The following is a 228,502-nucleotide window of genomic DNA, read 5'->3' as shown; positions in this document are numbered from 1 at the left end:
GAAGAATAGCCGAATGCTATCCCAGACTCGACGGAAGAAACCACCTTCCTCCACAGGCTCCAGCGCGATCAGGTCAGCGCTGTGAACCACTTTGTCATCCAGTTTGACTTCCACTTTACCGATCACGTCACCTTTGGCGATCGGTGCCATCAGCTGTGGGTTCATGGTCATGCTTGCGGCCAGGCGTTTCAATTGGCCTTTAGGCAAAGTCATGCTCAGGTCGTTGGCCAGGCCGGCCTTGACCTGGCTGGTGGTGCCCTTCCAGACCGGTGCCTGAGCAAGCTCGGTACCCTTCTGGTAGAAGGTCTGGGTTTCGAAGAAACGGAAACCGTAGGTCAGCAGCTTCTGGGTTTCGGCAGCGCGGGACTGCTCGCTGTTGGTACCGAAGACCACGGCGATCAGGCGCATGCCATCACGTACGGCCGAAGACACCATGCAGTAGCCGGCTTCGTCGGTGTGGCCGGTCTTCAGACCGTCGACGGTCTTGTCACGCCACAGCAGCAGGTTGCGGTTTGGCTGCTTGATGTTGTTCCAGAAGAACTCCTTCTGCGAGTAGATCGCATAGTGGGCCGGGTCTTCGTGGATGATCGCGCGGGCCAGCACGGCCATGTCGTGAGCCGACGAGTAATGCTCGGGGTTCGGCAGGCCGGTCGGGTTCATGAAGTGGCTGTTGGTCATACCCAGGTCAGCGGCGGTCTTGTTCATCATGTCGGCGAACGCGTCTTCGCTGCCGGCGATGTGCTCGGCGAGGGCGACACTGGCGTCGTTGCCCGACTGGATGATGATGCCATGCAGCAGGTCGCTGACGCTGACCTGGGTGCCGACCTTGATGAACATACGCGAACCACCGGTACGCCAGGCGTTTTCGCTGACGGTAACCGGATCGTTTTCACCGATTTGCCCGCGACGGATATCCAGGGTCGCGATATAGGCGGTCATCAGCTTGGTCAGGCTGGCCGGCGGCAAACGCTCGTCACCATTATTCTCGACCAGGACATTACCGCTGGAAGCTTCCATGAGCACGTAGGACTTGGCTGCCAGTTGCGGCGGCGACGGCATCATCTGCTCTGCTGCAAACGCAGCAGGGGTGATCATCAGCGGTACAAGCAGGCAAAGGCGTTTGGCAAAGCTGGTTATGTTCATCCGTCTCTCGAAATGGCTAATGGGCTCATGCCCTTATGGGCAAAACGTCTTCAGGCGCTGGGCCTTGCGAGCAAAACCGCCATTGTACATGGCGGTCAGGCCCGCTTGCATGACAAAGCGACCAGTCCCCCCGGTCAGTCTGCCGTCACAACTTTGGGCTGGCCAAGATTGGCCAGACGCACACTGTCCTGCATTTGCTGGGCTTCGCCCTGGCTGTTGATCGGCCCGAGGCGCACCCGGTGCAGGGTTTGCTGGTTGCGCACCACCGAACTGATGAACACCGGGGCACTGACCATGCCGCTCAACTTGGAGCGCAGCAGCTCGGCGGCATCCGGGTTGGCGAAGGCGCCGACCTGCAAGTAAAGACCATTGGCGGCCTGGGCACTGTTACTGGCGACCTGCAGCGGCACAACGGCAGCGGCATGCTGCTGCGGCGGCGGGGTCCATTGCTCGACCGTGCCGGTGCTGGCAGGCAATGTCTGGGTCTGGGCAACCTGAGGCTGATTGAGCACCATCGGCGCCGGCTGGCCGCGCTGAGCCCACCACTGCTTGGGATCGATGCCCTCGACGCGCACGCGCGCGGTGCCGGTTTCGGCATAGCCGAGCTTCTTCGCCGCCGCGTAGGACAGGTCGATGATGCGGTCGGAGTAGAACGGACCACGGTCGTTGACCCGCAGGATCACACTGCGCTGGTTGTCCAGGTTGGTGACCTTGACGTAGGCCGGCAGCGGCAGGGTCTTGTGTGCCGCACTCATGCCATAGAGGTCATAGACCTCGCCGTTGGCGGTGTTCTGACCGTGGAACTTGGTGCCGTACCAGGACGCGGTACCCTCGGCGCGGTAGTTGCGCGACTCCTGGATCGGGAAGTAGGTCTTGCCCAGCACCGTGTACGGGTTGGCCTTGTAGTTGCCAGTGTGTACGGTCGGCGTGGCGTCAGGGATCTTCGACACATCGACGTCCCACCACGGGGCACCGTCCTTGTGCGCGCGGTTGATGTCCAGGCCTGGCTTGGCCTTGACCACCGCGGGGCCTTGCGGCGCCGGCTTGTTCGACGAGCAACTGGCCAGCAACAGGCCCATGGCCGCGCAGCCGATCAGTTTGAGAGAGGTTTGAGAAAACAATACGCGCATTACTTGGCGCCCCGTGCTTGAACCAGCAGGTCCGATAGCTGATGTACCGCCATGGCGTACATCACGCTGCGGTTGTAGCGAGTGATCGCGTAGAAGTTCTTCAGGCCCAGCCAGTACTCAGGGCCGTTGTCACCTTCGAGCCGAAAGGCGGTGACCGGCAGATCATCGCGCAGCGCATCATGACTCGACCAGCCCAGTGCCCGCAACTCCCCGACTGTATTGACCGCGTCTATACCGGGGCTCAAGCCCTCATCAACGCGATTGCCGGTGACACTGGCGCGGCTGACCACCTGCTCGCCCGCTACCCAGCCGTGACGCTTGAAGTAGCTGGCGACACTGCCGATGGCATCGTCCGGGTTGTTCCAGATATTGATGTGGCCGTCGCCGTCGAAGTCCACCGCGTAGGCGCGAAAGCTGCTCGGCATGAACTGCGGCAGGCCCATGGCGCCAGCGTAGGAACCCTTGAGGGTCAGCGGATCGACCTGCTCTTCACGGGACAACAGCAGGAACTCGCGCAGCTCCTTGCGGAAAAACTCGCTGCGCGGCGGGTAGTCGAAACCCAGGGTCGACAACGCGTCGATCACCCGGTAGTTGCCGGTGTTGCGGCCAAAAAAGGTTTCAACGCCGATGATCGACACGATCACCTGGGCCGGTACACCGTACTCTTTCTCGGCGCGCGCCAGGGTCGCCTCGTGCTGGCGCCAGAAGTCGACACCGCGCGCCACCCGGGCGTCGGTGAGGAACATCGGGCGATAGTCCTTCCAGGGTTTTACCCGCTCGGCGGGCCGGGAAATGGCGTCGAGGATCGATTGCTTGCGCTGAACATCGCGAAACACATCCATCAGTTGTTCGCCGGCAAAACCGTAGTCGCGGGTCATCTCGCCGACGAACTCGACCACCTGCGGTGAGCCGTCATAGTCCCCGGCGGTCGCTTGCTGTGCTCCACCGAGCAGGCCGAACAGGCCAACCCAGGGCGCGCAACGAGCGGCCCAGCCACGCATAAATTGCATGTAATTCTTCACCTTATTCAAACCTGTGCAATCCATTTGCGGTGCGTGTGGATCGACATTAAAACCCCAAACGCTGACAGCAGCGTCACTAACGAAGTTCCGCCATAACTAATGAAGGGCAACGGCACACCCACCACGGGCAACAAGCCGCTGACCATACCGATATTAACGAACACATAGACAAAAAAGGTCATGGTCAGGCTGCCGGCCAGCAACTTGCCATAGAGTGTCTGGGCCTGGGCAGTAATCACCAGGCCGCGACCGATGAGCAGCAGATAGATCAACAACAGCGCGCAGATGCCGACCAGCCCGAACTCCTCGCCCAGTACCGCGATGATGAAGTCGGTATGGCTTTCCGGCAGGAAGTCCAGGTGCGACTGGGTACCCAGCAACCAGCCCTTGCCGAACACGCCCCCGGAGCCGATGGCGGCCTTGGACTGGATGATGTTCCAGCCGGTGCCCAGCGGGTCGCTCTCGGGGTCCAGGAAGGTCAGTACACGCTGCTTCTGGTAGTCGTGCATGACGAAGAACCACATGGCCACCGCCACCGGTACCGCTGCGGCGATCACACTGACGATCCAGCGCCAGCGCAGCCCCCCCATGAACAATACGAACGCACCTGACGCCAGGATCAGCAAGGCGGTTCCCAGGTCAGGCTGGCGAACGATCAAAATGAATGGCACACCGATCATGATCAGGCTGATCATCACATGCTTGAGGTGCGGAGGCAGCGAGCGCTTGGCCAGGTACCAGGCGATGGTCGCCGGCATGATGATCTTCATGAACTCCGAGGGCTGGAAGCGGATAACCCCGGGGATGTTGATCCAGCGCGTGGCGCCCATGGCGTTGTGACCCATGACGTCCACCACCACCAGCAGAATCACCCCGCAGACATAGGCCAACGGCACCCAGCGGGCCATGAAACGCGGCTCCAGCTGGGCAATGACGAACATCGACACCAGGCCGATGCCGAAGGAGCTGGCCTGCTTGAGCAGCAGGTCCCAGTTCTTGCCACTGGCCGAATAGAGGACGAACAGGCTGCCGGCCGCCAGCGTCAGCAACAGGATCAGCAAGGGACCGTCGATATGAATGCGTTGCAGGAAGCTGGCGCGACGACGCATCACGTCCTCGCTGGAGAGCATGCGATCGAAATTACTCTTCACGGGGCCGATTCCTGGGCAATGGACGGGTTGGCGAATTCAGGCTTGAGGCGGCCATCGGGGCCCAGCAGCCAGGCGTCCATGACCTGACGCACCACGGGCGCTGCAACACCGGAACCGGACTCACCGTTCTCGACCATCACCGACACCACGATCTTGGGGTTGTCCGCCGGGGCAAACCCGACGAACAAGGCGTGGTCGCGATGACGCTCCTGCAACTTGTTGCGGTCGTACTTCTCACCCTGCTTGATTGCCACCACCTGGGCGGTACCACTCTTGCCGGCGATCCGGTACTGCGCACCGATCGCCGCCTTGCGCGCCGTACCCCGGGCGCCGTGCATCACCTGCTCCATGCCGTGGGTGACCTTGTTCCAGTCGGACTTGTCACGCAGCACGATATCCTCGATAGGGTTCTCGTCCACCGGTGGCAAGCCCTCGATAGTCTTGGCCAGGTGCGGGCGATTCCACTTGCCCTTGCTGGCGATCAGGGCCGTGGCCTGCGCCAGCTGCAACGGGGTGGCCTGCATGTAACCCTGGCCGATACCGAGGATCAGGGTTTCGCCGGGGAACCAGGCCTGACGGCGAGTGGCACGCTTCCATTCGCGCGACGGCATCAGGCCAGGCGATTCTTCAAACATGTCCAGCGACACCTTCCGGCCGATTCCAAAACGGTTCATGTAGGTAGACAAGCGATCAATGCCCATCTTGTGGGCCAAATCGTAAAAATAGGTGTCGTTGGAGCGCATGATCGCTGTGTCCAGGTCGACCCAGCCGTCACCGCTACGGTTCCAGTTACGGTACTTGTGATCGTAATTGGGCAATTGGTAGTAACCAGGGTCGAATACCCGGCTCGAAGCCGTGACCACGCCGCTGTCCAGGCCGGCAATGGCCACCGCCGGCTTGATCGTCGAACCTGGCGGATACAGCCCGCGCAGCACGCGGTTGAACAGCGGCCGGTCGATGGAGTCACGCAGCTCCGCATAGGCCTTGAAGCTGATGCCGGTCACGAACAGGTTCGGGTCGAAACTTGGCTGGCTGACCATCGCCAGCACTTCACCGGTGTTCGGGTCGAGTGCGACGATTGCACCACGGCGCCCGGCCAACGCGGCTTCAGCGGCTTCCTGCAGCTTGATGTCCAGGCTCAGGACAATGTCCTTGCCGGGGATCGGATCGGTGCGCTTGAGAACCCGCAACACCCTGCCACGGGCGTTGGTCTCGACCTCTTCATAACCTACCTGGCCATGCAGCTCCGGTTCGTAGAAGCGCTCGATGCCTGTCTTGCCAATATGGTGAGTGCCGCTGTAATTGACCGGGTCGAGGGTCTTGAGCTCTTTCTCGTTGATCCGCCCGACATAGCCCACCGAGTGCGCGAAATGCGCGCCCTGCGGGTAATGCCGCACCAGTTGGGCGACCACCTCTACACCGGGCAGGCGGAACTGGTTCACGGCAATCCGCGCAATCTGCTCTTCAGTCAGCTCGAACAGGATCGGCACCGGCTCGAACGGCCGGCGCCCCTGGCGCATGCGCTTCTCGAACAGGGTACGGTCGTCGGGCGTAAGCTCCAGGACTTCGACGATCACATCCAGCACCTGCTGCCAATCGCCGGAACGCTCCCGGGTCATGCTCAGGCTGAAGCTTGGGCGGTTGTCGGCGATGATCACGCCATTGCGATCGAAGATCAGCCCGCGGGTCGGTGGAATCGGCTGCACGTGCACCCGGTTGTTCTCCGACAGCGTCGAGTGATATTCGTACTGGATCACCTGCAGGTAATACAGGCGCGCGATCAGGACGCAGATCAGCAGGACGATCGCCACGGCACCGACCACGACGCGACTGCGCACCAAACGGGCGTCTTTCTCGTGATCCTTGAGGCGAATCGGCTGCGTCATTGAAAGGCTTACAGGTTCATTTGTGGTAAGGGTGCCCGGACAACACGGTCCAGGCGCGGTACAGCTGTTCGCCGATCAGTATCCTTACCAATGGGTGCGGCAGGGTCAGCGGCGACAGCGACCAGCGCTGCTCGGCGCGCGCGCAGACTTCCGGCGCCAGCCCTTCCGGGCCGCCGACCATGAAGTTCACGGTACGCGAGTCCAACCGCCAGCGATCCAGCTCGACCGCCAGTTGCTCGGTACTCCAGGGCTTGCCATGGACTTCCAGGGTGACAATCCGTTCCCCTGGCTGGACCTTGGCGAGCATGGCCTCGCCCTCCTGACGAATCAGGCGGGCGACATCGGCATTCTTGCCCCGGGTATTGAGCGGTATTTCCACCAGCTCCAGCGAAAGCTCCGAGGGCAGGCGCTTGGCATACTCATGCCAACCGTCTTCCACCCACTTGGGCATGCGCGAGCCGACCGCGATCAGACGCAGACGCACGACGCTTCCTTATTCCCGGTCTTTGAGATTTTCGGAGTAGGCGTGGGTGTTGTCCGGGCTGTGGTGCTTGCCATCGGCGGCGCGGCTCTGCTCGGCACCCATCCACAGGCGCTCCAGGTCGTAGAACTGGCGGGCAGCGGCGGTCATCATGTGAACAATGACGTCGTTCAGGTCCAGCAGAACCCAGTCGCTGTCACCCTTGCCTTCTTCGCCCAGCGGCTGCACGCCCTTGGCCTTGACCGCTTCACGGACCTTTTCAAGCATGGCGCTGATCTGGCGGTTGGAGGTACCGGTGGCGATGATCATGTAGTCGGTCAGGCTATGCTTTTCACGCACGTCGATAACCTGAATGTCCTGGGCCTTGACGTCAGACAGGGCAACCTTGGTCAGCTCGACCAGTTCTTCGGCACTGATGGCACTGTGTTTTTGCTTGGTCATATAAAAACTCATTCAACTCGTAATGTAGGGGCGCTTCACAGCACCCTCAGTTCGGCGCACGGTAAAGGTTGTGCGCATCGATGTAGGCCAGTACTGCGTCCGGCACCAGAAACCGCACCGACTTGCCGCTGGCCAGCAGCTGTCGGATCTGCGTGGCTGACACCGCAAGCGGGGTCTGCCAGACGAATGCAATATGTCCCGCCGGCCCAACCAGGGCCTGCGGATCACTGACTGAGCGCGCGGCCAACAGGTTGCGCAGGGCATCCGGTGGCTCGACGTCGGCATCCGGGCGTTGCAGCACCAGGATGTGGCAGTGTTGCAGCAATTCTTCCCAACGGTGCCAACTGGGCAAGCCGCAGAACGCGTCCCAGCCCAGCAGCAGAAACAGCTGATCCGAGGCGGCCATTTCAGCGCGCATCAGTTCAAGCGTTTCAATGGTGTACGACGGCGTATCGCGCAACAGCTCGCGGGCATCGACAGTCAGCGTTGGCACACCTTCGACTGCACAACGAACCATCGCCAGGCGATCCTCGGCCGACACCTGTGGGGTGCCACGGTGCGGCGGACGGGCGTTGGGCATCAGCCGCAGCTCGTCCAGCGCCAGCACTTCGGCCACCTCCAGCGCGCTGCGCAGGTGGCCGATGTGTACCGGGTCGAAGGTCCCGCCGAGCACGCCGATGCGCCGGGCGAGCGACATCGTCGAGACGTGGGCGAGCGGTTTGCGCTCGGCCAAGTCAGATCGACTCCTGTCCACGCAGTTGACCGTCGCCGATCACCACGTACTTTTCACAGGTCAAGCCTTCCAGGCCGACAGGGCCGCGGGCGTGCAGCTTGTCGGTGGAAATACCGATCTCTGCCCCCAAGCCATACTCGAAGCCGTCGGCAAAGCAGGTCGGGGTATTGATCATGACCGAGGACGAATCGACCTCGGCCGTGAACCGCCGGGCCTGGCCCTGATGCTCGGTGACAATCGAGTCGGTATGGTGCGAACCGTAGTGGTTGATGTGCTCGATGGCCTGGTCCAGGCCCTCGACCACGCGGATCGACAGGATGGCCGCCAGGTACTCGGTGTTCCAGTCTTCCTCGGTGGCCGGCACGGCATCGATGATGCTGCACGTCCGTACGCACCCGCGCAGCTCGACGCCTTTTTCCCGAAATTGACGGGCCATTTCCGGCAAGAACTCGGCAGCGACCGACTGATCGACCAGCAGGGTTTCCATCGCTCCGCAGATGCCATACCGGTAGGTCTTGGCGTTGAAGGCAATGCGCCGGGCCTTGTCCAGCTCGGCATGTTCGGCCACATACACATGACAGATGCCGTCCAGGTGCTTGATGACCGGCACGCGCGCATCGCGACTGATACGTTCGATCAGGCCCTTGCCGCCGCGCGGCACGATCACATCCACGTATTCGGGCATGCTGATCAAGGCGCCGACCGCTTCGCGATCGGTGGTCTCGACCACCTGCACCACGGCAGATGGCAGGCCGGCCTCGGCCAGGCCGCGCTGGATGCACGCGGCAATGGCACGATTGGAATGGATGGCTTCCGAGCCGCCACGCAGGATGGTGGCGTTGCCGGACTTGAGGCACAGGCTGGCGGCGTCGATGGTCACGTTCGGCCGGGATTCGTAGATGATCCCGATCACGCCCAGCGGTACGCGCATCTTGCCGACCTGAATACCCGACGGCCGATAGCTCATGTCACGGATCGCACCGACCGGGTCTGGAAGGCTGGCGACCTGGCGCAGACCGACGATCATGCCGTCGATACGGGCCGGGGTCAGCGCCAGGCGCTCGAGCATGGCCGGTTCCAGGCCATTGGCACGACCAGCGGCCAGGTCCAGCTCGTTGGCAGCCGACAACTCGTCGCGAGCGGCATCCAGGGCATTGGCGGCCGCTTGCAGCGCGCGGTTTTTCTGCGCGGTGCTGGCACGGGCAATAACGCGCGCGGCCTCACGGGCGGCGCGACCCAGGCGGGTCATGTAGTCAAGAACGGACTCAGTCATGGGCTCAGTGGTCTTGGCGAAGGGGAAAATCTGATGATTATAACTGTCGCGTCGCCCCGCGCCCAGCAGTGACAGGCGGATGGTCAAAAACAGTGCCCTGCAGGATCGCGCTTGCCGCATGATTGCGGTCTGCCAGATACGTCCAATCGCGGGGCAAGCCCGATCCTGCAGGCGGCAATGCTATCATCCAGCCCTTGCCTTCTACCGAACCACCAGCATGCCCGACTCAGCCCCCTGCCCGTCCCGGGCCCTGCCTGACAGCTTCTTCGACCGCGACGCCCAGGCGCTGGCCAGATCGCTATTGGGCAAGATCATCCGCCATCGCCACGGCCCCTACTGGCTGTCGGCACGGATCATCGAGACCGAGGCCTACTACTGCAGCGACAAGGGCAGCCATGCCTCGCTCGGTTATACGGAAAAGCGCAAGGCATTGTTTCTCGACGGCGGGCACATCTACATGTACTACGCCCGTGGTGGTGACTCGCTGAACTTCAGCGCCCACGGCCCAGGCAACGCGGTGCTGATCAAAGCGGCCTTCCCTTTCGTCGATGCCATCAGCGATGACAACAGTTTGGTACAGATGCACCTGAACAACCCCGATGCCAATGGCCAACCGCGCGCCATCGAGCGCCTCTGCGCCGGCCAGACCTTGCTGTGCAAGGCCCTGGGCCTGAAAGTGCCGCACTGGGACGCCAAGCGCTTCGACCCGGAACGCTTGTTCGTCGAAGACTGCGGTATCAATGTGAAACATATTATTCAGACCACCCGCCTGGGCATTCCCCACGGCCGCGATGAACATCTGCCCTACCGATTCGTCGATGCCGAATTTGCCCGTCATTGCACACGGAACCCGCTGCGTCGCGGCCAAGTCGAAGGCCGGGACTACTTTTTACTGACACAAGGAAACTGACACGATGGGCCAATGGCTCGACAGCCTGACGAGTTGGCTTGGCGCCAACCCGCAATGGCTAGGCTTGGCGATCTTTCTGGTGGCCTGCGTGGAGTGCCTGGCAATTGCCGGGATCATCGTGCCAGGCACGGTATTGCTGTTCGCCGTGGCGGTGCTGGCCGGCAGTGGCGCCCTGTCACTGGGTGAAACCCTGATGCTGGGGTTCTTTGGCGGCCTGTTGGGGGATGCAATTTCCTACACCCTCGGACGCAAGTTTCACCAGAACATCCGCCGCCTGCCCTTGCTGCGTCATCACCCGGAATGGATCGGCGGTGCCGAAACCTATTTCCAGCGCTACGGCATCGCCAGCCTGCTGGTCGGCCGTTTCATCGGCCCCCTGCGCCCCATGTTGCCCATGGTCGCGGGCATGTTCGACATGCCCCTGCCACGTTTCATCGCCGTCAGCCTGATTGCCGGGGCGGGTTGGTCGGTGGCCTATCTGCTGCCCGGCTGGGCAACGGGTGCCGCCATGCGCCTGCCACTGCCCGAGGGTTTCTGGCTCGACGCCGGAATCATCGCTGCCGGCCTGGCCATACTGTTGGGCGTGAGCATCAACTGCAGCCTGCGCAGCATGCGTCGCGGCACCCGCGTGATTGCCGGGCTCAGCCTGCTGGCCCTGACCGGCCTGTTTGTTGGCTGGCCGTACCTGCATGAGTTCGACCAGGGCCTGATGACCCTGATCCAGGAGCACCGCAGCAGCGTCATCGATGGCAGCGTGGTGCTGGTCACTCGAATGGGAGATTTTCGTACCCAGTTCTTTCTCGGCGGCCTGCTGGTCGGCCTGCTGCTCCTGGCACGCCAGTGGCGCCCAGCGATTTTTGCCGGCGCTACCCTGATCGGCACCGCACTGGCCAATGGTAGCCTGAAATGGTTGTTCGCCCGGGCCCGCCCGGAGGTCCTGACCGATCCGCTGACCACCTACAGCATGCCCAGCGGCCATAGCTCGGCAGCCTTTGCGTTTTTCCTGGTACTGGCGGTACTGGCCGGGCGCGGACAACCCGCACGCATGCGCCTGACCTGGATTCTGCTGGGCTGCCTGCCCGCGCTGGCCATTGCGGTATCAAGGGTGTACCTGGGCGCACACTGGCCGACCGACATTCTTGCCGGGGCCATGCTCGCCTGCTGCGTGTGTGCTACCAGCCTGACCTTGACCCAGCACCGCGAACCGCTTGCGGCCCTGCCGCTGAAGGTATGGTGGTTGATCCTGCCGGCCTGCGTTGCCTTGCTGGCCTTCTTCAGCCTGCACGCCCTGCCCCACGCCCTGGTGCGCTACCAGTACTGAGGTTCAGGCGAACAGCTCACCCTGCAGCCGATCAAGCAGCGCCTGGATAGCATCCAGGCGCTGCTGTGGGGCGTCAATGGCCAGGAGATCGAGCTTGTCTTCCTCAACGAAGGGCAACAGGTAGGCCAGTTGGTTGGCCAGGGAGTGCTGGCCCAGCACCTGGGCCGGCATGTCGAGCGCGGCCACCATCGGATGCTCGCCCAAGGCCTTGAGCAAGGCCAGCAGATCGTCATCCTGATCGCGCAGTGGCGTATCGGGTAGATCGTGCAGCCACTGCACCTCTGCCAGCAACAACTGGTCTTTCTGCACGTGCGCCTGCTTTACACGAAAACGCCGGGTGCCTTCGACCCGAATGCCGAGCAGGCCGTTGTCCTGCTGCTGAAAATCGCGAATCACGGCCTCGCAACCGATCGAGGCATAGCCTTCGGGTGCCTTGCCGACCTGTTCACCCTCAAGAATGCAGACAACACCAAACCCACCGCCCTGCTTCATGCAGCGACCGATCATGTCCAGGTAGCGCGCCTCGAAGATCTGCAGATCGAGAAAGCATCCCGGAAACAGCACCGTATTGAGCGGGAACAGGGGTAACGTCATTGCAACTCCTTAAACAACCAGGCTGACTGCCAGGGGCAGGAACACCGCTGTGGCGACCCCCATCAGGCTCATCGCGAGCGCCGCAAAGGCCCCGCACTCATCACTTTCCTGCAGCGCCACCGAGGTACCCACCGCATGAGCGGTCACCCCCAGCGCCATCCCTCGGGCCTCGGGACTATGCACACCACAACGTGACAACAGCCCCGGGCCGAAAATCGCCCCGATCACCCCGGTGATCAGCACGAACACCGCTGCCAGGGCCGCCACACCGCCAATCTGCTCGGCTACCAGCATGGCAATCGGCGAGGTCACCGACTTGGGCGCCATGGTCATCAGAATCATGTGTTCGGCACCAAACCACCAACCCAGCAGCAAACAGGCACCGGTCGCAAACACCCCTCCGATTACCAGCGTAGTAAAAGTCGGCCAGAACAGTTGGCGAATCCGCCGCAGGTTGAGGTAGAGCGGTACCGCCAGGGCGACCGTTGCAGGGCCCAGGAGGATGCTCATGATTTCGGTACTTTTGCGGTATTCGTTGTAGGTCAGGCCACATGTCAGCAGTACGCCAATGACCACAAGCATCGACACCAGTACCGGCTGCAGGAAGATCCAGCGGGTTTTCTCGTAGGCGGCCAGCACCAGTTGGTAGGCCCCAAGGGTGATACCGATGCCGAACAGCGGATGGTGAATGACAGCGTCCAGGGCACCGCCCCAATCCAGGCTCATGACTGCTCCTCGCGCTTGCCCTGGCGGGCGATCAGCTTTTGCATCAGCACACCGACAAACACCAGGGTGATCAACGCCGAAAGCACCAAGGCACCGACGATGGCCCAGAAATCGGCCGCTATATCGGCGGCATAGACCATCACCCCCACCGCCGGCGGCACCAACAGCAACGGCAGGTAGCGCAACAGGCTGTTGGCTGCCTCGCTCAGTGGCGCCCCCACCTCGCCGCGCACCATCAGGAACACCAGCAAAAATAGCAGTCCAAGGATTGGGCCGGGCAGAAAAGGCACAAACAGGTGATTGATCGCCGTCCCAAGCAATTGAAACAACACCAGCCAGGTCAATCCACGCAACAGCATAAGTACCTCCTTCGGGCCTGGCGGCCATTATAAGCACGCTAACGACCTGCCTATAACCTGATATTCGCCGAAAACATGGCGACTTGACCGCTTTGTGCAGGCGTGCTGATCTTAGGCGTTCGAATCTGCCTACGTCATAAGAAATCCAAAGACAATCAGGAGAGTCACGATGCCCTTTGTACCTGTTGCAGAGCTTTCGCAGTACGTTGGAAAGGAACTGGGACGTTCCGAATGGTTGACCATCGACCAAGACCGCATCAACCTGTTTGCCGAGGCCACAGGTGACTTTCAGTTCATTCATGTGGACCCGATAAAGGCGGCGAAAACGCCATTTGGCAGCACCATCGCCCATGGTTTTCTCACCCTGTCGCTGATCCCCAAGTTGATGGAAGACATCCTGGTCCTGCCTGAAGGCCTGAAGATGGTGGTCAACTACGGCCTGGACAGCGTGCGCTTCATCCAGCCGGTCAAGGTCGATAGCAAGGTCCGACTCAAGGTCGACCTGGCCGACGCCACCGAGAAAAAGCCCGGCCAATGGTTACTCAAGCTCACCGCCACCCTGGAAATCGAAGGCCAGGAAAAGCCCGCCTACATCGCCGAACCCCTGACGCTCTGCTTCGTCTGAAACGGCCCGACACTGAAACAGTCCCACTGGCTGTTTCAGTCGGCGCATTCTGCGGCATACTCGGGGCCTCACCCGCCCGGACCCCGTCATGCGCCCACTTGTTCCTCTTGCCCTGAGCTTGCTGCTCGCCGCCTGTGGCGATGGCGAACCCCTGTCTCCACCGGATGCACGCCTACCCGATGGTGGTCGCTTCCGGGGCCAGGTGGTCGATGGACTGCTGCAAGGCGAGGGCCGAATCGACTACCCCAACGGCAGTTGGTACGCCGGCAACTTCCTCAGTGGCCAGTGGCACGGCCAGGGCGAATGGCACGGTAGCAATGGCGAGGTCTATCGCGGCATGTTCCAGCAAGGCCTGTTCCATGGCCTGGGCACGCTGAAGACCCCAGGCAGCAGCTACACCGGCGGTTTCAAGCTCGGCCGACGCGATGGCGAAGGCACCCTCAAAGAGAACGGCTTGCTGTATCGCGGCCAGTTCAAGGACGACCAGTACAACGGCGCCGGCCATCTTGAACTAGCTGACGGCAGTCAGTACCAGGGCCTGTTCGCACGCGGCAAACCCAACGGCGAAGGCATTCGCAGCGATGCCAGCGGCAACCAGTTCAGCGGGCGCTTCGTCAACGGTCAGCTCGAAGGCAGCGGCACCTTCAACAGTGCCGAAGGTGACCAATACATCGGCGCCTTTCGCGACAATCGCCTGGAAGGCCGGGGCCGCTATGAAAGCGTCGACGGTGATGTGTGGATCGGACAATTCAAGGACGGCACCCTCAATGGCAAGGGCGAGTTGATCGCCAGTGATGGCAGCCATTACAAGGGCAACTTTCGCGACTGGCGCTTCTCCGGCAACGGTCGCTTGCAGTTGGCCGATGGCAGCCTCTATATCGGCGGCTTCGACAACGACACCTACCATGGCCGTGGCCGCCTGAACCTGCCCGATGGCAGCAGCCAGAGCGGTGACTGGATCAACGGCCTGCGCGTGCGTGATGAAAAGGGCCGGCTGCTGCCTGATCCGCTGGAGCTGGCGCTGCTGAACCAGGGGCCGCTGCTGGAGCAGGCACTGGCCCGGATTCCGGCCTCCACAGCGCAGATCGAGCTATACAGCCTGACCCTGGCTGGCGACGGCAAGCAAAGTGTGTTTCTGCGCGAGGCCGACTATGTTAGCGCCATGCTCAAGAGTCGCTTTGGCGCTACAGGGCAGATCAGCCTGGTCAACCATCGCGACCACCTCGATGACCGGCCCATGGCCACCCGCGAAAGCCTTGCCCGGGCCGTTCGCACCCTGGCCGAGCGCACCGGCCCCGAAGACCTGGTATTCATCTACCTGACCACCCACGGCAGCCACGAGCACGAACTGGTTCTCGACCAGCCACGCCTGCAACTGGCCGACCTGCCCGCCGATGCCCTCGCCAGTACACTGGCGCCATTGAAAGATCGCGACAAGATCATTGTCATCTCCGCCTGCTATTCAGGGGGCTACATCGACTCGCTCAAAGACGACAAGACCTTGATCATGACGGCCTCACGAGCGGATCGAGTGTCGTTCGGCTGCTCTGAAGAAGCCGACTTTACCTACTTCGGCGATGCCTTGTTCGCCCAGGCCCTGAACCAGACCGACGATCTGCAGCAAGCCTTCGACCAAGCCAGCGCCAGCGTTGCCGAGCGTGAGGCGGTGGAGGGATTCGAGGCCTCCGAACCGCAAATCTGGGCGCCCAAGGACGTAGTGGCACATTGGCAACGACTGCGTCAGCAGCAGGCACGCAAAGCCCTCGAAAGCAAAACGGCAAATGAGACGGGGCATGCAAAAAATGCCAGCAACCACTAAGCTGACTGTATCAAGGGAGAGACATCATGTACTTGACGCCTCAGCATATCCTGCTTGCCGGAGCCACCGGTCTTACCGGTGAACATCTACTCGATCGGTTGCTCAGCGAGCCAACCGTCAGTCGAGTGCTGGCCCCTACCCGCCGTCCGTTGGCCGAGCACCCGCACCTGGAAAACCCAGTGGGCGATCCGGCGATTTTCCTGCCGCAACTAGCCGGGCGCGTCGACATCGCTTTCTGCTGCCTGGGCACCACCATCAAGCAGGCGGGGTCCGAATCGGCTTTTCGCGCCGTCGACCTGGACATGGTGGTGGCGTTCGGCAAACGCGCCCGGGAGCTGGGTGCGCGGCATTTGCTGGTGTTGAGTGCGCTGGGCGCCGACCGCAGGTCGCCGATCTTCTACAACCGGGTCAAAGGCGAAATGGAGAAAGCACTGGAGGCCCAGGACTGGCCGCAACTGACCATCGCCCGTCCGTCCCTGTTGCTCGGTGAACGCGTGGAGCCACGCCTGGCTGAACGGGTTGCCGGACCGCTGTCCAAGCTGATCCCTGGCAAGTACCGGGGTATCGAAGCCTGCCAATTGGCCCGCGCCCTATGGCGCCTGGCGCTGGAAGAGCAAGATGGGATTCGCATCGTCGAGTCTGACGAGCTGCGCAGGCTCGGCAGGTAACATCAATCGCGGGGCAAGCCCGCTCCTGCAGCGCGGGAGCGGGCTTGCCCCGCGATGCCATTACAGCCCACCCGTTGCCTGAAAACCGATTCCCAAGGCCGTCAACACCGACAACGGCAACAGCAAGGTATCGAGCAACAGGCTGCCCGGCAGATCCAGCCCAGGGTACGTTGGCGCTTCGGCACCAAAGCGGTCCAACGCACAACACCCACCTTGCATCGCGTACAGATCAAGCCGCGTACCGCTATAGACCAACGGCGCCCCAGGCTTGGCGGCATCGAGTGTGCGTATGCTGGCACAACCGCTGACCAGCACACACAACACAGCCATACCGAGCAGTCGCCTCATTCATCGGCGCCGAAGTGATGCTCGCCCCAGCGCGGCAGCATGTCCTGCGGGATGTCCAGCAGATTGAGAATCCGTGCCACGACAAAATCGATCAGGTCATCGATGGTCTGCGGCTGGTGATAGAACCCCGGCGCCGCAGGCAGGATCACCGCCCCCATGTTCGACAGCTTGAGCATGTTCTCCAGGTGAATGGTGGAGAACGGTGCTTCACGCGGCACAAGGATCAACTGCCGACGCTCCTTGAGGGTGACGTCGGCAGCCCGCTCGATGAGGTTGTTGCAGGCGCCCGCGGCAATCGCCGACAGGGTGCCGGTAGAGCACGGCACCACCACCATCGCTGCGGGGGCACCGGAACCGGAGGCCACTGGCGACATCCAGTCTTCCTTGCCGTACACACGAATCTGCCCGGCGGCAGCGCCGGTGTACTCGGTGAGAAAGGTTTGAATCGCCTGAGGCTTGGCCGGCAGCACCACGTCGGTCTCGGTCGACATCACCAGTTGCGCGGCCTTGGAGATCAGAAAGTGCACCTCCCGGTCTTCGCGCACCAGGCAGTCGAGCAGGCGCAGTCCGTACTGCGCCCCCGAAGCCCCGGTCATGGCCAGGGTGATGCGTTCCGGCCCGCTCATTTCAGCGCCTCGGCCAGCTTGTCGTGCAGCCCACCAAAACCGCCGTTGCTCATGATCACCACCTGGGTGCCGGGCTTGGCCTGGCTCTTGACCCGCTCGATGATCGCTTCAAGGCTGTCGGCAACCACGGCAGGCACCTTACACTCGGCGGCAGTGGCGGCAAGGTCCCAGCCCAGGTTGGGCGGTGCATACCAGATGACCTGATCGGCATCGTTGACGCTTTCCGGCAGACCATCGCGGTGCGCGCCCAGCTTCATCGAGTTGGAGCGAGGCTCGATCACCGCGATCAACGGTGCATCGCCAATGCGCTTGCGCAGGCCGTCGAGGGTGGTGGCAATGGCCGTCGGATGGTGCGCGAAGTCGTCATAGATGGTCACGCCCTGCACTTCGGCGACTTTCTCCATGCGACGCTTGACGCTCTTGAAAGCACTCAAAGCGGCAATACCCATCGCCGGCACCACACCCACATGGCGAGCCGCGGCCAGGGTCGCCAGGGCGTTGGCAACGTTGTGCTGGCCGGTCAGTTCCCACTCGACTACACCTTGAACCTCGCCCTCGAAGCTGACTTCAAAACGTGAACCGTCGGCACTGAGCAACTTGACTTGCCACTGCCCGCCTTCACCGGTGGTTTGCACCGGTGTCCAGCAACCCATCTTGATCACCCGCTCGATCGCAAGCTCGGTGGTTGGATGAATGACCAGCCCTTCACTCGGAATGGTACGTACCAAGTGATGGAATTGCCGCTCGATCGCTGCCAGATCAGGGAAGATATCCGCGTGATCGAACTCAAGGTTGTTGAGGATCGCGGTACGCGGGCGATAGTGGACAAATTTCGAACGCTTGTCGAAGAAGGCACTGTCGTATTCGTCGGCCTCGACCACGAAGAACGGTGTGCCGCCCAAGCGCGCCGACACCGAGAAATTCTGTGGCACACCGCCAATCAGGAAGCCCGGGCTCATACCGGCATGTTCCAGCACCCAGGCCAGCATGCTGCTGGTAGTGGTCTTGCCGTGGGTACCCGCCACCGCCAGCACCCAACGACCTTGCAGCACATGGTCGGCCAGCCACTGCGGGCCCGACACATACGGCAGGCCCTTGTTGAGCACGTACTCCACGGCAGGGTTGCCGCGCGACAGCGCATTGCCGATCACCACCAGATCTGGCGCCGGGTCCAGTTGGGCGGCGTCATAGCCCTGGGTCAACTCGATGCCCTGGGCCTGAAGCTGGGTGCTCATGGGGGGATAGACATTGGCGTCGGAGCCGGTGACGCGATGACCGAGCTCTTTGGCCAGCACCGCCAGCGAACCCATGAAAGTGCCGCAAATACCAAGAATATGAATGTGCATGATCGACCTCGCAAAACGTCGAGGCAGGGTAGCCCAGCGCACAGGAAATCGCATCCTGTGTTTCGCTCAAAGACTGCGGGCGATACCGTGCTTGCGAAGTTTTCGATACAAGGTATTGCGGCTGACACCCAACTGCGCGGCGACATGGGTCATGTGCCAGCGTTGCTGTTCAAGGGTGGCAAGCAATGCATCACGCTCGGCGCACTGTAGCAGCGGCGGTGCGGCACCTCGGCTTGCCCCGCGATGAGTCGTTTCGGAAATACCGTTATCGCGGGACACGTCGAGACCTCGCACCGTCGCTCCTACCGTGGGTGGCAGGTCGGCATGGCGGATAACGCCGTCATCACACAGCGCCACCAATGTACGCAGCACATTACGCAATTGCCGCACGTTACCAGGCCAGGCGAACGCCAGCAGTGCCTGTCGCGCCAAAGGCTCCAGGCTGACAACCTGGCCACCGGCCTCCTCGTTCAGAATGAAATCAAGCAACTGGGATTTGTCGCTACGCTCGCGCAAGGCAGGCAGTTCGATTTCCAGGCCGTTGAGACGGTAATAAAGGTCTTCACGGAAACTGCCATCCTCCACCCGTTCCAGCAGGTTGCGGTGGGTGGCACTGATGATGCGCACGTTGACCGCCTGCGGCTCGCCCCCGATCGGCACCACCATGCGGTCTTCCAATACCCGCAGCAGGCGGGTCTGCAAGGCCAGCGGCATGTCGCCAATTTCATCCAGCAACAAGGTGCCGCCGTCAGCCTGCTGCAGCTTGCCGCGCATGCCCTCCTTGCGGGCACCGGTGAAACTGCCGCCGCGGTACCCGAAGAGCTCGCTCTCGATCAGGCTTTCTGGAATGGAGGCACAGTTCAGGGCCACAAACGCTTTGTCGCACCGTTGGCTGGCCTGGTGCACGGCCTTGGCGAAGGCCTCCTTGCCACTGCCGGTCTCACCATTGATCAACAAGGGAACATCGCGCTCGAACACCCGCACGGCCCGGCGGAAATCGTTCTGCAACAGCGGGTCGAGCAAACAGATCGCCCCGATCTTCTCTACCTTGGCAGCAGGTGCCGGGGTCGCCAATGAAGGCACTACCGGGTTGCGAACCTGGCCCCGCAGGCTGGCGAACAACAAGCGGCCGTCGCGGGTGCGCAATGGCCAACTGTTGCTGGCCTGCGCCGTCGAACGGCTGAAAAGCTCATCCAGCGCACAGTCGAAGAACATCTCGACCGGCTTGCCCAGCACACCACCACGGATGGTGCCGAGCAGGTTCAAGGCACTCTGGTTGACCGCGCAAATCCGCCCATCGCCATCAAACGCCAGCAGCCCTTCGCTGAACAATCCGACCGACTCAGCCTGAAGGTGAAAGCGCAGTAGCCATTGGTTCTCGAAATAGCGCAGGAAATAACAGCTCTCGATCATTTTCGCCGACAGGTTGACCAGCGCCATGGTGTGGAACTGGCTCTGACGCGACACATCAGGACGCGCCGAAGACACGTCGAGTACCGCCAGCAGTTCACCATGAGGGTCGAAGACCGGGCTAGCCGAGCAAGTCAGGCCGGTATGCCGGCCACGGAAATGTTCATCCTGGTGAATGGTCAGCGCCTGACGCTCGACCAGGCAGGTGCCAATGCCGTTGGTGCCCTCGCGGGCTTCGCTCCAGTCAGCGCCGAGCCACAGCCCGGCGCGCTCGAAAATACGCCGTTCGGTCGGCGCGGTAACGCAATTGAGGATCACCCCACGGGCATCGGTCAACAGTACCGCATGCCCGGCGCCCGACAACTGCTGATGCAGGCTGTTCATCTCGGTGCCGGCAATCTGCAGCACCTGCTGCAGGCGCTCGCGGCTCTCCAGCACGCGGCCATGCTCGAGCACGGTCGGGGCCATGCTCTGGGCCGGGTCCAGATGGTAGTCCTCGAGGCAGCGCAGCCATGAGCGGGCAATCGAGGGATCACTGCCTGGCCCCTGTGTGTGCGCCTTGCCCTGAGTCACCGTGAGCACTTGCCGGGCATGCCGGCTGAGGTGATTGTTCTGCACTTTTTATTGTTCTCCGCAGACGAGATAAGCCCAGCATCCTCCACCCGCCCCGGCATTGCAATGTTCGCTTGACCGCTGGGTCACTGGCTGTGCCATCAGCGGTACAAAGTGTCACGCACGCTGTATCAGCGCTGCCACACAGCCCTCTTCACATAGTGCCGAACCCATCGCAAGCCATTGATTTACAAGGCACCGAAAACACTGGCCCAACCCTTGCTCTATGCTTCATATCCTCCCCAACAAGCACAATAGCCAGGAGACACACCATGCGTTATGCACATCCCGGTACCGAAGGCGCCAAGGTTTCCTTCAAGAGCCGCTACGGGAACTACATTGGTGGCGAGTTCGTTGCGCCGGTAAACGGGCAGTACTTCGAAAACGTCTCGCCGGTGAACGGGCAATTGATTGCCGAGTTCCCACGCTCCGGTCCCGAAGACATCGAAAAGGCCCTGGATGCCGCCCATGCCGCCGCCGACGCCTGGGGCACGACTTCGGCCCAGGCGCGCTCGCTCATTCTGTTGAAGATCGCCGACCGCATCGAACAGAACCTCGAACTGCTGGCCATCACCGAAACCTGGGACAACGGCAAGGCCATCCGCGAAACCCTGAACGCCGATATCCCCCTGGCCGCTGACCACTTCCGTTATTTCGCCGGCTGCCTGCGCGCCCAGGAAGGCGGTGCTGCGGAAATCGACGGCAACACCGTGGCCTACCACATTCATGAGCCCCTGGGTGTGGTCGGCCAGATCATCCCCTGGAACTTCCCGATCCTGATGGCGGCATGGAAACTCGCTCCCGCACTGGCGGCCGGCAACTGCGTGGTCCTCAAACCCGCCGAGCAGACCCCCCTGGGCATCAGCGTGCTGATGGAAGTGATCGGCGACCTGCTGCCCCCGGGCGTGCTCAACGTGGTGCAAGGCTACGGCCGTGAAGCCGGTGAAGCCCTGGCCACCAGCAAGCGCATCGCCAAAATTGCCTTCACTGGCTCAACCCCGGTGGGCTCGCACATCATGAAGTGCGCCGCCGAGAACATCATCCCGTCCACCGTGGAACTGGGCGGTAAATCACCGAACATCTTCTTCGAAGACATCATGCAGGCCGAGCAGTCGTTCATCGAGAAGGCCGCCGAAGGCCTGGTACTGGCCTTCTTCAACCAGGGTGAAGTGTGCACCTGCCCGTCGCGGGCACTGGTGCAAGAGTCGATCTACCCCGCCTTCATGCAGGAGGTGATGAAGAAGATCAAACAGATCAAGCGCGGTGACCCACTGGACACCGACACCATGGTCGGCGCCCAGGCCTCCGAGCAGCAGTTCGACAAGATCCTCTCGTACCTGGAAATCGCCGAGAAAGAAGGCGCCGAACTGCTCACCGGCGGCAAAGTGGAAAAACTCGAAGGCAGCCTGTCGACCGGCTACTACATCCAGCCGACCCTGCTCAAGGGCAACAACCAGATGCGTGTGTTCCAGGAAGAAATTTTCGGCCCGGTAGTGAGCATCACCACCTTCAAGGACGAAGCCGAGGCGCTGGCAATTGCCAACGATACCGAGTTTGGCCTGGGTGCCGGCGTATGGACCCGCGACATCAACCGCGCCTACCGCATGGGTCGCGGCATCAAGGCCGGCCGCGTGTGGACCAACTGCTACCACCTGTACCCGGCCCATGCCGCGTTCGGTGGCTACAAGAAATCCGGCGTCGGTCGTGAAACCCACAAAATGATGCTCGATCACTACCAGCAAACCAAAAACCTGCTGGTGAGCTACGACATCAACCCGCTGGGCTTCTTCTAACCCGGCAACAGGGCGGTCCCAACCCCGGGACCGCTCTGGCTCGCTTCCTGCAAGACCATCACCACAGGCCGGCATCCGCCGGTGACGATAAAAAAAACAGGTGAACCCTATGCCAAGCGATCATACCGGCAGCGCGCCGGCAGGCTCTTCTGTCGACTTCGAGAAGGTCGGCTCCGACTACTTTCAACAACGTGAACTGAAAAAGGGCGCGGCAGGCTGGGTACTGCTGGTGGGGTTGGGGGTCGCCTATGTGATTTCCGGCGATTACGCCGGCTGGAACTTCGGCCTGGCCCAGGGTGGCTGGGGCGGCATGTTCCTGGCCACGTTGCTGATGGCCACCATGTACCTGTGCATGTGTTTTTCACTGGCCGAACTGTCTTCGATGATCCCTACTGCGGGTGGCGGCTATGGCTTTGCCCGTAGCGCGTTCGGGCCCTGGGGCGGGTTTCTGACCGGTACCGCGATCCTTATCGAGTATGCGATTGCCCCGGCCGCCATTGCCGTGTTCATCGGCGCTTATTGCCAGTCATTGTTCGGTATCGGCGGCTGGATGATCTACCTGGCCTTCTACATCATCTTCATCGGCATCCACATTTTCGGCGTGGGTGAAGCGCTCAAGCTGATGTTCATCATCACTGCCGTGGCAGCCATTGCTTTGGGCGTGTTCCTGGTGGCGATGGTGCCGCACTTCGATGTGAACAACCTCTTCGACATTGCCCAGACAGACGCCGTCGGCGCCAGCAGTTTCCTGCCGTTCGGCTACGTGGGCGTGTGGGCGGCAATCCCCTACGCGATCTGGTTTTTCCTGGCGGTCGAAGGTGTGCCGCTGGCCGCCGAAGAAACCAAGAACCCCAAGCGCGACCTGCCGCGCGGCCTGATCGGCGCCATGCTGGTGCTGCTGGCCTTTGCCTTGCTGATCCTGGTGGTCGGCCCGGGCGGCGCCGGTGCAGAAGCCCTGAAGGCTTCCGGCAACCCGTTGGTCGAAGCGCTGTCCAAAGCCTACGGCGGCAATACCTGGATGGGCGGCTTCGTCAACCTGGTAGGCCTGGCCGGCCTGATCGCCAGTTTCTTCTCGATCATCTACGCCTACTCACGACAGATCTTTGCCCTGTCCCGCGCTGGCTACCTGCCGCGCAAGCTCTCGCAAACCAACAAGAGCAAAGCGCCAGTGCTGGCTCTGGTGATCCCGGGGATCATCGGTTTCGCACTGTCACTGACCGGCCAGGGTGACCTGTTGATCCTGGTGGCGGTGTTCGGCGCTACGCTGTCCTATGTACTGATGATGGCGGCGCACATCACCCTGCGCATTCGGCGCCCCAAAATGGAGCGTCCGTATCGTACGCCGGGCGGGACCTTTACCTCCGGTGTGGCCCTGGTGCTGGCCTGCATTGCAGTCGTCGCAGGCTTTCTGGTCGATCCGCGGGTCGTGATTGGCGCGGCGGTGATTTATGGGGTATTGATTGCCTACTTTGCTTTCTACAGTCGGCACCACCTGGTAGCCGGGACACCGGAAGAAGAATTCGCAGCGATCCAGAAGGCCGAAGAGGCCCTGCACTGATCGATGCCACCTCCGCCGCAGGCCTGCCCTGCGGCGTTCTGGAGATTCTGTATGGCAAGTTTTGTACACACGGCAGGTCAGCAGACCTACCGCTTCGACAGCCTCAAAGAGGTCATGGCCAAGGCCAGTCCCGCCCGCTCGGGCGACTTTCTCGCCGGCGTGGCGGCCAGCAACGACGGTGAACGGGTTGCGGCACAAATGGCCCTGGCCGACATCCCCCTCAAGCATTTTCTGACTGAAGCACTGATCCCTTACGAGGAAGACGAAGTCACCCGACTGATCATCGACACCCATGACGCCCAGGCCTTCGCCCCGGTCAGCCACCTGACCGTGGGTGGCCTGCGTGACTGGCTGCTGAGCGAAGCTGCCGACGAAGACACCCTGCGCGCGCTGGCGCCGGGGCTGACCCCGGAAATGGCCGCAGCGGTGTCGAAAATCATGCGGGTGCAGGACCTGGTACTGGTGGCCCAGAAGATCCGCGTGGTCACCCGTTTTCGCGGCACCATGGGCCTGCGCGGGCGCCTGTCGACCCGTCTGCAGCCCAACCACCCCACCGATGAGCCCGCCGGCATCGCAGCGAGCATCCTCGACGGCCTGCTGTACGGCAATGGCGACGCCATGATCGGCATCAACCCGGCCACCGACAGCATCGCCTCGATCTGCGCGCTGCTGGAAATGCTCGACGCCATCATCCAGCGCTATGACATCCCCACCCAGGCCTGTGTACTCACCCACGTGACCACCTCGATCGAAGCGATCAATCGCGGCGTGCCACTGGACCTGGTATTCCAGTCGATTGCCGGTACCGAGGCGGCCAACGCCAGTTTCGGCATCAACCTCAATGTGCTGAAGGAAGGCTATGACGCAGGCCTCAGCCTCAAACGCGGCACCCTGGGGCAGAACCTGATGTACTTCGAGACCGGCCAGGGCAGCGCCCTGTCGGCCAACGCCCACCATGGCGTCGACCAGCAAACCTGCGAAACCCGCGCCTACGCCGTGGCCCGGCATTTCAAACCGTTCCTGGTGAACACCGTAGTCGGCTTCATCGGCCCGGAATACCTGTACAACGGCAAGCAGATCATCCGCGCCGGCCTTGAGGATCACTTCTGCGGCAAGCTGCTGGGCGTGCCCATGGGCTGCGATATCTGCTACACCAACCATGCCGAAGCCGACCAGGACGACATGGACATGCTCCTGACCCTGCTGGGCGTAGCCGGCATCAACTTCATCATGGGCATCCCCGGCTCCGACGACATCATGCTCAACTACCAGACCACCTCCTTCCATGACGCGCTGTATGCCCGCCAGACTCTGGGCTTGAAACCGGCGCCGGAATTCGAGGCGTGGCTGGCGCGCATGGGTATCTTCACCCAGGCCGACGGCCGGGTGCGCTTCGGCGACAACCTGCCGCCGGCCTTCCGCCAGGCCCTGGCACAACTGGGATAAGCGAGTCGAACATGGCCAACACTCCACAGCACGACAACAGCGCCAACCCCTGGCTGGAACTGCGTCGCCTGACCCCGGCGCGTATCGCCCTGGGCCGCACGGGTACCAGCCTGCCCACCGGCGCCCAATTGGACTTCCAGTTCGCCCACGCCCAGGCCCGCGATGCGGTGCACCTGGCCTTCGATCACCAGGGCCTGCGCACCCAACTCAGTGAGCGCGGTCGCGACAGCCTGTTGCTGCACAGCGCAGCTGCAGACAGACACAGCTACCTGCAACGCCCTGACCTGGGACGGCGCCTGCACGACGACTCGGCCCAGCAACTGCGCGAGCATGCCCAGGCCAATCCGGGCGGGGTCGACCTCGCCATCGTGGTTGCCGACGGGCTCTCGGCGCTGGCCGTACACCGCCATACCCTGCCATTTCTGGCACGTTTCGAAGAACAGGCCGCTACCGACGGCTGGTCCACCTCTCCCGTGGTACTGGTGGAACAAGGCCGCGTCGCGGTAGCCGACGAGGTGGGCGAACTGCTGGGGGCGAAAATGACCGTGATCCTGATCGGCGAACGCCCGGGCTTGAGCTCGCCAGACAGCCTGGGGCTGTATTTCACCTACAACCCCAAGGTCGGCCTCACCGACGCCTACCGCAACTGCATTTCCAACGTGCGCCTGGAAGGCCTGAGCTATGGCATGGCGGCACATCGCCTGCTGTACCTCATGCGAGAGGCCTGCCGCCGACAGCTGTCCGGGGTCAACCTGAAGGACGAAGCGCAAGTACACACGCTGGAGTCAGAAGCCGACACACCAACCAAAGGCAATTTCCTGCTCAGCAAACCGTGAAAGCGCTGGGTTCGTAGATTGCACTTTCTAATTGCCTTCAGGCAGCATCTGCCAAGGCTGCCGGCGATTCGCCGCACTCTCCCATGGACCCTGAGGCCTGCTTATGCGAATCATCAAAGCAACCCTGGAACATCTGGACCTGCTTGCCCCGCTGTTCGTCAAATACCGCGAGTTCTATGGGCAACTGCCCTTCCCGGACTCCTCGCGCAAATTCCTGAAAAAGCGCCTGGAACGTGGCGAGTCGGTGATCTACCTGGCCCTGCCGGATGATGACGACAGCAAGCTGATGGGGTTCTGCCAGCTATACCCGAGCTTTTCGTCGCTCTCGCTCAAGCGTGTGTGGATTCTCAACGATATCTATGTGGCGGAAGACTCCCGGCGCATGCTGGTGGCTGACCATCTGATGCGCGAGGCCAAGCAGATGGCCAAGGACACCAACGCCGTGCGCATGCGGGTCTCGACCAGCAACGACAATGAAGTGGCGATGAAAACCTACGAATCCATCGGCTTTCGTGAGGACACCGAGTTCAAGAGCTACATCCTGCCCATCAACGCCGACTGACCCCCTCTTCACGGCAGGCCCATGGCCTGCCTGATAATTTTTGGAAATCCGCCGCTACAAACTGCGCAGGCACATTCTTGTTGCCGCCGTATAATGCGCCTCCCCATTATGTGTGAAACTTTACCCATTTCCTGGGTAGCCCCCTCATACAGTCGCATTACCCGTCATTACCAGCCCGTCGCTCGGGTCAAGAACACAGGTGCTGTACATGGACTTCAACCCGCTGGACCTTATCCTGCATCTCGACGCCTATCTCGATTTGCTGGTCAACAATTACGGCGGGTGGATCTACGCCATCCTGTTCCTGGTGATCTTCTGCGAAACGGGCCTGGTGGTCATGCCATTCCTGCCTGGTGATTCCCTGCTGTTCATCGCCGGTGCCGTTGCGGCAGGCGGCGGCATGGACCCGGTGTTGCTCGGCGGCCTGCTGATGGCAGCAGCCATACTCGGTGACAGCACTAACTATGTGATTGGCCGAACCGCCGGCGAACGCTTGTTCCGCAACCCCAATTCGAAGATCTTCCGCCGCGATTACCTGCAGCAGACCCACGAATTTTATGAGCGCCACGGCGGCAAGACCGTCACCCTGGCGCGCTTTCTGCCGATCCTGCGCACCTTCGCACCGTTCGTCGCCGGCATCGCGAAAATGCATTACCCACGGTTCCTCGGCTTCAGCGTGGCCGGCACCGTACTGTGGGTCGGGGGCCTGGTGACGCTGGGCTACTTCTTCGGCAACGTACCGTTCATCAAGCAGAACCTGTCGTTGATGATCGTGGCCATCATCATCCTGTCGCTGGTACCCATGATCATCGGTCTGGTGCGCAGCCGCATGCATCGCACCGCCAAGGCCAACTAAGCCTGGCCATGTGGTCGCTCAGCGCCTGGCGCCGTCGTCGCACCCTGGCTCGCCACCCCGTCGACCCGCAGCGTTGGCAACGGGTTCGCGAGCGCCTGCCGATCCTCGACGGCCTGAGCGCCGATGAGGACCGCTGGCTACTTGAAGCGAGCATCCTGTTCCTGGACGAGAAGCACCTGAGCCCGCTGCCGGGAGTGAAGCTTGATGGCGAGCAACGCCTGTTTCTCGCCGCCCAGGCCCAGTTGCCGCTGCTGCATCTGGGCGCACTGAACTGGTACCAGGGCTTTCACGAGATCATTCTCTACCCCGACGACTTCGTCAGCCCCCAGCGCCACCGTGATGCCAGCGGCATAGAACACGAGTGGAACGGCGAGCACAGCGGCGAAGCCTGGCAACAGGGCCCGGTGATCCTGGCCTGGCCTGGGGTGCTGGCCAGCGGCGGCTGGGAGGGCTACAACCTGGTCATCCATGAGCTTGCGCACAAACTCGACATGCTCAACGGCGATGCCAACGGCCTGCCGCCGCTGCACAACGACATGCGCATCAGCGACTGGGCCCAGGCCATGCAGGAAGCCTACGACGACCTCAACCGCCAGCTCGACCGCAACCCCGACGCCGAGACCGCCATCGACCCCTATGCGGCGGAAAACCCGGCCGAATTCTTCGCCGTCACCAGCGAATACTTCTTCAGCGCTCCGGACCTGCTCAACGCCGCCTACCCTGCGGTGTACCAGCAATTGTGCGGTTTCTATCGCCAGGACCCGTTGGCGCGCCTGCAGCTTTTGCAGCGCGATCACCCCCACTATCAGCAGGCACCTGACTGACACTGCCGGACATCCGGGCGAACGTGGCAAGCAGGACGGAATGTGCCTATAATCGCGACCAATTTTTGGCCAAACATGGGGGCACTGCCCAATGAGCTACAGCAAGATTCCGGCTGGCAAAGACCTGCCGAACGACATCTACGTCGCCATCGAGATTCCAGCCAACCACGCGCCGATCAAGTACGAGATCGACAAAGACAGCGACTGCCTGTTCGTTGACCGTTTCATGGCCACCCCGATGTTCTACCCGGCCAACTACGGCTACATCCCGAACACCCTGGCCGACGACGGTGATCCCCTCGACGTGCTGGTCGTGACTCCGTACCCAGTTGCTCCTGGCTCGGTCATCCGTGCCCGTCCGGTCGGCATCCTGAACATGACCGACGACGGCGGCGGCGACGCCAAAGTCATCGCCGTACCGCACGACAAGCTGTCGCAGCTGTACGTCGACATCAAGGAATACACCGACCTGCCAGCCCTGCTGCTGGAACAGATCAAGCACTTCTTCGAGAACTACAAGGATCTCGAGAAAGGCAAATGGGTCAAGATCGATGGCTGGGGCAACGCAGACGCCGCCCGCGCCGAGATCACCAAGGCCGTTGCTGCCTACAAAGGCTAAGCAAACGCCCAACAAGAAACCCCGCCTTTGCGGGGTTTTCTGTTTTTTGGGAACAAGTCCTACAACGCCCTAAGGCAGCGCCTGTAAAACCGCCAACTTCGGGCCTTGAAAATGAACTTCATGTTTATTTCCCAAGCCAGGCGCGCCCACTAAACTCAGGCGCCATGAATACATCTGGTGATCGTCTCAAAGTGCTCCTGCACGAGTGCAACCTGACCCCTTCCGACTTTGCCGCACAGCGCAAAGTGACCCCACAGCACGTCAACAACTGGTTCAGACGTGGCGTGCCCTTCGCCCGCCTGGACGAAATTGCCGACCTGCTCTGCGTACGCAGCCGATGGCTACGCACCGGCGAAGGCCCCAAGCACCCCAACCCTCTACCTCGCTTGAACCCCGCGCCCCGCGCACCCGGTACCGAGCCTGTACCCCCGAGCCTGCTGGCCGCCCACAATCACAATGACATCCAGTTGCCGTTCTTCGGCATCCAGACCAAACAACTGAAACCTATCCCCGACCGCTACCTGCGCCTGCCGATCCGCGCCCTCGACAGCCTGGGTGTCGACCCGAGCCTGGCCCTGTGCCTGAGCATGCCCACGTCCAACATGAGCCCCTTGCTGCCTCGCGGCACCACACTGGCCGTCGATTGCGGCCTGACCCACGTGGTGGAGGGCGAGATCTACGCCTTGCTGCACAATGGCCGCGTACGCGTTCACAGCCTCAGCCAACAACCCAACGGAGCCTTGCGCCTGCACAGCCACGACAGTGATGAGCACCCCACCGAAACCTACAGCCCGGCCCAACTCAAAAGCCAGAAACTAAGCGTACTCGGCTGGGTATTCTGGTGGGGCCATCTACGCGACAGCCGCCCGGCTTGAGCGTACGCAATGAATTTGTGCTGGGCATTGCGCCTCATTCCCAGTATGCTACGCCGCACATTTCGCCCCCGGCCTGCCATGCACGCCCAGGGGCCCGGCGAGACGACACACAGCTTGTCCGCCGTACCGGTCCTTGTACCGGATAACGTTTTGAAGGCGGTTGCGGCTTACCAAAAATTAGCCAAGGCCGTCCCCTGGAAGCCGGCCACAAGCCGGCTTTTTAATTGTCCGAAATAATCCTATCCCATCCGAAAATCCTGCCGATAGCCTAGCTATCATGCGCGTTTCAGGCGCTCCCGTGTCCGATGGTGTTCAACGCCATTTGACCTCATCCGACGATGAAGTGGGGGGCCCGATGGGGGGACGAGGGACGACAGGGGAAATCCAATGGGTAAGCTGAATCCTAAACAAGTCGAAAACCTGACCGAACCCGGCACCTATGAAGATGGTGATGGGCTTCGCTTGGTCGTCAAACCTACCGGGCGTAAATCTTGGTTGCTTCGCTACCAACTGGCAGGTCGGCGAAGGGAGATGGGATTGGGCTCATTTCCTGAGGTAAGTCTCAAGAAAGCTAGGCTTGAAGCCAGTGCCAAGCGCAGCCTACTAAGCAACGGAATAGATCCGCTAGCTGCCCGTGATATCGAACGAGCAGCACAGCGCGAAGCTCAGAAAGCCAGTGAGGCGAAACAGCTAAAATTTGAGGCCATCGCGAAAGACTACTGCGATGCACACAGCGCCTCTTGGTCGGATAAGTGGCGCAAAGGCTGGTTACGCAAGCTTGAGCTGTATGCGTTTGAGCACATTGGTAGGCTTCCTGCTGATGAAATTGACACACCTCAAGTACTTAAGGTCCTTCAACCTATCTGGCAGACCAAAACCCGCACAGCCGATGAAGTGCGCGGGCAGATTGAGCAGATTCTAGACGCGGCAAAAGCACGCGGCCTACGCCAGGGAGAAAATCCGGCTCGCTGGCGGGGACACTTGGACAATCTGCTCAGCCGTGCTGAAAAGAAAAAAGCCCGAAAACGAGAGCACTTTGAAGCTCTGCGCTGGCAGGATGTCCCTGCCCTAATGGCCAAACTCAGAGCAAGCACCGCGCCAGCGTCGTTGGCCGCTCAGCTCCTGATAATGACAGGCGCACGCGCTCACATGGTGAGATTCGCACATTGGGACGAGTTCGACCTTAATGCAGCCACCTGGTCTCTTCCTGAAGAGCGCATGAAAATGCGGGTGGCCTTTGTAATCCCACTACCCGATCAAGTCGTGGAGCTAGTTCAAAGCATTCCGAGAGAATCAGGATCCCCCTTTCTTTTCCCTGGCCAAGGCAAGACAGGGGTAATGCACGCCAATGCCATACGCACTCTGCTACATGGCATGGATTACAAACATATTACCCGACACGGCTTTCGATCCTCATTTCGTGACTGGGCAGGCGAAAGCACAAATTATCCTCGCGAAGTATGCGAAATGGCGCTTGCTCACGACGAACGCGGCCAAACCGAAGGGGCATACTCTCGCTCCGATTTTCTCGACAAGCGACGCGCACTGATGATCGAATGGGCCAATTTCCTAAGTAAAACTCAGGCTCAGCCAGCAGTGAAAAGAGAGGAATAAATGCTTTTTAAAGATTTGTCCAAAACTTCACCAGAGGTAATTATTTCAAGAACCTGGGAGTCTCTTCGTGACACGCACGAAAACCTATTTGAAAACTCCCGATTCGATGAATTCATCCTAGCACTAAGGGAGAGCATAAAAAACGGCGATATTACCGAAGCCTTGCTTGACGATCTGAGGCTGCAACATATCGCTGCCAATAAAATGAGCGCAGAGTATCCTTTCCTTTACGCTTGCATTCTCAACGAATTGGCACAGCAGGCTCTTAGCTCTGGAGATCATAATCGAAGCTGGCCTTTAATTACTCATGCTAGCGCAAGCGCAGAAGGTGCTGCTACCCATGCCTTCTATAGCACGGTAATAGACACCACAGCAGCTCTAAATCATCGTCGAGCGATGGCAGGTGCAAATGCCCGCAATGCTAAATTCCAAAAAGTGAAAGACTACGCTTTAACTCTCATGATAGAGAAACGTCCCAAACACGGCTGGGACGACTTTATGCACGCGGCGGAATCAATCAAAAATGAACTAGGTAATTTTATCGACATGAAGAAAATCGGTCTAAGAAAAGAGCTAATTACAAAGACCCTACGGAGATGGCGAAAAGATGATGAGATCTTTCGGAGAGCCATCGCCGAAATCATTCCCTCGCTCAAACAGTAGAAACATCACACTCAGATACGGGCGACTGCCTAGGGCGCCCCATCTTCTTACTATCTCTTTTAGGCATTTCACCACGACCAAATGTCCGAGCCTGCCCCTCAGTTGCAATACGTATGTAATACTCTATCTTCGTAAGGTAAAGCGCCGCTTTTTGTAGGTTTTTACGCATGCCTCTATCAGTGTGCTCAATCATGCCAATCCCACAGGCGCGATAATTACCCTTTGCACGATTACAGTTATAATACACCCCCTTCCCGCCTGTAGCTCTTTCAGCCCAAAGCTCACCAATAGTCCTTGCCCAAGCGACATCTTCACGCAATTTTGAGCCATCCAAAAAAAACACACAGTGATAATGATAAGACTTAGACAACCCAAACTCCAACTTCCACGCATGGCCTAGAAAAGTTTTAGCTGGCAGCTTACGTCGCAACAATCTTAATAATTTCTCACGATGCTTTTTTACTTCCTCAAAACTTAGATCCTGTCGAAAACTTCTTTGAACCAGTGGCTTTGAGTAACCCAAGTCGATTCTTAAGACCAGCACTCGCGACCGCTTCTCGAAAATAGCCTCGATATAATCAAGCAGGCTCTTGTAGTTTTTATTTGAAAGCCGACGATGTGCATTTTGCTCAGACTTAAATGCACACCCTCTAACAATGGACCTTATACGCTCAACCACGTTATTCAGAGACTCTATAACCGCCGAAGGACTACCATCAAAAAGTCGAAGACTCCTGCGATAATAGAAAGCTCTGGCATACTCCTTAGTACACTCGAAAAAAACCTTTACGCCTGGAGTGAAGTCATGGATTGGATAGTAACGTTCTATCTCCTCCCATGCCCACACATTCATTAATAATCGCTTCCCAGTCTTTGTCAAATCAGCTCTAGCCACACCATGACTGATTTTTTCATAGAAATGGACTTCATCACTAGCAGATATTTCCTTTACCAACCTTTCTATATCTTTAATTTTCAGTACAGCGTTTCTCTCACCACCAACAGCCATAACGTTAGCATTGCAGGTATCGAAATACGTAATTGTACTTTCCAACAAAGCCGCTTCAACAGACAGAAACTCTTTCTTCTTCATGTTTTCCGAACCCTTAAATACCTGTGCTCGATACGCACAGGCTTATGCCCATTCCCCATCGTCCAATAAAGCAACAGCAATCATGACACTCACCACAGGAGACTAACACCTTCTGACTCATAGGCATTGACACAGCAACCAATAGCTAACACCCAATTAATATCTAATCATCTAATTCTAATAACAAATAATCCAGAATCACTAAACTACACGCACCACGACAAAATCAAGCTACCCAATCCATAAGCCAAAGCAAAGCCCATAGATTAACAGCCAATTAAACACTAACTCTCTGTCGAGTTAGTGCAAATCCAATCACTCAGTCTTTCCGCGACACGCCCCATCCATCTTTGATCGAATCCAGTCATTTACGCTCTCCTCCAACCAACCGACAGCTGAACACCCAATTTTCATAGGCTTGGGAAATGTACTGTCGTAACGAGGAGAGTCAACATTCATCCGGTCATAGATAGTGGATCGCGATAAACCAATACGCTCCTGCACTTGCCTTAGCCTAAGCACCCTCATAGGTGCGTGACCTTTTGCATCCATCACCAACCTCCAGCCAGCCGAATTAGCTATAGGGCAGACTGTAAGCGATCATCCAAGGCGCGTGCAGAAAGGTGCTTACGTAAAAAAATACGCTAAGCAAATTACCCCAAAATTTCCTGACATAAGAACTAACCCGACAACAATCCAGCTTCTCAAAAGAACCAACCAGCACAGCAATTAAAGAACCAACCTAACCACATTCAAGACCCAAGGCACAACACACCAACAAAATAAAAACCAGTCACAGACATGGTAAAAAATCACATTTAAAAATAATTCAAATACACACCATTAAAGTGAACCACCGCTGTTCTTAGCGGCTAGAAACCATTAAATAAACAAGGAAAACCATATGTACACCCTATGCCCAAATTGTAGTTCCAGTCGTGTAACAACTAAGAATCTTGGAAAACAAACAGGGGGATTAATTGGCGCAGCAAGCGGTGCTGCCAGTGGTGCCGCTGGTGCTATGTCCGGCGCAGAGGTCGGTGCGGTGTTAGGCGTGGTCGGCGGCCCAGTAGGGATAGCCATTGGCAGTATTGCTGGCGCTCTTGTCGGTGGACTATTTGGCGGAGTAGCTGGCGGGATAACTGGCGCTACGATGGGCGAGCAAATTGATGAAAAGATTCTTAACAACTATCAATGCCTGCATTGTGGTTACAGCTTCAGCATCAAGCGTTAATTTTCTGGAGCAGCCGTCGCTTTTGGTGAAACGGCCTTATTTCCGCTCATTCGTCAGGGACATTTCTCATGGCTCATTTCATTGAACAAATGGCTTACATTGGCGTAACCCCGTGGCATGGCCTGGGAAGACGCCTTTCCCCGAAACAACCAATCGAAGTATGGCAGCGTGAAGCTGGCATGGACTGGAAGATCCAAGACAGCCCGGTACATTTCAAGTCCAACAGCATCGGTGCTCTGGGATCAATTTATACCTTCCCTGAACAGAAGGTACTTTACCGATCCGACACCAAGGCTCCATTGTCAGTAGTCTCCAGCCGGTACCAGGTGGTGCAGCCCCGTGAAGTACTGGAGTTCTACCGGGACCTCACTGAAGTCTCGGGGTATGAGCTGGAAACAGCCGGGGTGCTGAAGGGGGGTCGCAAGTTCTGGGCTTTGGCCCGTACCGGGCAAAGCACGGTGCTGAAGGACAACGACCAAGTGGATAGCTACCTTCTGCTAGCTACCTCCTGCGACGGCACCTTAGCTACTACCGCCACTCCAACTACCGTACGTGTAGTCTGCAATAACACGCTGGCCATCGCCTTGGATGGGAGCAATCGTGCGATCAAGGTTCCACATAACACCCGCTTCGATTCGCAGGCAGTGAAAAAGCAGTTAGGCATTGCCGTCTCGCAATGGGACGAGTTCATGTACCGCATGCGAGCACTGACTGAACGCAAGGTGCAGTGGCATGAAGCAATGGGCTTTTTCATGAACGTGCTGTGTGATGTAGCCCCTGATGAGAAACTGCCCGAAGCCCTTCCAAACGAGCGGGCATTGCGCAGAGTCCAGGGGCTGTACGAAGGCGGAGGTCGGGGAGCTTTACTAAAGTCCGCCCAGGGGACTGCATGGGGCTTGCTCAACGCTGTGACAGAGTATGTCGATCACGAACGTCGAGCGCGCAGCATTGAGTACCGCATGGATTCCGCCTGGTTCGGAAATGGTGCGCAGATTAAGCAAAGGGCGTTGGACGCGGCGCTAAGACTCGCTGCTTGATATCAGGCCTCTGGCTATCGAGCCAGTCAATTACCCGAGCGATCAACCTCAGAGCCCGGCTTCGGCCAGAAGCACTGAAGGCTTCCGATCGAGGGCGTTCGCAATTCGAAGGATGTTAAGAAAGGTGACGTTTCGCTCGCCGCGTTCGATTTTCCCCATGTGGGAACGATCGATTTCAGCTGCATCGGCCAACGCCTCCTGCGACAGGCCAAGAGCGACGCGGTGAGCGCGTACTACAGCCCCCAGACGGACCAAATCGCGATTTTTATCATGACTAACGGAGACTCTTCCCATGCATGGAATCGTCACGCTATGATGTGTTTACGACCACGGCATTTACGACCCATTTCTAAAAAAAATCCTGCCTTTGGCATCTAAAATCTGCGGCCCCCCTTTAATCCAATCCAGCCCATCAACCACCAATAAAGGAATAATTGTGGAAACCCTCGTCAAGACTGCACTCGCTGCAACAGTTTTTCTTGCAACACATGCCTACGCAAATGGTCATCCAGAGTTCGATCAATACAAAACGTCCGACGTAATCCTCTGCGAAAGCACCGGACGGGTGATGTATGGGTTCCCACTTACTCTTTGCTTAGAAGAAAGTCGCCCTGGAAAACACGTAGTGCGTTACCAGAATCGTGAGACTGGTGAAATCACTATGAAAGAAGAGGAAACATTTGAATACATACGCTGCTCTAAAGCGCAGGACAAATGTACCGACCGAGATGGCAATTACAGGGGAAAGTTTTCCGCCCCAAGAGACACATACTACGCAATCTTTAAAGATTTCTATGTGCACCCAGGGAATGATGGTAAAGACTATGCCTATAAGACCGGAACAGGGCCTCTATTTGGCGGTGCGGCGGCTGCAAGCGTAGCAGCACAGCCTGCGGCACGTTTGACTGCAACACCGACAGCAACGGGCACATACGACGTATGGTGCGACCCACAAGGCGACTCATGTGAAATAACTATCGATGGAGGGGACGACATGGTCAGCCGCGAACGGCTTCCCGTATATGTCCCAATGGCCTCAGTCACCAATAACTGCACATTAGAGTTCTGCTACAACTCAAGCCAGGATGTGATAGGCCTAAATCCCGACTACCACCTTTGGAAAAAATAATAGTATCTATCTACAACTCATAATCCGCCACCCGTTACGCGGCGGCGGATTATGACGTATGAAAAACTCAGACTTACATCAAAGGATGATAAGCTTTTTTCAGCAATTCTTTTAACTTATCTGGCACTCCACCCCAATCCTCACCCCAACCAATCGAATGCTTGTAAGCATTGAAAGGCTTTTCTGAGGTTGGCGGCGGATATCCGAGAAAGTCCTCAACACACTCCTCTAGCATTATTACCTTTTCTTTATCTCCAACAACCTTAAGGATAGGGTCATTAAACTTTTCAGCGCCTGCCACGCCTTTATCACGATCATGCACAACAAAGAAATTAACTTTCAGCGCCGACAGATACTTAACCAAGCCAATAATTGACGCCTTCCCTCTCGCCTTCACCAACTCAGTATTAGATAAAACCCTAACCCGCATATCAGACGGCATCCGCCTAATAGCTTCTTTAATAAGAATCTCTTCTGTATCACCTTCAACCACAAGAACTTTTTTTGTGAAGAAAATTCTCGACACATGATCATCCAGCTTAATAAGCATTTTAACTTGATCTTTGTCATCCCCTTGCAGCTTCTTAAACTCTTCAGAAACAGAAAACGGTAGGATCGTAGTATGATTATTATCATAGTGAAAACGATTCAACACTTGCCTCGGCTTTCTTGACAAGTCGATCAAATATGGAGAATGTGTAGTTGCTACAATTTGCGAAGCACTATCTGAAAGCTCGTAGATTAAATCGCGCATCTGATTTGCCGCACTAGGATGCAAATAGATTTCCGGCTCCTCAAAACCAATTATCAGACCACGATCATCGTTTCCGGCACGTTTTTTTAACCACTGTTGGCGGAAGCGTAATAGGCCAAAAACTGCCGCTCTGACCATCCCCGTTCCTTGATGGGCGATGCTCGTTCTCACATTACTAGACATCTCGATCGCGAAAGTCGGAGTTAGCGATTCAGGACTGGACAAGTCTGCGGATGCGTATATTCGTGACTCTGGAAAAACTCCGCCTAGAACCGTATTAAGTTCAGACATCATTTTTCCAAACTCAGACCCAGCATCACCTGGATCTAACTCCTTTGCTAACAAACCAAGACAGACCTGAGCATCTTTATAGTTCTTCGAACTTTCACGAACCTCCTTAAACAATTCATTAAGTATTTTGTGCAACACTCCATTTTTTTGATCAATTTCATGAGCGGCTGCTTCAGCTGGAATGATAAGGACCGACGGCAACTTCGACAACACAACGGTTCCGATACCGCCTGGGTTTGTTATCCATTGCTGCTCATCAGACAACTCCCAAATATCATCAACAAGTTCTAGTTTTTCTTTCTCACCGGCAGAAATCTTTTTATCCAGCACCGAGAATATTTCTTCTATCACAGCGGACTCAGCCCCCGCAGCAATGAACTCCTCGGGCTTTTGCAGACCGACAAACTCTGCCTTCATTGACCTAGTGAGACTCTTCAACTCAATCTTTACGTCCTCACCCAACGGATAAGTCTTCCGATAGAATATTGACTTTCCACTTTCTCCAGAGTCGCCTGCATCGTAACTGAATATCCGACCCTTAAACCCGCGCCATTCAGAAGCTTTTTCAGGTACGTTCCTAAACTCCGCTTCCAAGACAATTGTTTTACAAACTATTTTGTTTTCGCCCGTGTCTTCATCTACCTCTGAACAATAGTACCCGGGTTCCATTCTTTTATTGTTCGAAAGCAGCCACTCTATAGCCTTTAGGACAGAGCTTTTTCCCGCATTATTAGCACCGATTAAAAAGGTGGCGTTTCCGAATTCTACTTGGACATCATGAAGGCGTTTGAAACCGCTAATACAAAGTCTGTGAAGTCGCATCTACCAGTTCCTAAAATCTAGAATAAGAGTCTTTTGCACCTGCATACCCAACCATAGCCGAACACCGTAGTGGCGTCCAGCCATCAGCCAACGACTTTAAATCAGGAAGGTTCCTATCCACAGAATAGATTAACGATCAAATTTCAATCCGCTTTCGTTCTTCTCAAAAACAAAGCTAGGGGTCGCAGATCTCTTTCGAGTGAGCGCTTAGCACGGGTGTCCTTCCTACCCGCTTCGGCTCTATCCGCCCATCAATGCGGCCCTGTCCTGCCCTTTCAGCGTCCTCGCACCCAGCGAGCCACCTGTGCTTGTCTTTTCTTGTTACCATTCGGCCTTGGAAAACTCAGGCCGGAGACTGGATGGATGGCTGCTAGCGAGAAAACGATAATCATTGAGAGAATTTTCGAGACGCTATATGACGAGACCACTAAGGAGTTTTCCCGCACCCTGGTGACATCTGAGGACGTCCAAGAAGCAAAACGCTACTGCGCAGAGCATCATGGAACCAAGATGAAGCTAGACGGTAATCCTTACAACTTCATGAAAGATATCGTAAGAGGAAAAAGCGCATCTAGAATTTGGCCGCAACGGTTGAAAGATCTTGGGATTGGAGGTGTCCAAAGGACAGGAGATGGTGCCATTTTTGAATTCGTTCATGGCATAGAGGGAGCTCTCGACAGCCTTGACGAAGATTTTCGCCCTTCTGAGTCGACCCCCAACTTTCCTGTGCAAAGCCTTAGCCTACCGCTAGCATCTAAGGCATTAGGGCGTACGGATGAGTCATGGCTTCTTCAGGTAGCAGTAAACCTGCGAGTAATAGAAAGCCACTTCGCCAACTCTAAGCACAGCCAAATTGAAGCGTTAGAGCTCACACATCTTCAGATGGACATAAAACTAAGAAAAGTCCAGATTGATGCACTGTTTCGCGCACTACATACCACACCCGATGGCGGCCCTTCAGATGCTTTAATCACCGTGGAGGCCAAACAGGGAAATCAACGAATTCTGACCGAGCAAATTGGCCGCCAAGTCATAGCAGCTTTCGAGTCTACTGAAACCGAACTTGTAATTCCAGTAGCTATTGCGGCTGTAAAAAACAAAGGAATTTACGTTGTTGAATTCACCGCAGTGCATAGACAAGAACTAGATAAATTTAGCGCCCCGCAATTCCACCGAGACGCTATGTTTATACTTCAACCAAAAGTCAAAGGTATCTAATTATGCCAAATTAAGCATAACCTGTTTAGGCTTTGGTGATCCTTTGCGGTCTCGCTGCTTAATGGGCACATTGATTTCAAAGTAGCGAGACGCTTGCCCCATATCCATAGAAAGCAGCTTTTCATCCCCTAACAGAAGAGTATCGTCGGGACTAGCAGGTTCCCAACCAATCGCCTCAATCACGCTTGCAGCTACAGCCCGGGCAAGCGGTGGTGGAACAGCGTTACCTACCTGCCTTGCCCCGTGCCATTTCGTTACATGCGTCCGAAACCAATCAGGAAACCCATGTAATCGAAGCATTTCTCGAACCGTTATACAACGTGGGTACTTGTAATGGATAGGTCGTGGACTTGTGAAAGCACCGCGCGCAGAATCGGTACCCGCGCGCAAGGTATTGGATACTCCATTAGCGTGAAGCTTAAAGAATCGAGAGGTCGGTTCTATCTGCCCCATCTCAGTTGAAGCGAAGCGTGTTCGAGAAAGCTCTGAGTGATTTGTGCGCAAGCTGCACGTTAAAAGATTTTTATCCCAACTTCTTTTATATCCGTAAAAATTTGATCCGGAGACTAAATCTCGAAGAACTTTCGCGTAGGAGCTAGGCTTGCCCCATTGAACCACAGCAGAATCCGCCTCCATAAGCTCTTCATAAGCTTCTGCATCCGGGATGTCGCCCAGAGCATCTTGGCAGGTCGGTCCATTCGGCAATTCCGAATCCATCAACAGATTAGATCGAGGGGATCGGGTAACAGGAGCAGGATATTCCGGAAGCGTTAGACCACATTTTCCTCCAATCAATATAAGCCTTTCGCGCTCTTGTGGTACCCCATAATTCGCAGCATTAAGAACCTTCCAGGGTAAAACATTATACCCTTTACCCTGAAACTCCTCGATCAACTCGGCTAGAAATTGTTTATGCTTGCCAACCGTAATGCCTTTGACGTTCTCAAAAACGAAGTACGAAGAGTCCAACCCTACCACAATCCGGACAAAATCTTTTACCAATGAGTTACGCGGGTCATCGAGGGCACGTTGACCAATTAGGCTAAACCCTTGGCAAGGGGCGCCGCCAAAGACAATATCAACATTTCGAGTGCCTATATTGGCAGCCTCACGAATATCATCGGCTGTTAGCGAAGATACGGACTGGGGGATTACCGTACAATTGGGAAAATTGTAAGAGTGAACAGCCGCATGGATTGGATCGATCTCTACGGCCGCCACCACGTCGAAACCAGCCTGCTCAAAGCCTAGGGACATCCCACCAGCCCCAGCGAAAAGATCAATTCCAATCGGTCGTGTCATCTGTATTCCTCCCACGGCGAGCACATCATCGCCTTTAACGAGGGGGGAATTTACGCGATTTCACCTCCTATGTCGATCGGTTTTTTCTCTAGGCCCTAGAAACGCCGACAGGCGTGCCTCTACGCCCTGAAGGTCCTTGAGCTCACACTGCCAGATCGTCAAGACCTGCCACCCGAGCGAGCGAAGGGCATTTTCGACGTCTTGATCACGCTGGTGGTTACGAGCAATTTTTGGCTCCCAGTAGTCAAGCCTACTCTTGGGCAGCCTCCCTTTAGAGCACCCATGACCGTGCCAGAAACACCCATGCACGAAAATGACCTTACGCTTTTTGTTAAAGACAACGTCCGGTTTCCCCGGCAAATCCTTACGATGCAATCTGTACCGATACCCCAAGCCATGAAGAATCCGACGTACGGTCATTTCTGGGCCTGTATGAGCCGTTCCGACAGACTGCATGATCGCACGGCGTTGCTCAGGAGAACGTACATCTACCATTAGTCCGCCTTCTGGGTCTCGGCATACGCGGGCAAGGTCTAACTACGGGAGCTTTACCGCTATCTGGGCACAGGATAGGGTAGCTAGAACAGAGTAGCCGATAAGGGTGCTCCCAGACCCGCCACCTCACACGCGCTTCGCATGTGGGGGGATAAATGTGGGGACAGAGTCTTGAAAAGACTCCAATACCCCGTAAAATCAGTCTAGAATCATAAAACAACGCCGGCCACAAGCCGGCTTTTTAATGCCCGTCTGTTTTTCACTCCCCCTCGAACACCACCGGCCGCATCGCCGCCGTATTCACCTTGAGCGTGAACACATCCGGCCGTGCGTAATGCCCGCACACGTCAAAATCAAGGTTGCTGGCCTGCCCCACGGCCAAATCGATCTCAGCGTATAAAATGGCCTCCTGATCAAACACCGGCCCAGCCAGCACTTGCCCTGTGGCACTGACGATCATGCTGCCGCCATGCATGATGTAGTCCTCTTCCCCAGCAGTCAGGCCGAAGTCTTCGCGATACGCTGCCGGGTACTCGCCCAAGGTAATTGCCTGGCAGGCCGACAGCACCGGTACGCGCCCTTCGAGCGCGATGTGGACCATGGACGACGCCCAGGTGGGACGATCATCCGCAGTGGGTGCGCAGTAGATTTCAGTGCCCTGGGCGTACATTGCCTGGCGCAGGGCCGGCATGTAGTTTTCCCAGCAGATGACAGTGCCCAGCCGGCCGAACGGTGTGTCCACCGGTGCAATGCTCGAACCATCGCCGAAACCCCAGATGATGCGTTCCTGGCCAGTCGGCATGAGTTTGCGGTGGTAGCCCGCCACGCCTTTGCCCGGCGCCAGCGTCACCGCGGTGCAATACAAGGTACGCCCCAGGCGCTCGATGATGCCCATGACCACATGGACCCCGGTTTCATCTACAACATCGCAGAGCCCGGCCAGCTCGGGACCGTCCAGGCTGACGGCACCTTGTACATATCGCAGGTACTGGGCTCGGCCCACATCACTGCGGCTGCCGACCACCGTGCCGAACGCTGCGCCTTTGGGGTATCCACCGAGGAACGCCTCGGGGAACACCGCAAGCTCGACGTGTTGTGCGGCAGCCTCGCGAATCAGCCCTGCCGCCTTCTCGGCACTCTGTTGGGGCTCGAATGGAATGGATGAAGCTTGAACAACAGCAACCTTGGTCATGTGTCTTCCCTCGAAGTAATGTAAGCGTCGGATTCAGCCACGCGTGATGTCGCGGTCCTTGGTTTCCGGCAGCAGGAACCAGAGCACGATGAAGCAGACCAGCGAGACGCCTGCCAGATACGCAGCAGGAATGTTCGGATTGTGGGTGGCCTGGATGAGTGCCACGGCAATGAACGGACCCGGCCCGGCGAGCAGTGCCAACGCGACGTTGTGCCCCACCGCAGCACCTGTGGAGCGGATCGAGGCCGGGAACACTTCCACCAGCAGCACCACATCCATCACGGCGGTGATGGCAACCAGCGCGGCCATGATCACCAGCCCGAGCAGGATCGCGGCGAAGCTGCCGGTGTTCATCAACAGGAATACCGGGTAGGCCAGCAACGTCAGCCCCGCCGCCGAAGCCAGTACGAACGGGCGACGGCCAAAGCGATCGCTCAGGCGCCCCACCCAGGGGTTGAAAAGGGTGTAGAGCACCAGCGCCACGCTGCACAACCACAAGGCAGTGGACTTGCCCAGGCCAACCGTTTGAGTCAGGTGGGTGTTGGCGTAGGTGATGAAGTAGTACAACGACACCCCGAACAGTGCCGAGAAGGCGAAGGAGATCACGAAGGCTCGTTGCTTGGCCTGGCGCGACACGGGCTCCAGGGCATTGGTCGCACGCTTGTGCTCCAGCGCTTCATATACAGGGGTGTCGCCCAGCTTGCGGCGGATGTACATGGCCACGCCCGCCATGACGATGGAAGCAACGAAGGGCACGCGCCAGCCCCACGCCATGAGGTCCGCGTCCGACAGGCTGGCCGTGATGATGGCGGCAATGGCCGTACCACACAGAAATGCAGCGCCCGCCGTGCCGGTAATCACGCTGGCCGCCGTGGCACGGCGATTGGCCGGTGCGCTTTCGACGATGTAGATCCCGGCGCTGGACCATTCGCCGCCCACCATCATGCCCTGCAGAAAGCGCAGGGCCACCAACAGAATCGGTGCGGCGATGCCGATGGCCGCGTAGTCGGGCAACAGTCCGATCAGGGTGGTGGCCAGCCCCATGCCGAACACGGTGATGATCAGTACCGCTCGACGCCCCAGCTTGTCGCCGATCGGCCCCAGTACCACGGCGCCCAGCGGCCTTGAAAGAAAACCCACGGCAAACACTGCCAGTGACGACAGCAGGGAGACTCCCGGTGCCGTGGAAGGGAAGAATAATTGCCCGATAACGGCGGCAAAGTAGCCGTAGATGGCAAAGTCGAACCACTCCATGAAGTTGCCAATGCCGACGGCAATGGCCCGCTTGCGCAACTCTGCTGCGTCGTTTGATGAGGCTGCGCGCTCACCTTGTACCGATTGGACTAATGAATCTTGCATCCCGAGCCACCTGTTTATTGTTGTGTTTGCGCGGCTTGAGATTAAGAATGTCCAAGCAAATTAATCAAACGAATACTAGAGATAGCCATGATTAGTGTTGCTAATATCAGCAGGATCGACCTCAACCTGCTTATCGTCTTCCAGTGCCTGATGAACGAGCGCAGCGTGACCCGTACAGCAGCGGTGCTGCATGTGACCCAAGGCGCTGTGAGCTCCTCGCTAAAGCGCCTGCGCGAGCAATTTCACGACGAACTGTTCATCCGTACCGGGGCCGGCATGGTGCCTACCCGACGGGCGCTGGAAATTGCACCGAAAATCACTGAAGCCCTGACGGCGGTGGCCACCATCGTCGACAAACGGCCGCAGTTTTCTGCCGAGTCATCCAACCGGGTGTTCAACATTGCGCTATCGGACGACATCGAAAGTTACCTGTCGCCCAGGCTGGTCAACGAAGCAAAAGCACGCGGCCTCTCGGTGAAATTTGCCTTTCACCAGAGCAACAGTTCGTTGTGGAAAACATCGTTGGCAGATCCGGACATCGACCTGGTGCTGTGTTCAGAACCCAAGGAACTCACCTCGCACTACAGCTCGCAGGTGTTGTTCTCATCGTCCTACTCCTGCTTGTACGACGGTCCGCGGCTCAATCTGAAAAGCCCGCTGACCCGTGACGAATACCTGATGCACGAACATGTACGGGTGTCATACGACGGACGCCGGGGGTTCGTGGATGACCTGCTGGAAAGCGAAGGCGTGGCTCGCCGGGTATCGGCGTCGTTCACGCACTTCAGTGGCGCGCTGGCGACCCTGGCCCACAGCGATGTAATCGCCACCCTACCGACCTTTGCCGCTCTGTCCTACGCCCGTATTGCCCGGCTGACCGTGAGCCCGGTGCCGATTTTTGTGCCGGCTTTTCGTGTATTCATGGTCTGGGATGTGGAAAACAACGACGACCCGCATAGCCGCTGGCTGCGCAGTTTCATCATCGATACCACCCAGGAACTGCAGCGCGGCTCACTCACGCCGACCTGAAGAGCGCTTTCAACCTTTCACACACACTACCTGCCGCAAGGTGTGTACCACCTCCACCAGATCCCGCTGCGCGTGCATCACCGCGTCGATGTCCTTGTAGGCCATGGGAATCTCGTCAATCACGTCCTTGTCTTTCCGGCACTCGACGTGAGCGGTGGCACGTACCTGATCCTGCAGCGTGAACTGCTGCTTGGCCTTGGTCCGGCTCATCACGCGCCCCGCCCCGTGGCTGCAGGAACAGAATGACTCGGGGTTGCCCAGACCCCGAACGATGAAGCTTTTCGCCCCCATCGAGCCTGGAATGATGCCCAACTGCCCTTTTTGCGCTGACACAGCGCCCTTGCGGGTTACCAGGATGTCCTGGCCGAAGTGTCGTTCGCGCTGCACATAGTTGTGGTGGCAGTTCACCGCTTCGAGGTTGGCGTCGAAAGGTCTGCCCAGCACGTGACGCGCTGCAGCAATAACGGCGTGCATCATCAGGGCGCGGTTCTGGCGGGCAAAGTCCTGGGCCCATTCGACGGCGTCGACATAGTCGGCAAAATGCCGGCTGCCTTCCTTGAAGTAGGCCAGGTCTTTGTCCGGGAGGTTGGCGATGTGTTGGCGCATGTCGGCCTGGGCCAGTTCGATGAACAGGTTGCCGATGGCATTGCCCACGCCGCGCGAGCCGCTGTGAAGCATGAACCAGACGCTGTCGGCTTCATCCAGGCAGACTTCGATGAAGTGGTTGCCGCTGCCCAGGGTACCCAGGTGCTGGCGATTGTTGGTTCGCTCAAGCTTCGGGTATTTGTCGGTGATGGCCTTGAAGCGTGTGGCCAGGCCTTGCCAGGCGTGGTCGGCCCGCGCCGGCACGTTGTCCCAGGCGCCCTGGTCGCGGCGACCGAAGGTTTTGCCATGGGGCACGGCCTGTTCGATGGCGCTGCGCAAACGTTGCAGGTTATCGGGCAAATCGCGGGCATGGAGCGAGGTGCGTGCGGCGATCATGCCGCAGCCGATATCCACACCCACGGCCGCCGGAACGATCGCGCCCAGGGTAGGGATCACGCTGCCGATGGTCGAGCCCTTGCCCAAATGTACATCGGGCATCACCGCCAGGTGCTTGAAGATGAACGGCATTTTGGCAATGTTGAGCAGTTGTTGGCGGGCGTCGGCTTCCACCGGCACACCTTGGGTCCAGAGCTTGATCGGTTTGCCGCCAGCCACTTCCAGCAGGTTCATGTCATACCCCTGGGCGGGTCCCCAGGACGGGCTCGCCAACTCGGTTGAACGGATTGCGTTGCAGAAAATTTACAGTACAACAGACTGCGTCTAAGGTGTATTCAGAGGTCCGAATCGCGGCTGGCATTTTGCCAGTCGGCACATGCTGAGCGGGTGCCTTCCGGCATCTGGATTTGCCTCTTTTCGAGGGCCGGGGAGACGACTCCATGGGGCGCCGCAAGCCAACCCGGAGTCGTCCCCGCCTCTCCTTTTCCCCTGTCGATTTGCTCCCCCCGCCCTGCTCTGCTAGTGTCGCGCCGTTTATACCGCCACCGAGACAGCCGCCATGGCCCGAAAAAAAGCCGCTATTGATTTCGAGCAATCCCTCGCCGATCTGCAAACCCTGGTCGAGCGCCTGGAGAACGGTGAGCTGTCGCTGGAAGACTCGCTGGCCGCGTTCGAGCAAGGCATCAGCCTGACCCGCGATTGCCAGAGCGCACTGGTCCAGGCCGAACAGAAGGTCCAGGTTCTGCTGGAGCGCGATGGCGAACTGGCCGCAGAACCTTTCGATGCGGACCAGACCGAATGATTACTCACTACCAGGCCAGCAGCCAGGCCCGCGTCGACGCGGCACTCGAACAGCTGTTCGTGGCGCCCTCGCCCGAGCTCGATCGCCTGTACGCGGCCATGCGCTACAGCGTCATGAACGGCGGCAAGCGAGTGCGCCCGTTGCTCGCCTATGCCGCCTGCGAAGCCCTTGGAGTCGCACCTGAGCAAGCCAACGGCGCCGCCTGCGCGGTGGAGCTGATCCACGCTTACTCACTGGTGCATGACGACCTGCCGGCGATGGACGATGACGACCTCCGTCGCGGCCAGCCGACCACCCACAAGGCCTTTGACGAAGCCTGCGCCATCCTCGCCGGCGACGGCTTGCAAAGCCTGGCCTTCAATGCCCTGCTCGACCCGCAACTGAGCCCGCAGACCGACGCGATCCGCCTGGTCATGGTCCAGACCCTGGCCCTGGCCGCCGGCCCGGCCGGCATGGTCGGTGGCCAGGCCATCGACCTCGGCTCGGTGGGGCTCAAGCTCGACCAGATCGCCCTTGAGTTCATGCACCGGCACAAGACCGGTGCCCTGATCGAGGCCAGCGTTCGTCTCGGCGCCCTGGCCAGTGCCCGTGCCGACCAGCTCCAGCTGCAAGCCCTGCAGACGTACGCCCGGGCTATCGGCCTGGCCTTCCAGGTGCAGGACGATATTCTCGATGTCGAAAGCGATACCGAAACCCTGGGCAAACGCCAGGGCGCCGATATCGCTCGGGACAAACCGACCTACCCCGCCCTGCTCGGGCTGGATGCCGCCAAGGCCTATGCCCTGGAATTGCGCGACCAGGCTCTGCATGCCCTGCGGCCATTTGACGCGGCGGCTGAACCGCTGCGCGCGTTGGCGCGGTATATCGTCGAACGCCGTAACTAAGGACGTTCGCGGGGCAAGCCCGCTCCTATAGTAAGTGTGGGAGCGGGCTTGCCTCACGAAGCCCTCAAATGGGCAGCCATTACCGCAATAAGGTAAACTGCCGCCTCTTCACACCTATAACGATTCGCCTGATGCCCACGACGTTTCAAGAGATCCCCCGCGAACGCCCGGTCACGCCGCTGCTTGACCGTGCCGATACGCCCGCCGGCCTGCGCCGTCTGGCCGAAGCCGATCTGGAGAGCCTGGCCGACGAACTGCGCCAGGAACTGCTCTATACCGTTGGTCAGACCGGCGGGCATTTCGGTGCCGGCCTGGGCGTCATCGAGCTGACGATTGCCCTGCACTACGTCTTCGACACCCCGGACGACCGTCTGGTGTGGGACGTCGGCCATCAGGCATATCCGCACAAGATCCTCACCGATCGCCGCCAGCGCATGAACACCCTGCGCCAGAAGGACGGCCTGGCCGCCTTCCCGCGCCGCGCCGAAAGCGAGTACGACACCTTTGGCGTCGGCCACTCCAGCACCTCGATCAGTGCCGCACTGGGCATGGCCATTGCTGCCCGCCTGCAGAACGACCCACGCAAGTCCATCGCCGTGATCGGTGACGGTGCGCTGACCGCGGGCATGGCGTTCGAGGCGTTGAACCACGCCCAGGAAGTCGACGCCGACATGCTGGTGATCCTCAACGACAACGACATGTCGATCTCGCGCAATGTCGGTGGCCTGTCCAACTACCTGGCCAAGATTCTTTCCAGCCGTACCTATTCGAGCATGCGCGAAGGCAGCAAGAAGGTGCTTTCGCGCCTGCCCGGCGCCTGGGAAATTGCCCGCCGCACCGAAGAGTACGCCAAGGGCATGCTGGTGCCCGGCACACTGTTCGAGGAACTGGGCTGGAACTATATCGGCCCGATCGACGGCCATGACCTGCCGACCCTGATTACCACCCTGCGCAATATGCGCGACCTCAAGGGGCCGCAGTTCCTGCACGTGGTGACCAAGAAGGGCAAGGGCTTCGCCCCGGCCGAGGTCGACCCGATCGGCTACCACGCCATCACCAAGCTCGAGCCTGTCGACGCACCCGCCGTCGCACCGAAAAAGGCTGCAGGTCCGAAGTATTCGGCGGTGTTCGGCCAGTGGCTGTGCGACATGGCGGCAGCGGACGAGCGACTGGTCGGCATCACCCCGGCCATGAAGGAAGGCTCCGACCTGGTGGCCTTCAGCGAACGCTACCCGGAGCGCTACTTCGATGTCGCCATTGCCGAGCAGCACGCCGTGACCCTGGCAGCGGGCATGGCCTGCGAAGGCGCCAAGCCGGTGGTGGCGATCTATTCGACCTTCCTGCAACGTGCCTACGATCAACTGATCCATGACGTTGCCGTACAGAACCTGGATGTTCTGTTTGCCATTGACCGCGCCGGCCTGGTCGGCGAAGACGGCCCGACCCACGCAGGCAGTTTCGATCTGTCGTTCCTGCGCTGCATTCCCGGCATGCTGGTGATGACCCCAAGCGACGAGAACGAACTGCGCAAGATGCTCAGCACCGGTCACCTGTACAACGGCCCGGCGGCCGTGCGCTACCCGCGCGGCACCGGCCCGAACGCCACCATCGAGGGCAACCTCGAACCGCTGGAGATCGGCAAGGGTGTAGTGCGCCGCCAGGGCAGCAAGGTTGCCTTGCTGGTCTTCGGTGTACAACTGGCAGAGGCACTGAAAGTGGCCGATGGCCTGGACGCCACCGTGGTCGACATGCGCTTCGTCAAACCATTGGATGAAGCCCTGGTTCGCGAAATCACCGCCGGCCATGAGCTGCTGGTGACTATTGAAGAGAACGCCATCATGGGCGGCGCTGGCGCTGCAGTCAGCGAGTTCCTTGCCCGCGAAGCCGTGCTCAAGCCAATGCTGCACCTGGGCCTGCCGGACGTTTATGTCGAACATGCAAAGCCTGCACAAATGCTGGCCGAGTGCGGGCTGGACGTTGCCGGTATCGATGCCTCGGTGCGCGAGCGTATGCAACTGCTGGGTCTTTGAGAACTGATCGCGGGGCAAGCCCGCTCCTACAGGAGCGGGCTTGCCCCGCGATCGTTTTGGAACTGCCATGAAGCTTCTTCGCCTCACCCTCCTGCTGTGCCTGCCCACCCCCCTGCTGGCCGAGCCGGTCGACCGCGACAGCGCCCTGAAACTGCCCAACACCCTGATCAGCGCCAACCGCCAGGTCGAGGACCGCACGCAAACCAGTGCCGCCAATACCGTCTTCACCCGTGACGACATCGACCGCCTGCAGCCCACCAGCGTCACCGACCTGCTGACACGGGTACCCGGAGTTCAGGTGGCACCAACGGGCGGTCGCGGCAGCGTGCCGGGCATCTACATCCGTGGCAGCAAGACCGCGCAAAGCCTGGTGCTGGTAGACGGCGTACGCATTGCCAACGCCACCTCCGGTGACAGCGGCCTGCAGTTTCTCAACATCGACCAGGTCGAGCGGGTCGAAGTACTGCGTGGTTCTCGCTCGGCAGTCTATGGCAGCGATGCGATTGGCGGGGTCATTCAGATCTTCACCCGTCGCAGCGCCCTGCAAGGACTGCAACCTCGCCTGCGCCTGGCCGCCGGCAGCAATCAGAGCTGGGAGCGCAGTCTGGGACTTTCCGGTGGCGATCAGAACACCCGTTTCAACCTCGGTGCCAGCCTTGATGAAAGCGCCGGTATCGACTGGAGCCACACCTCCTATCCCAGCGATGGCGACCATGACGCCTACCGTAACAAGTCGTTCAACCTGAGCCTGAGCCACAGCTTCAACGACAACGTCGAGGCCGGCCTGAACCTGCTCGACAGCCGTGGCCGCAGCGAATACGACAACCCGTATGGCCGCTTCGACGTGGGCACCTTGCAGAGCTTCGGCCAGGCCCCCTATACCGACTACATCGTCAGCAGCCTGGGCACCTACCTCGGCGCCCAGCTCAACGAGCGCTGGTACTCGCGCCTGGAACTGGGCCACAGCGAGAACCGCGATAAAAAGCGCGACAAACTCAGCAGCGACGCCAGCGAGTTCAACACCTACCGCGACTCCGCAAGCTGGCAGAACGACCTGACGCTCGATGAGCAGAACAACCTGATGGTCGGTGCCGACTGGTACCAGGACCGAGTACACGGCAGCACCGATTTTGACGAAGACAGCCGCTGGAACCGGGCAGCCTTCGTCCAGCATCGTTTCAAGGGCGAGTGGTTTTCCACGGAACTGGGGTTACGCCGCGACCAGAACCAGCAGTTCGGTGGGCAAAACACCTGGAGCGGCAGCCTGACCCTGCCGCTCAACCCCGACAACGACCTGCTGGTTTCGTACAGCGAAGGTTTCCGCGCCCCGACCTTCAACGATCTGTACTACCCCCAGTACAGCAATCCGGACCTCAAGCCCGAACGCTCGAAAAGCTACGAGTTGCAGTGGCGCAGCCAGCTGACCGAAGAGAGCCGCCTGGAAACCTCGATCTACCGCACCGACCTGCGCGACGCGATCATCTTCGGTGCCGACTCGATCCCGCGCAACGTGGCTTCGGCCCGGGTCAATGGCTTTGAAGCGGCTCTGCATCAAACCTGGTTCGGCTGGCAGAGCAACCTGGGCCTGGCGCTGATCGATCCCCGTGACCGCGACAACGGCCACACCCTGGCCCGCCGCGCCCGCAGCACCTTGAGCCTGGATCTGGACCGCCAGTTTGACCAGCTCGGCCTGGGCGCCAGTTGGCAAGCGGTGAGCAGCAGCTTTGACGACGAAGCCAACCGCAACAGAATCGGCGGCTATGCCCTGCTCGGCCTGCGCAGCAGTTGGACACTCAACCCGGAGGTCAAGCTGGAGCTCAAGGTCGACAACCTGATGGACAAGGCGTACTCGCGGGCCCTGTATACCTATGAGGGCACGCAATATGGCTACCGCGAAGAAGGCCGTACCTGGCTGATTGGCGTTACCTGGACGCCGGGGCTGTAGTCTCGATCAACCGACACAAACGCGCGGTTGCTTCGATCATTTGCCCGCTGGGTCGCTCCAGGCCCTTGTCCGGCACTTGCAGCAAGCGTCCGTTGCGCACCGCTTCGACCTGCGGCCAGGCCTTCCAGGCGTCGAGCTGGGCCTGGTCAGGCGCCAGGATCACCTGGGGATTTTGCAACAGCACGGACTCCAGACTGACCTGTGGTGCTGGCAGCTTGAGCTCGGCGAACACATTGCGCGCGCCGCACACACCCAGCGCATCGCTGACGATTTGACCACCACCGACGGTGTACAACGGTTTGTCCCAGACCTGATAGAACACCCGCAATGGCTGTTCGCGGTGATAGCGCGCACGCAGTGCCTGCAGTTGCTGGCGCAGTTGCTGGGCACGCATTCGGCCTTGCTCCGCCCGCCCCAGGTGCACGCCTATCTGCTCGATCTGCTCGATCAACTCATCGATGTCATGGGGCGCGGCACTGTAGGTGGCAATGCCAAGGCGTTTGAGTTGATCGCGTTGAGCCGCGGGCACGCTGTCCGGCCACAGCAGTAACAAATCGGGTTTGAGGCTGAGCAAGCGCTCCATGTCGATCTGGCCATAACGCCCCACCGACGGGACCGCTGCCAACGCCGGGGGACGATCGCCGCCGTCGAGCATGCCTACCAGCAAGTCCGTGGCCTGCAGCTCGACAATGATTTCTGAAAGAGAGGGCGCCAGGCTGACCACCCGCGAAGCTGCCGCCAGCGGAGCCGCCAGCACCAACAACGCCAGCAGCAGGACGCCACGCATCAGCCGAGCTGACGCGGGATACGGTAGAGGTACAGCAGCACCGCGCTGGAAATGACCAGGAGAATCTGCGGCACAGCTTCCAGGCCGACAAACACCGAGAGGGCCGAAACCCAGGCCGGCAGGCAGGCGAATAGCATGCCCAGGCGCCGCACACGGGCCAGTTCGATCCAGGCTGCAGGCTCTTCAGCGCTGTTGAGGGCTTTTTGCGTGGAAATCAGTGACCGCTTGTAGGCACCGAAGCGCGGCAGGCTCAGAAACATCGAAGCCACACCGGCGATGAACACCGGCATGGCCAGAACCGGAATCAGTGCCTGGATGCCACCGAAAGCCCAGGCAAACACCAGCAGGGGTGCCAGCGCCACGGCCAGGTACTGCCACCAGGCCAGCGCCAGGCGGCGTTTAACCTGCGCCCGGGTCACGCCCGACCGACCTCACCCTGGTGCTCGTTGCCCATCATGTGGCCGAGCTTGCCGGCCTTGGTGGCCAGATAGTGCTTGTTGTGCGGATTATGGCCAGTATGCAGGGGTACACGTTCGGCCACCGGGATCCCCATGCCGGACAGTGCCTTGACCTTTCGCGGGTTGTTGGTCATCAGCCGCAGCGACTTGACCCCCAGGTGCTCGAGCATCGGCTGGCACATGCCATAGTCGCGCTGGTCGGCAGCGAAGCCCAGGCGCTCGTTGGCCTCGACGGTATCGGCGCCGCCATCTTGCAGCTCATAGGCACGGATCTTGTTCAACAGGCCGATGCCTCGGCCTTCCTGACGCAGGTACAGCAGCACGCCACGGCCTTCGCGGGCGATGGCCTGCAGGGCGGCTTCAAGCTGGGAGCCGCAGTCGCAACGCTGGCTGAACAAGGCATCGCCGGTCAGGCATTCGGAATGCAGACGCCCCAGTACCGGTTGCCCGTCGGCCACATCACCCAGGCTGAGCACAACGTGCTCACGGCCGGTGGCTTCATCGAGAAAACCGTGCATGGTGAAGGTCGCAAATGGAGTAGGCAGCTTGGAAGCGGCAACAAAGACGACGGGCACGTTGTGCTCCTGATCAGTAACTTGAAATTTGATGTGTGCGATTGTATCAGCAGCGCCGCCGTGCTGCTTAGGCTGAATTATTGGCCATTCCGATCCAGAAGTTTGATAACACCTAGCGTGAAGTGCTGGCCTCGTCGAAGGGATACGGTTGTTGCCAGTGCTTGAAGATTGCCCGCAACTCGCCATTGGCCACCAACTTGCCCATGCGCTGGTCGAACAACGCACGCAACGCCTCGCCTTTACCAGTGTGCGAAAAGGCCAGGTACAGCGGTAGCTCGACCAGGTGCGTACGGCGAAACACATCGGGCTTGGCCGCCTGGTTGAGCACATAGTCGACTTCAGTCAGGGCATCGATGTAGAAGTCCACCCGGTCATGTTCAAGCATCGGCAGGATGCCTTCGCGGCGCTGGATTTCACGAAAATGGCCGATGTTGGGCAAGTAGTTCTGGTAGTCATAACCACGCACCCAGGCCAAGCGATACTGCCCGAGGTTACTCAGGGTGGGCAGCGGTTTACTGGCCAACCCCAGGGCATAGATGTGATCGAGGTCGAAGTGCCAGCGCGGGTAGAGGTTGTCTGACTCTTCGTCTTTATAGGAGCCAACCCAGGCATCGGCCTCGCCACGCTTGACCAGGCCGACCGCACGGCTATAGGGAACGCTCTGGATCTTGACCTTGACACCGACAGGCTCGAATACCTTGCGCAGGACGTCCCAGGCCAGGCCGGAACCATCGGCGTTGGTGTAGTCGAGCCATTCCTCGCTGACCAGATGGATCTGTGCAGGTGTCGCCGGAAACGGCTCCGCCGCCCGCACCCCGCCTGCCACCAGGACCAACAGCAACAGCCCCAATCGCCATCCAGTCATCGCCTTACTCCCTTAAGTAAAACTCCATACCAGAACTTGCATGCCCAGCCAGGCGAACACGCCCGCCAGTACATCGTCGAGCATGATACCGACGCCACCATGTACATGCCGGTCAACCCAGCGAATCGGCCACGGCTTGAGGATGTCGAAGAAGCGGAACATCAGGAAGCCCGCCAACAACCACTGCCACCCTTCGGGCACCAGCCACAGGGTGATCCACATACCGACCATCTCGTCCCAGACAATGCCTTCGTGGTCATGCACACGCAAGTCGTCTGCGACCTTGCCGCACAGCCAGAAGCCAAACAGCATGGTCAGGCCGAGCATCAGCCAGTAGCCCCAGTCGGGCAACATCTGCCACAAAGGGATAAAGGGTAGAGCGACCAGCGAGCCCCAGGTTCCCGGTGCCTTCGGCAGGGTCCCGGAGCCAAAGCCAAAGGCCAGAAAATGCCACGGATTACGCCAGACCGACGGCGGAACGTTCTCCGCAGGCACCTGATTGGGGTGATCGGTCACAGTTGCTCCCTAAAATGTTGGTAGCCCCGAGTTGTCGGGGTGATGTCTTGCCCTTGGCCATTCACCAGGCTGACACCCGAGCCGATGCTTGCACGACCCACCACATGAATCGGCCAGCCGGCCGCCAGCAAAGGTGCAAGCTCGACCTCGGGCAGGGTGAAGGCCAGTACATAATCGTCGCCTCCGGTCAGCGCGGCATGCTGGGCACCTTCACGGCCGAGCAACGCCTGCAGTGCAGCAGACAACGGTAGCCGATCCAGCTCCACCTGCAGGGCCAGTTGCGATGCCTTGGCAATATGCCCGCAGTCGGCCAGCAGGCCATCGGAGATATCCAGCGCCGCTGTCGCCTTGCCGCGCAGTGCCTGGCCCAGCGCGAACTGGGGTTGGGGCGACCAGTAATGGGCAAGCAGCGGTTCGGCGATGGATGCATCGACCTGACGCTCCCCCAGCACCAGTGGCAAGGCACCGGCGGCATTGCCCAACGCGCCGCCGACACACAACAGGTCACCGGCACGCGCAGCACTGCGGGTCAGGGCCTGGCCTGCCGGTACCCGGCCGAACACCGTCATGGTCAGGCTCAGCGGACCACGGGTGGTGTCACCACCGATCAGGCTCAACTGACAGGCCTGGGCCATTTGGTTCAGACCGCGGGCATAGGCTTGCAGCCAGTCGGCGCGCACTTCTGGCAGGGTCAGGGCAAGGGTAAAGCCAATCGGGGTGGCCCCCATGGCTGCCAGGTCACTGGCGGCTACAGCCAGCGAACGCTGACCGAGCAGAATAGGATCGCAGATGGCCGGGAAGTGAACCCCGGCCACCAGCGTGTCGGTGGAGATCGCCATCTGTTCGCCAGGCGGCAAACCGAGCAAGGCGCAATCGTCGCCAATACCCAATGCGACCACTTCGCCGCCTTGCGCACAGGGCGCGGCAGCGAAGTAGTGGCGAATCAGCTCGAACTCACCCATCAGCAGCAAGCGCCAGGATCAGCGCTTGAACGCCTTGACTTCGGCTTCACGAAGCCGTGGTGCGAGCTTGTCGAGCACACCGTTGACGAACTTGTGTCCGTCAGTGGCACCGAAAACCTTGGCCAGCTCGACGCCTTCGTTGATCACGACGCGGTACGGCACATCGGCACGCATCATGAACTCCCAGGTGGACAGGCGCAGGACCGCCAGTTCAACCGGGTCGAGCTCTTCCAGAGCCAGGTCCAGGCATGGCTTCAGTGCTTCATCGATTTCAGCCTTTTTCACCGGAACCCCGTGAAGGATTTCGCGGAAATAGGCACCGTCGACATCGGTGAAATCGTTATCGACCCGGAACTGCGCTTCGATCTCGTTCAGCGATTGCTTGGCCATGTGCCACTGGTACAGGGCCTGAGTCGCGAGCTGACGGGCTTCGCGACGCTTGGCGCTCTTCGATGGCTTGCCAGCATCCGCAGGTTTTGGATCGCGCGGGTTGAAACGATCGCTTTCGTCGCTAATCACTTGGCCTCCAACTGCGCCAGCAGGCTGACCATTTCCAGAGCGGACAGGGCCGCTTCGGCGCCTTTGTTGCCGGCTTTGGTGCCGGAACGCTCGATGGCCTGTTCGATCGAGTCGACAGTCAGGACACCGAAGGCAACCGGTACGCCGAACTCCATGGACACCTGGGCCAGGCCCTTGGTGCACTCGCCCGCCACGTATTCGAAGTGCGGGGTACCACCACGGATCACGGCGCCCAGGGCGATGATCGCGGCGTATTCGCTTTGCTGGGCGACTTTCTGTGCCACCAGCGGGATTTCAAAGGCACCCGGGGCACGGATGATGGTGATGTCGCTTTCGCTGACACCGTGGCGAACCAGGGCGTCAACTGCACCGCTCACCAGGCTTTCGACGACGAAGCTGTTGAAGCGGCCAACCACCAAAGCATAGCGACCTTTGGGGGCAATGAAGGTACCTTCGATGGTCTTCAGGGTCATTGCGGAGTTCTCATCTTAAAGAGCCAGGCCGCAAATAGGCGGCCTGTGAGGGTTTGGGACACGAATGGCAGCGCGACAAACCGCCTGCTTTATTCGGAGGGCACGTATTCTACAACTTCCAGATCGAATCCGGATATCGCATTGAACTTCATTGGCGAACTCATCAGGCGCATTTTGCGTACGCCCAGGTCGCGCAGAATCTGCGAACCGGCACCGACGGTGCTGTAGGTGGTCGGGGTTTTGGCCTGGGAAGCCTCGGCGCTTTCGCGGATATGCGCCAGCAGCACATCGCCATCGAGCGGATGGCCGAGCAGCAGCACGACACCGCTGCCGGCCTCTGCCACCGCGCTCATGGCAGCGCGCAGGCTCCAGCGGCCCGGTTGCTTGACCATCAGCAGGTCGCGCAGCGGGTCCATGTTGTGTACCCGGACCAGGGTCGGCTCTTCGGCGCAGATGTTGCCCAGGGTCAGGGCCATGTGGACGTCGCCTTCAACCGAATCACGGTAGGTGACCAGGTTGAAATGACCCAGTTCGCTGTCCAGCGGCTGCTCGGAAACCCGCTGAACGGTACGTTCGTGGATCATCCGGTAGTGGATCAGGTCGGCAATGGTGCCGATCTTGATGTTGTGCTCGGCGGCGAAGGCTTCGAGTTCCGGGCGACGGGACATGGTGCCGTCGTCGTTCATCACTTCACAGATCACACCGCTAGCTTCGAACCCGGCCATGCGCGCCAGGTCGCAGGCAGCTTCGGTATGGCCGGCACGGGCCAGGGTACCGCCAGGCTGGGCCATCAGCGGGAAGATGTGGCCAGGGCTGACGATGTCTTCGGCCTTGGCGTCGCGCGCGGCGGCCGCTTGCACGGTGCGCGCACGATCAGCGGCGGAAATACCGGTGGTCACGCCTTCGGCGGCTTCGATCGAGACGGTGAACTTGGTGCCGAAGCCCGAGCCATTGCGCGGCGCCATCAGCGGCAGCTTGAGCGTTTCGCAACGCTCGCGTGACATCGGCATGCAGATCAGCCCACGGGCGTGCTTGGCCATGAAGTTGATGTGCTCGGCCTTGCAGCACTCGGCGGCCATGATCAGGTCGCCTTCGTTCTCGCGGTCTTCGTCATCCATGAGGATGACCATTTTGCCCTGGCGGATGTCTTCTACCAGTTCTTCGATGCTGTTGAGCGCCACGCGGCACCCCCTTTCAAATCAGGATTTCAGGTAGCCGTTGGCGGCCAGGAAACTTTCGGTGATGCCACCGGCACTCGGCTCGGCAGCTTTGTTACCCAGCAGCAAACGCTCCAGGTAACGGGCCAGCAGGTCGACCTCAAGGTTTACCCGACGACCTGGACGGTAGTCGGCCATGATGGTTTCGGCCAGGGTGTGCGGGACGATGGTCAGCTCGAACTCGGCGCCATCGACAACGTTCACAGTCAGGCTGGTGCCATCGACCGTGATCGAGCCCTTGTGGGCGATGTATTTGGCCAGCTCCTTCGGCGCACGGACGCGGAACTGGATGGCGCGGGCGTTATCGCTGCGCGAGACCACTTCACCGACGCCGTCGACGTGACCGCTGACCAGGTGACCGCCCAGGCGGGTGGTCGGTGTCAGGGCCTTTTCCAGGTTGACCCGACTGCCGCTTTTCAGGTCGTCGAACGCGGTGCAGTCCAGGGTTTCGCGGCTGACGTCAGCCCAGAAACCATCGCCTGGCAGTTCGACTGCCGTCAGGCATACGCCATTGACGGCAATGCTGTCGCCGAGCTTGACGTCGCCCAGGTCGAGCTTGCCGGTTTCGACATACACCCGCACATCACCGCCCTTAGGGGTGAGCGAACGGATGCTGCCAATCGATTCGATGATGCCGGTGAACATGAAGTCCTCCTCGGGAACGGGGCTGCGCGTGGCGCTAGCCGCAAATTATACGCCGGGCGCGGGTTTCGGCACTGCAGTGACTCGCCAGTCATCGCCTACTGCGCGCATTTCGGTAATTTTCAAGGGCGTCGCTTCGTTCATGTGGTCCAGCGGCAGCTCCAACAACGGCCGGGCACTGGAGCCGAGGAACTTGGCGGCGACAAAAATCTGGTACTCGTCGATCAGGCCGCGCTGGGCGAAGGCCCCGACCAGGCCGGCACCGGCTTCGAGCAGTATTTCATTGACGCCACGGGCCGCCAGCTCACGCAGCAATGCCGGCAGGTCGACCTGGTCACCCTCGCCCGGCAGGCTGAGCAGCTCATGGCCAGCTTCGGCGTAGCGCGGATCGTCTGCCGCCGCCGTCACTACCAGGGCAGGGCCTGCCTTGAAGAACGGCGCGTCCAGCGGCAGGCGCAGGCGCCCGTCGATCAATACACGCAAAGGTAGGCGCGCCAGGGCCAGGGCGGTGGTGTGTTCATCCAGCCCCAACTCGTCACCGCGCACGGTCATCCGCGCATTGTCGGCCAGCACGCTCTGGGCACTGGTCAGCACCACGCTGGACCGGGCACGCAGGCGCTGCACCGCTGAGCGGGCAGCGGGGCCGGTGATCCACTGGCTTTCACCATTGGCCATGGCGGTGCGTCCATCCAGGCTCATCGCAAGCTTGGCGCGCACAAACGGCAAGCCGGCTTCCATACGCTTGAGAAAGCCGGGATTCAGCGCCCGCGCCTCAGCCTCCAGCACGCCGCTGGCCACCTCGATACCCACGTCGGCCAAGCGCTTGAGCCCCTGCCCCGCCACTTGCGGATTGGGGTCCTGCATGGCGGCAACCACCCGTGCCACGCCCGCCTTGACCAGCGCCTCGGCACAGGGCGGCGTGCGCCCGTGGTGGCTGCAGGGTTCAAGGGTCACGTAGGCGCAGGCGCCGCGGGCTCGTTCACCGGCCTGGCGCAGGGCATGAACTTCGGCATGGGGTTCGCCGGCACGTACATGCCAGCCCTCGCCGATAATCTGGCCGTCGCGAACAATCACGCAGCCCACGCGCGGGTTGGGGTGGGTCGAGTACAGGCCCTTGCGGGCCAGTTCCAGGGCTCGGGCCATGTAATAGGCATCGAGTACCGCGCGTTCGCTGGACATGCTCACTCTTTAGCCGGCACACGGGCCAGGCGGTCGATTTCTTCACGGAACTCGTTGAGGTCCTGGAAACGCCGGTAGACGGAAGCAAAGCGGATATAGGCGACTTCATCGAGCTTTTGCAGCTCGGCCATGACCAGCTCGCCGACAACCAGTGACTTGATCTCGCGCTCGCCGGTGGCCCGTAGCTTGTGCTTGATGTGCGCCAGCGCCGCTTCCAGGCGCTCGACGCTGACCGGGCGTTTTTCCAGGGCGCGCTGCATTCCGGCACGCAGCTTTTCTTCGTCGAAGGGCTGGCGGCTGCCGTCTTGCTTGATCAGCCGGGGCAGTACCAGTTCGGCGGTTTCGAAGGTGGTGAAGCGCTCACCGCAGGCCACGCATTCGCGCCGACGGCGCACTTGCTCGCCCTCGGCGACCAGTCGCGAGTCGATGACCTTGGTGTCGTTGGCACCGCAGAAGGGACAGTGCATGGTGGCAGGCAACAAAAAAAGGGAGGGCCATGGTAGCGCATCCCACTGGCAAGACAAGCCAAAGGGGTTACCATCCACTGAGGAAATACACCGCGAAGGAATTCCCCATGTCATTTCGAGCGCTCGTTGTGCTCAGTTGTGCCGCCTTGCTGGTGGCCTGCAGCAGCGATAAACCCCAACCTGCCCCGGCACCGAAAGCCCCGGTGGCCAGCAAGACCAAAGAACTTGGCCCCTTGCCTGCCTACCAACGCGAACTGAGCGGCACCCTGCTCAACATTCCGGCCGGCGCCGAAGTCGAACTGGCGCTACTGGTCATTGACGATCGCGGCCGCCCACAACGCCTGCTGGCCAATAGCACCTTGAATGGCAATGGCCTGGACCTGCCCTACCAATTGCGCTTCAACCCCGAGGCCTTCCCCGCTGGGGCCCGGGTCGAGTTGCGGGGTCGCGCCAGCAAGTCCGGGCAACTGATCCTGCACCTGCCGCCGGTACGCATCTCCCAGGCCCAGACCCAGGCCACCGGCCCGCTGCGCTTCGAAAAGGCGCCATGATGGCACCTGCTCCCCTGCAACATGCCCTCGGCGAACTGCTCGGTGACGCCCGCCTGGTGGTCAGCGAGCTGCCTGAATGCACGCTGAAGCTTTGGCTGATCGACGCGCAGAATATGGACCGCGCGTTCAGCCCCGAAGAAACCCGGCGCATCCTCCACGAGCCACCTTACTGGAGCTTTTGCTGGGCCAGCGGCTTGGCAATGGCCCGCTACCTGGCCAAGCACCCCGAGTGGGTTGCCGGTAAGCGGGTGCTGGATTTCGGGGCCGGCTCAGGTATCGCCGGTATTGCCGCAGCACAGGCCGGTGCGCTGGAAGTGGTGGCCTGTGACCTGGACCCGCTGGCGCTGGATGCCTGCCGGGCCAATGCCGCCCTCAACGGCGTGGAGCTGAGCTATTCCAGCGATTTTTTCCAGGAAGCCGACCGCTTCGACCTGATTCTGGTGGCGGATGTGCTCTATGACCGGGCCAACCTGCCACTGCTCGATGCGTTCCTCAGCCGTGGCCGCCAGGCACTGGTGGCAGACTCGCGCGTGCGGGACTTCAGCCACCCCCTGTACCAGCCGCTGGGCGTACTCGAAGCCCTGACCTTGCCAGACCTGGCCGAACCCCACGAATTCCGCCGGGTCAGCCTGTACCACGCCAGCCGCTGAGCCTTATAGTGATGCCATTCACCGATTTTCGAGAGTTGTGATGAGCCAAGACACCCCCTACGTTTTCGATACCACCGCTGCCGATTTCGATCAGTTGGTGATCGCCAACTCCCACCACAAACCGGTGCTGGTGGATTTCTGGGCCGAGTGGTGCGCGCCGTGCAAGGCGCTGATGCCGTTGCTTGCGCAAATCACCGAGAGCTATCAGGGCGAGCTGCTGCTGGCCAAGGTCAACTGCGACATCGAGCAGGACATCGTCGCCCGCTTTGGCATTCGCAGCCTGCCGACCGTGGTGCTGTTCAAGGACGGCCAACCGGTTGACGGTTTTGCCGGCGCGCAACCCGAGTCAGCCATTCGCGCCTTGCTCGAACCCCATGTACAAATGCCGCCACCGGCCGCAGCCGACCCGCTGGAGCAAGCCCAGGCACTTTTTGCCGAGGGTCGATTCAGTGAAGCCGAAGCCACCCTCAAGGCCTTGCTCGGTGAAGACAACAGCAATGCCGGCGCACTGATCCTGTATGCCCGTTGCCTGGCCGAACGCGGCGAGCTGGGTGAAGCCCAGACCGTGCTCGATGCGGTCAAGAGCGATGAGCACAAGGCGGACTTGGCGGGCGCCAAGGCTCAACTGACTTTCCTGCGCCAGGCTACCAGCCTGCCGGAAGTCGCTGACCTGAAGGCACGGCTGGCGCAGAACGGCGAGGATGATGAAGCGGCCTACCAGCTGTGCATCAAGCAGCTGTCGCGCCAGCAGTACGAAGCGGCGCTGGACGGCTTGCTGAAGCTGTTTACCCGTAACCGTGGCTATGAGGGCGGGCTGCCGCACAAGACGCTGCTGCAGGTGTTCGACCTGCTGGGCAATGATCATCCGCTGGTGGGAACTTACCGTCGCAAGTTGTTTGCGGCGCTGTATTGAGAGCCACATCGCGGGGCTGCCCCGCGATAAGATTCACCCGACCCAGTGATACACCGGCGCATCCGCGCCGCTTTCCACCTTCACCTCGGCGCTGTGGCGCAAGCGCACCAGCAAGCGCTTGCCCGCCGCGGTATTCCCCGCCAGCCCTTCGAGGTGCTCAAGCAGCGCCGGCCCATTGAGTTGCCCCGCCTTGCGCAGCACATCCCGCGCCGCCTGCCACAGGGCATCATCCGGGCGAGCGCTGGGCACCGAGGCGACTGCAGCCACCGTGGCCAGCGGTGCCACCGCCGTCAGTTGGCCACCCAACTGCGCCCACTCAGACGGCTCCAGCTCCAGGGTCAGATCCACTGGCCAGTCGCCGATATGTCCACGAATTCGCACGGTCTTTTCCTCTGCACATTAACGGGCTCCATGCTCCCACGCTGACGACCTGTCGCCAAGCACGCTGGCATCCACGGAACAAGTTGTTATAACATCACAAAATCAACCCCGTGCTCTCGTGGAGTCTTGCCCATGCTTCGTCTGCTGCTTGCCTTGCCGTTCGCTTTACTTCCCCTGGCCGTTGCCCATGCCCATGACGACCACGATCACGATCACGATCACGACCATGATCACGCCCACGGCAGCCTCGCCGCGCATGAGCACGGGGTTGCCCGACTCAATGCAGTACTCGACGGCAAGACACTGGAGATTGAGTTGCAAAGCCCGGCGATGAATCTGGTCGGCTTTGAACACGCCGCCGGCAGCGCTGCCGACAAGGCCAAGGTTGCCGCCGCACGCGCCCAACTGGAAAAGCCCCTGGCGTTGTTTGCCCTGCCCAAGGCGGCCAACTGCAGCGAATCCGAACAGGCGCTGGAAAGCCCCTTGTTCGGGGACAGGCCGGCAGTTGACGACGATGGTGAGGCGCACAAGGCCGGTCACAGTGAGATCCACGCGCACTACCAACTCAACTGCGAGAAGCCCGGCGACCTCACGGGCCTGGACCTGAGCCCGCTGTTCAAAGCCTTCCCCGCCACCCAGAAAATTCAGCTACAACTGATCGGACCCAACGGCCAGCAGGGTGTCGAAGCGACCCCGGCCAACGCCTCGATCACATTCTGACAGCCCTTTTGCAGCGAAGCGCCCGGGGTAACCCGGGCGTTCATTTATGAGCCAGGCACTGATTGAACTGACCGACCTGGGCTTTGCCTGGCCGGGCCAAGCCCCTCTTCTGGATATCCCCGCACTACGCCTCGAGGCCGGTGAATCACTGTTTCTCAAAGGCCCGAGCGGTAGCGGTAAAACTACCCTGCTCGGGTTGCTCGGCGGCGTGCAAAAGCCCGACCGCGGCACGATCCGCCTGCTGGGCCAGGACTTGGGCGAATTGAAGCTGGCCGCTCGCGATCGGTTTCGGGTTGACCACACCGGCTACATTTTCCAGCAGTTCAACCTGCTGCCGTTTCTGTCGGTGCGGGAAAACGTCGAGCTGCCGTGCCGCTTCTCCCGCAGCCGTGCGCAACGCGCCTGTGAGCGCCACGGCAGCATCGACCAGGCCGCAGCCACCCTCCTCTCCCATCTGGGCTTGAAAGACCCGGCCCTGCTGGCTAGGCGCGCCGACAGCCTGTCTATCGGCCAGCAGCAACGGGTGGCCGCCGCCCGTGCACTGATCGGCCAACCGGAGCTGGTGATCGCCGACGAGCCCACCTCGGCCCTGGATGCCGACACCCGTGAAGCCTTCATTCGCCTGTTGTTCACCGAATGCCGGGAGGCGGGTTCCAGCCTGCTGTTCGTCAGTCACGACCAGAGCCTGGCCCCGCTGTTCGATCGCCAGCTGTCACTGGCCGAACTCAACCGCGCGGCCGTTGCGGCCAATGATCTGGAGGCCTGATGTACCTGCTTCATCTTGCCCTGGCGAGCCTCGCCAACCGCCGCTTCACCGCCTTCCTCACCGCCTTCGCCATCGCTCTTTCGGTGTGCCTGCTGCTGGCCGTGGAGCGCGTACGCACCGAGGCCCGCGCCAGCTTTGCCAGCACCATCAGCGGCACCGACCTGATCGTTGGCGCCCGTTCGGGATCCGTGAATCTGCTGCTGTATTCGGTGTTCCGTATCGGCAATGCCACCAACAACATTCGTTGGGACAGCTACGAGCACTACGCCAACGACAAACGCGTGAAATGGGCCATTCCCGTCTCGCTCGGTGACTCTCATCGCGGCTACCGGGTCATGGGTACCACCGCCAGTTACTTCGAGCATTACCAGTACGGCCGCAGGCAGAATCTGCAGTTGGCCCAGGGCCGAGCCTTCGCGACCGACCCCTTCGAAGTGGTACTGGGCGCCGAAGTCGCCGAAGCGCTGCACTACCAGCTCGGTGACAAACTGGTTTTGGCCCACGGAGTGGCCGCCATCAGCCTGGTCAAGCACGACGACAAGCCGTTCACCGTGGTCGGCGTACTGCAACGCACCGGCACTCCGGTCGACCGCACCCTGCACATCAGCCTGGGCGGCATGGAAGCGATCCACATCGACTGGCACAACGGAGTACCGGCCCGTGGTGCTGGCAAGATCAGCGCCGAGCAGGCGCGCAATATGGACCTTGAACCGGCTGCCATCACCGCGTTCATGCTGGGCCTGAACAACAAGATCGCCACATTCAGCCTGCAGCGCGAGATCAACGAATATCGCAACGAGCCACTGCTGGCGATCCTGCCCGGGGTCGCCCTGCAGGAACTCTGGAGCCTGATGGGCACCGCAGAGCAGGCGCTGTTCGTGGTCTCGTTATTTGTAGTCCTGACCGGCCTGATCGGTATGCTCACGGCGATTCTTACCAGCCTGAACGAGCGGCGCCGGGAAATGGCCATTCTGCGTTCGGTGGGTGCCCGCCCGTGGCATATTGCCGGGCTGCTGGTGCTTGAGGCGTTGGCACTGGCGGTAGCCGGAATCGCTGCCGGCCTGGGCTTGCTGTACCTGGGCATAGCTCTGGCCCAAGGCTATGTGCAAGCCAACTATGGGCTGTTCCTGCCACTGGCCTGGCCCAGCGCGCACGAATGGGCCCTGCTGGGGGTTATTCTGGGCGCCGCGCTGCTGATGGGCAGCGTGCCGGCCTGGCGTGCCTACCGTCAGTCGTTGGCCGATGGCCTGTCCATTCACCTGTGAGACTCACGATGCCACGCTTACTGCTTTCCCTTTTGCTGCTGGTGGCCACACCCTTGTGGGCCAAAGAGCCACGTACCCTGGAATGGTCGCAACTGATTCCAACCGGTGCGCCGGTGATCCAGCCGCAGATGGCGCCCATGCATGACCTCTCGCAGTTGGGCGATGCGCTGGCGGCCGAGTCCGCGCCGCCCGCCCACCAGCAATCGCCGAACGCCCCGGTGGTCAAGGCCCTGGATGGGGAGCAGGTGAAGCTGCCCGGCTATATCGTACCGCTGGAAGTCAGCGAAGAAGGCCGCACTACCGAGTTCCTCCTGGTGCCCTACTACGGCGCCTGCATCCACGTGCCGCCGCCGCCGTCGAACCAGATAGTGCATATCGTCAGCGAGATGGGCGTGCGCATAGAGGACCTGTATCAACCCTACTGGATCGAAGGGCGGATGCAGGTGAAGAGCACCAGCAGCGAATTGGCCGATGCTGGCTACCAGATGGCCGCGGAGAAAATCTACGCCTATGAACTGGAGTAAATGCCCCACAGCACGGTGTTGACGCTTTCATTGAGCTACGTCAAATCGCCATTCCTGCGGTTCTTTACCATTGGACCCATTCAATTCTAAACGTCCTTTGGGAGCTTCCATGAACAAGTCCTTGCTCAGCGCCTCGCTCATTGCCCTGGCGCTCGCAGCCCCTGTTGCCCACGCCCACCAGGCTGGCGACTTCATCCTGCGTGCCGGCGCCATCACCACCGCTCCCAACGAGAACAGCGGTGATATCAAGCTCGACGGCACCAAGATGTCCGGCACCAAGGCAACCCTGGACAGCGATACCCAACTGGGCCTGGCATTCGCCTACATGCTGACCGACCACATTGGTCTGGAACTGCTGGCTGCCACCCCGTTCCAGCACACAGTTGGCGTCAAGGGCCTGGGCGCAGGCCTGGACGGCAAGCTTGGCGACATCAAGCAACTGCCACCGACCCTGTCGCTGCAGTACTACCCGCTGGAGCCTACCTCGAAGTTCCAGCCATACGCCGGTATCGGTCTGAACTACACCATGTTCTTTGACGAAGACCTGAGCAGCAACCGCAAGGCCCAGGGCTTCAGCAACATGAAGCTCAAGGATTCGGTTGGCCTGGCCGGCCAGTTGGGCATGGACTACATGATCACCGACAACATCCTGGTCAACGCTGCGGTCTGGTATATCGACATCGACACCAAGGCCACCATCGACGGCCCGAGCGCCCTGGGTGTGGGCAAGACCAAGGTCGACGTCGATGTCGATCCGTGGGTCTACATGGTGGGTGTGGGTTACAAGTTCTGAGTCGACTTCAATGTGAATCGCGGGGCAAGCCCGCTCCTACCAGTAAGGTGGGAGCAGACTTGCCCCGCGATGCATTCAACGCCCCAACAACCGCGCCAGCCCTTGGGCAAAGGGTGTCGGCTCGGCAAAGTCGAACCGCGCCAGCAAACGCTGGTTGTTGGCCCGCGAATGACGGATATCCCCGGCCCGCGCAGGCCCATGGCTGATCGGCGGCAAATCGCCCAGTATCGACTTCAACGCTGACAGCAACTGGTTGAGTGACGTGGCCTGGCTCAGGCCGATGTTCACGGCCCCTTCCTGCACTTGCTGCAACTCCAGCGCCTGAACCATCACCTTGATCAGATCCCCCACGTAGACAAAGTCGCGGGTCTGCTCGCCATCACCGAAGAGGGTAATCGGCTGCCCGCCCAGGGCACGCTCGCAGAAGATGCTGATCACGCCCGAATACGGCGATGACGGGTCCTGGCGTGGGCCAAAGATATTGAAGAAGCGAAACACCACCGGCTCCAGGCCGTGCTCACGGCGGTAGAAGTCCAGGTATTGCTCGCTGGCAAGCTTGTCCACGGCATAGGGCGTCAGCGGCGCCTTGGGCGTGTCTTCATCGATTGCCAGGCCTTCGCCATTGTTGCCGTACACCGCAGCGCTGGAGGCGAACAGCACCCGCTTGATGCCATTGATGCGCATGGCCTCGCAGACATTCAAGGTACCGATGAAGTTGCTCTGGTGGGTTTTCACCGGATCTTCGACCGACGCTTGCACCGAGGCCACCGCCGCCAGGTGAACAACCGCCTGGCAACCTGCCGCTACGCGCTTGACCAGCGCGGCATCGGCCACATCGCCTTCGATCAGTTCAAGGCGTGGGTTACCCAGTTGCAGGTTGGCAGGCTTGCCGGTGGACAGATCATCGAGGATGCGCACCGCGTAGCCTTTTCCCAGCAACGCGTCGCTCAGGTGAGAGCCAATGAAACCGGCACCACCGGTGATCAGAATGGGGGCATCAGCCATGGCGGTAGAATCGATCCAGTAGGGGCGGCAAACCGGCGCGCCAGGCGCGTGGCTTGATACCGAAAGTATGCAGGATTTTCTTGCAGGCCAGCACCGCATGCTGCGGCTCTTCGCTGGCATCAGGCCGCGCGGCATGGGCCTGCGCGGTCGGCTCGGTGACGGCCAGTTTGTGCAACTGCGACGCCTCGCTGAGGATCGCCTGCCCCAGCCCCAGCGGCGTAGTGGCCTCGTTGCCGGCGTAATGGTAGGTACCCCACAGCGGCGCGGCACAATCGAGCTGCTTGAGCACCGAAAGAATCACGCGCGCAGCGTCGTCCACCGGGGTCGGATTGCCGCGACGGTCGTCGGCCAGCAGTAGCTCCTGGGGTTGCTCGGCGCGGGTCAGGAAGCGTCCGAGCACGCCATCGATGCTCTCGTCGAGCAGCCAGCCAAAGCGCAGCAGTACGTGCTGCGGACACGTCGCACGAACGCTCTGCTCGATCCGCCACAGCGCCTGGCCGCGCAGGCCCAGGGGTACGGGTTCGTCTTTTTCGCTGTACGCCGTGGCGCGCGAGCCATCGAATACCCGGTAGCTCGACGGCTGCACCAGAATGATGTTGTGGTGCTGACACAGCTCGGCCAGGCGCTCCACCGAGCGCTCCTGCAGCGCCAAGCGTTGTTCGCTGACCGACTCTGCCTGGAACCAGTCGAAGTAATAGGCCAGGTTCACCAGGGCGTCGGGGCGGGTGTCGTCCAGCAACTGGGTCAGGCTGGCCGGGTCCCATCCCTGGTCGGGCGGGCGCGGCGCCAGAAAGCCGATATCTTCCTCGGCCCCGAGTCGAATCAGCGCTTGCCCAAGGGCATTTCCACCACCCAACAGCATCAGGCGCATTCGCATAGAGTCAGCAGGTCCGGTCAGATAATTGAGGGCAATGGCACATTTTGCGTTTTCCGGCTGGGAAAGTCTAACGCTGGCCCTTTACAGCACTATGGTGTGTGCATTGAGTTCAATGCATTCGATATCCGGGGCATTTCGGTCCTAGACTGATCACGCCATGGCTCGATACCGGCGACCCACTTGGCAATTGGCTGCATCTTCAGTTCAGCGAGGCGGTTTCCATGCAACTCGACACGATGTCAACGATACGCTCTACCTGGCAATACGATGAACCCAGTCCCGGGACAGAGCACTTCATCACCGAGTCCTTCGACACCTATCAGCAACAGGCCCGGCTGCTGCTCCCCGACGTGGAGCGGGCGCCGCCGCTGTTCGTCGTCGGTGGAGCTCGCTCGGACTTCACCCGCCTCAATCCCTTGCTCTACCGGCTACAAGCGCTGGGTATCGGTTCGCTGACCGCCAATCTGTCGGGGCACAGCCTTGCCAGCGAGCCGGGTGCGTTCGAGCCTTCGCTGGGCACCAACCGCGAGGAGGCCTTGCGCTTTCACCGACACATTGCACCCCGCTGCCAGACCGTGGTCGGCCACAGCCTGGGGGCCTCCATTGCCTTGAAACTGGCAGCGCAACAGCCGGCTGTGGATAAGTTGATCCTCATCTGTCCTGCCGTGTATCCGGACAACGCTCACGATGCGCCCTTTGGCCCGGCCTTCAAGGCCGCGATCAGCAAGCCCTACGGATTTCTGGACTGCGACAGCTTTGAATTCCTGCGTCAGTTCCCGGGGCGTGTGCTGTTGGTGATGGGCGAGTATGACGGGCTCAACTCCCAGGTCCACGGCCAAGGTGCCGGGACGTCGGCCGGGACGCTGTGGCTGGCGGGCGCACAGCGCTATAGCCCGATTCCGGAAGAGGTCACCCGTGCGTTGCTCAAATCGGTCCCCCCTCCGCATCTGGAGTGTCTGTTGCTCTCGGACTGCGATCACGGCATTGCGGCACATTTGCGTGAAACGCCCGGGGTAGCCGACCAGGTGGCGCAGACCGTTGCAGAGTTCGTCCTCGACGGCAGGTGATCCATCCGTCTCGAATCGCACGTTGCCGAGGGAAAAATGGCGGAAGGCAGCGGGAGTCGAACCTGCCCGGGAACGGCTGCCGTCCCCAACCGGGTTTGAAGCCCGGCCGCGCCACCGGGCGCGATTGCCTTCCTTGAACTCAGTGTCCTGGCGATTGTGCCAGGGCATTGTCCGCACGAACCTGACGCCGATCACCCAGCCGGCGCGTCAGGCCGATTCGATCAAAATACTCCAGCACCTGAATACTGCGCTTGCGGCCGATACCCAACACGTCGCGAAAGGCCGTCACCTGTACCACCGGATCGTCGCTGGCCAGTTGCAAGAGCATAGACGCCATTTGTCGGATAGTGGCCTCAGGATAGAACAGATCGCGCACCACCTGGTGGACTTGCCCCAAACGCGCCAGCTTGCGCAGCAACATGCGAACTTCGGGTTCATCCACTGCTAGCGCCTTGGCCAGGTCGCGTACCCACGGTGGGTCGAACTGCCCTTGTTCGAGCAGCGGCTGCAGTCGTTGCCACAGCAGGGTATCGGTATCGCTCAGGCGCACCTGGTGCTCGGGCAGGTGCAGCCAGGGCCCATTGCCAATGATCGCACCGCCAGCAAGCAACTCGTCGAGCAAACTGATGAAGGTCGGTCGCTCCAACGGCAGCGCGACAAAGCGACGTAGACGGTCACGATCAGGACCAAGCTGGTCGGGCTCCTGTTCATGAAACAGCGCCAGTTGCTCCAGCACCGCCCGCTTCAGCGACTGCCAGCGCAGCTGGGTAAACAGCAGCGGCCCCTGGCGGGTGGCGATGACCTGCACCTCTGGCGGCAATTTCCAGCTACTGCGCAGGCGGTTGAACTGCCGCTCCAGGTGCTGCGGATCAAGCCCCGCTTCATCGTTGGCCAGCAGTGCCGGCAGGGCCTGCTCCAGGCTGTCGACGCAGGCCAATGCCCGCAACTGCGCCAACCGAGCATCACTACGACGCTGGCGCGCCGGGGCGAAAGGATCAAGGACCTTGCCACCGCCGAGGGTTCGTTGCGCGCTGTGGTCACGCAGCACCAAGCGATCGCCATGCACTGCCTGCAACGGCGCGTTGAGCTGCAACTGGGCAAACATGCGCCCGCCAGGCAGCAGTTGCTCGCCTTGCAACAGAGCCACCCGAGCGGTGACGTCCTGGGTGCCCAAATGCACATGTACCGGACTGAAGTGCGTGAAGCTGCGGATTTCACCCGGTAGCAGCCGCATTTCGATGTCCACGCGCTGGGTCGGCCCGTATAGCCATTCGGCAAGCAGCCAGTCACCCCGGTGAACATGCTCGAGGGCCAGGCGTTCGGCGCTGATGTTGAGCGCTACCCTTTGCCCGGCCCAGGCTTCGCTCACTGCCTGGTTCTGGGCATGCAGTCCGCGCACCCGTACCGGCTTGCCGGCCTTGCCCAATGCCAGGGTATCGCCCAATTGCACTTGCCCTGCCAGCGCCGTACCGGTGACCACGATGCCAGCCCCGGCCACGGCAAAGGCGCGGTCGATGGCCAGGCGAAAGCCACCCCGCCGACCCCGCTCACATACTTCTCCCTGGGCCTTGAGCAACGCCAGGCGCAGGGCATCGACGCCCTCGCCGGTCATGCTGGACAGCGCAAACTGTGCCGCACCGGCATAAGGCCCGGCGGCGAGCAAGACACCGACCTGCGCCTGGACCTCCTTGATCCGCTGGGGCTCGACCCGGTCGCATTTGCTGATCGCGACCAACGCCCTGGGTATGCCCAGCAGTTCGACAATGGCCAGGTGCTCGCGGGTCTGCGGCATCACCCCGTCATCGGCGGCCACCACCAGCAGCACCAGGTCAATTCCCTGGGCGCCAGCGAGCATGTTGTGGATGAATCGCTCATGCCCCGGCACATCGATAAAGCCGGTCAACGGTGCGCCGGACTCGAGCGACGCGTAGCGGTAGCCCAGGTCGATGGTCATGCCCCGCTCGCGCTCCTCACGGCGATGATCCCCAGCCTGGCCGGTCAGGGCTTCGAGCAAGGACGTCTTGCCGTGGTCGATGTGCCCGGCAGTGCCAACGATCACCCGGAAACCTCCGTCCATTGCAATGTGGGCAACTGCGCCAGCCAACCCGGCTCGTCATCGAGTTGGCGCACGTCGAGCCACAACGCATCGTCATCGATACGTCCGAGCACCGGAATCGGCAGCATTCGCAAGGTTTGCTCCAGGCCCTGCAAGCAGCGACCGCGCAAGCGCCGGGACACCTGCGGGCGCAAGCACAGCGCGGCGCTGGGCAGGCGTGCGACCGGCTGACTGCCGCTCCCAATCATACTCAAGGCCGGCACCGCCATGACCTGCCATTGCTGACCCAACTGTTGCGCCAGCACAGGTGCAAGGCGCTCGGCCTGGGCGATAATTTCGCTCTGGGGACGGGTCAGCAGGCGCAGGCTGGGCAGACGCTCAGCCAGCAGGTCAGGATTGCGGTATAGGCCCAGCACCGCCTCCAGCGCGGCGAGGGTCATCTTGTCGACGCGCAGGGCACGCTTGAGCGGGTTTTTCTTGATGCGGGCAATCAGTTCCTTGCGGCCCACAATGATCCCGGCCTGAGGACCGCCGAGCAGTTTGTCGCCGCTGAAGGTAACGATATCGGCGCCGTCGGCCAGGGCCTGGCGTACCGTGGGCTCGGCCGGCAAGCCCCAACGGGTGAGGTCGAGCAGGCTGCCACTGCCCAGGTCTTCGAGCAACGGCAATCCGTGCTGGTGAGCCAGTTGCGCAAGTGCGGCAGTCGGTACCTGCGTGGTAAAGCCCTGGATGCTGTAGTTGCTGCAATGCACCCGCATCAACAAGCCACTGCGCGGGCCAATGGCTGCTTCATAGTCGCGGGCATGAGTGCGGTTGGTGGTACCGACTTCGTGCAGCTTTACCCCGGCCCGGGCCATGATGTCGGGAATACGGAAGGCGCCACCGATCTCGATCAACTCGCCGCGAGAAATGATGCCTTCCTTGCGTGCCCCCAGGCTATTGAGCGCCAGCAGCACGGCTGCTGCGTTGTTATTGACCACGGTGACGGCCTCGGCGCCGGTCAGTTCGCGGATCAAACCCTCGATGAGGTCGTCGCGATCGCCACGCTTGCCGGTCGCCAGGTCGAACTCGAGATTCAGTGGATAACGGGCGGCCATCTGCACGGCCTCGATGGCCTCTTCGGGCAGGAGCGCCCGGCCCAGGTTGGTGTGCAGGACCGTACCGGTAAGGTTGAACACCCGTCGCACCTGGCTGCGGTGCTGGCTCGCCAGGCGTTCGCCGGCGCGACCTGCCAACACGGGAATGGCCAGTTCGGCGGCATCCAGTTGTCCCAGACGGGTAGGTTCGCGCAGGTCATCGAGCAACTGGCGCAAGGTAGCCAGCACAGCATCACGACCGTAGCGATCAATCAACGACTGGCTGGCGGGGTGTTGCAGCAAGGTGTCGATGGAGGGCAGACGGGCGGGAAACGTGGCGAGATTGGAGGGCATTCGGAGGACTACCTTCAACGAGACTTTGGCTGGGTATGTCTATCGCGGGGCAAGCCCGCTCCTACCGTAGGAGCGGGCTTGCCCCGCGATGAGTGTAGACGCTGGCCTCACTCCCCTCCCGGCGCCAGCATCAGGTTCGGCGCCAGCCGTTGATAGCCCTCCTCGTCCAGGCGTATGTCCAGGGCCAGGCTGGCGAGGTCCGCCGACAGCGCTTCCGCCGCGGCGTCGTTTTCCAGGTAGATCTGCTTGAGGTAGCGTTTGCAGCCCGGACAGCATTCGGCACGCAGGGGGGCCTTGCCAGCAGCGTAGCGATCATCCTCCAGGTTGAAGTATTCAAGCCCCTTGCTCTGCTCGCAATACACGCACTTGACCCGTACCACATGCCACTCGCAGGCACACAGCGAACACACCAGGTAGCGCAGGCCATTGTGCTTGCCACGGTGGCGGATTACCCCGGCCATGGCCGGCGATCCACAAGCCGGGCACTGGCAGAGGCTGTCGCCCGCCTTGAGTTCGGTGCCAGGCAAGTTCAGCAGCCAATGGTTCCAGGCCGCTTGCAGGGCTGCGCCCAAGAACGGCACCAGCGCCGCTGGCACTGCGCTGTATTGCCCGGTCAACAAGGCGATGCCCCAGAGTTTGCGCTGCTCGTCACGGGCTTCGCGCAGGGTGTTGATAGCGGCTATCAGCTGCGCGGCAGCCGGCATCGGGTACCGTTCAAGCAAGGCGTTCAGATACGCCAGCCAATGCCCTTCGCGTACCAGGCTGTCGGCAGCCAATGGCGGCAGGCCGTGCTCCAGGCATAAGCGCTGGCGCTCGCTGTACTGCGGCGTGGGCAAAGGTGGGTTGTCGAGCAGGTCTTGCTGAACGCGGCAAAGGCTGGCGATCAGTTGCAGGTAGTCGCCCAGTGCGTTGCCTTGGACCAAGGCATCCAGGCGTTCGGCGCGCAACGCGAACAGGTTTGCAGGTGGCAGGTAGAGAAACGGCGGCGCGCTGGCCGCCGCTTCAATTTGCCCAGGTTCCAGAATGGTACTCAAGGGGTCATCCTTTTTTGCTGGTCCGCGGATCCGGCGGATCCTCGCGGGTCACTTCCCGATACCAGAGCTCATGGTGTTTTTTCGCCCAGGCGCGACTGACCCAGCCGTGCAACATCGCGCTGACCGAACCTTTGATCCAGATCCCGGCATAAATGTGCACGATGATGCTCAGCACCAGCACGAACGCCGCCAGTGCATGCAGCAAGGTCGCCAGGCGAATCGCACCGATGTCGAAGTACTGGCTGAACCACGCGCGCCAGATCACGATGCCGCTCAACAACAGAATCAACATGCAGATCAGCAAGGTCCAGAACAGCAGCTTCTGACCCGGGTTGTACTTGCCGATTGGCGGTACGCCCTCCTCTTCGTTACGCATCACACGATCAATGCGCCGCAACCACAAGCGGTCGTTGCCGCTGATGAAGTTGGCGCGCCAGAAGCGAAACACCAGGCCCAGGAAAAACACGAACATGGCCACACCCAGGAACGGATGCAGGATTCGCGTCCAGGGCCCGCCACCGAACAGGTGACTGAGCCAGAATAGCGCCGGATGAAACAGCGCCAGCCCCGACAGTCCGGCGAAAATGAACAAGATCGCGACGATCCAGTGATTGGTCCGTTCGTTGGCGTTGTAGCGCAGGATGGGTTTGTCGCTCATGGTCGTTCCTCCCCTTGCGCACCAGGCTTGTTCGGGTCGAACACATGCACCGCCGGGTCAACCACATGCACGCTGGAATCCGGCGGGATGGGGTGTTCATCCTCTTCCACCCGTTGCGGGCCGATCCGCACGTAGTGGAAGAACCCGGCCAGCACCGCCGCGCCCATGGCCAGCAGCGCCAGCGGCTTGCTCACCCCTTTCCACAACCCCACCAACGGGCTGATCACCGGCTGGTCCGGCAGGCCGGCGTACAGTTTCGGTGAGTCGGCGTGGTGCAACACGTACATCACATGGGTGCCACCGACCCCATCGGGGTCGTACAAGCCGGCGTTGTCGAAGCCACGCGACTTGAGGTCGACGATGCGCTCGGCAGCATGCTCCTTCATGTCCTCCTTGCTGCCGAACACGATCGCCCCTGTCGGGCAGGTCTTAACGCAAGCCGGCTCCAGCCCCACGGCGACGCGGTCGGAGCACAAGGTACACTTGTAGGCCTTGTGGTCCTTCTGCGAAATCCGCGGGATGTTGAACGGGCAGCCAGTGATGCAATAGCCGCAACCGATGCAGTGGTCCTGGTTGAAATCGACAATACCGTTGGCGTGCTTGATGATTGCCCCGGGGCTGGGGCAGGCCTTCAGGCAGCCTGGATCGGCGCAGTGCATGCAGCCATCCTTGCGGATCAGCCACTCCAGGTTGCCGTCGTCGGTCTCATGCTCGGTAAAGCGCATCAAGGTCCAGGTTTCAGCGCTCAGGTCATGGGGATTGTCGTAGGTGCCATAGCTGTGCCCTACCTCGTCACGCAGCTCGTTCCACTCCGAACAGGCCACCTGGCACGCCTTGCAGCCAATGCACTTGGTGGTGTCGATCAGCTTCGCAACCTCTTCCTGCTGGCGGATCGAGGGCGGCGGTGTGGTGGTGGCCGAACGGGCAATGATGTCTTGGCTGGCCATCAGATTTTCTCCACGTTGACCAAGAACGACTTCGATTCCGGCGTCTGGGTATTACCGTCACCGAGGAACGGCACCAGGGTGTTGGTCAGGTAGCCGTGTCGCGTCACCCCGGTAAACCCCCAGTGCAGCGGAATGCCGATCTGGTGCACGGTCTGGTTGTTGACCTGCAGCGGCCGAATCCGCTTGGTCACCACCGCCACAGCCTCGATATGCCCACGCTTGCAGGTGACGCGCACCCGGTCACCTGCGGCGATGCCCTTCTCCTTGGCCAGTACCTCGCCGATTTCGACGAACTGCTCCGGCTGGGTCACGGCGTTGATCGGACAGTGCTTGGTCCAGAAGTGGAAGTGTTCGGTCAATCGGTACGTGGTAGCGGCGTACGGGAAGTCCTTGGCTTGCCCCAGGGAATCCCAGACCGAATCGAATACCCGGCCCGCCGGGTTGCTGGTCGCCTTCTTGTTGTTGGGGTGCAACGGGTTGACCCCGATAGGTGTTTCAAACGGCTCGTAATGCTCCGGGAATGGCCCTTCGGTCATCTTGTCCAGGGCAAAGAAACGCGCCACGCCTTCGGGGTTCATGATGAACGGGTTCATGCCCGCTTCCGGCGGCACATCCGCTTTGTAGTCCGGCACGTCGGTGCCACCCCAGGCCTTGCCGTTCCACCACACCAGGCGCTTGTTCGGCGACCAGGGCTTACCCTGCACATCGGCCGACGCCCGGTTGTAGAGAATTCTCCGATTCGCGGGCCATGCCCAGGCCCAGCCCAGGTTCTGCTTCATGCCGAACGGGTCGGCATTGTCGCGCCGGGCCATCTGGTTGCCCTGCTCGGTCCAGCTGCCACAGAAGATCCAGCATCCGGACGCGGTACTGCCATCGTCCTTGAGCTGGGCGAAGCCGGCCAGTTGCTGCCCGGCCTTTAGGGTCGCGCCAGTGGCATCGGTGACATCGGCCACGGCGTAGCCGTTGAACTCCTTGGCAATCTCTTCCGGTGACGGTTCGTGGGCAACCTTGTACGGCCAGTTGAGCTTGAGGATCGACTCCGCCCAGGCCCCGCCTTCCTTCTGGTAGCGTTCGCGCAGGCGCAGGAACAGCGCACTCATGATCCACACGTCGGTCCGGGCCTGGCCCGGTCCTTCGGCGCCCTTCCAGTGCCACTGCAACCAGCGGCTGCTATTGACCAGCGAGCCGTCTTCCTCGGCAAAACAGGTGGTCGGCAGGCGGAACACTTCCGTTTGCACATTCGCCGAATCGACATCGTTGTACGGCCCGGCATTACGCCAGAACTCCGAGGTCTCGGTGGCCAGCGGATCCATGACTACCAACCACTTGAGCTTGCTCAATGCGGCAGTGACACGGTTTTTGTCCGGTAAGGCGGCAATCGGGTTGAAGCCCTGGCAGAAGTAACCGTTGACCTGCTCCTTGGCCATCATGTCGAACATCTTCAACACGTCGTATCCAGGAATATCCAGCTTGGGCAGGTAGTCATAGCCCCAGTTGTTCTCGGCCGTGGCGTTGGCGCCATACCAGGCCTTCATCAGGCTGACATGGAACTTGCCGTAGTTCTGCCAGTAGGACATCTGACCCGGTCGCAACGGCTTGGACGCGCGCTTGGCAATGTAGGCGTTGTAGTCCTGTTCGGCATCCGACGGCAAAGTCAGGTAGCCCGGCAGCAAGTTGGACAACAGCCCAAGATCGGTCAGCCCCTGGATATTGGAGTGACCGCGCAAGGCGTTGACCCCGCCGCCCGGCATGCCGACGTTGCCCAGCAGCAACTGCACCATGGCTGCACTGCGGATGATCTGCGAGCCGATCGAATGCTGGGTCCAGCCCAGGGCATAGAGGATCGTCATGGTCTTGCCCGGTTGCGAGCAGGTGGCGATCTCTTCCCAGATCTTGCGCATGCTGTCCACCGGCATACCACAGATCTGGCTGGCCAGTTCCGGGGTGTACCGGCTGTAGTGCTGCTTCATCAGTTGGAACACGCAGCGCGGGTCTTGCAGGGTAGGGTCTACCTTGGCAAAACCGTCTTCACCAATTTCGTAGCTCCATCCGGACTTGTCGGTGTAGCTGCGCTTGTCGGCGTCATAGCCACTGAACAAACCGTCCTCGAAAGTGAAGCCTGCTTTGACGATGAACGACACGTCGGTGTAGTTGTGCACGTACTCGTGCTGGATCTTGTCATTGCTGATCAGGTAGTTGATCAACCCACCCATGAAGGCGATATCCGTGCCGGTACGGATCGGCGCGTAATAATCGGCTACCGAAGCGGTTCGGGTAAAACGCGGGTCGACCACGATCAGGCGGGCCTTGTTATGGGCCTTGGCCTCGGTTACCCATTTGAAGCCACATGGATGGGCTTCTGCAGCGTTGCCACCCATCACCAGGATCAGATTCGCGTTGGCGATATCAGTCCAGTGGTTGGTCATGGCTCCACGGCCGTACGTCGGGGCAAGACTTGCCACCGTCGGGCCATGTCAGACACGTGCCTGGTTGTCGAACCCCAGCATGCCAAGACTGCGGATGACCTTGTGGGTCATGTAGCCGGCTTCGTTCGAGGACGCCGAAGCGGCCAGGAAGCCCACGCTCAGCCAGCGGTTGACCGTCTGGCCCTGGGCGTTTTTCTCGATGAAGTTGGCGTCGCGGTCGGCCTTCATCAGCTCGGCGATACGGTCCAGTGCTTCATCCCAGGAGATCCTCGTCCACTCCTTGCTCCCCGCTTTACGTACTTGCGGGTACTGCAGGCGGTTGGGGCTGTGGATAAAGTCGAGCAGGCCGGCGCCTTTGGGGCACAGGGTGCCGCGGTTCACCGGATGGTCGGCATCACCCTCGATGTGGATGATGTTCTGGGCGACGTTCTTGGCCGCATCACCCTGGCTGTACATGATCAAGCCACAACCCACCGAGCAATACGGACAGGTGTTGCGGGTTTCTTTGGTATGCGCCAGCTTGAAGTGACGCACCTGCTCGGCGAAAGCCGCTGTCGGGGCCATGCCCAACGCAGCCAGGCTCGAGCCTCCAAGGCCGATTGCGGCGACCTTGAAGAACTGCCGACGGTTGAGATCCATCGTGCACTCCTGATCAGGTGGTGGACGCGCGGGACGTTGCCGGCGTCTCTTGAACGATCACGGTGGTGACATTTACAGCCGTCACCAGTTGATACTCTAGTCAAGAATTCAGGAGAGGGCGTGGAGACAACCAGAAAGTTCTGACACCACACGAGGGAGTAGGACTACTTATCTCTGCGAAACGCCCTGCTACGTTGGCCAAAACGTAATCAAGGACAGCAACACACTATGAAAACAGCCCGTAAGGTCGCAGCGCTCTTTGCAGTGATTGCACCACTGATGCTCGCAGGCCCCGCACAGGCCTCGCCGCCTTCCATTACAGCGACGATGGCGCAAACGATGGTCGACGCCGCAGCGCGGGCAGCCCAGGAGAAAGGCTTCTCGATCGTTATCAGCATTGTCGACAACCATGGCAACCTCAAGCACTTCCATCGCATGGACAACACCAGCGTCGGCAGTATCGAGGTGTCCCGGCTCAAGGCATCGACCTCCGCGCAATTCCCGGTCTCGACCAAGGTGCTGGCAGAGCGAAGTGCCGCAATGCCGGCCAATCCCTACACCGCTATCCCGGGCTTTCTGTTACTGGAAGGTGGATTGCCGGTCATGTCCAAAAGTGGCATGCACATCGGCGGTATTGGTATCAGCGGTGCAACACCTGAGCTGGATGGCCAATTTGCCCAGGCGGCAATTGATCAACTGAACCAATAAGTTAACGTCGTGAAATAAAACAAGCCTGGCAACGGTAGCAATGCCAGGCTTAGTTGAAATTAACTACCGATCCCCAGAGACAATAAAATTGTCATCTGCCAAATGATGGACCTGAATTTCGTTACTGCAATCACTGCCATCTTCCTTGACGAATCTGTAGTGAGCCAGCAGGAAAACTTCACGGCTCATCGGTTTACTGACGCGCAGACTGTTCCCCAATGCGATACAGATGCCCCCTACCGTTGTGATGGGACCTGGGTACATCTGGATGTACTGAAGCAAGGTGGGCCTGACAGCCTGTCGTAATAGATGGTGGGCCAAAAATTAGCGTAGCGACCCCAACCGCACCTATTATGAAGCCGACTATCAGCAGCAGTCCGCCATTGTAGACACCGCCACCCGCTTGACCATCGAGATAAGCTGCGTACTTTTTGGAGAATCCAGCGACATGAAAATCTTCGGCAGTAAGCGCCAACTGTATTAGATTCTGTTTCTGTTCCTCATTACTTGCTTGCATGATCCACTCCATTGAAAAGTGAATACTAAGCAATGACGATGGCGAAAAAAGACCAAACAAACAACTTCAGAAATCCCCCACGAAGAATAAAAACTTCTCCACGCAAAATAATGGATTTTAATGCTCCAAAAAAAAGCCCGTGGCGCAAGGCCACGGGCTTTGGGTACAACAGGATCGGGCAACTGATCAGAACGGGATATCGTCATCAAAGCTGTCGAAATCAGCAGCTGGTTGCGGTGCGGCCTGCTGAGGCGCAGGACGCTGCTGGGGCGCCGACTGTTGTGGCCGAGGAGCCTGCTGACGCGGCGCCTGGTTGTAGTTGCCGCCACCCTGCTGCTGGGAACCGTCCTGGTTTTGCGGACGACCGCCGAGCAGCTGCATGGTGCCCTGCATGTCGACGATGATCTCGGTGGTATAACGCTTGATGCCGTCTTTTTCCCACTCGCGGGTTTGCAGCTTGCCTTCGATGTAGACCTGCGAACCTTTGCGCAGGTACTCACCGGCGATCTCGGCAACCTTGCCGAACATCGAAACACGGTGCCACTCGGTGCGCTCGACCTTCTGACCGGTCTGCTTGTCGGTCCACTGCTCGCTGGTGGCCAGGCTCAGGTTGGTCACGGCGTTACCGTTGGGCAGGTAGCGGACTTCGGGATCCTGACCGCAGGTACCGACCAGAATGACTTTGTTAACCCCACGGGCCATAACGTTCTCCTAGGCTTCGCACGCTTCGGAGGCCGGGTTTACCAGGCGCTCCAGGGTCGTGCGATCCAAAATTTGTGTATCAAGTTTGATATAGATGGCGGCTTCATCGGCCACCACCACTGCGTCGGTTACACCCGGCACGGCCAGTAGCCGCTCGGTCAGTCCCGCTTCGCGGACCGCCTCGGCCGACAACGGCAAGCGCAGGCTGGTCACGTACGGCGGTTCACGCATGCTCAGGGCCACGATCCACCACAGTGCACACAAGGCTGCGCAGCCCAGGAACACCGTGCTCAGGCCTCCGTGCTGGAACAACCAGCCACCGAGAATTCCTCCCAGCGCGGCACCAAGGAACTGGCTGGTGGAATACACCCCCATTGCCGTGCCCTTGCCGCCGGCGGGCGACACCTTGCTCACCAGCGAAGGCAAGGATGCCTCCAGCAGGTTGAAGGCAGTAAAGAATATCACGGTGCCGATCACCAGTTCGTGCAAGTTGTCTGCTGACAGCCAGAAGAACAGCTCGGTGAGCATCAACACACTGACCGCGCCCAGCAGGACGCGTTTCATCTTGCGCTTTTTCTCGCCATAGATAATGAACGGGATCATTGCAAAAAATGAGACCAGCAAAGCGGTCAGGTACACCCACCAATGCTCTTCCTTGGGCAAGCCACCCCGCTCCACGAGCGCCAGAGGCAAGGCAACGAAGCTGGCCATCAGGATGGCGTGCAGGACGAAGATACCCACATCCAGGCGCAGCAGGTCTGGATGACGCAAGGTAGGGCCCAGCGCCTGCTTGGCGACACCCGACTCACGGTGCTGAAGGGCTCCATGTGACGCCGGCACCACGAATGCAATGATAGCGATACCCACCAGCGCCAGCGCGGCGGTAGCCAGAAACAGTCCCGAGAGCCCGAAAGCACGGGTGAGCAATGGCCCGACCACCATGGCCACCGCAAAGGACAAGCCGATGCTCATGCCGATCATGGCCATGGCCTTGGTCCGATGCTGCTCCCGGGTAAGGTCCGACAGCAACGCCATTACCGCAGCGGAAATCGCGCCAGCGCCCTGCAGGATACGTCCGGCAATCACCCCCCAGATCGAGTCGGCCTGAGCCGCGAGCACACTGCCCAGGGCAAAGATGACCAGGCCCAGGTAGATCACCGGGCGCCGCCCTATCCGGTCGGAAATGACCCCAAATGGAATCTGCAGGAATGCCTGGGTCAGACCATAGGCGCCAATGGCCAGGCCGATGAGCGCCGGCGTAGCACCAGCCAGGTCCATGCCATAGGTCGCCAGCACCGGCAGGACCATGAACATGCCCAGCATGCGGAAGGCGAACACCATGGCCAGGCCGCCTGCGGCGCGGGTTTCGCTGCCACTCATGCGTTCGCTGTGGGTATCGTGCATGGATAAACCTCGTGTGAACCGGCGGCGATTCTACCAGTCCCATCGCTTAACGGCATATACGCGACGCTTTGCCGCGTAATGGCAGGGCGCCGTATACTCAACTGTTTATGCCCGCCGAGCGAGGCCGCAGTGGACAAGATCCTGATTCGTGGGGCAAGAACCCACAACCTGAAGAACATTGACCTGACCCTGCCCCGGGACAAGCTGATCGTCATTACCGGCCTGTCCGGTTCCGGCAAGTCGTCATTGGCCTTCGACACCCTCTATGCAGAAGGCCAGCGTCGCTACGTCGAATCGCTGTCGGCCTATGCCCGGCAGTTCCTGTCGATGATGGAAAAGCCCGATGTCGACACCATCGAGGGCCTGTCACCGGCCATTTCCATCGAACAGAAATCGACTTCGCACAACCCCCGCTCCACCGTGGGCACCATTACCGAAATCTACGACTACCTGCGCCTGCTCTATGCCCGCGTCGGCACTCCACGCTGCCCGGATCACGACATTCCGCTCGAAGCCCAGACTGTCAGCCAGATGGTCGACCTGGTGCTGGCCCAGCCTGAAGGCAGCAAGCTGATGCTCCTGGCCCCGGTCATTCGCGAGCGCAAGGGTGAACACCTGGCCGTGTTCGATGAACTGCGCGCCCAGGGTTTTGTGCGCGCCCGGATCAACGGCAAGCTGTACGAACTCGATGAGCTGCCGAAACTGGATAAGCAGAAAAAGCACACCATCGACGTAGTGGTCGATCGCTTCAAGGTGCGTGAAGATCTGCAGCAACGCCTGGCCGAGTCCTTTGAAACCGCACTGAAGCTCGCTGATGGTATTGCCCTGGTTGCCTCGATGGATGACGAGCCGTTTGAAGAGATGATCTTCTCGGCCCGCTTTGCCTGCCCGGTCTGCGGCCATGCCATCAGCGAGCTCGAGCCCAAGCTGTTTTCGTTCAACAACCCGGCAGGCGCCTGTCCGACCTGCGATGGCCTGGGGGTCAAGCAATTCTTTGACACCAAGCGACTGGTCAATAACGAACTGACCCTGGCCGAAGGCGCGATACGTGGCTGGGACCGGCGCAACGTTTATTACTTCCAGATGCTGGGTTCGCTGGCCACGCACTTTGACTTCAGTCTCGAAGTGCCCTTTGGCGAACTGCCGGCCGAACAGCAGAAAGTTATCCTGCACGGCAGCGGCAAGCAGAACGTCGACTTCAAGTACCTCAATGACCGTGGCGACATCGTCAAGCGCTCGCACCCGTTCGAAGGCATCGTGCCTAACCTGGAGCGCCGCTATCGCGAGACCGAATCGGCCACCGTACGCGAAGAACTGGCCAAGTTCCTCAGCACGCAACCCTGCCCCGATTGTCGAGGCACGCGCCTTCGTCGTGAAGCACGACACGTCTGGGTGGGTGAAAAGACCCTGCCAGCAGTCACCGGGCTGCCTATCGGCGATGCCAGCGACTACTTCGGCGGCCTGAAGCTGACCGGTCGCCGTGGCGAGATCGCCGACAAGATCCTCAAGGAAATCTGTGAGCGCCTGCAGTTCCTGGTCAACGTCGGTCTCGACTACCTGACCCTGGACCGCAGCGCCGATACCCTGTCCGGTGGTGAAGCACAGCGTATCCGCCTGGCCAGCCAGATCGGCGCGGGCCTTGTCGGGGTGATGTACATCCTCGACGAGCCTTCCATCGGCCTGCACCAGCGCGACAATGACCGACTGCTGGCGACCCTCAATCACCTGCGCGATATCGGCAACACAGTGATCGTGGTCGAGCACGACGAAGATGCCATTCGCCTGGCCGACTATGTAGTGGATATCGGCCCAGGCGCCGGCGTCCACGGCGGCCGGATTGTGGCAGAGGGCTCTCCGGCCGATGTCATGGCCCATCCTGACTCACTCACCGGCAAGTACCTGTCGGGACGCGTCAAGATAGCCGTACCGGCCAAGCGCACCCCGCGCAACAAAAAGCTTTCACTCAAGCTCAAAGGCGCACGTGGCAACAATCTGCAGAATGTCGACCTGGAAATCCCGATCGGCCTGCTGACCTGCGTGACCGGAGTTTCAGGCTCGGGCAAGTCAACGCTGATCAACAACACCCTGTTCCCGCTCAGCGCGACCGCCCTCAATGGCGCCAGTACGCTGGAAGCGGCACCGCACGACAGCTGTGACGGCCTGCAGCACCTGGACAAGGTGGTTGACATTGACCAGAGCCCAATCGGCCGCACGCCACGCTCGAACCCGGCGACCTACACCGGTTTGTTCACGCCGATTCGTGAACTGTTCTCGGGCGTGCCGGAGTCCCGCTCCCGCGGTTACGGCCCGGGGCGTTTCTCCTTCAACGTCAAGGGCGGACGCTGTGAGGCCTGTCAGGGCGACGGCCTGATCAAGGTCGAGATGCACTTTTTGCCCGACATTTACGTGCCCTGCGATGTGTGCAAAAGCAAGCGCTATAACCGCGAAACCCTGGAGATCAAGTACAAGGGCAAGAACATCCACGAGGTCCTGGAAATGACCATCGAGGAAGCCCGTGTGTTCTTCGATGCGGTACCGGCCCTGGCGCGCAAACTACAGACCCTGATGGATGTCGGCCTGTCGTACATCAAGCTGGGGCAGTCGGCGACCACCTTGTCTGGCGGTGAAGCGCAGCGGGTTAAGCTGTCGCGCGAACTGTCCAAGCGCGATACCGGCAAAACGCTGTACATCCTCGATGAACCGACCACCGGCCTGCATTTTGCCGACATCCAGCAGTTGCTCGATGTACTGCACCGTCTGCGCGACCATGGCAACACCGTGGTGGTGATCGAGCACAACCTGGACGTGATCAAGACTGCCGACTGGATCGTCGACCTGGGTCCGGAGGGAGGCTCCAAAGGTGGTCAGATCATTGGATGTGGCACACCGGAAGAAGTGGCCGAGATGAAGCAGTCCTACACGGGCTACTACCTCAAGCCGCTGTTGTTGCGCGATCGCGCGTAAGAACAGCACTGACAAAAAGCCCCGCACTGGCGGGGCTTTTTTTTGTTTCACGAAAATTACATCTGCGATTGCAGGTAATTCTCCAGGCCGATCGACTTGATCAGACCCTGCTGCTTTTCCAGCCAGTAGGTGTGATCTTCTTCGGTGTCAGCCAGTTGCAGGCGCAGGATGTCGCGGCTGATATAGTCTTTGTGCAGTTCGCACAACTCGATGCCCTTGCACAGCGCGGCGCGCACTTTGTATTCCAGGCGCAGGTCGGCAGCGATCATGTCTGGCACGGTGGCACCGACATCGAGGTCATCAGGACGCATGCGCGGCGTGCCTTCAAGCATGAGGATACGGCGCATCAGGGCATCGGCGTGCTGTGCCTCTTCTTCCATCTCGTGGTTGATACGCTCGTAGAGCTTGCTCAAGCCCCAGTCTTCGTACATCCGCGAATGGATGAAGTATTGGTCGCGTGCCGCCAGTTCGCCCGTCAGCAACGTGTTGAGATAATCGATTACGTCCGGGTGACCTTGCATCGCCCTGCCTCTCCCTGTTTGAAAGTCATAGTTTGAACCAGGATGATCGCGAGGTCACTGAGATTTGCGCAATAAAGTGGAAAAAAATCGGTAAACGGTAGTGATATTCATTGAAAAACCGCCCAAATGAGGGCGGTTCTTTTTATCACTTCGACTTAGGCGAGATTTATGCCCAAAGCGCTGGCAATCCCTTCTCCATAGGCCGGATCTGCCTTGAAGAAATGCTGCAACTGACGCTGTACCACGTCCTCGGAAACACCAGCCATCGCGCCTGCAATGTTGCTGATCAACAGTGCCTTCTGCCCTGGATCCATCAAGCGGAACAGCGCACCGGCATGACTGTAATAGTCGGTGTCTTCGCGGTGATCATAGCGATCTGCCACGCCATTCAGGGTGAGCGCAGGTTCTGCGAACTGTGGCGCCTGCTTTGGAGCATGGTCGTAGCTGTTAGGCTCATAGTTCGGCGCGGCCCCACCATTGGTGCCGAACACCATGGCGCCGTCACGCTGGTAGCTGTTTACCGGACTGCGTGGCGCGTTTACCGGCAACTGTTGATGGTTGGTACCCACGCGGTAGCGATGGGCGTCTGCGTAGGCGAAAACGCGCCCCTGAAGCATACGATCTGGCGAAAGGCCGACGCCTGGCACCATATTGCTCGGGCCGAACGCCGCTTGCTCGACTTCTGCGAAGTAGTTCAACGGATTGCGGTTGAGCTCCAACTCACCGATTTCGATCAGCGGGTAGTTCTTCTGTGACCAGGTCTTGGTGACGTCGAACGGGTTCTCATCGCGACTAGCCGCTTCTTCTTCGCTCATCACCTGGATGCAAACGGCCCATTTAGGGAAGTCACCCCGCTCAATGGCTTCAAACAAGTCACGTTGTGCGTAGTCAGGGTCGGTACCTGCCAGGCGTGCAGCTTCGGCCGGTGCCAGGTTCTTGATCCCTTGCTTGGTCTTGAAGTGCCATTTGACCCACGTGCGCTGACCCTCTGCATTGATCAGGCTGTAGGTATGACTACCGAAACCGTGCATATGGCGGTAACCGTCCGGAATGCCGCGATCGGAGAACAGAATGGTGACTTGGTGCAGGGCCTCGGGCGAATGCGACCAAAAGTCCCACATCATCTGCGCACTTTTGAGGTTGCTTTGCGGCAGACGCTTCTGGGTGTGGATAAAGTCAGGAAATTTGAGTGGATCACGGATGAAGAACACCGGCGTGTTGTTGCCAACGATGTCCCAGTTACCTTCCTCGGTGTAGAACTTCAGCGCAAAACCGCGCGGATCGCGCTCAGTGTCCGCCGAGCCTCGCTCTCCACCGACAGTGGAAAAACGCAGGAAAGTTTCAGTCTGCTTGCCCACATTGCTGAACAAACTGGCGCAGCTGAATTGAGTGATATCACGCGTTACGGTGAAGTTGCCATAGGCTCCCGAGCCTTTGGCGTGAACACGACGCTCAGGAATATTCTCGCGGTTGAAATGGGCGAGCTTTTCGATCAAGTGGAAGTCGTCAAGCAGAAGCGGGCCACGCGGGCCTGCCGAACGCGAATTCTGGTTGTCCGCGACCGGCGCTCCGCTGGCGGTGGTCAGTACTTTGTTCTGGCTCATGCACTCTCTCCCTATCGGTCTTGAACGGCCGGCTAATCGGCTTGGGATGAGTATCGACCAGGACTATGACAACACCAAATTCATTACATGATTCAGATCAATAGATTATTACAATGCATATAGACACAAAAAACCGGGCACTAGGCCCGGTTCCTTGTTACAGACTGTTCGCCTTACTCAGCAGCTTCTACCGAGCCACCGACAGGACGATCAACCAGCTCGACGTACGCCATAGGTGCGTTATCGCCAGCGCGGAAACCGCACTTGAGGATACGCAGGTAGCCGCCCTGACGGGTGGCATAGCGCTTGCCCAGATCGTTGAACAGCTTGCCGACGATTTCTTTCGAACGGGTACGGTCGAAAGCCAGGCGACGGTTAGCTACGCTGTCTTCCTTGGCCAGGGTGATCAGCGGCTCGGCAACGCGGCGCAGTTCCTTGGCTTTTGGCAGGGTAGTTTTGATCAGCTCGTGCTCGAACAGCGACACCGCCATGTTCTGGAACATAGCCTTGCGGTGAGAGCTGGTACGGCTCAGGTGACGTCCACTTTTACGATGACGCATGATTCATTCCTTACCAAACACTACGTTCGGTGATTACGACGATCAGGCAGTCGCCTTGTCGTCCTTCTTAAGACTTGCAGGCGGCCAGTTGTCGAGGCGCATGCCGAGGGACAGACCACGGGAGGCCAGAACGTCCTTGATTTCAGTCAGGGACTTCTTGCCCAGGTTCGGAGTCTTCAACAGTTCTACTTCGGTGCGCTGAATCAGATCGCCGATGTAGTAAATGTTCTCCGCCTTAAGGCAGTTGGCCGAACGCACGGTCAATTCCAGATCGTCAACCGGACGAAGCAGGATCGGATCGATCTCGTCTTCCTGTTCGACTACCACAGGTTCGCTGTCACCTTTGAGGTCGACGAACGCAGCCAGCTGCTGTTGCAGGATGGTTGCGGCACGACGGATAGCCTCTTCTGGGTCCAGAGTACCGTTGGTTTCCAGATCAATTACCAGCTTGTCCAGGTTGGTACGCTGCTCGACACGGGCGTTTTCCACCACGTATGCGATACGGCGAACCGGGCTGAACGAAGAGTCGAGCTGCAAGCGACCAATGCTGCGGCTTTCGTCTTCATCGCTCTGACGCGAATCGGCCGGCTCATAACCACGACCACGAGCTACGGTGAGCTTCATGTTCAAGGCGCCGTTGGACGCCAGGTTAGCGATTACGTGATCGGGGTTAACGATCTCGACATCATGATCCAGCTGAATATCGGCAGCGGTAACCACCCCCGAACCCTTTTTCGACAAGGTCAGCGTAACTTCGTCACGACCGTGCAGTTTGATAGCCAGGCCTTTCAGGTTCAACAGGATTTCAATGACGTCTTCCTGTACACCTTCGATTGCCGAGTACTCGTGGAGTACACCGTCAATCTCGGCCTCGACTACTGCACAGCCAGGCATGGAGGACAACAGGATGCGGCGCAGCGCGTTGCCCAGGGTATGGCCAAAGCCACGCTCGAGAGGCTCGAGCGTGATTTTAGCGCGGGTTGGACTGACGACCTGCACATCGATGTGGCGGGGCGTCAGGAACTCATTTACCGAAATCTGCATGGATGCACCTATTTTCTAGCCCTTACTTGGAGTAGAGCTCGACAATCAGGCTTTCGTTGATGTCGGCGGACAGGTCGCTGCGAGCAGGAACGTTCTTGAAAACGCCCGACTTCTTGGCAGCATCCACATCTACCCACTCAACGCGGCCACGCTGGGCGCACAGTTCAAGGGCTTGAACAATGCGCAGCTGGTTCAGCGACTTCTCGCGAACCGCGACCACGTCACCCGGACGAACTTGGTAGGACGGAACGTTTACAGTCTTGCCGTTTACGCTGATCGCTTTGTGCGAAACCAGCTGACGGGATTCGGCACGAGTAGCGCCAAAGCCCATACGATAAACGACGTTATCCAGACGGCATTCGAGCAACTGCAGCAGGTTCTCGCCGGTAGCACCCTTCTTGGAGGCTGCTTCCTTGTAGTAACCGCTGAACTGACGCTCGAGAACGCCATAGATACGACGTACTTTTTGTTTCTCACGCAGCTGGGTGCCGTAGTCGGACTGACGACCACGACGCTGACCGTGGATACCTGGGGCTGCTTCGATGTTGCACTTCGATTCCAGAGCGCGAACGCCGCTCTTCAGGAACAGATCGGTGCCTTCACGACGAGACAGTTTGCATTTTGGACCAATGTAACGTGCCATTTATCTGTCTCCTGATTACACGCGGCGCTTCTTCGGCGGACGGCACCCGTTATGCGGGATTGGCGTCACGTCGGTGATGCTGGCGATCTTATAGCCACAACCGTTCAAAGCACGAACAGCGGACTCACGACCTGGACCTGGACCCTTGACGTTGACGTCGAGGTTCTTCAGACCATATTCCAGCGCAGCTTGACCAGCACGCTCAGCAGCTACTTGAGCAGCGAACGGGGTGGACTTGCGGGAACCGCGGAAACCCGAACCGCCGGAGGTAGCCCAAGACAGAGCGTTACCTTGACGATCGGTGATGGTCACGATGGTGTTGTTAAAAGACGCGTGGATGTGGGCGATGCCATCAACCACTGTCTTTTTGACTTTTTTACGAGGACGAGCAGCAGGTTTTGCCATTTCTAAATTCCTGTCGATTCGCTGGTGCGATTACTTGCGGATCGGCTTACGCGGGCCCTTACGGGTACGCGCGTTGGTCTTGGTACGCTGACCGCGTACTGGTAGACCCCGACGATGACGCAGGCCACGGTAGCAACCCAGGTCCATCAACCGCTTGATTTTCATGTTGATGTCACGGCGCAGATCACCTTCGGTGATGTACTTCGCAACTTCAGTACGCAGCGATTCAACCTGCTCGTCGCTCAGATCCTTGATCTTAGCGGCTGGGTTGACCCCAGTCTCTACACAGATTTTCTGTGCAGTAGTGCGACCAACACCATAGATGTAGGTCAGCGAGATAACAGTGTGCTTGTTATCTGGAATGTTGACGCCTGCAATACGGGCCATTCAGTGGGACTCCAATTGACAGCTACCTACGCCCCGGAAGCCAAGAAATAGGGCGCGAGATAATATCGCTGTAGAAACAAATAATCAACCCAGCAGCGCACTAGCTGCTGGGTTTGAAGCGCAGATCACACTCAGCCTTGGCGCTGCTTGTGACGTGGTTCCGCACTGCAAATTACTCGAACAACACCTTCGCGGCGAATAATTTTGCAGTTACGGCACAGCTTTTTCACCGATGCACGAACTTTCATCACCAACTCCTCGAACCTTAAGGGTCTCTCAGCGCAGCAAACCGCTGCCGCCGTAACCTTTCAGGTTGGCTTTCTTCATCAGGGATTCGTACTGGTGCGAAACGAGGTGCGATTGTACTTGGGACATGAAGTCCATCACAACCACTACCACAATCAGCAACGAGGTCCCGCCAAGGTAGAACGGAACGTTTGCCGCAACCACCAGGAACTGGGGAAGCAGACAGACGGCCGTCATATAAAGAGCACCGAACATGGTCAAGCGGGTCAGAACGCCATCAATGTAGCGCGCCGACTGCTCACCTGGACGGATACCCGGAATAAAGGCACCGGACTTCTTCAGGTTCTCCGCTACGTCTTTCGGATTGAACATCAACGCCGTATAGAAGAAGCAGAAGAAAATAATCCCTGCACTAAACAGCAGAATATTCAACGGCTGACCAGGAGCGATCGACTGCGAGATGTCCTGCAACCAGCCCATACCTTCGGACTGACCGAACCAGGCACCCAGCGAAGCCGGGAACAGCAAGATGCTGCTCGCGAAAATGGCAGGAATAACACCCGCCATGTTCACTTTCAGCGGCAAGTGGCTAGTCTGCGCAGCGAAGACCTTGCGGCCCTGCTGACGCTTGGCGTAGTGAACGGCGATTCGACGCTGACCACGCTCAATGAACACCACAAAACCGATAATCGCTACTGCCAGCAAACCGATAGCGACCAGAGCGAAAATGTTGATATCGCCCGTACGTGCAGACTCGAAAGACTGCCCGATTGCTCTCGGAAGACCGGCGACGATACCTGCGAAGATCAACATCGAGATACCGTTGCCTACACCGCGCTCCGTGATCTGCTCACCCAGCCACATCATGAACATCGCACCAGCCACAAACGTGGATACTGCAACGAAATGGAAGCCAAAGTCAGCAGAAAACGCCACGCCCTGACCGGCCAGACCAATGGACATGCCAATGGCCTGGACCAGCGCCAGGATTACGGTGCCGTAGCGGGTGTACTGGCTGATCTTGCGACGGCCAGCTTCACCTTCCTTCTTCAACTGCTCCAGCTGCGGGCTAACGGCGGTCATCAGCTGCATGATGATCGATGCCGAAATATACGGCATGATCCCCAGTGCAAAGATGCTCATCCGCTCCAGCGCGCCGCCGGAAAACATGTTGAACAAGCTAAGAATGGTCCCCTCATTCTGTCGAAACAGTTCCGCCAGCCGGTCCGGGTTGATACCTGGAACTGGGATGTGTGCGCCTATCCGATAGACGATGATCGCCAGGAACAGAAAACGCAGACGAGCCCAAAGTTCAGACATCCCGCCTTTGCCGAGCGAAGAGAGAGCACCTTGCTTAGCCATTTATTCCTCGAACTTGCCGCCAGCTGCTTCGATAGCCGCACGCGCACCTTTGGTGGCTGCGATACCCTTGATGGTGACCGCGCGAGTAACTTCGCCCGACAGCATGATTTTCACACGCTGTACGTTCTGGTTAATCACGTTGGCATCCTTCAAGGATTGCACGGTGACAACGTCGCCTTCCACTTTGGCCAGCTCGGACAGACGCACTTCTGCGCGGTCCATGGCTTTCAGGGAAACGAAGCCGAATTTCGGCAGACGACGGTGCAGCGGCTGTTGACCGCCTTCAAAGCCTGGAGCGATGGTGCCACCGGAGCGGGAAGTCTGACCTTTGTGACCACGGCCACCAGTCTTACCCAAACCACTACCGATACCACGACCCGGACGATGCTTCTCGCGACGGGAACCCGGCGCTGGACTCAGATCATTGAGTTTCATCGATTAACCCTCGACGCGCAGCATGTAGTAAGCCTTGTTGATCATCCCGCGATTCTCGGGAGTATCCAGGACTTCTACAGTGTGACCGATGCGGCGCAGACCCAGACCCTTAACACACAGTTTGTGGTTAGGGAGACGGCCGGCGGTGCTTTTGATCAGCGTAACTTTAACGGTAGCCATGATCAGCGGATCTCCTCAACGCTCTTGCCGCGCTTGGCAGCAATGGACTCAGGAGATTGCATAGCCTTCAGACCCTTGAAAGTGGCGTGAACCACGTTTACAGGGTTGGTCGAGCCATAGCACTTGGCCAGGACGTTCTGAACGCCAGCAACTTCCAGGACGGCACGCATGGCGCCACCGGCGATGATACCGGTACCTTCGGAGGCAGGCTGCATGTACACCTTCGACGCGCCATGGGCGGACTTGGTGGCGTACTGCAGGGTGGTGCCGTTCAGGTCAACCTGAATCATGTTGCGACGAGCAGCTTCCATGGCTTTCTGGATCGCAGCAGGTACTTCGCGCGATTTGCCACGGCCGAAGCCGACACGACCTTTACCATCACCAACCACGGTCAACGCGGTGAAGGTGAAGATACGGCCGCCTTTTACGGTTTTGGCAACGCGGTTAACTTGAACCAGCTTCTCGATGTAGCCTTCGTCGCGCTTTTGATCGTTATTTGCCATAACTTAGAACTCCAGCCCGCCTTCACGAGCAGCATCAGCCAGCGCCTTGACGCGGCCGTGGTACTTGAAGCCGGAACGGTCAAAGGCAACTTGAGATACACCGGCGGCTTTCGCGCGCTCAGCTACCAGCTTGCCAACCTTAGTGGCCGCGTCGATGTTGCCGGTGGCGCCATCACGCAGTTCTTTGTCCAAAGTCGAGGCGCTGGCCAGGACTTTGCTGCCGTCGGCCGAAATGACCTGGGCATAGATGTGCTGCGAGGAGCGGAACACGCAGAGACGCACGACTTCGAGTTCGTGCATTTTCAGGCGTGCTTTGCGAGCGCGACGCAGTCGAGTAACTTTTTTGTCGGTCATTTGCTAGGCCCTACTTCTTCTTGGCTTCTTTACGACGGACGACTTCGTCCGCGTAACGCACACCCTTGCCTTTGTACGGCTCTGGTGGACGGAAGTCGCGGATTTCAGCGGCCACCTGACCTACCAGCTGCTTGTCGATACCCTTGATCAGGATATCGGTCTGGCTTGGGGTCTCAGCGGTGATACCAGCCGGCAGTTCGTAATCCACTGGATGCGAGAAGCCGAGCGCCAGGTTCAGCACGGTGCCTTTGGCTTGTGCTTTGTAACCAACACCGACCAGCTGGAGCTTACGCTCGAAGCCTTGGCTTACGCCTTGGACCATGTTGTTTACCAGGGCACGGGTAGTACCGGCCATAGCGCGGGTTTGTTGATCGCCATTGCGAGCAGCGAAACGCAGCTCACCGGCTTCTTCAATCACTTCTACAGACGAGTGAACGTTCAGTTCGAGAGTGCCCTTGGCACCCTTCACCGAAAGCTGCTGGCCGACGAATTTTACTTCGACACCGGCTGGCAGCTTAACGGGGTTCTTAGCGACGCGAGACATGCTTATCCCCCCTTAGAACACTGTGCAGAGAACTTCGCCGCCGACACCGGCAGCGCGCGCAGCACGATCAGTCATCACACCTTTATTGGTGGAGACGATAGACACGCCCAGACCGCCACGTACTTTCGGCAGTTCTTCGACGGACTTGTACTGACGCAGGCCTGGACGACTTACGCGCTTGACTTCCTCGATGACCGGACGGCCTTCGAAGTATTTCAGCTCGATGGAAAGCGATGGTTTTACTTCGCTGCTGACCTGATAGCCAGCGATGTAACCTTCGTCTTTCAGAACTTTGGCTACCGCAACCTTCAGAGTCGACGAAGGCATGCTTACGACGGACTTTTCAGCCATCTGGGCATTACGGATGCGAGTTAGCATGTCCGCTAACGGGTCCTGCATACTCATGGGCTAGACGCTCCTGATACAAGAAAAATTAGCCTCTCGGCTACTACAGTCGCCTGAGCGCGCAGGGTCAAAAAACCCGGGCTCAGGAGAGCCGGTCATTCTAGACAGATCCCAGAAACGAAACAAGCCCCAGAAGGGGCTTGTTTCGATGCAAAGTCACCGGTGGTCGGAAGATTGCTCCCCCGCCACCTGGACGCTGCCGGTACGTCTTACCAGCTGGCTTTAACCAGACCTGGAACGTCACCGCGCATTGCTGCTTCACGCAGCTTGTTACGGCCGAGGCCGAACTTGCGGTAAACGCCGTGTGGACGACCGGTGATGCGGCAGCGGTTACGCAGGCGCGAAGCGCTAGCGTCACGTGGCTGCTTCTGCAGAGCTACGACAGCGGCAAAACGCTCTTCTGGAGTTGCTTCCAGGTTAACGATGGTCGCTTTCAGCTCAGCACGCTTCTTGGCGTACTTGGCAACAGTGAGCTGACGCTTCAGCTCACGGTTTTTCATGCTCTTCTTGGCCATTTTCCTACTCCAATCAGTTGCGGAACGGGAATTTGAAAGCACGCAGCAGAGCGCGGCCTTCGTCATCGTTCTTGGCAGTGGTGGTCAGGGTAATGTCCAGACCGCGCAGAGCATCGATCTTGTCGTAGTCGATTTCCGGGAAAATGATCTGCTCTTTCACGCCCATGCTGTAGTTGCCGCGACCATCGAAGGACTTGGCATTCAGGCCGCGGAAGTCGCGAACCCGAGGCAGGGAGATCGCCAGCAGGCGGTCCAGGAATTCATACATACGATCACGGCGCAGAGTAACTTTAACGCCGATCGGCCAGCCCTCACGGACTTTGAAGCCCGCGATGGATTTCCGAGCGAAAGTCACAACGGCTTTCTGACCGGTGATCTTCTCCAGGTCAGCAACAGCGTGCTCGATGACTTTCTTGTCGCCGACAGCTTCGCCCAGACCCATGTTCAGGGTGATCTTGGTAACGCGCGGAACTTCCATCACGTTCGCCAGCTTAAGTTCTTCCTTAAGCTTCGGAGCAATTTCCTTCCGGTAAATCTCTTTCAGTCGTGCCATGGTCTTCTACCTAGCAGTGTTCAAGCATCAACCGCTTTTTGGGTCGACTTGAAGACACGAATTTTCTTGCCGTCTTCTACTTTGAAACCAACGCGGTCAGCCTTGTTGGTTTCGCCGTTGAAAATGGCGACGTTGGAAGCGTGCAGTGGCGCTTCTTTCTCGACGATACCGCCTTGTACGCCCGACATCGGGTTAGGCTTGGTATGACGCTTCACCAGGTTGATCCCACCAACGACCAGACGGTCGTCAGCGAGAACCTTGAGCACCTTACCGCGCTTACCTTTGTCTTTGCCGGCGATCACGATGATCTCGTCGTCACGACGAATCTTTTGCATGTCGGATCTCCTTACAGCACTTCTGGGGCGAGCGAGACGATCTTCATGAACTTCTCAGTACGAAGTTCACGGGTCACTGGCCCAAAGATACGGGTGCCGATCGGCTCTTGCTTGTTGTTCAGCAGAACAGCAGCATTGCCATCAAAGCGGATGATGGAGCCGTCAGCACGACGGACACCGTGGCGAGTGCGGACCACAACAGCAGTCATCACTTGGCCTTTCTTCACTTTACCGCGCGGAATTGCTTCCTTGACGGTTACCTTGATGATGTCACCGATGCCGGCGTAACGGCGGTGCGAACCGCCGAGAACCTTGATGCACATGACGCGACGAGCGCCGCTGTTATCGGCCACATCGAGCATGGATTGAGTCTGAATCATAAAATTTCTCCGACCCTTAGCCCTTAGACTTCAACAGCGCGTTCGAGAACTTCAACCAGTGCCCAAGCTTTGGTCTTGGCCAGCGGACGAGTCTCACGGATGGAGACCTTGTCGCCGATATGGCACTGATTGGTTTCGTCGTGCGCGTGCAGCTTAGTCGAACGCTTAACGTATTTACCGTAGATCGGGTGCTTTACGCGACGCTCGATCAGTACGGTGATGGTTTTGTCCATCTTGTCGCTGACGACACGGCCAGTCAGCGTACGGACGGTTTTTTCAGCTTCAGCCATGATTACTTACCTGCCTGCTGGTTGAGCACAGTTTTCACGCGAGCGATGTCACGCTTAACTTGCGAGAGCAGGTGCGACTGCCCCAACTGGCCAGTTGCTTTCTGCATACGCAGATTGAACTGGTCGCGCAGCAAGCCGAGCAGTTGCTCGTTCAGCTGCTGTGCTGATTTTTCACGAAGTTCATTCGCTTTCATCACATCACCGTCCGCTTAACAAAGGAGGTGGCGAGAGGCAGCTTTGCAGCCGCCAGGGCGAAAGCCTCACGCGCCAGCTCTTCAGAAACACCCTCGATCTCGTACAGGACTTTGCCTGGCTGGATCTGGGCAACCCAGTACTCCACGGAACCTTTACCTTTACCCATCCGCACTTCGAGAGGCTTCTTGGAAATCGGCTTGTCCGGGAACACACGGATCCAGATCTTACCGCCACGTTTTACGTGACGAGTCAGGGCACGACGTGCCGATTCGATCTGGCGAGCGGTGAGACGACCGCGAGCAACAGCTTTCAGAGCAAACTCGCCGAAGCTGACTTTGCTACCGCGCAGCGCCAGACCACGGTTGTGGCCAGTCATCTGCTTGCGGAATTTTGTACGCTTTGGTTGCAACATTTGGCGTACCCCTTACTTAGCAGCTTTTTTACGAGGCGCTGGTGCTTGTGGTTTCAGTTCTTCTTGGCGACCACCAATAACTTCGCCTTTGAAAATCCAAACCTTCACACCGATCACACCGTAAGTGGTGTGAGCTTCGTAAGTGGCATAGTCGATGTCAGCACGCAGGGTGTGCAGCGGCACACGACCTTCGCGATACCATTCAGTACGTGCGATTTCAGCACCACCGAGACGACCGCTCACCTGGATCTTGATGCCTTTGGCACCAATGCGCATGGCGTTCTGTACGGCGCGCTTCATGGCGCGACGGAACATCACACGACGCTCCAGCTGCTGAGCTACGCTCTGAGCTACCAGCATACCGTCGAGTTCCGGCTTGCGGATCTCTTCGATATTGATGTGCACAGGCACACCCATTTGCTTGGTCAGGTCCTGACGCAGTTTTTCAACATCTTCACCCTTCTTCCCGATAACGATACCTGGACGAGCGGTGTGGATGGTGATGCGTGCAGTTTGAGCCGGACGATGGATATCGATACGGCTAACGGACGCGCTTTTTAGTTTGTCTTGGAGGTACTCACGCACATTCAGATCTGCGAGCAAATAGTCCGCATAAGTCCGACCGTCTGCGTACCAGACGGAGGTGTGCTCCTTGACGATTCCCAGGCGAATGCCAGTGGGATGTACTTTCTGACCCATCTGATCGACTCCGTTACTTGTCCGCAACCTTGACAGTGATATGGCAAGACCGCTTGACGATGCGATCAGCGCGGCCTTTGGCACGCGGCATGATTCGCTTCAGCGAACGCCCTTCGTTGACGAAAACGGTGGAGACCTTCAGGTCATCAACGTCTGCGCCTTCGTTATGCTCGGCGTTGGCTACGGCCGACTCGAGGACTTTCTTCATGATTTCAGCGGCTTTTTTGCTGCTGAAAGCCAACAGGTTGAGCGCTTCGCCCACCTTCTTCCCGCGGATCTGGTCGGCGACCAAGCGGGCTTTCTGGGCGGAGATTCGAGCGCCCGACAACTTAGCGGCTACTTCCATTTCCTTACCCCTTAACGCTTGGCTTTCTTGTCAGCCACGTGCCCACGATAAGTGCGGGTACCGGCAAACTCGCCCAGTTTATGGCCGACCATGTCTTCGTTCACGAGAACTGGGACGTGTTGGCGACCGTTATGTACCGCGATGGTCAGACCGACCATTTGTGGCAGGATCATCGAACGGCGCGACCAGGTCTTAACTGGTTTGCGATCGTTCTTTTCCGCCGCCACTTCGATCTTCTTCAGTAGGTGAAGATCGATAAAAGGACCTTTTTTCAGAGAACGTGGCACTGTCGTATCCCTCTATTTACTTGCGACGACGGACGATCATGTTGTCGGTACGCTTATTACCACGAGTCTTCGCGCCCTTAGTCGGGAAGCCCCATGGCGATACCGGATGACGACCACCGGAGGTACGACCTTCACCACCACCATGTGGGTGGTCAACCGGGTTCATGGCAACACCACGAACGGTTGGGCGAACGCCACGCCAGCGTTTGGCACCGGCTTTACCCAGCGAACGCAGGCTGTGCTCGGAGTTCGAGACTTCACCCAGAGTCGCACGGCATTCAGCCAGGACTTTACGCATCTCGCCGGAGCGCAGACGAACGGTCACGTAGACGCCTTCGCGAGCGATCAGCTGAGCCGAAGCACCAGCGGAACGAGCGATTTGTGCACCCTTGCCCGGCTTCAGTTCGATGCCGTGAATGGTGCTACCCACTGGAATGTTGCGCAGTTGCAGGGAGTTGCCTGGCTTGATTGGAGCCAGAGCACCTGCGATCAGCTGGTCGCCAGCACTCACGCCTTTAGGGGCGATGATGTAGCGGCGCTCGCCGTCTGCGTAGCAGAGCAGTGCGATGTGAGCAGTACGGTTTGGATCGTATTCGATACGCTCGACAGTGGCGACGATGCCATCTTTGTCATTGCGACGGAAATCGACCATACGGTAATGCTGCTTATGACCACCACCTACGTGACGAGTAGTGATGCGGCCATTGTTGTTACGACCACCAGACTTCGACTTCTTCTCGAGCAGCGGTGCGTGAGGAGCGCCTTTGTGCAGCTCCTTGTTGACCACCTTGACCACGAAACGGCGGCCAGGGGAAGTCGGTTTGCATTTAACGATTGCCATGATGCACCCCTTCCTTACTCAGCACTGCTGCTGAAATCGAGATCTTGGCCTGGCTGAAGGGAGACGATCGCCTTCTTCCAGTCATTGCGCTTGCCCAGACCACGTGCGGTACGCTTGGTTTTACCCAGAACGTTTACAGTCGACACGTTTTCGACTTTTACGCCGAACAGGCCTTCGACAGCTTTCTTGATTTCCAGCTTGGTTGCATCAGTAGCAACCTTGAATACGAACTGGCCTTTTTTCTCAGCCAGAACGGTAGCCTTCTCGGAAACGTGCGGGCCAAGGAGGACTTTAAATACGCGTTCCTGGTTCATCCCAGCAGCTCCTCGAATTTCTTCACGGCCGACACAGTGATCAACACTTTGTCGTATGCGATCAGACTGACCGGATCGGAACCCTGTACGTCACGTACGTCGACGTGCGGCAGGTTACGAGCAGCCAGGTACAGATTCTGATCAACAGAGTCAGAAACGATCAGTACATCGCTCAGACCCATGCCGTTCAGCTTGTTCAGCAGGTCTTTGGTTTTCGGCGCTTCAACAGCGAAGTCCTGAACCACGACCAGACGGTCGGTACGCACCAGCTCAGCGAGGATGGAACGCATTGCTGCGCGGTACATCTTCTTGTTGAGCTTCTGCGAGTGGTCTTGAGGACGAGCTGCAAAAGTGGTACCGCCGCCACGCCAGATTGGGCTACGGATGGTACCGGCACGAGCACGACCAGTACCTTTCTGACGCCATGGGCGCTTACCGCCACCAGCAACGTCGGAACGGGTTTTCTGCTGCTTGGTGCCCTGACGGCCGCCGGCCATGTAGGCCACGACTGCTTGGTGAACCAGCGTCTCGTTGAATTCGCCACCGAAAGTCAGTTCGGAAACTTCGATCGCTTGAGCGTCATTTACATTTAGTTGCATGTCAGCTTCCCCTTAACCGCGAGCCTTGGCAGCCGGACGCACAACCAGATCACCGCCAGTAGCGCCAGGAACGGCACCCTTGACCAGCAACAGATTGCGTTCAGCGTCGACGCGCACTACTTCCAGGGACTGAACGGTCACGCGCTCGGCGCCCATATGACCGGACATTTTCTTGCCCTTGAATACACGACCAGGAGTCTGGCACTGGCCGATAGAGCCCGGGACGCGGTGGGAAACGGAGTTACCGTGGGTGTTATCTTGACCGCGGAAATTCCAACGCTTGATGGTACCGGCGAAGCCTTTACCTTTCGACTGACCGGTAACATCTACCATTTGGCCAGCTGCGAAGATTTCTGCATTGATCAAGTCGCCAGCCTGGTAGTCGCCTTCTTCAAGACGGAACTCCCAGACACCGCGACCAGCGGCAACGTTCGCTTTAGCGAAGTGACCTGCTTGAGCAGCAGTCACGCGCGAAGCACGACGCTCGCCGACAGTGACTTGCACTGCGCGGTAGCCATCAGTTTCTTCGGTTTTGAACTGGGTGACGCGATTCGGCTCGATCTCAATGACCGTGACCGGAATGGAGACACCTTCTTCGGTGAAAATGCGGGTCATACCGCACTTACGACCGACTACACCAATAGTCATGTTGTAAACCTCATGAGTGTACGGGGCTTTCACCCGCTATGGCCGCCCATTTCAGAGCGTTACACGACTAAGACCCGAGTCTTAGCCGAGGCTGATCTGCACTTCCACACCTGCTGCAAGATCAAGCTTCATAAGAGCATCAACGGTTTTATCCGTTGGCTGGACGATGTCCAGAACGCGCTTATGAGTACGGATCTCGTACTGGTCACGCGCGTCTTTGTTGACGTGCGGGGAGACCAGAACGGTGAACCGCTCTTTGCGAGTAGGCAGTGGAATTGGACCACGCACTTGAGCACCAGTACGTTTCGCGGTTTCCACGATTTCCTGGGTGGATTGGTCGATCAGGCGATGGTCAAAAGCCTTCAACCTGATACGGATTTGCTGATTTTGCATTGGATTTCAGACTCCAGGCTGCTATTCCCACCGGGCGCACTACGCCCGTTAAAAGGAGGCGTGATTCTATAGACGCCCCTATTGGGTGTCAACCCAATAAAAAAAGCCCCCGCTGAGCGGGGGCTTTTTCAACCTATCGAGAATTACTCGATGATTTTGGCTACGACGCCAGCGCCGACGGTACGACCGCCTTCACGGATAGCGAAGCGCAGACCATCTTCCATTGCGATGGTTTTGATCAGAGTGACAGTCATCTGGATGTTGTCACCTGGCATTACCATTTCAACGCCTTCTGGCAGCTCGCAGTTACCGGTCACGTCAGTAGTACGGAAGTAGAACTGTGGACGGTAGCCTTTGAAGAACGGAGTATGACGGCCGCCTTCTTCCTTGCTCAGAACGTAAACTTCTGCGGTGAACTTGGTGTGCGGCTTAACCGAACCTGGCTTGACCAGAACCTGACCACGCTCAACGTCGTCACGCTTGGTGCCACGCAGCAGAACGCCGCAGTTCTCGCCAGCACGACCTTCGTCCAGCAGCTTGCGGAACATCTCAACACCGGTGCAGGTGGTGGTGGTGGTGTCACGCAGACCAACGATTTCCAGGGCGTCCTGAACGCGGACGATACCACGCTCGATACGACCGGTAACAACGGTACCACGACCCGAGATCGAGAATACGTCTTCGATTGGCATCAGGAACGGCTTGTCGATAGCACGCTCTGGCTCTGGGATGTAGCTGTCCAGAGTTTCAACCAGACGCTTGACAGCGGTGGTACCCATTTCGTTGTCGTCTTTGCCTTCCAGCGCCATACGAGCCGAACCGATGATGATCGGAGTGTCGTCGCCTGGGAAGTCGTAGGTGGACAGCAGGTCGCGAACTTCCATCTCGACCAGTTCCAGCAGCTCAGCGTCGTCTACCAGGTCAGCCTTGTTCAGGAAGACCACGATGTACGGAACGCCAACCTGACGGGACAGCAGGATGTGCTCACGGGTTTGCGGCATCGGACCATCAGCGGCCGAGCAAACCAGGATCGCGCCGTCCATCTGGGCAGCACCGGTGATCATGTTCTTCACGTAGTCAGCGTGACCTGGGCAGTCAACGTGAGCGTAGTGACGAATGTTCGAGTTGTACTCGACGTGCGCGGTGTTGATGGTGATACCGCGAGCTTTCTCTTCTGGAGCGCTGTCGATCTTGTCGAATTCGACGACGGCCGAACCGAAAACTTCGGAGCAGACGCGAGTCAGAGCTGCGGTCAGAGTGGTTTTACCGTGGTCAACGTGACCGATGGTGCCAACGTTGACGTGCGGAAGGGAACGATCAAATTTTTCTTTAGCCACGACAGTGAACCTCTTGCCTAAAGGGCTGGATTAGCCTTGTTTTTTAACGAGTGCTTCGACGATATTCGACGGAGCTTCGGCGTATTTGGAGAATTCCATGGAGTAGCTCGCGCGACCCTGAGACATGGAACGAACGTCGGTTGCATAACCGAACATCTCTCCGAGCGGAACTTCAGCACGGACAACCTTGCCGGACACCGAATCTTCCATACCCTGGATCAGACCACGACGACGATTCAGGTCACCCATCACGTCACCCATGTAGTCCTCAGGGGTCACAACTTCTACCTTCATGATCGGCTCAAGCACTTTGCCGCCGCCTTTGGCAGCCAGCTGCTTGGTCGCCATGGAGGCCGCCACCTTGAACGCCATCTCGTTGGAGTCGACGTCGTGGTAGGAACCATCAAACACGGTTGCCTTCAGGCCGATCAGCGGATAGCCGGCAACAATGCCGTTCTTCATCTGCTCTTCGATACCCTTCTGGATCGCCGGGATGTATTCCTTAGGAACCACACCACCTACAACCTCGTTGGTGAATTCCAGGCCTTCGGTGATGTTGCCCTGCGCGTCCACTGTTGGCTGCGAGAAGCGGATCCAGCAGTGACCGAACTGACCGCGACCACCGGACTGACGAACGAACTTACCTTCGATTTCGACGTTGTCTTTGGTGATCTGCTCGCGGTAGGAAACCTGCGGCTTACCGATGTTGGCTTCGACGTTGAACTCGCGCTTCATGCGGTCAACGAGGATGTCCAGGTGAAGCTCGCCCATACCCGAGATGATGGTCTGGCCGGTTTCTTCGTCGGTCTTGACACGGAACGACGGGTCTTCCTGGGCCAACTTGCCCAGTGCGATACCCATCTTCTCCTGGTCTTGCTTGGTCTTCGGCTCAACAGCTACCGAGATCACAGGCTCCGGGAAGTCCATACGCTCGAGGATGATCGGCTTGTCGGCGTTGCACAGAGTGTCACCAGTGGTGACGTCCTTCATGCCGATCAGAGCAGCGATGTCGCCTGCCAGTACTTCTTTGATTTCTTCACGCTGGTTGGCGTGCATCTGCACCATACGACCAACGCGCTCTTTCTTGCCCTTGACCGAGTTGATCACGGAGTCGCCAGACTGCAGCATGCCCGAGTAAACGCGCACGAAAGTCAGGGTACCCACGAACGGGTCGGTTGCAATTTTGAACGCCAGAGCCGAGAACGGCTCGTTGTCGTCTGCATGACGCTCGTCATAGTCAGCATCAACCAGCTCTTCCTTCGGCTTCTCGATCAGATCTGGGTGGATACCCTTGATCGCAGGAATCTCGGTCGGAGCAGGCAGGAAGTCGATAACAGCATCGAGAACCAGGGGAACACCCTTGTTCTTGAAGGAGGAACCGCAGACGGCCGGAACGATCTCGCTGGCCAGGGTGCGCGCACGCAGACCGGCTTTGATTTCTTCGACGGTCAGCTCTTCGCCTTCCAGATACTTGTTCATCAGCTCTTCGCTGGACTCGGCAGCTGCTTCAACCATGTTGGAGCGCCACTCTTGAGCCAGCTCCAGCATATCGGCAGGAATTTCTTCCTCGCGATAAGTGGTGCCTTTGTCGTCATCGTTCCAGTAGATAGCCTTCATTTTGATCAGGTCAACCTGACCCTGGAAGTTATCTTCCGAACCGATAGCCAGCTGAACAGGAACCGGGGTGTGACCCAGACGGTTCTTGATCTGACCTACGACGCGCAGGAAGTTGGCGCCTGCACGGTCCATTTTGTTCACGTAGACGACACGTGGAACACCGTACTTGTTGGCCTGACGCCATACGGTTTCGGACTGCGGCTCAACGCCGGATGTGCCACAGAACACAACGACCGCGCCGTCGAGTACACGCAGCGAACGCTCTACTTCAATGGTGAAGTCAACGTGGCCGGGGGTATCGATGACGTTTACGCGATAGTTGTCATACTGGCCACGGGAGCCTTGCCAGAAGGTGGTCACAGCAGCGGAGGTAATGGTAATACCCCGCTCCTGCTCCTGCACCATCCAGTCGGTGGTCGCGGCGCCATCATGCACCTCGCCCATCTTGTGGCTCAGACCTGTGTAAAACAGGATCCGCTCGGTAGTGGTAGTTTTGCCCGCGTCAACGTGCGCGCAAATACCAATGTTACGGTAGCGGTTGATTGGTGTAGTACGAGCCATAGAGCCCTCGCAAAAATAGTGATGCCTGAATTAGAAGCGGTAGTGCGAGAACGCTTTGTTGGCTTCGGCCATACGGTGTACGTCTTCACGCTTCTTGACTGCAGCACCTTTGCCTTCAGCAGCATCCAGCAGCTCGCCAGCCAGGCGCAGAGCCATGGACTTCTCGCCACGCTTGCGGGCGTAGTCTACCAACCAGCGCATTGCCAGGGCGTTACGACGGGATGGACGAACTTCAACAGGGACCTGGTAAGTGGCACCGCCAACACGGCGCGACTTAACTTCGACCAGCGGAGCGATGGCGTCGAGAGCTTTCTCGAAGATTTCCAGGGGATCGCTGTTCTTGCGTTCTTTAACCTTGTCCAGTGCACCGTAAACGATACGCTCGGCAACGGCTTTTTTGCCGCTTTCCATTACGTGGTTCATGAACTTGGCGAGGATCTGGCTTCCGTATTTTGGATCGTCCAGAATCTCACGCTTGGCTGCTACACGACGTCTTGGCATTGATAAGCCCTCAAACGGTCTTCAGGTTAGCCCGGGACAGTGAACCCAAAGGGTGCGTGCCCGACCTTACTCTTATCGACTCAATAAAATAAATAACTGCAAACAGCTACAAACGGCCGATTACTTCGGACGCTTGGTACCGTACTTCGAACGACCTTGGTTACGACCTTTAACACCGGAGGTATCCAGGGAGCCGCGAACGGTGTGGTAACGAACACCTGGCAAGTCTTTTACACGACCGCCACGGATCAGTACGACACTGTGCTCTTGCAGGTTGTGGCCTTCACCACCGATGTACGAGGAAACCTCGAAACCGTTGGTCAGACGCACGCGGCATACTTTACGCAGTGCCGAGTTAGGTTTTTTCGGCGTAGTGGTGTACACACGGGTGCACACGCCACGACGTTGCGGGCAGTTCTGCAGCGCAGGAACGTCGGATTTCTCGACGATACGCTTACGCGGCTGACGTACCAGCTGGTTGATAGTTGCCATCTACTAGCTCCACTGTTGTCTTGCGACGCTATTGTCTTGCAAGAAAAGCAAAAATTGGCAGGACGAAGTCCCACCAAATTTAGGGGTACAAGAGTCTAAAGAGGATCTTGCCCCCAGTCAAGACGAGGCCCCAGCCTCCCTCCTCCGGTCATCGGCAACATTTTATGTCGTCAATGACCAGATCGGGTAAACCAGGGCCCTGCCTTACTTTCAGTTACCGCTGGAGTTCAACGCTTCGGTCAGTGCGGCTTCCACCTCACTGGCACTTACGCGTAGCGGTTTGTCGGCATCACGGCGACGCTTACGCTCGCTGTGGTATGCCAGACCGGTACCGGCCGGGATCAAACGACCCACGACCACGTTTTCTTTCAGGCCGCGCAGGTAATCGCGCTTGCCGGTTACCGCCGCTTCGGTCAGAACACGGGTGGTCTCCTGGAAGGAGGCCGCCGAGATGAACGATTCGGTGGACAGCGAGGCCTTGGTGATACCCAGCAGTACACGAGTGAACTTGGAGACAAACTTGTCTTCAGCGCTGAGGCGCTCGTTCTCTACCAGTACCTGTGTCAGCTCCATCTGGTCGCCCTTGATGAAGCTGGAATCGCCCGACTCAGCAATCTCGACCTTGCGCAGCATCTGACGCAGGATGGTTTCGATGTGCTTGTCGTTGATCTTCACGCCTTGCAGGCGGTAAACGTCCTGAATCTCGTTGACGATGTATTTGGCCAGCGCGCTAACACCCAGCAGACGCAGGATGTCGTGCGGATCGCTAGGACCGTCGGAGATAACTTCGCCGCGGTTCACTTGTTCGCCTTCAAAGACGTTCAGGTGACGCCACTTCGGAATCAGCTCTTCATACGGATCACTTCCGTCGTTCGGTGTAATGACCAGGCGGCGCTTGCCCTTGGTTTCTTTACCGAACGCGATGGTGCCGCTGACTTCAGCCAGAATCGAGGCTTCTTTCGGACGACGGGCTTCGAACAAGTCGGCAACCCGAGGCAGACCACCGGTGATGTCACGGGTCTTCGACGTTTCTTGCGGGATACGCGCGATAACGTCACCGACACCGATCTGGGCACCGTCAGCCACACCCACCAGGGCGTTGGCCGGCAAGAAGTACTGTGCTGGCACGTCGGTACCCGGCAGCAGCAGATCTTTGCCATTGGCGTCGACCATCTTGATTGCAGGACGGATTTCCTTACCTGCAGCCGGACGGTCTTTGACGTCCAGAACTTCAATGTTGGTCAGACCCGTCAATTCGTCAGTCTGACGCTTGATGGTGATGCCTTCTTCCATGCCCACGAAGGTCACGGTACCTTTCATTTCGGTAACGATCGGGTGGGTGTGCGGGTCCCACTTGGCGACGATTGCGCCAGCATCGACCTTGTCGCCTTCCTTGACCGAAATCACCGCACCGTAAGGCAGCTTGTAACGCTCACGCTCACGACCGAATTCGTCGGCAATCGCCAACTCGCCGGAACGCGACACCGCAACCAGGTTACCGTCGGCGCGCTCAACCTGCTTCAAGTTATGCAGACGAACCATACCGCCGTTCTTCACCTGGACGCTGTCGGCAGCAGAGGTCCGGCTTGCAGCACCACCGATGTGGAACGTACGCATGGTCAGCTGGGTACCCGGCTCACCGATCGACTGTGCAGCGATAACACCGACAGCTTCACCGATGTTCACCTGGTGACCGCGAGCCAAGTCACGACCGTAGCACTTGGCGCAGATGCCGTAGCGGGTTTCGCAGCTGATCGGCGAACGCACGATCACTTCGTCGATGCTGTTCAGCTCGATGAACTCAACCCACTTCTCGTCGACCAGGGTACCAGCCGGAACGATAACGTCGTCAGTGCCTGGCTTGAACACGTCACGGGCGATAACTCGACCCAGTACTCGCTCACCCAGAGGCTCTACTACGTCGCCGCCTTCAATGTGCGGTGTCATCAGCAGGCCTTGCTCGGTGCCACAGTCGATCTCGGTAACTACCAGATCCTGGGCAACGTCGACCAGTCGACGAGTCAGGTAACCGGAGTTAGCCGTCTTCAACGCGGTATCCGCAAGACCCTTACGAGCACCGTGAGTCGAGATGAAGTACTGGAGTACGCTCAGACCTTCACGGAAGTTCGCGGTGATCGGCGTCTCGATGATCGAGCCGTCCGGCTTGGCCATCAGGCCACGCATACCGGCCAGCTGACGAATCTGAGCTGCCGAACCCCGGGCACCGGAGTCAGCCATCATGTACATCGAGTTGAAGGACTCTTGCTCGACTTCATCGCCATTGCGGTCAATGACCTTCTCTTTCGAGAGGTTGGCCATCATCGCCTTGGAAACTTCGTCGTTCGCCTTGGACCACAAGTCGATGACTTTGTTGTACTTCTCGCCCTGGGTTACCAGGCCGGAGGCGTACTGGCTCTCAATCTCTTTCACTTCGTCGGTAGCAGTACCGATGATGCGGGCTTTTTCATCCGGGATAACGAAGTCGTTAACACCGATGGAAACGCCGGAGATGGTCGAGTAAGCGAAACCGGTGTACATCAGTTGGTCAGCGAAGATCACGGTCTCTTTCAGACCAACCACGCGGTAGCACTGGTTGATCAGCTTGGAGATGGCCTTCTTCTTCATTGGCTGGTTGACCACGTCGTACGACAGACCTGGTGGAACAACCTGGAACAGCAGAGCACGGCCGACAGTGGTGTCGACAATACGGGTGTTCTTGACGCTGCCGCCATCACGATCATTGACGGTTTCGTTGATACGAACCTTGATCTTGGCGTGCAGGGCCGCTTCGCCGGCGCGGAATACGCGGTCGACTTCCTGCAGGTCGGCGAATACGCGACCTTCGCCCTTGGCATTGATGGCTTCACGGGTCATGTAGTACAGACCCAGTACAACGTCCTGCGAAGGAACGATGATTGGCTCGCCGTTGGCTGGCGACAGGATGTTGTTGGTCGACATCATCAGCGCACGCGCTTCGAGCTGGGCTTCCAGCGTCAGCGGCACGTGAACGGCCATCTGGTCACCGTCGAAGTCGGCGTTGTACGCAGCACAGACCAGCGGGTGCAGCTGAATAGCCTTACCTTCGATCAGTACCGGTTCAAACGCCTGGATACCCAGACGGTGAAGGGTTGGTGCACGGTTGAGCAGCACGGGGTGTTCACGAATCACTTCGGCGAGAACGTCCCACACCTCTGGCAGCTCGCGCTCGACCATCTTCTTAGCAGCCTTGATGGTGGTCGCCAGTCCACGCATTTCCAGCTTGCCGAAAATGAACGGTTTGAACAGCTCGAGGGCCATCTTCTTCGGCAGACCGCACTGGTGCAGACGCAAGGTCGGACCAACGGTAATTACCGAACGACCAGAGTAGTCAACACGCTTACCGAGCAAGTTCTGACGGAAACGACCTTGCTTACCCTTGATCATGTCGGCCAAGGATTTCAGAGGACGCTTGTTGGAACCAGTGATGGCACGACCGCGACGGCCGTTATCGAGCAATGCGTCGACAGCTTCCTGGAGCATGCGCTTTTCGTTGCGCACGATGATGTCCGGCGCGGACAAGTCGAGCAGGCGCTTCAGACGGTTGTTACGGTTGATCACCCGACGATACAGGTCGTTCAGGTCGGAAGTCGCGAAGCGACCTCCGTCCAGCGGAACCAATGGACGCAGATCTGGCGGCAGAACCGGCAAAACGGTCAGGACCATCCACTCAGGCAGGTTGCCCGAACCCTGGAAGGCTTCCATCAGTTTCAGACGCTTGGACAGCTTCTTGATCTTGGTTTCCGAGTTGGTCTGCGGAATTTCTTCGCGCAGACGACCGATCTCGTGCTCAAGGTCGATAGCGTGCAGCAGCTCACGGACAGCCTCGGCACCCATACGGGCGTCGAAGTCATCACCGAACTCTTCCAGCGCTTCGAAGTACTGCTCATCGTTGAGCAGTTGGCCTTTTTCCAGCGTGGTCATGCCAGGGTCGATAACGACATAGCTCTCGAAGTAGAGAACACGTTCGATATCACGCAGGGTCATGTCCATCAGCAGGCCGATACGGGACGGCAGCGATTTCAGGAACCAGATATGGGCAACTGGAGAGGCCAGCTCGATGTGCGCCATGCGCTCACGGCGAACTTTAGCCAGAGCGACTTCGACGCCGCACTTCTCACAGATAACGCCACGGTGCTTCAGGCGCTTGTACTTACCGCACAGGCACTCATAGTCCTTGACTGGGCCAAAGATCTTGGCGCAGAACAGGCCGTCACGCTCAGGCTTGAACGTACGGTAGTTGATGGTTTCCGGTTTTTTAACTTCACCGAACGACCACGAACGGATCATCTCAGGCGAGGCCAATCCGATACGGATGGCGTCGAACTCTTCGACTTGACCCTGGTTTTTCAGCAAATTCAGTAGGTCTTTCAAGGCCTTTCCTCCTGGCGGAGCAGGGAGCGGGCTTTTCAGCCGCGCTCCCGATTCGCGTCACGTGTTATTCGGTTTCCAGATCGATATCGATACCGAGCGAACGAATTTCTTTGATCAACACGTTGAAGGACTCGGGCATGCCCGGCTCCATACGGTGATCGCCGTCCACGATGTTTTTGTACATCTTGGTCCGACCGTTCACGTCGTCCGACTTCACTGTGAGCATTTCTTGCAGGGTGTATGCCGCGCCGTATGCTTCCAGCGCCCACACTTCCATCTCCCCGAAACGCTGACCACCGAACTGCGCCTTACCACCCAGCGGTTGCTGAGTAACCAGGCTGTAAGAACCAGTGGAACGCGCGTGCATTTTGTCGTCCACCAAGTGGTTCAGCTTGAGCATGTACATGTAACCAACGGTCACATGACGCTCGAACTTGTTGCCGGTACGACCATCGAACAGCTGCATCTGACCGCTTTCTGGCATGTCTGCCAGTTTCAGCATGGCCTTGATCTCGCTTTCCTTGGCGCCGTCGAAGACTGGAGTGGCCATAGGCACACCGCCTTTGAGGTTTTTCGCCAGATCCAGGATTTCCTGGTCGGAGAAGGTCTCGAGACTTTCCTGACGACCACCGATCTCGTTGTAGATCTCGGTGAGGAACTTGCGCAGCTCGATGACCTTGCGCTGCTCTTCAAGCATGCGGTTGATCTTCTCGCCCAGTCCTTTGGCTGCGAGGCCCAGGTGGGTTTCGAGGATCTGACCAACGTTCATACGCGATGGTACACCCAGCGGGTTGAGTACCACGTCAACTGGCGTGCCGTTGGCGTCGTGCGGCATGTCTTCAACCGGCATGATCACCGAGACTACACCTTTGTTACCGTGACGACCGGCCATCTTGTCGCCCGGCTGGATGCGACGACGGATTGCCAGGTAGACCTTGACGATCTTCAGTACGCCCGGTGCCAGGTCATCGCCCTGCTGCAGCTTGCGCTTCTTGTCTTCGAACTTGTCGTCCAGCAGACGGCGACGATCAACGATGTAGGCCTGAGCCTTCTCAAGTTGTTCGTTCAGCGCGTCTTCGGCCATGCGCAGTTTGAACCACTGGCCGTGCTCCAGACCGTCCAGTACTTCGTTGGTGATGACAGTACCTTTCTTCAGGCCTGCACCACCGTCGACCACCTGTCCGTTCAAAGCAGAACGCAGACGCTCGAAGGTTGCACCTTCAACGATACGGAACTCTTCGTTCAGGTCCTTGCGGATCTCGTCAAGCTGCATCTTCTCGATGGACAGCGCGCGGCTATCGCGCTCAACACCGTCACGGGTGAAGACCTGTACGTCAATGACAGTACCTTTGGTGCCGGTCGGCACACGCAGGGAAGTGTCCTTAACATCGCTGGCTTTCTCACCGAAGATTGCACGCAGCAGCTTCTCTTCTGGAGTGAGCTGGGTTTCGCCTTTTGGCGTGACCTTGCCGACCAGAATGTCGCCCGCGCCAACTTCAGCACCCACGTAAACGATACCGGCTTCATCCAACTTGTTCAGCGCAGCTTCACCTACGTTCGGAATGTCCGCAGTGATTTCCTCTGGGCCGAGCTTGGTGTCACGGGCCACACAGGTCAGTTCCTGAATGTGGATCGTGGTGAACCGGTCTTCCTGAACCACACGCTCGGACAGACAGATGGAGTCTTCGAAGTTAAAACCGTTCCAGGCCATGAACGCGATGCGCATGTTCTGACCCAGTGCCAGCTCACCCATATCGGTGGACGGGCCGTCAGCCATGATGTCGCTACGCTGGACCACATCACCTTTGCGCACCAGCGGACGCTGGTTGATGCAGGTGTTCTGGTTCGAGCGGGTGTATTTGGTCAGGTTGTAGATGTCGACACCAGCTTCGCCGGTTTCGACTTCATCATCAGCAACACGAACCACGATACGGCTGGCATCGACGGAGTCGATCACACCACCACGACGAGCCACGACGCAAACGCCGGAGTCACGGGCAACGTTGCGCTCCATGCCGGTACCGACCAGCGGCTTGTCGGCACGCAGGGTTGGTACAGCCTGACGCTGCATGTTCGAACCCATCAACGCACGGTTGGCGTCGTCGTGCTCGAGGAACGGAATCAGCGATGCTGCGACCGAAACTACCTGCTTCGGCGATACGTCCATCAAGGTGACGTCTTCTGGCGCCTTGACGGTGAATTCGTTCAGATGACGAACGGCTACCAGCTCGTCGATGAGTTGCTTCTTCTCGTTCATCGCGGCCGAAGCCTGTGCGATGACGTGATCCGCTTCCTCAATCGCCGACAGGAACACGATCTCGTCGGTAACCACACCCTCTTTCACCACCCGATACGGGCTTTCGAGGAAGCCGTACTGGTTGGTGCGGGCATAAGCTGCCAGGGAGTTGATCAGACCGATGTTCGGACCTTCAGGGGTCTCGATCGGGCACACGCGGCCGTAGTGGGTCGGGTGTACGTCGCGGACTTCGAAGCCTGCACGCTCACGGGTCAGACCGCCAGGGCCGAGTGCAGAGACACGACGCTTGTGGGTGATCTCGGAGAGCGGGTTGTTCTGGTCCATGAACTGCGAGAGCTGGCTGGAGCCGAAGAACTCTTTCACCGCCGCCGCAACCGGCTTGGCGTTGATCAGGTCCTGAGGCATCAGGCCTTCGCTTTCTGCCATCGACAGACGCTCTTTGACCGCGCGCTCTACACGCACCAGGCCAACTCGGAACTGGTTCTCGGCCATTTCGCCGACGCAACGTACGCGACGGTTACCCAGGTGGTCGATGTCGTCGACGATGCCCTTGCCGTTACGGATATCAACCAGGGTCTTGAGGACCTCGACGATGTCTTCCTTGCTCAGCACGCCCGAACCTTCGATCTCGGTTCGACCGATACGACGGTTGAACTTCATGCGACCGACGGCCGACAGGTCGTAACGCTCGGCGCTGAAGAACAGGTTATTGAACAGGGTCTCAGCGGCATCCTTGGTTGGCGGCTCGCCAGGACGCATCATCCGATAGATTTCGACCAGCGCTTCCAGCTGATTGCTGGTGGAGTCGATCTTCAGGGTATCGGAGATAAACGGACCGCAATCAATGTCGTTGGTGTACAGGGTCTCGATACGGACGACCTGAGCCTTGGCGATCTTGATCAGCAGTTCGGTGTTCAGCTCGGTGTTGCACTCGGCCAGGATCTCGCCGGTAGCCGGGTGAACGATGGCTTTGGCTGTGGTACGGCCCAGGACGTATTCCATAGGAACGTCCAGCTGCTTGACACCGGCCTTTTCCAGCTGGTTGATGTGGCGAGCGGTAATACGCCGACCCTGCTCGACAATCACCTTGCCGGTTTCGTCATGAATATCCATGACCGCAACTTCACCACGCAGGCGCTGAGGCACCAGCTCCAGGCTCAGTTTCTCGCCCGAGACGTGGAAAACGTTGGTGGTGTAGAAGGCATCCAGCACTTGTTCAGTGCTGTAACCCAGCGCGCGCAGCAGTACCGACGCAGGCAGTTTGCGACGACGGTCGATACGGACGAATACACAGTCTTTCGGATCGAATTCGAAGTCCAGCCACGAGCCACGGTAAGGAATGATCCGAGCCGAGTACAGCAGCTTGCCCGAGCTGTGCGTCTTGCCACGGTCGTGGTCGAAGAAAACACCTGGCGAACGGTGCAGCTGGGAAACGATAACACGCTCGGTACCGTTGATTACGAAGGTACCGTTTTCAGTCATCAGGGGAATTTCACCCATGTAGACTTCTTGCTCTTTGATGTCCTTGATCGCTTTGTTCGACGATTCTTTGTCGAAAATGATCAGGCGTACCTTTACCCGCAGTGGTACGGCGTAGGTTACGCCGCGCAGTACGCATTCTTTGACATCAAAAGCTGGTTCGCCCAAACGATAGCCAACGTACTCCAGGGCAGCATTGCCGGAGTAGCTGATGATCGGGAAAACCGATTTGAAGGCCGCATGCAGGCCCACGTCGCGGAACTGATCTTTGGTCGCTCCCGCTTGCAAGAATTCACGATACGAATCCAGCTGGATGGCCAGGAGGTAAGGCACATCCATGACGTCCGGCAACTTGCTAAAGTCCTTGCGGATACGTTTTTTCTCAGTGTATGAGTAAGCCATCAGCGTTCCCCAGCTTGGTCACCTGCTTGTTTGGCTTCTCCCGACGGGAGCAGCCAGAAAATCGTGCAAACCCCTTGGTTTGCGCCACCATCATTGGTGGTTACAGCTCGTTATCGGCGCCGACCTAGTCAGCTGCCAATAACGGAAAAAGGCCGGTGGCAAGAGCCACCAGCCATCAGCCGTTTGCTTAGCGCTCGGGCTGGAGTCGCAAAGTCGAAATTACTTGAGTTCGACTTTAGCGCCTGCTTCTTCCAGCTTCTTCTTGGCGTCTTCAGCAGCTTCTTTCGAAACGCCTTCAGCGACAACCTGAGGAGCGCCGTCAACTTTCTCTTTGGCTTCTTTCAGGCCCAGACCGGTCAGTTCACGAACGGCCTTGATCACGTTGACTTTCTTCTCGCCGGCTTCAACCAGAACAACGTTGAATTCGGTTTGCTCTTCAACAACGGCAGCGGCAGCAGCTGGGCCAGCAGCGGCAACAGCAGCGGTAACGCCGAAGGTTTCTTCCATTGCTTTGATCAGCTCAACAACTTCCAGAACGGTTTTCTGGCCGATTGCTTCGATGATTTGCTCGTTAGTCAGAGACATGACTTAAATCCTGTATTGGGGTGACAGCCTACGCAGCTATCAAATTAAACGTATGATTTCGAAAGCGCTGACTGTGCCTTAGGCAGCAGTAGCTTCTTTCTGGTCGCGAATAGCTGCCAGAGTACGAGCCAGCTTGCTGGTAGCGCCTTGGATCACGCTCATCAGCTTCGCGATAGCTTCGTCGCGGGTCGGCAGGGTAGCCAACACGTCGATTTCGTTAGCGGCAAGGAACTTGCCGTCGAACGCAGCTGCCTTGATCTCGAACTTGTCCTGACCCTTGGCGAACTCTTTGAACAGACGAGCAGCAGCGCCCGGGTGTTCGTTGGAGAAAGCGATCAGGGTCGGGCCAGTGAAAGCGTCGTTGAGGACACTGAATTCAGTATCAGCAACAGCACGCTTGAGCAGGGTGTTACGTACAACACGCACGTATACACCAGCTTCACGAGCCTCTTTACGGAGTCCGGTCATTGCGCCTACAGTCACACCACGGGCATCAGCCACGACAGCGGACAGAGCGACTTTGGCAGCCTCGTTGACTTCAGCGACGATGGCCTTCTTGTCTTCGAGTTTAATTGCCACGGGTAAAACTCCTGCTTGTTACCGTTTCATCTGGCCGAAGCCGGATGTCGTTTTGGTGTCTGATTCGGTAAGGAACCGGGAGCACCATCTGCGTAGGCTTTAGGTTTAAGGCTTGCGCCGCCTACGGTCTTGGATAGCCCCCGCCAGGCAGGGACCCCAATTTTTTAAGCCGACGCGATCGCTCGCATCGACTTTTGTCTTACGCGTTCAGCGAGCTCTGGTCGATGACCAGACCTGGGCCCATAGTGGTGCTCAGGGTAACGCGCTTAACGTAGATACCTTTCGAGGAAGCCGGCTTGATACGCTTCAGATCAGCGATCAGAGCTTCAACGTTTTCCTTCAGCTTGCCAGCTTCAAAGCCAACCTTGCCAACGGAGGTGTGGATGATGCCGTTTTTGTCGGTGCGATAACGAACCTGACCAGCCTTGGCGTTTTTAACCGCGGTGGCTACGTCTGGAGTTACGGTACCAACTTTCGGGTTCGGCATCAGGCCGCGAGGACCCAGGACCTGACCCAACTGACCTACAACACGCATTGCGTCCGGGGAAGCAATTACGACGTCATAGTTCAGGTCGCCGCCTTTCATTTCGGCAGCCAGATCGTCCATACCTACACGGTCAGCGCCGGCAGCCAGAGCGGCCTCAGCAGCTGGACCCTGGGTGAAGACAGCAACACGTACGGTCTTGCCAGTGCCGTGTGGCAGCACAGTAGCGCTGCGAACGACCTGGTCGGATTTACGCGGGTCAACACCGAGGTTGACAGCAACGTCGAAGGATTCGCTGAACTTCACGGTGGAAAGTTCGGCCAGCAGTACTGCTGCATCTTCGAAGTTGTAGACTTTGCCAGCTTCGAGCTTCGAAGCAATGGCCTTTTGGCGCTTGGTCAGCTTAGCCATTACACACCCTCCACGTTGAGGCCCATGCTGCGAGCAGAACCGGCGATGGTACGCACGGCTGCTTCCATGTCAGCGGCAGTCAGATCAGCATTTTTGGTTTTTGCGATCTCTTCCAGCTGAGCACGAGTCACAGTACCGACTTTAACGGTGTTCGGACGTGCCGAACCGCTGGTCAGGCCAGCTGCTTTCTTCAGCAGAACCGAAGCAGGGGTGCTTTTGGTTTCGAAGGTGAAGCTGCGGTCACTGTAAACAGTGATGATCACAGGAGTCGGCAGGCCGGCTTCTTGACCCTGAGTACGGGCGTTGAAGGCCTTGCAGAACTCCATGATGTTCACACCATGTTGACCCAGTGCTGGACCAACGGGTGGGCTTGGGTTGGCCTGGCCGGCCTTTACTTGCAGCTTGATGTAAGCCTGAATCTTCTTAGCCATGAGCTACTCCAATATCGGGTACGAACGCCTGAAGGCTCCCCGGATGACTTGCGTTTTATCCCAGTGACGACAAAACCCCGCAGCACATAGGGCTGCGGGGTATGGGATGCTTTGTTCGGCTAGACCTTCTCGACCTGGCTGAACTCAAGCTCTACCGGAGTAGAGCGACCGAAAATAAGCACGGCCACTTGGATCCGGCTCTTTTCGTAGTTAACTTCTTCAACAGTACCGTTGAAGTCAGCGAACGGACCGTCGATAACGCGGACGACTTCGCCCGGCTCGAACAATGTCTTCGGCTTAGGCTTGTCGCTGCCATCGGCAACGCGACGCAGAATGGCCTCAGCTTCTTTATCGGTGATCGGCGCAGGCTTGTCTGCAGTACCACCAATGAAGCCCATGACGCGAGGGGTATCCTTTACCAGGTGCCAAGTCCCTTCGTTCATATCCATCTGGACCAGCACATAACCTGGAAAGAACTTACGCTCGCTCTTGCGCTTCTGGCCATTGCGCATCTCAACCACTTCTTCAGTGGGGACCAGAATTTCGCCGAAACCGTCTTCCATGCCAGCCAGCTTTACGCGCTCGATCAGCGAGCGCATTACATGCTTCTCGTAACCCGAGTAAGCATGCACAACGTACCAACGCTTAGCCACGGGACACCCTTAGCCAACAATCAAGGAAATCAACCAACCGAGCAGGGAGTCGAGACCCCACAGCAGCAGCGCCATTACCAGGACAACCGCCACTACGATGAGCGTGGTTTGCATGGTTTCTTGGCGGGTTGGCCATACGACTTTACGAATCTCGGTGCGAGCTTCCTTTGCCAGCGCAAAGAACGACTTGCCCTTGGCAGTTTGCAAGGCAACAAAGCCAGCAACAGCAGCAAGAGCGAGAAGTGCGAGTACGCGATACAGAATCGGTGAAGCGGAGTAATATTGATTACCCACCACACCAACGACTACCAAAGCGACAACAGCCAGCCACTTGAGCAGGTCAAAACGAGAGTCTTGGGCTTCAGCCTTGGGAGTCATCTAGGAAAATCCTGTGAAAAGAAAGCCAGACACACGAGGTGAATCTGGCAGGTCAGGAGGGAATCGAACCCCCAACCTACGGTTTTGGAGACCGTCGCTCTGCCAATTGAGCTACTGACCTAAAAGCTTATCAGGCCGGCCATTATGCCGACCTGATCGAGAGAAATCAACTACTTATTCGATTACTTTAGCTACGACGCCAGCGCCGACGGTACGACCGCCTTCACGGATAGCGAAGCGCAGACCATCTTCCATTGCGATGGTTTTGATCAGAGTGACAGTCATCTGGATGTTGTCACCTGGCATTACCATTTCAACGCCTTCTGGCAGCTCGCAGTTACCGGTCACGTCAGTAGTACGGAAGTAGAACTGTGGACGGTAGCCTTTGAAGAACGGAGTATGACGGCCGCCTTCTTCCTTGCTCAGAACGTAAACTTCTGCAGTGAACTTGGTGTGCGGCTTAACCGAACCTGGCTTGACCAGAACCTGACCACGCTCAACGTCGTCACGCTTGGTGCCACGCAGCAGAACGCCGCAGTTCTCACCAGCACGACCTTCGTCCAGCAGCTTGCGGAACATCTCAACACCGGTGCAGGTGGTGGTGGTGGTGTCACGCAGACCAACGATTTCCAGGGCGTCCTGAACGCGGACGATACCACGCTCGATACGACCGGTAACAACGGTACCACGACCCGAGATCGAGAATACGTCTTCGATTGGCATCAGGAACGGCTTGTCGATAGCACGCTCTGGCTCTGGGATGTAGCTGTCCAGAGTTTCAACCAGACGCTTGACAGCGGTGGTGCCCATTTCGTTGTCGTCTTTGCCTTCCAGCGCCATACGAGCCGAACCGATGATGATCGGAGTGTCGTCGCCTGGGAAGTCGTAGGTGGACAGCAGGTCGCGAACTTCCATCTCGACCAGCTCCAGCAGCTCAGCGTCGTCTACCAGGTCAGCCTTGTTCAGGAAGACGACGATGTACGGAACGCCAACCTGACGGGACAGCAGGATGTGCTCACGGGTTTGCGGCATCGGACCATCAGCGGCCGAGCAAACCAGGATCGCGCCGTCCATCTGGGCAGCACCGGTGATCATGTTCTTCACGTAGTCAGCGTGACCTGGGCAGTCAACGTGAGCGTAGTGACGAATATTTGAATCGTACTCAACATGCGCAGTATTAATAGTAATACCACGCGCTTTTTCTTCCGGGGCGCTATCGATCTTGTCGAAATCGACCTTGGCCGAACCGAAAACTTCGGAGCAAACGCGAGTCAGCGCGGCAGTCAACGTTGTCTTGCCATGGTCAACGTGACCGATGGTACCAACGTTTACGTGCGGCTTGTTACGTTCGAACTTTTCCTTAGCCATCGAGATTATCCCCCGGTAGAAGCAATAAGCAGATCAAACAGACCATTAAAACAAAGGCAGATATTTTCATATCTGCCTTGTTATATGGAGCTCTTGAGCGGATTTGAACCGCTGACCTCACCCTTACCAAGGGTGTGCTCTACCAACTGAGCTACAAGAGCGTAACACTGTGCAACAACAGCAAACTTGGAGCGGGTAGCGGGAATCGAACCCGCATCATCAGCTTGGAAGGCTGAGGTTCTACCACTAAACTATACCCGCGGAGCTTGCGGCTCTCGCTAAACTGGTGGAGGGGGAAGGATTCGAACCTTCGAAGTCGTAGACGTCAGATTTACAGTCTGATCCCTTTGGCCGCTCGGGAACCCCTCCTGAACGTGGGCGGCATTTTCAACTCTTGCCGTCCTACTGTCAAGCTTTTTCTCATTAAAATCTTGAGGTTAGCTAATTTGACAGCTACTTCTCAGCTCAACCACTTAGTGGTCATCCCTGTGAAGCGGGCGCCATTCTATCAAGCTATTCGCCAGTTGCAATACCCTCGCACAACATTATTTTATGTTTTAAGTCTTTGAAATCTCGGGAAAGTGCTCCCAACAGGGCTTGGTCCAGTAATCGCTGGCTTTGCGGAGCAATCTGCAGCCACACTCCCGACTCGCCCCCGAGCCTTCCCATGACCGGCACTGCAGCTATGTCCAGCGCCACAAGACGCTGACGCAGGGCATTGAGCTGCTCCTTGCCAGCCAGCCCGCCCACGTAATAGCACTCCTGCCCACGCTCGGACGGCCGATTATCCTGTACTGACTCGCTCAATAGCCGAATCCCCTGCTGATTGCCCTTGTAGAGCGATAGCGGCGCCACCTCCTTGGCCTTCAGAGGTGCTTCCTGCTGATTCCAGACGTAATACACGCCATTGAGCACCACCAACAAAAGAAACAACCAACGCATAGTCACCTCAATCCAGCGGGCAGGCCAGCGCCAGACCAACAAACACTAGGTCAGGCACCACACGGGCATGTGGAACCGCCTCTTGCACCAGGGGTGCATCACCACCTGTCAGCAGCACGGTGAAGCCCTCCCCCCACAGCGCATGCGCATATTCAATCTGAGAACGAGCAAACCCCTGAAGCATGTGAACACACCCCCGCTCCACCGCCTCTACTGTCGAACGGCCAGGAGTCATGCTCGACAGCGCACGCTCAGCCGATGCGTCGTCATAGCGAATCCTCCGCGTATGGGTACGCAACTGGCTACGCATCAACGGCATTCCTGGACAGATGTAACCTCCCAGGTGCTCGCCGTCAGCAGCAACAAAGTCAGCCTTTGCCGCGGTCCCGAAGTCCATTACCAGACAAGCCCCTTTGGCCAGGTGATAGCCCCCCAGCAAGGCCAGCCAGCGATCCAAACCAAGACGCTGATAATCGTCATAGCCATTTCGCACACTACCCACCTCCCTGGCGGGCTGGGCAACCATGACGCTAATCCCGAAGTGCTGCGACAATAGCGCACCCAAACTTTCGGTTTCCTCTTCACTCCTGACACTCACCAAGCGACAGCGCTCTGGCGGACTGGCCAGCGCCTTGATAGCCACAACGAGAGCCTGATCGGAATCGACCACTCCTCCCGCAACGATCGTCGCAAAAGCGCTACGTACAATGCGCCACTTAATGAAGCTATTTCCGCAATCGAGCTCAAGAATCATCACGCAACCTCAAACTGAGCTCACCACCGCTAAAGCTCTTTTCCACACCATTGACCTCAAGACGCAACGCGCCCTGACCATCGATACCCAATACGATGCCGTCAACTCGATTGACCCCGGCGATCAAAGACACTGCTTGCCTCTGCCAGAGGTGGGCTTGCTCCCACTCCTGCTTGAAGACTGTAAACCCATCTTGTCGATGCCGCTCCAAATCAGATTGCAGATTCTGATTCAGCCTGGCGACCAGCAGGTTGCGGTCAATATTCAAGCCAGTCTCTCGACTCATCGATGTCCACGCCTGATCAATCTCGCTGGCTGCCCGCATATTCACATTGATACCTACGCCCAGCACCACATGGCACACATCCGCAGGATCACCGACCAACTCCAGAAGAATACCGGCGATTTTCTGGTTGTTGACCAGCACATCATTCGGCCACTTCAAACCTGCATCAACAACACCGAATGTCTGCAACGTTCGCATCACCGCGAGACCCACAACCAAGCTCAACCCCTCGAGCTGCCGCATCCCCCCTTCAATGCGCAATACCAGGCTGTAATAGAGGTTCTCGGCAAAAGGGCTCACCCACTGGCGCCCGCGCCGGCCTCGCCCGGCAGTCTGCCGTTCAGCCAGCACCAGAAAGGGCGCGGCCTGCCCTTCGCCAATGGCACGTAATGCCTGGGCATTAGTCGAATCAATAGAATCGAATATCAGTGCTGGCCAGCTCTCACCCTGGGCGTACTCGGCAATCGCCGGCGCCTCCAGCAACGACAATGGCGCAGCCAACTGATAGCCGCGACCGCGAACTTTATGAATAGGCAGGTTTAACTCGGCCTCGAGGTGCTGCAACTGCTTCCAGACAGCACTGCGGCTTACGCCAAGGGCGACCCCCAGGTCCTGCCCGGAATGGAACCGGCCATCCTTGAGGAGCTTCAACAACTTCAGCATGCCAATCTCGACTCGTAATGAGGTTCGCATGATAGCTATGCAGGTGGGGATTGCATAGAAAACTGAGGGGGCGGGAGAAGAGGGATTGAAGCCGCTTTCTGCCAAGAGACACAGGACCGAGATTCTTCAGGGCTATACAAGACAAAACCCCTACCTGCGTGTGCAGATAGGGGTTTCGGAATTTAATCTTGACGATGACCTACTCTCACATGGGGAAACCCCACACTACCATCGGCGATGCATCGTTTCACTGCTGAGTTCGGGATGGGATCAGGTGGTTCCAATGCTCTATGGTCGTCAAGAAATTCTGTGTACCGGACCGTCTTTCGACACTCCAGCAAATCGGGTATGTGATGATTGTGAGCTGCAAACTTTCGGTTCGTTTCGTCTTCACAACACCGCAATCTGGTCATTCGACGCAAATTGCTTGGGTGTTATATGGTCAAGCCTCACGGGCAATTAGTATTGGTTAGCTCAACGCCTCACAGCGCTTACACACCCAACCTATCAACGTCGTAGTCTTCGACGGCCCTTCAGGGAGCTCAAGGCTCCAGTGAGATCTCATCTTGAGGCAAGTTTCCCGCTTAGATGCTTTCAGCGGTTATCTCTTCCGAACATAGCTACCCGGCAATGCCACTGGCGTGACAACCGGAACACCAGAGGTTCGTCCACTCCGGTCCTCTCGTACTAGGAGCAGCCCCTCTCAAATCTCAAACGTCCACGGCAGATAGGGACCGAACTGTCTCACGACGTTCTAAACCCAGCTCGCGTACCACTTTAAATGGCGAACAGCCATACCCTTGGGACCGGCTTCAGCCCCAGGATGTGATGAGCCGACATCGAGGTGCCAAACACCGCCGTCGATATGAACTCTTGGGCGGTATCAGCCTGTTATCCCCGGAGTACCTTTTATCCGTTGAGCGATGGCCCTTCCATACAGAACCACCGGATCACTAAGACCTACTTTCGTACCTGCTCGACGTGTCTGTCTCGCAGTCAAGCGCGCTTTTGCCTTTATACTCTACGACCGATTTCCGACCGGTCTGAGCGCACCTTCGTACTCCTCCGTTACTCTTTAGGAGGAGACCGCCCCAGTCAAACTACCCACCATACACTGTCCTCGATCCGGATAACGGACCTGAGTTAGAACCTCAAAGTTGCCAGGGTGGTATTTCAAGGATGGCTCCACGCGAACTGGCGTCCACGCTTCAAAGCCTCCCACCTATCCTACACAAGCAAATTCAAAGTCCAGTGCAAAGCTATAGTAAAGGTTCACGGGGTCTTTCCGTCTAGCCGCGGATACACTGCATCTTCACAGCGATTTCAATTTCACTGAGTCTCGGGTGGAGACAGCGCCGCCATCGTTACGCCATTCGTGCAGGTCGGAACTTACCCGACAAGGAATTTCGCTACCTTAGGACCGTTATAGTTACGGCCGCCGTTTACCGGGGCTTCGATCAAGAGCTTCGCGTTAGCTAACCCCATCAATTAACCTTCCGGCACCGGGCAGGCGTCACACCCTATACGTCCACTTTCGTGTTTGCAGAGTGCTGTGTTTTTAATAAACAGTCGCAGCGGCCTGGTATCTTCGACCGGCATGAGCTTACGGAGCAAGTCCTTCACCCTCACCGGCGCACCTTCTCCCGAAGTTACGGTGCCATTTTGCCTAGTTCCTTCACCCGAGTTCTCTCAAGCGCCTTGGTATTCTCTACCCAACCACCTGTGTCGGTTTGGGGTACGGTTCCTAGTTATCTGAAGCTTAGAAGCTTTTCTTGGAAGCATGGCATCAACCACTTCGTCGCCTAAAGGCAACTCGTCATCAGCTCTCGGCCTTAAGATCCCGGATTTACCTAAGATCTCAGCCTACCACCTTAAACTTGGACAACCAACGCCAAGCTGGCCTAGCCTTCTCCGTCCCTCCATCGCAATAACTAGAAGTACAGGAATATTAACCTGTTTTCCATCGACTACGCTTTTCAGCCTCGCCTTAGGGACCGACTAACCCTGCGTCGATTAACGTTGCGCAGGAAACCTTGGTCTTTCGGCGTGGGAGTTTTTCACTCCCATTGTCGTTACTCATGTCAGCATTCGCACTTCTGATACCTCCAGCAAGCTTCTCAACTCACCTTCACAGGCTTACAGAACGCTCCTCTACCGCATCACCTAAGTGATACCCGTAGCTTCGGTGCATGGTTTGAGCCCCGTTACATCTTCCGCGCAGGCCGACTCGACTAGTGAGCTATTACGCTTTCTTTAAAGGGTGGCTGCTTCTAAGCCAACCTCCTAGCTGTCTAAGCCTTCCCACATCGTTTCCCACTTAACCATGACTTTGGGACCTTAGCTGACGGTCTGGGTTGTTTCCCTTTTCACGACGGACGTTAGCACCCGCCGTGTGTCTCCCATGCTCGGCACTTGTAGGTATTCGGAGTTTGCATCGGTTTGGTAAGTCGGGATGACCCCCTAGCCGAAACAGTGCTCTACCCCCTACAGTGATACATGAGGCGCTACCTAAATAGCTTTCGAGGAGAACCAGCTATCTCCGAGCTTGATTAGCCTTTCACTCCGATCCACAGGTCATCCGCTAACTTTTCAACGGTAGTCGGTTCGGTCCTCCAGTCAGTGTTACCTAACCTTCAACCTGCCCATGGATAGATCGCCCGGTTTCGGGTCTATACCCAGCGACTAAACGCCCTATTAAGACTCGCTTTCGCTACGCCTCCCCTATTCGGTTAAGCTCGCCACTGAATATAAGTCGCTGACCCATTATACAAAAGGTACGCAGTCACCTAACAAAGTAGGCTCCCACTGCTTGTACGCATACGGTTTCAGGATCTATTTCACTCCCCTCTCCGGGGTTCTTTTCGCCTTTCCCTCACGGTACTGGTTCACTATCGGTCAGTCAGTAGTATTTAGCCTTGGAGGATGGTCCCCCCATATTCAGACAAAGTTTCTCGTGCTCCGTCCTACTCGATTTCATGACTAAGAGATTTTCGCGTACAGGGCTATCACCCACTATGGCCGCACTTTCCAGAGCGTTCCGCTAATCTCAAAGCCACTTAAGGGCTAGTCCCCGTTCGCTCGCCACTACTAAGGGAATCTCGGTTGATTTCTTTTCCTCAGGGTACTTAGATGTTTCAGTTCCCCTGGTTCGCCTCTTGCACCTATGTATTCAGTACAAGATACTCAGCTTGTGCTGAGTGGGTTCCCCCATTCAGAGATCTCCGGATCAAAGTCTGTTTGCCGACTCCCCGAAGCTTATCGCAGGCTACCACGTCTTTCATCGCCTCTGACTGCCAAGGCATCCACCGTATGCGCTTCTTCACTTGACCATATAACCCCAAGCAATCTGGTTATACTGTGAAGACGACATTCGCCGAAAATTCGCAAAACTCTTAAGAGTCACTCACAAATTTTACCTTAGCCTGAACAGGCACCAGTGAAAGTGCTGTCCAGTCTATCTTTCTATCACATACCCAAATTTTTAAAGAACGATTCTGAAAAAGTTCAGAAATCAATATTCGAGCCGAATATTCATTTCTAAGCTTTGACACGGTAGCAAGGGGGTGGTGGAGCCAAGCGGGATCGAACCGCTGACCTCCTGCGTGCAAGGCAGGCGCTCTCCCAGCTGAGCTATGGCCCCAACAAGAAACTGGTGGGTCTGGGCAGATTCGAACTGCCGACCTCACCCTTATCAGGGGTGCGCTCTAACCAACTGAGCTACAGACCCAGTTAAGAGCTGTTACCGATATCGTCTTCTTCAATGAATCAAGCAATTCGTGTGGGAGCTCATGAGACAGCTGATGTCTGTCGATTAAGGAGGTGATCCAGCCGCAGGTTCCCCTACGGCTACCTTGTTACGACTTCACCCCAGTCATGAATCACACCGTGGTAACCGTCCTCCCGAAGGTTAGACTAGCTACTTCTGGTGCAACCCACTCCCATGGTGTGACGGGCGGTGTGTACAAGGCCCGGGAACGTATTCACCGCGACATTCTGATTCGCGATTACTAGCGATTCCGACTTCACGCAGTCGAGTTGCAGACTGCGATCCGGACTACGATCGGTTTTGTGAGATTAGCTCCACCTCGCGGCTTGGCGACCCTCTGTACCGACCATTGTAGCACGTGTGTAGCCCAGGCCGTAAGGGCCATGATGACTTGACGTCATCCCCACCTTCCTCCGGTTTGTCACCGGCAGTCTCCTTAGAGTGCCCACCATAACGTGCTGGTAACTAAGGACAAGGGTTGCGCTCGTTACGGGACTTAACCCAACATCTCACGACACGAGCTGACGACAGCCATGCAGCACCTGTGTCAGAGTTCCCGAAGGCACCAATCCATCTCTGGAAAGTTCTCTGCATGTCAAGGCCTGGTAAGGTTCTTCGCGTTGCTTCGAATTAAACCACATGCTCCACCGCTTGTGCGGGCCCCCGTCAATTCATTTGAGTTTTAACCTTGCGGCCGTACTCCCCAGGCGGTCAACTTAATGCGTTAGCTGCGCCACTAAAATCTCAAGGATTCCAACGGCTAGTTGACATCGTTTACGGCGTGGACTACCAGGGTATCTAATCCTGTTTGCTCCCCACGCTTTCGCACCTCAGTGTCAGTATGAGCCCAGGTGGTCGCCTTCGCCACTGGTGTTCCTTCCTATATCTACGCATTTCACCGCTACACAGGAAATTCCACCACCCTCTGCCCTACTCTAGCTCGCCAGTTTTGGATGCAGTTCCCAGGTTGAGCCCGGGGATTTCACATCCAACTTAACGAACCACCTACGCGCGCTTTACGCCCAGTAATTCCGATTAACGCTTGCACCCTCTGTATTACCGCGGCTGCTGGCACAGAGTTAGCCGGTGCTTATTCTGTCGGTAACGTCAAAACACTAACGTATTAGGTTAATGCCCTTCCTCCCAACTTAAAGTGCTTTACAATCCGAAGACCTTCTTCACACACGCGGCATGGCTGGATCAGGCTTTCGCCCATTGTCCAATATTCCCCACTGCTGCCTCCCGTAGGAGTCTGGACCGTGTCTCAGTTCCAGTGTGACTGATCATCCTCTCAGACCAGTTACGGATCGTCGCCTTGGTGAGCCATTACCTCACCAACTAGCTAATCCGACCTAGGCTCATCTGATAGCGCAAGGCCCGAAGGTCCCCTGCTTTCCCCCGTAGGGCGTATGCGGTATTAGCGTTCCTTTCGAAACGTTGTCCCCCACTACCAGGCAGATTCCTAGGTATTACTCACCCGTCCGCCGCTGAATCGAAGAGCAAGCTCTTCTCATCCGCTCGACTTGCATGTGTTAGGCCTGCCGCCAGCGTTCAATCTGAGCCATGATCAAACTCTTCAGTTCAATACTGCTTGGGTTTTGAGAAAACCCTAAACTTGGCTCAGCAATCTCAAATGACTTATTCGAAGTCTTTCGACTTCTCGTGCAGTCACTTGTGATGCTGATAATCTTTTTGACTATCAGTCTGAGCTCACAAGCACCCACACGAATTGCTTGATTCGATTGTTAAAGAGCGTTGGCTGAAGTCTTTCGCTTCAACCGAGGCGCGCATTCTACGCTTTCCTCAGAGTGTGTCAAGCGTTTATTTTGAAGTTTTTCAGAATTTCTCTTTCAACTTCAACCGCTTAACTCGCTGCGATCTCTCGTCAGCGGGAGGCGAATTCTACAGCGTTTCAATTCGCTGTCAACCACCTTTTTCACCGCTGCCGATCTTTCGACCGAAGCACTTCCAGCACCACCTGAAACCGCTAACTCTTTGAAACTCAAGGAATTTTCGGTTCCGACTACGCCGGAAGTGGGGCGAATTATAGACAGATCCACAGGGGCGTCAAGGACTTATTTCAACTTTGTTTCAGAAGCGGCGTTTTGACTATAAACAGCAAGTAAAAAGCAGGGGCGCTACGCGCCCCTCTATATATAGGTAACTTACTCAGCCTTCAGCGTGATACGCGCGAAAGCTTTCTTGCCCGCCTGACAAACATGGGTAGCGCCCAACGCGAACACGAAACCGCGATCAACCACTTCGCCATCAACGCGAACGCTGCCCGCCGCGAGCAAATCGCGAGCCGCCGCCGAGTTCTTCACCAGGCCCGCTTTATTAAGGACAGCAGAGATTGGCATCTCTTCGCTTGCCAGCACTTCAACCTCCGGCAGAACTTCCGGCAGCTCGCCTTCCTTCATGCGGTTGCCCGCAGCACGGTGAGCATTGGCCGCCGCCTCTTCACCATGGAAGCGCGCAACGATCTCTTCAGCCAGCTTGATTTTGATGTCACGGGGGTTCGCACCCGCCGCCACATCAGCACGCAACGCATCGATCTCTTCCATCGAGCGGAAGCTGAGCAGCTCGAAGTAGCGCCACATCAACGTGTCCGGGATCGACACCAGCTTGCTGTACATCACCCCCGGCGCTTCCTGGATGCCTACATAGTTACCCAGCGACTTGGACATCTTCTTGACGCCATCAAGCCCCTCGAGCAGCGGCATGGTCACGATGTTCTGCGCTTCCTGACCGTAGGCACGCTGAAGCTCGCGCCCCATCAGTAAATTGAACTTCTGGTCGGTACCGCCCAGCTCGACATCACACTTGAGCGCGACAGAGTCGTACCCCTGCACCAGCGGGTAGAGGAATTCATGAATGGCGATCGGCTGATTGGTAGTGTAGCGCTTGTCGAAATCATCGCGCTCGAGCATACGCGCCACCGTGTACTGCGACGCCAGGCGAATGAAGTCAGCCGGGGTCAGTTTGTCCATCCAGGTGGAGTTGAAGGCAACCTCGGTCTTGGCCGGGTCGAGAATCTTGAACACCTGCTGCTTATAAGTCTCGGCGTTATCCAACACCTGCTCGCGGGTCAGCGGCGGACGCGTGGCGCTCTTGCCGCTCGGGTCACCGATCATGCCGGTGAAATCGCCGATCAGGAATATGACCTGATGCCCCAGATCCTGGAACTGGCGCAGCTTGTTAATAAGGACGGTGTGCCCCAAGTGCAGATCGGGCGCGGTCGGGTCGAAACCCGCCTTGATCCGCAGCGGCTGCCCACGCTTGAGCTTCTCGACCAATTCGGACTCTACCAGTACCTCTTCCGCACCACGCTTGATCAGCGCTAGCTGCTCTTCAACCGACTTCATAACAGACCCGCAAGGCTCAGATTCAAAGGGCCCCAACCATACAAGATCAGCCATCAATTACAAGTTTTTGCCCCGGATGTGACCCCGAAGCCGACTGATGACGTCTGCGCGCTTGCGCCGAAGGGGATTTGGTTATATTTTATACAGTTATTTCATCTTCATCATGTCATTCATCTTTTCCAATTCATCTATTTCAAAGTCAATTCATCTATGACCAACGAACCGCCTAAAGCGCCCCCGCTTTATCCGAAGAGCCATCTGTTGGCGGCCAGCGGCATCGCCGCCTTGCTCAGCCTGGCCTTGCTGGTGTTCCCCTCCAGCGAAGTAGAAGCCAAGAAGACCACCCTTGACCTGGAATTGGAGAGCCCTGCCGAGCAACTCAAGCAGGAGCCGGAAGCACCGCTGACCCAAAGCGCCAGCGCTGGTGAGACCTCCCCATTCGCCCAGATCGAAGATGGCGCTACGCCTGCGCAAGAGACTGCCAAGGTCGAGCCTGCACCTGCGCCAACTGCCGCACCGGAAGCTGCCCCTGCCAAGGACCCGAGCCACCGCGAAGTCACAGTCAGCCGCGGCGACACCCTGTCGACCCTGTTCGCCAAAGTAGGCCTGCCCTCCTCCGCGGTGCATGAAGTACTGGCGAGCAACAAGCAAGCCAAGCAGTTCAGCCAGCTCAAAAGCGGCCAGGTACTGGAGATCGAGCTGGACAAGGGCGGTCAACTGGCCAGCCTGCACAGCAAGGTCAGCAACCTTGAAACCATTCGCCTGACCAGGAGCGCAAACGGTTACGCTTTCAATCGCGAGATCAGCAAGCCGGTTGTACGCTCAGCCTACGCACACGGCGTGATCAAGAGCTCATTATCGGCCTCCGGCCAGCGCGCCGGGCTGTCCCATAGCCTGACCATGGACATGGCGCGGATCTTTGGCTACGACATCGACTTTGCCCAAGACATCCGCCAAGGTGATGAGTTTGACGTCATCTACGAGCAGAAGGTCATGGATGGCAAGGTTGTCGGCACAGGCAATATCCTCTCTGCCCGCTTCACCAACCGCGGCAAGACCTTCACTGCCGTTCGCTATACCAACAAGCAGGGCAACACCAACTACTACACCGCTGACGGCAACAGCATGCGCAAGGCCTTCATCCGTACCCCGGTTGATTTCGCCCGCATCAGCTCGCGCTTTTCGGCGGGCCGCAAGCACCCGATCCTCAACAAGATCCGCGCCCACAAAGGCGTCGACTACGCAGCGCCGCGCGGCACGCCAATCAAGGCCGCCGGCGATGGCAAGGTGCTGCTGGCCGGACGTCGCGGCGGCTACGGCAATACCGTGATCATCCAGCACGGCAACCGCTACCAGACCCTGTACGGGCACATGCAGGGCTTCGCCAAAGGCGTGAAGACCGGCGGCACCGTGAAACAGGGCCAGGTGATCGGCTACATCGGCACCACCGGCCTGTCGACCGGCCCGCACCTGCACTATGAGTTCCAGGTCAATGGCGTCCACGTCGATCCCCTGGGCCAGAAGCTGCCGATGGCCGACCCCATCGCCAAGGCTGAGCGCCAGCGCTTCCTGCAGCAGAGCCAGCCCCTGGTTGCACGCATGAACCAGGAAAAGGCCACCATGCTCGCGTCCAACAAGCGCTAAGCGATGGATCTTTATCTGGGAGTGATGTCCGGGACCAGCCTTGATGGCCTGGACATCGCATTGATCGAGCAAGAGCAGCATACCCGGCTGCTCGCCACCCATTACATCCCCATGCCCGCCAGCCTGCGCCAGGACCTTTTGGCCCTGTGCGCCAGCGGTGCCGACGAAATTGCCCGCGCCGCCCTTGCCGAAAATCAATGGGTACGCCTTGCAGCCCAAGGCATCCAGCACTTGCTGACCGCGCAAAACCTCAAGCCTGCAGATGTGCGCGCCATTGGCAGCCACGGCCAGACCATCCGCCATGAGCCCGCGCGTGGGTTTACCGTACAGATCGGCAACCCGGCGCTACTTGCCGAACTCAGCGGTATCTGTGTGGTGGGGGACTTTCGTCGCCGCGACGTGGCAGCCGGAGGCCAAGGCGCACCGCTGGTCCCGGCCTTCCATGAGGCCTTGTTCGAGCATCAGGGGCAGCGCCTGGCGGTGCTGAACGTCGGTGGGTTCAGTAATCTCAGCCTGATAGAGCAGGACAAGCCGGTCAGTGGTTTCGACTGCGGCCCTGGCAACGTACTGCTGGACGCCTGGATTAATGAGCAACAAGGCCATAGCTACGACGCCGACGGCGCTTGGGCCGCCAGTGGCAACGTCAATCCCGGCTTGCTCGCCGCACTGCTCAGTGATCCATTCTTCGCCGGCACCGGCCCCAAGAGCACCGGACGTGAAGTGTTCAACCTGCCGTGGCTCACGCGGCATCTGGCAACACTACCAACCATCGCCGCAGTGGACGTCCAGGCAACGCTGCTCGAGCTCACCGCTCACAGTATCGTCAACTCCCTGCAGGCCGCCCAGCAGGAAACCCAGGCACTACTGGTGTGCGGTGGCGGTGCCCACAACAGCGCACTGATGCGCCGCCTTGCCGCGCTCCTGCCTGCCGCTCAGGTCGACAGTACCGCTGCCCATGGTGTTGACCCTGACTGGGTCGAGGCGATGGCCTTCGCCTGGCTAGCCCACTGCTGCCTGCAAGGCATTCCGGCCAATCGTCCCAGCGTCACCGCTGCCAGTGGCTTGCGGGTGCTTGGCGCCATCTACCCGGCCTGACCCTACCCGTACAACGCAAAACGCCGCGCGAATGCGCGGCGTTTTGCGTTGTACCCTACCCTGCGATCAAATCGAGAACGATGAGCCGCAACCACACGTGGTGCTGGCATTCGGATTCTTGATGACGAAACGCGAGCCTTCCAGGCCTTCCTGGTAATCCACTTCGGCTCCTGCCAGGTATTGGAAGCTCATCGGATCGACCACCAGAGCCACGCCTTCGCGTTCGACAATGGTGTCGTCTTCGGCAACATCTTCATCGAAAGTGAAACCGTACTGAAAACCCGAGCAACCGCCACCCGTCACGAACACTCGCAACTTCAGGCGATCGTTGCCTTCTTCATCGACCAGGGTCTTCACCTTGTGCGCTGCACCCTCTGTGAACTGCAAAGCCACTGGGGTGAAGGATTCGACGCTCATGCTGACTATCTCCCGGCGCTATGCCGCCATAATGCGTGATGACGCGCATTATCCGCTTCTCCGAGAAAAGCGGTCAACAATACATAAGCTGCATGGGGTTAGCTGCAAGCTATAAGCAGATAGCTGATCGGCTGGCTTGCAGCGTGTTCTTGTGGCTTAAGGCAGCAGGCCGGCATGGGAAAGGCCCATGCGCTCGTCCAGGCCGAAGAGGATGTTGAGGTTCTGCACAGCCTGGCCAGAGGCGCCTTTGACGAGGTTGTCGATTACCGACAACACCACTACCAGGTCGCCACCCTGTGGCCGGTGCACGGCAATGCGACATACGTTGGCGCCACGCACGCTACGGGTTTCCGGGTGGCTGCCGGCCGGCATTACGTCGACGAACGGCTCATCGGCGTAGCGTTTCTCGAACAATGCCTGCAGGTCGACCGAGGCGTCGGCGACCGTTGCGTACAGAGTGGAGTGGATACCACGGATCATCGGCGTCAGGTGCGGAACGAAGGTCAGGCCGACGTCGCCCCCGGCAGCCCGGCGCAAACCCTGGGTGATTTCCGGCAGGTGGCGGTGGCCTTTGACCGCATAGGCTTTCATGCTTTCGCCGGCTTCGCAGAACAGCGAGCCGACCGAGGCGCCACGGCCGGCACCGCTGACACCCGACTTGCAGTCGGCGATCAGGCGCGAAGCATCGGCAATACCAGCCTCCAGCAGCGGCAGGAAACCCAGTTGGGTGGCTGTCGGGTAGCAACCCGGAACGGCAATCAGGCGCGCCTGGCGAATTTGCTCGCGGTTGACCTCAGGCAAGCCATAGACCGCATCCTTGAGCAGTTCCGGCGCGCCATGGGGCTGGCCGTACCATTTGGCCCACTCATCAGCATCCTGCAGGCGGAAGTCGGCGGACAGGTCGATGACCTTGGTGCCCGCAGCCAGCAGCTCACCGGCCAGTGCATGGGCAACGCCATGGGGCGTGGCAAAGAAGACCACGTCGCACGCAGCCAGGGTTTTCACGTCCGGTACGCTGAACGCCAGGCCGTCGTAGTGGCCGCGCAGGTTCGGGTACATGTCAGCGACCGCCAGGCCGGCTTCGGAGCGCGAGGTGATGACAGCCACCTCAGCCTGTGGATGCTGTGCCAACAGACGCAGCAGTTCGACCCCGGTGTAACCCGTGCCGCCGACGATACCGACCTTGACCATAACGCGTGCCCCTTATCAACGAACCGACTGGAAAGCCCACGATAATAAGGGCCGTGGCACTGCCCTCACAACTGTTGAGATGGCCCGCCAGGTGCCTAGCCTCTACTATCTGACGACCGTGAACCCTGAAGGAACTCAACCTCATGCTTTTTCTCTGGATCAAAGCCCTGCACATCGTCAGCGTGGTCTGCTGGTTTGCCGGACTGTTCTACCTGCCACGGCTATTCGTCTATCACGCCCAGAGCCAGGACAGCATTAGTCAGGAGCGCTTCATTACCATGGAGCGCAAGCTGTACCGCGGGATCATGGGCCCGGCAATGATTGCCACCTTCATTTTTGGTATCTGGCTGCTGAGCCTGACCCCGGGCTTCCTGAGCCAGGGCTGGATGCACGCCAAACTCACCCTGATTGTCCTGCTCACCGGTTACCACCACATGTGCGGTGCTCAGCTCAAGCGCTTCGCCCGCGGTGAAAACACCCGCAGTCACGTCTACTATCGCTGGTTCAACGAAGTGCCGGTGCTGATCCTGCTCGGCATCGTCATTCTGGTGGTGGTCAAACCGTTCTGATCCCTTATCACTCAGCCTCGGGAAACCTGTCATGTCATTGCCTGCCCTGCTCGAACAACGCTTGCGCCTGCCAGTGGTTGCGGCGCCAATGTTTCTGATCTCCAACCCGCAATTGGTGCTGGCCTGCTGTGCCAACGGTGTGGTCGGTAGTTTCCCGGCGCTGAACCAGCGTGATAGCGCCGGTTTCAAGACCTGGCTCGAGGAGATCGAGTCAGGCCTTGAATCCCTGGACAAGCCTGCCCCGTACGCGGTCAACCTGATCGTCCATCAGAGCAACCCGCGCCTGCAGGCGGACCTCGCTATCTGTGTAGAACACAAGGTACCGATCGTGATCACCAGCCTGGGCGCGGTGAAAGAGCTGGTCGATGCCGTGCATAGTTATGGCGGGCTGGTGTTTCACGACGTCACTACGCGCCGGCACGCGGAGAAAGCCGCCGAGGCAGGCGTCGATGGCCTGATCGCCGTGGCTGCCGGCGCTGGTGGCCATGCCGGCACCTGGAGCCCGTTCGCACTGATTGCCGAGATCCGCCAGTTCTTCGACAAGACCCTGCTGCTGGCCGGCTGCCTGAACCGGGGCCACGAGATACTGGCAGCGCAACTGCTCGGCGCAGACCTCGCCTACCTCGGTACGCGTTTTATCGCCACTCACGAAAGCCGCGCCCCGGATGCGTATAAAGAAATGATGCTGGGTGCCAAGGCAGCCGATATCATCCACACCGCTGCGGTTTCCGGAGTACCTGCCAGCTTCATGCGCCAGAGCCTGGAAAACGCCGGCTTCGACATGGCAGCCCTGTGCGCCAATGTCGAAACCAAGCTCAAACCCATTGATGACGAAGCCAAAGCCTGGAAAACCGTCTGGTCTGCCGGGCAAGGTGTCGGTGCCATCGACGCGCTGTGCTCCACCGAGCAATTGATCGCCCGCCTGGACGCCGAATACCGCCAGGCCCAAGCCTCTGCCGCATCCCTGAGCCAGCGCTGGCCCGGCTGACTCCTGTAAACTCTGCGCCCTGCCCCTAGCCCACTGGAGAACTGCATGACCCGTTACGCCATGATCACCGGTGCCTCCAGCGGACTGGGCCTGGCACTGGCCGAAGCACTGGCACGCCGGGGGCGCAATCTGATTCTGGTGGCACGTCAACGCGACCTGCTCGAGAGCATTGCCATCGAGCTGACCCAGCGCTTTGGGGTCGAGGTGCTGTTTCGCGCTTGCGACCTGGGTGAACCCTTGCGCCTTTCCGGCTTTTTGCTGGAACTGGAAGAAGGCGAGCGGCAGATCGACTTGCTGGTCAACTGCGCCGGTATCCGCACCTATGGCCCGTTCCTGGCCCAGGAGTGGGGGGATGAGCAAGACCTTATCGAGGTCAATATTCTGGCCCTGACACGTCTGTGCCATGCACTGGGCAATGCCATGGCGGTCCAAGGAGGCGGCCAGATTCTCAACGTTGCCTCGCTGGCCGCCTTCGCCCCCGGCCCCTGGATGACCAGCTATGCGGCCAGCAAGGCCTATGTGCTGAGCTTTTCCGAGGGCTTGCGCGAGGAGCTCAAGCGTACTGGCATCAAGGTGTCTGTCCTGTGCCCGGGCCCGGTTCACTCGCCGCTGCGCCGCATTCCCCGCCTGGAGAAAGGCCAGCGCTGCCTGAGCCCGGAGGAAGTGGCGCTGTACACCGTGCGCGCATTGGAGAAAAACCGCGCCCTGATCATTCCAGGCCGGCGCAACCGCTGGCTGGCCTGCAGCCCACGCCTGCTCTCACGCTGGGTGGCACGCAAGTTGGCCGGGGCGATCAACCGGGCCTATTGCCCACGTTGACCCGCCAAGGGCTGGGCGCCGACTCACAGCCTGAGTACACTCAGACCCGACCCCCATCATGGAGCAACCGTAGTGGAAACTCTGTTTACCAAGATCATCAACCGGGAGATCCCGGCCAAGATCATCTACGAGGACGACCAGGTTCTGGCCTTCCACGATATCGCCCCACAGGCGCCGGTGCATTTTCTGGTTATCCCGAAAAAGCCCATCCGTACGCTCAACGACCTGACTGAAGAAGACAAAGGCCTGGCCGGACACATCCTGTTCACCGCCCAGCGCCTGGCCAAGGAACTGGGCTGTGAAGACGGTTTCCGCGTGGTCATGAACTGCAATGAACTGGGTGGCCAGACCGTCTACCACATTCATATGCACGTGCTGGGTCAGCGCCAGATGCACTGGCCACCGGGCTGATCCAGGGCAAGCCCGATCAACCTGATTGCGGTAAACTGTCGGGCACATTCTTGCGGAGGTGCCCGATGGCTACCGAACGTCACTATTCGCCGCTCGACCGCTTGTTGCTGCAGGCCGATACCGCCATGCGCACCTTGCTTCCCTTCAGCGGCCAACCTTCCCGCCCCTCGCCGGCCATCATCCAGCCGGACGTCGACCTGGACGATACCCAAACCCGCCACGTGGCCGGGCTCATGCGTATCAACCACACCGGTGAAGTCTGCGCCCAGGCGTTGTACCAGGGCCAGGCCCTGACCGCCAAGCTGCCGCAGGTACGCAAGGCCATGGAACATGCCGCCGAAGAAGAAATCGACCACCTGGCCTGGTGCGAACAGCGCATCCGCCAGCTGGGAAGTCATCCAAGCGTGCTCAATCCGCTGTTCTACGGCATGTCGTTCGGCATTGGCGCGTTGGCAGGCCTGGTCAGCGACAAAGTCAGCCTGGGGTTCGTCGCCGCTACCGAGCATCAGGTGTGCAAGCACTTGGACGAACATCTGGAGCAGATCCCGGCCGAGGATGAAAAATCCCGGGCTATCCTTGAACAGATGCGCGTTGACGAACAACAACACGCCGAGTCGGCCCTGGAGGCTGGCGGATTCCGTTTCCCAGCTCCCGTGCGCTTTGGGATGAGCCTGATGGCCAAGGTCATGACCAAGAGCACCTACCGTATCTAGGACACGCCATGACGGAACGCTTCGATGCCAAGGACCTGGCCCGCGCTGTAAGCGCAGGCGTTCTGAACCCCGGCCAGGACCAGGCCCTGCTCGAGTTTCTCAAGCGCCAGCCAGCGACTCGCGCCAGTTTCCAGCTGGCCCATGTGGCCTTCTACTTTGGCGCCCTGCTGATCATGGGCGCCCTGGGCTGGCTGCTCAGTGAAGCCTGGATGCGCATAGGCGACAGCGCCCTGCTGATCATCGCCCTTCTCTATATTGGCGGCCTGACCCTGGCCGGGCTTCTGCTGCAGCGACGTGGCCAGGTGATTCCTGCTGGCGTGCTCGCCGCTGTTGCAGTGAGCATCGTGCCGCTGGCCGTGTTTGCCGTGGAGCGGCTCACCGGCTTCTGGCCGCTGGACGACAGCCAGAGCAACTACCACAACTATTACACCTATGTGCAGGGCGGCTGGTTGTTGATGGAAGCCGCTACGGTTGCTGCTGGTTTGCTGATGCTGCGTCTGATTCCGTTCCCCTTTATCGTGATGCCGATTGCCGGAGCGCTGTGGTTCATGTCCATGGACCTGAGCGAGTGGGTCTACGGCGATGCCTTCAACTGGGATCAACGCCTGACCGTCTCACTGTGGTTCGGCCTGGCATTGCTGCTGGTCTTCCTGGTAATCGACGGCCGCACCCGCCAGGACTATGCCTTCTGGGGCTATATGGCAGGCTTGTTGGCGTTCTGGCTGGGACTGAGCTTGATGGAGAGCGACAGCGAGTTGAACAAGGCGCTTTACTGCCTGATCAATCTCGGCCTGATGGGCTTGGCAGTGTTGTTAAGGAGACCCATGTTCATGGTCTTCGGAGCGATGGGGGTGGCCGCTTACCTGGGCTACCTGTCTTATGAGGTATTTGCCGAGTCGCTGCTGTTCCCGGTGGTGCTGACCTTGATCGGCCTGGGCGTCATAGGGCTGGGAATGCAGTACCAGATACATCGCGAGGGATTGAGTGCGCGCTTGCGCGCGTGCGTACCCAGTGGCTTGCTGAAGCTTTTGCCGGGGCTGCGCCGTTAACCAGATCGCGGGGCAAGCCCGCTCCTACTGGTAGGAGCGGGCTTGCCCCGCGATGCTTTCCACTCACCCCAACTCAACAATCTCGTAGCTATGGGTGATTTCCACCCCTGCCCGACCGAGCATGATCGAAGCCGAGCAGTATTTCTCCGCAGACAACTCAACCGCACGCTTGACCTGAGCATCCTTCAGGCCACGACCTTTGACCACGAAGTTCAGGTGGATTTTGGTGAATACCTTCGGATCCTCGCTGGCACGCTCGGCCTCGAGGAAGGCTTCGCAGCTTTCCACTGCCTGGCGGGACTTCTTCAGGATGCTGACCACATCGAAGTTGCTGCAACCACCCAGGCCCAGCAAGAGCATTTCCATGGGCCGCACGCCCAGGTTGCGACCACCTGCGTCGGGTGGACCGTCCATGACCACGACATGGCCACTACCCGATTCGCCCAGAAACATGGCTTCGCCTGCCCACTGGATACGTGCCTTCATCATCCGGACTCCCTTGCTAGAAAAAAGGCTGCCAGCTTAGACCCAGAAGGGCTGGTGGAAAAGCTCAAGCGCACGATGAATTCTGCCGATACACCAATAAGTGTCTGATAAGCTGACGCCAAATCACTGGCACCTTTGGCCAGACTACCTATAAAAGTGTTCACGCGTTGCCTCTTACCGGGATTCAGCCATGGTTGCATCAGCCCTTTCGGCCAAGATCAAGAACATCGACAAGCTGCTCGCCCACTGCCAGCGGCGCCGCTACGCGGCCAAAAGCAACATCATCTGCGCCGGCGACAAAGCCGAGACGCTGTCCTTTATCGTCAAGGGCTCAGTGACCATCCTGATCGAAGACGATGACGGCCACGAAATGATCATCGCCTACCTCAACAGCGGCGATTTTTTTGGCGAGCTGGGCCTGTTTGAACAATCTGGGCAGGAGCAACAGCGCAGTGCCTGGGTACGGGCCAAGAGCGAATGTGAGGTGGCGGAAATCAGCTACGAAAAATTTCGCGAACTGGCGCGCCAGGACCCGGAGATTCTCTATGCCCTGGGCAGCCAGATGGCCCAGCGCCTGCGCAATACCACACGCAAGGTCGGTGACCTGGCCTTCTTCGATGTCACCGGACGCGTCGCGCGTTGCTTGCTGGAACTGTGCAAGCAACCCGATGCCATGACCCACCCCGATGGCATGCAGATCAAGATCACCCGCCAGGAGATCGGTCGAATCGTGGGCTGTTCAAGGGAGATGGTCGGCCGCGTGCTCAAGGATCTTGAAGAACGCAGCCTGGTCCACGTCAAGGGCAAGACCATGGTGGTCTATGGCACCCGCTAGTCCCGGGCGATGCCTTTGATCACCTCGGCGTAAGCCTGGCCGAGGCGTTCGAGCAACGGCGCCTCGGGAACCACTTCGTGCAAGGCAATGTGGCTGTCGGCCTGGCAGCGCTGCTCCAGTTCGCAACACTCATTGAAGCGGTTGACCGCCGCCACCATCGACTCGCGTTGGTTATCGAGCAACAAGGCACCGTGAACCAACACCACGGGACGCTTGCCACCCAGCCCCTGGCGCCAACGCTGGGCTGTCCCCACCAACTTGCGGCCGTTGAGGTTGACGTTGTAGCGACCGTCGCAGAACGCGCCCTCGATTTCGCCCACCGAAGCCAGCCCGCCCCACTCGCGCAATACCTCGCACAATGGCAAACACAGACGTTCGTACGCATTCTCGATACGACCGTGATCGCCTTCGCTACGCGGCGCTACATACACCAGGGCAATATTGATCACCGCGGGCGACTGCGGTACCGGCTCGCCGCCGGTTTCACGCAGCAGTACCGGCCAGCCGGCAATCGCCAGTTCTGCGCAGGCCGCTTCGAATCCTTCCAGACGACTCATGCGCCGCGGCATGACCAAGGCATGGTCGGTGGGGCGCCAGAACAACACGCCGTTGTCTTTTTCCCCCTTGCACACCGCCGCCAGCAATTCCTGCTCGGCATGCAGGCCGGCCTCGACAGTCACATCCATTAGTTGATCAGTCATTGCGATAACCTTGTAGGTACAAAAAAGCCGGCAATGCCGGCTTCAACGTTGAATCAGTCCAGTCCTTGCACCGGATTCTGCACCGCCCGCTCGGGGAAGAACAGACGCTGCAGTTCCAGGCCCGGGTGTTCGGCACGCATGAAGGCCTCACCCACCAGGAACGAATACACCTCGTTGATTTCCATCAGCTCGACATCGGCACGATTGAGAATGCCGCTCTCGGTGATGGCCAGGCGATCACGGGGAATGCGTGGCAACAAGTCGAGGGTGGTCTCAAGGCTGACATCGAAGGTGTGCAGGTTACGGTTGTTGACGCCTACCAGCGGGGTATCGAGGGTGCGCAATGCGCGTTCCAGTTCGTCGCCGTCGTGCACTTCGACCAGCACATCAAGACCTACGCTTTTTGCCGTGGCCGCAAGTTCTGCCATTTTCACATCGTCCAGCGCCGCAACGATCAACAGCACACAATCTGCACCCAGGGCGCGGGCCTCGACGATCTGGTAGGGGTCGATCATGAAGTCCTTGCGGATCACCGGCAGCGTACAGGCCGAGCGGGCCTGCTGCAGGTAGATGTCGGCGCCCTGGAAATAATCGACATCGGTCAGAACCGACAGGCAGGTTGCCCCACCCTTTTCGTAGCTGTCGGCGATTTCGGCGGGGACGAAGTGTTCGCGGATCACGCCCTTGCTCGGGGAGGCTTTCTTGATTTCGGCAATCACCGCCGGCTGCTTGCGCTTGGCCTGCTCGATCAGTGCCTTGGCAAAGCCACGTGGCGCATCGGCACCAGCGGCCAGGCGCTCCAGTTCGGCCAAGCTGACCCGGGCGCTGCGCTCGGCAACTTCCTGAACCTTGCGCGCCAGGATATTTTCCAGAACCGTTGGCACACTCATCCTTCATTCTCCTGCTTGAATACGGCGGTGAACGCGCCCAGTTCTTCGAGTTTTTCCCGGGCAAGGCCGGTGTGCAGGGCATCGTGTGCAAGCTCGACACCTTGCTTGAGAGTCATCGCATGATCTGCGGCATACAGCGCTGCACCGGCGTTGAGCACAATCATCTCGGCCGCTTTCTGGCCGTTTTCGGTCATGCGCCGGCCCAGGGCATCGCGGATCAGCTCAAGGGACTTGGCTGGGCTTTCCACCGCCAGGCCGTGCAGGCTCTGGCTCTTCATGCCGAGGTCTTCTGGCTCGACCCAGTATTCGGTGATCTGGTCATTCTTGAGTTCGGCGACAAAGGTAGGCGCAGCCAGGCTGAACTCGTCCAGACCATCCTTGGAGTGCACCACCAGCACATGCTTGCTGCCCAGGCGCTGCAGCACTTCGGCCAATGGGCGGCACAGGGCCTGGGTGAATACGCCGACCACCTGGTGCTTCACACCGGCCGGATTCGTAAGCGGGCCAAGCATGTTGAACAGGGTACGCAGCCCCAGGTCACGGCGTGGGCCAGCGGCGTATTTCATCGCTTTGTGGTGGGTCTGGGCGAACATGAAGCCAATGCCGACGCTGTCGATGCAACGCGCCACCTGCACAGGGGTCAGGTTCAGGTAGATGCCGGCCGCTTCCAGCAGGTCGGCGCTACCGCTCTTGCCCGAGACCGCACGGTTGCCGTGCTTGGCCACGGTGCAGCCAGCGGCGGCAACGACGAAGGCAGAAGCAGTGGACACGTTGAAGATGTTGGCACCGTCACCACCGGTGCCGACCACATCGACCACTTGATCGAGGGTGTCGAGTTCGACTTTGTCGGCCAGCTCGCGCATCACCGAAACCGCACCGACGATCTCGTCGATGCTTTCGCTCTTCATGCGCATGCCCATCATGAACGCACCAATCTGCGCTTCACTGCATTGGCCGGTCATGATCTCGCGCATCACGTCGCGCATTTCTTCGGTGCTCAGGTCCAGGTGGCCGACGATGCGGTTGAGCGCACTCTTGATATCCATGATCAATCCTTAACGGCGGCCGCCGGTCTGCTTGAGGAAATTGGCGAACAGCTCGTGGCCCTGCTCGGTGAGGATCGACTCGGGGTGGAACTGCACCCCCTCGATGTTCAGTTCTTTATGGCGAAGGCCCATGATTTCATCCACCGAACCGTCTTCAAGTGCGGTCCAGGCGGTCAGCTCCAGGCACTCGGGCAGGGTTTCGCGCTTGACCACCAACGAATGGTAGCGGGTCACGGTCAGCGGGTTGTTCAGGCCGGCAAACACGCCCAGGTCCTTATGGAAAACCGGGCTGGTCTTGCCGTGCATCACTTGGCGGGCACGCACCACATCGCCGCCAAAGGCCTGGCCGATGGACTGGTGGCCCAGGCACACGCCAAGAATCGGCAGTTTGCCGGCGAAGTGCAGGATGGCCTCGATGGAAACACCCGCTTCGGTCGGCGTGCAAGGGCCGGGAGAAACCACAATGCGCTCGGGGTTCAGGGCTTCGATCTGGGCGATGGTCAGCTCGTCGTTGCGAATGACCTTGACCTCTGCACCCAACTCGCCGAGGTACTGCACGACGTTGTAGGTGAAGGAGTCGTAGTTGTCGATCATCAGTAGCATCTGGGTTCAACCTCTAGAATCAATTTCGCCGGGTGGACAGGCGTGGTTTCGATCAGCTGCGTGGCGTTTGTTCAGCCAACGCTACCGCCCGGAACATCGCCCGGCGCTTGTTGATGGTTTCTTCCCACTCCAGTGCAGGTACCGAGTCGGCGACGATACCCCCACCGGCCTGTACGTGCAGCTCGCCATCCTTGATGACCGCAGTACGGATTGCGATGGCGGTGTCCATATTGCCGTTCCAGGCAAAATAGCCGACGGCGCCACCATAGACTCCGCGCTTGACCGGCTCCAACTCGTCGATGATCTCCATGGCGCGAATCTTCGGCGCCCCGGACAAGGTCCCAGCCGGCAGGATGGCGCGCAGCGCATCCATCGCGCTCAGGCCTTCCTTCAATTCACCGGTGACGTTGGAAACGATGTGCATGACATTGGAGTAGCGCTCGATCACCATCTTCTCAGTGACTTTGACGGTACCCGTCGCCGACACGCGACCGGCATCGTTGCGCCCCAGGTCGATCAGCATCAGGTGCTCGGCGATTTCCTTGTCGTCCGACAGCAGGTCTTCTTCCAGTGCCCGGTCAGCTTCTTCCGTGGCACCACGTGGACGGGTACCTGCAATTGGGCGAACGGTGACCAGATTGTCTTCGACCCGTACCAGCACCTCAGGCGAGCTGCCGACCACATGGAAGTCGCCGAAGTTGAAGAAGTACATGTACGGCGTCGGGTTGAAGCAGCGCAGCGCCCGGTACAGATCGATGGGCGCGGCCTTGAAGTCGATCGACATACGCTGGGACGGCACCACCTGCATGCAGTCACCGGCGAGGATGTACTCCTTGATGGTATCGACCGCACGCTCGTAGTCGCTCTGGGTAAAGCTTGAGCGGAACGTCGGCTCCGGTGCAGGCGGGCCACCCAGTTCCAGGCCGCGACGCGGGGTGATCGGTTGGCGCAGTTGCTCAAGCAGGCCTTCCAGCCGTGCCAGACCGTTTTCGTAGGCGCTTTCCTGAGCCGGGTCGACGAGCACGATGGCGTGCATCTTGCCCGCCAGGTTGTCGAACACCACCACCGCATCCGAGACCATCAGTAGGATATCCGGTACGCCCAGCGGGTCCGGGTTCGGGCACTTGCCCAGGCGCCGCTCCACATAACGCACGCAGTCATAACCGAAGTAGCCGACCAGACCACCGTTGAAACGCGGCAGACCGGCAATGGTCGGCACTTTGTAGCGTTCCTTGAAGCTTTCGACGAACGCCAGCGGATCTTCGACTTCGTGCTGTTCGATCTGCACACCGTCGTGGGTGATCCGCACCTGGTGATCATGTACGCGCATGACCGTGCGGCATGGCAGGCCAATGATCGAGTAACGCCCCCACTTTTCGCCGCCCTGCACCGATTCGAGCAGGTAGGAGTTGGGTTGATCAGCCAGTTTCAGGTAGATCGACAGCGGCGTGTCGAAGTCGGCCAGGGTCTCGCAGGCCAGGGGAATGCGGTTGTAGCCTTCAGCGGCCAGGCGCAGGAATTCTTCGCGGGTCATGATAGCCTCGTGGCAAGCAGCAATAGGGTCGAACAGGCAAACGGGCCGGCAACGGCCGGCAGATAAAAGTCAGGCGCGCCAACGCCAACGGGCCAAGGCCTTGATGACTTTCATCCAGAGTTTGCCGGTAACCGCCACGATGGAATCTCGATCTGAGGGGGATTTAACGTCAGCCAACGTTATCCCAGTGGCCGGATCTAAGCAACCAGGCAACAGCGCACGCAGGTCATCAATGACCAGGCACGGTGTTTCTTCACTGATGGGGCGACCGTGGTTGTAGCCATAGGTCAGGCCCACGCACTTGACGCCAGCTGCCTTGGCCGCCAGCACATCACTGCGCGAGTCGCCGACGAACAGCGCCTGCTCGGCCGGTACACCCGCCATCTTCATCACGAACAACAGGGCGGCCGGATCGGGCTTTTTCTGTGGCAGGGTATCGCCACCGATGATCCAGCGAAAATATCGACCAATCTTCATCTGGTCGAGCAAGGGGCCGACAAAGCGCTCTGGCTTATTGGTAATCAGGGCCATTTCGACACCCTGCTTGTGCAGCCACTTGAGGGTATCGCGCACACCGGGGTAGACCACGGTCAGCTCATGGCTGCTGGCGTAAGCCTGCATGAACAGCTCCAGGGCCTTTTCTGCCTCGTCGTCATCGACATCGGCGTGGTCCAGGCCGCCCGCCAGCGCCCGGCGCACCAATACCGGGGCACCATTGCCGACCCAGTGGCGAACCGCCTCAAGGCCTGCGGGCTTGCGACCCAATTCGAGCAGCATGTGATCCACCGCCGCGGCCAGGTCTGGTACCGAATCGATCAGGGTACCGTCCAGATCGAACATCACCAGCCTGGGCAGAGCGCCGGGGAACAGCTGCTCGAAGCCACTCATGCGCGGGCCAGGGCCAGTTCGGCATGCATCTTGGCGATGACTTCCTTGTAGTCCGGCGTATTGAAGATCGCCGAGCCAGCCACAAAGGTATCGGCGCCAGCAGCGGCGATTTCGCGAATGTTGTTCACGTTCACGCCACCGTCGATTTCCAGGCGGATATCACGACCACTGGCGTCGATCAGCGCACGCGCTTCACGCAGCTTGTCGAGGGTTCCGGGGATGAACTTCTGGCCACCAAAGCCTGGGTTGACGCTCATCAACAGGATCATGTCGACCTTGTCCATCACGTACTTGAGGGTGTCGAGTGGGGTTGCCGGGTTGAACACCAGGCCCGCTTTGCAACCACCGTCGCGAATCAACTGTAGCGAACGATCGATGTGCAGGCTGGCTTCCGGATGGAAGGTAATGTAGCTGGCGCCCGCTTCGATGAAGTCGCCGATGATACGGTCGACCGGGCTGACCATCAGGTGCACGTCGATCGGCGCGGTGATGCCGTACTTGCGCAGCGCGGTGCACACCATCGGGCCAATGGTCAGGTTGGGTACGTAGTGGTTGTCCATCACGTCGAAGTGGACGATGTCGGCACCAGCGGCCAGGACGTTGTCGACTTCCTCGCCCAGGCGAGCGAAATCGGCAGAGAGAATGGAGGGGGCAATAGCGTAGGGCTGCATGGCGCACCTGTAGGGCAGAATCACGGTGGCGCGCATTGTACCTCAGTGAATCGGTCTGGCGCTGACCGGTATCAAATCCGGCGACGGGATCGTGGGGCAAGCCCGCTCCTACACCAGGAACGGGCTTGCCCCACGAACATCAACCTGGCTGCTGGGTGCGCAATTTCTCACTACGCCCGCGCAACCATTCCAGGGTCAGCAACAGCACCACCGAGAACGCGATCAGCAATGTCGCTGCCGCCGCAATGGTCGGGCTGAGGTTCTCGCGGATGCCGCTGAACATCTGCCGTGGCAAGGTGGCCTGCTCAGGGCCCGCCAGAAACAGGGTCACTACCACTTCGTCGAACGAGGTAGCAAAGGCGAACAAGGCACCTGAAATCACCCCGGGCGCAATCAGCGGCAACGTCACCCGACGGAAGGTCGTCAGTGGCGAGGCGCCAAGGCTTGCCGCCGCCCGCACCAGGTTGTGGTTGAAGCCCTGCAGGGTTGCCGACACAGTGATGATGACGAACGGCACGCCCAGCACTGCATGGACCAGGATCAGCGAAATGAAGCTGTTACCCAGGCCCAGGGGTGCAAAGAACAGGTAACTGGCCACACCGATGATCACCACCGGCACCACCATGGGCGAAATTACCAGTGCCATGATCAGCGACTTGCCGGGGAAGTCGCCACGAGTCAGGCCGATCGAAGCCAGGGTGCCGAAGATCATCGCCAGCACCGTTGCCGCTGGGGCAACGATGATGCTGTTCTTCAGGGCCCGCATCCACTCGGCCGAGGCGAAGAAGTCCTGGTACCACTGCAGCGAGAAACCCTGCAGCGGGTAGACCAGGAAGCTGCCCGAGTTGAACGACAGCGGAATGATCACCAGCACCGGCAACACCAGGAACAACAGAATCAGCCCGCAAAGGATGCGCAAGCTGTAGAACCAGACCCGCTCGACGGGCGACATGTAGGGGCTCAGCATGACAACGCTCCTCAGCTCAGACGCAGGCGGCTGGCGCCGACCAGCCAGCTATAGATCAAGTACAACAGCACGGTCGCCAGCAACAGCAAGCCGCCCAACGCGGTCGCCATGCCCCAGTTGATGCTGGTGTTGGTGTAGAACGCCACGAAGTAGCTGACCATCTGATCATTCGGGCTGCCCAGCAGTGCCGGAGTGATGTAGTAGCCGATGGCCAGGATGAATACCAGCAGACAACCTGCGCCCACACCGGCGTAGGTCTGCGGGAAGTACACCCGCCAGAAACTGGCGAATGGATGGCAGCCCAGGGAAATGGCTGCACGCATGTAGGTCGGCGAAATGCCCTTCATCACGCTGTAGATCGGCAGGATCATGAACGGCAGCAGGATGTGAACCATGGAGATGTACACACCGGTGCGGTTGAAAACCAGCTCCAGCGGTTTGTCGATGATCCCCACCGCCATCAGCGCACTGTTGATCAATCCGCCCGATTGCAGCAGCACGATCCAGGCAGCGACCCGCACCAGGATCGACGTCCAGAACGGCAGCAGCACCAGAATCATCAGCAGATTGCTCTGGCGGGTCGGCAGATTGGCCAGCAGGTAGGCCAACGGATAAGCCAGCACCAGGCAGATCGCGGTGATGACAAAACCCATCCACAAGGTGCGGGTGAAGATGTCCAGGTAGATCGCCTGGTCCGGGGTGGCCTTGGCCACCTCGCCCAGGTCATCGATACGATGGTCCAGGGCTGCCAGCAGGTAGAACGGGGTGACGCTACTGGTGTTACGGCGAATCGCCTGCCAGTACGCCGGATCGCCCCAGCGCTCATCCAGTTCCTGCAACGCTTCTTTATATGAAGCCGGCTCGGTCTTGAACGGCAGGGCTCGGGCAGTCTTGGCCAACAGGCTGCGGTAGCCTGCCAGTTCCATGTTCAAACGCTTGGACGTGTCGCCCAGGGTCTGGTTCTTGCGCGCCTGGCCCAGGTCTTCACTCAGTGCCTTGTACACCGACTCACCTGGCAGGCCCTTGCCATCCCAAGCGGCCACGGCGGTCACGGTCTGCGGCAGGCCGGTCACGACCTCCGGGTTACCGACGCTCTTGTACAACAGCGCGGCAATGGGCACGAGGAAAACCAGCAGCAGGAACAGCGCCAACGGCGCGATCAAGGCCTGGGCTTTCCAGCGGTTGACCCGCTCTGCTCGCGCAAGACGCTGCTTGAGGTTGGAACCGGCGCCTTCTTTGAGGGGCACTGCGATGGCCATAGCGAACTCCGAAATCTTGAGAACAGGAAGCGTCGGCTATGCGCCGACGCTCCATCAGCCGACCTTACTTGGCAGCCCAGGCGTTGAAGCGTTGTTCCAGCTGTTCGCTGTTGTCAGCCCAGAAAGCGACGTCGATCTGCACCTGGTTGGCAATGTTTTCCGGGGTGGTCGGCATGTCCTTCTTGACCTCGGCCGAGAGCAGGTTCACCGCGGTGGCGTTGGCCGGTCCGTAAGCAATGTTTTCCGAGTAGATCTTCTGCTGCTCAGGCTTGACCGAGAAGGCGATGAACTTCTTGGCCTCTTCGGCATTCTTCGCACCTTTTGGAATGGCCCAGGCATCGAAGTCGTAGATGCCACCGTTCCAGACCACCTTCAGGTTGCTTTCTTTCTGCACCGCAGCGATCCGACCGTTGTAGGCCGAGCTCATGACCACGTCACCCGAAGCCAGGTACTGCGGCGGCTGGGCGCCGGCTTCCCACCACTGGATGCTCGGCTTGAGTTCATCGAGCTTCTTGAAGGCGCGGTCCTGGCCTTCCTTGGTGCCCAGCACCTTGTACACATCCTTGGGCGCTACGCCGTCGGCCATCAGGGCGAATTCGAGGGTGTATTTGGCACCCTTGCGCAGGCCCCGCTTGCCCGGGAACTGCTTGGTGTCCCAGAAGTCAGCCCAACTGGTCGGCGCGGTTTTCAGTTTGTCGGCGTTGTAGGCCATGACCGTGGACCAGACGAAGAAGCCAACACCGCAAGGCTGGATAGCACCCGGAACATAATCAGCTTCGTTGCCGAACAGCGCAGGATCGAGCTCCTCGAACATACCTTCATCACAACCACGGGCCAGCTCTGGCGACTCGACCTCGACCAGGTTCCACGACACGCTCTTGGTGTCGACCATCGCCTTGACCTTGGCCATTTCACCGTTGTACTCGCCGGCGACGATCTTGCCGTTACCTGCCTTTTCCCATGGCTCGTAAAACGCTTTGACCTGGGCGGCCTTGTTGGCACCACCGAAGGAAATCACGGTGAGGTCGGCGGCCATGGCCTGGGCCGCTGCAAACATACCCACTGTCAGGGCGGTCAACTTCAAGTGTTTGAGCATTGTTATTCTCTCCACAGTGCAGGGTTGGTGAAGCAAACCTTCAATTGGCTTCCAGGATCGGATCGAGCGCGCGGGCGTGCTGAACCTCCCAGCCAAGCGGTACCACATCGCCCACGGCCAGGGCCGGGTCGAGTTCGGCAATCGGCTGCTTCACGAAGAAATCGGCCTTGCCGCAGACTTCCAGGCGAACCCGTACGTGGTCGCCCAGATAGATGAATTCGGCTACGCGGCCAGAGAAGCGGTTGACGCAGCTTTCACTGTGGCCGTTGAGGCGCACGCGCTCGGGACGGATCGACAAGGTCACCGGGTCGCCGGTCTGGCCAACATTCACCGCCAGCGCCTCGACTTTCTCGCCGCGCGCCAGTTGCACCTGGCAGCGCTCACCGTCCTGGCTGATCAGGCGACCATTGATCCGGTTGTTTTCACCAATGAAGTTGGCGACGAATGTGTTTTTCGGCTCTTCGTACAGGGTGCGCGGGTCGGCGATCTGCTGGATTTCGCCCTGATGGAACACCGCCACCCGATCGGACATGGTCAGCGCTTCGCCCTGGTCATGGGTCACATACACCACGGTGACGCCAAGGCGCTGGTGAAGGTGTTTGATTTCCATCTGCATGTGTTCACGCAGCTGTTTGTCGAGGGCACCCAGCGGTTCGTCCATCAGCACCAACTGCGGCTCGAACACCAATGCCCGGGCCAGGGCCACCCGCTGCTGCTGGCCGCCGGACAGCTGGCCGGGGTAGCGCTTGGCGAAGGCATCGAGCTGGACCATGTTCAGCACGCGCTTTACGCGCTCGCTGATGTCGGTCTTGCTCAGGTTGCGTACGCTCAAGGGGAAGGCCAGGTTCTCGGCCACGGTCATGTGCGGAAACAGCGCATAGTTCTGGAACACCATGCCGATGTCGCGCTTGTGGGGTGGCACGTTGTTGATGGAGCGGCCCGCCAACTGGATCTCGCCGGCAGTCGGCGTCTCGAAGCCGGCCAGCATCATCAGGCTGGTGGTCTTGCCGGAGCCGGAGGGGCCGAGCAAGGTCAGGAACTCGCCTTTGCGAATATCCAGATTGAGGTCTTTGACGATCAGCGATTCGCCGTCGTAGCTCTTCTGCACACCACGGAAGCTGACCAGCACTTCGCTGGCTGCAGCGCTCGAATTCACCTCACTCATACCCGTACCTTCTTGTTGGATGACTGCGTGTTTACAGCCTAGTGAAGGTGAAAGCCGACGCAAATCGGGGGTGGAGAGAGATTGATATCAGCCGCGTGGAAGGGTTGGGGTAGGGATTGCCCTACAGGACTGTCGTTTTTGGATATGCGGATGCCAATCGCGGGGCAAGCCCGCTCCTACGGTTAGGAGCGGGCTTGCCCCGCGATTGATGTCGCAATCAGAACACTCAGAGCAGCTTGTGCTCCATGGCGTACTTCACCAGCTCCGCCAACGAGTTCACATTGAGCTTCTGCATCAGTCGCGCCTTGTGGGTACTGATGGTCTTGTTGCTCAGCGCCAACTGCTGGGCAATGTCGTTGACGTTGGCGCCCTGGGCCAGGCGCTCGAACACCGAGAACTCGCGCTCCGAAAGCAGCGAATGCAGTGGCCGCGCATCGGTCAGACCGACTTCAAAGACCATCCGGTCGGCAAGCTCGGGGTCGATATATCGGCCACCGCCAGCCACCCGCCGAATGGCGGTCAGCAACAAGGCCGGATCGCTGTCCTTGGTCGCATAACCCGCTGCGCCGACCTTCAGGGCCCGCGCCGCCATCTGCGCCTCGTCATGCATCGACAACACCAGGATTGCCGGCGGATTGCTCAACGCGCGAATCCGTGGGATGGCCTCCAGGCCATTGACGCCGGGCATGGAGATATCCAGCAGGACCACCTCGCATTCGGTATGGCGCAGGGTGTCCAGCAGTTGCTCGCCGTTGCCCGCCTCCCCCGCTACCTGCATGTCCTTGGCCAGGCCAATCAACTGCTTGATGCCTTCACGGACGATGGTGTGGTCTTCGGCCACCAGAACTCGAATCACGTTGCCGCTCCTATTTCAGGGGAATACCCACGCTCAGACTGGTGCCCTCGCCCGGCTCGCTCTCCAGGGTCATTTGCCCGCCGAGCATCAACACCCGCTCACGCATCCCGACCAGCCCGAATGAGGTCGGTCGGTTCTCGTCCAGCGCAAAGCCGATGCCATCATCAATAACCGTCAGGCGCAATGTCCGGCCATCCAGGCTCAGGCTGATCTGCACAGTATGCGCCTGGGCGTGGCGCATGACGTTAGTCAGTGCCTCCTGCAGGATGCGGAACAGGCCAATGGCCTTGGCATCGCTCAAGGGCGGTAGATTCTCCGGCACTTGTACCAGGCAGGGAATCTGTGTGCGCGCCTCGAATCGCCGCGCCTGCCACTCGATCGCCGAGGCGATGCCGGCATCCAGAATCGGCGGACGCAAGGCCGTAGCGACATCGCGCACCAGTTGGAACAACTGGGCAATCAGGCGCTTCATGCTGGCCAGACGCTCGTTCAGGCCGGGATCCAGATCAGCGTAGGCAAGCTCGCACATGGACGTCTCCAGTTTGAGCACAGTGAGCATCTGTCCCAGTTCATCATGCACTTCCCGGGCAATGCGGGCCTTTTCCTCTTCCCGCACGCTTTCCAGGTGCGCCGACAGTTCGCGCAATTGTTCCTGGGAACGCTCCAGCGCAAGCTCTGCGCGCTTGCTCTGAGTGATGTCCCAGACCACTCCGTCCCAGACCACGCGGCCATTGCCCAGCATACGGGTACTGGCCTTGATATCGGCCCAGCGTTGTTCGCCTTCGCGGGTCAGGATCCGTCCCTGCCAGGACCAGTCCTGGTCGGTGGCCAGGGCCAGGTCCTGGACCTTGTGGTAGTCCGCGCGGTCATCGGGGTGCACCAGGTTGCGCAGCCCCATGTCCGGGCGCTGCAATGCCGCTGGCGAATAGCCGACCAACGCCTCGCTGCCCTCGCTGATATAGGGAAACTCCAGCTCGCCTTCCGCCGGGTTGCGCTCAAGCCGGAATACCAGACCGGGTACGTTACCGGCGATCCCCTTGAGCCGGGCCTCGCTCTCGCGCAGGGCTGCCAGGGCACGGCGGCGTTCAGTGACGTCAGTGAGAAATACCACCAGGTACTCGGCATCGCGAAAGCGCAGGAAACTCAGTGACACATCCACCGGCAGCAGGCTGCCATCGGCGCGCAGGCACTGGGTTTCAAAATGCTGGGCGCCATCGTTGCTGGCCCGGGCACGCTTCCACAGTTCCAACCAGCGATCCATGTGCAAGTTGGGCTCAAAGTCGATCAGCGGCCGATCGACCACCGCCCCCTCGGCATACCCCAGCATGCTCTCGGCAGCCCGGTTGGCATAACGCACATGGCTGTCCCAGTTGACCCAGAGAATGCCCACCGTGCTCTGGTCGATGGAGAACTGGCTCAGGCGCAGCGCTTCCTCCCGTGCCTGGCGCTGGTTGATGGTTTCCCGTGCCACCAGCAAGCTGTGCTCAAGTTGATGCAACTGCCGCCGCTGCCAGACCACGATGGCCATGCTGCTGAACAACAAGGCGGCGAGCAGCAGTCCCAGGTTTTGCCAGAAGCCCGGAGATTCGCTCAAGCGTGGGTACTTGGGCTCCAGCCAACGCTGATGGAGTTGCTCCAGGTCCTTGGCCGGGATGGCCTGCAGGCCCCGCTCGATAATGTCCGCCAACTGCGGCCAGTCACGCCGCGAAGCAACACGCAGCAACTGGGGCAAGCCGATATCGCCAACCACTGCCAGGTCGCTGAATTCACTCTCGCGGGACAACCGGCTCAGTTGTGCTTCATCCACCACGGCATAGCGGGCCTGCTCGCTGAGCACCAGTTGCAGCGCCTGGCGCTCCTGGGGAACGCCCTGCAAGTTGAGGTTCGAGTAGGTTGCGCGCAAATAGTCGGCCACCGCACTGGGCATGCGCACCGCCACCCGTTCGTTGCTGGTGATTTTCTCCAGGTCTACCGCCACCGCACCGGTACGGGGCCCGACGATCAATTGCGGCACGCGCATGTAGGGGTCACTGAACAACCACAGACGCAGCCCCGCGGGCGTCTGGGTCAAACCTGGGGCCAAGTCGACCTCACCCGCGACCAGCGCCCGCTCCAGCGAGGCCTGGTCCGGGAAGTTACGCCAGGTCAGGTCCAGTCCCAATGAGCGCCCCAACCAGTTCATCAGCTCGACGTTGACACCGTAGAGCTGCTGCAGGCGTCGGTCGAATTGTGCAAAGGGCGCCTGCAGCACCAGTCCCACCCTCAGGCTGCGGTGCTGCTCAAGCCATTGCTGCTGCGCCGGCTCCAGGGTAACGGTGTTCGGCAACGCCGCAGGTACCGCCAGCGCCATCAAGGGCAAGCAGATACAGCCGATAACCAACAGGCAGCGCAATGACTTCATCTACACGCTCTTCATAGGATGGATGGCCACCGAGCATGGCCGTCCCGGAAAAATACTATTAGGCTGCCGGGAATACTCTGGCCTGGATCACTCCATGTTCGCACTTTATCGCACGGCGCTTCCTGCGCTAGGCCTTGCATTGATTCTTCCTTGTACCGTACAAGCGGCCACTGGTGAAACGCCAGAAAACTCTGCCGACACTCCACCCCGCGCCTTGCAGCGCCAGCCCCTGGCCGAGCGCAGCCAGGAGGACGCCCTGGCTCTGGAGCGTCACGTTCCCAAGGCCGAACAGCAGATGCTGCAAGCGGGCAACGACACCTTCCTGGCCTTGTGGAAGCCGGCCAATAGCAGCGAACCTGAGGGCGCTTTGATCATTCTCGCCGGTGCCGGTGAAACGGCCGACTGGCCGAAGACCGTCGGCCCACTGCGCCGCAAGTTTCCTGATGTCGGCTGGCATACCCTCAGCCTGGGCCTGCCCGACCTGCTGACCGACAGCCCGCAAGCGCGGATCGATACCGCGCCGGCGGCCAGTGAAACCGTCGCTCAAGGTCAGACGGCCCCCGCCAAGGACACCCCTGACGACGCCAATGCCAGCGTCGAAAAAGCCACCTCGCTCGAGAACGAAACCAGCGACGCCCCATCGCCGCTGCAAGGACCAGGTGCCGATGACACGGCCGACGCCGAGCGCATCTTCGACCGCCTGGAGGCCGCTGTTGCCTACGCCCAGCAACACAATGCCCGCAGCATCGTCTTGCTCGGCAACGGCAGCGGCGCTTACTGGGCCGCCCGGTACATCAGCGAACGGCATCCTGCCCAGATCCAGAAGTTGGTCATGGTCGCCGCGCAGACGCCGGCGCAGGTCGATCACAGCCTGGACAGCCTGGCGACGGCATTGAAGGTGCCCACCGCCGACTTTTTCTACACCAGCCAACCCCAGGCCCGACGGGCAGCCGAGCTTCGCCTGCAAGCCAGCAAACGGCTCAAGGACAGCAATTACCGCCAGGTGGGATTGGCTGCCTTGCCCGGTAACGGGGCGGCGGAACAAGAGCAATTGTTCCGCCGGATCCGTGGCTGGCTGAGCCCGGAAAGGACCGATTAGAACCCGCGACGCTTGCGGATGATGGCGTACGCCTGATGCAACTCGCGCGTGCGCTCGGTAGCTTCGCGCACCTGGAGCGGGCTGGCACCACTGCCGACCAGCTTGTCGGGATGATGACGGCTGAGCAGTCGCCGATACGCCTGTTTGATCTGGCCCGGCTCTGCTTCGGCGGCGACGCCAAGCATCCGCAGCGCCTGTTGGTAGCCCAGGCCAGTACTGGTCAGCGCTGGCCTTGGCGGCTCGTATTCCAGCGCCAGGGCCTGGACCCTGGTTGCTGACCATCCCAGCTGCTGCCCCCAGTCAAGCAGCAATTCGCGTTCCTGGCGCCCGGCCCGGCCATCGGCCCAGACCATGCGCCAGCACGCGCGCAGCATGCCCTCGGCAGCATGGGGTTGCAGGCTCAGCCGGCGCAGGTAACCGCCCAGGCGTTCCTTGCCGCTCTTGCCGCGGTTGAAGGCGGCAATTGCCCGACGTCGTGCGGTATCGTTCATTTCCAGGCGCTGCATTTCCAGACGCGCCTGCTGGATATGACCATCCGCCACTCGCCCGTCACACTTGGCCAGGCGCCCGAGCAGCACGAACAGCACCTCGTCATCGCGCAACACCGAACGCCCACCAAGGCGCTCACGCAGGTGCGCCCAACTGTGCAACTGCAACCGGCGGTCCATCGCCTGACCCAGCAATGCCCCCAGCAATGCGCCGGGAATACTGGCGATGGCGAAGCCCGCCCCGGCGCCAATCACCGTGCTCGGCCACAGCATCTCAGCGACGCCCGGCGATCAGCTGTTCGACGTGCGCCAGGCGCTCCTGCGTACCGACGTCCACCCAGTGCCCGCTGTAATGCTCTCCCGTAACCAGGCCGGCCGCCATGGCTTGGCGCAATAGCGGCGCAAGTTTGAAGGCACCGGCGGTACAGCCGTCGAACAGACGTGGGTCGATGACCGCGATACCACTGTATGTCAGGGTGGCCTGCCCTTCCTCGGCGTCACTTACCCGGCCCTGCTGCAGGCAAAAATCACCCTTGCCGTGGTGCCCTGGGTTGTCGACCAGCACCAGATGGGCAAGGTCCTCGGGCTTTTGTGGCAAGCGAGTGAAGTCGTAATCGCTCCAGACATCGCCATTGACCAGGACAAAGGGTTCACTGCCGAGCAACGGCAAGGCCTTGAAGATCCCGCCACCGGTTTCCAGGGGCTCGCCTTCGGCGGAATAGCGGATGCTCAACCCCCAGCCCGCGCCACTTCCCAGGTGAGCTTCGATCTGCGCACCCAGCCAGGCGTGGTTGATGACCACTTCCTTGAAACCTGCAGCCACCAGGGCTCGCAGGTGGTACTCGATCAATGGCACACCAGCTACCGGCAACAAGGGCTTGGGCGTGTGCAGGGTGAGCGGACGCATCCGCTCACCTTTGCCGGCCGCCAGAATCATCGCCTTCATGGACGCGCTCCAGCACTGGCCTGCAGGCTCTCGATCAGTTCATCCAGCTCGGCCAGTTCCGGACGACGGGCGATCACTTCATCTATATAGGCGAAGAAACGCGGCACATCGGTCAGGTAGCGAGGCTTGCCGTCGCGGTGGCAGATGCGGGCAAAGATGCCGATGACCTTGAGATGGCGCTGCACCCCCATCAGGTCGCTGGCGCGCCAGAAGCCCTCGAAGTCCGCCTGGACCGGAACACCCTTGGCCTGCGCGCGCTGCCAATAATCCTTCAACCAACCGTCCACCCGAGCTTGCGGCCAGCTCAGGAAGGCATCCTTGAACAGGCAGGTGATGTCATAGGTGACAGGCCCATAGACCGCATCCTGGAAATCCAGCACGCCTGGATTAGGCACACTCTGCATCAGATTGCGTGGCATATAGTCGCGGTGCACCAGTACTTTTGGCTGGGCCAAGGCACTGTCGATCAGCAGCGTGCAGATGCGCTGCCAGGCGGCCAGCTGCGCGTCCGTGAAACCCAGGCCCAGTTCCCGGCCCACATACCACTCAGGGAAAAGCTCCAGCTCCCGGCGCAGCAATGCCACGTCGTAGCTGGGCAACGGCGCGTCCGCGGGCAGTTGCTGGAAGGCCAGCAACGCCTCGATGGCATCATCGAACAGGCCATCGGCGTTTTCGCCGTCGATGACATCCAGGTAGGTCTGCGTGCCCAGGTCGCTGAGCAACAGGAAACCACGCTCCAGGTCCTGGGCATGGATCACCGGTACATTGACCTGCGCACTGGCCAGCAAATGGGCGATATCGACGAAAGGCCGGCAGTTTTCCTGCGGCGGCGGTGCATCCATGACCACAAAGCTGCGGCCTTCGGCCTGCCAGCGGAAATAACGGCGGAAGCTTGCGTCACTGCTCGCGGCAGTCAGGGTACCTGTCGGTACAGCCCCCCAGCCGTGTTGCTGGAACAGATTTGCCAGTTGTTCGGCGAGCCAGGCTTCAAGGTATTGCAGGCGTACATCGTGATCGGGCATTACAAGGGTCTCCGACGGCCCTAGCCGTCAAGCGGGTCATGCTTTATTATCCAGCATCTTTTTCAGACCATCGAGAGGCGTGCGGCCCCACACGCGGGCAGATGGCACGCAGGAAGCCCGGACTAATAAGATGGCATTGAAATCCCCCGCGTTTCGTAAAAAATTCCCGTTGCTGGTCACCGGCGGTCTGCTGGCGCTGCAACCTCTGACCACTTCATTCGTGGTCGCCGCAGAGCAATTCGACTGCCAAGTGTCCGCTGCCGGAGGCTGGGACTGCAAGCCCAAGACCAACGCTGCCGCCCTGCCTCCTCGCCCGGTACATGCTGGTGCGGCTGTCAGCTCGACTGGCGAAACGTCCGACGCCTCCGGTGAAGCCGTCGAAGACGCCGGCAAAGGCCCGATGCTCGTCACCGAGAGCAAAGGCCGTGGCCTGAAAACCCGCAGCACCGACTACAGCCACCTGGACTGGGTCCCTCGCGATCAGCTCACCCCCGCCCAGCTCGCCGAAACCGGGCCTTACTGCGCCGGTGCCTACATCGAGCCGGCCCGTCCCGGCATGGATGACACCACACCGAAGGACGAAGCACCGACCTTCATCGGCGCCAAGGTTTCGCGCTACCAGCAAGAGCAGCAGATCGCCACTCTCGCCGGCGACGTAGTCATGCGTCAGGGCAGCATGCAGGTAGAGGCCGACGAGGCCAACCTGTACCAGGCCGAGAACCGTGGTGAACTCAGCGGCAACGTCAAGATCCGCGACAACGGTTCGCTGGTCGTGGGCGATCACGCCGACATCCAGCTCGACACCGGTGAAGCCAAGGTCGATAACGCCGAATACGTGATGCATAAATCGCGCATCCGCGGTAACGCGCTGTACGCCAAGCGGGCTGAAAACGCCATCATCCGCCTCAAGGATGGTACTTACACCACCTGTGAGCCGAACAGCAACGCCTGGCAGCTCAAGGGCAACAACATCACCCTGAACCCGGCTACCGGCTTCGGTACTGCGACCAACGTCACCCTGCGGGTCAAGGATTTCCCGGTGTTCTACACACCGTACATCTACTTCCCGATCGACGACCGTCGCCAGTCCGGCTTCCTGCCGCCGTCGTTCAGCACCAGCAGTGACACCGGCTTCACGCTGGTAACTCCGTACTACTTCAACCTGGCGCCGAACTACGACGCCACCTTGTATCCACGCTACATGGCCAAACGCGGCCTGTTGATGGAAGGTGAGTTCCGCTACCTGACCAAGTCCAGCGAAGGACAGTTCGGTGGCGCCTACCTGAACGACAAGGAAGACGAGCGCAAGCTGCAGTCCGACTACGAAGAAAAACGCTGGATGGTCAACTGGCAGCACAAGGGCGGTCTGGATTCTCGCCTGATGACCGAGGTCGACTACACCGACATCAGCGACCCATTCTATTTCCAGGACCTGGAGACGGATCAGATTGGTGTCGAGAGCCAGGACTTCATCAACCAGCAGGGTGCGTTGACCTACCGTGGGGACAACTACACAGCGCGGTTGAACGCCCACGCCTATGAACTCGCAACCATCTCGCAGATCACCCCTTACGACCGACTGCCTCAGCTCACCCTGAACGGCATGCTGCCGTATCATCCGGGTGGCCTGGATTTCAGTTATGAGTCCGAGGCTGTGCGCTTTGACCGTGACCTGAAAGATGACTTTGTCCTGGACGAAGACGGCAACCCTGACGCCAGTGCTGGCGCACCGGGTCGCCGGCTCGACGAAAACATTTTCGGTGTGGCGCGCTCGAACGGCACGCGGCTGAATTTTGCACCCAAGATCAGCCTGCCTCTGTCCGCTTCCTACGGCTATGTAACCCCTTCTATCAAGTACGTGACCACCCATTACGATCTGGATTTGGACAGCAAAGGCGAGAGCGATCTGGCCAGCGCCTCTCCGGAAAGCCTGGACGTACTCGGCCGGTTCAGTGGCACCCAGAACCGCAACGTGCCGATCTTCAGCATCGACAGCGGCCTGTACTTCGACCGCAACACCCAATGGTTTGGCAAGAACTATCGCCAGACCCTCGAACCGCGTCTGTTCTATCTCTACGTCCCATATGAAGATCAGGTCGACATCCCGATCTTCGACAGTGGCGAGACACTGTTCGACTACAACTCGCTGTTCCGTGACAACCGCTTCGCCGGCACGGACCGCATCGGAGACGAGAACAAGCTCTCGCTGGGCGTGACCAACCGCTGGATCGAAGAAAACGGCTTCCAGCGCCAGCGCTTCAGCATTGGCCAGGCCTTGTATTTCAAAGATCGCAAAGTCCAACTGCCAGGTATCGACTATCGCACCCGCGCCAACGCCCAATCGGACGTCTCGCCGTATGCGCTGGAATACGAATACCGCTTCAACCGCGACTGGCGCTTCAATTCCGACTTCAACTGGGACCCAGACAGCCGCAGCACCCGCTCGGGCAGCGCGATGTTCCACTACCAGCCTGAAGATGACGTGAACAAGGTCGTCAACCTCGGCTACCGCTACCGCAACGATATGGTCATCTACGACCAAACCACCGGTCGCTGGCAAGTCGGCGGCGGTGACTACGGCACCCCGGGCGATCCGAACTACATCAAGGACTACTACAAGATCCAGCAACATGACTTCTCGGTCATGTGGCCGATCGTTCCGCAGTGGACCGCGATCGCTCGCTGGCAGCACGACTACAACCGCAACCGTACCCTGGAAGCCTTTGGTGGCTTCGAGTACGACAACTGCTGCTGGAAGCTGCGTCTGATCAACCGTTACTGGATCGATTACGACGACTTCAGCCAGGCAACCCCGCAAAACGAAAAAGGCGACCACGGCGTCTTCCTGCAGATTGTGCTGAAAGGCCTCGGCGGCGTAGTGGGCAACAAGGTCGAGTCTTTCCTCGACCAGGGCATTCAAGGTTATCGTACACGTGAAGACCAAGCTTACTGATTGTCTGCGCCCGCTATTGCTGGGCGCTGTATTGCTGAGCGGTGCGGCGCATGCCGCCGTTCAGCCTCTGGATAGTGTCGTGGCCATCGTCGATAACGACGTGGTCATGAAAAGCCAGTTGGACCAGCGCGTACACGAGGTCGAGCAAACCATCGCCAAGCGCGGTGGCGCTGCGCCACCCCCAGGCGTACTGGACCAGCAAGTGCTCGAACGCCTGATCGTCGAAAACCTGCAACTGCAGATCGGCGAGCGCTCCGGCATCCGCATCACCGACGAAGAGCTCAACCAGGCCATCGGTACCATTGCCCAGCGCAACGGTATGAGCCTGGAGCAATTCCGCGCAGCCCTGGCCCGCGACGGCCTGTCGTTTGATGATGCGCGCGAGCAGGTCCGTCGCGAGATGGTCATCAGCCGCGTGCGTCAACGCCGGGTAGCCGAGCGTATCCAGGTATCGGAGCAGGAAGTAAAGAACTTCCTCGCATCAGATCTGGGCAAGATGCAGCTGTCCGAAGAGTTCCGCCTGGCCAACATCCTCATCCCGACCCCGGAACGCGCCGATTCTGCCGCGATCCAGGCAGCCGCCAAACAAGCGGGCGAGGTGTATCAGCAACTCAAGCAAGGCGCCGATTTCGCCCAACTGGCGATTGCCCGTTCGGCCAGCGAAACAGCCCTGGAAGGTGGCGAAATGGGCTGGCGTAAAGCCGCGCAATTGCCGCCGCCCTTCGATCGCCTGCTCAGCTCGATGTCGGTGGGTGATGTCACCGAACCAATCCGCACCCCGGGTGGCTTCATCATCCTCAAGCTGCAAGAAAAGCGCGGCGGCCAGACCATGGTCCGCGACGAAGTCCACGTGCGCCACATCCTGATCAAGCCAAGCGAAATCCGCAGCGAAGCGGCGACCAAGCAACTGGCCGAGAAACTCTACGACCGGATCAAATCCGGTGAAGATTTCGGCGAGTTGGCCAGAAGCTTCTCGGAAGATCCAGGCTCCGCCCTCAATGGCGGCGACCTCAACTGGGTTGATCCGAACGCGCTGGTGCCTGAGTTCCGTGAGCAAATGGCCAATGCACCCCAAGGTGAAGTGACCAAGCCATTCCAGACCCAATACGGCTGGCACGTACTGGAAGTCCTCGGCCGTCGCGCTACCGACAGCACTGAGCAGGCGCGTGAGCAACAAGCAATGAACGTTCTGCGTAATCGCAAATACGACGAGGAACTGCAGACCTGGCTGCGCCAGATCCGCGATGAAGCCTACGTTGAAATCAAGCTTCCTGGCGCCAATCAGGCCTCCCAGTGAAACCTAGACGCTTCGCCCTCACACCCGGCGAACCAGCCGGCATAGGTCCCGACCTGTGCCTGCTGCTCGCCGCGCAAGCCCAGCCTCACCCCCTGATTGCCATCACCAGCCGTGACCTGCTCGTCGAGCGGGCCACGCAGTTAGGTGTGGCCGTCACATTGTTGCCGGTGAGCCCCGAGACCTTCCCAGCCAAGCCAGCCCCTGCCGGCAGCCTGTATGTGTGGGATACACCGCTGCAAAACCCGGTAGTCGCCGGCCAGCTCGACAAGGCCAACGCCGCGTTCGTGCTGGAAACCCTGACCCGCGCCGGCCAAGGCTGCCTGGATGGGCACTTTGCCGGAATGATCACCGCCCCCGTTCACAAAGGGGTGATCAACGAGAGCGGTATCGCCTTTTCCGGCCACACCGAGTTCCTGGCCGACCTGACCAGCACCGCACAAGTCGTCATGATGCTGGCGACCCGAGGCCTGCGTGTTGCCCTGGTGACCACTCACCTGCCCCTGCGCGATGTTGCCGATGCCATCACCCCGGAGCGCCTGGAGCGCGTGACGCGGATCCTGCATGCCGACCTGCAACAGAAGTTCGGTATCGCCAATCCGCGCATCCTGGTCTGCGGCCTCAACCCGCACGCGGGTGAAGGGGGGCACCTGGGCCATGAAGAAATCGACACCATCGAACCCACACTGGCACGCCTGCGAAGCGAAGGCATGGACCTGCGCGGCCCGTTGCCTGCCGACACCCTGTTTACCCCCAAATATCTGGAGCACTGCGATGCAGTGCTGGCGATGTACCACGACCAGGGCCTTCCCGTACTCAAGTACAAGGGTTTTGGCGCTGCAGTGAACGTGACCCTGGGCCTGCCGATCATCCGCACGTCGGTCGATCATGGCACCGCCCTGGATCTGGCCGGCAGCGGCCGGATCGACACCGGGAGCCTGCAGGTCGCGCTGGAAACCGCCTATCAGATGGCCGAGACCCGACTATGAGTGAGCAATACCAACACCGGGCGCGCAAGCGCTTCGGCCAGAACTTCCTGCACGACGCCGGCGTCATCGACCGCATCCTGCGCTCGATTCACGCCAAGTCTACCGACCGCATGCTGGAAATCGGTCCGGGCCAGGGCGCCCTGACCGAGGGCCTGCTGGGCAGCGGTGCACAGCTTGACGTTGTAGAGCTGGACAAGGACCTGGTCCCGATCCTGAACCAGCAGTTCGCCGGTCGTGGCAACTTCCGCCTGCACCAGGGCGATGCCCTGAAATTCGATTTCACCAGCCTGGGCGCTGCGCCAAACAGCCTGCGCGTGGTCGGCAATCTGCCGTACAACATCTCCACGCCACTGATCTTCCACCTGCTCAGTAATGCCGAGCTGATTCGCGACATGCATTTCATGCTGCAAAAGGAAGTGGTCGAGCGCCTCGCCGCGGGCCCTGGCGGTGGTGACTGGGGGCGCCTGTCGATCATGGTCCAGTACCACTGCCGAGTAGAGCACCTTTTCAACGTCGGCCCTGGCGCGTTCAACCCGCCGCCGAAGGTTGACTCGGCCATTGTCCGGCTGACGCCCCATGAGACTCTCCCCCATCCTGCCAAGGATCATCGCCTGCTGGAGCGCATTGTCCGCGAAGCCTTCAACCAGCGCCGCAAGACCTTGCGCAACACCCTCAAGGCGCTACTCAGCAGCGACGCTATCGAAGCCGCTGGCGTCGATGGCAGCCTGCGCCCGGAACAGCTGGACCTGGCGGCATTTGTGCGCCTGGCCGACAAGCTGGCCGAACAACAGGGTAGCCACTGAAAGTCCTACACGGCCAGTCATGTTGCATGACTGGCCGGCAACCCCGCCAATGGCCTAGACTGGTGCAATTGCCGTATCCGCGTCTGCTTCCAAGGCCCCTTGCATGTCTGATCCTCGCTACCAGATCGACGTCAGCGTCGTGACCCGCTTTCTCAAAGAACAATCCGACTCCGAAAACGACCGCTTTGCCTTTGCCTATACCATTACCGTAGTGAACAACGGCACGGTGCCAGCCAAGCTGATGTCCCGGCACTGGCTGATCACCAACGGCGACGGCCTGGTCGAAGAGGTCCGTGGTGCCGGTGTCATCGGTCAGCAACCGTTGATCGAACCTGGCAAGAGCCACACCTACAGCAGCGGCGCGGTCATCAGCACCACGGTAGGCACAATGCAGGGCACCTACCAGATGCTCGCCGAAGACGGTAAGCACTTCGATGCCATCATTGCCCCGTTCCGCCTGGCAGTTCCAGGAGCCCTGCACTGATGGCTGTATACGCAGTCGGCGACCTGCAAGGTTGCCTGCAACCTCTCAAGTGCCTGCTCGAACGAGTCAATTTCAACCCGGCAGCCGACCGCCTGTGGCTGGTGGGCGACCTGGTCAACCGTGGCCCGGAATCACTGGAAACCTTGCGTTTTCTCTATTCCATCCGCGAATCGCTGACCTGCGTGCTGGGCAACCATGACCTGCACCTGCTGGCGGCATGGCACAACATCGAGCGCCTCAAAAAGCACGACACCCTGCGGGAAATTCTTGAGGCGCCCGACGCCGGTGAACTTCTCGACTGGCTTCGTCGACAAAAGCTTTTGCACTACGACGAGCAACGCAGCGTCGCGTTGGTACATGCCGGCATCCCCCCCCAGTGGACATTGGGCAAAGCCCTCGAGCTGGCTGGCGAAGTCGAAGAAGTATTGCGCGACGACAATCGCCTCAAGCCCTACCTTGACGGCATGTACGGCAACGAGCCGAACAAGTGGAGCAAGGACCTCAGTGGCGTGACCCGCCTGCGAGTGATCACCAACTACTTTACACGCATGCGCTTTTGCACCAGTGAAGGCAAGCTCGACCTCAAGGGCAAGGAAGGCGCCGATACCGCGCCGCCAGGCTACAAACCCTGGTTTGCCCATAAGGGACGCCGCTCACGCCACGTGAAGATCATCTTCGGTCACTGGGCAGCACTTGAAGGCCGTTGCAAGGAGCCCGGGGTCATCCCCCTGGATACCGGATGCGTCTGGGGCGGGGCCATGACCCTGTACAACGTCGACAGTGGCGTGTTCCACCGATGCGACTGCACCGACGAAGGAACGCCTCGCCCACAGCCGGCGCTGGAACAACCGGCTAGAATGAACAACCAGTCCTGAAGGAAACCATTCCCATGAGCGAATTCAAACGCATCCCTCCCGAGCAGGCCCAGGCCCTGCGGGAGCAAGGTGCGGTCGTGGTCGATATTCGCGACCCGCAAACCTACGCCGCCTTGCACATCGCAGGCTCCAAGCACCTGGACAATCATTCGGTCGCCGACTTCATTCGTGGCGCAGATCTCGACGCTCCGACCGTAGTGGTCTGCTACCACGGCAACTCCAGCCAGAGTGCCGCCGCCTACCTGGTCAGCCAGGGCTTTTCCGACGTCTACAGCCTGGACGGTGGCTTCGCGCTGTGGCGCGGCACCTACCCTGCGGAAACCGCCCAGGGCACTGCCGAATAATTTTTTTCATTTCCTGCAGCCCGCGTCCTGTGCGGGCTCGCACCTGACCTGACGAACGGTCGCCATCAACAATTCATCCAACCGCCCTTGACCTCCCCGAGAACGAACTATCCTTAAGCCCAGGCCATCCAAAAAGGGGAGAGCCGGTACACCGGCGTGCGGGTCATCGGTAGCGAATTTACAGGTGTTCTGGGGGGTATACAGCAATCGGTAGTCCCGGTTGCATGCCAGCATCAGCTGACTGATCCGGCGTCGGCTCCACGTATCGAGCGAGGTGACGTCATGAGTATTTTTAGCCACTTCCAACAACGTTTCGAGTCCACCCGTCAGGAAGAACTTTCGCTGCAAGAGTACCTTGAGCTCTGCAAGAGTGATCGCAGCGCTTATGCCTCGGCGGCCGAACGCCTGTTGATGGCTATCGGCGAGCCGGAGCTGGTCGACACCTCGAACAACTCCAGGTTGTCGCGGATCTTCTCCAACAAGGTGATCCGCCGCTACCCGGCATTTGAAGACTTCCACGGCATGGAAGAATGCATCGACCAGATCGTCTCCTACTTCCGCCATGCCGCCCAAGGGCTAGAGGAGAAGAAGCAGATCCTCTATCTCCTGGGGCCGGTGGGTGGCGGCAAGTCTTCCCTGGCTGAAAAGCTCAAGCAGCTGATGGAGAAAGTGCCCTTCTATGCCATCAAGGGCTCGCCGGTGTTCGAGTCGCCACTGGGACTGTTCAATGCCACCGAGGACGGCGCCATTCTTGAAGAGGACTTCGGCATTCCGCGTCGTTACCTCAATACCATCATGTCGCCCTGGGCGACCAAGCGCCTGGCTGAATTCGGGGGCGATATCAGCCAGTTCAAGGTGGTCAAGCTGTACCCATCGATCCTCAACCAGATCGCCGTGGCCAAGACCGAACCTGGTGACGAGAACAACCAGGACATTTCGGCCCTGGTCGGTAAAGTCGATATCCGCAAGCTCGAGGAATACCCACAGAACGATGCCGATGCCTACAGCTACTCGGGCGCACTGTGCCGGGCCAACCAGGGCCTGATGGAGTTCGTCGAGATGTTCAAGGCGCCCATCAAGGTCCTGCACCCACTCCTGACCGCCACCCAGGAAGGCAACTACAACAGTACAGAGGGTCTCGGTGCCATCCCCTACTCCGGCATCTTACTGGCGCACTCCAACGAATCGGAATGGCACAGCTTCCGCAACAACAAGAACAACGAGGCGTTCATCGACCGTATCTACATCGTCAAGGTGCCGTACTGCCTGCGGGTCAGCGACGAGATCAAGATCTACGACAAGTTGCTGTTCAACAGCTCGCTGGCCAAGGCTCATTGCGCGCCTGACACCTTGAAGATGCTCGCCCAGTTCACCGTGCTGTCACGGTTGAAAGAACCTGAAAACTCGAACATCTACTCGAAAATGCGGGTCTACGATGGTGAAAACCTCAAGGACACCGACCCAAAGGCCAAATCGATCCAGGAGTACCGCGACGCGGCCGGTGTGGATGAGGGGATGAACGGCCTTTCGACCCGCTTTGCCTTCAAGATCCTTTCCAAGGTGTTCAACTTCGACCCACACGAAATTGCTGCCAACCCGGTGCATCTGCTTTATGTACTGGAGCAGCAGATCGAACAGGAGCAGTTCCCGGCCGAGGTACGCGAGCGGTACCTGCGCTACCTGAAGGAGTACCTGGCACCGCGCTACATCGAGTTCATCGGCAAGGAAATCCAGACGGCATACCTCGAGTCCTACAGCGAGTACGGCCAGAACATCTTCGACCGCTACGTGCTGTACGCCGACTTCTGGATCCAGGACCAGGAATACCGCGACCCGGAAACCGGAGAGATCCTCAACCGTATCGCCCTCAACGAGGAACTGGAGAAAATCGAGAAGCCGGCAGGCATCAGCAACCCGAAGGACTTCCGCAACGAGATCGTCAACTTCGTCTTGCGCGCCCGAGCCAACAACAATGGCAAGAACCCGACCTGGCTGAGCTACGAAAAGCTGCGCGTGGTGATCGAGAAGAAAATGTTCTCCAACACCGAAGACCTGCTGCCGGTCATCAGCTTCAACGCCAAGGCCAGCAAAGAAGATCAACAGAAGCACAACGACTTCGTCACCCGGATGGTGGAACGCGGTTACACAGACAAACAAGTTCGGCTGCTCTCGGAATGGTACCTGCGCGTCAGAAAATCGCAGTGACCGAGCTGTAAGTGGCAAGCCGCAGGCTCTATCCCAGGCATTTGCTGTCTGCCTGGCAGGGCTTGCGGCTTGAAGCTTGAGTCTTCAGCTCCCGGAGGGGCCTATGAGCTATGTGATCGACCGACGCCTGAACGGCAAGAACAAGAGCACGGTCAACCGCCAGCGCTTTCTGCGGCGTTACCGTGACCACATCAAGAAAGCCGTCGAGGAGGCCGTAAGTCGCCGCTCCATTACCGATATGGAACATGGCGAGCAGATCAGCATACCCGGTCGCGATATCGACGAGCCGGTGCTGCACCACGGTCGTGGCGGCAAGCAGACAGTCGTCCACCCCGGCAACAAGGAGTTCACTGCTGGCGAACACATCGCCCGCCCCCAGGGTGGAGGCGGTGGAGGCGGACGCGGCAAAGCCGGTAACTCGGGTGAAGGCATGGATGAATTCGTCTTCCAGATCACTCAGGAAGAGTTTCTTGAGTTCATGTTCGAAGACCTCGAACTGCCCAACCTGGTCAAACGCCATCTGGCCGGCACCGATACCTTCAAGACCGTGCGCGCGGGTATCAGCAACGAAGGCAATCCGTCACGGATCAACATCATCCGCACCTTGCGCTCAGCACACGCCCGACGCATCGCCCTGTCTGGCAGCAGCCGCGCAAAACTGCGCGAAGCCCAAGAGGAACTGGCACGCCTGAAGCGCGAAGAGCCCGACAACTTCGGCGATATTCAGGAAATAGAAGCGGAAATAGAACGGTTGAGTGCCCGTATTCACCGTGTACCTTTCCTCGACACCTTCGACCTCAAGTACAACTTGCTGGTCAAGCAACCCAACCCCAGCTCAAAAGCGGTGATGTTCTGCCTGATGGACGTCTCTGGCTCCATGACCCAGGCCACCAAGGACATCGCCAAGCGCTTCTTCATCCTTTTGTACCTGTTCCTCAAGCGCAATTACGACAAGATTGAAGTGGTTTTCATCCGCCACCACACCAGTGCTCGCGAAGTCGACGAGGAGGAGTTTTTCTATTCCCGGGAAACCGGCGGCACCATCGTTTCCAGCGCCTTGAAACTGATGCAGGAAATCATGGCCGAGCGCTACCAGGCCAGTGAATGGAATATTTACGCCGCCCAAGCCTCCGACGGCGACAACTGGAATGACGACTCGCCGATTTGCCGCGAGATCCTCACCAAGCAAATCATGCCGTTCGTCCAGTACTACACTTACGTGGAGATCACTCCCCGCGAACATCAGGCATTGTGGTTCGAATATGAACGCATCGGTGAAGCCTTTGCCGATACGTTCGCCCAGCAGCAGCTGGTGTCGGCCGGTGATATCTATCCGGTCTTCCGTGAACTCTTCCAGCGCAGGTTAGTGACATGACCGCTAGAGAGCAGAAGCGCCAACCCATTTCCACCGGGTCCGAATGGACATTCGAACTGATCCAGGCCTATGACCGGGAAATCAGCCGCCTGGCCGAGCGCTATGCCCTGGACACCTACCCCAACCAGATCGAAGTGATTACGGCTGAGCAGATGATGGACGCCTATGCGTCCGTGGGCATGCCCCTTGGCTACCACCACTGGTCATACGGCAAGCACTTCCTGAGTACCGAGAAATCCTACAGCCGTGGCCAGATGGGCCTTGCCTACGAAATCGTGATCAACTCCGATCCCTGCATCGCCTACCTGATGGAAGAAAACACCATCTGCATGCAGGCCCTGGTGGTTGCCCACGCCTGCTATGGGCACAACAGCTTCTTCAAAGGCAATTACCTGTTCCGCACCTGGACCGACGCCAGCTCGATCATCGACTACCTGGTGTTCGCCAAGCAGTACATCACCCTATGCGAGGAGCGCCATGGCATCGACGCGGTCGAAGACCTGCTCGACTCCTGCCATGCCTTGATGAACTACGGTGTTGACCGCTACAAGCGGCCGTACCCGATTTCCGCGGAAGAAGAGCGGCGCCGGCAGAAGGAACGCGAAGAACACCTGCAAAAGCAGATCAATGACCTGTGGCGCACCATTCCCAAGGGTGCCGACAAGAATAGCGAGCGCGACAATGCGCGCTTCCCCGCCGAACCTCAGGAAAATATTCTCTACTTCATCGAAAAGCATGCACCCTTGCTCGAACCCTGGCAGCGGGAAATCGTGCGTATCGTGCGCAAGATCGCCCAGTACTTCTATCCGCAACGCCAAACCCAGGTGATGAACGAAGGCTGGGCCACCTTCTGGCACTACACGCTGATGAACGACCTCTACGACGAGGGCCTGGTAACCGACGGCTTCATGATGGAGTTCCTGCAGTCGCACACCAGCGTAGTGTTCCAGCCCGGTTTCGACAGCCCTTATTACAGTGGCATCAACCCGTATGCCCTGGGCTTTGCCATGTACCGCGACATCCGCCGCATGTGCGAACACCCCACCGAGGAAGACCGCCGCTGGTTCCCCGACATCGCCGGCAGCGATTGGCTGTCGACCATCAAGTTCGCCATGAGCAGCTTCAAGGACGAAAGCTTCATCCTGCAGTACCTGTCACCCACCGTGATCCGCGACCTGAAGCTGTTCAGTATTCTCGATGACGACCAGCGCGAAGATCTGCTGGTGCCGGCCATCCATGACGAAAACGGCTATCGGATCATCCGTGAAACCCTGGCTGCCCAGTACAACCTGGGGAACCGCGAACCGAACGTGCAGATCTGGAGCATCGACCGGCGCGGCGACCGCTCCCTGACCCTGCGTCACCAGCAACACGACCGCAAACCGCTGGGCGACTCCACCGAGGAAGTGCTCAAGCACCTGCACCGCCTCTGGGGCTTCGATATCCACCTGGAAACGCTGCAGGGCGACCAGATCATGAAAACTCATCACGTACCGCCCAAGGGCGAGCACAGCGAAGCGGAGTACGGTCGCCTGGACCTCGCGGTCGTGCACCTCTAGTCCCCCTGCCCTCCGTTGCTGCCAGACAGGTTATCCTGTGGCATCAACGGAGGTTTTTCATGCAGATCTACAAAGTCGGAGGCGCCGTACGCGATCGCCTGCTCGGCCGTCCGGTCAGTGATATCGACTGGGTCGTGGTCGGTGCCACGGCTGAACAAATGCAGGCGCTGGGCTTCAGGCCGGTCGGGGCTGATTTCCCGGTATTCCTTCATCCTGAAAGCGGTGAGGAATATGCCCTGGCCCGCACCGAACGCAAGAGCGGGCGCGGCTATGGCGGCTTCACTTTCCACGCAAGCCCCGAGGTGACGCTCGAAGAGGACCTGATTCGCCGCGACCTGACCATCAACGCCATGGCCGAAGATGAGCAAGGCATCGTCAGCGACCCGTATCACGGCCAAAAAGATCTAGAATCTCGCATCTTGCGCCACGTATCCCCGGCGTTCACCGAAGATCCCTTGCGTGTCCTTCGTGTTGCCCGCTTTGCCGCGCGCTATGCCAGCCTGGGTTTCAGCGTAGCTCCGGAAACCATCGACTTGATGCGACAGCTCAGCGAGTCAGGAGAACTCCAGGCACTCACCGCCGAACGCAGCTGGAAGGAGATTGCCCGCGCACTGATGGAAGATCACCCCCAGGTGTTCATCCAGGTACTGCGCGAGTGTGGCGCGCTTAAGGAGCTGCTACCGGAAGTCGATGCGCTGTTCGGTGTGCCACAACCTGCGGCTCACCACCCGGAAATCGACTGTGGTATCCATACCCTCTCGGTTCTCGAGCAAGCCGCCCGGCATCAACAACCCCTGACGGTGCGCTGGGCCTGCCTGCTACATGACCTGGGCAAGGGCACAACGCCGGAGGCGCAGTGGCCACGACACATTGCCCATGAGCATCGTGGGTTGCAGTTGATCGAGGCCGTCAACCAGCGCTTCAAGGTGCCGCGGGATTGCCAGGAACTGGCGATGCTGGTGGGTGAGTTCCACACTCACTGCCACCGGGCACTGGAACTCAAGGCCTCGACACTGCTCGAACTCCTGCAGCGCTTCGATGTGTACCGCAGGCCTCAGCGCTTCGAGGAGTTCATTTGCGCTTGCGAGATGGACGCACGAGGCCGCAAGGGTCTGGAACAAAGAGAATATCCACAGGCCGACTACTTGCGCGGCGCAGTGGCAGCTGCGCGGGCCGTACAGGTGCAGCCGCTGGTGCAGCAAGGGCTGACCGGCCAGGCATTGGGAGAAGCGCTCAAGGGCGAGCGGCTGAAGGCTTTGAAAACCTACAAAGGGTAAAACCATCGCGGGACAAGCCTGCTCTTGCAGCAGAGGCTTGTCCCGCGCTTGCTCAAATATTGGTCAACTGCTGCCCGTGCCACTCGAACGATACAGGAGCCAGTACCTGCGCAATCTGAGCCTCAGCCCACAGCCGGGCCATGGTCTTCCCCACCCCCGAATGGACCAACTGCGGCGCAATCAATGACAGCGGCCAAAGCACAAAGGCGTTCTTGAGAATCTCTGCCCGGGGCAAAACCAAGCCGTCGAAGCTGCCACACAGTTCGTTGTACATCAGCACATCGATATCCAGCGGCAGGCCCTTGCGCTCGGGCGCATAGCGACCATTGTCCGCCTCGATGAACTTGAGGCGGCGGTCCAGCTCCATCAATGGCAGGTCGGTCAGCCCTGTAACCACCAGATTGAAGAATGGACCGCTCTTGATACCCACCGCCTGGCTCTCGAACACCGGCGAACAGCGCATGTCCTGAAGAAACCCGGCCAGCGCATCAAGGCCCGCACACAGATGCCGCTCACGCTCGACATTGCTGCCAAGACCAAGGTAAACCCTGTTCAGAGACATCCGCGCTCGATCTCCACGCCCACGCCAGTGGCTGCCGGCACGGCGCCGGGCTTGGTCAGCTTCAGGTGCAGCCAGGGAATCTGGAACTCGCTCATCAGTACCGCCGCCAAACGCTCGGCAAAGGTTTCCACCAACTCGTACTGCGCCTCTTCGGCAAACGCCTGGATACGTGCAGACACACTGGCATAGTCCAGCGCCAGGGTGAGGTCGTCACCCGCCGCAGCCGGTCGGTTGTCCCAGGCAAAACGCAGGTCCAGACGCAGGCACTGGCGAATACCGCGCTCCCAGTCATAGGCACCGATCACGGTATCAACTTCCAGGCCTTCGATGAACACTCTGTCCAAGCACTTCTCTCCACTGCACGACAAGGGCGACTGGCGCCGTTAGAATCAGGGCGTCCTCGCCCGGAATAGTTAGCATGTTTTGGTTACTGGCACTGCTCGCCTACCTGCTCGGCTCGCTGTCCTTTGCCATCGTCCTGAGCCGCCTCAATGGCAGCCCGGACCCACGCATGAGCGGTTCAGGCAATGCCGGTGCAACCAACATGCTGCGCTTGGCCGGCCGCAAACTGGCGGTCCTGACCTTGCTTGGCGACCTGTGCAAGGGTCTTCTTCCCGTGCTGGTCGCCAGTGTTGCCGGGCTCGACCTGCAACAGCAAGCCTGGATAGGCTTGTGCGCAGTGATCGGCCACCTGTTCCCGATCTACTTCTGCTTTCGCGGCGGCAAAGGCGTCGCCACCGCCGCCGGCATGCTGCTGGGGCTGTACCCGCCAGCGGCACTGCTGGCCATCAGCGCCTGGCTGCTGACCTTCTACCTGACCCGCACCAGCTCCCTGGCAGCGCTGATCGCCACACCGCTGACCCTGCCATTGCTGGCCTGGCGCGAGCCGGAAGCACTACTGCCGATCAGCGTGCTGACCGTGCTGATCGTCTGGCGTCACCGTGGCAATCTACGCGACCTCTTTGCCGGCCGCGAACGACATTTCTGAACCCGCTGCATGAGCGTCGCTCATTACAGCGGTGACAACTGCTCCATCGGCCAGCGCGCCTGCACACTGATGGCCAAGCTCTCCTGTTGCCCCGCCGCCAGGCGCTGACACCCGGCATAAGCGATCATGGCGCCATTGTCGGTGCAAAACTGTGGCCGTGCGTAGTACACATTGCCCTTGATGCCCGCGAGCATTTCTTCCAGCGAAGCGCGTAGCGCCGTGTTGGCACTGACACCACCAGCGATCACCAGGCGCTTGAGGCCGGTTTGCTTCAGGGCACGCTTGCACTTGATGGTCAAAGTCTCCACCACCGCCTGCTGGAAGGCCAGAGACACGTCGCAACGAGTTTGCTCGCCGTCGTCTCCAGCTTTCTGGCACTGCTGCCAGGTGTTCAGGGCGAAGGTTTTCAAGCCGCTGAAGCTGAAGTCCAGGCCCGGGCGATCCGTCATCGGCCGAGGGAATACAAAGCGGCCAGGCACGCCCTGGGTCGCCAGGCGGGCGATTTCCGGGCCACCTGGATAGTTGAGCCCCATTAGCTTGGCGGTCTTGTCGAAGGCTTCGCCAGCGGCATCATCAAGCGACTCACCCAGCAGCTCGTAGCGACCGATACCATCCACCCGTACCAGCTGGGTATGCCCACCAGATACCAGCAAGGCGACGAACGGGAACTCTGGAGGCTGCTCCTCAAGCATCGGCGCCAGCAGGTGGCCTTCCATATGGTGCACGCCCAAGGCTGGAATGCCCCAGGCAAAGGCCAGCGCCTGGGCGCACGAGGCACCTACCAACAGCGCACCCACCAGCCCGGGGCCAGCGGTATAGGCAATGGCGTCGATCTCGGTAGCCACGCAGTCGGCCTCGGCCAGGACCTGGCGGATCAACGGCAGCATGCGCTTGACGTGATCGCGGGAGGCGAGCTCTGGCACAACGCCGCCATAGACGCGGTGCAGGTCGATCTGACTGAACAATGCATCGGCCAAAAGACCGCGTTCACTGTCGTATAATGCGACGCCGGTTTCGTCGCAGGATGTTTCCAATCCCAGTACTAGCATGGGTCTGCGCCTTGTGGAGGCTGAATTTGAAGCCGCGCATGATAGTCCCCACTCCGGGTGCCGACCAGCGGTTTTCGATCAGAGGCTTTGCATTCCGGCTGGCTAAGGGTTAACATCCGCAACCCTTAAAAACCGACGTTCTCCAGTGCACAGTTTTGCCACGAGTTCGTTGACCCCCGGTAATGAATGAAGGTAGCTCTGGATGCCAGCCGTCAAAGTTAAAGAGAATGAACCCTTCGACGTAGCTCTGCGTCGTTTCAAGCGCTCCTGCGAAAAAGCCGGTGTTCTGGCTGAAGTTCGTAGCCGCGAATTTTACGAGAAGCCGACTTCTGAGCGTAAGCGCAAAGCAGCAGCCGCTGTTAAACGTCACGCCAAGAAAGTTCAGCGCGAACAGCGCCGCGCCGTTCGTCTGTACTAATACAGACGTCCGTCGCAAGCTTCTGCCTCGCCCGGCCCAAAGCCGGGCTTCCGGCAGTAGTTGCTTGAACCTCTGGCCTTTGTGCTTGAGGCGTCCCGTTTGTTAAAACGCGGACAACCTGCCTGAATCGTCAGAACTGGCCTCAACGCCAGCTGTGCACGTCATTACTGACGAGCCTTAACCGGCTACCGACGAGCACGTCTTTCCTATTTTTGTGTTACGCCATTCGACATCGCTCGAACGCGAAGCCGTCCCTGCAGCATTAGCGATTACACTGGTTTATCGCCTGATGATGAGAGTGCCATGGCCGGGCTGATTCCCCAAAGTTTCATTGACGACCTGCTCAACCGTACCGATATCGTCGATGTGGTGAGTTCGCGCGTGCAACTGAAAAAGGCCGGCAAGAACCTCACTGCCTGCTGCCCGTTCCACAAAGAAAAAACCCCGTCCTTCAGCGTCAGCCCCGACAAGCAGTTCTATTACTGCTTTGGTTGCGGCGCGGGCGGCAACGCCCTTGGCTTCATCATGGACCACGACAACCTGGACTTTCCCCAGGCCGTCGAGGAACTGGCCAAGGCCGCCGGCATGGAAGTGCCACGCGAAGAAGGCGGACGCGGGCAAAAACCCCGCCAACCCACGGACTCGCCGCTCTACCCGCTACTGGAAGCCGCCGCCGAATATTATCGCCAGGCGCTGAAAAGCCACCCTACCCGTCGTTCGGCCGTCGAGTACCTCAAGGGCCGCGGGCTGTCCGGTGAAATCGCTCGCGATTTCAGCCTGGGCTACGCCCCGCCGGGGTGGGACAACCTGTTCAAGCACCTGAGCAGCGACACCCTGCAGCAGAAGGCCATGATTGATGCCGGCCTGCTCATCGAGAACGCCGAAAGCGGCAAACGCTACGATCGCTTTCGCGACCGCGTGATGTTCCCGATCCGCGACAGCCGCGGTCGCGTCATCGCGTTTGGAGGTCGAGTACTGGGCGACGACAAGCCCAAGTACCTGAACTCTCCGGAAACTCCGGTGTTCCACAAGGGCCAGGAACTGTACGGGCTGTACGAAGCACGCAAGTTCAACCGGAATCTCGATGAAATCATCGTTGTCGAAGGCTACATGGACGTTATTGCACTGGCCCAGCAAGGCCTGCGCAATGCGGTAGCAACCCTGGGTACAGCCACCAGCGAAGAGCACCTCAAGCGCCTGTTTCGTGTGGTGCCCAGCGTATTGTTCTGCTTCGATGGCGACCAGGCAGGCCGCAATGCCGCCTGGCGTGCGCTGGAATCCACGCTTTCGAGCCTGCAGGACGGCCGCAAGGCGCGCTTTCTGTTCCTGCCCGAAGGCGAAGACCCGGACACCTTGATCCGCGCGGAAGGCACCGATGCCTTCCGCGCGCGCATCAACCAGCACGCTCAACCTCTGGCCGACTATTTTTTCCAGCAACTGACCGAAGAAGCCGATCCTCGATCGCTCGAAGGCAAGGCTCATATGGCCACCCTCGCAGCACCGTTGATCGAAAAAGTGCCGGGTGCCAACCTGCGTGCCTTGATGCGCAACCGGCTCAAGGAAATCACCGGCCTCGACAACCAGCAGGTCGAGCATCTGAGCCACAGCGCACCAGCCGAAGCACCGCCCAGCTATGACCCGGGCATCGACTACGATGCCATCCCCGACTACACCCCGGACTACGGTGATTTTCACCAGCCCGACTACGCACCGCCACAACAGCCGTGGTCGCCGAACAAGGGTGGCAAGAAGAAATGGGAAGGCAAGCCGTGGGACAAGAAAGGCAAACCCTGGGAGCGCAACGGCCAACGCCAGGATGCACCACCACGGGTACCCACTTCAGTGGAACCCCCGACCTTGAGCGCTTTGCGCACCCTGCTGCACCATCCGCAGCTGGCTAAAAAAGTCGAGGATGCCGGTCACTTCGCAGCCGAAGAACACGTCTACGCTCAACTGCTGGTAGCCCTGCTCGAAGCCCTGCAAAAGAATCCTGAGCTACGCTCACTACAGCTGATCGCCCGCTGGCATGGCACCGAACAAGGTCGTTTGCTGCGGGCATTGGCGGAAAAGGAATGGCTGATCGATGCCGACAACCTTGAACAACAGTTTTTCGACACCATAACTAGCTTGTCCGCTCGCCAACGCGAGCGAAGCCTGGAACATCTGCTCAGGAAAGCACGTCAAAGTGAGTTGAGCGCAGAGGAAAAAAATCAGCTGCGCGACCTGCTAAGCCGGAATGTTCCCGCACAAACCCCGACCTCAACTGGCGCGTGAGGTCCTAGCTCGGGTATAATCCTCGGCTTGTTTTTTGCCCGCCAAGACCTTCAGTGGATAGGGTGTTATGTCCGGAAAAGCGCAACAGCAGTCTCGCATCAAAGAGTTGATCACCCGCGGTCGTGAGCAGGGTTACCTGACTTACGCGGAGGTCAACGACCACCTGCCAGAGGATATTTCAGATCCGGAGCAGGTGGAAGACATCATCCGCATGATCAACGACATGGGGATCAACGTATTCGAGAGTGCTCCGGATGCGGATGCCCTTTTGTTGGCCGAAGCCGACACCGACGAAGCCGCAGCTGAAGAAGCCGCAGCAGCGTTGGCGGCTGTGGAAACCGATATCGGTCGCACGACAGACCCGGTGCGCATGTACATGCGTGAAATGGGTACCGTCGAGCTGTTGACCCGCGAAGGCGAGATCGAAATCGCCAAGCGTATCGAAGAAGGTATCCGTGAAGTCATGGGCGCTATCGCCCATTTCCCCGGTACCGTCGAACACATTCTCTCCGAGTACGATCGCGTCACCACCGAAGGTGGCCGCCTGTCCGACGTCCTGAGCGGTTATATCGACCCGGACGACGGTATTGCGCCACCTGCCGAAGTGCCGCCGCCGATCGACCCGAAAGCCCCGGCCAAGGCCGATGCCGACGAGGATGAAGACGAGGAGAAAGAAGGCGCCGAGGAAGAGGAAGAGACCGAAAGCGGTCCCGATCCTGAAGTCGCTCGTCAGCGCTTCGGTGCCGTTCAGGATCAACTGAACGCCACCCTCAAACTCTTGAAGAAGAACGGCCGCAGCCACAAGGACAGCATCAAGGCGATGCTCGACCTGGCTGAGCTGTTCATGCCGATCAAGCTGGTGCCCAAGCAGTTCGAAGGCCTGGTGGAGCGTGTTCGTAGCGCCCTGGACCGCTTGCGCCAGCAAGAGCGCGCGATCATGCAATTGTGCGTACGTGATGCACGTATGCCACGCGCCGATTTCCTGCGTCTGTTCCCGAGCAACGAGATCGACCAGACCTGGGCCAGCGACCTGGCCAAGCGCAGCACCAAATGGGCCGCCGCCCTGGGTGAGAAGAGCGACGCCATCGTGGCCTGCCAGCAAAAGCTGATCGACCTCGAAAGCGAAACCGGTCTGACCATCGCCGAGATCAAGGACATCAACCGTCGCATGTCGATCGGTGAAGCCAAGGCTCGTCGCGCCAAGAAGGAAATGGTCGAGGCCAACCTGCGTCTGGTTATCTCGATCGCCAAGAAGTACACCAACCGCGGCCTGCAGTTCCTCGACCTGATCCAGGAAGGCAACATAGGCCTGATGAAGGCGGTGGACAAGTTCGAATACCGTCGCGGCTACAAGTTCTCGACCTATGCCACCTGGTGGATTCGTCAGGCGATCACCCGCTCGATCGCCGACCAGGCTCGTACCATCCGTATCCCGGTGCACATGATCGAGACGATCAACAAGCTCAACCGCATTTCCCGGCAGATGCTGCAGGAAATGGGTCGCGAACCGACCCCGGAAGAGCTGGGTGAACGCATGGAAATGCCTGAGGACAAGATCCGCAAGGTACTGAAGATCGCCAAAGAGCCGATCTCCATGGAAACCCCGATCGGTGATGACGAAGACTCGCACCTGGGTGATTTCATCGAAGACTCGACCATGCAGTCGCCAATCGATGTCGCCACGGTCGAAAGCCTCAAGGAAGCGACCCGTGACGTGCTCTCCGGTCTGACCGCTCGCGAAGCCAAGGTGCTGCGCATGCGATTCGGTATCGACATGAACACCGATCACACCCTCGAAGAGGTCGGCAAACAGTTCGACGTGACCCGTGAACGGATCCGTCAGATCGAAGCCAAGGCGCTGCGCAAGCTGCGCCACCCGACGCGAAGCGAGCATCTGCGCTCCTTCCTCGACGAGTGATGACGAACCCCGGCCCAGGCCGGGGTTTTTCTTTTGTGCCCTCGAAAACTTTAAGACTTTCGCCACTACCCCGGTGGCGAATTGCCCGTCTACACTCGAATGCAACCCACATGTGTGACGAGGCCGCTATGCCCAGACTGCCGGCCCTTCTGTTGCTGCTCCTGGCACTCTGGAGCGCAGCGGCCGGCGCCTTGACCCTGACAGACGAAGAACAAGCCTGGCTCAGCGCCCACCCGCAGCTGCGCGTGGGCGTCGACGCATCCTGGCCACCGTTCGAGTACCGTGACCAGGAGGGCCGCTACCAGGGATTGGCCGCCGATTACATTGCCCTGATGCAGGACCGACTGGGCATTACGTTCAAGCCGGTCGAACCGAGCAGTTGGACAGCCGTCCTGGAGCAGGCACGCCAGAACAAACTGGACGTGCTGCCTGGGATCATGTCGACCCCCGAACGCCAGGGCTTCCTTGCCTTCACTCGCCCCTACCTGGACTTTCCGATTGTCATCCTCGCCCACAAGGGTGGCGCACAGCCTCGCAACATCAAGGACCTCTACGGGCTGAAGATTGCCGTGGTGGAAAACTACGCGCCTCACGAACTGCTGCGCACCCACCACCCCGACTTGAACCTGGTCGCCATGCGCAATGTCAGCTCGACCCTGCAGGCGTTGGCCACCGATGAAGTCGACGCCGTGGTCGGCGATCTCGCGTCGAGCATCTGGAGCCTGCGCCAGCTCAAGCTTGAAGGCATGTATGTCAGCGGCGAAACGCCCTATCGCTATCAACTGGCCATGGCGGTACCACAAGAACAGAAGATCCTCGTCGGCATCCTCGACAAGGTCATGGCCGACATGAGCCCCGCTGAGATCAGCGATATTCAGGAGCGCTGGGTCGGCAAGGTATTGGACCATCGCACGGTCTGGTACGACCTGCTCATCTATGGGCTTCCCGCGGTACTACTGCTGGTGACGATCCTGGCGGCAGTGATGCGGGTCAATCGACGCCTGAGCTCGGAGATTTCTCGCCGCGTCGCCCTGGAACAAGAACTGCGCAGCAGCGAATACCACTACCGTGGCCTGGTCGAGAGTCTGTCGGCGATTGCCTGGGAAGCAGACGCCAACGACTTCACCTACAACTACGTATCTCCCCATGCAGAAGACCTGCTGGGCTACCCCTTGAGCCACTGGCTGCGTCCAGGCTTCTGGCGCAGCATCATCCACCCCGACGATGCCCTTTGGGCCCAGGCCTACTGTGACAGCGAAACCGCCGCCGGGCGCGATCACAGTCTCGATTACCGGGTGATCTGCGCCGATGGTCGCAGCCTCTGGGTGCGTGACATCGTCAGCCTGATCGAGCACGGGCACAAACCTGTGATGCGCGGCCTGATGATCGACATCAGCGAAACCAAGAATGCCGAAGAGGCCCTGCGCCTGTCGGAACAGAAGTTCGTCTCGGTTTTCCAGCAATGCCCGGACATCCTGCTGATCGCCCGCCTCAGCGATGGTTGCTTGCTGGAAGTCAACGAAGCCTTCGAGGAACAGATTGGCCTGGACGCCGACAGCGTCGTTGGCCGCACCACTACCGAATTGAATATCTGGGGAATCGACGGTATTGGTCCAACACTGCTTGAGCGGTTGCAGTCCGGCAGCATCCGCAACCTGGAGACACTCTTCCAGCGCAGTAACGGCCAACTGTTCACCGGCCTCATCTCAGCCGGGACCATAGAGCTCGACAGCACCCCAGCGCTGGTAGTGGCGGTACGCGACATCAGTCAATTGAAGGAAACCCAGGAACAGCTGCGCACCTCGGAAGAGAAGTTTGCCAAGGCTTTCCATGCCTCTCCCGATGGCTTGCTGCTGTCCCGGCAAAGCGATGGCCTGCTGATCGAAGTCAACGAGGGCTTCTGCCGCCTGACCGGGTTCGACAGCCACACATCGCTGGACCAGACCTCACTGGACCTGGGGATGTGGGTCGACCTCAACGAGCGGCGACGCCTGCTGCAGATGATCAAAAAAGATGGTTTCGTGCGCGACTTCAGTTGCCATATCCGCCGCAGTGACGGGCAGATCCGTCTGTGTGAACTGTCGGCCCGCCCCCTGCCGATTGCCGGTGTCGACTGCATGCTGACCATTGCCCGGGACATTACCGAACGCCACCTGATGCAGGAAAAACTGCAGCTGGCCGCAACGGTGTTCGAGAATACCGCGGAAGGCGTACTGATCACTGACACCGACCAACGCATCAGCGCAGTCAACCGCGCTTTCAGCGAAATCACCGGCTACAACGAATTTGAAGCCCTGGGCCAGACACCGCGCCTGCTTGCCTCCGGCCAGCACGACAGCGCGTTCTTCGCCGCCATGTGGCACCAGCTGACCGCGGAGGGCCATTGGCAAGGCGAAATCTACAACCGACGCAAAAACGGCGAGCTCTACCCCAGCTGGTTGACCATCAGTGCGGTGCGCAACAGCGACCGGATCATTACCCACTTCGTCGCGGTGTTCGCCGACATTTCCAGCCTCAAGCACGCCCAGGCCAAACTGGACTACCAGGCCCATCACGACCCGCTCACCGGCCTGCCCAACCGCACCCTGTTCGAGAATCGCCTGCAGGCGGCACTCACCTGTACCCAGGCCTCCCGGCGCCAGGGGGCGGTACTGTTCCTGGACCTGGACCGCTTCAAACATATCAACGACAGTCTTGGCCACCCGGTGGGCGACTTGCTGCTCAAAGGTATCGCCCAGCGCCTCAAGGAACAGGTGCGCGACATAGACACCGTGGCGCGCCTGGGGGGTGACGAGTTCATCATTCTGCTGCCCGGCCTGCACCAACCCGGCGATGCCAGCCTTATCGCCAACAAGCTGCTGGCGTGCTTCAGCGCCCCGTTCCAGGCGGGAGAGCATGAGTTCTTCACCAGTGCCAGTATCGGTACCAGCCTGTACCCACAGGACGGCACCGATGTCGCCTCGCTGATCCGCAACGCCGATGCCGCGATGTACCGCTCCAAGGCCAAGGGCCGCAACCGGGTCGAGTGCTACACCCGCGACCTGACCGCCCAGGCCAGCGAACGCATCGCCCTGGAGCATGAGCTGCGGCGCGCCATAGAACGCAACGAGCTGAGCCTGAGCTACCAGCCAAAATTCAGCCTTAAAACTCAGAGCCTGGTGGGTGCCGAAGCGCTGATCCGCTGGAAACACCCACTGCTTGGCGAAGTACCGCCAGAACACTTCATCGGCCTGGCCGAAGAAAACGGCATGATCCTGCAACTGGGCGACTGGGTACTGGAACAGGCCTGCCGGCAGATGCAGGACTGGAAGAAAAACTACCTGGCCTTCGGCCCCCTCTCCGTCAACCTCGCCGGCGCTCAACTGCGCCAGACCAGCCTGGTCAAGCGCATCGAACAACTGCTCAAGACTCACCACTTGAAAGCCGGCGACCTGCAACTGGAAATCACCGAGAACTTCATCATGAGCCAGGCAGAAGAAGCCCTGGCCATTCTTCACCAACTCAAGCAACTGGGCGTGCAACTGGCGATAGACGACTTTGGCACCGGCTATTCCTCACTGAGCTACCTCAAGCGCCTGCCCCTGGACATTCTCAAGATCGACCAGTCCTTCATCCGCGGGCTGCCGGATGACCCCCATGATGTTGCCATTGCCAGGGCGATTATTGCCCTGGGGCGCAGTATGCAATTGACCATCATTGCCGAAGGTGTGGAAACCCAGGCCCAGCAACGCTTCCTGGCTGCCGAAGGATGCGAGCAGATCCAGGGCTACATCGTCAGCCTGCCGGTGTCGGCCGAGGAATTTGCCGCAACATTTCTTCGCATAGCACTTTCAGATCTTTCGGATGGCACAGCCAGGAAACCCTCGTTATAATCCGCGACCACTGGGGCCTATAGCTCAGTTGGTTAGAGCAGAGGACTCATAATCCTTTGGTCCACGGTTCAAGTCCGTGTGGGCCCACCAAATTAAAAACCGCGCTATGCGCGGTTTTTTTTGCCTGTATCAGGGCCAGGTGCCCGGCTTCTATCAGCGATGCGGGCCCTGGCGCTTGAGCTTTTCCAAGACCCAATCCCCCACAATCAGCGGCACCCATACCAGCGGCACCAGCACCAGGCTGAGCGCTGCCAGTGCGCTCAGCACGACGGTTTTCACTGATTGAAGAACGCGAACGGCCTTTTCCTGACTCATCTCGACTCCAGAGGGTTGGTGCCCGCACGGCATTCCTTGCGCCGGCAATGTCCAGACTCTAGTTCGATTCCCTCAGAAACGCACTCGCAATACGGTGCGCCAGAAGTTCTTCAGTGGCGAAAGGCGATGTTTGTCCCAGTTGCGCTGCCAGAACGCGTCTTCGTTTCGGACCACGCTTTCGATATCGCTGCCCGTGGCTGAGGCCGCATGCTGGCGAAACAGCATCGGGAATGCGCAATGCTGCTTGATCCGCTGCTTGAACACGACATCCACGGGTGTGCCGTCGTAAGGCGTCTGGGCCAGGATCCGGCAGCCTTCGGGTGAAAGTATGTAGGCGTGAAGCGCTACCACGCGGCCGCGGGCGATGTACGGGAACCAGGTAAGCCAGGTCTTGCCCATGCTGTAGCCCAAGTGCAAGGCCTCGAACTTGCGCGTGCGAATAAAGCGGTTGATCCAACGGACCGGTGTCGCTTTGAGCTCATAGGCTTTGACGTCATCCTCGAAAATCAGCACGCGCTGCAAGCCTTGATCCAGTGCCAGTTTCGCCAGCGCCTGGTGCGACTCATAACAACCCTTTACCGGGTCACCGCAGCGTTCGGCCAAGTGAAAGGTCACCGGATTACCAATCAGGCTGCCAACGGTCTGGCTGAACAGTTTCCGTCTGTCGTGTCGCTCGTTGAGGGAAATGCAATAAACGGCATCTACGTCGAACTCGATCTTGCTCACCACGCACTTCCTTTGAACACCAACCGCTCTCCCGTGTGGCATAGCCGAAAAGGTCGCGATTCTACGCGTACCAACTGCCATTACAAAGCCACTAGTCAGCGCCCTACTGCTTGGCGGAACCGTTTTTATGCGATCGGGGTCAAACTTTTTAACAATTGATTACAATCTAATAAAAAATGGGGCTACTTTTCATGAGGACTTTGGCGAGTTCCGAGCCATTGCTTCATCGAAGACGCCTTCTAAGGATTTCAACAATGGGCACCTCTACAGCACCACTGAACGTTGACGCGGGGTTCACTGCGCACAACTTCGAGGATTGTCGGAATATCCGCTCAGGTGCAGCCTTTATCATCGCCTCAGGTCAATCTGCGAAGGCCTTTCCGATCGAGGCATTCAGCGACGTCCCGATGATCACCATGAACGGCGCCATCTCGCTGTTCATGGACACACCTGTAAGACCGTTTTTCTATACCTGCACCGACACTCACTTTTCTATTCAACAGCCGGAACTGTTTGTCGAGGCTCTGCGGCGCAGTGAGCGGGTTGCGCTCTGGGAGCATCACTTTCGATCCCTTCAGGTCGAGACCAATGCGCAGGTGTACTTCCTGAAAAAAGCGCCCAAGGCGCACCTGATGGATCTGATGTTCAAGAAAGACCCGGAGCTGATTCGCCACCGCTCCCTCGCAGGCTGTAGCAAGAAAGCCGGGTTCAGCAAGAACCTGCAGCGCGGCTTTTTCGACGCACGCACAGTGGCTTACCTGGCGTTGCAGATTGCCTATCACGCCGGCTTCAGCAAGGTGTTCCTGGTAGGTGTCGACCTCAATCAGAACCTGCCCAGGTTCTACGAACATCAGGGTATGGAGCGTTCTCCTTGCGGCCTGGACCAACACTTCGAGTCACGCATATTGCCGTCATTCGAATTGGTGGCCTCATCGGTGGTCAACGAGCGATTTGCTGTTTACAACCTCTCCCCCGATTCGCGCATTCCGCGCAGCGTCATTCCCTACAAAACCCTGGACGAAGTGAAAGCGCTGATTCACGCCGGCTGAGGTGCTGCCAATCGTGAGGCGTAAAGACCGGGTGTCACGCCATAGTGGCGGGCGAACAACGCGATGAATGCCGAAACCGAGTCGTACCCCAGTTCGTTGGCAAGGGTGGTGATACTCATGCCTTGCGCCAGCAGCGGTAATGCCGCCAGCAAGCGCAGGCGTTGACGCCACTCGCGAAACGACAGCTGTGTCTGCGCCTGGAACAACCGCACCAGCGTGCGTCGCGAAGCACCGACCCATTGCGCCCAGTTTTCGATGCTGCGGTTATCTGCAGGATTGGCCTGCAGGGCTTCCGAGATCCTGCGCAAGCGCGGGTCACTCGGCAGGGGCAATCCAAAAGGAGCCTCGGGCAGTTCGCGCAACTCATCGACCAGCACCTGCAACAGCCGCGCCTGCCGCCCCTGGACGGGATCGTCAGCGGGGAAGTGGCTGGCCTTCTCGATCAATTCACGCACCAGCGGCGTCACCTGCATGACGCCGCAGGGGCGCTGGTAGCCGTTGAGCAGCGAGTCTTCCAGGTACAACCCCCGAAATTCGATGGTCTGCCCACTGTAGGCGGTGTGCCGGACCCCGGCCGGAATCCACAGCGCGCATTGTGGCGGCAGCAGATAACTGTGGTGTTCGGTCAGCACCTGCATGATGCCTTCGCTGGCATAGGTGAACTGCACCCAGGGATGGCTGTGCATCTCGACCCGATGGCCTGCGGGAATGGCAAACATGCGTCGGTAGACAGGCCCCGGCAGTTGCTGGAACTCCGGAACGGGGGGCACTTCCGGGATTTGGCTCGCTTGCGGCATCGTCTGTCTCCTTTGCTCAAGTGAGCCGACAAAGGCCGATGGTAGCCTGCGCCCGCACTCATTGAACAACCCCTTTGGAGACCCCCATGAGCAGCCATGTGCAAGCAAACCGTATGAGCATTCCTGCGATCGAGCAGCGTAAAGGTGCCGGCACGCTGGTGGTACTGACCGCCTATAGCACCCCCATGGCTCGCTGGGTGGATGCCGTAGCCGATGTGATCATCGTCGGCGACTCGTTGGGCATGGTGCTGTATGGGATGCCCAGCACCCTGGGCGTGACCCTGGACATGATGATCGCCCATGGCCAGGCAGTGATGCGGGGTGCGCAACGCGCTTGTGTGGTCGTCGACCTGCCATTCGGTAGCTACCAGGCGTCGCCCGAGCAGGCGTTCACCAGCGCCTCGCGCGTGCTGCGGGAAACCGGCGCCCAAGGCGTCAAGCTTGAAGGCGGGGAAGAAATGGCCGAGACCGTGGCCTTCCTGGTACGCCGTGGCATCCCAGTGATGGCCCATGTCGGGCTGATGCCCCAGCAGGTCAACAGCCTGGGCGGTTTCAAGGCTCAGGGCCGGGATGAGTCCAGCGCCGCCAAGGTTCGCAGGGATGCACTGGCAATGCAGGCCGCGGGCGCTTTCTCGATAGTGCTCGAAGGCATCGCCGAGCCCGTGGCACGACAGCTGAGTGAAGCGCTGCGAGTTCCCACCATCGGTATCGGTGCATCTGCTGCCTGCGACGGACAGGTATTAGTGACCGAAGACCTCCTGGGCCTGTTCAGCGACTACCAGCCGCGCTTCGTCAAACGCTTTGCCGACCTGCAGGGGCAGATTGTCCAGGCACTGGACAGCTACGCCCAGGCGGTACGCGATGGCAGTTTTCCCGCAGCGCAGCATTGCTTCAAGGCCCACTGACCGCAGGTGCCTTGCTGGACGGTAGCTTGAGTGGATAGGCTATCGCGCTTATTCCGTGTGCCAGAGAGTGCCCATGTCCGACAGCCGCCCCGTCGCCCTCGATGAAATCGATCGCCAGTTGATCTCGCTGCTGCAGATCAACGCCCGCGAGAGCGTCGCCATGCTCGCCCGCCAACTGGGCATCGCCCGCACGACCGTCACCTCGCGCCTGGCGCGACTGGAAAAGACCAAAGTCATCAGCGGTTACGGCGTGCGCCTGGGCCAGCGCGTGATGGATGGCGGTCTCCAGGCATACGTCGGGATTACCGTGCAGCCGCGCTCGGGCAAGGACGTGGTGCGCCGCCTGAGCGCCATGGGACAGATCCAGCAACTGTGTGCGGTAAGCGGGGAGTTCGACTACGTTGCCTGGCTGCGCAGCGATTCCCCCGAACAACTGGACCAGTTGCTTGATCAGATCGGCAGCGTGGAGGGCGTGGAAAAAACCACTACCTCAATCATCCTCAGCAGCAAAGTCGACCGCGGCCACCTATAGGAGCGGCGGTGCGACGTCTCGACTTGCACCGCGAAGCAATATGACAGGCAGAATGCGATCGCGGGGCAAGCCCGTTCCTACAGGTCGTCTATTTGACTTGCATGCTCGTCACATCGACAAAACATCTATCAAATAGACGACACTCTGCATCTTAATTACGTAACCCCCGCCCTCTAAACTGACCACCAGCATTTTCCTATACTCAAGCTCCGCACCCCGCGCAGCCCTGGCCAGGTCATCCATGAACAAGAACAATCGCCACCCCGCCGACGGCAAGAAACCCATCACCATTTTCGGCCCGGACTTTCCGTTCGCCTTTGACGACTGGATCGAGCATCCGGCAGGCCTTGGCAGTGTTCCGACCGAACGCCATGGCGAAGAAGTGGCGATTGTCGGTGCCGGTATCGCCGGCCTGGTGGCCGCCTACGAGTTGATGAAGCTAGGTCTCAAGCCTGTGGTGTACGAGGCCTCGAAAATGGGCGGACGGCTGCGCTCCCAGGCCTTTGAAGGCACCGACGGGATCATTGCCGAACTCGGGGGCATGCGTTTTCCGGTTTCGTCCACGGCGTTCTACCACTATGTGGACAAGCTGGGCCTGGAAACCAAGCCTTTTCCCAATCCGCTGACCCCGGCATCGGGCAGCACGGTGATCGACCTGGAAGGCCAGACCCACTACGCGGAAAAACTCGCCGACCTGCCCAAGCTGTTCCAGGAAGTGGCCGATGCCTGGGCCGATGCCCTGGAGGACGGCGCCCGCTTTGGCGATATCCAGCAGGCCATTCGCGACCGCGACGTAGCGCGCCTCAAAGAACGTTGGAACACCCTGGTCCCGCTGTGGGACGACCGCACCTTCTACGACTTTGTCGCCACCTCAAAGGCCTTCGCCAAGCTCAGTTTCCTGCACCGGGAAGTCTTCGGCCAGGTCGGCTTTGGCACCGGCGGCTGGGACTCGGACTTCCCTAACTCGATGCTGGAAATTTTCCGCGTGGTGATGACCAATTGCGACGACCACCAGCACCTGGTGGTGGGTGGCGTCGAGCAGGTCCCGCTGGGCATCTGGCGCCATGTACCCGAGCGCTGCGCTCACTGGCCGGCAGGCACCAGTCTCAGCGCGTTGCACCGTGGCGCACCACGCCCCGGGGTCAAGAGCATCGCCCGCGATGCTGACGGGCGACTGGCAGTCACCGACAACTGGGGCGATACCCGCCACTATGCCGCCGTGCTCACCACCTGCCAGAGCTGGCTGCTGACCACCCAGATCGAATGTGAGGAATCGCTGTTCTCGCAGAAGATGTGGATGGCCCTTGACCGCACGCGCTACATGCAGTCGTCGAAGACCTTTGTGATGGTCGACCGACCGTTCTGGAAGGACAAGGACCCAGAAACCGGCCGTGACCTGATGAGCATGACCCTGACCGACCGCTTGACCCGCGGCACCTATCTGTTTGACAACGGCGACGACAAGCCGGGGGTGATCTGCCTGTCGTACTCGTGGATGAGCGATGCCCTGAAGATGCTCCCGCATCCGGTGGAAAAGCGCGTGAAGCTGGCCCTGGATGCCCTGAAGAAGATCTACCCGAAAGTCGACATCGCCGGGCACATCATTGGCGATCCGATCACCGTCTCATGGGAAGCCGACCCGCATTTCCTTGGCGCCTTCAAAGGTGCCCTGCCCGGCCACTACCGCTACAACCAACGCATGTATGCCCACTTCATGCAGCAGGACCTGCCCGCCGAGCAACGCGGCATATTCATCGCCGGTGACGACGTGTCCTGGACCCCGGCCTGGGTCGAAGGGGCGGTGCAGACGTCGCTCAATGCGGTGTGGGGTATCATGACTCACTTCGGGGGGCATACCCATCCGGACAACCCAGGCCCAGGCGACGTGTTCCACGAGATCGGCCCCATCGCCCTGGCCGACTGACAGGAGAACCACCATGCGCATCGCCCTGTATCAAGGTGCCCCGCAACCACTGGACGTACCGGGTAACCTGGAGCGCCTGCATCAGCAAGCGCAGCTGGCCGCGTCGCGCGGGGTCGACCTGCTGGTGTGCCCGGAGATGTTCCTGACCGGCTACAACATCGGCAGCGAAGCGGTGGAACGCCTGGCCGAAGCCGAAGACGGCCCCTCGGCCATGGCGGTGGTAGAGATCGCCCAGAGCAACCGCATCGCCATCGTCTACGGCTACCCCGAGCTTGCCGATGACGGCCAGGTATACAACGCCGTGCAACTGGTCGACGCCCACGGCAGCAGCCTGTGCAACTACCGCAAGACTCACCTGTTCGGTGGCCTGGACCGCGCGATGTTCAGTCCCGGCCCTGACCACTTCCCCGTGGTGGAGTTGAACGGCTGGCGGCTGGGCATGCTGATCTGCTACGACATCGAATTCCCGGAAAATGCCCGTCGCCTGGCCCTGGCCGGTGCCGAACTGATCCTGGTGCCAACGGCGAACATGGTGCCGTACGACTTCATTGCCCAGGTGACCGTGCGCGCCCGGGCCTACGAGAACCAGTGCTACCTGGCGTACGCCAACTACTGCGGCGCCGAAGACGAAATCCACTACTGCGGGCAGAGCAGCATCATCGGCCCCGACGGCAGTATCCTGGCCATGGCCGGTCGCGACAGTACCTTGCTGCAGGCCGACCTTGAGCTGCAACGGGTACACCAAGGCCGTGCCAGCACGCCGTACCTGCACGACCTGCGGCCGGCGCTCTACGCGCCGCACCACGGATAATCCGCTAGCATGACGGTTCGTGCTGAAACGGAACCGTCATGCCCACCTCCCTTAGACACCTCACCCTCGACAATGGCCTGCAAGTCACCCTGCGCCATGCGCCGCAACTGAAGCGTTGCGCCGCAGCGGTGCGGGTCATGGCAGGCAGTCATGACGCCCCCCCCCCCTACGCCGGCCTTGCACACTTTCTTGAACACCTGCTGTTTCTCGGCAACGAGCGCTTTGCCCTCGATGACGGCCTGATGCGCTATGTGCAACGCCATGGCGGCCAGGTCAATGCCAGCACCCGCGAGCGCACCACCGACTACTTCTTCGAAGTGCCCCAGGCGGCGTATGCCGGTGGGTTGGAGCGCTTGTGCGAAATGCTGGCGAGGCCCTCGTTCAATCTGCAGGCCCAGGCGCGCGAGCGCGAAGTCATCCATGCCGAGTTCATTGCCTGGTCACGCAATCCCCAGGCCCAAGCTCAATTTGCGCTATTGCAGGCGGTCTCCAAGCGCCACCCCTTGAGTGGTTTCCAGGCGGGGAACCGCTACAGTCTGCCGATCCACAGCGCTGACTTTCAGGCCGCGCTGCAGGGCTTTCACCAGCGTTTCTACCAGGCAGGCCAGATGACCCTGAGCCTGTGCGGGCCACAAAGCCTCGACACGCTGCAAGCATTGGCGAGCCGGATAGCAAGCCGGCTCGCGACGGGCCAGAGAGTGATGCAGCAACCGCCACCGCCGCTGCTCGACCATGCCCTGGACTCGGTGCTGAGCGGGTCTCGACTGGAGCTGTTGCAGGCCGTGGCGAATTTGCCCGCCGCAACGGAGCAGGCCATCGACTTCCTCACCGCCTGGCTGACCGACACCCGGCCCGGGGGCGTACTCGCCGCACTGCGCGAACGCGGTTGGGCACACGCCATCGAATGCTCGGTGCTGTACAGCTTTGCCGGCCAGACACTACTGCACACGCGCCTGACACTCCGCGATCCGGCTATCGCCGACAATGCCCGGGCCTTGCTGCTCGACTGGCTGAGGTTTTTCCGTGACACCGACTGGGCTGCGCTGAATGAAGAATATGCAGGGCTGCAGCGTTGCCGTACTCACGCCGCAACAGCACTCGACCTCGCCCGTCGCGACAGCACCGCGCAACCTTTTGAAGCGCTGACCGGGCAAGGCCAGACTGCCTTGCGTACCTTGCTCGACGCTCTGCTGCTAGGCGCCCCGTCCGCGTGCCAGGAGGTATGGCAATTGCCCGCCCCCGAGCCTCTGCTCAACCCGCAAAGCCCCGACACCACAGCTTGCGCTACGCCTGCTGGTTTGACCTGGAGCCCGACACTCCCTGCGCTACGCCAGCATGGCGTGGTGTATCTGCGCTGGCAGCCAGCGTCGGCCCTGCGCGACCGTTTGTGGACTGTCCTCGACCATGCCGTGCAGCCGCTGCGCGAGCGGGCGGTACGGGCGGCCGCAGAGCTGCAGTTCGACTCCGTTGGCGAGTACTGGCAACTGCGCTGTGCGGGGGCACCGGCAACTGTAATCGTGCTGCTCAAGGAACTGATGCACGTGCTGCCCCGGCCCGCCAACTGGCTCGCAGAGGCACCCGCCGAGACTGATTCGATGCCAATCCGCGCCTTGATCAGGCAACTTCCCGAGCAGCTTGTTGCCCACCAAAAGGGCCCTTTGCCTGCATGCACGCTCAGCCAGGGTGATCTGGATGCCTTGTGGGCACACGCCACATGGCAGGCCCTGGCCACTGGCTTCGATGAACACACGCAACAGGCGATTAATCGCACATTGCAGGCCGTGCCTGGGCAGCCAGGAGCACAACGGGTGGTGACAGTCGCCCCCGTTCGCCGGTGGCAAATGCTGCCCCCGCCTGCCAGTGAATCCGCCCTGCTATTGTTCTGCCCGGTGTCGACGGGTGACGAGGCCTGCGCGCGACTACTGGCGCAACAGATCCAGGGTCCGTTCTACCAGCGCCTGCGGGTCGAGTTGCAATTGGGCTACGCCGTATTCAGTGCCTTCCGGCAACTTCAGGGCTGCAGTGGTCTGCTGTTCGGCGTGCAGTCTCCCAGCGCCAGCCCTGCGCAGATCCTCACCCATATCGAGGCATTTCTGGCCTCGCTGACGGCGCAGTTGTCCTGCTCGACCGAGACCCGCCAGGCCCTGGCCGCGCTATGGGCAGAAACCACCCTGAGCAACAACGAGGTCGCCGAGTGGGCTTGGCAGGCTCATCTGGCGGGGCAACCGGGCGCACGCCTGGAGGATTTGCAGGCCGCAATACTCGCCACGACCGAGGACCAGTTGCAGCAATTGGCGCACGACCTGCAACGCGCTACAGGCGGCTGGCTATGCCTGGCCAATGGCCCTGCGCCTGCAGGCGACGGGCAAACCGCCGATCCATTTTTACCGAACATGTAACAGCGTTTATCTCAGGTTTAACCATTCAGTCCGTATTTTTTAGTAAGATAGCGCAATCCCGGCTATTGGAACCCCTCTCTCGGAGGGTGGACTAAGTAAGTAGCTGCCCAACCCCAGACCTATCCGGAAGGAGTAATTCCATGTGGACCAAACCTGCTTACACTGACCTGCGTATCGGCTTTGAAGTGACCATGTATTTCGCAAGCCGTTGAGTCTGCTTGCGGTACAACGCCTCGGTCAGCCGGGGCGTTTTTATTTCAAGACGCGGCAGGAGTGGCCATGTACATCCAGATTCTAGGTTCCGCCGCCGGTGGCGGTTTCCCGCAGTGGAACTGCAACTGCGTGAACTGCAAAGGCTTTCGCGACGGTACCTTGCGCGCCACGGCACGCACCCAGTCGTCCATCGCCCTCTCTGACGACGGCGTCCACTGGGTACTGTGCAACGCATCCCCTGACATTCGCGCACAGCTGCAGGGCTTCGCCCCCATGCAGCCGGCCCGCGCCCTGCGCGACAGCGGTATCGATGCCATCGTCCTGCTCGACAGCCAGATCGACCACACCACGGGCCTCTTGAGCCTGCGAGAAGGCTGCCCGCATCAGGTCTGGTGTACCGAGATGGTCCATCAGGACCTGACCACCGGCTTCCCCCTGTTCACCATGCTCAGCCACTGGAACGGCGGGCTGAAGTGGAACCGCATCGAGCTTGAAGGCAGCTTCGTCATCGACGCCTGCCCCAACCTGCGCTTTACCCCGTTCCCGCTGCGCAGCGCCGCCCCGCCCTATTCGCCCCACCGCTTCGACCCACACCCGGGCGATAACCTCGGGCTGATGGTCGAAGACCTGCGCACCGGCGGCAAACTGTTCTACGCACCCGGCCTGGGCCAGGTCGACGACAACTTGCTGCAGATGATGTGCGATGCCGACTGCCTGCTGGTCGACGGCACCCTCTGGGAAGATGATGAAATGCAGCGCCGCGGTGTCGGCACCCGTACCGGGCGGGAGATGGGCCACTTGGCCCAGAACGGCCCGGGCGGCATGCTCGAAGTGCTGGAAGGTTTCCCTGCGCAGCGCAAGGTCCTTATCCACATCAACAACACCAACCCGATCCTCGATGAAGACTCGGCCGAACGCGCCGAGCTGGACCGACGCGGCGTCGAAGTGGCCTTCGACGGCATGAGCATCACCCTCTAGGAGCCGACATGAGCGACGCCAAAGCACTGTCCCCCGCCGAATTCGAACAGGCCCTGCGCGCCAAGGGTGCGTACTACCACATCCATCACCCCTACCATGTGGCGATGTATGAGGGACGCGCCAGCCGCGAACAGATCCAGGGCTGGGTCGCCAACCGGTTCTACTACCAGGTGAACATCCCGATGAAGGACGCCGCGATCCTGGCCAACTGCCCGGACCGCGAAATCCGCCGCGAGTGGATCCAACGCCTGCTCGACCACGACGGCGCGCCCGGCGAAGACGGCGGCATCGAAGCCTGGCTGCGCCTGGGCCAGGCCGTCGGCCTGGACCCGGACCAACTGCGCTCCCAGGAGCTGGTGCTGCCTGGTGTGCGCTTTGCCGTCGACGCTTATGTGAATTTCGCCCGCCGCGCCAGCTGGCAAGAAGCGGCCAGCAGCTCGCTGACCGAACTGTTCGCCCCGCAGATCCACCAGTCGCGCCTGGACAGCTGGCCGCAGCACTATCCCTGGATCGACCCGGCCGGCTACGAATACTTCCGTACCCGCCTGGGCCAGGCGCGCCGCGATGTGGAGCACGGGCTGGCGATCACCCTTCAGCACTACACTACCGTTGAGGGCCAGCAGCGCATGCTGGAGATCCTGCAGTTCAAGCTGGACATTCTCTGGAGCATGCTCGACGCCATGAGCATGGCCTACGAACTGAACCGCCCGCCCTATCACAGTGTCACCAGCGAACGGGTCTGGCACAAAGGAGTCGCCCTATGAGTTTCGATCGCGCACAAACCCCCAGATGGCGCCCGGGCTACCGCTTCCAGTACGAACCGGCGCAAAAGGCCCATGTACTGCTCTACCCCGAAGGCATGATCAAGCTCAACGAGAGTGCCGCGCTGATCGGCGGGCTGATCGACGGCCAGCGCGATGTGGCGGCGATCATTGCCCAGCTCGACAAGCAGTTTCCTGGTGTACCCGAGCTCGGTGACGACATCGAGCAATTCATGGAGGTCGCCCGTGCCGAACACTGGATCGTCCTTGAGTGAAGTACCGGCCAAGCCTGAAGTCGGCCTGCCGCTGTGGCTGCTCGCCGAACTGACCTACCGCTGCCCGCTGCAATGCCCCTACTGCTCCAACCCGCTGGACTTCGCCGCCCAGGGCAAGGAATTGAGCACCGAGCAATGGTTCAAGGTCATGGCCGAGGCCCGGGAGATGGGCGCGGCGCAGCTGGGCTTTTCCGGCGGCGAGCCGCTGGTTCGCCAGGACCTTGCCGAACTGATCGGCGAAGGTCGCCGCCTGGGCTACTACACCAACCTGATCACCTCGGGCATCGGCCTCACCGAGCAGAAGATCGCAGCCTTCAAGGAAGCCGGCCTGGACCATATCCAGATCAGCTTCCAAGCCAGCGACGAGCAGGTCAACAACCTGCTGGCCGGCTCGAAAAAAGCCTTTGCGCAGAAGCTGGAAATGGCCCGTGCGGTGAAGGCCCACGGCTATCCGATGGTGCTGAACTTCGTTACCCACCGGCACAACATCGACAAGATCGACCGCATCATCGAGCTGTGCGTAGCCCTTGAAGCCGACTTTGTCGAGCTTGCCACCTGTCAGTTCTATGGCTGGGCGCACCTGAATCGTGTCGGCCTGCTGCCGACCCGTGCGCAGCTCGAACGCGCCGAACGCATCACCAACGAGTACCGGGAAAAGCTCGCTGCCGCCGGCAACCCGTGCAAGCTGATCTTCGTCACCCCGGACTACTACGAAGAACGCCCAAAAGCCTGCATGAACGGCTGGGGCAGCGTGTTCCTCACCGTCACCCCCGATGGCACCGCCTTGCCCTGCCACGGCGCACGCCAGCTGCCGGTGCAGTTCCCCAACGTGCGCGAGCACAGCATGCAGCACATCTGGTACGACTCGTTCGGCTTCAACCGCTTTCGCGGTTACGACTGGATGCCCGAGCCGTGCCGCTCCTGTGACGAAAAGGAGAAGGACTTCGGCGGCTGTCGCTGCCAGGCCTTCATGCTCACCGGCGATGCCAGCAATGCCGACCCGGTCTGCGCCAAATCGGCCGACCACGGCATCATCCTCAAGGCGCGCGAGGAAGCCGAGCACGCCCAATTGAACATCGACGAGCTGACCTTCCGCAATGAACGAAACTCCCGAGTCATCGCCCGTGGTTGAGCGCTTCAGTGCCGAACAGGCGGTAGCCGCCGGCACCGACTTCGCCGAATTGCGGGTTGGGCCTCACGGCCTGTTCTGGAACGAGTTCCGCCCGCGCGATGGCGCCTGCAGGCTCTGGCACTGGCGCGATGGCCAGGCCCATTGCCTGACCCCCGATGGTTTCAGCGTACGCAGCCGGGTGTATGAGTATGGCGGCGGCAGTTTTTGCCTGACCGATGATGGTCTGGTGTTCGTCAACGAGGCCGACCAGCAGCTTTACACCCAAGACCTGAACGGTGGATTGCCCCAGGCGCTCACCGAGGGTCAATGCCGTTATGGCGATCTGCGCTGGGCCGACGGGCAGGTGTTGGCGGTGGAAGAAACCCACAGTGCCGAACAGGTCGAGCACCGCCTGGTGGCTATCGGCGCGGGCCAGCGCGAGGTGCTGGCCGAAGGTGCGGACTTCTATGCATCGCCCACGCTCAGCGCCGATGGCGCGCGACTGGCTTGGGTCGAGTGGAATCGCCCCGAGCAGCCCTGGACCGCCACCCGCCTGTTCTGCTGCGAGCGCGTGAGTGACGGGCAATGGACGCCAGCACATTGCATCGCTGGCGACCACGGGCCGGCGCAATCGCTCCAGCAACCTCGTTTCGATGATCGTGGCCGCCTGTACTGCCTGTCTGATCACAATGGTTTCTGGCAACCCTGGGGCGAAACCGCGCAGGGCTGGTCCGCGCTACCTGCGGCACAGGTCGACCATGCCGCGGCGCCCTGGCAACTGGGTGCCAGCACTTGGCTGCCCATGGCTGACCAGCACTACCTGGCGACCTGGTTTGAAGACGGCTTCAGTCGCCTTGGTGTGCGCCATGTCGATGGCACGCTAGAAAACATCGACGTCGACTACAGCCGCTTGCGCTGTCTGGACCTGGATCACGACCACCTCTACGCCATTGCCGCCTCACCGGTCTGCCCACCCGCCGTCATTGCCATCAACCGCTACAACCACCAGGTGCAGGTGTTGGCCGGTGGCGTACCGCCGTTGCCGGCCGAACGCATCAGCCAGCCGCAGTCCCTGCGCTACAGCAGTGGCGACGGCATCGCACACGGTTTTTTCTACCCGGCCATCGCCGCGGCAGAACGCCCGCCGTTGGTGGTGTTTGTCCACGGCGGCCCGACCTCGGCCTGCTACCCGGCGCTCGACCCTCGCATCCAGTACTGGACCCAACGCGGCTTCGCCGTGGCCGACCTGAACTACCGGGGCAGCAGTGGCTATGGCCGCACGTACCGCCAGGCCCTGCACCTGCGCTGGGGCGAGATCGATGTCGAAGATGCCTGCGCAGTAGTCAGCCACCTGGCCGAACGCGGGCTGGTCGACCCGGCCCAGGCCTTTATCCGCGGCGGCAGCGCCGGTGGCTACACCACACTGTGCGCCCTGGCGTTCCACAATGTCTTCCGTGCCGGCGCCAGCCTCTACGGCGTCAGCGATCCCCAGGCCCTGGCACGGGCCACGCACAAGTTTGAGGGCGACTACCTGGACTGGCTGATCGGCGACCCGCTCGAGGATGCCGAACGCTACCGCCAACGCACACCGTTACTGCACGCGGCGCAGATCAAGGTGCCGGTGATCTTCTTCCAGGGCGAACTGGATGCCGTTGTGGTCCCTGAACAGACCCGTTCGATGCTGGCTGCGCTCAAGGCCAACGGCATCCGTGCCGAAGGACACTTCTACCCTTCGGAACGCCATGGATTTCGCACGGCGGCCAATCTGGCGCATGCGCTGGAGGAAGAGTGGCGATTTTATAGGCAGGTTCTAGACAATTGAATCGCGGGGCAAGCCCGCGCCTACCAAGGCTGGTAGGCGCGGGCTTGCCCCGCGATAGGTTCAGCGCTTGGCGATGATGTACACCGCATGCACGATCCCCGGAATGTATCCCAGCAGCGTCAGCAGAATGTTGAGCCAGAAGGCGCCGCCGAAGCCGACCTGCAGGAATACGCCCAGCGGCGGCAGCAGAATGGCGATGATGATGCGAATAAAGTCCATGGGGCAGCTTCCTTGAATGATGTACAACAACTGACTGTAGCGCTGCGTCGGGGTTCAACAGGCAATGTGCGGATAAAAAAACGCCCCGGGCCAAAAACTTCAGGCCCGGGGCGATGCGCAGGAACGCGAGACGGTTCGGTTACTTCACTGAACGTGAGAAATCAGGCAGTGGCTTCACGCCGCTGGTGTTGTTGCGCCGAGTGCACGCGGGCAAAGGCCCGGGCCAGGCGCAGGAGCATTTCGTCGATGTTGCCCTTGCTCACCGTGAGTGCCGGCGAGAAGCGCACCACATCAGGTTGCGGGGCATTGAGCAGCAAGCCTTCCTGCAGGGCGGCCTTCACCAGCTCGGCGGCGTTGTCTTCGCTCAGTTGCAACGCCCACAGCAGGCCCTGGCCGCGTACCTGGTTCTGGGCATAACGACCGGCCAGGCGGCTCAAGCCATCGCGCAGATGCCGGCCGGAATCCCGAACCTGCTCGAAAAAGCCCGGTTCCAGTACGGTTTGCAGCACGGCAAGGCCTGCGGCACTCATCAGCGCATTGCCGTGATGACTACCCTCAAGTTCACCCGCCTCAGCGCAGCAGGCGCTGCCACGCGCCAGCAAGGCCGCCAGCGGCACGCCGCCACCCAGGCCCTTGCCCAGGGTGATGATGTCGGCGCGCACGCCATAGGTTTCTTCGGCCAGCAGCGCACCGCAGCGGCCAACGCCGGTCTGCACTTCATCGAGAATCAACAGGATCCCGAGTTCGCGACACAGGCGCTCGACACCCTTGAGGTAATCGGCCGTGGCGGGAATTACCCCGGCCTCTCCCTGGATCGGCTCCAGCATGATCGCCACGGTGCGCGAGTCGACCGCCGCATGCAGCGCGTCGAGGTCGTTGAATGGCACCTTGCTGAAGCCCGGCAGGCCTGGCTCGCAGCGGTTGCACGGCGATGGGTCGGAGGCCGACAGCGCCCCCAGGCTGCGGCCATGGCAACTCTGGCTGGCGGTAATGATGTGGTAGGCGCCGTTGCGATGCAGTTGGCCCCATTTGCGTGCCAGCTTGATTGCCCCTTCGCAGGCCTCGGCACCGCTGTTGAGCAAGTAGGCCTGGTCGCTGCCGGTGCTCTGGCACAGGCGATTGACCAGGGTCAGCAAGCCACGGTTATGAAAGCCGGCACCGGGATTGATCAAGGCCTGGGCCTGGCCGCTCAAGGCCTTGACCAGCACGCTGGGGCTGTGGCCCAGGCTGTTGACTGCGCCGCCCTGGGTGAAGTCCAGGTAGGCATGGCCTTCGCTGTCCCACAGCCAGGAGCCCTGGCCACGTACGAATACCTGGGGCGCACGTTCGATAGCCGGCATCAGGCAGTCGCGAGACAAGTCGTCGCTGGCCGGCCGAACCACAGGCACAACCTTGCGCTCAGCCACGACCTGCGCCGAGCGGCGCAAGTTGAAAAGGTTCATGGGTGGAACGCCTCCGGCGTCAGGCAAAACGGGCGAGATGTGCCCTGCCACGATTTTTTGCCTTTCCTATGTAACCGCCATTCAACGTACACGGTATTCATCGCGCCTTCTGGCCCTGTAAACCTTGTGAATAGGGGATAGACTAGGCTTCTTGCAGGCTAACGGCCATTTGGTTTTTCGAGCATTTTTGATAAGTATTTCTTATGGATTTTCGCCAACTGCGTTATTTCGTCGCGGTGTATGAAGAGGGCCATGTCGGCCGGGCTGCCGAGCGGCTGTCATTGTCGCAACCGGCCCTCTCGCAACAGATCCGCCAACTCGAACACAGCCTGGATGTGAGCCTGTTCGAGCGCGGCAACAAACGCCTGCTGCCGACCCTGGCCGCGCACACGTTGTACAACCATGCCCTGCCCTTGCTCGACGGCTTGCAGCGGGCTCGCGAGGCCTTGCGCAACTTCAAGGGCCAGTCGCTGCGCACCCTGGCCATCGGTGTTTTGCAGACCGTGCGCCCAAGCCTTGTGCCACAGTTGCTGGACCGGGTGCGCAAGGCACAGCCGCATCTGGTGGTGCAGATCTACGAACTCTCGGGCCTGGAGATTGAACGACGCTTGCTCAATGGCAGCCTGGACATCGGCATCAGCTACCTGCCCCCTCGCCAGCCGGGGCTGCATGGGCTGCTGTTGTACGAAGACGAACTGCAGCTTGTAATCCCCAATACCCACCCGCTGCGTGAATTCAAGAAGGTGTCGCTCAAGCAGGCGGCTGAACTACCCATGCTGTTACTGGGTGAAGAATTCCAGGTAAGGCAGATCTGGCAGGCGCAACTGGCCAACCTCGGGCGGCGCCCGCAGGTGCAGGCCGAGATGAACAATATGGGCGGGATTCTCGACAGCCTGGCGCACACCTCGCTGGCGACGGTGCTGCCGGGACGGGCCAAGGAAGTGGTCGAGGATGACCAGGAGCTGCTCTGGAAGCCATTGAGCGAACCACGGGTGCCGTTGAAGATCGGCCTGGTGTTTCGCGATGCGCAGCGCCAGCAGGCGTCGGTGGAGCTGCTGCGTACGTTACTGGAAGAGGAAGCCGATCCGCGTCAGCTCGGGATGTCACCCCTGGATGTGCTGGGCTGAAGGTGCCTTGGACTTTTCTTCGGGCAAAAGAAAACCCCGCCGAAGCGGGGCTTTGCAGACTGTTTCCCTGACATCCATTTCGCCCCGCCACCCTGGCAGGAATCCTTCGTGTCCATGTTCTGTACAGTGCGCTTCCTGCGCGACGTCCATGTAAGAAGATTAACTGTGGATCCAATCTTCCGATAGAGGCGAAACGTCACCGCGTTGTGTAGGAAAAAGCTTACAAGCTCCAGCCTCCGTTAGAACTGGGCTGCCTCCAGCAGGTACAGCGACTCGCTACCGGCTTTTACCGAGGCGCTGAGCGAGTGGATTCGCGGTAACAAACGGGCGAAGTAGAAGCGTGCAGTGCCCAACTTGCTGACGTAGAAATCATCCTCGCCCTGCTTGGCCAGCGCCGTGCGGGCCATCAGTGCCCACATATACGCATAAGCGGTGTAACCGAACACCTGCAGGTACTCAACCGACGCAGCGCCGATTTCGTTCGGGTTGTTCTTGGCCCGGTCCAGTACCCAGGCGGTCAGGTCGTCGAGGTTATCCAGGGCGGCGTTCAGCGGTTTGACAAATGCTTCCAGGTCGGCACCGGCACTGGCGGTGAAATGGCGAATCTCGTCGGCGAACAGCTTGTACAGCGCGCCACCGCTACCGACCACCTTGCGGCCCATCAGGTCCAGTGCCTGGATGCCGTTGGTGCCTTCGTAGATCTGGGTAATGCGCACATCACGCACCAGTTGCTCCTGGCCCCACTCGCGAATGTAGCCGTGGCCGCCGAACACTTGCTGGCCGTGTACCGCCGACTCGAAGCCGAGGTCGGTAAGGAAAGCCTTGGAAACCGGGGTCAGCAGCGCGACGAGGTCTTCAGCGCGCTTGCGGGTAGTGGCGTCTTCACTGAATTTGGCGGTGTCCAACTGCATGGCCACATAGGTGGAGAACGCACGACCGCCCTCGTTCAGCGCTTTCATGGTCAGCAACATGCGACGCACGTCCGGGTGAACGATGATCGGGTCGGCGACCTTGTCCTTGGCTTGCGGGCCCGTCGGTGCGCGGCTTTGCAGGCGGTCTCGGGCGTATTCGATCGCGTTCTGGTAGGAGCGCTCCGCCGAGGCCAGGCCCTGGATACCTACTCCAAGACGCTCGTAGTTCATCATGGTGAACATCGCCGCCAGGCCTTTGTTCGCTTCGCCGACCAGGTAGCCCACGGCCTCATCGAAGTTCATCACACAGGTGGCCGAAGCCTGGATGCCCATCTTGTGCTCGATAGAACCGCAGTTGGCCGGGTTGCGAGCACCCAGGCTGCCATCGGCGTTGACCAGGAACTTGGGCACCAGGAACAGCGAGATGCCCTTCGGCCCCGCCGGGGCATCCGGCAGCTTGGCCAGCACCAGGTGAATGATGTTCTCGGTCAGGTCGTGTTCACCGCCGGTGATGAAGATCTTGGTACCGCTGACCTTGTAGCTGCCGTCAGCCTGAGGTTCGGCCTTGGTGCGGATGATCCCGAGGTCTGTACCGGCGTGCGGCTCGGTCAGGCACATGGAACCGGCCCAGACACCGGCATACATGTTCGGCAGGTAGGTTTCCTTGAGTTCATCGCTGGCGTGGGCATTGATCGAGAGGCAGGCACCGGCGGTGAGCATTGGGTACAGGCCGAAGGCCAGGCTCGAGGAGTTGACCATTTCCTCGACCTGGGCCGAAATCACCTTGGGCATGCCCATGCCGCCGTAGGCAGGGTCACCACCTACGCCCACCCAACCGCCTTCGGCGTAGGTCTTGTAGGCGTCGATGAAACCCGCAGGAGTGCGCACTGCACCGTTGTCCCAGTGGCAGCCCTCTTCGTCGCCGCTGCGGCTCAATGGCGCGATGCTCTTGCCAGTGACCTTTCCGGCCTCCTCCAGCACCGCCAGGGCGGTCTCTTCATCGACGGCTTCGGCCAGGCCCGGCAATTGCGCCCAGAGCTTGGAGACTTCGAAGACTTCATTGAGGACGAAGCGCATATCGCGCAGGGGCGCTTTATAGTCAGCCATGGCAACCTCTCACACTTGTGTCGGGACGGCCTCGCAAGGCCGTTTTACTGTTATGAAATCCAGTGTACCCGAACAACTTTTGCGAGACATAGGGTCATCTAGCGACCTATCAGTCACATCCGGTCACGCCGTGCGCACGGCGCCCCGTTTGGCCTGGTGCCCATACGCCATAACGCAGTTGCGCCCGGCCCCCTTGGCGCTGTAGAGCGCCTGGTCGGCTGATTTGAGCACTTCGTCGGGTGATCGGTGATCCGCCAGGCGCTCGCTGACGCCAATACTGATCGTCACCGACACACTGGAGGCCGCCGACGCCCCGCGACGCTGGCGCCCCTGCTGATCGTCATGGGGCCGGCTGTCCTGGTTGCGCAGTTGAATGTTGTAGTTGGCAATTACCTCGCGCACCGCCTCCAGGTGCGGCATGCACTCCTCGATGCTCTTGCCGGCAAATACCAGGGCAAACTCCTCGCCGCCATAGCGGTAGGCGCGACCGCCACCGGTCACCTTGGACAGCTTGCTGGCCACCAGCCGCAGTACCTGGTCACCCACATCATGGCCGTGGGTGTCATTGAATTTCTTGAAGTGATCGACGTCGGTCATCGCCAGCACATAGTTGCGGCCCAGGCGCTGCATGCGCTCGTTGAGAGCACGACGACCAGGCAGGCCGGTCAGCTCATCGCGAAAGGCCATTTGATAAGCCTCATGAGAAACCGCCGCGGCGATCATCAGCATCACCTGGCTGCACATGATGTTCAGGGTGAACGGCAGGATGAAAGTTTGCGGCAGCATCCAGAAAACCCCGATCAGACCGATGATCTGCGCGGCGTGCAATGGCCTGGGCTCGCGCAGGTACTGCACCACCAACACCCCGAAGGCAATGAAGAACACTGGATAAGCCAACTGGATCAGGCTCATCCACTGGCCATGCAGCGACGGCCAGCGAATCTCCGCCAGCCAGCCGAGCAGTACCTGCGGGTAACTCTGCTCCAGCCCCAGCGCCACACTGCCCACCGCCAGCAATACGGCGAAGCGCGCAATCATGTCCTGGAACAGGTGCGTACGTTCTTGCCAGGCGCCGTACAACGTGAACATCAGGGGTAACAGCAGGCAGACCAGGTGGAACACCACGGCAGCATCTTCACGCACCCGACCGTTGTCACGGTAGAAATCGGTCTGGGTGTCGAGCAGGTAATAGGCGATGTACACCGTGACCATCAGGAACAGTTCGCGCTGGCGGCGATAAACCGCGCAGTAGGCGCCGCCCAACAACAGAACCAGGGTAGGCAGGACATTGAACAGCGACGTGAAGAAGACGCTGAGGTCCCTCACATAAGCGGCCGCGAGCCCCGACACCAGCAAACAGACGGATGGCAGGAAGTGGCTCGGGCGTACAGCGGATAAACGAAACAAGGGTAATCTCCGACCCGGCAGATCAATAATGGCATTGTGCCTTTAATGTGTCGGCAGCGCTCATGAATAGATGAGCGCCATTGTCGGAGCAGGAGCGGGCTTGCCCCTCGATCTGGTATGCCAGGCGAACTGCAATCGCGGGGCAAGCCTACCCCCAGCTGGCCGTGGTTCTGGACAGTTGCTCCCACACCACGCAAAAAAAACGCCTGCCGGTGAGGGCAGGCGTTTTCGCTACAGCGTTGTGACTCAGTACGAGAGACCGAAGTGCTCTTCGTTCATGTCCATCAGGTTGTTGGCACCCGACAGCATGGTTGCTACGTGAGTGCGAGTACGCGGCAGAATGCGCTGGAAGTAGAAGCGCGCGGTCTGCAGCTTGGCGGTGTAGAAGGCTTCTTCGCTGGTGCCGGCAGCCAGTTTCTCGGCAGCCAGGCGTGCCATGTCGGCCCAGAAGTAGGCCAGGCAGGCGTAGCCGGAGTACATCAGGTAGTCCACCGAGGCGGCACCGACTTCTTCGCGGTCTTTCATCGCAGCCATACCGACCTTCATGGTCAGCTCGCCCCATTCTTTGTTCAGTTGAGCCAGTGGCGCAACGAACTCACTGATGGCTTCGTTGCCTTCATTGCCCTGGCAGAACTTGTGCACGATCTTGGTGAAGCCCTTGAGCGCTTCGCCCTGGGTCATCAGCACTTTACGGCCGAGCAGGTCCAGCGCCTGGATGCCGGTGGTGCCTTCGTACAGCATGGAGATACGGCTGTCGCGAACGTTCTGTTCCATGCCCCACTCGGCGATGAAACCGTGGCCGCCATAGATCTGTACGCCGTGGTTGGCCGCTTCGAAGCCGACTTCAGTCATGAAGGCCTTGGCGATCGGAGTCATGAAAGCCAGCAGTGCGTCGGCTTTTTTCTTCTCTTCTTCGTCCTGGCTGTATTTGACGATGTCGACCTGCTTGGCAGTGAAGTAGACCATGGCGCGGTTGCCTTCGGCGAACGCCTTCATGGTCAGCAGCATACGACGTACATCAGGGTGAACGATGATCGGGTCGGCGGCTTTGTCCGGTGCTTTCGGGCCGGTGAGCGAACGCATTTGCAGACGGTCGCGGGCGTATTTCAGGCCACCCTGGAACGCCACTTCGGCGTGGGCCAGGCCTTGCAGCGCGGTACCCAGGCGAGCGGTGTTCATGAAGGTGAACATGCAGTTCAGGCCTTTGTTGGCCGGGCCGATCAGGTAGCCGGTAGCCGCGTCGAAGTTCATCACGCAGGTTGCGTTGCCGTGGATGCCCATCTTGTGTTCGATGGAGCCACAGGATACCGCGTTGCGTTCGCCCACGGTGCCTTCGGCAGTCGGCATGAACTTCGGCACGATGAACAGGGAGATACCTTTGGTGCCGGCCGGAGCATCGGGCAGCCGGGCCAGCACGATGTGGACGATGTTGTCGGCCATGTCGTGCTCACCGGCCGAGATGAAGATCTTGGTGCCGGTGACTTTGTAGGAACCGTCGGCCTGAGGTTCGGCCTTGGTGCGCAGCATGCCCAGGTCGGTACCGCAATGCGGCTCGGTCAGGCACATGGTGCCGGTCCACTCGCCGGATACCAGCTTGGTCAGGTAGGTCTCTTGCTGCTCGGCGGTGCCGTGCTCGGAGATGGTGTTCATTGCGCCATGGGACAGGCCAGGGTACATGCCCCACGACCAGTTCGACTCACCGACCATTTCGCTGACTGCCAGGCCCAGCGACTCAGGCAGACCCTGACCGCCGTGATCGACGTCATGGGCCAGGCTTGGCCAGCCGCCTTCGACGAACTGCTTGTAGGCTTCCTTGAAACCGGTCGGGGTCTTAACGCCCGACTCGCTCCAGGTGCAGCCTTCCAGGTCGCCCACTCGGTTCAGCGGAGCCAGTACCTGTTCACAAAACTTGGCGCCTTCCTCGAGGATGGCATTAACCATGTCTGGAGTGGCGTCCTGGCAAGCCGGCAGGCTCTGATAGTGCGCTTCGTAGCCGAGCAGCTCGTCACGAACGAAGCGAATATCACGCAAGGGGGCTTTGTAATCAGGCATAGCGATGAACCTCGGCTGATGAATCCTGGATAGGGAGACCGCGATATACCGACCAGCTCTAGGCGGCTTTCGGTCAAACAGTTGTTTGAAACATACGTTTACGCCGAAAACTTGTCAAGCATCAACCAGAGGGCAGTTCTGCCATGCCAGACTGCGCGATCGTCGTGTAAAAAATGCACCAAACAGCCAGCCGAGCGCCTGCCTGCAAGGCCATGGCACTGATACTCAAAGATTAGTTGAAGCCGCACAGCACGGGCGGCGGGAGGGTCAGGCGTAGGTGTCGATCAGCGTGCCGAGCATTTCGTCCGATGCTTTGGCCAATTTGACACCTAATTCGGCTTGGTGCTTGCCCAGGGCCATTTCCACATTGCTGGTGGCCAGGTCCATCTGCTGGCTGCGATCGACTGCGCGCAGACGCTCGGCCTGATAGTCGCTGGACTGGCTGGTGGCGGAACGCTCTACGCTGGTGTTGGCGATCTGGCTGGCGGCTTGATCGACGCGCTGATGCCCGGCCTGCATCGCGCCAAGGCCGGCATAAAACACTGAGCTGCCCGAGATTTCCATGTCAAAACTCCCTGTCGCTGAAGGCGAACAGCCTCCATTGAAGCAAACCTCGCGGCAAAAGGCCCGTTGAAATCAGTAATGGCATGTAGCCACCCGATAGACACAGGCTAGTCCAGCAAGTCCAGTTGCAGGTGCTCGGCTACCCACTCTGCCGAAGCCTGTTTGAGTTTTGGCACCCGCCCAAGGCACGGTGCCGGCAGACGCTCGGCAAGGCTGGCGAGGTTTTCTTCCAGGCGTGAAGTACGCGGATCGACGATATTGGCCACCCAACCGGCCAGTTGCAAACCATCACGGGCGATGGCCTCGGCGCTGAGCAATGCATGGTTGATGCACCCCAGGCGCACGCCTACCACCAGAATCACCGGCAGCCTCAAGGCAATAGCCAGGTCCGACAGATTGGCCTGGCCCGACAACGGCACACGCCAGCCCCCGGCCCCCTCAATCAATGTGAAGTCCGCGCCCTGCTCCAGAATCTGGCGCATGGGCGCCAACAGCGCTTGCACACTCAACGCCACCCCCGCTTCACGGGCTGCCAGGTGTGGCGCGATGGCAGGCTCGAAGGCGAAGGGATTGACCTGTGCATACGGCAGCTTGAGCGAACTCTGCGCAATCAATGCCAGAGCATCGTCATTGCGCAGCCCCTTCGGCGTGACAGTGCACCCCGACGCCACCGGCTTCGCCCCCAGGGTACTCAAGCCCGCTTGTTGCGCCGCATACAGCAACCCAGCGGCAATTGTGGTCTTGCCGACATCGGTGTCGGTGCCTGCGATGAAATAGGCTGGGCTCATCTCACTCCCCTTCTAGCAACGGCTTTTGCAGTACACCGTAGACCACTTGATAGGTGGCGGGCAGCCCTTGCGCCTGACGAAATTGTTCGTAGGCCAGCAGTAAACCCTGCATGCGCGCCCGTCCGGTCAAACCGGCAGGACGCCCGGGGTTGAGGTTGTGCGCACCCAGCGCCTTGAGTTCGTGGGTAAGGCTGCGCAGGTCGGGGTAGTACAGCACATGGGGCCGGGTCTCCAGGCTCAGCACCTGCAACTCGCTCTCGGCACACAACCGCTGATAGTCCGCCATTTGCCGAAATCGGTTCACATGCACCAACCCGTCCACCGCCTGCCAACTCGCGCGCAGCTCATGCAGAGTGCCAACGCACAGGCTGGCAAACGCCAGCACGCCGCCCGGCCGCAAGGCTCGATGAGCCTCGGCAAGCACAGCACGAAAGTCTGAACACCACTGCACTGCGAGGCTGGTGAAGATCAGCTCGACCCCCGCATCGCGCAACGGCAGGCGCTCGGCATCGCCGGCCACATGGTAGTGCGCCCCGCCCAGAGTTCGTGCGTACTGCAGCATGCCTTCGGCGATGTCCACCGCAATGCCGCTTGCCTGTGGGAAGCGGTGCTGCAAGGCGCGGCTGAAACAGCCCGTGCCGCTACCCAGATCCAGCCATTGCCGGGGTTCGAGGGCATTGGGCAACTGCTCAAGCAGCCGGTTGCCCACCGCCCGTTGCAAGTCTGCGACGCTGTCGTAGCTGGCTGCAGCACGGGAAAACGAGGCCGCCACCTGACGCTTGTCAGGCAGTGCACCGGGCAAGCTCGGTTGGGAAAGATCAGTCATCGCCACTCTCATGTACAAAGGCCTTGATTGCCGCCGCCAACTCATGAGGTGTTTCCATCACAAAACCATGAGCACTGTCTTCCAGCAACCCGACTTCCACGTCGGGCAGTTCTTCCAGCAACACCCCGGCAACCTCGGCCGGCACCAGACCGTCGCGCCCGGCAAACAGGTGTAGTTGTGGGCCGCCGTAGGCTTGCAACGCGGCCCGGGTATCGAGCTTGCCGAGCACCTCGAGGCCGGCCACCAACAGCTCTGGCGCAGGCTCCGGCAGGCTGGCGCCGAGCAGGCGCGCCAGGCTGCGTGGCGCTTCTGCCCCCTGGCTGCACAGCGACACGAAGCGCTTTAGGGTGACCTGGGTGTGATAGCGACAACCTTCAAGGAAGGTCTGGAACGTATCTACAGCCATGCCATGAGGCCAGTCCGGGCGGCTGACAAAACTGAGGTTGCTGCCCAGGGTGATCAAGCCGCGGCAATCATCGCCACGCCGTGCGGCCAGTTCGGCGGCGAGCATGCCGCCCAGCGACCAGCCCCCCAGCCAGACATGGCGTGGCAACTGGCGGTCCAGCCGGTCGAGCCAGTCTTTCGGCTCATGGGAGGCAAGGCTCGGCAGCGCCTGAATCTCCACCTGCAATCCCGGGTCAATTGCCCGCAGGGTGGCCACCAAAGGCTGCAAGGCAGAACTACCCAGGCCCCAGCCTGGCAACAGAATCAGGTGATTACGCATCAGCAGGCTCCAGCAGCGGATAACAGTCAGCCAATGCATCCAACAATAGCTGCACCTGCGCCTCACTGTGCGCCGCGCTCAAGGTAACCCGCAGGCGCGCGCTGCCCGCCGGTACGGTCGGCGGGCGAATCGCGGACACCAGCAAACCGCGCTCGCGCAGCATCTGCGACAGGCGCAAGGCCCGGGCGCTGTCGCCAATCAGGATCGGCTGGATCGGCGTGAAGCTGTCCATCAACTGCAGGCCGATCTGCTCGGCACCGCTGCGAAACTGCTGGATCAACGCGGCCAGGTGCTCACGCCGCCAATGCTCGCTGCGCAGCAGTTGTAGGCTGCGCAAGGTGGCGCACGCGAGGGCCGGGGGCTGGCTGGTGGTATAGATGTAGGGACGGGCGAACTGGATCAGGCACTCGATCAACGCTTCGCAGCCCGCGACGAATGCACCGGCAGTGCCACACGCCTTGCCCAATGTACCGATCAGCACCGGCACCTGTTCGTGGTTCAAGCCGAAATGCTCGACGACCCCGCCGCCATTGCGGCCCAGGGTGCCAAAGCCGTGGGCATCGTCAACCATCAACCAGGCGTCACGGGCCGTGGCCGTGGCCGCCAGCGCCGGCAGGTCGGCGATGTCGCCGTCCATGCTGAACACCCCGTCGGTGACCACCAGGGTGTTGCCCACCGCCTTGCCCAGGCGGTTGGCCAGGCTGGTCGGGTCGTTATGCAGATAGCGATTGAAGCGCGCCCCACTGAGCAGCCCGGCATCGAGCAACGAGGCGTGATTGAGACGATCCTGCAGCACCGTGTCGCCTTGGCCGACCAGTGCTGTCACAGCACCCAGGTTGGCCATGTAGCCAGTGGTGAACAGCAGCGCGCGCGGCCGGCCGGTCAGTTCGGCCAGCGCTTCTTCCACCTCGTGATGTGGAGTGCTGTGGCCGATCACCAGGTGAGAGGCACCGCCGCCTACCCCCCAGCGTTCGGCGCCGGCACGCCAGGCGGCGACCACCTCGGGATGATTGGCCAGCCCCAGGTAATCGTTGCTGCAGAACGCCAGCAACGGCTGGCCATCGACCACCACATGCGGGCCTTGCGGGCTTTGCAGTAGAGGACGCTGACGGTACAGGTCAGCGGCGCGGCGTTGCTCCAGCCGCGCGCGAAGATCAAAGGCCATGACCGCCTCAGGCCGAGGCAGCGTTGTAGAACAGCTCGGTGCTCTTCTGCTCGATCAGGGCCTGTTCGATGGCGGCCTGATGCACTTCGTCGGCATGCTCTTCGCGGGCTTCAGGCTGGATGCCCAGGCGGGCGAACAACTGCATGTCTTTGTCAGCCTGGGGGTTGGCGGTGGTCAGCAGTTTTTCACCGTAGAAAATCGAGTTGGCGCCGGCGAAGAAGGCCAATGCCTGCATCTGCTCGTTCATCGCCTCACGGCCGGCAGACAGACGCACATGGGATTTCGGCATCAGGATGCGAGCGACGGCAAGCATGCGGATAAAGTCGAACGGGTCGACCTCCTCGGCATTTTCCAGCGGCGTACCGGCGACCTTCACCAGCATGTTGATCGGCACCGACTCCGGATGCTCCGGCAGGTTGGCCAGCTGGATCAGCAGGCCGGCGCGGTCATCCAGCGACTCGCCCATGCCGAGGATCCCGCCCGAGCAGATCTTCATGCCTGCATCGCGCACATAGGCCAGGGTCTGCAGGCGCTCGCCGTAGGTGCGGGTGGTGATGATGCTGCCGTAGAACTCTGGCGAGGTGTCGAGGTTGTGGTTGTAGTAGTCCAGCCCGGCTTCGGCCAGGGCCTGGGTCTGCTCCTGGTCGAGCTTGCCCAGGGTCATGCAGGTTTCCAGGCCCATGGCCTTGACCCCTTTGACCATCTGCAGCACGTAAGGCATGTCTTTGGCCGACGGATGCTTCCAGGCTGCGCCCATGCAGAAACGGGTCGAGCCGATGGCCTTGGCCCGGGCCGCCTCTTCAAGGACTTTCTGCACTTCCATCAGCTTCTGCTTTTCCAGTCCGGTGTTGTAGTGGCCGGACTGTGGACAATATTTGCAATCTTCCGGGCAGGCGCCGGTCTTGATCGACAGCAGGGTGGAGACCTGGACGCGGTTGGCGTCGAAGTGCGCGCGATGCACGGTTTGCGCCTGGAACAGCAGATCGTTGAACGGTTGCTGGAACAGCGCCTTGACCTCGGCCAGGGTCCAGTCGTGACGTGTTGTTGCAGTTGTACTGGCGCTCATCGGCGGTTCCTTGTTTAGGCTTTGTCTGGCGCCGGTACAGGAAGCCCGCCAGCGCATCACGGATAGTTCGCATAGTTAAGGAAGCCTGATGCGCTGTCAACCACGACTCAAACGCATGGTTTACAAGTGGTTAAATAGTAACCATCTCTGTTTGCTCTGCAATGACCCCGCCGAACAGCCCTACCCGCTGTGTGTCGCCTGTGAGGCCGAGCTGCCCTGGCTGCAGGACGGTTGCCAGGTCTGCGCCCTGCCCTTGCCGATGCAAGGCCTGACCTGTGCCCAATGCCGCCGCCGCGCACCGGCCTTCTTCAGGGTCGAAGCCCCCTGGCATTACGGCTTTCCACTGGATACGCTGATCAGCCGCTTCAAATACAACAGCCAATGGCCAATGGGGCATCTGCTGGCCCAGTTGCTCGGCCGCTGGTTGTGCCATCGCTACAGCGAAGGCCTGCCACGTCCGGCGTTGTTGATACCCGTGCCCCTGGCCCCGCGCCGTTTGCGCCAGCGCGGCTACAACCAGGCGGCGATGCTGGCGAGTTGGCTGAGCGGTCACACCGGCATCGTTTCCAATGAGCAAGTGCTCAAGCGCCTGCTCGATACGCCGGCGCAGCAAGGCTTGAAAGCCCGGGCACGCAAGCGCAACCTGCGCCAGGCCTTTATCGTCACCAATGCCCATACCATCGAAGGCCGCCACCTGGCCTTGATCGACGATGTGCTGACCACCGGTGCCACTGCCCAGACCCTGGCCAGCCTGCTGCTCAAGGCCGGTGCCCGGCGGGTCGATGTCTATTGCCTGGCGCGCACGGCCAAGCCCGGCAGCGCTTGACTTGCCGCCAGGGTGCGGGCACTTTTCACCCTCGACAATTCCTGTATGCCTGCCATCACTCATGTCCTTGCCCGCCCTGCTCACCCAGCACATCGTTCGCCGCCCGCAACGTATTGCGTTGCTGCAGCACATCGCCGAACAAGGCTCGATCACCCGTGCCGCAAAAAGCGCCGGGATGAGTTACAAAGCGGCCTGGGATGCTATTGACGAGCTCAACAACCTGGCCGCCAAACCGCTGGTGGAACGCAGCGTGGGTGGCCGTGGTGGCGGCGGGGCAAAACTGTCCCAGGAGGGTCAACGGGTACTGCGCCTGTACCAGCACTTGCAAGCCCTGCAGACTCAGATCCTGGAGGCCGCAGAAGACGCCAGCGACCTCGACCTGCTGGGCCGCCTGATGCTGCGCACCAGTGCCCGGAACCAGTTGCATGGCCGAGTCAGCGCCATCGAGGCACAAGGGCATTACGACCGGATCACCCTGGCCCTGGCGGGCGACTTGAGCATCGATGCGCTGATCACCCGCGACAGTACCCAGCGCCTGGAACTGACCCCGGGCACCACCGTGGTGGCCTTGATCAAAGCCGGCTGGCTGAGCCTGCTCAGTCCGCAGGAGCCACCTTTGGAGGGCTACAACTGCCTGCAGGCCACGGTCGAGGAACTGCTCGACAACGCGCCCGACCCCAGCGAAGTTCGCCTGACGCTGTGCAACGGCCAGACCCTGTGTACCTTTGCCGAACCCGCCTGGCTCAAAGCCCGTGGCGTTGTTGCCGGCAGCGGAATCCGCGTCCAGTTCCAGCCGTCCTATGTGCTCATCGGCACACCGTTGTAAAAACCGACACAAAACCGTCACAACCCCTGACTAAGGTGACTGCCAAAACCGCAGGAAGCCTGTCATGAACCTATTAGAAGAACACCAGCAAACCGACCTCGAACAGCTGGTCAACCTCAGCCGTCGCCGTTTCATCGGAGCCGGCGCCCTGTGCGGGGCCGCCCTGTTCCTGAGCGGCAATCTGCTCAGCCGCAGCGTCATGGCCGCCAGCGTCGGCGCCGCCAACAGCAGCTTGCTTGGTTTCACCGGCATTCCGGCTGCGAGCGCCGACAGCATCAGCCTGCCGCCGGGCTACAAAGCCTCGGTGCTGATCAGTTGGGGCCAGCCCTTGCACGCAGACTCGCCGGCCTTCGATGTGTCAGGCAATGGCAGCGCCAAGGCCCAGGAACTGCAGTTTGGTGACAACAACGACGGCATGAGCCTGTTCCCCTTCCCAGGTGACGACAACCGTGCGCTGATGGCGATCAACAACGAATACACCAACTACCGCTACCTGTTCGCCCACGGTGGTCAGCCGACCTCGGCAGAAGAGGTGCACAAGGCCCAGGCGGCCGAAGGCGTCTCGGTGATCGAGGTCAAGCGCAGCAACGGCCAGTGGCAGTTCGTCCAGGGTTCACCCTACAACCGGCGCATCCACGGCAACACGCCCATTCGCGTCAGCGGCCCTGCCGCAGGCGATGCCTTGCTTAGAACCGCAGCAGACAACAGCGGCCGCAAAGTGCTGGGCACCTTCCAGAACTGCGCCAACGGCAAGACGCCGTGGGGCACCTACCTGACCTGCGAAGAGAACTTTACTGATTGCTTTGGCAGCAGCGACACAGCGCAGGCGTTTGATGCCGGACAGAAACGCTACGGCGCATCGGTCACCGGCAAAGAGGTGGGCTGGCATCAACATGACCCGCGCTTCGACCTGGCAAAGAATCCCAATGAGCTGAACCGTCATGGGTGGGTGGTGGAAATCGATCCGTTCGATCCAGATTCAACGCCGGTCAAGCGCACCGCGCTGGGTCGCTTCAAGCACGAGAACGCCGCCCTTGGCGAAACCGGCGATGGCCGAGCAGTGGTCTACATGGGCGACGATGAACGGGGCGAGTTCATCTATAAGTTCATCAGCCGCGACCGCATCGATCACAAGAACCCCAGCGCCAACCGTAATCTGCTCGACCACGGCACCCTGTATGTCGCCCGCTTCGACGATGGCGACAACAATGCCGATCACCCGCGTGGCAAAGGCCAATGGCTGGAGCTGAGCCACGGCAAGAATGGCCTGAACGCCGCCAATGGTTTTGCCAGCCAGGCCCAGGTGCTGATCCACGCCCGCCTGGCCGCCAGCCAGCTCAAGGCCACGCGCATGGACCGCCCGGAGTGGATCGTGGTCAGCCCCAAGGATGGCCAGGTCTATTGCACCCTGACCAACAACGCCAAACGCGGCGAAGAAGGCCAACCGGCCGGCGGCCCCAACCCAAGGGAGAAAAACCTCTACGGGCAAATCCTGCGCTGGCGTGAAACCGAGGATGACCACGGCGCCATGAGCTTTGACTGGGACCTGTTCGTTGTCGCCGGCAACCCCTCCGTGCATGCGGGCGACGCCAAGGGCGGATCAAGCAACATCACCCCGCAGAACATGTTCAACAGCCCGGATGGCTTGGGTTTCGATGCCGATGGCCGGCTGTGGATTCTCACTGACGGCGATTACAGCAATGCCGGCGACTTCGCCGGCATGGGCAACAACCAGATGCTCTGTGCCGACCCGGTGAGTGGCGAGATCCGTCGCTTCATGGTCGGCCCCGTGGCCTGTGAAGTGACCGGCATCGCCTTTGCCCCAGACCATCGCACCCTGTTCGTTGGCATTCAGCACCCAGGCGAAACCGGGGGCTCGACCTTCCCGGATCATCAGCCCAACGGCAAGCCGCGCTCATCGGTCATGGCCATCAGCCGAGAAGATGGCGGCATCGTCGGCACCTGACCTCCGCACAAAAACCTCTGTAGGAGCGGCGGTGCGACGTCTCGACTTGCCCCGCGAAAGCGATATCCCAGACACAACGCTATCGCGGGGGCAAGTCAAGACGTCGCAGCGCCGCTCCCACAAGGATGTGAGGTACCATGCCTGCATGATGCGGCCACCTGCCGCACAGCAGGAGCGAACATGTCCCACCCCTTCGAAACACTGACCCCCGACCTGGTCCTCGACGCCGTGGAAAGCATCGGCTTTCTCAGCGATGCCCGTGTGCTGGCACTCAACAGCTACGAGAACCGCGTCTACCAGGTAGGCATCGAAGGGAGCGAGCCGCTGATTGCCAAGTTCTACCGCCCGGATCGCTGGACCGATGCGGCAATCCTCGAAGAGCACAGCTTTACCGCCGAACTGGCTGAATGCGACGTGCCTGTGGTGGCACCCCTTATCCACAGCGGCGAAACCCTGTTCGAGCACAGCGGCTTTCGCTTCACCCTGTTCCCCCGCCGCGGCGGCCGCGCACCGGAACCAGGCAACCTGGACCAGCTTTATCGCCTCGGGCAACTGCTGGGTCGTTTGCATGGTGTGGGCGCCACACGCCCCTTCGAGCACCGTGAAGCCCTGGCAGTGGATAACTTTGGCCATGCCTCACTGAACACCCTGCTTGAAGGCAATTTCGTGCCCAAGAGCCTGCTGCCGGCGTTCGAATCGGTAGCCCGCGACCTGCTCAAGCAGGTCGAAGCCGTATATGCCAACACCCCGCACCAGACCATCCGCCTGCACGGTGACTGCCACCCCGGCAACATGATGTGCCGTGACGAGGTGTTTCACATCGTCGACCTCGACGACTGCCGCATGGGCCCAGCCGTCCAGGACCTGTGGATGATGCTCGCCGGCAGCCGCCAGGAGCGCCTTGGGCAATTGGCCGAACTGATGGATGGCTACAACGAGTTCCATGATTTCGATCCGCGCGAACTGGCACTTATCGAGCCGTTGCGCGCCCTTCGCCTGCTGCACTACAGCGCCTGGCTGGCACGCCGCTGGGATGACCCGGCGTTCCCGCGCAGCTTCCCCTGGTTTGGCCAGGAGCGTTATTGGGGCGATCAGATCCTTGCCCTGCGTGAGCAGATGGCTGCCCTGGATGAAGAGCCACTGAAATTGTTCTGATGCGCGGGCCAGACTGTCTACAATAGCCACTGCTTTTAGTTAGCTGCCTAAGCAAGGAATCTGCATGCACGCCGCCAACCCGCGCCGCGGGTACATCCTGGGCCTGAGCGCCTACATCATCTGGGGCTTGTTCCCCCTCTACTTCAAAGCGCTGCAAAGCGTGCCCGCCGTAGAAATCATCGTTCACCGGATACTCTGGTCGGCGCTGTTCGGCTCATTGTTGCTCTTGGTGTGGAAGCACCCGGGCTGGTGGCGTGAACTGCGCGAAAACCCCAAGCGCCTCGCCATACTGGCATTGAGCGGCTCGTTGATTGCCGGCAACTGGCTGACCTATGTGTGGTCGGTAAACAATGGCCGGATGCTCGAAGCCAGCCTGGGCTACTACATCAACCCGCTGATCAACGTGCTGCTGGGCATGTTGTTGCTCGGCGAGCGGCTAAGAAGGCTGCAATGGGTGGCGGTCGGGCTGGCGGCGATCGGTGTGGCGCAGCAGGTCTGGCAGGTGGGCAGCTTGCCCTGGGTTTCGCTGGTGCTGGCGCTGAGCTTCGGCTTCTACGGCCTGATCCGCAAGCAGGCGCCGGTCGCGGCCCTGCCCGGGCTTGTGGTGGAAACCTGGATGCTGGTACCCCTCGCCATCGGCTGGCTGCTGCTCAACCCCTTGGCCGCCAGCGCCCAGCCAAGCTTCTACAGCAGCACCGAAGCGCTCTGGCTGATGGCTGCAGGACCGGTTACGCTGATCCCGCTGGTGTGTTTCAACGCCGCCGCCCGGCATCTGCCCTACACTACTTTGGGCTTCTTGCAGTACCTGGCGCCCACCCTGGTATTGCTGCAAGCCGTGCTGCTGTTCGGTGAACACCTGTCGAGCAGCACCCTGGTTGCCTTCATGTTTATCTGGGCGGGCCTGGCCCTCTACAGTGTCGACGCCTGGCTGAGTTTGCGCCGGCGCAGCTGATCAAAAAACACACAAACCGCTGTAGGCCACGTAATACGTGGCCTACAGCAACCTCTCCCAAGGTTATCCACACCCTCATCCCCGCGCTTTGTGCACAAGCCACTGATTATTGGTGATTTTTTGCTCAGTTGCGGCTAAGCCACGGCCTGCAAGGGCTGGCGCCGGCTTCCCCCAGCTTATCCACAGGCCGGTCCCCGGCAAAACGGGATAACTATTCTTCCGGACGCAGTTTGAGTTCCACCATCAAATCGTCGGCCAGCGCCTCGAGCTTGACCTGCAGGCTATCCAGGGACAACGTCAGCGGCATGGCCAGCAGGGCATCGGCATGGAACAGTGGCTCGCTGCTCATCGGTGCCGGCCGCACATCGGTGGTAAAGCGCTCGAGGTTGACCCCTTGCTCGGCCAACAGTCGGGTAATGTCACGCACAATGCCGGGGCGGTCGTTGCCCACCAGTTCCATTGCGATCGGCTTCCAGGTACACGAAGGCTCAATGCCGCTTTCGGCGATCAGCACGCGGATGTCGTACTTGCCCAGGGCCTGTAGCGCCTCGACCAGTTCGTCATAGGACTCCGCCGGCACCGCCACCCGCAGGATCCCGGCAAATTGCCCGGCCATGCGCGACATGCGACTCTCCAGCCAGTTACCGTTATGCTCGGCAATGCACTCGGCGATACGCTCGACCTGGCCTGCCTTGTCCGGGGCGATTACTGTCAATACGAGATGATCCACGCGCCTTACCTCTGCTGGTTGCCGTTGGACGCCCGAAAATCAAGGGCGCGCAGAAAGTATAGGCAAGGCGCGGCAACCTGCCGCAGCTGGCCTTCAGAACAAATCGTGTACTGTTTCAAGATTTATCTGGAACAATCTGCCACTTTTTTGAGAACATACTGTCTCCCAGCGTGACCCTCTGCGACCAAATGGTCGCAGAACGACGTATTTAGTCTGATTTTCACAACCGCAGCGCATCATGTAGTATGCCGCAGCGCGGACTACAAAACGTCGAATCGATGTCTGCCAAAGGCGCCTGTGAAAATACGCAACCGCTCGCCAGCCCGTCTGGCGGGCCGCACCCAGTCGCCCAGAGGGCAAGTTCTGGTGCCGTGTTTAGAGAAGCGCGCAAGGCTTAAATAGAAGAGCTGAATAGCTGAGCAGAGTGAGGCAAGCAATGACTGAACACGTTCAAGTCGGTGGCCTTCAGGTCGCCAAAGTCCTGTTCGACTTCGTGAACAACGAAGCCATTCCCGGAACCGGCGTCAACGCCGAGCAGTTCTGGGTGGGGGCAGAAAAACTCATCAATGACCTCGCTCCAAAGAACAAAGCACTGCTGGCCAAGCGTGACGCACTGCAGGCGCAGATCGATGCCTGGCACCAGGCGCGCAAAGGCCAGGCTCACGATGCCGTGGCTTACAAAGCCTTCCTCCAGGACATCGGATACCTGCTGCCAGAAGCTGCAGACTTCCAGGCCTCGACCCAGAACGTCGATGACGAAATTGCCCGCATGGCAGGCCCGCAGCTGGTTGTGCCAGTGATGAATGCGCGCTTTGCCCTGAACGCCTCCAACGCCCGTTGGGGCTCGCTGTACGATGCCCTGTACGGCACCGACGCCATCAGCGAAGAAGGTGGCGCGGAAAAAGGCAAAGGCTACAACAAGGTCCGTGGCGACAAGGTAATCGCCTTCGCCCGCGCCTTCCTCGACGAGTCCGCGCCACTGGCTGCCGGCTCCCATGTCGATTCCACCGCTTACCGTATCGAAGGCGGCAAGCTGGTCGTTGCCCTCAAGGGCGGCAGCAACAGCGGCCTTCGCAATGACGCGCAACTGATCGGCTACCAGGGCGATGCCTCGGCACCGACCGCTATCCTGTTCAAGCACAACGGCCTGCATTTCGAGATCCAGGTCGATGCCAGCACCCCGGTTGGCCAGACCGACCCGGCCGGTATCAAGGACGTGCTGATGGAAGCCGCCCTCACCACCATCATGGACTGCGAAGACTCCGTCGCCGCCGTCGATGCCGATGACAAAGTGGTGATCTACCGCAACTGGCTGGGCCTGATGAAAGGCGACCTGTCCGAACGCGTCAGCAAGGGCGGCCAGACCTTCACCCGCACCATGAACCCGGACCGCGAATACACCGCGCCCAACGGTGGCTCGGTTACCCTGCACGGTCGTTCGCTGCTGTTCGTGCGTAACGTCGGTCACTTGATGACCATCGACGCCATCCTCGACAAGGACGGCAACGAAGTGCCGGAAGGCATCCTCGATGGCCTGGTCACCAACCTGGCGGCGATCCACAACCTCAACGGCAACACCAGCCGCAAGAACAGCCGCACCGGTTCCGTGTACATCGTCAAACCGAAGATGCACGGCCCCGAAGAAGCGGCGTTCACCAACGAGCTGTTCGGTCGCATCGAAGACGTGCTGGGCCTCAAGCGCAACACCCTGAAGGTCGGCATCATGGACGAGGAGCGCCGTACCACGGTCAACCTCAAGGCCTGTATCAAGGCTGCCAGCGAGCGCGTGGTGTTCATCAACACCGGCTTCCTCGACCGCACCGGTGATGAAATCCACACCTCCATGGAAGCCGGCGCCGTCGTGCGCAAGGGCGCCATGAAGACCCAGAAGTGGATCGGCGCCTACGAGAACTCCAACGTCGATATCGGCCTGGCTACCGGCCTGCAAGGCCGCGCCCAGATCGGTAAAGGCATGTGGGCCATGCCGGACCTGATGGCCGACATGCTCGAGCAGAAGATCGCTCACCCGCTGGCCGGTGCCAACACCGCCTGGGTTCCGTCGCCGACCGCCGCCGCGCTGCACGCGCTGCACTACCATAAGGTCGACGTGTTCGCCCGCCAGGCCGAGCTTGCCAAGCGCGCCCCGGCGTCGGTTGATGACATCCTGACTATTCCGCTGGCCACCGACACCAACTGGTCGGAAGAAGAAAAGCGCAACGAGCTGGACAACAACGCCCAGGGCATCCTTGGCTATGTCGTGCGCTGGATCGACCAGGGCGTGGGTTGCTCGAAGGTACCGGACATCAATGATGTCGGCCTGATGGAAGACCGCGCCACCCTGCGTATCTCTGCGCAACTGCTGGCCAACTGGCTACGCCACGGTATTGTCACCGAGGCCCAGGTACTGGAAAGCCTCAAGCGCATGGCACCGGTGGTCGACAAGCAGAACGCCAACGACCCGCTGTACCGCCCGCTCGCACCAGACTTCGACAACAACATCGCCTTCCAGGCGGCGGTCGAACTGGTCGTCGAAGGCACCAGGCAGCCAAACGGCTACACCGAGCCAGTGCTGCATCGTCGTCGTCGTGAGTTCAAGGCCAAGAACGGTCTGTAAGTGAACAATCGCGGGGCAAGTCGAGACATCGCACCGCCGCTCCTACGGGAGCAGGCTTGCCCCGCGATCATTTGATTCCCAGCTCCCTGCGCACCAGCACCATCAAACGTTCCAGATCGATCGGCTTGAGCAGGAAGTCGACGACACTCAAGTGCATCGCCGCAATGGCGTCTGGCACATCGGCATCGCCGGACACAATAATGATCGGCAACGCTGCTTTATCCGATTCGCGAATCTGCCGAATCAACTCCAGCCCATCGAAGGGCTCCATGCGCAAATCCGTAATCAACAAGCCAATGTCCCGCTCGCCGTTCAGGCACGCCAACGCCCGCTCGGCATTCTGCGCGGTCAGACACTGGATGCCTCTGCTCTTGAGGTAACTGGCGAGAGCTTCACGGGCCTGTTGATTGTCATCGACGATCAATACCTTCTGCGGCCCAGCAGTGGGCGCAGTCACTGCCGCCAGTGCTTCACGCTCGGCGTCACTCAGTATGTCGTCTTGGTCAGGCATGGCCGTCTCGTTGAAAAACGCTCGAAAAATTTCCCTTGAATCAAGTTCAGACCGCTTTTGATCGGCTTGCAACCCACCGTCGACGAGAATTTGACACCCGTCGTAATTCTCACCCTGGCCGTCGCACCATTTAGACTTACGTCCAATGGGCACTGGACGCCTGGCATCCGACCATGAAAGCCGAAAACAACAAGGCCGGCGCCCCATGTGCCGACACAAAAGACGCGGTAAATGTTCATGAGCAAAATGGACGCCTTCGCCCAGGCAGGAAAGACTGCAGTACTGCAGAACATCCAAGGGACCCTGCAGTTTCTGCAACGCTTTCCACCGTTCAACCTGATGGAAAACGCCCACCTGGCGTTTTTGGTGGAGCAGTGCCAGCTGCGCTTCTATGCAGCCAAAGACAGCATCATCAAGCCCAGCGACGGCCCGGTTGAGCACTTTTACATCGTCAAGCAGGGGCGTGTGGTCGGTGAGCGCCAGCACGTGTCCCGCCCCGGCACCGAAACCACCTTCGAGATCGCCAGCGGCGAGTGCTTTCCGCTCGCCGCCCTGCTGGGCGAACGCGCCACCCGCACCGAACACCTCGCCGCCGAAGACACCTTCTGCCTGCAACTGAACAAGGCCGCGTTCATCCGCCTGTTCGCCCTGTCCGAAGCCTTTCGAGACTTCGCCCTGCGCGGCGTGAGCAGCCTGCTCGACCAGGTCAACCAGCAGGTCCAGCGCCGTGCGGTAGAAACCTTGGGCACCCAGTACTCACTCAACACCCGCCTGGGTGAACTGGCCATGCGCCACCCGGTGGTCTGCGACCGGCAAACACCACTGCGCGAAGCCGTGGCCCTGATGCATGAGCAACAAGTGGGCAGCATCGTGATCGTCGATGCCCAGCGCTTTCCCATCGGCATTTTCACCCTGCGCGATCTGCGCCAGGTGGTGGCCGATGCCAGCGCCGACTTCGCCCAGCCCATTGGCGGCCACATGACCGCCAATCCGTTCTACCTGAGCCCGCAGGCCAGTGCATTCGACGCGGCCATCGCCATGACCGAACGGCACATCGCCCACGTCTGCCTGGTCGACGACAAGCGCCTGTGCGGCGTGGTCTCCGAGCGCGACCTGTTCTCGCTACAACGGGTCGACCTGGTACACCTGGCGCGAACCATCCGCCATGCCACCCGTATCGAAAGCCTGGTATCGCTGCGCGGCGAAATCGGCCAGTTGGTCGAGCGCATGCTGGCCCATGGCGCGTCGTCAACGCAGATCACCCAGATCATCACCCTGCTCAACGACCACACCGTGTGCCGGGTGATCGAACTGGCCATCGAAGACAAGGGCGATCCCGGCATACCCTTCAGCTGGTTGTGCTTTGGCAGTGAGGGCCGCCGCGAACAGACCCTGCACACCGACCAGGACAACGGCATCATTTTCGAAGCCCGCGACGCGGCCCACGCCGCCGAGTTGCGGGGCCGCCTGCTGCCACTGGCCCAGCACATCAACCAGGGGCTGGCCCAATGCGGCTTTACCCTGTGCAAGGGCAACATCATGGCCGGCAACCCCGAGCTTTGCCTGTCCCGCGCCGAGTGGGCCCGACGCTTTGCTGCCTTCATCCGCGAGGCCACCCCGGAAAACCTGCTGGCATCGAGCATCTACTTTGACCTGCGCGTGGCCTGGGGCAATGAGGAGGCCTGTGAGCAACTGCGCCAGAGCATCCTTGAACAAGTGGCCGACAACCGTCTGTTCCAGCGCATGATGGCCGAGAACGCCTTGCGCCAGCGGCCACCGGTGGGACGTTTCCGCGAGTTCGTGCTAACCCGCAAAGGCAACGACAAAGCGGCCACACTCGACCTCAAGGTGCAGGGCCTTACGCCCTTCGTCGATGGCGCGCGGCTGCTCGCCCTGGCCAACGGCATCAGTGCCATCAATACCCTGGAACGCCTGCGCGAACTGGTTACCCGCGAAGTGATCGACCCGCTCGATGGCGCCGCCTATGAGGAGGCCTACCACTTCATCCAGCAGACCCGCATGCAGCAACACCAATTGCAGAGCCGCCAGAATCTGCCCTACTCCAACCGTGTCGACCCCGACAGCCTCAATCACCTGGACCGGCGCATCTTGCGCGAGTCCCTGCGCCAGGCCCAGCGCCTGCAAGGCAGCCTGGCCCTGAGGTATCAGCTGTGAGCCTGTTCGCCTGGCTACGACCGCGGCAGATCGAAGACAGCGTACGCCAACAGGTGAGCGAACTGCCCACACCGGCGCCCCTGAGCGAAGACACCCTGCGCCGTCAGCGCTGGGTGGTGCTGGATCTGGAAACCAGCGGCCTGAACACCAACCGCGACCAGGTGCTGTCCATCGGTGCGGTGGTGATCGAGGATGGCGCCATCGACTTCGGTCAACAGTTCGAGCGTACCCTCTACCAGCGCGATCACAAGCTCACCTCGAGTGTGCTGATTCATGGCCTGGGGCCCAGCGCCATCGCGGCCGGCTGTGACCCCGCCGATGCCCTGCTCGACTTGATGGCCTTTATCGGCGACAGTCCGGTGCTGGCCTTTCACGCGCCCTTCGACCAGCGCATGCTGACCCGGGCACTCAAAGACCACCTGGGCTATCGCCTGCAACATGTCTTCTTCGATATTGCCGAGCTTGCGCCCCTGCTCAACCCGCAGATCACCCTGCGCGAAGCCGGCCTGGATGATTGGACAGCCTGCTTCGGACTGGAGGCCATCGAACGCCACAATGCCAGTGCCGATGCCATGGTCACTGCGGAACTTGCCTTGGTTCTCTTCAGCCAGGCCCGCCGCCAGCAGCTCGACAGTCCGGTACTGCTCGACCAGCACCTGCAACGCTGGCGGCGCCGACGGCACCAGAGCCACGGTTTCTAGCGTCAACCGATGAGCGTCAATTGCGTTTAGCGAACACATTCTGCGACAATCGCGAATAATTCTCGTTAGTTAACGCATATTTTCGGGGAACGTCTTGTCGTCCGTGCAAAGCCCACACAGCGAGCTGGTCGGTACCCTCTACCGTGACCACCGCAGCTGGCTACTCGCTTGGCTGCGGCGCAACATCGTCTGCGCCGAGCGCGCCGAAGACCTGAGCCAGGACACCTTCGTGCGCCTGCTCGGGCGCGATGAGCTGCCTGCACCGCGCGAACCCCGGGCGTTTCTCCTGGCCATTGCCAAGGGCCTGTTGTTCGATCACTTTCGTCGTGCAGCCCTGGAGCAGGCCTACCTGGCCGAACTGATGCTGGTCCCTGAAGCCGAACAGCCCTCCCCGGAAGAACAACACCTGATCCTCGAAGACCTCAAGGCCATCGACCGCCTGCTCGGCAAGCTGTCGAGCAAGGCGCGCGCGGCCTTCTTGTACAATCGGCTCGACGGCCTGAACCACGCTGAGATCGCCGAGCGCCTGGGGGTTTCGGTTTCGCGGGTGCGCCAATACCTGGCCCAGGGCATGCGCCAGTGCTATATCGCCCTGTACGGTGAACCAACATGAACAACAAGCCGGTAAGCGCCCGGGTGCTCGACGCCGCGATCGCCTGGCAGCTGTGCCTTGACTCGGGCAGCGGCAGCAGCGAGGAACGCGCCGAGTTTGCCCGCTGGCACGCCGCCGACGAAGAACATGCCCGGGCCTGGAGGCAACTGGGCATGCTCGATCAACGCTTCAGTGCCGCGGCGGGTCCTGCACGCCAGGCCCTCCTGCAATCACGCACCGGCCTGCGCCAGCGCGTGCGCAAGCTGGGCCGCGGCGTGGCCAGCCTGGTGCTGGTGGCGGGCATGCTCAGTTGGGTCAGCGCGCACCAGTCGCTGGGCTACTGGCTGGCCGACCAGCGCACCGCCACCGGCGAGCAGCGCACCCTGCGTCTGACCGACGGCACGATGATCAGCCTCAACACCCACTCGGCGGTCGACATCCGCTTCGATGAGAAAGAACGCCTGATCGTGCTGCATGAGGGTGAAATCTCCATCGAAACCGGCCACAAGGACGACCGCCCGTTCGTGGTTGCCACCGAAGACGGACGCATGCGCGCCCTTGGCACGCGCTTCCTGGTCAAGCTGGAGGATGACGGCACCCGGCTGAGCGTACTGCAGTCAGCCGTGGCGGCACGCCCGCAGGACAGCGGTGACGAGCAGATCCTGCGTGAAGGCCAGCAAGTGCTGATGACCCATGATCAGCTCGGCCAGATCGCCGGCGTGAATATGGGTGCCGACGCCTGGACCCGCGGCATGCTGGTGGTCGACAACGTGCGCCTGAGCGAGCTGATCGACGAACTGGGCCGCTACCGCAGCGGCTACCTGAACGTTGCCCCGGAAGTGGCCGATCTGCGCATCACCGGCAGCTTCCCGCTCAACGACACCAACCTGGCCCTGACCTCGCTGCTGCCGACCTTGCCGGTGCAGATCGAGCAACACAGCCCATGGTGGGTCACGGTGGTGGCTCGCCAGTAATGCGGGGCAAACCTGCTTCTATTGTGGGAGCGGACTTGCCCCGCGAACCCTGCGCAATACAAATCAAAATAATTTTCACTAACCCCTGTCACTTTTCCCAACTCACTCGGCAAGGAAGCTAGTTAGCACTTATCCGTCGAGGAGCCGCTGCATGACCCGCGCTTTTGAAACTTTCCTGCGCCCCAGCCTGCTGGCCATGGCCATTGCCCTGTCCGCCCCGCTGGCGAGCAGCCCGCTGATCGCTGCCGAGCAGTCGGCGATGCGCAGCTACGACCTGCCCGCCGGTCCGCTGTCCAGCACCCTGAACCAGATCGCCAGCCAGGCCGGCATCGCCCTGAGCCTGGACCCGAGCCTGGCCGCAGGCCGCACCTCGGCGCCGGTCAAGGGCCAGTACAACGGCGCTGGCGCCCTGCAGGCAGCCCTGCGCGGCACCGGCCTGCAACTGCAGCAGAGCAGCGCGGGCACCTACAGCCTGATCGCTACCCCCGAGGGCACCTTGGCGCTGCCGGAAACCAGCATCAATGCCACCGGCGACTATGAAAGTGCCTGGGGGCCGGCCACCGGTTTCACTGCCACCCGCACCGCCGCAGGCACCAAGACCGATACGCCCATCGTTGAAATCCCGCGCTCGATGACAGTCATCACCCGCGAGCAACTGGATGACCGCCAGGTCCTCAACCTCAACGATGCCCTGCGCTACACCGCCGGCGTACAGAGCAGCGGCTATGCTTCCGACCCCCGCTCAGACTGGTTGCGCGTTCGCGGCTTCGACCCGACCCAGTTCCTCGACGGCCTGCCGCTGCCCAAGGGCTCGTTCGCCAACCCGAAAGTCGAACCCTGGAACCTTGAGCGCATCGCCGTGCTGCGCGGGCCAGCCTCCTCGGTCTACGGCCAGACCCCGCCCGGCGGCATGCTCGACATGGTCAGCCGTCGTCCGCAGGCTGAAAGCGCCCACCAGATCGAAGCTCAGGTGGGTAGCAACAACCATCGCCAATTCAATTTCGACAGCACCGGCAAGATTGATGATGAGGGCCAGTTCCTCTATCGCGTCAGCGGGGTGGTACGCGACAGTGACTCACCAACCGATCATGTTCCAGACAAGCGCTACAACATTGCGCCGAGCCTGACCTGGAATATGGATGAAGACACCAAGCTGACCTTCATCACCCAGTACACCCGGGACGATACCGGCATCTCTGGCCAGTTCCTGCCGCTGCAAGGTACCAAGCTGGACTCGCCCGCAGGTGACATCTCTCACCACAAGAACCTGGGCGACCCGGACTGGGAATTCTATGACCGCACTTACTACGCGCTCGGGTACGCCTTCGAGCATCGTCTGAACGATGTCTGGCAGTTCCGCCAGAACCTTCGCTACACCAAGAGCGACCTGTCGTTCCAGGGTATCAACGTAGCAACCATGAACAACGGCACCATCCAGCCCGATGGCACCGTCCCGCGTGAAACCGGCATCGTCAACGAAGACATCAGCCAGTTCGCCGTGGACAACAACTTCCAGGCCGACTTCCAGACTGGCGACCTGGCCCATACCCTGTTGATCGGCCTGGACCACCAGCGCTCGAACACCAACTACAAGTGGGATTACGGCCTGAGCTTCAGCGTGCCGCCAGGCAACGTAATCCGTCCACCGTACGGCCAGGACTTCTCCAACGTGTCGTACTTCACCATGTACGACTACGGCCAGAAGACCTACCAGACCGGCTTCTACGTCCAGGACCAGATCGCCCTGGACAACTGGCGCCTGACCCTGGGCGGTCGTGAAGACTGGGTACACACCGGCACCACTTTCCACAACCAGAACGATGCCACCAGCACCGAGCGCGACAAAGCCTTCACCGGCAACGTCGGCCTGAGCTACGTGTTCGACAACGGTGTCACGCCGTACGTCTCGTATACCGAGTCGTTCCAGCCGACCACCGGCGCCGCTGTCGCTGCCGCCGAATCGTTCAAACCGACCGAGGGGCGTCAGTACGAAGTGGGCGTGAAGTACCAGCCGGTGGGCAGCAAGAACCTGTATACCGCTGCCGTGTATGACCTGCGCCAGGAAAACGTCAAGGTTGCCGAAGGCAACATCACTCGCCAGGTCGGGGAACTGCAAGTACGCGGTCTCGAACTGGAAGCCACCACCCAGGTGACCGACAACCTCAAGCTGATCGGTTCCTACAGCTACACCGACACCGAAATACTCAAGGGTGCTGCCGGCGAAGAAGGCAACCGAATGGCACTGATCCCGCGTAACCAGGCAACCCTGTGGGCCGACTACACTTGGCACAACGGTGCGCTTGACGGCTTCGGCGTAGGCGGTGGCGTGCGCTATGTGGGTGACAACTACGGCAACACCACCAACACCGACCTGGGTTATGTCGGGTCCTACACGGTCTACGACGCCTCGGTACACTACGACCTGGGCCGCAAGGTCAGCACCCTCAAAGGCATGACCGTAGCCGTGGAAGCCAAGAACTTGTTCGATAAGGACTACCTGGCCAACTGCGATGGTTACTGGTGCTACTACGGTGACGAGCGCAACGTGGTCGCCAGCGTGAACTACAAGTTCTGATGAAAAGCCAGACCATACGCCGCTGGTCCTTCATCCACACCTGGACCAGCCTGATCTGCACCGTGTTCCTGCTGATGCTGGCGGTCACCGGCTTGCCGCTGATCTTCCACCACGAAATCGACCACCTGTTGGGCGATGCGCCGCAACTCAAGGAAATGCCGGCCGACACACCGAAGCTGGACCTCCAGCAACTGGTGCTCAAGGCCGAGGCACATCGGCCCGGCGAGGTGATGCAGTACTTCGGCTGGGATGAAGACGACAGTAACGGCGTGATCGCGATCATGGCTGCCACGGCCGGTACCGAGCCCAACTCGTCGCACACCTTCATGCTCGATGCCCGCACCGGCGATGCAGTGGAAATGCCCTCGGCCAATGGCGGCTTCATGCTGACCATGCTGCGCCTGCATGTGGACATGTTCGCCGGATTGCCCGGCAAGCTGCTGCTGGCGTTCATGGGCGTGCTGTTCGTGGTGGCGATCATCTCCGGCGTGGTGCTGTACTCACCGTTCATGCGTCGGCTCAAGTTCGCCACCGTGCGCCACGAGAAATCGCGGCGCCTGCGCTGGCTCGACCTGCACAACCTGATCGGCATCGTCACCCTGACCTGGGCATTGGTGGTGGGCGTGACCGGCGTTATCAGCGCCCTGTCGGACCTGGTCATCGCCGCATGGCGCAACGACAGCCTCAGCGCCATGGTCGCCCCCTACCGCGACGCCCCGCCCCTGACAGCGCTGGCGCCCGTCAGCCGCGTGCTGGACATCGCTGCCGAGGCTGCACCGGGCATGGTGCCGGACTTCATCGCCTTCCCGGGTACGCGCTTCTCCAGCGAGCACCATTACGCGGTGTTCATGAAAGGCGGTACCCACCTGACGGCGCACCTGCTGACACCGGTACTGATCGATGCGAGCACCCTGGCGGTCACCGCCGTGGGCGAACGGCCCTGGTACATGGATGCCATGGGGCTGTCACAACCGCTGCACTTCGGTGACTACGGTGGCCGCCCGATGCAGATCCTCTGGGCCGTGCTGGATGTGCTGACGATCATCGTACTGGGCAGTGGCGTGTACCTGTGGGTGGTTCGGCGCCGGGCTGCAGTGCCGGCAGCACAGGCGCAGGTGACGGGATGAAGCGCAAGTCATCAAGCCTGCGGTCGGTGTTCGGGGTGCCCGCACTGATCGCCCTGCTGGGTGCTGCAGGGTTGTTTGCGGCGTTGCTGGGGGATGGTTGGTGGGATGCCCTGGCCTGGGTCGGGCTGGGCTTGCCCGCCTGGTACAGCGTGCGGGGGTTTTGCAGGTAACTGCGGGGGCCGGCTTGCCGGCGATGGGGCCTGTGCAACCTGCAATCAGGGTTGACTGTATTACGCCTGCTTCGCCGCCGATCGCTGGCAAGACCAGCCCCCACAAGGCGCTGGCTTGCCCCGCGATCATTTCACAGCTTGGGCAAACACTCATCCAGGCGCTTGTGCAGCGCACTGCCGCTTGGCCAGTTACGCAGCAGACGCGCCCGGTCGCGGGCAAAAGCCGCGGCAAAGCTGAGGTGGGTCGCATGCTGGCACA

At 59.9% G+C, this 228,502-nt stretch carries 221 protein-coding genes, 8 tRNA genes, 3 rRNA genes and 2 pseudogenes (2 of these 234 only partly in view); 90 read left to right on the top strand and 144 right to left on the bottom strand.

The genetic code is table 11. The features are described 5' to 3' along the window. The 9 genes from ABVN19_RS26010 to ABVN19_RS25970 all read right to left on the bottom strand — a co-directional run. Positions 1-1,143, bottom strand: partial view of a D-alanyl-D-alanine carboxypeptidase family protein gene (locus ABVN19_RS26010; RefSeq protein WP_028944403.1) — the 5' portion only. Its footprint begins 18 nt before the window's first position; the window shows 1,143 of its 1,161 coding nt (coding positions 1-1,143); its start codon is at positions 1,141-1,143; the stop codon falls past the left edge of the window. 134 nt (positions 1,144-1,277) lie between these two features. Beyond that, a complete protein-coding gene (locus ABVN19_RS26005; protein ID WP_028944404.1) occupies positions 1,278-2,273 on the bottom strand; it encodes a septal ring lytic transglycosylase RlpA family protein in 996 nt (331 codons plus the stop codon). Then, positions 2,273-3,283, bottom strand: a complete 1,011-nt coding sequence (mltB, locus tag ABVN19_RS26000) for a lytic murein transglycosylase B (protein WP_028944405.1) — start codon at positions 3,281-3,283, stop codon at positions 2,273-2,275. The genes ABVN19_RS26005 and mltB overlap by 1 nt, the downstream gene beginning before the upstream one ends. A gap of 17 nt (positions 3,284-3,300) precedes the next feature. Beyond that, positions 3,301-4,404, bottom strand: coding sequence for a rod shape-determining protein RodA (gene rodA / locus ABVN19_RS25995; protein ID WP_045182857.1), 1,104 nt, complete (start codon positions 4,402-4,404; stop codon positions 3,301-3,303). A 38-nt stretch (positions 4,405-4,442) separates the two neighbouring features. Further along, complete coding sequence (mrdA, locus tag ABVN19_RS25990; RefSeq protein ID WP_028944407.1) at positions 4,443-6,332, bottom strand: penicillin-binding protein 2; 1,890 nt, start codon at positions 6,330-6,332, stop codon at positions 4,443-4,445. A gap of 16 nt (positions 6,333-6,348) precedes the next feature. Next, positions 6,349-6,816 carry a 23S rRNA (pseudouridine(1915)-N(3))-methyltransferase RlmH gene (rlmH, locus tag ABVN19_RS25985; RefSeq protein ID WP_010222895.1) on the bottom strand — a complete coding sequence of 156 codons (468 nt, stop codon included), beginning with the start codon at positions 6,814-6,816 and terminating at the stop codon, positions 6,349-6,351. Positions 6,817-6,825: 9 nt separating this feature from the next. Beyond that, positions 6,826-7,254, bottom strand: a complete 429-nt coding sequence (rsfS, locus tag ABVN19_RS25980) for a ribosome silencing factor (RefSeq protein ID WP_028944408.1) — start codon at positions 7,252-7,254, stop codon at positions 6,826-6,828. Positions 7,255-7,300: 46 nt separating this feature from the next. Further along, positions 7,301-7,951: a nicotinate-nucleotide adenylyltransferase gene (gene nadD / locus ABVN19_RS25975; RefSeq protein WP_105642196.1), complete on the bottom strand. Its 651-nt coding sequence runs from the start codon at positions 7,949-7,951 to the stop codon at positions 7,301-7,303. 37 nt (positions 7,952-7,988) lie between these two features. Next, entirely contained in the window at positions 7,989-9,260 is a 1,272-nt protein-coding gene (locus ABVN19_RS25970) for a glutamate-5-semialdehyde dehydrogenase (RefSeq protein WP_105642175.1), read from the bottom strand. A 217-nt stretch (positions 9,261-9,477) separates the two neighbouring features. Between ABVN19_RS25970 and ABVN19_RS25965 the strand changes: the two genes are divergently transcribed. Together ABVN19_RS25965 and ABVN19_RS25960 are read left to right on the top strand one after the other, a co-directional pair. Next, positions 9,478-10,170 (top strand): DNA-3-methyladenine glycosylase, encoded by a 693-nt coding sequence (locus tag ABVN19_RS25965; RefSeq protein WP_028944411.1) that lies wholly within the window; start codon positions 9,478-9,480, stop codon positions 10,168-10,170. A 4-nt stretch (positions 10,171-10,174) separates the two neighbouring features. After that, complete coding sequence (locus ABVN19_RS25960) at positions 10,175-11,491, top strand: bifunctional DedA family/phosphatase PAP2 family protein (RefSeq protein WP_028944412.1); 1,317 nt, start codon at positions 10,175-10,177, stop codon at positions 11,489-11,491. A 3-nt stretch (positions 11,492-11,494) separates the two neighbouring features. Here the strand turns inward: ABVN19_RS25960 and ABVN19_RS25955 are convergent, their stop codons facing one another. Genes ABVN19_RS25955 through ABVN19_RS25945 form a run of 3 tightly spaced genes read right to left on the bottom strand, consistent with a single transcriptional unit; the run spans position 11,495 to position 13,170 of the window. Next, the gene (locus tag ABVN19_RS25955; protein WP_028944413.1) at positions 11,495-12,085 is read right to left on the bottom strand and encodes an LON peptidase substrate-binding domain-containing protein; all 591 of its coding nucleotides are present in this window, start codon (positions 12,083-12,085) and stop codon (positions 11,495-11,497) included. A gap of 9 nt (positions 12,086-12,094) precedes the next feature. Beyond that, positions 12,095-12,805, bottom strand: coding sequence for an LrgB family protein (locus ABVN19_RS25950; RefSeq protein ID WP_177431069.1), 711 nt, complete (start codon positions 12,803-12,805; stop codon positions 12,095-12,097). 2 nt (positions 12,806-12,807) lie between these two features. Then, positions 12,808-13,170: a CidA/LrgA family protein gene (locus ABVN19_RS25945; RefSeq protein WP_028944415.1), complete on the bottom strand. Its 363-nt coding sequence runs from the start codon at positions 13,168-13,170 to the stop codon at positions 12,808-12,810. Positions 13,171-13,339: 169 nt separating this feature from the next. Here ABVN19_RS25945 and ABVN19_RS25940 point away from each other — a divergent pair, with 169 nt between their 5' ends. The 3 genes from ABVN19_RS25940 to ABVN19_RS25930 all read left to right on the top strand — a co-directional run bounded on the left by ABVN19_RS25940 (position 13,340) and on the right by ABVN19_RS25930 (position 16,282). Continuing rightward, complete coding sequence (locus ABVN19_RS25940) at positions 13,340-13,795, top strand: MaoC family dehydratase (protein WP_028944416.1); 456 nt, start codon at positions 13,340-13,342, stop codon at positions 13,793-13,795. An 88-nt stretch (positions 13,796-13,883) separates the two neighbouring features. Continuing rightward, positions 13,884-15,614, top strand: a complete 1,731-nt coding sequence (locus ABVN19_RS25935; protein ID WP_105642174.1) for a C13 family peptidase — start codon at positions 13,884-13,886, stop codon at positions 15,612-15,614. 26 nt (positions 15,615-15,640) lie between these two features. Then, the gene (locus tag ABVN19_RS25930; RefSeq protein WP_105642173.1) at positions 15,641-16,282 is read left to right on the top strand and encodes an oxidoreductase; all 642 of its coding nucleotides are present in this window, start codon (positions 15,641-15,643) and stop codon (positions 16,280-16,282) included. 60 nt (positions 16,283-16,342) lie between these two features. Here the strand turns inward: ABVN19_RS25930 and ABVN19_RS25925 are convergent, their stop codons facing one another. The 4 genes from ABVN19_RS25925 to ABVN19_RS25910 form a co-directional block, all read right to left on the bottom strand. Continuing rightward, positions 16,343-16,630, bottom strand: coding sequence for a YceK/YidQ family lipoprotein (locus ABVN19_RS25925; protein ID WP_028944419.1), 288 nt, complete (start codon positions 16,628-16,630; stop codon positions 16,343-16,345). Next, positions 16,627-17,256: a flavin prenyltransferase UbiX gene (gene ubiX / locus ABVN19_RS25920; RefSeq protein WP_028944420.1), complete on the bottom strand. Its 630-nt coding sequence runs from the start codon at positions 17,254-17,256 to the stop codon at positions 16,627-16,629. Before ubiX ends, ABVN19_RS25925 begins: the two co-directional genes overlap by 4 nt. Then, a complete protein-coding gene (gene mpl / locus ABVN19_RS25915) occupies positions 17,253-18,602 on the bottom strand; it encodes a UDP-N-acetylmuramate:L-alanyl-gamma-D-glutamyl-meso-diaminopimelate ligase (RefSeq protein WP_105642172.1) in 1,350 nt (449 codons plus the stop codon). Before mpl ends, ubiX begins: the two co-directional genes overlap by 4 nt. Positions 18,603-18,668: 66 nt before the next feature. Beyond that, entirely contained in the window at positions 18,669-20,630 is a 1,962-nt protein-coding gene (locus tag ABVN19_RS25910) for a sigma-54-dependent Fis family transcriptional regulator (RefSeq protein WP_105642171.1), read from the bottom strand. A gap of 266 nt (positions 20,631-20,896) precedes the next feature. Between ABVN19_RS25910 and ABVN19_RS25905 the strand changes: the two genes are divergently transcribed. The 12 genes and pseudogenes from ABVN19_RS25905 to ABVN19_RS25850 all read left to right on the top strand — a co-directional run bounded on the left by ABVN19_RS25905 (position 20,897) and on the right by ABVN19_RS25850 (position 32,270). Continuing rightward, positions 20,897-22,417, top strand: a complete 1,521-nt coding sequence (locus ABVN19_RS25905; RefSeq protein WP_105642170.1) for an aldehyde dehydrogenase family protein — start codon at positions 20,897-20,899, stop codon at positions 22,415-22,417. Positions 22,418-22,526: 109 nt separating this feature from the next. Further along, entirely contained in the window at positions 22,527-23,975 is a 1,449-nt protein-coding gene (gene eat / locus ABVN19_RS25900; protein ID WP_105642169.1) for an ethanolamine permease, read from the top strand. 51 nt (positions 23,976-24,026) lie between these two features. Next, positions 24,027-25,421: an ethanolamine ammonia-lyase subunit EutB gene (locus ABVN19_RS25895; RefSeq protein WP_105642168.1), complete on the top strand. Its 1,395-nt coding sequence runs from the start codon at positions 24,027-24,029 to the stop codon at positions 25,419-25,421. Between the two features lie 11 nt (positions 25,422-25,432). Then, a complete protein-coding gene (gene eutC / locus ABVN19_RS25890; protein ID WP_028944426.1) occupies positions 25,433-26,257 on the top strand; it encodes an ethanolamine ammonia-lyase subunit EutC in 825 nt (274 codons plus the stop codon). 103 nt (positions 26,258-26,360) lie between these two features. Then, positions 26,361-26,819, top strand: a complete 459-nt coding sequence (locus tag ABVN19_RS25885; RefSeq protein ID WP_028944427.1) for a GNAT family N-acetyltransferase — start codon at positions 26,361-26,363, stop codon at positions 26,817-26,819. A gap of 208 nt (positions 26,820-27,027) precedes the next feature. Then, on the top strand, positions 27,028-27,675 hold the full coding sequence (locus ABVN19_RS25880; RefSeq protein WP_028944428.1) for a DedA family protein: 648 nt from the start codon (positions 27,028-27,030) through the stop codon (positions 27,673-27,675). Positions 27,676-27,683: 8 nt separating this feature from the next. Further along, a complete protein-coding gene (locus ABVN19_RS25875) occupies positions 27,684-28,499 on the top strand; it encodes a M90 family metallopeptidase (protein WP_028944429.1) in 816 nt (271 codons plus the stop codon). Between the two features lie 91 nt (positions 28,500-28,590). Continuing rightward, complete coding sequence (gene ppa / locus ABVN19_RS25870) at positions 28,591-29,118, top strand: inorganic diphosphatase (protein ID WP_028944430.1); 528 nt, start codon at positions 28,591-28,593, stop codon at positions 29,116-29,118. Beyond that, positions 29,037-29,942, top strand: a pseudogene (locus tag ABVN19_RS25865) (S24 family peptidase); the annotation flags it as partial. The gene ppa and the pseudogene ABVN19_RS25865, both read left to right, overlap by 82 nt. Positions 29,943-29,961: 19 nt before the next feature. Further along, positions 29,962-30,006: pseudogene (locus tag ABVN19_RS25860) on the top strand (hypothetical protein); the annotation flags it as partial. A 374-nt stretch (positions 30,007-30,380) separates the two neighbouring features. Then, a complete protein-coding gene (locus ABVN19_RS25855) occupies positions 30,381-31,607 on the top strand; it encodes an integrase arm-type DNA-binding domain-containing protein (protein WP_105642167.1) in 1,227 nt (408 codons plus the stop codon). Continuing rightward, on the top strand, positions 31,608-32,270 hold the full coding sequence (locus tag ABVN19_RS25850; RefSeq protein WP_105642166.1) for a hypothetical protein: 663 nt from the start codon (positions 31,608-31,610) through the stop codon (positions 32,268-32,270). Here ABVN19_RS25850 and ABVN19_RS25845 read toward each other — a convergent pair. Next, positions 32,260-33,363 (bottom strand): inovirus-type Gp2 protein, encoded by a 1,104-nt coding sequence (locus ABVN19_RS25845; protein WP_105642165.1) that lies wholly within the window; start codon positions 33,361-33,363, stop codon positions 32,260-32,262. The genes ABVN19_RS25850 and ABVN19_RS25845 overlap by 11 nt on opposite strands. 315 nt (positions 33,364-33,678) lie before the next feature. Next, positions 33,679-33,891, bottom strand: a complete 213-nt coding sequence (locus tag ABVN19_RS25840) for an AlpA family phage regulatory protein (RefSeq protein ID WP_256585876.1) — start codon at positions 33,889-33,891, stop codon at positions 33,679-33,681. A gap of 376 nt (positions 33,892-34,267) precedes the next feature. Between ABVN19_RS25840 and ABVN19_RS25835 the strand changes: the two genes are divergently transcribed. Both ABVN19_RS25835 and ABVN19_RS25830 read left to right on the top strand, forming a co-directional pair. Next, positions 34,268-34,597, top strand: coding sequence for a hypothetical protein (locus ABVN19_RS25835; RefSeq protein WP_105642163.1), 330 nt, complete (start codon positions 34,268-34,270; stop codon positions 34,595-34,597). Between the two features lie 68 nt (positions 34,598-34,665). After that, the gene (locus ABVN19_RS25830) at positions 34,666-35,634 is read left to right on the top strand and encodes a DUF932 domain-containing protein (protein ID WP_105642162.1); all 969 of its coding nucleotides are present in this window, start codon (positions 34,666-34,668) and stop codon (positions 35,632-35,634) included. A 48-nt stretch (positions 35,635-35,682) separates the two neighbouring features. On the opposite strand, the gene ABVN19_RS25825 is transcribed toward ABVN19_RS25830, so the two are convergent. Then, positions 35,683-35,928, bottom strand: coding sequence for a helix-turn-helix transcriptional regulator (locus tag ABVN19_RS25825; protein ID WP_028699128.1), 246 nt, complete (start codon positions 35,926-35,928; stop codon positions 35,683-35,685). A 142-nt stretch (positions 35,929-36,070) separates the two neighbouring features. On the opposite strand from ABVN19_RS25825, the gene ABVN19_RS25820 reads away from it, so the two are divergent. Beyond that, on the top strand, positions 36,071-36,763 hold the full coding sequence (locus tag ABVN19_RS25820) for a hypothetical protein (RefSeq protein ID WP_146117333.1): 693 nt from the start codon (positions 36,071-36,073) through the stop codon (positions 36,761-36,763). Between the two features lie 73 nt (positions 36,764-36,836). On the opposite strand, the gene ABVN19_RS25815 is transcribed toward ABVN19_RS25820, so the two are convergent. Further along, positions 36,837-38,630, bottom strand: a complete 1,794-nt coding sequence (locus tag ABVN19_RS25815) for an ATP-binding protein (RefSeq protein WP_105642161.1) — start codon at positions 38,628-38,630, stop codon at positions 36,837-36,839. A 363-nt stretch (positions 38,631-38,993) separates the two neighbouring features. On the opposite strand from ABVN19_RS25815, the gene ABVN19_RS25810 reads away from it, so the two are divergent. Beyond that, entirely contained in the window at positions 38,994-39,848 is an 855-nt protein-coding gene (locus ABVN19_RS25810; protein WP_023093310.1) for a hypothetical protein, read from the top strand. Here the strand turns inward: ABVN19_RS25810 and ABVN19_RS25805 are convergent, their stop codons facing one another. The 4 genes from ABVN19_RS25805 to ABVN19_RS25790 all read right to left on the bottom strand — a co-directional run bounded on the left by ABVN19_RS25805 (position 39,849) and on the right by ABVN19_RS25790 (position 44,196). Next, positions 39,849-41,150, bottom strand: a complete 1,302-nt coding sequence (locus ABVN19_RS25805; protein ID WP_105642160.1) for a DNA cytosine methyltransferase — start codon at positions 41,148-41,150, stop codon at positions 39,849-39,851. A 60-nt stretch (positions 41,151-41,210) separates the two neighbouring features. Continuing rightward, on the bottom strand, positions 41,211-41,606 hold the full coding sequence (locus ABVN19_RS25800; RefSeq protein ID WP_256585875.1) for a very short patch repair endonuclease: 396 nt from the start codon (positions 41,604-41,606) through the stop codon (positions 41,211-41,213). A gap of 298 nt (positions 41,607-41,904) precedes the next feature. Beyond that, entirely contained in the window at positions 41,905-42,837 is a 933-nt protein-coding gene (locus ABVN19_RS25795; RefSeq protein WP_105642158.1) for a carbon-nitrogen hydrolase family protein, read from the bottom strand. Between the two features lie 33 nt (positions 42,838-42,870). Continuing rightward, entirely contained in the window at positions 42,871-44,196 is a 1,326-nt protein-coding gene (locus ABVN19_RS25790) for an MFS transporter (RefSeq protein WP_105642157.1), read from the bottom strand. An 87-nt stretch (positions 44,197-44,283) separates the two neighbouring features. Between ABVN19_RS25790 and ABVN19_RS25785 the strand changes: the two genes are divergently transcribed. After that, positions 44,284-45,225, top strand: coding sequence for a LysR family transcriptional regulator (locus ABVN19_RS25785; RefSeq protein ID WP_245219083.1), 942 nt, complete (start codon positions 44,284-44,286; stop codon positions 45,223-45,225). 9 nt (positions 45,226-45,234) lie between these two features. Here the strand turns inward: ABVN19_RS25785 and ABVN19_RS25780 are convergent, their stop codons facing one another. Beyond that, a complete protein-coding gene (locus ABVN19_RS25780) occupies positions 45,235-46,440 on the bottom strand; it encodes an RtcB family protein (RefSeq protein ID WP_105642156.1) in 1,206 nt (401 codons plus the stop codon). Positions 46,441-46,765: 325 nt separating this feature from the next. On the opposite strand from ABVN19_RS25780, the gene ABVN19_RS25775 reads away from it, so the two are divergent. The 4 genes from ABVN19_RS25775 to ABVN19_RS25760 all read left to right on the top strand — a co-directional run bounded on the left by ABVN19_RS25775 (position 46,766) and on the right by ABVN19_RS25760 (position 51,867). Continuing rightward, positions 46,766-47,008 carry an exodeoxyribonuclease VII small subunit gene (locus tag ABVN19_RS25775; protein WP_028944435.1) on the top strand — a complete coding sequence of 81 codons (243 nt, stop codon included), beginning with the start codon at positions 46,766-46,768 and terminating at the stop codon, positions 47,006-47,008. Then, positions 47,005-47,892, top strand: coding sequence for a farnesyl diphosphate synthase (locus ABVN19_RS25770; protein ID WP_028944436.1), 888 nt, complete (start codon positions 47,005-47,007; stop codon positions 47,890-47,892). The genes ABVN19_RS25775 and ABVN19_RS25770 overlap by 4 nt, the downstream gene beginning before the upstream one ends. Before the next feature lie 131 nt (positions 47,893-48,023). Then, complete coding sequence (gene dxs, locus ABVN19_RS25765; protein ID WP_105642155.1) at positions 48,024-49,922, top strand: 1-deoxy-D-xylulose-5-phosphate synthase; 1,899 nt, start codon at positions 48,024-48,026, stop codon at positions 49,920-49,922. Between the two features lie 67 nt (positions 49,923-49,989). After that, entirely contained in the window at positions 49,990-51,867 is a 1,878-nt protein-coding gene (locus ABVN19_RS25760; RefSeq protein WP_105642154.1) for a TonB-dependent receptor, read from the top strand. Here the strand turns inward: ABVN19_RS25760 and ABVN19_RS25755 are convergent. The 12 genes from ABVN19_RS25755 to nrdR all read right to left on the bottom strand — a co-directional run bounded on the left by ABVN19_RS25755 (position 51,845) and on the right by nrdR (position 60,527). Then, positions 51,845-52,654: a cobalamin-binding protein gene (locus tag ABVN19_RS25755; protein ID WP_028944439.1), complete on the bottom strand. Its 810-nt coding sequence runs from the start codon at positions 52,652-52,654 to the stop codon at positions 51,845-51,847. The two genes, ABVN19_RS25760 and ABVN19_RS25755, sit on opposite strands and share 23 nt — an antisense overlap. Then, positions 52,654-53,073: a hypothetical protein gene (locus ABVN19_RS25750; RefSeq protein WP_028944440.1), complete on the bottom strand. Its 420-nt coding sequence runs from the start codon at positions 53,071-53,073 to the stop codon at positions 52,654-52,656. The genes ABVN19_RS25755 and ABVN19_RS25750 overlap by 1 nt, the downstream gene beginning before the upstream one ends. After that, on the bottom strand, positions 53,070-53,687 hold the full coding sequence (gene ribA / locus ABVN19_RS25745; RefSeq protein ID WP_028944441.1) for a GTP cyclohydrolase II: 618 nt from the start codon (positions 53,685-53,687) through the stop codon (positions 53,070-53,072). The genes ABVN19_RS25750 and ribA overlap by 4 nt, the downstream gene beginning before the upstream one ends. Positions 53,688-53,799: 112 nt before the next feature. Further along, complete coding sequence (locus ABVN19_RS25740; protein ID WP_105642153.1) at positions 53,800-54,552, bottom strand: transporter substrate-binding domain-containing protein; 753 nt, start codon at positions 54,550-54,552, stop codon at positions 53,800-53,802. A 12-nt stretch (positions 54,553-54,564) separates the two neighbouring features. Further along, positions 54,565-55,068 (bottom strand): phosphatidylglycerophosphatase A, encoded by a 504-nt coding sequence (locus tag ABVN19_RS25735; RefSeq protein WP_028944443.1) that lies wholly within the window; start codon positions 55,066-55,068, stop codon positions 54,565-54,567. After that, a complete protein-coding gene (gene thiL / locus ABVN19_RS25730) occupies positions 55,065-56,030 on the bottom strand; it encodes a thiamine-phosphate kinase (RefSeq protein WP_105642195.1) in 966 nt (321 codons plus the stop codon). The genes ABVN19_RS25735 and thiL overlap by 4 nt, the downstream gene beginning before the upstream one ends. A gap of 18 nt (positions 56,031-56,048) precedes the next feature. Beyond that, entirely contained in the window at positions 56,049-56,549 is a 501-nt protein-coding gene (nusB, locus tag ABVN19_RS25725; protein WP_028944445.1) for a transcription antitermination factor NusB, read from the bottom strand. Next, complete coding sequence (ribE, locus tag ABVN19_RS25720; RefSeq protein ID WP_028944446.1) at positions 56,546-57,022, bottom strand: 6,7-dimethyl-8-ribityllumazine synthase; 477 nt, start codon at positions 57,020-57,022, stop codon at positions 56,546-56,548. The genes nusB and ribE overlap by 4 nt, the downstream gene beginning before the upstream one ends. A gap of 89 nt (positions 57,023-57,111) precedes the next feature. Beyond that, a complete protein-coding gene (ribBA, locus tag ABVN19_RS25715) occupies positions 57,112-58,203 on the bottom strand; it encodes a bifunctional 3,4-dihydroxy-2-butanone-4-phosphate synthase/GTP cyclohydrolase II (RefSeq protein ID WP_028944447.1) in 1,092 nt (363 codons plus the stop codon). 18 nt (positions 58,204-58,221) lie between these two features. Then, entirely contained in the window at positions 58,222-58,884 is a 663-nt protein-coding gene (locus tag ABVN19_RS25710; RefSeq protein ID WP_105642152.1) for a riboflavin synthase, read from the bottom strand. A 45-nt stretch (positions 58,885-58,929) separates the two neighbouring features. Beyond that, the gene (gene ribD, locus ABVN19_RS25705; RefSeq protein ID WP_028944449.1) at positions 58,930-60,060 is read right to left on the bottom strand and encodes a bifunctional diaminohydroxyphosphoribosylaminopyrimidine deaminase/5-amino-6-(5-phosphoribosylamino)uracil reductase RibD; all 1,131 of its coding nucleotides are present in this window, start codon (positions 60,058-60,060) and stop codon (positions 58,930-58,932) included. A gap of 2 nt (positions 60,061-60,062) precedes the next feature. Then, a complete protein-coding gene (nrdR, locus tag ABVN19_RS25700) occupies positions 60,063-60,527 on the bottom strand; it encodes a transcriptional regulator NrdR (RefSeq protein WP_010222838.1) in 465 nt (154 codons plus the stop codon). Positions 60,528-60,634: 107 nt separating this feature from the next. Between nrdR and ABVN19_RS25695 the strand changes: the two genes are divergently transcribed. The 3 genes from ABVN19_RS25695 to trxA are packed head-to-tail and all read left to right on the top strand — an operon-like array spanning position 60,635 to position 62,641. Continuing rightward, positions 60,635-61,078, top strand: coding sequence for a hypothetical protein (locus ABVN19_RS25695; RefSeq protein WP_028944450.1), 444 nt, complete (start codon positions 60,635-60,637; stop codon positions 61,076-61,078). Continuing rightward, on the top strand, positions 61,078-61,728 hold the full coding sequence (locus ABVN19_RS25690) for a 50S ribosomal protein L11 methyltransferase (RefSeq protein WP_028944451.1): 651 nt from the start codon (positions 61,078-61,080) through the stop codon (positions 61,726-61,728). The genes ABVN19_RS25695 and ABVN19_RS25690 overlap by 1 nt, the downstream gene beginning before the upstream one ends. Positions 61,729-61,768: 40 nt before the next feature. Then, complete coding sequence (trxA, locus tag ABVN19_RS25685; protein ID WP_028944452.1) at positions 61,769-62,641, top strand: thioredoxin; 873 nt, start codon at positions 61,769-61,771, stop codon at positions 62,639-62,641. A gap of 33 nt (positions 62,642-62,674) precedes the next feature. Here trxA and ABVN19_RS25680 read toward each other — a convergent pair whose 3' ends face one another. Then, the gene (locus ABVN19_RS25680) at positions 62,675-63,022 is read right to left on the bottom strand and encodes a hypothetical protein (RefSeq protein WP_028944453.1); all 348 of its coding nucleotides are present in this window, start codon (positions 63,020-63,022) and stop codon (positions 62,675-62,677) included. Between the two features lie 132 nt (positions 63,023-63,154). On the opposite strand from ABVN19_RS25680, the gene ABVN19_RS25675 reads away from it, so the two are divergent. The 5 genes from ABVN19_RS25675 (at position 63,155) to ABVN19_RS25655 (ending at position 67,090) form a co-directional block, all read left to right on the top strand. Continuing rightward, complete coding sequence (locus tag ABVN19_RS25675) at positions 63,155-63,742, top strand: DUF2796 domain-containing protein (protein ID WP_105642151.1); 588 nt, start codon at positions 63,155-63,157, stop codon at positions 63,740-63,742. A gap of 46 nt (positions 63,743-63,788) precedes the next feature. Then, a complete protein-coding gene (locus ABVN19_RS25670; RefSeq protein WP_028944455.1) occupies positions 63,789-64,508 on the top strand; it encodes an ABC transporter ATP-binding protein in 720 nt (239 codons plus the stop codon). Continuing rightward, a complete protein-coding gene (locus tag ABVN19_RS25665) occupies positions 64,508-65,773 on the top strand; it encodes an ABC transporter permease (protein WP_028944456.1) in 1,266 nt (421 codons plus the stop codon). Before ABVN19_RS25670 ends, ABVN19_RS25665 begins: the two co-directional genes overlap by 1 nt. A gap of 8 nt (positions 65,774-65,781) precedes the next feature. Then, positions 65,782-66,297 carry a DUF3299 domain-containing protein gene (locus ABVN19_RS25660; RefSeq protein WP_028944457.1) on the top strand — a complete coding sequence of 172 codons (516 nt, stop codon included), beginning with the start codon at positions 65,782-65,784 and terminating at the stop codon, positions 66,295-66,297. A gap of 109 nt (positions 66,298-66,406) precedes the next feature. After that, the gene (locus ABVN19_RS25655) at positions 66,407-67,090 is read left to right on the top strand and encodes an OmpW family outer membrane protein (RefSeq protein WP_028944458.1); all 684 of its coding nucleotides are present in this window, start codon (positions 66,407-66,409) and stop codon (positions 67,088-67,090) included. A gap of 75 nt (positions 67,091-67,165) precedes the next feature. Here ABVN19_RS25655 and ABVN19_RS25650 read toward each other — a convergent pair whose 3' ends face one another. Both ABVN19_RS25650 and ABVN19_RS25645 read right to left on the bottom strand, forming a co-directional pair. After that, positions 67,166-68,095, bottom strand: a complete 930-nt coding sequence (locus ABVN19_RS25650; protein ID WP_028944459.1) for an NAD-dependent epimerase/dehydratase family protein — start codon at positions 68,093-68,095, stop codon at positions 67,166-67,168. Further along, positions 68,088-68,972 (bottom strand): sugar nucleotide-binding protein, encoded by an 885-nt coding sequence (locus ABVN19_RS25645; protein WP_028944460.1) that lies wholly within the window; start codon positions 68,970-68,972, stop codon positions 68,088-68,090. Before ABVN19_RS25645 ends, ABVN19_RS25650 begins: the two co-directional genes overlap by 8 nt. A 221-nt stretch (positions 68,973-69,193) precedes the next feature. Here ABVN19_RS25645 and ABVN19_RS25640 point away from each other — a divergent pair, with 221 nt between their 5' ends. Next, the gene (locus tag ABVN19_RS25640; RefSeq protein WP_028944461.1) at positions 69,194-70,039 is read left to right on the top strand and encodes an alpha/beta hydrolase; all 846 of its coding nucleotides are present in this window, start codon (positions 69,194-69,196) and stop codon (positions 70,037-70,039) included. A 37-nt stretch (positions 70,040-70,076) separates the two neighbouring features. Here ABVN19_RS25640 and ABVN19_RS25635 read toward each other — a convergent pair. From ABVN19_RS25635 to fdnG, 7 genes are all read right to left on the bottom strand, one after another. Beyond that, positions 70,077-70,172, bottom strand: a tRNA-Sec gene (locus ABVN19_RS25635). A 6-nt stretch (positions 70,173-70,178) separates the two neighbouring features. After that, positions 70,179-72,098 carry a selenocysteine-specific translation elongation factor gene (selB, locus tag ABVN19_RS25630; protein ID WP_105642150.1) on the bottom strand — a complete coding sequence of 640 codons (1,920 nt, stop codon included), beginning with the start codon at positions 72,096-72,098 and terminating at the stop codon, positions 70,179-70,181. Further along, a complete protein-coding gene (gene selA, locus ABVN19_RS25625; RefSeq protein WP_105642149.1) occupies positions 72,095-73,525 on the bottom strand; it encodes an L-seryl-tRNA(Sec) selenium transferase in 1,431 nt (476 codons plus the stop codon). The genes selB and selA overlap by 4 nt, the downstream gene beginning before the upstream one ends. Positions 73,526-73,632: 107 nt before the next feature. Next, the gene (gene fdhE / locus ABVN19_RS25620; protein ID WP_105642148.1) at positions 73,633-74,559 is read right to left on the bottom strand and encodes a formate dehydrogenase accessory protein FdhE; all 927 of its coding nucleotides are present in this window, start codon (positions 74,557-74,559) and stop codon (positions 73,633-73,635) included. 4 nt (positions 74,560-74,563) lie between these two features. Next, on the bottom strand, positions 74,564-75,217 hold the full coding sequence (locus ABVN19_RS25615; RefSeq protein ID WP_028944465.1) for a formate dehydrogenase subunit gamma: 654 nt from the start codon (positions 75,215-75,217) through the stop codon (positions 74,564-74,566). Beyond that, positions 75,214-76,164 (bottom strand): formate dehydrogenase subunit beta, encoded by a 951-nt coding sequence (gene fdxH, locus ABVN19_RS25610; RefSeq protein ID WP_028944466.1) that lies wholly within the window; start codon positions 76,162-76,164, stop codon positions 75,214-75,216. The genes ABVN19_RS25615 and fdxH overlap by 4 nt, the downstream gene beginning before the upstream one ends. Continuing rightward, positions 76,164-79,229 carry a formate dehydrogenase-N subunit alpha gene (gene fdnG, locus ABVN19_RS25605; protein WP_146117332.1) on the bottom strand — a complete coding sequence of 1,022 codons (3,066 nt, stop codon included), beginning with the start codon at positions 79,227-79,229 and terminating at the stop codon, positions 76,164-76,166. Before fdnG ends, fdxH begins: the two co-directional genes overlap by 1 nt. A gap of 228 nt (positions 79,230-79,457) precedes the next feature. Between fdnG and ABVN19_RS25600 the strand changes: the two genes are divergently transcribed. Beyond that, complete coding sequence (locus tag ABVN19_RS25600) at positions 79,458-79,937, top strand: heme-binding protein (protein WP_028944469.1); 480 nt, start codon at positions 79,458-79,460, stop codon at positions 79,935-79,937. Positions 79,938-80,640: 703 nt separating this feature from the next. Here ABVN19_RS25600 and ABVN19_RS25595 read toward each other — a convergent pair. Together ABVN19_RS25595 and ABVN19_RS25590 are read right to left on the bottom strand one after the other, a co-directional pair. Beyond that, positions 80,641-81,156, bottom strand: a complete 516-nt coding sequence (locus tag ABVN19_RS25595) for a single-stranded DNA-binding protein (protein WP_028944471.1) — start codon at positions 81,154-81,156, stop codon at positions 80,641-80,643. 9 nt (positions 81,157-81,165) lie between these two features. Continuing rightward, positions 81,166-82,560, bottom strand: a complete 1,395-nt coding sequence (locus ABVN19_RS25590; RefSeq protein ID WP_105642147.1) for an MFS transporter — start codon at positions 82,558-82,560, stop codon at positions 81,166-81,168. Positions 82,561-82,689: 129 nt separating this feature from the next. Between ABVN19_RS25590 and uvrA the strand changes: the two genes are divergently transcribed. After that, positions 82,690-85,524 (top strand): excinuclease ABC subunit UvrA, encoded by a 2,835-nt coding sequence (uvrA, locus tag ABVN19_RS25585; RefSeq protein WP_028944473.1) that lies wholly within the window; start codon positions 82,690-82,692, stop codon positions 85,522-85,524. A 56-nt stretch (positions 85,525-85,580) separates the two neighbouring features. Here uvrA and bfr read toward each other — a convergent pair whose 3' ends face one another. From bfr to tyrS, 56 genes are all read right to left on the bottom strand, one after another. After that, positions 85,581-86,045: a bacterioferritin gene (gene bfr, locus ABVN19_RS25580; RefSeq protein WP_028944474.1), complete on the bottom strand. Its 465-nt coding sequence runs from the start codon at positions 86,043-86,045 to the stop codon at positions 85,581-85,583. 155 nt (positions 86,046-86,200) lie between these two features. Continuing rightward, on the bottom strand, positions 86,201-87,649 hold the full coding sequence (locus ABVN19_RS25575; protein WP_028944475.1) for a catalase: 1,449 nt from the start codon (positions 87,647-87,649) through the stop codon (positions 86,201-86,203). 173 nt (positions 87,650-87,822) lie between these two features. Then, the gene (gene rplQ, locus ABVN19_RS25570; protein ID WP_002555463.1) at positions 87,823-88,209 is read right to left on the bottom strand and encodes a 50S ribosomal protein L17; all 387 of its coding nucleotides are present in this window, start codon (positions 88,207-88,209) and stop codon (positions 87,823-87,825) included. Between the two features lie 42 nt (positions 88,210-88,251). Then, positions 88,252-89,253 (bottom strand): DNA-directed RNA polymerase subunit alpha, encoded by a 1,002-nt coding sequence (gene rpoA / locus ABVN19_RS25565; RefSeq protein ID WP_003186012.1) that lies wholly within the window; start codon positions 89,251-89,253, stop codon positions 88,252-88,254. Positions 89,254-89,275: 22 nt separating this feature from the next. Then, complete coding sequence (rpsD, locus tag ABVN19_RS25560) at positions 89,276-89,896, bottom strand: 30S ribosomal protein S4 (protein WP_028944476.1); 621 nt, start codon at positions 89,894-89,896, stop codon at positions 89,276-89,278. Between the two features lie 15 nt (positions 89,897-89,911). Continuing rightward, complete coding sequence (gene rpsK / locus ABVN19_RS25555; protein WP_002555466.1) at positions 89,912-90,301, bottom strand: 30S ribosomal protein S11; 390 nt, start codon at positions 90,299-90,301, stop codon at positions 89,912-89,914. Between the two features lie 30 nt (positions 90,302-90,331). Beyond that, complete coding sequence (gene rpsM / locus ABVN19_RS25550; RefSeq protein ID WP_028944477.1) at positions 90,332-90,688, bottom strand: 30S ribosomal protein S13; 357 nt, start codon at positions 90,686-90,688, stop codon at positions 90,332-90,334. A 131-nt stretch (positions 90,689-90,819) separates the two neighbouring features. Continuing rightward, entirely contained in the window at positions 90,820-90,936 is a 117-nt protein-coding gene (gene rpmJ, locus ABVN19_RS25545; protein WP_002555468.1) for a 50S ribosomal protein L36, read from the bottom strand. A gap of 28 nt (positions 90,937-90,964) precedes the next feature. Continuing rightward, positions 90,965-92,296, bottom strand: coding sequence for a preprotein translocase subunit SecY (gene secY / locus ABVN19_RS25540; protein WP_010220319.1), 1,332 nt, complete (start codon positions 92,294-92,296; stop codon positions 90,965-90,967). Then, positions 92,297-92,731: a 50S ribosomal protein L15 gene (gene rplO / locus ABVN19_RS25535; RefSeq protein ID WP_010220318.1), complete on the bottom strand. Its 435-nt coding sequence runs from the start codon at positions 92,729-92,731 to the stop codon at positions 92,297-92,299. Positions 92,732-92,734: 3 nt separating this feature from the next. After that, positions 92,735-92,911: a 50S ribosomal protein L30 gene (rpmD, locus tag ABVN19_RS25530; protein ID WP_010220317.1), complete on the bottom strand. Its 177-nt coding sequence runs from the start codon at positions 92,909-92,911 to the stop codon at positions 92,735-92,737. A 2-nt stretch (positions 92,912-92,913) separates the two neighbouring features. Then, the gene (rpsE, locus tag ABVN19_RS25525; protein ID WP_010220316.1) at positions 92,914-93,414 is read right to left on the bottom strand and encodes a 30S ribosomal protein S5; all 501 of its coding nucleotides are present in this window, start codon (positions 93,412-93,414) and stop codon (positions 92,914-92,916) included. Between the two features lie 3 nt (positions 93,415-93,417). After that, positions 93,418-93,768 (bottom strand): 50S ribosomal protein L18, encoded by a 351-nt coding sequence (gene rplR, locus ABVN19_RS25520; RefSeq protein ID WP_009397496.1) that lies wholly within the window; start codon positions 93,766-93,768, stop codon positions 93,418-93,420. A gap of 10 nt (positions 93,769-93,778) precedes the next feature. Then, on the bottom strand, positions 93,779-94,312 hold the full coding sequence (gene rplF / locus ABVN19_RS25515) for a 50S ribosomal protein L6 (protein ID WP_028944479.1): 534 nt from the start codon (positions 94,310-94,312) through the stop codon (positions 93,779-93,781). 12 nt (positions 94,313-94,324) lie between these two features. Further along, positions 94,325-94,717, bottom strand: a complete 393-nt coding sequence (gene rpsH, locus ABVN19_RS25510; RefSeq protein ID WP_010220313.1) for a 30S ribosomal protein S8 — start codon at positions 94,715-94,717, stop codon at positions 94,325-94,327. A gap of 209 nt (positions 94,718-94,926) precedes the next feature. After that, positions 94,927-95,232, bottom strand: coding sequence for a 30S ribosomal protein S14 (rpsN, locus tag ABVN19_RS25505; protein ID WP_010220312.1), 306 nt, complete (start codon positions 95,230-95,232; stop codon positions 94,927-94,929). 13 nt (positions 95,233-95,245) lie between these two features. Continuing rightward, positions 95,246-95,785, bottom strand: coding sequence for a 50S ribosomal protein L5 (rplE, locus tag ABVN19_RS25500; protein WP_028944480.1), 540 nt, complete (start codon positions 95,783-95,785; stop codon positions 95,246-95,248). Positions 95,786-95,805: 20 nt separating this feature from the next. Further along, positions 95,806-96,120 (bottom strand): 50S ribosomal protein L24, encoded by a 315-nt coding sequence (gene rplX, locus ABVN19_RS25495; protein ID WP_009397501.1) that lies wholly within the window; start codon positions 96,118-96,120, stop codon positions 95,806-95,808. An 11-nt stretch (positions 96,121-96,131) separates the two neighbouring features. Further along, the gene (gene rplN, locus ABVN19_RS25490; RefSeq protein ID WP_002555479.1) at positions 96,132-96,500 is read right to left on the bottom strand and encodes a 50S ribosomal protein L14; all 369 of its coding nucleotides are present in this window, start codon (positions 96,498-96,500) and stop codon (positions 96,132-96,134) included. Between the two features lie 23 nt (positions 96,501-96,523). Next, positions 96,524-96,790 (bottom strand): 30S ribosomal protein S17, encoded by a 267-nt coding sequence (gene rpsQ / locus ABVN19_RS25485; protein ID WP_028944481.1) that lies wholly within the window; start codon positions 96,788-96,790, stop codon positions 96,524-96,526. 2 nt (positions 96,791-96,792) lie between these two features. Further along, positions 96,793-96,984, bottom strand: coding sequence for a 50S ribosomal protein L29 (gene rpmC / locus ABVN19_RS25480; RefSeq protein WP_002555481.1), 192 nt, complete (start codon positions 96,982-96,984; stop codon positions 96,793-96,795). Next, entirely contained in the window at positions 96,984-97,397 is a 414-nt protein-coding gene (gene rplP, locus ABVN19_RS25475; protein WP_003255479.1) for a 50S ribosomal protein L16, read from the bottom strand. The genes rpmC and rplP overlap by 1 nt, the downstream gene beginning before the upstream one ends. 12 nt (positions 97,398-97,409) lie before the next feature. Beyond that, the gene (gene rpsC / locus ABVN19_RS25470; protein ID WP_010220308.1) at positions 97,410-98,096 is read right to left on the bottom strand and encodes a 30S ribosomal protein S3; all 687 of its coding nucleotides are present in this window, start codon (positions 98,094-98,096) and stop codon (positions 97,410-97,412) included. Positions 98,097-98,109: 13 nt separating this feature from the next. Then, on the bottom strand, positions 98,110-98,442 hold the full coding sequence (rplV, locus tag ABVN19_RS25465; RefSeq protein WP_003103908.1) for a 50S ribosomal protein L22: 333 nt from the start codon (positions 98,440-98,442) through the stop codon (positions 98,110-98,112). Positions 98,443-98,453: 11 nt separating this feature from the next. Beyond that, positions 98,454-98,729, bottom strand: coding sequence for a 30S ribosomal protein S19 (gene rpsS, locus ABVN19_RS25460; RefSeq protein WP_002555486.1), 276 nt, complete (start codon positions 98,727-98,729; stop codon positions 98,454-98,456). Positions 98,730-98,745: 16 nt separating this feature from the next. Beyond that, the gene (gene rplB / locus ABVN19_RS25455; protein WP_028944482.1) at positions 98,746-99,570 is read right to left on the bottom strand and encodes a 50S ribosomal protein L2; all 825 of its coding nucleotides are present in this window, start codon (positions 99,568-99,570) and stop codon (positions 98,746-98,748) included. 14 nt (positions 99,571-99,584) lie between these two features. After that, positions 99,585-99,884 carry a 50S ribosomal protein L23 gene (gene rplW, locus ABVN19_RS25450; RefSeq protein ID WP_010220306.1) on the bottom strand — a complete coding sequence of 100 codons (300 nt, stop codon included), beginning with the start codon at positions 99,882-99,884 and terminating at the stop codon, positions 99,585-99,587. After that, positions 99,881-100,483 (bottom strand): 50S ribosomal protein L4, encoded by a 603-nt coding sequence (gene rplD, locus ABVN19_RS25445; RefSeq protein WP_028944483.1) that lies wholly within the window; start codon positions 100,481-100,483, stop codon positions 99,881-99,883. Before rplD ends, rplW begins: the two co-directional genes overlap by 4 nt. A gap of 12 nt (positions 100,484-100,495) precedes the next feature. Further along, positions 100,496-101,131 carry a 50S ribosomal protein L3 gene (rplC, locus tag ABVN19_RS25440; protein WP_028944484.1) on the bottom strand — a complete coding sequence of 212 codons (636 nt, stop codon included), beginning with the start codon at positions 101,129-101,131 and terminating at the stop codon, positions 100,496-100,498. Positions 101,132-101,212: 81 nt separating this feature from the next. Continuing rightward, positions 101,213-101,524: a 30S ribosomal protein S10 gene (gene rpsJ / locus ABVN19_RS25435; RefSeq protein ID WP_003186070.1), complete on the bottom strand. Its 312-nt coding sequence runs from the start codon at positions 101,522-101,524 to the stop codon at positions 101,213-101,215. A gap of 143 nt (positions 101,525-101,667) precedes the next feature. After that, positions 101,668-102,861 carry an elongation factor Tu gene (gene tuf, locus ABVN19_RS25430; protein ID WP_105642145.1) on the bottom strand — a complete coding sequence of 398 codons (1,194 nt, stop codon included), beginning with the start codon at positions 102,859-102,861 and terminating at the stop codon, positions 101,668-101,670. Positions 102,862-102,891: 30 nt separating this feature from the next. Then, entirely contained in the window at positions 102,892-105,039 is a 2,148-nt protein-coding gene (fusA, locus tag ABVN19_RS25425) for an elongation factor G (RefSeq protein WP_028944942.1), read from the bottom strand. Positions 105,040-105,069: 30 nt separating this feature from the next. After that, the gene (gene rpsG / locus ABVN19_RS25420; protein ID WP_008089143.1) at positions 105,070-105,540 is read right to left on the bottom strand and encodes a 30S ribosomal protein S7; all 471 of its coding nucleotides are present in this window, start codon (positions 105,538-105,540) and stop codon (positions 105,070-105,072) included. 120 nt (positions 105,541-105,660) lie between these two features. Further along, positions 105,661-106,032 (bottom strand): 30S ribosomal protein S12, encoded by a 372-nt coding sequence (gene rpsL / locus ABVN19_RS25415; protein ID WP_003186084.1) that lies wholly within the window; start codon positions 106,030-106,032, stop codon positions 105,661-105,663. A 210-nt stretch (positions 106,033-106,242) separates the two neighbouring features. Beyond that, entirely contained in the window at positions 106,243-110,442 is a 4,200-nt protein-coding gene (gene rpoC / locus ABVN19_RS25410) for a DNA-directed RNA polymerase subunit beta' (RefSeq protein WP_028944941.1), read from the bottom strand. Positions 110,443-110,506: 64 nt separating this feature from the next. After that, on the bottom strand, positions 110,507-114,580 hold the full coding sequence (gene rpoB / locus ABVN19_RS25405; protein WP_028944940.1) for a DNA-directed RNA polymerase subunit beta: 4,074 nt from the start codon (positions 114,578-114,580) through the stop codon (positions 110,507-110,509). A gap of 219 nt (positions 114,581-114,799) precedes the next feature. Next, on the bottom strand, positions 114,800-115,165 hold the full coding sequence (gene rplL / locus ABVN19_RS25400; RefSeq protein WP_007957596.1) for a 50S ribosomal protein L7/L12: 366 nt from the start codon (positions 115,163-115,165) through the stop codon (positions 114,800-114,802). A gap of 78 nt (positions 115,166-115,243) precedes the next feature. Continuing rightward, positions 115,244-115,744, bottom strand: a complete 501-nt coding sequence (rplJ, locus tag ABVN19_RS25395; RefSeq protein WP_028944939.1) for a 50S ribosomal protein L10 — start codon at positions 115,742-115,744, stop codon at positions 115,244-115,246. A 199-nt stretch (positions 115,745-115,943) separates the two neighbouring features. Next, positions 115,944-116,639, bottom strand: a complete 696-nt coding sequence (rplA, locus tag ABVN19_RS25390) for a 50S ribosomal protein L1 (RefSeq protein ID WP_028944938.1) — start codon at positions 116,637-116,639, stop codon at positions 115,944-115,946. After that, entirely contained in the window at positions 116,639-117,070 is a 432-nt protein-coding gene (gene rplK, locus ABVN19_RS25385) for a 50S ribosomal protein L11 (protein WP_028944937.1), read from the bottom strand. Before rplK ends, rplA begins: the two co-directional genes overlap by 1 nt. A 119-nt stretch (positions 117,071-117,189) precedes the next feature. Beyond that, a complete protein-coding gene (gene nusG / locus ABVN19_RS25380) occupies positions 117,190-117,723 on the bottom strand; it encodes a transcription termination/antitermination protein NusG (RefSeq protein ID WP_010220294.1) in 534 nt (177 codons plus the stop codon). A 9-nt stretch (positions 117,724-117,732) separates the two neighbouring features. Then, complete coding sequence (gene secE / locus ABVN19_RS25375) at positions 117,733-118,101, bottom strand: preprotein translocase subunit SecE (protein WP_028944936.1); 369 nt, start codon at positions 118,099-118,101, stop codon at positions 117,733-117,735. Between the two features lie 45 nt (positions 118,102-118,146). Next, positions 118,147-118,222 (bottom strand) — tRNA-Trp (locus ABVN19_RS25370). Between the two features lie 53 nt (positions 118,223-118,275). Further along, the gene (tuf, locus tag ABVN19_RS25365) at positions 118,276-119,469 is read right to left on the bottom strand and encodes an elongation factor Tu (protein ID WP_100634181.1); all 1,194 of its coding nucleotides are present in this window, start codon (positions 119,467-119,469) and stop codon (positions 118,276-118,278) included. Positions 119,470-119,554: 85 nt separating this feature from the next. Beyond that, positions 119,555-119,630: transfer RNA gene (locus ABVN19_RS25360), tRNA-Thr, on the bottom strand. A gap of 26 nt (positions 119,631-119,656) precedes the next feature. Further along, a tRNA-Gly gene (locus ABVN19_RS25355) sits at positions 119,657-119,730 on the bottom strand. A 23-nt stretch (positions 119,731-119,753) separates the two neighbouring features. Next, positions 119,754-119,838 (bottom strand) — tRNA-Tyr (locus ABVN19_RS25350). Between the two features lie 144 nt (positions 119,839-119,982). Further along, positions 119,983-120,411, bottom strand: a complete 429-nt coding sequence (locus tag ABVN19_RS25345; RefSeq protein ID WP_028944981.1) for a hypothetical protein — start codon at positions 120,409-120,411, stop codon at positions 119,983-119,985. Between the two features lie 7 nt (positions 120,412-120,418). Next, the gene (locus ABVN19_RS25340; RefSeq protein ID WP_028944982.1) at positions 120,419-121,165 is read right to left on the bottom strand and encodes a pantothenate kinase; all 747 of its coding nucleotides are present in this window, start codon (positions 121,163-121,165) and stop codon (positions 120,419-120,421) included. Beyond that, the gene (gene birA, locus ABVN19_RS25335; RefSeq protein WP_028944983.1) at positions 121,155-122,114 is read right to left on the bottom strand and encodes a bifunctional biotin--[acetyl-CoA-carboxylase] ligase/biotin operon repressor BirA; all 960 of its coding nucleotides are present in this window, start codon (positions 122,112-122,114) and stop codon (positions 121,155-121,157) included. Before birA ends, ABVN19_RS25340 begins: the two co-directional genes overlap by 11 nt. A gap of 186 nt (positions 122,115-122,300) precedes the next feature. Next, positions 122,301-122,416: ribosomal RNA gene (rrf, locus tag ABVN19_RS25330) — 5S ribosomal RNA — on the bottom strand. Positions 122,417-122,552: 136 nt separating this feature from the next. Then, a 23S ribosomal RNA gene (locus ABVN19_RS25325) occupies positions 122,553-125,443 on the bottom strand. A 235-nt stretch (positions 125,444-125,678) separates the two neighbouring features. Continuing rightward, a tRNA-Ala gene (locus ABVN19_RS25320) sits at positions 125,679-125,754 on the bottom strand. A gap of 10 nt (positions 125,755-125,764) precedes the next feature. Next, positions 125,765-125,841: transfer RNA gene (locus ABVN19_RS25315), tRNA-Ile, on the bottom strand. Positions 125,842-125,926: 85 nt separating this feature from the next. Then, positions 125,927-127,463: ribosomal RNA gene (locus ABVN19_RS25310) — 16S ribosomal RNA — on the bottom strand. The 16S, 23S and 5S rRNA genes sit together here with 2 tRNA genes alongside, the layout of an rRNA operon. Before the next feature lie 582 nt (positions 127,464-128,045). Next, a complete protein-coding gene (tyrS, locus tag ABVN19_RS25305; RefSeq protein WP_028942118.1) occupies positions 128,046-129,245 on the bottom strand; it encodes a tyrosine--tRNA ligase in 1,200 nt (399 codons plus the stop codon). A gap of 210 nt (positions 129,246-129,455) precedes the next feature. Here tyrS and ABVN19_RS25300 point away from each other — a divergent pair, with 210 nt between their 5' ends. Both ABVN19_RS25300 and ABVN19_RS25295 read left to right on the top strand, forming a co-directional pair. After that, complete coding sequence (locus ABVN19_RS25300) at positions 129,456-130,889, top strand: peptidoglycan DD-metalloendopeptidase family protein (protein WP_105641474.1); 1,434 nt, start codon at positions 129,456-129,458, stop codon at positions 130,887-130,889. Between the two features lie 3 nt (positions 130,890-130,892). Further along, entirely contained in the window at positions 130,893-131,984 is a 1,092-nt protein-coding gene (locus ABVN19_RS25295) for an anhydro-N-acetylmuramic acid kinase (protein WP_105641473.1), read from the top strand. A gap of 66 nt (positions 131,985-132,050) precedes the next feature. On the opposite strand, the gene erpA is transcribed toward ABVN19_RS25295, so the two are convergent. Beyond that, on the bottom strand, positions 132,051-132,401 hold the full coding sequence (gene erpA, locus ABVN19_RS25290; RefSeq protein ID WP_028942121.1) for an iron-sulfur cluster insertion protein ErpA: 351 nt from the start codon (positions 132,399-132,401) through the stop codon (positions 132,051-132,053). 156 nt (positions 132,402-132,557) lie between these two features. Beyond that, positions 132,558-133,592 carry an N-acetyl-gamma-glutamyl-phosphate reductase gene (gene argC / locus ABVN19_RS25285; RefSeq protein WP_105641472.1) on the bottom strand — a complete coding sequence of 345 codons (1,035 nt, stop codon included), beginning with the start codon at positions 133,590-133,592 and terminating at the stop codon, positions 132,558-132,560. Positions 133,593-133,735: 143 nt separating this feature from the next. On the opposite strand from argC, the gene hemJ reads away from it, so the two are divergent. The 6 genes from hemJ (at position 133,736) to ABVN19_RS25255 (ending at position 138,141) form a co-directional block, all read left to right on the top strand. Then, the gene (hemJ, locus tag ABVN19_RS25280) at positions 133,736-134,161 is read left to right on the top strand and encodes a protoporphyrinogen oxidase HemJ (protein ID WP_028942123.1); all 426 of its coding nucleotides are present in this window, start codon (positions 133,736-133,738) and stop codon (positions 134,159-134,161) included. 31 nt (positions 134,162-134,192) lie between these two features. Beyond that, positions 134,193-135,149, top strand: coding sequence for a nitronate monooxygenase family protein (locus ABVN19_RS25275; protein WP_105641471.1), 957 nt, complete (start codon positions 134,193-134,195; stop codon positions 135,147-135,149). 45 nt (positions 135,150-135,194) lie between these two features. Then, positions 135,195-135,968, top strand: a complete 774-nt coding sequence (locus ABVN19_RS25270; RefSeq protein ID WP_028942125.1) for an SDR family oxidoreductase — start codon at positions 135,195-135,197, stop codon at positions 135,966-135,968. Positions 135,969-136,040: 72 nt separating this feature from the next. After that, the gene (locus tag ABVN19_RS25265) at positions 136,041-136,379 is read left to right on the top strand and encodes a histidine triad nucleotide-binding protein (protein ID WP_028942126.1); all 339 of its coding nucleotides are present in this window, start codon (positions 136,041-136,043) and stop codon (positions 136,377-136,379) included. A 65-nt stretch (positions 136,380-136,444) separates the two neighbouring features. Continuing rightward, positions 136,445-137,092 (top strand): 2-polyprenyl-3-methyl-6-methoxy-1,4-benzoquinone monooxygenase, encoded by a 648-nt coding sequence (gene coq7 / locus ABVN19_RS25260; RefSeq protein ID WP_028942127.1) that lies wholly within the window; start codon positions 136,445-136,447, stop codon positions 137,090-137,092. A gap of 8 nt (positions 137,093-137,100) precedes the next feature. After that, a complete protein-coding gene (locus ABVN19_RS25255; protein WP_028942128.1) occupies positions 137,101-138,141 on the top strand; it encodes a hypothetical protein in 1,041 nt (346 codons plus the stop codon). Positions 138,142-138,204: 63 nt separating this feature from the next. On the opposite strand, the gene ABVN19_RS25250 is transcribed toward ABVN19_RS25255, so the two are convergent. Then, positions 138,205-138,627 carry an OsmC family protein gene (locus ABVN19_RS25250; protein ID WP_028942129.1) on the bottom strand — a complete coding sequence of 141 codons (423 nt, stop codon included), beginning with the start codon at positions 138,625-138,627 and terminating at the stop codon, positions 138,205-138,207. 190 nt (positions 138,628-138,817) lie between these two features. Between ABVN19_RS25250 and crp the strand changes: the two genes are divergently transcribed. Next, the gene (gene crp, locus ABVN19_RS25245; RefSeq protein WP_028942130.1) at positions 138,818-139,462 is read left to right on the top strand and encodes a cAMP-activated global transcriptional regulator CRP; all 645 of its coding nucleotides are present in this window, start codon (positions 138,818-138,820) and stop codon (positions 139,460-139,462) included. Here crp and ABVN19_RS25240 read toward each other — a convergent pair. The 13 genes from ABVN19_RS25240 to ABVN19_RS25180 all read right to left on the bottom strand — a co-directional run bounded on the left by ABVN19_RS25240 (position 139,459) and on the right by ABVN19_RS25180 (position 153,539). Beyond that, on the bottom strand, positions 139,459-140,163 hold the full coding sequence (locus ABVN19_RS25240) for a lipoate--protein ligase family protein (RefSeq protein ID WP_105641470.1): 705 nt from the start codon (positions 140,161-140,163) through the stop codon (positions 139,459-139,461). The genes crp and ABVN19_RS25240 overlap by 4 nt on opposite strands. 53 nt (positions 140,164-140,216) lie before the next feature. After that, entirely contained in the window at positions 140,217-141,053 is an 837-nt protein-coding gene (gene trpC, locus ABVN19_RS25235) for an indole-3-glycerol phosphate synthase TrpC (RefSeq protein WP_028942132.1), read from the bottom strand. Further along, positions 141,050-142,099, bottom strand: a complete 1,050-nt coding sequence (gene trpD, locus ABVN19_RS25230; protein ID WP_028942133.1) for an anthranilate phosphoribosyltransferase — start codon at positions 142,097-142,099, stop codon at positions 141,050-141,052. The genes trpC and trpD overlap by 4 nt, the downstream gene beginning before the upstream one ends. A 9-nt stretch (positions 142,100-142,108) precedes the next feature. Continuing rightward, entirely contained in the window at positions 142,109-142,702 is a 594-nt protein-coding gene (locus ABVN19_RS25225; protein WP_028942134.1) for an aminodeoxychorismate/anthranilate synthase component II, read from the bottom strand. Positions 142,703-142,754: 52 nt separating this feature from the next. Next, complete coding sequence (trpE, locus tag ABVN19_RS25220; RefSeq protein ID WP_105641469.1) at positions 142,755-144,236, bottom strand: anthranilate synthase component I; 1,482 nt, start codon at positions 144,234-144,236, stop codon at positions 142,755-142,757. 69 nt (positions 144,237-144,305) lie between these two features. Then, positions 144,306-145,124, bottom strand: a complete 819-nt coding sequence (locus ABVN19_RS25215) for a phosphoglycolate phosphatase (protein WP_105641468.1) — start codon at positions 145,122-145,124, stop codon at positions 144,306-144,308. Next, the gene (rpe, locus tag ABVN19_RS25210; RefSeq protein ID WP_028942137.1) at positions 145,121-145,795 is read right to left on the bottom strand and encodes a ribulose-phosphate 3-epimerase; all 675 of its coding nucleotides are present in this window, start codon (positions 145,793-145,795) and stop codon (positions 145,121-145,123) included. Before rpe ends, ABVN19_RS25215 begins: the two co-directional genes overlap by 4 nt. A 139-nt stretch (positions 145,796-145,934) precedes the next feature. After that, positions 145,935-146,762: an ABC transporter permease gene (locus tag ABVN19_RS25205; protein WP_028942138.1), complete on the bottom strand. Its 828-nt coding sequence runs from the start codon at positions 146,760-146,762 to the stop codon at positions 145,935-145,937. A gap of 11 nt (positions 146,763-146,773) precedes the next feature. Beyond that, complete coding sequence (locus ABVN19_RS25200) at positions 146,774-148,021, bottom strand: ABC transporter permease (RefSeq protein ID WP_028942139.1); 1,248 nt, start codon at positions 148,019-148,021, stop codon at positions 146,774-146,776. 64 nt (positions 148,022-148,085) lie between these two features. Next, positions 148,086-149,117 carry an ABC transporter substrate-binding protein gene (locus tag ABVN19_RS25195; RefSeq protein ID WP_028942140.1) on the bottom strand — a complete coding sequence of 344 codons (1,032 nt, stop codon included), beginning with the start codon at positions 149,115-149,117 and terminating at the stop codon, positions 148,086-148,088. Positions 149,118-149,157: 40 nt separating this feature from the next. After that, on the bottom strand, positions 149,158-150,282 hold the full coding sequence (locus ABVN19_RS25190) for an ABC transporter ATP-binding protein (RefSeq protein WP_028942141.1): 1,125 nt from the start codon (positions 150,280-150,282) through the stop codon (positions 149,158-149,160). Between the two features lie 226 nt (positions 150,283-150,508). Further along, complete coding sequence (locus tag ABVN19_RS25185) at positions 150,509-151,138, bottom strand: response regulator transcription factor (RefSeq protein WP_028942142.1); 630 nt, start codon at positions 151,136-151,138, stop codon at positions 150,509-150,511. Positions 151,139-151,148: 10 nt separating this feature from the next. Continuing rightward, entirely contained in the window at positions 151,149-153,539 is a 2,391-nt protein-coding gene (locus tag ABVN19_RS25180; protein WP_105641467.1) for a sensor histidine kinase, read from the bottom strand. 94 nt (positions 153,540-153,633) lie between these two features. On the opposite strand from ABVN19_RS25180, the gene ABVN19_RS25175 reads away from it, so the two are divergent. Next, the gene (locus ABVN19_RS25175) at positions 153,634-154,638 is read left to right on the top strand and encodes an alpha/beta hydrolase family protein (protein ID WP_028942144.1); all 1,005 of its coding nucleotides are present in this window, start codon (positions 153,634-153,636) and stop codon (positions 154,636-154,638) included. On the opposite strand, the gene ABVN19_RS25170 is transcribed toward ABVN19_RS25175, so the two are convergent. From ABVN19_RS25170 to ABVN19_RS25160, 3 genes are read right to left on the bottom strand one after another with little or no spacing between them, the layout of a single operon-like run. Continuing rightward, positions 154,635-155,399, bottom strand: a complete 765-nt coding sequence (locus tag ABVN19_RS25170) for a DnaJ domain-containing protein (RefSeq protein WP_028942145.1) — start codon at positions 155,397-155,399, stop codon at positions 154,635-154,637. The two genes, ABVN19_RS25175 and ABVN19_RS25170, sit on opposite strands and share 4 nt — an antisense overlap. Before the next feature lies 1 nt (position 155,400). After that, positions 155,401-156,072: an N-acetylmuramate alpha-1-phosphate uridylyltransferase MurU gene (gene murU / locus ABVN19_RS25165; protein WP_028942146.1), complete on the bottom strand. Its 672-nt coding sequence runs from the start codon at positions 156,070-156,072 to the stop codon at positions 155,401-155,403. After that, entirely contained in the window at positions 156,069-157,094 is a 1,026-nt protein-coding gene (locus tag ABVN19_RS25160) for a phosphotransferase (protein WP_105641466.1), read from the bottom strand. Before ABVN19_RS25160 ends, murU begins: the two co-directional genes overlap by 4 nt. Positions 157,095-157,224: 130 nt before the next feature. Between ABVN19_RS25160 and ABVN19_RS25155 the strand changes: the two genes are divergently transcribed. The 11 genes from ABVN19_RS25155 (at position 157,225) to ABVN19_RS25105 (ending at position 171,252) form a co-directional block, all read left to right on the top strand. After that, entirely contained in the window at positions 157,225-160,047 is a 2,823-nt protein-coding gene (locus tag ABVN19_RS25155; protein WP_105641465.1) for an LPS-assembly protein LptD, read from the top strand. Continuing rightward, positions 160,028-161,344, top strand: a complete 1,317-nt coding sequence (locus ABVN19_RS25150; protein ID WP_028942149.1) for a peptidylprolyl isomerase — start codon at positions 160,028-160,030, stop codon at positions 161,342-161,344. The genes ABVN19_RS25155 and ABVN19_RS25150 overlap by 20 nt, the downstream gene beginning before the upstream one ends. Then, a complete protein-coding gene (gene pdxA, locus ABVN19_RS25145) occupies positions 161,341-162,330 on the top strand; it encodes a 4-hydroxythreonine-4-phosphate dehydrogenase PdxA (RefSeq protein ID WP_028942150.1) in 990 nt (329 codons plus the stop codon). The genes ABVN19_RS25150 and pdxA overlap by 4 nt, the downstream gene beginning before the upstream one ends. Beyond that, positions 162,327-163,133: a 16S rRNA (adenine(1518)-N(6)/adenine(1519)-N(6))-dimethyltransferase RsmA gene (gene rsmA, locus ABVN19_RS25140; RefSeq protein ID WP_028942151.1), complete on the top strand. Its 807-nt coding sequence runs from the start codon at positions 162,327-162,329 to the stop codon at positions 163,131-163,133. The genes pdxA and rsmA overlap by 4 nt, the downstream gene beginning before the upstream one ends. A gap of 103 nt (positions 163,134-163,236) precedes the next feature. Beyond that, positions 163,237-163,617 carry a Co2+/Mg2+ efflux protein ApaG gene (gene apaG / locus ABVN19_RS25135; protein ID WP_028942152.1) on the top strand — a complete coding sequence of 127 codons (381 nt, stop codon included), beginning with the start codon at positions 163,237-163,239 and terminating at the stop codon, positions 163,615-163,617. Then, positions 163,617-164,492: a symmetrical bis(5'-nucleosyl)-tetraphosphatase gene (locus ABVN19_RS25130; protein WP_105641464.1), complete on the top strand. Its 876-nt coding sequence runs from the start codon at positions 163,617-163,619 to the stop codon at positions 164,490-164,492. The genes apaG and ABVN19_RS25130 overlap by 1 nt, the downstream gene beginning before the upstream one ends. A 14-nt stretch (positions 164,493-164,506) precedes the next feature. After that, complete coding sequence (gene glpE / locus ABVN19_RS25125; RefSeq protein WP_105641463.1) at positions 164,507-164,836, top strand: thiosulfate sulfurtransferase GlpE; 330 nt, start codon at positions 164,507-164,509, stop codon at positions 164,834-164,836. Between the two features lie 282 nt (positions 164,837-165,118). Further along, positions 165,119-167,041 carry a PrkA family serine protein kinase gene (locus ABVN19_RS25120; RefSeq protein ID WP_028942155.1) on the top strand — a complete coding sequence of 641 codons (1,923 nt, stop codon included), beginning with the start codon at positions 165,119-165,121 and terminating at the stop codon, positions 167,039-167,041. A 103-nt stretch (positions 167,042-167,144) separates the two neighbouring features. Further along, positions 167,145-168,416 (top strand): YeaH/YhbH family protein, encoded by a 1,272-nt coding sequence (locus ABVN19_RS25115; RefSeq protein ID WP_028942156.1) that lies wholly within the window; start codon positions 167,145-167,147, stop codon positions 168,414-168,416. Further along, positions 168,413-169,975, top strand: coding sequence for a SpoVR family protein (locus ABVN19_RS25110; RefSeq protein WP_105641462.1), 1,563 nt, complete (start codon positions 168,413-168,415; stop codon positions 169,973-169,975). The genes ABVN19_RS25115 and ABVN19_RS25110 overlap by 4 nt, the downstream gene beginning before the upstream one ends. A gap of 59 nt (positions 169,976-170,034) precedes the next feature. Then, complete coding sequence (locus tag ABVN19_RS25105) at positions 170,035-171,252, top strand: multifunctional CCA addition/repair protein (protein WP_028942158.1); 1,218 nt, start codon at positions 170,035-170,037, stop codon at positions 171,250-171,252. Between the two features lie 52 nt (positions 171,253-171,304). Here the strand turns inward: ABVN19_RS25105 and folK are convergent, their stop codons facing one another. Both folK and folB read right to left on the bottom strand, forming a co-directional pair. Then, positions 171,305-171,814 carry a 2-amino-4-hydroxy-6-hydroxymethyldihydropteridine diphosphokinase gene (gene folK, locus ABVN19_RS25100; RefSeq protein WP_105641461.1) on the bottom strand — a complete coding sequence of 170 codons (510 nt, stop codon included), beginning with the start codon at positions 171,812-171,814 and terminating at the stop codon, positions 171,305-171,307. Then, the gene (gene folB / locus ABVN19_RS25095) at positions 171,805-172,158 is read right to left on the bottom strand and encodes a dihydroneopterin aldolase (RefSeq protein WP_028942160.1); all 354 of its coding nucleotides are present in this window, start codon (positions 172,156-172,158) and stop codon (positions 171,805-171,807) included. Before folB ends, folK begins: the two co-directional genes overlap by 10 nt. Positions 172,159-172,232: 74 nt before the next feature. On the opposite strand from folB, the gene plsY reads away from it, so the two are divergent. Then, a complete protein-coding gene (plsY, locus tag ABVN19_RS25090) occupies positions 172,233-172,802 on the top strand; it encodes a glycerol-3-phosphate 1-O-acyltransferase PlsY (protein ID WP_028942161.1) in 570 nt (189 codons plus the stop codon). A gap of 23 nt (positions 172,803-172,825) precedes the next feature. Here plsY and tsaD read toward each other — a convergent pair whose 3' ends face one another. Continuing rightward, positions 172,826-173,851, bottom strand: coding sequence for a tRNA (adenosine(37)-N6)-threonylcarbamoyltransferase complex transferase subunit TsaD (gene tsaD, locus ABVN19_RS25085; RefSeq protein WP_028942162.1), 1,026 nt, complete (start codon positions 173,849-173,851; stop codon positions 172,826-172,828). 202 nt (positions 173,852-174,053) lie between these two features. Here tsaD and rpsU point away from each other — a divergent pair, with 202 nt between their 5' ends. The 5 genes from rpsU (at position 174,054) to ABVN19_RS25060 (ending at position 182,423) form a co-directional block, all read left to right on the top strand. Next, entirely contained in the window at positions 174,054-174,269 is a 216-nt protein-coding gene (gene rpsU / locus ABVN19_RS25080; RefSeq protein ID WP_002551877.1) for a 30S ribosomal protein S21, read from the top strand. A gap of 303 nt (positions 174,270-174,572) precedes the next feature. Then, positions 174,573-176,543: a DNA primase gene (gene dnaG, locus ABVN19_RS25075; RefSeq protein ID WP_105641460.1), complete on the top strand. Its 1,971-nt coding sequence runs from the start codon at positions 174,573-174,575 to the stop codon at positions 176,541-176,543. A 67-nt stretch (positions 176,544-176,610) separates the two neighbouring features. Then, positions 176,611-178,461, top strand: coding sequence for an RNA polymerase sigma factor RpoD (gene rpoD, locus ABVN19_RS25070; protein WP_028942164.1), 1,851 nt, complete (start codon positions 176,611-176,613; stop codon positions 178,459-178,461). Positions 178,462-178,589: 128 nt separating this feature from the next. Beyond that, positions 178,590-182,333, top strand: coding sequence for a bifunctional diguanylate cyclase/phosphodiesterase (locus ABVN19_RS25065; protein ID WP_028942165.1), 3,744 nt, complete (start codon positions 178,590-178,592; stop codon positions 182,331-182,333). Positions 182,334-182,346: 13 nt separating this feature from the next. Next, a tRNA-Ile gene (locus tag ABVN19_RS25060) sits at positions 182,347-182,423 on the top strand. 63 nt (positions 182,424-182,486) lie between these two features. Here the strand turns inward: ABVN19_RS25060 and ABVN19_RS25055 are convergent. Further along, complete coding sequence (locus ABVN19_RS25055) at positions 182,487-182,648, bottom strand: hypothetical protein (RefSeq protein ID WP_156905598.1); 162 nt, start codon at positions 182,646-182,648, stop codon at positions 182,487-182,489. Between the two features lie 72 nt (positions 182,649-182,720). Continuing rightward, the gene (locus ABVN19_RS25050) at positions 182,721-183,374 is read right to left on the bottom strand and encodes a glycosyltransferase family 25 protein (RefSeq protein ID WP_028942166.1); all 654 of its coding nucleotides are present in this window, start codon (positions 183,372-183,374) and stop codon (positions 182,721-182,723) included. Between the two features lie 200 nt (positions 183,375-183,574). Between ABVN19_RS25050 and ABVN19_RS25045 the strand changes: the two genes are divergently transcribed. Then, entirely contained in the window at positions 183,575-184,423 is an 849-nt protein-coding gene (locus ABVN19_RS25045) for a lipopolysaccharide biosynthesis protein (protein ID WP_353632778.1), read from the top strand. On the opposite strand, the gene ABVN19_RS25040 is transcribed toward ABVN19_RS25045, so the two are convergent. Beyond that, entirely contained in the window at positions 184,411-185,220 is an 810-nt protein-coding gene (locus tag ABVN19_RS25040; protein ID WP_028942168.1) for a helix-turn-helix transcriptional regulator, read from the bottom strand. The genes ABVN19_RS25045 and ABVN19_RS25040 overlap by 13 nt on opposite strands. A gap of 86 nt (positions 185,221-185,306) precedes the next feature. Here ABVN19_RS25040 and panB point away from each other — a divergent pair, with 86 nt between their 5' ends. The 11 genes from panB to ABVN19_RS24985 all read left to right on the top strand — a co-directional run bounded on the left by panB (position 185,307) and on the right by ABVN19_RS24985 (position 196,951). Continuing rightward, positions 185,307-186,125, top strand: a complete 819-nt coding sequence (gene panB / locus ABVN19_RS25035) for a 3-methyl-2-oxobutanoate hydroxymethyltransferase (protein WP_105641458.1) — start codon at positions 185,307-185,309, stop codon at positions 186,123-186,125. A gap of 73 nt (positions 186,126-186,198) precedes the next feature. Further along, entirely contained in the window at positions 186,199-186,657 is a 459-nt protein-coding gene (locus ABVN19_RS25030; RefSeq protein ID WP_028942170.1) for an Lrp/AsnC family transcriptional regulator, read from the top strand. A 241-nt stretch (positions 186,658-186,898) separates the two neighbouring features. Next, positions 186,899-188,581 (top strand): NAD(P)/FAD-dependent oxidoreductase, encoded by a 1,683-nt coding sequence (locus tag ABVN19_RS25025; RefSeq protein WP_028942171.1) that lies wholly within the window; start codon positions 186,899-186,901, stop codon positions 188,579-188,581. 13 nt (positions 188,582-188,594) lie between these two features. Further along, on the top strand, positions 188,595-189,392 hold the full coding sequence (locus tag ABVN19_RS25020) for a carbon-nitrogen hydrolase family protein (RefSeq protein WP_105641457.1): 798 nt from the start codon (positions 188,595-188,597) through the stop codon (positions 189,390-189,392). Between the two features lie 38 nt (positions 189,393-189,430). Further along, complete coding sequence (gene pqqF, locus ABVN19_RS25015) at positions 189,431-191,791, top strand: pyrroloquinoline quinone biosynthesis protein PqqF (protein WP_105641456.1); 2,361 nt, start codon at positions 189,431-189,433, stop codon at positions 191,789-191,791. 140 nt (positions 191,792-191,931) lie between these two features. Continuing rightward, positions 191,932-192,003, top strand: coding sequence for a pyrroloquinoline quinone precursor peptide PqqA (gene pqqA / locus ABVN19_RS25010; RefSeq protein WP_008365141.1), 72 nt, complete (start codon positions 191,932-191,934; stop codon positions 192,001-192,003). Positions 192,004-192,070: 67 nt separating this feature from the next. Next, positions 192,071-192,982, top strand: coding sequence for a pyrroloquinoline quinone biosynthesis protein PqqB (gene pqqB / locus ABVN19_RS25005; protein ID WP_028942174.1), 912 nt, complete (start codon positions 192,071-192,073; stop codon positions 192,980-192,982). An 8-nt stretch (positions 192,983-192,990) separates the two neighbouring features. Then, positions 192,991-193,746: a pyrroloquinoline-quinone synthase PqqC gene (pqqC, locus tag ABVN19_RS25000; RefSeq protein WP_028942175.1), complete on the top strand. Its 756-nt coding sequence runs from the start codon at positions 192,991-192,993 to the stop codon at positions 193,744-193,746. Beyond that, complete coding sequence (gene pqqD / locus ABVN19_RS24995; protein ID WP_028942176.1) at positions 193,743-194,018, top strand: pyrroloquinoline quinone biosynthesis peptide chaperone PqqD; 276 nt, start codon at positions 193,743-193,745, stop codon at positions 194,016-194,018. Before pqqC ends, pqqD begins: the two co-directional genes overlap by 4 nt. Next, positions 193,990-195,150, top strand: a complete 1,161-nt coding sequence (pqqE, locus tag ABVN19_RS24990; protein ID WP_028942177.1) for a pyrroloquinoline quinone biosynthesis protein PqqE — start codon at positions 193,990-193,992, stop codon at positions 195,148-195,150. Before pqqD ends, pqqE begins: the two co-directional genes overlap by 29 nt. Beyond that, complete coding sequence (locus ABVN19_RS24985; protein WP_028942178.1) at positions 195,116-196,951, top strand: S9 family peptidase; 1,836 nt, start codon at positions 195,116-195,118, stop codon at positions 196,949-196,951. The genes pqqE and ABVN19_RS24985 overlap by 35 nt, the downstream gene beginning before the upstream one ends. Before the next feature lie 60 nt (positions 196,952-197,011). Here the strand turns inward: ABVN19_RS24985 and ABVN19_RS24980 are convergent, their stop codons facing one another. Continuing rightward, entirely contained in the window at positions 197,012-197,170 is a 159-nt protein-coding gene (locus ABVN19_RS24980; RefSeq protein WP_003177654.1) for a YqaE/Pmp3 family membrane protein, read from the bottom strand. A gap of 161 nt (positions 197,171-197,331) precedes the next feature. Then, the gene (locus ABVN19_RS24975) at positions 197,332-198,612 is read right to left on the bottom strand and encodes an aminotransferase class III-fold pyridoxal phosphate-dependent enzyme (protein WP_028942179.1); all 1,281 of its coding nucleotides are present in this window, start codon (positions 198,610-198,612) and stop codon (positions 197,332-197,334) included. A gap of 203 nt (positions 198,613-198,815) precedes the next feature. Between ABVN19_RS24975 and ABVN19_RS24970 the strand changes: the two genes are divergently transcribed. Further along, a complete protein-coding gene (locus tag ABVN19_RS24970; protein ID WP_028942180.1) occupies positions 198,816-199,739 on the top strand; it encodes a LysR substrate-binding domain-containing protein in 924 nt (307 codons plus the stop codon). 239 nt (positions 199,740-199,978) lie between these two features. Here ABVN19_RS24970 and ABVN19_RS24965 read toward each other — a convergent pair whose 3' ends face one another. The 9 genes from ABVN19_RS24965 to bioB all read right to left on the bottom strand — a co-directional run bounded on the left by ABVN19_RS24965 (position 199,979) and on the right by bioB (position 210,349). Continuing rightward, positions 199,979-201,757 (bottom strand): acyl-CoA dehydrogenase C-terminal domain-containing protein, encoded by a 1,779-nt coding sequence (locus ABVN19_RS24965; RefSeq protein WP_028942181.1) that lies wholly within the window; start codon positions 201,755-201,757, stop codon positions 199,979-199,981. Between the two features lie 123 nt (positions 201,758-201,880). Further along, positions 201,881-203,164, bottom strand: a complete 1,284-nt coding sequence (locus ABVN19_RS24960) for a GGDEF domain-containing protein (protein WP_028942182.1) — start codon at positions 203,162-203,164, stop codon at positions 201,881-201,883. Positions 203,165-203,410: 246 nt separating this feature from the next. Beyond that, entirely contained in the window at positions 203,411-205,216 is a 1,806-nt protein-coding gene (locus ABVN19_RS24955; protein ID WP_028942183.1) for a phenylacyl-CoA dehydrogenase, read from the bottom strand. 267 nt (positions 205,217-205,483) lie between these two features. Further along, complete coding sequence (locus ABVN19_RS24950) at positions 205,484-205,780, bottom strand: hypothetical protein (RefSeq protein ID WP_028942184.1); 297 nt, start codon at positions 205,778-205,780, stop codon at positions 205,484-205,486. A gap of 107 nt (positions 205,781-205,887) precedes the next feature. Continuing rightward, entirely contained in the window at positions 205,888-206,568 is a 681-nt protein-coding gene (gene bioD / locus ABVN19_RS24945; RefSeq protein ID WP_028942185.1) for a dethiobiotin synthase, read from the bottom strand. Position 206,569: 1 nt separating this feature from the next. After that, the gene (bioC, locus tag ABVN19_RS24940; RefSeq protein WP_028942186.1) at positions 206,570-207,394 is read right to left on the bottom strand and encodes a malonyl-ACP O-methyltransferase BioC; all 825 of its coding nucleotides are present in this window, start codon (positions 207,392-207,394) and stop codon (positions 206,570-206,572) included. Then, positions 207,387-208,118, bottom strand: a complete 732-nt coding sequence (locus ABVN19_RS24935; protein ID WP_105641455.1) for an alpha/beta fold hydrolase — start codon at positions 208,116-208,118, stop codon at positions 207,387-207,389. The genes bioC and ABVN19_RS24935 overlap by 8 nt, the downstream gene beginning before the upstream one ends. Further along, positions 208,111-209,283: an 8-amino-7-oxononanoate synthase gene (bioF, locus tag ABVN19_RS24930; protein WP_105641454.1), complete on the bottom strand. Its 1,173-nt coding sequence runs from the start codon at positions 209,281-209,283 to the stop codon at positions 208,111-208,113. Before bioF ends, ABVN19_RS24935 begins: the two co-directional genes overlap by 8 nt. A gap of 7 nt (positions 209,284-209,290) precedes the next feature. Then, positions 209,291-210,349 (bottom strand): biotin synthase BioB, encoded by a 1,059-nt coding sequence (bioB, locus tag ABVN19_RS24925; protein WP_105641453.1) that lies wholly within the window; start codon positions 210,347-210,349, stop codon positions 209,291-209,293. Between the two features lie 88 nt (positions 210,350-210,437). On the opposite strand from bioB, the gene ABVN19_RS24920 reads away from it, so the two are divergent. From ABVN19_RS24920 to rarD, 5 genes are all read left to right on the top strand, one after another. Then, positions 210,438-211,175, top strand: coding sequence for a ComF family protein (locus tag ABVN19_RS24920; RefSeq protein WP_028942190.1), 738 nt, complete (start codon positions 210,438-210,440; stop codon positions 211,173-211,175). A gap of 61 nt (positions 211,176-211,236) precedes the next feature. Continuing rightward, positions 211,237-212,001, top strand: coding sequence for a TOBE domain-containing protein (locus ABVN19_RS24915; protein WP_028942191.1), 765 nt, complete (start codon positions 211,237-211,239; stop codon positions 211,999-212,001). A 64-nt stretch (positions 212,002-212,065) separates the two neighbouring features. After that, on the top strand, positions 212,066-213,967 hold the full coding sequence (locus tag ABVN19_RS24910; RefSeq protein ID WP_105641452.1) for a PhoX family phosphatase: 1,902 nt from the start codon (positions 212,066-212,068) through the stop codon (positions 213,965-213,967). 180 nt (positions 213,968-214,147) lie between these two features. Further along, positions 214,148-215,122 carry a serine/threonine protein kinase gene (locus ABVN19_RS24905; protein WP_105641451.1) on the top strand — a complete coding sequence of 325 codons (975 nt, stop codon included), beginning with the start codon at positions 214,148-214,150 and terminating at the stop codon, positions 215,120-215,122. Between the two features lie 64 nt (positions 215,123-215,186). Beyond that, the gene (gene rarD / locus ABVN19_RS24900; protein WP_028942194.1) at positions 215,187-216,074 is read left to right on the top strand and encodes an EamA family transporter RarD; all 888 of its coding nucleotides are present in this window, start codon (positions 215,187-215,189) and stop codon (positions 216,072-216,074) included. Positions 216,075-216,285: 211 nt separating this feature from the next. On the opposite strand, the gene ABVN19_RS24895 is transcribed toward rarD, so the two are convergent. Beyond that, a complete protein-coding gene (locus ABVN19_RS24895; protein WP_028942195.1) occupies positions 216,286-216,804 on the bottom strand; it encodes a glycine cleavage system protein R in 519 nt (172 codons plus the stop codon). Positions 216,805-217,240: 436 nt separating this feature from the next. On the opposite strand from ABVN19_RS24895, the gene ABVN19_RS24890 reads away from it, so the two are divergent. Continuing rightward, entirely contained in the window at positions 217,241-219,418 is a 2,178-nt protein-coding gene (locus ABVN19_RS24890; RefSeq protein WP_105641450.1) for a malate synthase G, read from the top strand. Between the two features lie 67 nt (positions 219,419-219,485). Here the strand turns inward: ABVN19_RS24890 and ABVN19_RS24885 are convergent, their stop codons facing one another. After that, complete coding sequence (locus ABVN19_RS24885; protein WP_028942197.1) at positions 219,486-219,929, bottom strand: response regulator; 444 nt, start codon at positions 219,927-219,929, stop codon at positions 219,486-219,488. A 237-nt stretch (positions 219,930-220,166) separates the two neighbouring features. Between ABVN19_RS24885 and ABVN19_RS24880 the strand changes: the two genes are divergently transcribed. The 7 genes from ABVN19_RS24880 to ABVN19_RS24850 all read left to right on the top strand — a co-directional run bounded on the left by ABVN19_RS24880 (position 220,167) and on the right by ABVN19_RS24850 (position 228,243). After that, positions 220,167-222,104 (top strand): DUF294 nucleotidyltransferase-like domain-containing protein, encoded by a 1,938-nt coding sequence (locus ABVN19_RS24880; RefSeq protein ID WP_028942198.1) that lies wholly within the window; start codon positions 220,167-220,169, stop codon positions 222,102-222,104. Further along, positions 222,101-222,805 carry a 3'-5' exonuclease gene (locus ABVN19_RS24875; RefSeq protein WP_105641449.1) on the top strand — a complete coding sequence of 235 codons (705 nt, stop codon included), beginning with the start codon at positions 222,101-222,103 and terminating at the stop codon, positions 222,803-222,805. The genes ABVN19_RS24880 and ABVN19_RS24875 overlap by 4 nt, the downstream gene beginning before the upstream one ends. Positions 222,806-222,899: 94 nt before the next feature. After that, on the top strand, positions 222,900-223,418 hold the full coding sequence (locus tag ABVN19_RS24870) for an RNA polymerase sigma factor (protein ID WP_028942200.1): 519 nt from the start codon (positions 222,900-222,902) through the stop codon (positions 223,416-223,418). Continuing rightward, entirely contained in the window at positions 223,415-224,371 is a 957-nt protein-coding gene (locus ABVN19_RS24865; protein ID WP_105641448.1) for a FecR family protein, read from the top strand. The genes ABVN19_RS24870 and ABVN19_RS24865 overlap by 4 nt, the downstream gene beginning before the upstream one ends. Before the next feature lie 151 nt (positions 224,372-224,522). Beyond that, entirely contained in the window at positions 224,523-226,946 is a 2,424-nt protein-coding gene (locus ABVN19_RS24860; RefSeq protein WP_105641447.1) for a TonB-dependent siderophore receptor, read from the top strand. Then, the gene (locus ABVN19_RS24855; RefSeq protein WP_028942203.1) at positions 226,946-228,073 is read left to right on the top strand and encodes a PepSY-associated TM helix domain-containing protein; all 1,128 of its coding nucleotides are present in this window, start codon (positions 226,946-226,948) and stop codon (positions 228,071-228,073) included. The genes ABVN19_RS24860 and ABVN19_RS24855 overlap by 1 nt, the downstream gene beginning before the upstream one ends. Further along, positions 228,070-228,243 carry a hypothetical protein gene (locus ABVN19_RS24850; protein ID WP_167332092.1) on the top strand — a complete coding sequence of 58 codons (174 nt, stop codon included), beginning with the start codon at positions 228,070-228,072 and terminating at the stop codon, positions 228,241-228,243. The genes ABVN19_RS24855 and ABVN19_RS24850 overlap by 4 nt, the downstream gene beginning before the upstream one ends. A 131-nt stretch (positions 228,244-228,374) precedes the next feature. Here ABVN19_RS24850 and ABVN19_RS24845 read toward each other — a convergent pair whose 3' ends face one another. Next, positions 228,375-228,502 carry the end of a lipopolysaccharide kinase InaA family protein gene (locus ABVN19_RS24845; protein ID WP_028942204.1) on the bottom strand. 1,309 nt of this gene lie beyond the right edge of the window, so only the last 128 of its 1,437 coding nucleotides appear in the window; the start codon falls outside the window, past its right edge; the stop codon is at positions 228,375-228,377.

This window comes from Pseudomonas vranovensis (assembly GCF_040438935.1).
Taxonomy (GTDB): Bacteria; Pseudomonadota; Gammaproteobacteria; order Pseudomonadales; family Pseudomonadaceae; genus Aquipseudomonas; species Aquipseudomonas vranovensis.
Note: the sequence above shows the minus strand (reverse complement) of the source record. Positions and strands in the feature narration are given on the sequence as shown.

Coding starts and splice junctions, on each gene's coding strand:
- rarD (WP_028942194.1), top strand. CDS start 215,187: ATGCACGCCGCCAACCCGCGCCGCGGGTACATCCTGGGCCTGAGCGCC.
- ABVN19_RS25190 (WP_028942141.1), bottom strand. CDS start 150,282: ATGAGTGAGGTGAATTCGAGCGCTGCAGCCAGCGAAGTGCTGGTCAGC.
- nadD (WP_105642196.1), bottom strand. CDS start 7,951: ATGTCGCTCGCCCGGCGCATCGGCGTGCTCGGCGGGACCTTCGACCCG.
- ABVN19_RS25840 (WP_256585876.1), bottom strand. CDS start 33,891: ATGAGGGTGCTTAGGCTAAGGCAAGTGCAGGAGCGTATTGGTTTATCG.
- rplE (WP_028944480.1), bottom strand. CDS start 95,785: ATGGCACGACTGAAAGAGATTTACCGGAAGGAAATTGCTCCGAAGCTT.
- ABVN19_RS24880 (WP_028942198.1), top strand. CDS start 220,167: ATGAGCAAAATGGACGCCTTCGCCCAGGCAGGAAAGACTGCAGTACTG.
- ABVN19_RS25775 (WP_028944435.1), top strand. CDS start 46,766: ATGGCCCGAAAAAAAGCCGCTATTGATTTCGAGCAATCCCTCGCCGAT.
- ppa (WP_028944430.1), top strand. CDS start 28,591: ATGAGCTACAGCAAGATTCCGGCTGGCAAAGACCTGCCGAACGACATC.
- rpmC (WP_002555481.1), bottom strand. CDS start 96,984: ATGAAAGCGAATGAACTTCGTGAAAAATCAGCACAGCAGCTGAACGAG.
- secE (WP_028944936.1), bottom strand. CDS start 118,101: ATGACTCCCAAGGCTGAAGCCCAAGACTCTCGTTTTGACCTGCTCAAG.
- ABVN19_RS25810 (WP_023093310.1), top strand. CDS start 38,994: ATGGCTGCTAGCGAGAAAACGATAATCATTGAGAGAATTTTCGAGACG.
- ABVN19_RS24975 (WP_028942179.1), bottom strand. CDS start 198,612: ATGAACCTTTTCAACTTGCGCCGCTCGGCGCAGGTCGTGGCTGAGCGC.
- apaG (WP_028942152.1), top strand. CDS start 163,237: ATGTCTGATCCTCGCTACCAGATCGACGTCAGCGTCGTGACCCGCTTT.
- ABVN19_RS25240 (WP_105641470.1), bottom strand. CDS start 140,163: ATGACTGATCAACTAATGGATGTGACTGTCGAGGCCGGCCTGCATGCC.
- ABVN19_RS25695 (WP_028944450.1), top strand. CDS start 60,635: ATGTCATTTCGAGCGCTCGTTGTGCTCAGTTGTGCCGCCTTGCTGGTG.
- ABVN19_RS25115 (WP_028942156.1), top strand. CDS start 167,145: ATGAGCTATGTGATCGACCGACGCCTGAACGGCAAGAACAAGAGCACG.
- ABVN19_RS25155 (WP_105641465.1), top strand. CDS start 157,225: ATGGCATTGAAATCCCCCGCGTTTCGTAAAAAATTCCCGTTGCTGGTC.
- ABVN19_RS24985 (WP_028942178.1), top strand. CDS start 195,116: ATGAACGAAACTCCCGAGTCATCGCCCGTGGTTGAGCGCTTCAGTGCC.
- ABVN19_RS25815 (WP_105642161.1), bottom strand. CDS start 38,630: ATGCGACTTCACAGACTTTGTATTAGCGGTTTCAAACGCCTTCATGAT.
- fdxH (WP_028944466.1), bottom strand. CDS start 76,164: ATGGCCAGCCAAGACATCATTGCCCGTTCGGCCACCACCACACCGCCG.
- rplA (WP_028944938.1), bottom strand. CDS start 116,639: ATGGCTAAGCTGACCAAGCGCCAAAAGGCCATTGCTTCGAAGCTCGAA.
- ABVN19_RS25255 (WP_028942128.1), top strand. CDS start 137,101: ATGACGGAACGCTTCGATGCCAAGGACCTGGCCCGCGCTGTAAGCGCA.
- bioC (WP_028942186.1), bottom strand. CDS start 207,394: ATGACTGATCTTTCCCAACCGAGCTTGCCCGGTGCACTGCCTGACAAG.
- rpsN (WP_010220312.1), bottom strand. CDS start 95,232: ATGGCCAAGAAGAGCATGAAAAACCGTGAGCTGAAGCGTCAGCTCACT.
- ABVN19_RS25200 (WP_028942139.1), bottom strand. CDS start 148,021: ATGGCCATCGCAGTGCCCCTCAAAGAAGGCGCCGGTTCCAACCTCAAG.
- ABVN19_RS24885 (WP_028942197.1), bottom strand. CDS start 219,929: ATGCCTGACCAAGACGACATACTGAGTGACGCCGAGCGTGAAGCACTG.
- ABVN19_RS25845 (WP_105642165.1), bottom strand. CDS start 33,363: ATGAAGAAGAAAGAGTTTCTGTCTGTTGAAGCGGCTTTGTTGGAAAGT.
- ABVN19_RS24855 (WP_028942203.1), top strand. CDS start 226,946: ATGAAAAGCCAGACCATACGCCGCTGGTCCTTCATCCACACCTGGACC.
- rplL (WP_007957596.1), bottom strand. CDS start 115,165: ATGTCTCTGACTAACGAGCAAATCATCGAAGCAATCGGCCAGAAAACC.
- ABVN19_RS25300 (WP_105641474.1), top strand. CDS start 129,456: ATGACCAACGAACCGCCTAAAGCGCCCCCGCTTTATCCGAAGAGCCAT.
- ABVN19_RS25850 (WP_105642166.1), top strand. CDS start 31,608: ATGCTTTTTAAAGATTTGTCCAAAACTTCACCAGAGGTAATTATTTCA.
- plsY (WP_028942161.1), top strand. CDS start 172,233: ATGTTTTGGTTACTGGCACTGCTCGCCTACCTGCTCGGCTCGCTGTCC.
- bioB (WP_105641453.1), bottom strand. CDS start 210,349: ATGAGCGCCAGTACAACTGCAACAACACGTCACGACTGGACCCTGGCC.
- rpsU (WP_002551877.1), top strand. CDS start 174,054: ATGCCAGCCGTCAAAGTTAAAGAGAATGAACCCTTCGACGTAGCTCTG.
- ABVN19_RS25215 (WP_105641468.1), bottom strand. CDS start 145,124: ATGAGTGGCTTCGAGCAGCTGTTCCCCGGCGCTCTGCCCAGGCTGGTG.
- secY (WP_010220319.1), bottom strand. CDS start 92,296: ATGGCTAAGCAAGGTGCTCTCTCTTCGCTCGGCAAAGGCGGGATGTCT.
- rpmJ (WP_002555468.1), bottom strand. CDS start 90,936: ATGAAAGTTCGTGCATCGGTGAAAAAGCTGTGCCGTAACTGCAAAATT.
- rplR (WP_009397496.1), bottom strand. CDS start 93,768: ATGACCGACAAAAAAGTTACTCGACTGCGTCGCGCTCGCAAAGCACGC.
- ABVN19_RS24910 (WP_105641452.1), top strand. CDS start 212,066: ATGAACCTATTAGAAGAACACCAGCAAACCGACCTCGAACAGCTGGTC.
- ABVN19_RS25925 (WP_028944419.1), bottom strand. CDS start 16,630: ATGAGGCGACTGCTCGGTATGGCTGTGTTGTGTGTGCTGGTCAGCGGT.
- hemJ (WP_028942123.1), top strand. CDS start 133,736: ATGCTTTTTCTCTGGATCAAAGCCCTGCACATCGTCAGCGTGGTCTGC.
- ABVN19_RS25110 (WP_105641462.1), top strand. CDS start 168,413: ATGACCGCTAGAGAGCAGAAGCGCCAACCCATTTCCACCGGGTCCGAA.
- ABVN19_RS25600 (WP_028944469.1), top strand. CDS start 79,458: ATGAAAACAGCCCGTAAGGTCGCAGCGCTCTTTGCAGTGATTGCACCA.
- ABVN19_RS25340 (WP_028944982.1), bottom strand. CDS start 121,165: ATGATTCTTGAGCTCGATTGCGGAAATAGCTTCATTAAGTGGCGCATT.
- rplV (WP_003103908.1), bottom strand. CDS start 98,442: ATGGAAGTAGCCGCTAAGTTGTCGGGCGCTCGAATCTCCGCCCAGAAA.
- tyrS (WP_028942118.1), bottom strand. CDS start 129,245: ATGAAGTCGGTTGAAGAGCAGCTAGCGCTGATCAAGCGTGGTGCGGAA.
- ABVN19_RS24860 (WP_105641447.1), top strand. CDS start 224,523: ATGACCCGCGCTTTTGAAACTTTCCTGCGCCCCAGCCTGCTGGCCATG.
- rplC (WP_028944484.1), bottom strand. CDS start 101,131: ATGACTATTGGTGTAGTCGGTCGTAAGTGCGGTATGACCCGCATTTTC.
- ABVN19_RS24915 (WP_028942191.1), top strand. CDS start 211,237: ATGTCCTTGCCCGCCCTGCTCACCCAGCACATCGTTCGCCGCCCGCAA.
- rplQ (WP_002555463.1), bottom strand. CDS start 88,209: ATGCGTCATCGTAAAAGTGGACGTCACCTGAGCCGTACCAGCTCTCAC.
- pqqB (WP_028942174.1), top strand. CDS start 192,071: ATGTACATCCAGATTCTAGGTTCCGCCGCCGGTGGCGGTTTCCCGCAG.
- ABVN19_RS25770 (WP_028944436.1), top strand. CDS start 47,005: ATGATTACTCACTACCAGGCCAGCAGCCAGGCCCGCGTCGACGCGGCA.
- ABVN19_RS25025 (WP_028942171.1), top strand. CDS start 186,899: ATGAACAAGAACAATCGCCACCCCGCCGACGGCAAGAAACCCATCACC.
- ABVN19_RS25055 (WP_156905598.1), bottom strand. CDS start 182,648: ATGAGTCAGGAAAAGGCCGTTCGCGTTCTTCAATCAGTGAAAACCGTC.
- rpsE (WP_010220316.1), bottom strand. CDS start 93,414: ATGGCAAATAACGATCAAAAGCGCGACGAAGGCTACATCGAGAAGCTG.
- ABVN19_RS25030 (WP_028942170.1), top strand. CDS start 186,199: ATGTCCGACAGCCGCCCCGTCGCCCTCGATGAAATCGATCGCCAGTTG.
- ABVN19_RS25275 (WP_105641471.1), top strand. CDS start 134,193: ATGTCATTGCCTGCCCTGCTCGAACAACGCTTGCGCCTGCCAGTGGTT.
- ABVN19_RS25195 (WP_028942140.1), bottom strand. CDS start 149,117: ATGCTCAAACACTTGAAGTTGACCGCCCTGACAGTGGGTATGTTTGCA.
- bioD (WP_028942185.1), bottom strand. CDS start 206,568: ATGAGCCCAGCCTATTTCATCGCAGGCACCGACACCGATGTCGGCAAG.
- tsaD (WP_028942162.1), bottom strand. CDS start 173,851: ATGCTAGTACTGGGATTGGAAACATCCTGCGACGAAACCGGCGTCGCA.
- trpC (WP_028942132.1), bottom strand. CDS start 141,053: ATGAGTGTGCCAACGGTTCTGGAAAATATCCTGGCGCGCAAGGTTCAG.
- pqqC (WP_028942175.1), top strand. CDS start 192,991: ATGAGCGACGCCAAAGCACTGTCCCCCGCCGAATTCGAACAGGCCCTG.
- rpsQ (WP_028944481.1), bottom strand. CDS start 96,790: ATGGCTGAAGCTGAAAAAACCGTCCGTACGCTGACTGGCCGTGTCGTC.
- ABVN19_RS25795 (WP_105642158.1), bottom strand. CDS start 42,837: ATGACCAAGGTTGCTGTTGTTCAAGCTTCATCCATTCCATTCGAGCCC.
- ABVN19_RS25930 (WP_105642173.1), top strand. CDS start 15,641: ATGTACTTGACGCCTCAGCATATCCTGCTTGCCGGAGCCACCGGTCTT.
- argC (WP_105641472.1), bottom strand. CDS start 133,592: ATGGTCAAGGTCGGTATCGTCGGCGGCACGGGTTACACCGGGGTCGAA.
- ABVN19_RS24850 (WP_167332092.1), top strand. CDS start 228,070: ATGAAGCGCAAGTCATCAAGCCTGCGGTCGGTGTTCGGGGTGCCCGCA.
- rpsD (WP_028944476.1), bottom strand. CDS start 89,896: ATGGCACGTTACATTGGTCCAAAATGCAAACTGTCTCGTCGTGAAGGC.
- rplF (WP_028944479.1), bottom strand. CDS start 94,312: ATGTCTCGCGTCGCTAAGAACCCCGTTAAGCTGCCAGCCGGTGTCGAA.
- ABVN19_RS24955 (WP_028942183.1), bottom strand. CDS start 205,216: ATGCCTGATTACAAAGCCCCCTTGCGTGATATTCGCTTCGTTCGTGAC.
- nrdR (WP_010222838.1), bottom strand. CDS start 60,527: ATGCACTGTCCCTTCTGCGGTGCCAACGACACCAAGGTCATCGACTCG.
- pqqF (WP_105641456.1), top strand. CDS start 189,431: ATGCCCACCTCCCTTAGACACCTCACCCTCGACAATGGCCTGCAAGTC.
- rpsM (WP_028944477.1), bottom strand. CDS start 90,688: ATGGCCCGTATTGCAGGCGTCAACATTCCAGATAACAAGCACACTGTT.
- ABVN19_RS25065 (WP_028942165.1), top strand. CDS start 178,590: ATGCCCAGACTGCCGGCCCTTCTGTTGCTGCTCCTGGCACTCTGGAGC.
- dnaG (WP_105641460.1), top strand. CDS start 174,573: ATGGCCGGGCTGATTCCCCAAAGTTTCATTGACGACCTGCTCAACCGT.
- mpl (WP_105642172.1), bottom strand. CDS start 18,602: ATGCACATTCATATTCTTGGTATTTGCGGCACTTTCATGGGTTCGCTG.
- rplD (WP_028944483.1), bottom strand. CDS start 100,483: ATGCAACTAAATGTAAATGACGCTCAAGCGATCGAAGTTTCCGAACTG.
- rplP (WP_003255479.1), bottom strand. CDS start 97,397: ATGTTGCAACCAAAGCGTACAAAATTCCGCAAGCAGATGACTGGCCAC.
- eutC (WP_028944426.1), top strand. CDS start 25,433: ATGGCCAACACTCCACAGCACGACAACAGCGCCAACCCCTGGCTGGAA.
- fusA (WP_028944942.1), bottom strand. CDS start 105,039: ATGGCTCGTACTACACCAATCAACCGCTACCGTAACATTGGTATTTGC.
- ABVN19_RS24890 (WP_105641450.1), top strand. CDS start 217,241: ATGACTGAACACGTTCAAGTCGGTGGCCTTCAGGTCGCCAAAGTCCTG.
- ABVN19_RS25785 (WP_245219083.1), top strand. CDS start 44,284: ATGATTAGTGTTGCTAATATCAGCAGGATCGACCTCAACCTGCTTATC.
- rpsK (WP_002555466.1), bottom strand. CDS start 90,301: ATGGCAAAACCTGCTGCTCGTCCTCGTAAAAAAGTCAAAAAGACAGTG.
- ABVN19_RS25690 (WP_028944451.1), top strand. CDS start 61,078: ATGGCACCTGCTCCCCTGCAACATGCCCTCGGCGAACTGCTCGGTGAC.
- ABVN19_RS25175 (WP_028942144.1), top strand. CDS start 153,634: ATGTTCGCACTTTATCGCACGGCGCTTCCTGCGCTAGGCCTTGCATTG.
- ABVN19_RS25295 (WP_105641473.1), top strand. CDS start 130,893: ATGGATCTTTATCTGGGAGTGATGTCCGGGACCAGCCTTGATGGCCTG.
- selA (WP_105642149.1), bottom strand. CDS start 73,525: ATGCCCTCCAATCTCGCCACGTTTCCCGCCCGTCTGCCCTCCATCGAC.
- ABVN19_RS24950 (WP_028942184.1), bottom strand. CDS start 205,780: ATGGAAATCTCGGGCAGCTCAGTGTTTTATGCCGGCCTTGGCGCGATG.
- ABVN19_RS25710 (WP_105642152.1), bottom strand. CDS start 58,884: ATGTTCACCGGCATCATCGAATCGATTGGCAGCATCCGTTCGCTCACC.
- ABVN19_RS25805 (WP_105642160.1), bottom strand. CDS start 41,150: ATGACACGACCGATTGGAATTGATCTTTTCGCTGGGGCTGGTGGGATG.
- ABVN19_RS25595 (WP_028944471.1), bottom strand. CDS start 81,156: ATGGCCCGTGGGGTTAACAAAGTCATTCTGGTCGGTACCTGCGGTCAG.
- ABVN19_RS25740 (WP_105642153.1), bottom strand. CDS start 54,552: ATGACTGGATGGCGATTGGGGCTGTTGCTGTTGGTCCTGGTGGCAGGC.
- dxs (WP_105642155.1), top strand. CDS start 48,024: ATGCCCACGACGTTTCAAGAGATCCCCCGCGAACGCCCGGTCACGCCG.
- rsfS (WP_028944408.1), bottom strand. CDS start 7,254: ATGACCAAGCAAAAACACAGTGCCATCAGTGCCGAAGAACTGGTCGAG.
- ABVN19_RS24865 (WP_105641448.1), top strand. CDS start 223,415: ATGAACAACAAGCCGGTAAGCGCCCGGGTGCTCGACGCCGCGATCGCC.
- ABVN19_RS25250 (WP_028942129.1), bottom strand. CDS start 138,627: ATGAAGGCACGTATCCAGTGGGCAGGCGAAGCCATGTTTCTGGGCGAA.
- ABVN19_RS25040 (WP_028942168.1), bottom strand. CDS start 185,220: ATGCCGCAAGCGAGCCAAATCCCGGAAGTGCCCCCCGTTCCGGAGTTC.
- rpsJ (WP_003186070.1), bottom strand. CDS start 101,524: ATGCAAAATCAGCAAATCCGTATCAGGTTGAAGGCTTTTGACCATCGC.
- rplK (WP_028944937.1), bottom strand. CDS start 117,070: ATGGCTAAGAAGATTCAGGCTTACATCAAGCTGCAAGTAAAGGCCGGC.
- ABVN19_RS25655 (WP_028944458.1), top strand. CDS start 66,407: ATGAACAAGTCCTTGCTCAGCGCCTCGCTCATTGCCCTGGCGCTCGCA.
- trpE (WP_105641469.1), bottom strand. CDS start 144,236: ATGACCCGCGAAGAATTCCTGCGCCTGGCCGCTGAAGGCTACAACCGC.
- eat (WP_105642169.1), top strand. CDS start 22,527: ATGCCAAGCGATCATACCGGCAGCGCGCCGGCAGGCTCTTCTGTCGAC.
- ribD (WP_028944449.1), bottom strand. CDS start 60,060: ATGTCCAGCGAACGCGCGGTACTCGATGCCTATTACATGGCCCGAGCC.
- rpoD (WP_028942164.1), top strand. CDS start 176,611: ATGTCCGGAAAAGCGCAACAGCAGTCTCGCATCAAAGAGTTGATCACC.
- ribE (WP_028944446.1), bottom strand. CDS start 57,022: ATGACCCTGAAGACCATCGAAGGTACCTTCATTGCCCCCAAAGGTCGC.
- bioF (WP_105641454.1), bottom strand. CDS start 209,283: ATGGCCTTTGATCTTCGCGCGCGGCTGGAGCAACGCCGCGCCGCTGAC.
- ABVN19_RS25160 (WP_105641466.1), bottom strand. CDS start 157,094: ATGCCCGATCACGATGTACGCCTGCAATACCTTGAAGCCTGGCTCGCC.
- ABVN19_RS25665 (WP_028944456.1), top strand. CDS start 64,508: ATGTACCTGCTTCATCTTGCCCTGGCGAGCCTCGCCAACCGCCGCTTC.
- folK (WP_105641461.1), bottom strand. CDS start 171,814: ATGTCTCTGAACAGGGTTTACCTTGGTCTTGGCAGCAATGTCGAGCGT.
- ABVN19_RS25875 (WP_028944429.1), top strand. CDS start 27,684: ATGTGGTCGCTCAGCGCCTGGCGCCGTCGTCGCACCCTGGCTCGCCAC.
- ABVN19_RS24905 (WP_105641451.1), top strand. CDS start 214,148: ATGTCCCACCCCTTCGAAACACTGACCCCCGACCTGGTCCTCGACGCC.
- rpmD (WP_010220317.1), bottom strand. CDS start 92,911: ATGGCTACCGTTAAAGTTACGCTGATCAAAAGCACCGCCGGCCGTCTC.
- ABVN19_RS25970 (WP_105642175.1), bottom strand. CDS start 9,260: ATGACTGAGTCCGTTCTTGACTACATGACCCGCCTGGGTCGCGCCGCC.
- ABVN19_RS25345 (WP_028944981.1), bottom strand. CDS start 120,411: ATGCGTTGGTTGTTTCTTTTGTTGGTGGTGCTCAATGGCGTGTATTAC.
- tuf (WP_100634181.1), bottom strand. CDS start 119,469: ATGGCTAAGGAAAAGTTCGAACGTAACAAGCCGCACGTAAACGTTGGT.
- rplW (WP_010220306.1), bottom strand. CDS start 99,884: ATGAACCAGGAACGCGTATTTAAAGTCCTCCTTGGCCCGCACGTTTCC.
- rpsC (WP_010220308.1), bottom strand. CDS start 98,096: ATGGGTCAGAAAGTACATCCCACTGGCATTCGCCTGGGAATCGTCAAG.
- ABVN19_RS25120 (WP_028942155.1), top strand. CDS start 165,119: ATGAGTATTTTTAGCCACTTCCAACAACGTTTCGAGTCCACCCGTCAG.
- ABVN19_RS24980 (WP_003177654.1), bottom strand. CDS start 197,170: ATGGACTTTATTCGCATCATCATCGCCATTCTGCTGCCGCCGCTGGGC.
- ABVN19_RS25825 (WP_028699128.1), bottom strand. CDS start 35,928: ATGGGAAGAGTCTCCGTTAGTCATGATAAAAATCGCGATTTGGTCCGT.
- rplX (WP_009397501.1), bottom strand. CDS start 96,120: ATGCAAAAGATTCGTCGTGACGACGAGATCATCGTGATCGCCGGCAAA.
- ABVN19_RS25205 (WP_028942138.1), bottom strand. CDS start 146,762: ATGCTGAGCCCCTACATGTCGCCCGTCGAGCGGGTCTGGTTCTACAGC.
- ABVN19_RS25895 (WP_105642168.1), top strand. CDS start 24,027: ATGGCAAGTTTTGTACACACGGCAGGTCAGCAGACCTACCGCTTCGAC.
- ABVN19_RS25960 (WP_028944412.1), top strand. CDS start 10,175: ATGGGCCAATGGCTCGACAGCCTGACGAGTTGGCTTGGCGCCAACCCG.
- ABVN19_RS25650 (WP_028944459.1), bottom strand. CDS start 68,095: ATGGCTGATGCCCCCATTCTGATCACCGGTGGTGCCGGTTTCATTGGC.
- ABVN19_RS25760 (WP_105642154.1), top strand. CDS start 49,990: ATGAAGCTTCTTCGCCTCACCCTCCTGCTGTGCCTGCCCACCCCCCTG.
- ABVN19_RS26005 (WP_028944404.1), bottom strand. CDS start 2,273: ATGCGCGTATTGTTTTCTCAAACCTCTCTCAAACTGATCGGCTGCGCG.
- ABVN19_RS24970 (WP_028942180.1), top strand. CDS start 198,816: ATGGATTTTCGCCAACTGCGTTATTTCGTCGCGGTGTATGAAGAGGGC.
- ABVN19_RS25965 (WP_028944411.1), top strand. CDS start 9,478: ATGCCCGACTCAGCCCCCTGCCCGTCCCGGGCCCTGCCTGACAGCTTC.
- birA (WP_028944983.1), bottom strand. CDS start 122,114: ATGCTGAAGTTGTTGAAGCTCCTCAAGGATGGCCGGTTCCATTCCGGG.
- ABVN19_RS24935 (WP_105641455.1), bottom strand. CDS start 208,118: ATGCGTAATCACCTGATTCTGTTGCCAGGCTGGGGCCTGGGTAGTTCT.
- mrdA (WP_028944407.1), bottom strand. CDS start 6,332: ATGACGCAGCCGATTCGCCTCAAGGATCACGAGAAAGACGCCCGTTTG.
- ABVN19_RS25955 (WP_028944413.1), bottom strand. CDS start 12,085: ATGACGTTACCCCTGTTCCCGCTCAATACGGTGCTGTTTCCGGGATGC.
- ABVN19_RS25270 (WP_028942125.1), top strand. CDS start 135,195: ATGACCCGTTACGCCATGATCACCGGTGCCTCCAGCGGACTGGGCCTG.
- rpe (WP_028942137.1), bottom strand. CDS start 145,795: ATGCAGCCCTACGCTATTGCCCCCTCCATTCTCTCTGCCGATTTCGCT.
- ABVN19_RS25660 (WP_028944457.1), top strand. CDS start 65,782: ATGCCACGCTTACTGCTTTCCCTTTTGCTGCTGGTGGCCACACCCTTG.
- ABVN19_RS24920 (WP_028942190.1), top strand. CDS start 210,438: ATGCGCTGTCAACCACGACTCAAACGCATGGTTTACAAGTGGTTAAAT.
- ABVN19_RS25830 (WP_105642162.1), top strand. CDS start 34,666: ATGGCTCATTTCATTGAACAAATGGCTTACATTGGCGTAACCCCGTGG.
- mltB (WP_028944405.1), bottom strand. CDS start 3,283: ATGCAATTTATGCGTGGCTGGGCCGCTCGTTGCGCGCCCTGGGTTGGC.
- rpsH (WP_010220313.1), bottom strand. CDS start 94,717: ATGAGTATGCAGGACCCGTTAGCGGACATGCTAACTCGCATCCGTAAT.
- ABVN19_RS25755 (WP_028944439.1), bottom strand. CDS start 52,654: ATGCGTGGCGTCCTGCTGCTGGCGTTGTTGGTGCTGGCGGCTCCGCTG.
- ABVN19_RS25940 (WP_028944416.1), top strand. CDS start 13,340: ATGCCCTTTGTACCTGTTGCAGAGCTTTCGCAGTACGTTGGAAAGGAA.
- ABVN19_RS25880 (WP_028944428.1), top strand. CDS start 27,028: ATGGACTTCAACCCGCTGGACCTTATCCTGCATCTCGACGCCTATCTC.
- panB (WP_105641458.1), top strand. CDS start 185,307: ATGAGCAGCCATGTGCAAGCAAACCGTATGAGCATTCCTGCGATCGAG.
- bfr (WP_028944474.1), bottom strand. CDS start 86,045: ATGCAAGGTCACCCGGACGTAATCGATTATCTCAACACGTTGCTGACG.
- ubiX (WP_028944420.1), bottom strand. CDS start 17,256: ATGAGCGGGCCGGAACGCATCACCCTGGCCATGACCGGGGCTTCGGGG.
- trxA (WP_028944452.1), top strand. CDS start 61,769: ATGAGCCAAGACACCCCCTACGTTTTCGATACCACCGCTGCCGATTTC.
- pqqD (WP_028942176.1), top strand. CDS start 193,743: ATGAGTTTCGATCGCGCACAAACCCCCAGATGGCGCCCGGGCTACCGC.
- ABVN19_RS25675 (WP_105642151.1), top strand. CDS start 63,155: ATGCTTCGTCTGCTGCTTGCCTTGCCGTTCGCTTTACTTCCCCTGGCC.
- crp (WP_028942130.1), top strand. CDS start 138,818: ATGGTTGCATCAGCCCTTTCGGCCAAGATCAAGAACATCGACAAGCTG.
- ABVN19_RS25790 (WP_105642157.1), bottom strand. CDS start 44,196: ATGCAAGATTCATTAGTCCAATCGGTACAAGGTGAGCGCGCAGCCTCA.
- ABVN19_RS25645 (WP_028944460.1), bottom strand. CDS start 68,972: ATGCGAATGCGCCTGATGCTGTTGGGTGGTGGAAATGCCCTTGGGCAA.
- ABVN19_RS25575 (WP_028944475.1), bottom strand. CDS start 87,649: ATGAGCCAGAACAAAGTACTGACCACCGCCAGCGGAGCGCCGGTCGCG.
- rplO (WP_010220318.1), bottom strand. CDS start 92,731: ATGAAACTCAATGATCTGAGTCCAGCGCCGGGTTCCCGTCGCGAGAAG.
- rplB (WP_028944482.1), bottom strand. CDS start 99,570: ATGGCAATCGTTAAATGCAAACCGACTTCCCCTGGCCGCCGTTTCGTG.
- ABVN19_RS25180 (WP_105641467.1), bottom strand. CDS start 153,539: ATGAAGTCATTGCGCTGCCTGTTGGTTATCGGCTGTATCTGCTTGCCC.
- ABVN19_RS25780 (WP_105642156.1), bottom strand. CDS start 46,440: ATGAACCTGCTGGAAGTGGCTGGCGGCAAACCGATCAAGCTCTGGACC.
- rplN (WP_002555479.1), bottom strand. CDS start 96,500: ATGATTCAGACTCAATCCATGCTCGATGTGGCCGATAACAGCGGCGCT.
- ABVN19_RS25640 (WP_028944461.1), top strand. CDS start 69,194: ATGCAACTCGACACGATGTCAACGATACGCTCTACCTGGCAATACGAT.
- ABVN19_RS25670 (WP_028944455.1), top strand. CDS start 63,789: ATGAGCCAGGCACTGATTGAACTGACCGACCTGGGCTTTGCCTGGCCG.
- glpE (WP_105641463.1), top strand. CDS start 164,507: ATGAGCGAATTCAAACGCATCCCTCCCGAGCAGGCCCAGGCCCTGCGG.
- ABVN19_RS25130 (WP_105641464.1), top strand. CDS start 163,617: ATGGCTGTATACGCAGTCGGCGACCTGCAAGGTTGCCTGCAACCTCTC.
- ABVN19_RS25835 (WP_105642163.1), top strand. CDS start 34,268: ATGTACACCCTATGCCCAAATTGTAGTTCCAGTCGTGTAACAACTAAG.
- rpsL (WP_003186084.1), bottom strand. CDS start 106,032: ATGGCAACTATCAACCAGCTGGTACGTCAGCCGCGTAAGCGTATCGTC.
- ABVN19_RS25945 (WP_028944415.1), bottom strand. CDS start 13,170: ATGCTGTTGCGTGGATTGACCTGGCTGGTGTTGTTTCAATTGCTTGGG.
- ABVN19_RS25885 (WP_028944427.1), top strand. CDS start 26,361: ATGCGAATCATCAAAGCAACCCTGGAACATCTGGACCTGCTTGCCCCG.
- trpD (WP_028942133.1), bottom strand. CDS start 142,099: ATGGATATCAAGAGTGCGCTCAACCGCATCGTCGGCCACCTGGACCTG.
- murU (WP_028942146.1), bottom strand. CDS start 156,072: ATGAAGGCGATGATTCTGGCGGCCGGCAAAGGTGAGCGGATGCGTCCG.
- ABVN19_RS25800 (WP_256585875.1), bottom strand. CDS start 41,606: ATGCAGTCTGTCGGAACGGCTCATACAGGCCCAGAAATGACCGTACGT.
- ABVN19_RS25590 (WP_105642147.1), bottom strand. CDS start 82,560: ATGCACGATACCCACAGCGAACGCATGAGTGGCAGCGAAACCCGCGCC.
- ABVN19_RS25105 (WP_028942158.1), top strand. CDS start 170,035: ATGCAGATCTACAAAGTCGGAGGCGCCGTACGCGATCGCCTGCTCGGC.
- ABVN19_RS25170 (WP_028942145.1), bottom strand. CDS start 155,399: ATGCTGTGGCCGAGCACGGTGATTGGCGCCGGGGCGGGCTTCGCCATC.
- rodA (WP_045182857.1), bottom strand. CDS start 4,404: ATGCGTCGTCGCGCCAGCTTCCTGCAACGCATTCATATCGACGGTCCC.
- rpoB (WP_028944940.1), bottom strand. CDS start 114,580: ATGGCTTACTCATACACTGAGAAAAAACGTATCCGCAAGGACTTTAGC.
- rpoA (WP_003186012.1), bottom strand. CDS start 89,253: ATGCAGATTTCGGTAAATGAGTTCCTGACGCCCCGCCACATCGATGTG.
- ABVN19_RS25935 (WP_105642174.1), top strand. CDS start 13,884: ATGCGCCCACTTGTTCCTCTTGCCCTGAGCTTGCTGCTCGCCGCCTGT.
- rsmA (WP_028942151.1), top strand. CDS start 162,327: ATGAGTGAGCAATACCAACACCGGGCGCGCAAGCGCTTCGGCCAGAAC.
- ABVN19_RS25225 (WP_028942134.1), bottom strand. CDS start 142,702: ATGCTACTGATGATCGACAACTACGACTCCTTCACCTACAACGTCGTG.
- ABVN19_RS25615 (WP_028944465.1), bottom strand. CDS start 75,217: ATGAGCGACAAACCCATCCTGCGCTACAACGCCAACGAACGGACCAAT.
- rpsG (WP_008089143.1), bottom strand. CDS start 105,540: ATGCCAAGACGTCGTGTAGCAGCCAAGCGTGAGATTCTGGACGATCCA.
- ABVN19_RS24965 (WP_028942181.1), bottom strand. CDS start 201,757: ATGGCTGACTATAAAGCGCCCCTGCGCGATATGCGCTTCGTCCTCAAT.
- erpA (WP_028942121.1), bottom strand. CDS start 132,401: ATGAGCGTCGAATCCTTCACCCCAGTGGCTTTGCAGTTCACAGAGGGT.
- ABVN19_RS25905 (WP_105642170.1), top strand. CDS start 20,897: ATGCGTTATGCACATCCCGGTACCGAAGGCGCCAAGGTTTCCTTCAAG.
- thiL (WP_105642195.1), bottom strand. CDS start 56,030: ATGGGTGAGTTCGAGCTGATTCGCCACTACTTCGCTGCCGCGCCCTGT.
- ABVN19_RS25855 (WP_105642167.1), top strand. CDS start 30,381: ATGGGTAAGCTGAATCCTAAACAAGTCGAAAACCTGACCGAACCCGGC.
- coq7 (WP_028942127.1), top strand. CDS start 136,445: ATGGCTACCGAACGTCACTATTCGCCGCTCGACCGCTTGTTGCTGCAG.
- ABVN19_RS25020 (WP_105641457.1), top strand. CDS start 188,595: ATGCGCATCGCCCTGTATCAAGGTGCCCCGCAACCACTGGACGTACCG.